The sequence below is a fragment of the Pectobacterium jejuense genome (assembly GCF_026800125.1).
GTDB lineage: Bacteria > Pseudomonadota > Gammaproteobacteria > Enterobacterales > Enterobacteriaceae > Pectobacterium > Pectobacterium jejuense.
The window spans coordinates 114,326-314,879 of record NZ_JAPQKX010000007.1; the positions used below are offsets into that span (position 1 = coordinate 114,326).

At 50.9% G+C, this 200,554-nt stretch carries 171 protein-coding genes and 3 tRNA genes (1 of these 174 only partly in view); 110 read left to right on the top strand and 64 right to left on the bottom strand.

The genetic code is table 11. The features are described 5' to 3' along the window. From nagC to nagB, 3 genes are all read right to left on the bottom strand, one after another. Nucleotides 1–662 carry the 5' portion of a DNA-binding transcriptional regulator NagC gene (nagC, locus tag NXT09_RS14260; RefSeq protein WP_205552620.1) on the bottom strand. It extends 562 nt beyond the left edge of the window, so only the first 662 of its 1,224 coding nucleotides appear in the window; the start codon lies at nt 660–662; its stop codon lies beyond the left edge, outside the window. A 96-nt stretch (nt 663–758) separates the two neighbouring features. Next, the gene (nagA, locus tag NXT09_RS14265) at nt 759–1,904 is read right to left on the bottom strand and encodes an N-acetylglucosamine-6-phosphate deacetylase (RefSeq protein WP_268580202.1); all 1,146 of its coding nucleotides are present in this window, start codon (nt 1,902–1,904) and stop codon (nt 759–761) included. Nucleotides 1,905–1,922: 18 nt separating this feature from the next. Continuing rightward, entirely contained in the window at nt 1,923–2,723 is an 801-nt protein-coding gene (gene nagB, locus NXT09_RS14270) for a glucosamine-6-phosphate deaminase (RefSeq protein ID WP_095994017.1), read from the bottom strand. 357 nt (nt 2,724–3,080) lie between these two features. Here nagB and nagE point away from each other — a divergent pair, with 357 nt between their 5' ends. Together nagE and glnS are read left to right on the top strand one after the other, a co-directional pair. Beyond that, nucleotides 3,081–4,577: an N-acetylglucosamine-specific PTS transporter subunit IIBC gene (gene nagE / locus NXT09_RS14275; RefSeq protein WP_268580098.1), complete on the top strand. Its 1,497-nt coding sequence runs from the start codon at nt 3,081–3,083 to the stop codon at nt 4,575–4,577. A 189-nt stretch (nt 4,578–4,766) separates the two neighbouring features. After that, nucleotides 4,767–6,425, top strand: a complete 1,659-nt coding sequence (gene glnS / locus NXT09_RS14280; RefSeq protein WP_205552614.1) for a glutamine--tRNA ligase — start codon at nt 4,767–4,769, stop codon at nt 6,423–6,425. Nucleotides 6,426–6,488: 63 nt separating this feature from the next. Here glnS and fur read toward each other — a convergent pair whose 3' ends face one another. Both fur and fldA read right to left on the bottom strand, forming a co-directional pair. Continuing rightward, the gene (gene fur / locus NXT09_RS14285; RefSeq protein WP_010285452.1) at nt 6,489–6,938 is read right to left on the bottom strand and encodes a ferric iron uptake transcriptional regulator; all 450 of its coding nucleotides are present in this window, start codon (nt 6,936–6,938) and stop codon (nt 6,489–6,491) included. 329 nt (nt 6,939–7,267) lie between these two features. After that, nucleotides 7,268–7,795 carry a flavodoxin FldA gene (fldA, locus tag NXT09_RS14290; RefSeq protein WP_010285453.1) on the bottom strand — a complete coding sequence of 176 codons (528 nt, stop codon included), beginning with the start codon at nt 7,793–7,795 and terminating at the stop codon, nt 7,268–7,270. An 888-nt stretch (nt 7,796–8,683) separates the two neighbouring features. Between fldA and NXT09_RS14295 the strand changes: the two genes are divergently transcribed. Continuing rightward, nucleotides 8,684–10,351, top strand: a complete 1,668-nt coding sequence (locus NXT09_RS14295; RefSeq protein WP_240584808.1) for a methyl-accepting chemotaxis protein — start codon at nt 8,684–8,686, stop codon at nt 10,349–10,351. A gap of 164 nt (nt 10,352–10,515) precedes the next feature. On the opposite strand, the gene ybfE is transcribed toward NXT09_RS14295, so the two are convergent. Beyond that, nucleotides 10,516–10,797 (bottom strand): LexA regulated protein, encoded by a 282-nt coding sequence (gene ybfE, locus NXT09_RS14300; protein WP_010285457.1) that lies wholly within the window; start codon nt 10,795–10,797, stop codon nt 10,516–10,518. Between the two features lie 290 nt (nt 10,798–11,087). Further along, nucleotides 11,088–11,855: an esterase gene (ybfF, locus tag NXT09_RS14305; protein WP_119874785.1), complete on the bottom strand. Its 768-nt coding sequence runs from the start codon at nt 11,853–11,855 to the stop codon at nt 11,088–11,090. A 274-nt stretch (nt 11,856–12,129) separates the two neighbouring features. Here ybfF and seqA point away from each other — a divergent pair, with 274 nt between their 5' ends. Next, a complete protein-coding gene (seqA, locus tag NXT09_RS14310) occupies nt 12,130–12,669 on the top strand; it encodes a replication initiation negative regulator SeqA (protein WP_039472538.1) in 540 nt (179 codons plus the stop codon). Between the two features lie 46 nt (nt 12,670–12,715). Continuing rightward, nucleotides 12,716–14,359 carry a phosphoglucomutase (alpha-D-glucose-1,6-bisphosphate-dependent) gene (pgm, locus tag NXT09_RS14315; protein WP_268580100.1) on the top strand — a complete coding sequence of 548 codons (1,644 nt, stop codon included), beginning with the start codon at nt 12,716–12,718 and terminating at the stop codon, nt 14,357–14,359. A 63-nt stretch (nt 14,360–14,422) separates the two neighbouring features. Here the strand turns inward: pgm and NXT09_RS14320 are convergent, their stop codons facing one another. The 7 genes from NXT09_RS14320 to kdpF form a co-directional block, all read right to left on the bottom strand. Beyond that, nucleotides 14,423–14,851: an EamA family transporter gene (locus tag NXT09_RS14320; RefSeq protein WP_010309405.1), complete on the bottom strand. Its 429-nt coding sequence runs from the start codon at nt 14,849–14,851 to the stop codon at nt 14,423–14,425. Between the two features lie 82 nt (nt 14,852–14,933). Then, the gene (kdpE, locus tag NXT09_RS14325; protein WP_127156208.1) at nt 14,934–15,614 is read right to left on the bottom strand and encodes a two-component system response regulator KdpE; all 681 of its coding nucleotides are present in this window, start codon (nt 15,612–15,614) and stop codon (nt 14,934–14,936) included. Nucleotides 15,615–15,619: 5 nt separating this feature from the next. After that, nucleotides 15,620–18,382: a two-component system sensor histidine kinase KdpD gene (kdpD, locus tag NXT09_RS14330; protein WP_268580101.1), complete on the bottom strand. Its 2,763-nt coding sequence runs from the start codon at nt 18,380–18,382 to the stop codon at nt 15,620–15,622. Nucleotides 18,383–18,609: 227 nt separating this feature from the next. Continuing rightward, nucleotides 18,610–19,185 carry a potassium-transporting ATPase subunit KdpC gene (kdpC, locus tag NXT09_RS14335; RefSeq protein WP_268580102.1) on the bottom strand — a complete coding sequence of 192 codons (576 nt, stop codon included), beginning with the start codon at nt 19,183–19,185 and terminating at the stop codon, nt 18,610–18,612. A gap of 12 nt (nt 19,186–19,197) precedes the next feature. After that, nucleotides 19,198–21,342 carry a potassium-transporting ATPase subunit KdpB gene (kdpB, locus tag NXT09_RS14340; protein WP_268580103.1) on the bottom strand — a complete coding sequence of 715 codons (2,145 nt, stop codon included), beginning with the start codon at nt 21,340–21,342 and terminating at the stop codon, nt 19,198–19,200. Between the two features lie 15 nt (nt 21,343–21,357). After that, the gene (gene kdpA / locus NXT09_RS14345) at nt 21,358–23,046 is read right to left on the bottom strand and encodes a potassium-transporting ATPase subunit KdpA (protein ID WP_268580104.1); all 1,689 of its coding nucleotides are present in this window, start codon (nt 23,044–23,046) and stop codon (nt 21,358–21,360) included. After that, nucleotides 23,046–23,135 carry a K(+)-transporting ATPase subunit F gene (gene kdpF / locus NXT09_RS22595; RefSeq protein WP_039290783.1) on the bottom strand — a complete coding sequence of 30 codons (90 nt, stop codon included), beginning with the start codon at nt 23,133–23,135 and terminating at the stop codon, nt 23,046–23,048. Before kdpF ends, kdpA begins: the two co-directional genes overlap by 1 nt. A 422-nt stretch (nt 23,136–23,557) precedes the next feature. On the opposite strand from kdpF, the gene NXT09_RS14355 reads away from it, so the two are divergent. Next, complete coding sequence (locus NXT09_RS14355) at nt 23,558–23,764, top strand: YbfA family protein (protein WP_010299142.1); 207 nt, start codon at nt 23,558–23,560, stop codon at nt 23,762–23,764. A gap of 182 nt (nt 23,765–23,946) precedes the next feature. On the opposite strand, the gene NXT09_RS14360 is transcribed toward NXT09_RS14355, so the two are convergent. The 3 genes from NXT09_RS14360 to NXT09_RS14370 form a co-directional block, all read right to left on the bottom strand. Continuing rightward, entirely contained in the window at nt 23,947–25,602 is a 1,656-nt protein-coding gene (locus tag NXT09_RS14360) for an ABC transporter permease (protein ID WP_268580105.1), read from the bottom strand. Nucleotides 25,603–25,687: 85 nt separating this feature from the next. Then, entirely contained in the window at nt 25,688–26,668 is a 981-nt protein-coding gene (locus tag NXT09_RS14365) for an ABC transporter substrate-binding protein (protein ID WP_205552596.1), read from the bottom strand. Between the two features lie 17 nt (nt 26,669–26,685). After that, complete coding sequence (locus NXT09_RS14370; protein WP_268580203.1) at nt 26,686–27,378, bottom strand: ABC transporter ATP-binding protein; 693 nt, start codon at nt 27,376–27,378, stop codon at nt 26,686–26,688. Between the two features lie 409 nt (nt 27,379–27,787). Here NXT09_RS14370 and NXT09_RS14375 point away from each other — a divergent pair, with 409 nt between their 5' ends. The 13 genes from NXT09_RS14375 to NXT09_RS14435 all read left to right on the top strand — a co-directional run bounded on the left by NXT09_RS14375 (nt 27,788) and on the right by NXT09_RS14435 (nt 42,969). Beyond that, nucleotides 27,788–28,747 carry a YbgA family protein gene (locus NXT09_RS14375; RefSeq protein ID WP_268580106.1) on the top strand — a complete coding sequence of 320 codons (960 nt, stop codon included), beginning with the start codon at nt 27,788–27,790 and terminating at the stop codon, nt 28,745–28,747. Between the two features lie 21 nt (nt 28,748–28,768). After that, the gene (phrB, locus tag NXT09_RS14380; protein ID WP_268580107.1) at nt 28,769–30,235 is read left to right on the top strand and encodes a deoxyribodipyrimidine photo-lyase; all 1,467 of its coding nucleotides are present in this window, start codon (nt 28,769–28,771) and stop codon (nt 30,233–30,235) included. Further along, nucleotides 30,228–30,971 (top strand): type 2 GTP cyclohydrolase I, encoded by a 744-nt coding sequence (locus NXT09_RS14385; RefSeq protein ID WP_268580108.1) that lies wholly within the window; start codon nt 30,228–30,230, stop codon nt 30,969–30,971. The genes phrB and NXT09_RS14385 overlap by 8 nt, the downstream gene beginning before the upstream one ends. A gap of 156 nt (nt 30,972–31,127) precedes the next feature. Further along, nucleotides 31,128–31,784 (top strand): 5-oxoprolinase subunit PxpB, encoded by a 657-nt coding sequence (gene pxpB / locus NXT09_RS14390; protein WP_268580109.1) that lies wholly within the window; start codon nt 31,128–31,130, stop codon nt 31,782–31,784. Further along, complete coding sequence (pxpC, locus tag NXT09_RS14395) at nt 31,778–32,722, top strand: 5-oxoprolinase subunit PxpC (protein ID WP_268580110.1); 945 nt, start codon at nt 31,778–31,780, stop codon at nt 32,720–32,722. Before pxpB ends, pxpC begins: the two co-directional genes overlap by 7 nt. Further along, nucleotides 32,712–33,449, top strand: a complete 738-nt coding sequence (gene pxpA / locus NXT09_RS14400) for a 5-oxoprolinase subunit PxpA (RefSeq protein WP_010299171.1) — start codon at nt 32,712–32,714, stop codon at nt 33,447–33,449. Before pxpC ends, pxpA begins: the two co-directional genes overlap by 11 nt. A 29-nt stretch (nt 33,450–33,478) precedes the next feature. Further along, complete coding sequence (gene pcp / locus NXT09_RS14405) at nt 33,479–34,126, top strand: pyroglutamyl-peptidase I (RefSeq protein ID WP_268580111.1); 648 nt, start codon at nt 33,479–33,481, stop codon at nt 34,124–34,126. A gap of 43 nt (nt 34,127–34,169) precedes the next feature. Further along, a complete protein-coding gene (gene nei, locus NXT09_RS14410) occupies nt 34,170–34,961 on the top strand; it encodes an endonuclease VIII (RefSeq protein ID WP_268580112.1) in 792 nt (263 codons plus the stop codon). Between the two features lie 42 nt (nt 34,962–35,003). Then, entirely contained in the window at nt 35,004–35,189 is a 186-nt protein-coding gene (locus NXT09_RS14415; protein WP_268580206.1) for a hypothetical protein, read from the top strand. A 36-nt stretch (nt 35,190–35,225) separates the two neighbouring features. Continuing rightward, complete coding sequence (locus NXT09_RS14420) at nt 35,226–37,280, top strand: type I restriction-modification system subunit M (RefSeq protein WP_268580113.1); 2,055 nt, start codon at nt 35,226–35,228, stop codon at nt 37,278–37,280. After that, complete coding sequence (locus tag NXT09_RS14425) at nt 37,280–38,578, top strand: restriction endonuclease subunit S (RefSeq protein ID WP_268580114.1); 1,299 nt, start codon at nt 37,280–37,282, stop codon at nt 38,576–38,578. The genes NXT09_RS14420 and NXT09_RS14425 overlap by 1 nt, the downstream gene beginning before the upstream one ends. Continuing rightward, nucleotides 38,578–39,720, top strand: coding sequence for an FRG domain-containing protein (locus NXT09_RS14430; protein WP_268580115.1), 1,143 nt, complete (start codon nt 38,578–38,580; stop codon nt 39,718–39,720). The genes NXT09_RS14425 and NXT09_RS14430 overlap by 1 nt, the downstream gene beginning before the upstream one ends. A gap of 12 nt (nt 39,721–39,732) precedes the next feature. Beyond that, nucleotides 39,733–42,969, top strand: a complete 3,237-nt coding sequence (locus NXT09_RS14435) for a type I restriction endonuclease subunit R (RefSeq protein WP_268580116.1) — start codon at nt 39,733–39,735, stop codon at nt 42,967–42,969. A gap of 60 nt (nt 42,970–43,029) precedes the next feature. Here NXT09_RS14435 and NXT09_RS14440 read toward each other — a convergent pair whose 3' ends face one another. Further along, complete coding sequence (locus NXT09_RS14440; protein WP_039312157.1) at nt 43,030–44,316, bottom strand: citrate synthase; 1,287 nt, start codon at nt 44,314–44,316, stop codon at nt 43,030–43,032. A 672-nt stretch (nt 44,317–44,988) separates the two neighbouring features. Between NXT09_RS14440 and sdhC the strand changes: the two genes are divergently transcribed. From sdhC to NXT09_RS14555, 23 genes are all read left to right on the top strand, one after another. Next, nucleotides 44,989–45,378, top strand: coding sequence for a succinate dehydrogenase cytochrome b556 subunit (gene sdhC, locus NXT09_RS14445; protein WP_039275597.1), 390 nt, complete (start codon nt 44,989–44,991; stop codon nt 45,376–45,378). Further along, entirely contained in the window at nt 45,372–45,719 is a 348-nt protein-coding gene (sdhD, locus tag NXT09_RS14450) for a succinate dehydrogenase membrane anchor subunit (protein WP_010284997.1), read from the top strand. Before sdhC ends, sdhD begins: the two co-directional genes overlap by 7 nt. Then, nucleotides 45,719–47,485 carry a succinate dehydrogenase flavoprotein subunit gene (sdhA, locus tag NXT09_RS14455; RefSeq protein WP_039535911.1) on the top strand — a complete coding sequence of 589 codons (1,767 nt, stop codon included), beginning with the start codon at nt 45,719–45,721 and terminating at the stop codon, nt 47,483–47,485. Before sdhD ends, sdhA begins: the two co-directional genes overlap by 1 nt. Before the next feature lie 16 nt (nt 47,486–47,501). Beyond that, nucleotides 47,502–48,218 (top strand): succinate dehydrogenase iron-sulfur subunit, encoded by a 717-nt coding sequence (locus tag NXT09_RS14460; RefSeq protein WP_010285000.1) that lies wholly within the window; start codon nt 47,502–47,504, stop codon nt 48,216–48,218. 275 nt (nt 48,219–48,493) lie between these two features. Beyond that, complete coding sequence (gene sucA, locus NXT09_RS14465; protein WP_240585686.1) at nt 48,494–51,301, top strand: 2-oxoglutarate dehydrogenase E1 component; 2,808 nt, start codon at nt 48,494–48,496, stop codon at nt 51,299–51,301. A gap of 15 nt (nt 51,302–51,316) precedes the next feature. After that, entirely contained in the window at nt 51,317–52,543 is a 1,227-nt protein-coding gene (gene odhB, locus NXT09_RS14470) for a 2-oxoglutarate dehydrogenase complex dihydrolipoyllysine-residue succinyltransferase (protein WP_205552575.1), read from the top strand. A 202-nt stretch (nt 52,544–52,745) separates the two neighbouring features. After that, nucleotides 52,746–53,912, top strand: a complete 1,167-nt coding sequence (gene sucC / locus NXT09_RS14475) for an ADP-forming succinate--CoA ligase subunit beta (RefSeq protein WP_010299192.1) — start codon at nt 52,746–52,748, stop codon at nt 53,910–53,912. Continuing rightward, entirely contained in the window at nt 53,912–54,784 is an 873-nt protein-coding gene (gene sucD, locus NXT09_RS14480) for a succinate--CoA ligase subunit alpha (protein ID WP_010285005.1), read from the top strand. The genes sucC and sucD overlap by 1 nt, the downstream gene beginning before the upstream one ends. A gap of 226 nt (nt 54,785–55,010) precedes the next feature. Beyond that, on the top strand, nt 55,011–56,180 hold the full coding sequence (locus NXT09_RS14485; protein WP_370690957.1) for a YfaP family protein: 1,170 nt from the start codon (nt 55,011–55,013) through the stop codon (nt 56,178–56,180). 732 nt (nt 56,181–56,912) lie between these two features. Continuing rightward, on the top strand, nt 56,913–58,481 hold the full coding sequence (gene cydA / locus NXT09_RS14490) for a cytochrome ubiquinol oxidase subunit I (protein WP_205552573.1): 1,569 nt from the start codon (nt 56,913–56,915) through the stop codon (nt 58,479–58,481). 13 nt (nt 58,482–58,494) lie between these two features. Continuing rightward, a complete protein-coding gene (gene cydB, locus NXT09_RS14495; RefSeq protein WP_201878472.1) occupies nt 58,495–59,634 on the top strand; it encodes a cytochrome d ubiquinol oxidase subunit II in 1,140 nt (379 codons plus the stop codon). Between the two features lie 16 nt (nt 59,635–59,650). After that, nucleotides 59,651–59,767, top strand: a complete 117-nt coding sequence (gene cydX / locus NXT09_RS14500) for a cytochrome bd-I oxidase subunit CydX (RefSeq protein WP_011092952.1) — start codon at nt 59,651–59,653, stop codon at nt 59,765–59,767. After that, entirely contained in the window at nt 59,764–60,057 is a 294-nt protein-coding gene (gene ybgE / locus NXT09_RS14505) for a cyd operon protein YbgE (RefSeq protein WP_010285015.1), read from the top strand. The genes cydX and ybgE overlap by 4 nt, the downstream gene beginning before the upstream one ends. Before the next feature lie 133 nt (nt 60,058–60,190). Then, nucleotides 60,191–60,595 carry a tol-pal system-associated acyl-CoA thioesterase gene (gene ybgC, locus NXT09_RS14510; protein ID WP_010285019.1) on the top strand — a complete coding sequence of 135 codons (405 nt, stop codon included), beginning with the start codon at nt 60,191–60,193 and terminating at the stop codon, nt 60,593–60,595. Further along, nucleotides 60,592–61,278 (top strand): Tol-Pal system protein TolQ, encoded by a 687-nt coding sequence (gene tolQ / locus NXT09_RS14515; protein WP_039275589.1) that lies wholly within the window; start codon nt 60,592–60,594, stop codon nt 61,276–61,278. Before ybgC ends, tolQ begins: the two co-directional genes overlap by 4 nt. Before the next feature lie 12 nt (nt 61,279–61,290). Continuing rightward, nucleotides 61,291–61,716: a colicin uptake protein TolR gene (tolR, locus tag NXT09_RS14520; protein ID WP_010285025.1), complete on the top strand. Its 426-nt coding sequence runs from the start codon at nt 61,291–61,293 to the stop codon at nt 61,714–61,716. Between the two features lie 64 nt (nt 61,717–61,780). Beyond that, on the top strand, nt 61,781–62,956 hold the full coding sequence (tolA, locus tag NXT09_RS14525) for a cell envelope integrity protein TolA (protein ID WP_268580117.1): 1,176 nt from the start codon (nt 61,781–61,783) through the stop codon (nt 62,954–62,956). Nucleotides 62,957–63,094: 138 nt separating this feature from the next. Further along, complete coding sequence (tolB, locus tag NXT09_RS14530; protein ID WP_010285308.1) at nt 63,095–64,387, top strand: Tol-Pal system beta propeller repeat protein TolB; 1,293 nt, start codon at nt 63,095–63,097, stop codon at nt 64,385–64,387. 40 nt (nt 64,388–64,427) lie between these two features. After that, entirely contained in the window at nt 64,428–64,940 is a 513-nt protein-coding gene (gene pal, locus NXT09_RS14535; RefSeq protein WP_039482724.1) for a peptidoglycan-associated lipoprotein Pal, read from the top strand. A 9-nt stretch (nt 64,941–64,949) separates the two neighbouring features. After that, the gene (gene cpoB, locus NXT09_RS14540; RefSeq protein ID WP_205552564.1) at nt 64,950–65,726 is read left to right on the top strand and encodes a cell division protein CpoB; all 777 of its coding nucleotides are present in this window, start codon (nt 64,950–64,952) and stop codon (nt 65,724–65,726) included. 175 nt (nt 65,727–65,901) lie between these two features. After that, nucleotides 65,902–65,977, top strand: a tRNA-Lys gene (locus NXT09_RS14545). A 59-nt stretch (nt 65,978–66,036) separates the two neighbouring features. Further along, a tRNA-Lys gene (locus NXT09_RS14550) sits at nt 66,037–66,112 on the top strand. A gap of 374 nt (nt 66,113–66,486) precedes the next feature. Next, the gene (locus tag NXT09_RS14555) at nt 66,487–67,203 is read left to right on the top strand and encodes a DUF554 domain-containing protein (RefSeq protein ID WP_010285311.1); all 717 of its coding nucleotides are present in this window, start codon (nt 66,487–66,489) and stop codon (nt 67,201–67,203) included. A gap of 14 nt (nt 67,204–67,217) precedes the next feature. On the opposite strand, the gene NXT09_RS14560 is transcribed toward NXT09_RS14555, so the two are convergent. Beyond that, a complete protein-coding gene (locus NXT09_RS14560; protein WP_268580119.1) occupies nt 67,218–67,616 on the bottom strand; it encodes a YjaA family stress response protein in 399 nt (132 codons plus the stop codon). A gap of 222 nt (nt 67,617–67,838) precedes the next feature. On the opposite strand from NXT09_RS14560, the gene nadA reads away from it, so the two are divergent. Together nadA and pnuC are read left to right on the top strand one after the other, a co-directional pair. Next, nucleotides 67,839–68,900 (top strand): quinolinate synthase NadA, encoded by a 1,062-nt coding sequence (gene nadA / locus NXT09_RS14565; RefSeq protein ID WP_268580120.1) that lies wholly within the window; start codon nt 67,839–67,841, stop codon nt 68,898–68,900. Nucleotides 68,901–68,958: 58 nt separating this feature from the next. Next, nucleotides 68,959–69,684 carry a nicotinamide riboside transporter PnuC gene (pnuC, locus tag NXT09_RS14570; protein ID WP_268580121.1) on the top strand — a complete coding sequence of 242 codons (726 nt, stop codon included), beginning with the start codon at nt 68,959–68,961 and terminating at the stop codon, nt 69,682–69,684. 7 nt (nt 69,685–69,691) lie between these two features. Here pnuC and zitB read toward each other — a convergent pair whose 3' ends face one another. Continuing rightward, nucleotides 69,692–70,642, bottom strand: a complete 951-nt coding sequence (gene zitB / locus NXT09_RS14575; protein ID WP_268580122.1) for a CDF family zinc transporter ZitB — start codon at nt 70,640–70,642, stop codon at nt 69,692–69,694. Between the two features lie 295 nt (nt 70,643–70,937). Between zitB and aroG the strand changes: the two genes are divergently transcribed. Then, nucleotides 70,938–71,993 (top strand): 3-deoxy-7-phosphoheptulonate synthase AroG, encoded by a 1,056-nt coding sequence (aroG, locus tag NXT09_RS14580; protein WP_039275579.1) that lies wholly within the window; start codon nt 70,938–70,940, stop codon nt 71,991–71,993. 61 nt (nt 71,994–72,054) lie between these two features. Here aroG and gpmA read toward each other — a convergent pair whose 3' ends face one another. The 10 genes from gpmA to modE form a co-directional block, all read right to left on the bottom strand. Then, the gene (gpmA, locus tag NXT09_RS14585; RefSeq protein WP_010285317.1) at nt 72,055–72,807 is read right to left on the bottom strand and encodes a 2,3-diphosphoglycerate-dependent phosphoglycerate mutase; all 753 of its coding nucleotides are present in this window, start codon (nt 72,805–72,807) and stop codon (nt 72,055–72,057) included. A gap of 137 nt (nt 72,808–72,944) precedes the next feature. Next, entirely contained in the window at nt 72,945–76,082 is a 3,138-nt protein-coding gene (locus tag NXT09_RS14590) for an efflux RND transporter permease subunit (protein ID WP_268580123.1), read from the bottom strand. Next, on the bottom strand, nt 76,079–77,581 hold the full coding sequence (locus NXT09_RS14595) for an efflux RND transporter periplasmic adaptor subunit (protein WP_268580124.1): 1,503 nt from the start codon (nt 77,579–77,581) through the stop codon (nt 76,079–76,081). Before NXT09_RS14595 ends, NXT09_RS14590 begins: the two co-directional genes overlap by 4 nt. Continuing rightward, nucleotides 77,578–78,837, bottom strand: a complete 1,260-nt coding sequence (locus NXT09_RS14600) for a TolC family protein (RefSeq protein ID WP_268580125.1) — start codon at nt 78,835–78,837, stop codon at nt 77,578–77,580. Before NXT09_RS14600 ends, NXT09_RS14595 begins: the two co-directional genes overlap by 4 nt. Before the next feature lie 12 nt (nt 78,838–78,849). Continuing rightward, entirely contained in the window at nt 78,850–79,203 is a 354-nt protein-coding gene (locus NXT09_RS14605) for a copper-binding protein (protein ID WP_205552489.1), read from the bottom strand. A gap of 74 nt (nt 79,204–79,277) precedes the next feature. Continuing rightward, nucleotides 79,278–79,730, bottom strand: coding sequence for a hypothetical protein (locus tag NXT09_RS14610; RefSeq protein WP_205552487.1), 453 nt, complete (start codon nt 79,728–79,730; stop codon nt 79,278–79,280). A 138-nt stretch (nt 79,731–79,868) separates the two neighbouring features. Continuing rightward, the gene (gene galM / locus NXT09_RS14615) at nt 79,869–80,915 is read right to left on the bottom strand and encodes a galactose-1-epimerase (RefSeq protein WP_268580126.1); all 1,047 of its coding nucleotides are present in this window, start codon (nt 80,913–80,915) and stop codon (nt 79,869–79,871) included. 125 nt (nt 80,916–81,040) lie between these two features. Next, the gene (gene galE / locus NXT09_RS14620; RefSeq protein ID WP_268580127.1) at nt 81,041–82,060 is read right to left on the bottom strand and encodes a UDP-glucose 4-epimerase GalE; all 1,020 of its coding nucleotides are present in this window, start codon (nt 82,058–82,060) and stop codon (nt 81,041–81,043) included. 198 nt (nt 82,061–82,258) lie between these two features. Beyond that, nucleotides 82,259–83,734 carry a molybdate ABC transporter ATP-binding protein ModF gene (gene modF, locus NXT09_RS14625; protein ID WP_268580128.1) on the bottom strand — a complete coding sequence of 492 codons (1,476 nt, stop codon included), beginning with the start codon at nt 83,732–83,734 and terminating at the stop codon, nt 82,259–82,261. A 40-nt stretch (nt 83,735–83,774) separates the two neighbouring features. Further along, on the bottom strand, nt 83,775–84,566 hold the full coding sequence (gene modE / locus NXT09_RS14630; protein ID WP_268580129.1) for a molybdenum-dependent transcriptional regulator: 792 nt from the start codon (nt 84,564–84,566) through the stop codon (nt 83,775–83,777). Between the two features lie 196 nt (nt 84,567–84,762). Between modE and NXT09_RS14635 the strand changes: the two genes are divergently transcribed. From NXT09_RS14635 to NXT09_RS14655, 5 genes are all read left to right on the top strand, one after another. After that, nucleotides 84,763–84,918 (top strand): AcrZ family multidrug efflux pump-associated protein, encoded by a 156-nt coding sequence (locus NXT09_RS14635; RefSeq protein ID WP_039482693.1) that lies wholly within the window; start codon nt 84,763–84,765, stop codon nt 84,916–84,918. Between the two features lie 145 nt (nt 84,919–85,063). Continuing rightward, the gene (gene modA, locus NXT09_RS14640) at nt 85,064–85,834 is read left to right on the top strand and encodes a molybdate ABC transporter substrate-binding protein (protein WP_095698904.1); all 771 of its coding nucleotides are present in this window, start codon (nt 85,064–85,066) and stop codon (nt 85,832–85,834) included. Beyond that, entirely contained in the window at nt 85,834–86,523 is a 690-nt protein-coding gene (gene modB / locus NXT09_RS14645; RefSeq protein ID WP_039473842.1) for a molybdate ABC transporter permease subunit, read from the top strand. The genes modA and modB overlap by 1 nt, the downstream gene beginning before the upstream one ends. Beyond that, the gene (gene modC, locus NXT09_RS14650) at nt 86,523–87,581 is read left to right on the top strand and encodes a molybdenum ABC transporter ATP-binding protein ModC (protein WP_268580130.1); all 1,059 of its coding nucleotides are present in this window, start codon (nt 86,523–86,525) and stop codon (nt 87,579–87,581) included. Before modB ends, modC begins: the two co-directional genes overlap by 1 nt. Before the next feature lie 237 nt (nt 87,582–87,818). After that, nucleotides 87,819–88,682: a sugar phosphate isomerase/epimerase family protein gene (locus tag NXT09_RS14655; RefSeq protein WP_174877594.1), complete on the top strand. Its 864-nt coding sequence runs from the start codon at nt 87,819–87,821 to the stop codon at nt 88,680–88,682. Between the two features lie 72 nt (nt 88,683–88,754). Here the strand turns inward: NXT09_RS14655 and NXT09_RS14660 are convergent, their stop codons facing one another. From NXT09_RS14660 to NXT09_RS14675, 4 genes are all read right to left on the bottom strand, one after another. Continuing rightward, entirely contained in the window at nt 88,755–89,735 is a 981-nt protein-coding gene (locus NXT09_RS14660) for a LacI family DNA-binding transcriptional regulator (protein ID WP_268580131.1), read from the bottom strand. Between the two features lie 124 nt (nt 89,736–89,859). Continuing rightward, on the bottom strand, nt 89,860–91,011 hold the full coding sequence (locus tag NXT09_RS14665) for a Gfo/Idh/MocA family protein (RefSeq protein WP_268580132.1): 1,152 nt from the start codon (nt 91,009–91,011) through the stop codon (nt 89,860–89,862). Next, nucleotides 91,008–92,078 (bottom strand): sugar phosphate isomerase/epimerase family protein, encoded by a 1,071-nt coding sequence (locus tag NXT09_RS14670; RefSeq protein ID WP_268580133.1) that lies wholly within the window; start codon nt 92,076–92,078, stop codon nt 91,008–91,010. Before NXT09_RS14670 ends, NXT09_RS14665 begins: the two co-directional genes overlap by 4 nt. Before the next feature lie 130 nt (nt 92,079–92,208). After that, entirely contained in the window at nt 92,209–93,453 is a 1,245-nt protein-coding gene (locus NXT09_RS14675; protein ID WP_268580134.1) for an MFS transporter, read from the bottom strand. Between the two features lie 187 nt (nt 93,454–93,640). Here NXT09_RS14675 and glk point away from each other — a divergent pair, with 187 nt between their 5' ends. Beyond that, on the top strand, nt 93,641–94,606 hold the full coding sequence (gene glk / locus NXT09_RS14680; protein WP_268580135.1) for a glucokinase: 966 nt from the start codon (nt 93,641–93,643) through the stop codon (nt 94,604–94,606). 69 nt (nt 94,607–94,675) lie between these two features. On the opposite strand, the gene NXT09_RS14685 is transcribed toward glk, so the two are convergent. Next, entirely contained in the window at nt 94,676–95,497 is an 822-nt protein-coding gene (locus tag NXT09_RS14685) for a pyridoxal phosphatase (protein WP_268580136.1), read from the bottom strand. Between the two features lie 273 nt (nt 95,498–95,770). Here NXT09_RS14685 and NXT09_RS14690 point away from each other — a divergent pair. Continuing rightward, a tRNA-Ser gene (locus NXT09_RS14690) sits at nt 95,771–95,858 on the top strand. Nucleotides 95,859–96,157: 299 nt separating this feature from the next. Next, entirely contained in the window at nt 96,158–97,156 is a 999-nt protein-coding gene (pgl, locus tag NXT09_RS14695) for a 6-phosphogluconolactonase (protein WP_268580137.1), read from the top strand. Nucleotides 97,157–97,466: 310 nt separating this feature from the next. Here the strand turns inward: pgl and NXT09_RS14700 are convergent, their stop codons facing one another. Next, nucleotides 97,467–98,378, bottom strand: a complete 912-nt coding sequence (locus NXT09_RS14700; RefSeq protein ID WP_268580138.1) for a LysR family transcriptional regulator — start codon at nt 98,376–98,378, stop codon at nt 97,467–97,469. A 96-nt stretch (nt 98,379–98,474) separates the two neighbouring features. Between NXT09_RS14700 and NXT09_RS14705 the strand changes: the two genes are divergently transcribed. From NXT09_RS14705 to NXT09_RS14715, 4 genes are read left to right on the top strand one after another with little or no spacing between them, the layout of a single operon-like run. After that, nucleotides 98,475–98,921 carry an ester cyclase gene (locus NXT09_RS14705; RefSeq protein WP_268580139.1) on the top strand — a complete coding sequence of 149 codons (447 nt, stop codon included), beginning with the start codon at nt 98,475–98,477 and terminating at the stop codon, nt 98,919–98,921. Nucleotides 98,922–98,940: 19 nt separating this feature from the next. Then, on the top strand, nt 98,941–99,741 hold the full coding sequence (locus NXT09_RS14710) for an NADP-dependent oxidoreductase (RefSeq protein ID WP_268580140.1): 801 nt from the start codon (nt 98,941–98,943) through the stop codon (nt 99,739–99,741). After that, nucleotides 99,726–99,860 (top strand): zinc-binding dehydrogenase, encoded by a 135-nt coding sequence (locus tag NXT09_RS22600; RefSeq protein ID WP_370690958.1) that lies wholly within the window; start codon nt 99,726–99,728, stop codon nt 99,858–99,860. Before NXT09_RS14710 ends, NXT09_RS22600 begins: the two co-directional genes overlap by 16 nt. Before the next feature lie 46 nt (nt 99,861–99,906). Then, nucleotides 99,907–100,647 carry an SDR family oxidoreductase gene (locus NXT09_RS14715; protein ID WP_268580141.1) on the top strand — a complete coding sequence of 247 codons (741 nt, stop codon included), beginning with the start codon at nt 99,907–99,909 and terminating at the stop codon, nt 100,645–100,647. A gap of 56 nt (nt 100,648–100,703) precedes the next feature. Here the strand turns inward: NXT09_RS14715 and NXT09_RS14720 are convergent, their stop codons facing one another. The 6 genes from NXT09_RS14720 to metG all read right to left on the bottom strand — a co-directional run bounded on the left by NXT09_RS14720 (nt 100,704) and on the right by metG (nt 110,270). Then, a complete protein-coding gene (locus NXT09_RS14720; protein ID WP_268580142.1) occupies nt 100,704–101,954 on the bottom strand; it encodes an LVIVD repeat-containing protein in 1,251 nt (416 codons plus the stop codon). A gap of 14 nt (nt 101,955–101,968) precedes the next feature. Continuing rightward, nucleotides 101,969–103,045: a sugar ABC transporter substrate-binding protein gene (locus tag NXT09_RS14725; protein WP_226307456.1), complete on the bottom strand. Its 1,077-nt coding sequence runs from the start codon at nt 103,043–103,045 to the stop codon at nt 101,969–101,971. A gap of 317 nt (nt 103,046–103,362) precedes the next feature. Beyond that, entirely contained in the window at nt 103,363–103,998 is a 636-nt protein-coding gene (gene fdnI, locus NXT09_RS14730; protein WP_268580143.1) for a formate dehydrogenase-N subunit gamma, read from the bottom strand. Beyond that, nucleotides 103,991–104,899, bottom strand: coding sequence for a formate dehydrogenase subunit beta (gene fdxH, locus NXT09_RS14735; protein WP_268580144.1), 909 nt, complete (start codon nt 104,897–104,899; stop codon nt 103,991–103,993). Before fdxH ends, fdnI begins: the two co-directional genes overlap by 8 nt. A 12-nt stretch (nt 104,900–104,911) precedes the next feature. Then, nucleotides 104,912–107,959: a formate dehydrogenase-N subunit alpha gene (gene fdnG / locus NXT09_RS14740; protein WP_268580145.1), complete on the bottom strand. Its 3,048-nt coding sequence runs from the start codon at nt 107,957–107,959 to the stop codon at nt 104,912–104,914. Nucleotides 107,960–108,239: 280 nt separating this feature from the next. After that, the gene (gene metG, locus NXT09_RS14745) at nt 108,240–110,270 is read right to left on the bottom strand and encodes a methionine--tRNA ligase (RefSeq protein ID WP_268580146.1); all 2,031 of its coding nucleotides are present in this window, start codon (nt 110,268–110,270) and stop codon (nt 108,240–108,242) included. A gap of 223 nt (nt 110,271–110,493) precedes the next feature. Here metG and apbC point away from each other — a divergent pair, with 223 nt between their 5' ends. From apbC to dcuC, 5 genes are all read left to right on the top strand, one after another. Continuing rightward, complete coding sequence (gene apbC / locus NXT09_RS14750) at nt 110,494–111,603, top strand: iron-sulfur cluster carrier protein ApbC (protein WP_010296744.1); 1,110 nt, start codon at nt 110,494–110,496, stop codon at nt 111,601–111,603. A 188-nt stretch (nt 111,604–111,791) separates the two neighbouring features. After that, nucleotides 111,792–112,433 (top strand): uridine kinase, encoded by a 642-nt coding sequence (gene udk / locus NXT09_RS14755; RefSeq protein WP_010281304.1) that lies wholly within the window; start codon nt 111,792–111,794, stop codon nt 112,431–112,433. 107 nt (nt 112,434–112,540) lie between these two features. Further along, nucleotides 112,541–113,122 carry a dCTP deaminase gene (gene dcd, locus NXT09_RS14760; RefSeq protein WP_005974037.1) on the top strand — a complete coding sequence of 194 codons (582 nt, stop codon included), beginning with the start codon at nt 112,541–112,543 and terminating at the stop codon, nt 113,120–113,122. A gap of 63 nt (nt 113,123–113,185) precedes the next feature. Next, nucleotides 113,186–115,021: an outer membrane assembly protein AsmA gene (asmA, locus tag NXT09_RS14765; RefSeq protein ID WP_268580147.1), complete on the top strand. Its 1,836-nt coding sequence runs from the start codon at nt 113,186–113,188 to the stop codon at nt 115,019–115,021. A gap of 263 nt (nt 115,022–115,284) precedes the next feature. Then, entirely contained in the window at nt 115,285–116,637 is a 1,353-nt protein-coding gene (dcuC, locus tag NXT09_RS14770) for an anaerobic C4-dicarboxylate transporter DcuC (protein ID WP_268580148.1), read from the top strand. 83 nt (nt 116,638–116,720) lie between these two features. On the opposite strand, the gene NXT09_RS14775 is transcribed toward dcuC, so the two are convergent. Continuing rightward, on the bottom strand, nt 116,721–118,307 hold the full coding sequence (locus NXT09_RS14775) for a TerC family protein (protein WP_268580149.1): 1,587 nt from the start codon (nt 118,305–118,307) through the stop codon (nt 116,721–116,723). Between the two features lie 648 nt (nt 118,308–118,955). Between NXT09_RS14775 and wecA the strand changes: the two genes are divergently transcribed. The 21 genes from wecA (at nt 118,956) to cpsG (ending at nt 141,179) form a co-directional block, all read left to right on the top strand. Continuing rightward, the gene (gene wecA / locus NXT09_RS14780) at nt 118,956–120,032 is read left to right on the top strand and encodes a UDP-N-acetylglucosamine--undecaprenyl-phosphate N-acetylglucosaminephosphotransferase (RefSeq protein WP_268580150.1); all 1,077 of its coding nucleotides are present in this window, start codon (nt 118,956–118,958) and stop codon (nt 120,030–120,032) included. Nucleotides 120,033–120,157: 125 nt separating this feature from the next. Continuing rightward, nucleotides 120,158–121,294 (top strand): polysaccharide export protein, encoded by a 1,137-nt coding sequence (locus tag NXT09_RS14785; RefSeq protein ID WP_104211699.1) that lies wholly within the window; start codon nt 120,158–120,160, stop codon nt 121,292–121,294. 8 nt (nt 121,295–121,302) lie between these two features. Next, complete coding sequence (locus NXT09_RS14790) at nt 121,303–121,737, top strand: arsenate reductase/protein-tyrosine-phosphatase family protein (protein ID WP_268580151.1); 435 nt, start codon at nt 121,303–121,305, stop codon at nt 121,735–121,737. A gap of 16 nt (nt 121,738–121,753) precedes the next feature. Continuing rightward, nucleotides 121,754–123,928, top strand: coding sequence for a tyrosine-protein kinase Wzc (gene wzc / locus NXT09_RS14795; protein ID WP_268580152.1), 2,175 nt, complete (start codon nt 121,754–121,756; stop codon nt 123,926–123,928). 126 nt (nt 123,929–124,054) lie between these two features. Beyond that, nucleotides 124,055–124,930 (top strand): glucose-1-phosphate thymidylyltransferase RfbA, encoded by an 876-nt coding sequence (gene rfbA / locus NXT09_RS14800; protein ID WP_268580153.1) that lies wholly within the window; start codon nt 124,055–124,057, stop codon nt 124,928–124,930. 4 nt (nt 124,931–124,934) lie between these two features. Beyond that, nucleotides 124,935–125,327, top strand: a complete 393-nt coding sequence (locus NXT09_RS14805; protein WP_104211702.1) for a sugar 3,4-ketoisomerase — start codon at nt 124,935–124,937, stop codon at nt 125,325–125,327. A gap of 2 nt (nt 125,328–125,329) precedes the next feature. Further along, nucleotides 125,330–126,523: a formyltransferase family protein gene (locus tag NXT09_RS14810; RefSeq protein ID WP_268580154.1), complete on the top strand. Its 1,194-nt coding sequence runs from the start codon at nt 125,330–125,332 to the stop codon at nt 126,521–126,523. Then, nucleotides 126,520–127,632 carry a DegT/DnrJ/EryC1/StrS family aminotransferase gene (locus tag NXT09_RS14815; protein WP_268580155.1) on the top strand — a complete coding sequence of 371 codons (1,113 nt, stop codon included), beginning with the start codon at nt 126,520–126,522 and terminating at the stop codon, nt 127,630–127,632. The genes NXT09_RS14810 and NXT09_RS14815 overlap by 4 nt, the downstream gene beginning before the upstream one ends. Further along, complete coding sequence (locus NXT09_RS14820; protein WP_268580156.1) at nt 127,629–128,894, top strand: O-antigen translocase; 1,266 nt, start codon at nt 127,629–127,631, stop codon at nt 128,892–128,894. Before NXT09_RS14815 ends, NXT09_RS14820 begins: the two co-directional genes overlap by 4 nt. 48 nt (nt 128,895–128,942) lie before the next feature. Next, nucleotides 128,943–129,803: a glycosyltransferase family 2 protein gene (locus NXT09_RS14825; protein ID WP_268580157.1), complete on the top strand. Its 861-nt coding sequence runs from the start codon at nt 128,943–128,945 to the stop codon at nt 129,801–129,803. A gap of 1 nt (nt 129,804) precedes the next feature. Continuing rightward, nucleotides 129,805–131,010, top strand: coding sequence for an O-antigen polymerase (locus NXT09_RS14830; protein WP_268580158.1), 1,206 nt, complete (start codon nt 129,805–129,807; stop codon nt 131,008–131,010). A 65-nt stretch (nt 131,011–131,075) separates the two neighbouring features. Continuing rightward, nucleotides 131,076–131,567 (top strand): acyltransferase, encoded by a 492-nt coding sequence (locus tag NXT09_RS14835; RefSeq protein WP_268580159.1) that lies wholly within the window; start codon nt 131,076–131,078, stop codon nt 131,565–131,567. Next, a complete protein-coding gene (locus tag NXT09_RS14840) occupies nt 131,564–132,757 on the top strand; it encodes a glycosyltransferase (RefSeq protein ID WP_268580160.1) in 1,194 nt (397 codons plus the stop codon). Before NXT09_RS14835 ends, NXT09_RS14840 begins: the two co-directional genes overlap by 4 nt. Nucleotides 132,758–132,779: 22 nt before the next feature. Next, entirely contained in the window at nt 132,780–133,808 is a 1,029-nt protein-coding gene (locus NXT09_RS14845; RefSeq protein WP_268580161.1) for a glycosyltransferase, read from the top strand. Beyond that, the gene (locus tag NXT09_RS14850; RefSeq protein ID WP_268580162.1) at nt 133,808–135,088 is read left to right on the top strand and encodes a glycosyltransferase; all 1,281 of its coding nucleotides are present in this window, start codon (nt 133,808–133,810) and stop codon (nt 135,086–135,088) included. The genes NXT09_RS14845 and NXT09_RS14850 overlap by 1 nt, the downstream gene beginning before the upstream one ends. A gap of 19 nt (nt 135,089–135,107) precedes the next feature. Then, nucleotides 135,108–136,217, top strand: coding sequence for a GDP-mannose 4,6-dehydratase (gene gmd, locus NXT09_RS14855; RefSeq protein WP_268580163.1), 1,110 nt, complete (start codon nt 135,108–135,110; stop codon nt 136,215–136,217). Between the two features lie 2 nt (nt 136,218–136,219). Further along, nucleotides 136,220–137,182 carry a GDP-L-fucose synthase gene (gene fcl / locus NXT09_RS14860; RefSeq protein ID WP_268580164.1) on the top strand — a complete coding sequence of 321 codons (963 nt, stop codon included), beginning with the start codon at nt 136,220–136,222 and terminating at the stop codon, nt 137,180–137,182. Between the two features lies 1 nt (nt 137,183). Continuing rightward, entirely contained in the window at nt 137,184–137,642 is a 459-nt protein-coding gene (locus NXT09_RS14865; protein WP_268580165.1) for a GDP-mannose mannosyl hydrolase, read from the top strand. A gap of 9 nt (nt 137,643–137,651) precedes the next feature. After that, a complete protein-coding gene (locus NXT09_RS14870) occupies nt 137,652–139,055 on the top strand; it encodes a mannose-1-phosphate guanylyltransferase/mannose-6-phosphate isomerase (protein ID WP_268580166.1) in 1,404 nt (467 codons plus the stop codon). Between the two features lies 1 nt (nt 139,056). Further along, nucleotides 139,057–139,803, top strand: coding sequence for a glycosyltransferase family 2 protein (locus NXT09_RS14875; RefSeq protein ID WP_268580167.1), 747 nt, complete (start codon nt 139,057–139,059; stop codon nt 139,801–139,803). Between the two features lie 5 nt (nt 139,804–139,808). Further along, on the top strand, nt 139,809–141,179 hold the full coding sequence (gene cpsG / locus NXT09_RS14880) for a phosphomannomutase CpsG (RefSeq protein ID WP_268580168.1): 1,371 nt from the start codon (nt 139,809–139,811) through the stop codon (nt 141,177–141,179). An 82-nt stretch (nt 141,180–141,261) separates the two neighbouring features. On the opposite strand, the gene rfbD is transcribed toward cpsG, so the two are convergent. Genes rfbD through rfbA (NXT09_RS14895) form a run of 3 tightly spaced genes read right to left on the bottom strand, consistent with a single transcriptional unit; the run spans nt 141,262 to nt 143,517 of the window. Continuing rightward, nucleotides 141,262–142,113, bottom strand: coding sequence for a dTDP-4-dehydrorhamnose reductase (rfbD, locus tag NXT09_RS14885; RefSeq protein WP_268580169.1), 852 nt, complete (start codon nt 142,111–142,113; stop codon nt 141,262–141,264). Further along, nucleotides 142,110–142,646 carry a dTDP-4-dehydrorhamnose 3,5-epimerase gene (rfbC, locus tag NXT09_RS14890; RefSeq protein WP_039550993.1) on the bottom strand — a complete coding sequence of 179 codons (537 nt, stop codon included), beginning with the start codon at nt 142,644–142,646 and terminating at the stop codon, nt 142,110–142,112. Before rfbC ends, rfbD begins: the two co-directional genes overlap by 4 nt. Nucleotide 142,647: 1 nt before the next feature. After that, a complete protein-coding gene (gene rfbA / locus NXT09_RS14895; RefSeq protein WP_039550995.1) occupies nt 142,648–143,517 on the bottom strand; it encodes a glucose-1-phosphate thymidylyltransferase RfbA in 870 nt (289 codons plus the stop codon). Between the two features lie 244 nt (nt 143,518–143,761). On the opposite strand from rfbA (NXT09_RS14895), the gene NXT09_RS14900 reads away from it, so the two are divergent. The 11 genes from NXT09_RS14900 (at nt 143,762) to adrA (ending at nt 157,243) form a co-directional block, all read left to right on the top strand. Further along, entirely contained in the window at nt 143,762–144,658 is an 897-nt protein-coding gene (locus NXT09_RS14900; RefSeq protein WP_268580170.1) for a sugar phosphate nucleotidyltransferase, read from the top strand. A 230-nt stretch (nt 144,659–144,888) separates the two neighbouring features. Then, a complete protein-coding gene (gene gnd / locus NXT09_RS14905; RefSeq protein WP_174865992.1) occupies nt 144,889–146,295 on the top strand; it encodes an NADP-dependent phosphogluconate dehydrogenase in 1,407 nt (468 codons plus the stop codon). Nucleotides 146,296–146,743: 448 nt separating this feature from the next. Continuing rightward, nucleotides 146,744–147,037: a hypothetical protein gene (locus NXT09_RS14910; protein ID WP_268580171.1), complete on the top strand. Its 294-nt coding sequence runs from the start codon at nt 146,744–146,746 to the stop codon at nt 147,035–147,037. A 75-nt stretch (nt 147,038–147,112) separates the two neighbouring features. After that, nucleotides 147,113–147,790, top strand: a complete 678-nt coding sequence (locus tag NXT09_RS14915; protein WP_268580172.1) for a YjbF family lipoprotein — start codon at nt 147,113–147,115, stop codon at nt 147,788–147,790. A 9-nt stretch (nt 147,791–147,799) separates the two neighbouring features. Continuing rightward, nucleotides 147,800–148,582 (top strand): capsule biosynthesis GfcC family protein, encoded by a 783-nt coding sequence (locus NXT09_RS14920; RefSeq protein WP_268580173.1) that lies wholly within the window; start codon nt 147,800–147,802, stop codon nt 148,580–148,582. Beyond that, nucleotides 148,579–150,720 carry a YjbH domain-containing protein gene (locus NXT09_RS14925; RefSeq protein ID WP_268580174.1) on the top strand — a complete coding sequence of 714 codons (2,142 nt, stop codon included), beginning with the start codon at nt 148,579–148,581 and terminating at the stop codon, nt 150,718–150,720. Before NXT09_RS14920 ends, NXT09_RS14925 begins: the two co-directional genes overlap by 4 nt. A 389-nt stretch (nt 150,721–151,109) precedes the next feature. Next, on the top strand, nt 151,110–151,667 hold the full coding sequence (locus NXT09_RS14930; protein WP_268580175.1) for a chorismate mutase: 558 nt from the start codon (nt 151,110–151,112) through the stop codon (nt 151,665–151,667). 18 nt (nt 151,668–151,685) lie between these two features. After that, nucleotides 151,686–153,314 (top strand): S53 family peptidase, encoded by a 1,629-nt coding sequence (locus tag NXT09_RS14935; protein WP_268580176.1) that lies wholly within the window; start codon nt 151,686–151,688, stop codon nt 153,312–153,314. 280 nt (nt 153,315–153,594) lie between these two features. Further along, nucleotides 153,595–155,022, top strand: coding sequence for a glycoside hydrolase family 1 protein (locus tag NXT09_RS14940; RefSeq protein ID WP_268580177.1), 1,428 nt, complete (start codon nt 153,595–153,597; stop codon nt 155,020–155,022). Between the two features lie 90 nt (nt 155,023–155,112). Next, nucleotides 155,113–155,949, top strand: coding sequence for a BglG family transcription antiterminator LicT (gene licT, locus NXT09_RS14945; RefSeq protein WP_205552389.1), 837 nt, complete (start codon nt 155,113–155,115; stop codon nt 155,947–155,949). A gap of 232 nt (nt 155,950–156,181) precedes the next feature. Continuing rightward, nucleotides 156,182–157,243: a diguanylate cyclase AdrA gene (adrA, locus tag NXT09_RS14950; RefSeq protein WP_205552386.1), complete on the top strand. Its 1,062-nt coding sequence runs from the start codon at nt 156,182–156,184 to the stop codon at nt 157,241–157,243. A 154-nt stretch (nt 157,244–157,397) separates the two neighbouring features. Here adrA and NXT09_RS14955 read toward each other — a convergent pair whose 3' ends face one another. The 3 genes from NXT09_RS14955 to NXT09_RS14965 all read right to left on the bottom strand — a co-directional run bounded on the left by NXT09_RS14955 (nt 157,398) and on the right by NXT09_RS14965 (nt 160,037). After that, on the bottom strand, nt 157,398–158,501 hold the full coding sequence (locus tag NXT09_RS14955) for an ABC transporter substrate-binding protein (protein WP_268580178.1): 1,104 nt from the start codon (nt 158,499–158,501) through the stop codon (nt 157,398–157,400). Between the two features lie 325 nt (nt 158,502–158,826). After that, complete coding sequence (locus NXT09_RS14960) at nt 158,827–159,132, bottom strand: putative quinol monooxygenase (protein WP_268580179.1); 306 nt, start codon at nt 159,130–159,132, stop codon at nt 158,827–158,829. A gap of 47 nt (nt 159,133–159,179) precedes the next feature. Beyond that, complete coding sequence (locus NXT09_RS14965; RefSeq protein WP_010281425.1) at nt 159,180–160,037, bottom strand: MurR/RpiR family transcriptional regulator; 858 nt, start codon at nt 160,035–160,037, stop codon at nt 159,180–159,182. A gap of 327 nt (nt 160,038–160,364) precedes the next feature. Between NXT09_RS14965 and NXT09_RS14970 the strand changes: the two genes are divergently transcribed. The 10 genes from NXT09_RS14970 to iolB all read left to right on the top strand — a co-directional run bounded on the left by NXT09_RS14970 (nt 160,365) and on the right by iolB (nt 174,687). After that, nucleotides 160,365–161,876 (top strand): CoA-acylating methylmalonate-semialdehyde dehydrogenase, encoded by a 1,512-nt coding sequence (locus NXT09_RS14970; protein WP_268580180.1) that lies wholly within the window; start codon nt 160,365–160,367, stop codon nt 161,874–161,876. Nucleotides 161,877–162,354: 478 nt separating this feature from the next. Beyond that, nucleotides 162,355–164,286, top strand: coding sequence for a 3D-(3,5/4)-trihydroxycyclohexane-1,2-dione acylhydrolase (decyclizing) (gene iolD, locus NXT09_RS14975; RefSeq protein WP_268580181.1), 1,932 nt, complete (start codon nt 162,355–162,357; stop codon nt 164,284–164,286). 756 nt (nt 164,287–165,042) lie between these two features. Beyond that, on the top strand, nt 165,043–166,029 hold the full coding sequence (gene iolG / locus NXT09_RS14980; protein WP_014914760.1) for an inositol 2-dehydrogenase: 987 nt from the start codon (nt 165,043–165,045) through the stop codon (nt 166,027–166,029). A 73-nt stretch (nt 166,030–166,102) separates the two neighbouring features. Further along, nucleotides 166,103–167,041: a substrate-binding domain-containing protein gene (locus tag NXT09_RS14985; RefSeq protein ID WP_010308444.1), complete on the top strand. Its 939-nt coding sequence runs from the start codon at nt 166,103–166,105 to the stop codon at nt 167,039–167,041. Between the two features lie 72 nt (nt 167,042–167,113). Further along, nucleotides 167,114–168,661, top strand: a complete 1,548-nt coding sequence (locus tag NXT09_RS14990; protein ID WP_120357846.1) for a sugar ABC transporter ATP-binding protein — start codon at nt 167,114–167,116, stop codon at nt 168,659–168,661. Nucleotides 168,662–168,673: 12 nt separating this feature from the next. Continuing rightward, entirely contained in the window at nt 168,674–169,705 is a 1,032-nt protein-coding gene (locus NXT09_RS14995; RefSeq protein ID WP_010281439.1) for an ABC transporter permease, read from the top strand. Nucleotides 169,706–169,745: 40 nt separating this feature from the next. Then, the gene (locus NXT09_RS15000) at nt 169,746–170,879 is read left to right on the top strand and encodes a Gfo/Idh/MocA family protein (protein ID WP_268580184.1); all 1,134 of its coding nucleotides are present in this window, start codon (nt 169,746–169,748) and stop codon (nt 170,877–170,879) included. A 57-nt stretch (nt 170,880–170,936) separates the two neighbouring features. Next, nucleotides 170,937–172,841: a bifunctional 5-dehydro-2-deoxygluconokinase/5-dehydro-2-deoxyphosphogluconate aldolase gene (locus tag NXT09_RS15005; RefSeq protein WP_039487663.1), complete on the top strand. Its 1,905-nt coding sequence runs from the start codon at nt 170,937–170,939 to the stop codon at nt 172,839–172,841. Between the two features lie 33 nt (nt 172,842–172,874). Continuing rightward, the gene (gene iolE, locus NXT09_RS15010; RefSeq protein WP_268580185.1) at nt 172,875–173,765 is read left to right on the top strand and encodes a myo-inosose-2 dehydratase; all 891 of its coding nucleotides are present in this window, start codon (nt 172,875–172,877) and stop codon (nt 173,763–173,765) included. 85 nt (nt 173,766–173,850) lie between these two features. Next, complete coding sequence (iolB, locus tag NXT09_RS15015) at nt 173,851–174,687, top strand: 5-deoxy-glucuronate isomerase (protein WP_268580186.1); 837 nt, start codon at nt 173,851–173,853, stop codon at nt 174,685–174,687. 102 nt (nt 174,688–174,789) lie between these two features. Here iolB and NXT09_RS15020 read toward each other — a convergent pair whose 3' ends face one another. From NXT09_RS15020 to NXT09_RS15055, 8 genes are all read right to left on the bottom strand, one after another. After that, nucleotides 174,790–175,110, bottom strand: coding sequence for a type II toxin-antitoxin system RelE/ParE family toxin (locus tag NXT09_RS15020; RefSeq protein WP_268580187.1), 321 nt, complete (start codon nt 175,108–175,110; stop codon nt 174,790–174,792). Continuing rightward, complete coding sequence (locus NXT09_RS15025; protein ID WP_205552353.1) at nt 175,110–175,388, bottom strand: type II toxin-antitoxin system ParD family antitoxin; 279 nt, start codon at nt 175,386–175,388, stop codon at nt 175,110–175,112. Before NXT09_RS15025 ends, NXT09_RS15020 begins: the two co-directional genes overlap by 1 nt. Before the next feature lie 77 nt (nt 175,389–175,465). Further along, the gene (locus NXT09_RS15030; protein ID WP_268580188.1) at nt 175,466–176,155 is read right to left on the bottom strand and encodes an ABC transporter ATP-binding protein; all 690 of its coding nucleotides are present in this window, start codon (nt 176,153–176,155) and stop codon (nt 175,466–175,468) included. A 21-nt stretch (nt 176,156–176,176) separates the two neighbouring features. Further along, a complete protein-coding gene (locus tag NXT09_RS15035; protein WP_268580189.1) occupies nt 176,177–177,874 on the bottom strand; it encodes an ABC transporter permease in 1,698 nt (565 codons plus the stop codon). Further along, on the bottom strand, nt 177,858–178,907 hold the full coding sequence (locus tag NXT09_RS15040; protein WP_268580190.1) for a Fe(3+) ABC transporter substrate-binding protein: 1,050 nt from the start codon (nt 178,905–178,907) through the stop codon (nt 177,858–177,860). Before NXT09_RS15040 ends, NXT09_RS15035 begins: the two co-directional genes overlap by 17 nt. Before the next feature lie 236 nt (nt 178,908–179,143). Further along, nucleotides 179,144–179,983: a PRD domain-containing protein gene (locus tag NXT09_RS15045; RefSeq protein WP_233968644.1), complete on the bottom strand. Its 840-nt coding sequence runs from the start codon at nt 179,981–179,983 to the stop codon at nt 179,144–179,146. Nucleotides 179,984–180,076: 93 nt separating this feature from the next. Beyond that, nucleotides 180,077–181,540, bottom strand: coding sequence for a glycoside hydrolase family 1 protein (locus tag NXT09_RS15050; protein ID WP_268580192.1), 1,464 nt, complete (start codon nt 181,538–181,540; stop codon nt 180,077–180,079). After that, the gene (locus NXT09_RS15055; protein ID WP_268580194.1) at nt 181,540–183,405 is read right to left on the bottom strand and encodes a beta-glucoside-specific PTS transporter subunit IIABC; all 1,866 of its coding nucleotides are present in this window, start codon (nt 183,403–183,405) and stop codon (nt 181,540–181,542) included. The genes NXT09_RS15050 and NXT09_RS15055 overlap by 1 nt, the downstream gene beginning before the upstream one ends. Nucleotides 183,406–183,844: 439 nt before the next feature. Between NXT09_RS15055 and NXT09_RS15060 the strand changes: the two genes are divergently transcribed. Beyond that, the gene (locus NXT09_RS15060; RefSeq protein WP_205552330.1) at nt 183,845–184,891 is read left to right on the top strand and encodes a sensor domain-containing diguanylate cyclase; all 1,047 of its coding nucleotides are present in this window, start codon (nt 183,845–183,847) and stop codon (nt 184,889–184,891) included. A gap of 220 nt (nt 184,892–185,111) precedes the next feature. On the opposite strand, the gene NXT09_RS15065 is transcribed toward NXT09_RS15060, so the two are convergent. Further along, nucleotides 185,112–185,450 (bottom strand): DUF1869 domain-containing protein, encoded by a 339-nt coding sequence (locus NXT09_RS15065; RefSeq protein ID WP_205552328.1) that lies wholly within the window; start codon nt 185,448–185,450, stop codon nt 185,112–185,114. Between the two features lie 10 nt (nt 185,451–185,460). Next, the gene (locus NXT09_RS15070; protein WP_240584882.1) at nt 185,461–185,793 is read right to left on the bottom strand and encodes a TehB family protein; all 333 of its coding nucleotides are present in this window, start codon (nt 185,791–185,793) and stop codon (nt 185,461–185,463) included. Nucleotides 185,794–186,174: 381 nt separating this feature from the next. On the opposite strand from NXT09_RS15070, the gene NXT09_RS15075 reads away from it, so the two are divergent. Then, the gene (locus tag NXT09_RS15075) at nt 186,175–186,765 is read left to right on the top strand and encodes a flavin reductase family protein (protein WP_268580195.1); all 591 of its coding nucleotides are present in this window, start codon (nt 186,175–186,177) and stop codon (nt 186,763–186,765) included. Nucleotides 186,766–186,859: 94 nt separating this feature from the next. Here the strand turns inward: NXT09_RS15075 and NXT09_RS15080 are convergent, their stop codons facing one another. After that, on the bottom strand, nt 186,860–188,197 hold the full coding sequence (locus NXT09_RS15080) for an amidohydrolase (RefSeq protein ID WP_205552324.1): 1,338 nt from the start codon (nt 188,195–188,197) through the stop codon (nt 186,860–186,862). A 204-nt stretch (nt 188,198–188,401) separates the two neighbouring features. On the opposite strand from NXT09_RS15080, the gene NXT09_RS15085 reads away from it, so the two are divergent. Then, nucleotides 188,402–189,163, top strand: coding sequence for an IclR family transcriptional regulator (locus NXT09_RS15085; protein ID WP_268580196.1), 762 nt, complete (start codon nt 188,402–188,404; stop codon nt 189,161–189,163). A 122-nt stretch (nt 189,164–189,285) separates the two neighbouring features. Here the strand turns inward: NXT09_RS15085 and NXT09_RS15090 are convergent, their stop codons facing one another. After that, nucleotides 189,286–190,200, bottom strand: a complete 915-nt coding sequence (locus NXT09_RS15090) for a LysR family transcriptional regulator (RefSeq protein WP_268580197.1) — start codon at nt 190,198–190,200, stop codon at nt 189,286–189,288. 535 nt (nt 190,201–190,735) lie between these two features. Continuing rightward, on the bottom strand, nt 190,736–191,719 hold the full coding sequence (locus tag NXT09_RS15095; protein ID WP_205552318.1) for an AraC family transcriptional regulator: 984 nt from the start codon (nt 191,717–191,719) through the stop codon (nt 190,736–190,738). A gap of 448 nt (nt 191,720–192,167) precedes the next feature. Between NXT09_RS15095 and NXT09_RS15100 the strand changes: the two genes are divergently transcribed. The 3 genes from NXT09_RS15100 (at nt 192,168) to NXT09_RS15110 (ending at nt 195,732) form a co-directional block, all read left to right on the top strand. Then, complete coding sequence (locus NXT09_RS15100; protein ID WP_306417522.1) at nt 192,168–193,313, top strand: MFS transporter; 1,146 nt, start codon at nt 192,168–192,170, stop codon at nt 193,311–193,313. A 127-nt stretch (nt 193,314–193,440) separates the two neighbouring features. Continuing rightward, nucleotides 193,441–194,454: an alpha/beta hydrolase gene (locus NXT09_RS15105; protein ID WP_370690959.1), complete on the top strand. Its 1,014-nt coding sequence runs from the start codon at nt 193,441–193,443 to the stop codon at nt 194,452–194,454. A gap of 153 nt (nt 194,455–194,607) precedes the next feature. Then, nucleotides 194,608–195,732 carry an MBL fold metallo-hydrolase gene (locus tag NXT09_RS15110; RefSeq protein ID WP_268580200.1) on the top strand — a complete coding sequence of 375 codons (1,125 nt, stop codon included), beginning with the start codon at nt 194,608–194,610 and terminating at the stop codon, nt 195,730–195,732. A gap of 296 nt (nt 195,733–196,028) precedes the next feature. On the opposite strand, the gene NXT09_RS15115 is transcribed toward NXT09_RS15110, so the two are convergent. Both NXT09_RS15115 and NXT09_RS15125 read right to left on the bottom strand, forming a co-directional pair. Next, entirely contained in the window at nt 196,029–197,693 is a 1,665-nt protein-coding gene (locus NXT09_RS15115; RefSeq protein WP_240584891.1) for a cyclic peptide export ABC transporter, read from the bottom strand. A gap of 89 nt (nt 197,694–197,782) precedes the next feature. Continuing rightward, nucleotides 197,783–200,554: non-ribosomal peptide synthetase (locus NXT09_RS15125; RefSeq protein WP_306417512.1), on the bottom strand; the 2,772-nt coding region annotated here is incomplete at its 5' end.

Consider the following 200,554-nt stretch of genomic DNA (forward strand, 5'->3'; position numbering starts at 1 on the left):
TGGACGCGTACCAGAATAGAATCCAGTGAGTCGTGGGTGGCACCAAAATAGTGTTCTGCCAGCGCCAGGCTACGGATGTCGTGTCCGACAAAGCTGGTAACGTTGAAGTGACGTTGCAAATTTTCGACCAGTTGCCAGTTATTCACGCTGATGTGTGGCATATAGCGAACAATGCCTGCCACCGGATCAACCAGCCCCGGCAGCACAACCGAAATCGCAATGAGCTCGCGAATACGGCGCTGATGGCTGGCGATAAAGCCGCTGATAACGTGAAAGAGCGCGGCTTCTAGCGCCTCCTGCGTTTTTTCTTGCAGATCGTAGTGCGCTTCTTCCAGCGCTTTTCCCTGCAAATCATACAGCGCAATGGTGACGTCATAGCGACCGAGGCGTACGGCTATGGTATGGAAAGGGCGGTTTTCGGTGATAATCGAAATGGCGCGTCTGCCGCCGGTGGAGGCTTGTTGATCGACTTCTTTGATGAGCCCACGTTCCAGAAGCTGGCGGGTGATTTTGGTAACGCTGGCGGGAGCAAGCTGGCTCTCTTCTGCTATCTGAATTCGTGAGATCGGACCCTGCTGGTCAATCAGGCGGTAAACCACCGCGCTGTTTAATTGCTTAACCAGATCGACATTCCCTATCTGCGCTTGTCCGCCTGTGGTCATTAAGAAGTTACTCGCTTAGGTTTAACTCAACGTGGGGTAAACCTTATCTCAGTTTACCCCAACGTATATCCGCTTTACCCCAAGGCGTTTCTCGTTTTATCCCCAAACAGGATTACCGTTAACAAACGTCTTGAGAATGTGATAGTCACGGTCAAAGACGGTCAGGTTGGCCACTTTACCGCTTTCAATACTGCCTAACTGCTTATCCACACCGATGGCACGCGCAGGGTAGAGCGTTGCCATCCGAATCGCTTCATCCAGCGCGATGCCTGCGTGTTCGACGCTATTACGCACAGCCTCGATCATGGTCAGTGCCGAACCGCTTAGGGTGCCGTGTTCATCGACACAAATGCCATCACGGTAGTATATGGTTTTACCAGCAAAAATGAACTGGTCAATATCCGCGCCGGCCGGTGCCGTTGCGTCGGTAACCAGCACCAGCTTATCGCCCTTGATACGTTTACTGTTGCGAATATTGGCCCAGTCAACGTGTCGTCCATCCGCGATAATACCGCAATAGACTTCCGGAGCGTCGTAAATCGCGCCGACCAATCCGGGTTCGCGGCCAGTCAGATACGGCATGGCGTTGAACAGGTGGGTAGCGAAACGAATACCGGCGGCAAAACCCTGTTTCGCCTGTTCCCAGGTGGCGTTGGAATGCCCGGCAGAGACGATAATGCCCGCGGCCGTTAGCTGACGGATAACCGACGGTTCGACTTCTTCCGGTGCCAGCGTGACTTTCGTAATGGCATCTGCGTTGGCGCACAGGAAGTCGACCAGCTCCTGCGTGGGCTTGCGAATAAAGGCAGGGTCATGCGTGCCTTTCTTTAGCACATTCAGCCACGGACCTTCGAGGTGCAGCCCAAGCGCCTGATGCTTATTCTGCGCCAGCCAGTCTCTCGTCACGTTGATGCTGTGCTTCATAAATGCATCGCTGGAGGTAATCAGCGTAGGTAAAAAACTGGTACAGCCTGAACGCTCGTTCGCCTGCTGCATGATCTCCAGCGTTTTGACGGAGATCGTGTCCAGCGAGTCGTTGAACTGCACGCCGCCGCAGCCGTTCAACTGAAGATCGATAAAGCCTGGGGCGAGGAACGCACCGCTCAGATCGTGTTGTTCAATGTTGGCAGGAAGCTCGGCAAGTGGGCAGACTCGCTCGATCAGCCCATCGGCAATCACGACGGCGTGATTATCCAGAATCTGGTGGCCAGTGAAAATCCGGCTATGGGTTAACGCGTACATCATCGACTCCCGCATCGGTTAGAGATTTTTCATACTTTCCGTTTCTAACTCACGGAAATATTTAACGGTTTTTACCTTCAGTTCCATTGTTGAAGGCTCGTCACAAACCATGATGGCTTTGGCGTGAAGTTGCAGACAGCTGATGGTCCACATATGGTTAACGTTACCTTCTACTGCAGCCTGTAGCGCCTGCGCCTTGTTACGACCGGTCACCAGAATCATCACTTCTTCGGCATCCAGCAGCGTACCGACGCCCACGGTCAGGGCAAATTTAGGCACCAGACTGACGTCCCCGCCGAAGAAACGGGAATTGGCGATACGGGTTTCTTCCGTCAACGTTTTGATGCGGGTTCGGGAGGCCAGAGAGGAGGCGGGTTCATTGAAGGCGATATGTCCATCATTGCCCACGCCGCCCATGAAAAGATGAATTTTCCCGTAGGACTTTATTTTCTCTTCATAACGGCGACATTCTGCTGTGGTGTCTTCTGCGTTGCCGTTCAACAGGTTAATGTTTTCACGCGGAATATCAACGTGGTTGAAGAAATTCTGATGCATGAAGGTATGATAGCTTTCCGGGTGATCGGTCGGCAGGCCGACATATTCATCCATATTGAAGGTGATGACGTGTTTGAAGCTCACCAGTCCCGCTTTGTGCATGGCGACCAGCGATTTGTAGGCTTCCAGTGGTGAACTGCCTGTCGGCAATCCCAGAATAAAAGGGCGCTCTGCGCTGGGCTTGAAAGCGTTAATCTTCTCAACGATGTGGCGGGCAGCCCATTTTCCGACGTCGGCGGCGGTGGTTAAAGGAATGAGTCTCATCGGCGCTCTCCTGATTTTTAGTGGAATTAAATATGTTATCGGGCAAATCGCGGCAGTTGCGCGTTTTGTCTATGCATTAAAATTAGTCTACTCCGTTTTTTTTAATCTTGAAATAAGTTGGGGTTTTATTCAGGTATAAACTTTTTGTATGCAGTTTTTTGGTGATTTTTATCACATAATTACGGGGTTTAATTTGTGTAGCGAATTATTTTTCTTACACTCCCCCTAAGAACTACCGCTGCCACGTTTTTTCGACAATGACGTTTTCGACAGCGGCGTTCTTCGGCAGTGAAATTTATTGGCAGGTTTGTTTGCCCCACAACATTTCATTACCTCGCAAAGGTAAGAGAGGGAAAAGTGAGTACTCTGAGCTATTTACAAAAAGTCGGTCGGGCATTGATGGTGCCTGTCGCGACGCTGCCTGCTGCCGCTATCCTGATGGGGATAGGTTACTGGATTGATCCGGTTGGCTGGGGAAGCGAGAACGCGTTGGCGGCTCTCCTCATCAAATCGGGTGAGGCGATTATCGGGCATATGGCCGTGCTGTTTGCCGTTGGTGTCGCGTACGGTATGTCGAAAGATAAAGATGGTGCGGCGGCATTGACCGGTTTTGTCGGTTATCTGGTGCTGACCACGCTGTGTTCACCGGCCGTTGTTGCCATGATCCAACGGATCCCCGTTGAACAGGTACCTGCTGCATTTGGCAAGATTGAAAACCAGTTCATCGGGATTCTGGTCGGCGTCATGTCCGCCGAACTGTATAATCGCTTTAGTCAGGTAGAGTTGCCTAAGGCGCTGTCGTTCTTCAGTGGACGCCGTTTGGTCCCGATTCTGGTTTCTTTCCTGATGATTCTGGTGGCGTTCATTCTAATGTACGTCTGGCCGGTGATTTACAATGCGCTGGTGTCGTTCGGTGAACACATTCAACAGCTGGGTTCGGTTGGCGCTGGGGTTTATGCCTTCTTTAACCGTTTGCTGATTCCTGTTGGATTGCACCATGCGCTGAATTCCGTGTTCTGGTTTGATGTCGCGGGTATCAACGATATTCCTAACTTCCTGGCTGGCCAACAGTCTATCGACTCTGGCAAAGCAGTGGTGGGGATCACCGGACGTTATCAGGCGGGCTTCTTCCCGATTATGATGTTCGGCCTGCCGGGTGCTGCGCTGGCGATTTATCACTGTGCACGCCCTGAGAACAAAAGCAAAGTGGCTGGCATTATGCTGGCGGCGGCATTTGCCTCTTTCTTTACCGGGATCACCGAACCGCTGGAATTCTCCTTCATGTTTGTTGCGCCGGTGCTGTATTTCCTGCATGCGCTGCTGACCGGTTTTTCCGTCTTTATCGCGGCCAGTATGCATTGGATTGCCGGTTTTGGTTTCAGTGCAGGTCTGGTGGATATGGTGCTGTCCTCGCGTAATCCGCTGGCCACTCAGTGGTACATGCTGCTTGCTCAGGGACTGGTCTTCTTCGTCATTTACTATGTGGTATTCCGTTTTACCATCACTCGCTTCAATCTGTTAACGCCGGGGCGTGAGTTGGCTGTGAGCGGTAGCGAAGCCGATGGCTATGACGTGAGCACTGCGTCTGCGGGTGAGAAATCAAGCGATGCTGTGACGCTGGCGCGGGGCTATTTGCAGGCGCTTGGCGGAAAGGCCAATCTGACTGGCATTGATGCCTGTATCACACGTCTGCGTTTGAACGTGGCTGATTCCTCTCTGGTTGATGATGCACAGGCAAAACGTCTTGGTGCGGCGGGCGTTATTCGTCTGAATAAGCAGAGCGTACAGATTGTGGTAGGCACACAGGCTGAATCGATAGCGACCGCGCTGAAAGCAGAGTATGACAAGATATAGATGACAAGGCGTAATACGACGATGTTGATCGTTTAACGCGGTGTTATACCGATGAAATGCATAGGGCGAGATAGCAATCTCGCCCTTTTTTTTCGTTATGAATAATTAAATGAAACTAACGGTTGTTTCCCAGCGTAGCTTGTTGGATCATTGTCGGTTATACGTCGTTTTAGCATTGAGGAATGAAGAATGAGTGAGGCTGAAGCCCGCCCAACCAACTTTATCCGTCAGATTATCGATGAAGATCTGGCGTCCGGTAAGCATGACCATATTCAGACGCGTTTCCCGCCAGAGCCGAACGGCTATCTGCATATTGGGCATGCGAAGTCTATTTGCCTGAATTTTGGTATCGCGCGTGACTATCAGGGGCAATGCAACCTGCGTTTTGACGACACCAACCCGGTAAAAGAAGACATCGAATACGTTGAGTCGATCAAACGCGACGTCGAGTGGCTGGGTTTTTCATGGAGCGGCGACGTTCGCTATTCTTCTGATTATTTCGATCAACTGCACGCTTATGCGGTTGAGCTGATCGGTAAAGGGCTGGCTTACGTTGATGAACTGACGCCTGAGCAGATCCGCGAATACCGCGGCACGCTGACGGCACCGGGCAAAAACAGCCCTTACCGCGATCGTACCGTGCAGGAAAACCTGTCGCTGTTTGAAAAAATGCGTAACGGTGGATTTGCGGAGGGTACAGCCTGTCTGCGTGCAAAAATCGATATGGCATCGTCCTTTATCGTGATGCGCGATCCGGTTCTGTATCGCATTAAATTTGCCGATCATCACCAGACGGGCAATAAGTGGTGCATCTACCCGATGTATGACTTCACCCACTGCATTTCTGATGCGCTGGAAGGGATCACACATTCGCTGTGTACGCTGGAATTCCAGGACAACCGCCGTCTGTATGACTGGGTGCTGGATAACATCACCATTCCTTGCCATCCGCGTCAGTACGAGTTCTCTCGTCTGAATCTCGAATACGCGATTATGTCCAAGCGTAAGCTGAATCAGCTCGTGGTGGAAAACGTCGTTGAAGGATGGGACGATCCGCGTATGCCGACCATCTCTGGTCTGCGTCGTCGTGGTTATAGCTCAGCCTCTATCCGTGAATTCTGTGTGCGCATCGGCGTAACGAAGCAGGATAACAACGTGGAAATGGCCGCGCTTGAGTCCTGTATCCGTGACGACCTGAATGAGAACGCTCCGCGTGCCATGGCGGTGCTGGATCCGGTCAAAGTCGTGATCGAGAATCTGTCAGCCGAGCATGAAGAGTTTGTCGCGATGCCAAACCATCCGAACAAGCCAGAAATGGGTTCACGTCAGGTCGCATTCAGCCGCGAAGTTTACATCGATCGTGCTGACTTCCGTGAAGAAGCCAATAAGCAGTACAAGCGTCTGGTGCTGGGTAAAGAAGTGCGTCTGCGTAACGCTTATGTGATCAAAGCAGAGCGCATTGAAAAAGACGAGCAGGGTACTATCACCACGATCTACTGTAGCTATGATGCGGAAACGCTGAGCAAAGATCCGGCTGACGGTCGTAAAGTAAAAGGCGTTATCCACTGGGTTTCTGCGGCACACGCGGTACCAGCAGAATTCCGCTTGTACGATCGTCTGTTCAGTGTGGCAAACCCGGGTGCGGCGGAAGACTTCCTGTCGACGATTAATCCAGACTCACTGAAAATTACGCAAGGTTTTGTAGAAGCGAGCCTGGCGCAGGCAGAAGTAGAGAAAGCGTATCAGTTTGAGCGTGAAGGCTATTTCTGTGCTGACCGCGTTTACTCCAGTGCAGAACATCTGGTGTTTAACCGTACGGTTGGGCTACGTGATACCTGGGTAGGCTAAGGCCACCGGTAAGAAGACAAAAATAAAACCGCCTCGGCGGTTTTATTTTTTTATGCGGTCGATTTATCGTGTGGAATCGTGCAGGGTTTCGTCCTCTCGGCAATCCCCTTCACTGCAATGCCCATAGAGATACAGACTGTGGTTGGACAGCTTGATGCCGTGTCTTTCTGCGATTTCACGCTGACGTGCTTCGATGTATTCATCGCGGAATTCAATGACTTTGCCACAGTCGAGGCAAATTAAGTGATCGTGATGATGCTGCTGCGTCAATTCAAAGACGGATTTGCCACCTTCGAAGTTGTGACGGGTTACGATACCCGCATCATCAAACTGGTTGAGTACGCGATAGACGGTAGCAAGACCAATCTCTTCGCCCATATCAATCAGTTTCTTATATAAATCTTCCGCACTGACGTGATGGCAGACAGGGTCCTGTAACACTTCCAGTATTTTCAGTCTTGGAAGAGTGACTTTCAGGCCGGCCTTCTTTAATGCGGTGTTGTTGTCAGTCATGCGGGTTTAATCCTGTTGCTTACTTATCAATGGAGGCTGCCTAGCCTATGACATCGGTCGGCTCAAAAAATGCAAAAGCGTCTCAATTATAGAACCGCGCATACAAAATGAAAACAAGGGAATGTTAACAATATTGTCCCCATTCACACTATTGGTATACAACGCAATTCGTTGTTGATGAATGAGGAAATGATGATGCACATACAAAGCCGATGGGATTATTGTACAGGTTTACTGATAGAAGTTAAAAAAATGTATCAATTATTATGAAAGGTTTTACCTATCAATGCTGTTTCGGCTCTGATAGGGATTATCAGAGCCGAAATGGCTTAGCCAACCAGTTCTTTCAGGTTCAACTCATCGCTGATCTGTTTCACCCACGTTGTTACGCGTTCGCTGGTCAGTTCAGGCTGACGGTCTTCATCGATAGCCAGACCGATGAAGTGATTGTCGTCTGCGAGTCCTTTAGAGGCTTCAAAGTAATAGCCCTCTGTTGGCCAGTGGCCGACAATCGTCGCGCCGCGCGGCTCAATAATGTCGCGGATGGTGCCCATGGCATCACAGAAGTACTCTGCATAGTCTTCCTGATCGCCGCAGCCAAACAGGGCAACCAATTTTCCTGTGAAATCCACTTCCTCCAGCGACGGGAAGAAGTCATCCCAATCGCACTGAGCTTCACCGTAATACCAGGTTGGAATACCCAGCAGCAGAATATCGAAACCTTCGAGGTCTTCTTTGCTGCTTTTGGCGATGTCATGAACATCAGCGACGTTGGTGCCTAACTGCTGTTGAATCGTTTTGGCGATGTTTTCAGTGTTGCCAGTATCACTGCCAAAGAATATTCCGATGAGTGCCATGAATTGAATAACCTCTTGATTCCTAATGGTATGGTGTAATGTTTCACCCACTTATCTGTTAATAATAACAGACACTCACATCGGGAGAAACTCGTATCGGTAAGGATGCGTAAATCAAGAGCGTGTGGCATGCGAAGGTGAGTCAGGAAACGAAACGTATCTCTGCTTGAGGCTAAATTCCCCATAATGAATAGGGATTATGTTATTGTCTGGGATTACGCACACATTTCCTTAATATAATTGCGGTTATATATTTGCAACGACGTTTCATTTTTTATGAATGTATTTTTTATTTCATTGTTTGTTTCAATTGTAATTAAAAGCAGACTTCTGTTTGTGAGGAATAAAAATCACGGAACGGTACATTGCTATTCGTGGGAATTAAAGTACTTACAAAAGATAATGTTTTTATAGAATTGAACGTTTGTAACATTTCGCGGGAATATTCTTAATGAATGGAAATAAGAATTATAACCATTTGCAGCTGAAACGATGCAAGTGTATAAGGGAAGGTTTTATTCTTTTGATGTTAAAGAATAAAATGAAATTTCATCCAAATTGCCTTTTCACCTAATCGCATATTCATACCAACTCACGCAGGACGTGGGTAAGCGATGTATTCGTTTGCAAGCCTATGATTAAAAGACTTATATCTATAAAAATAGGTGCGCTTATTCTCAGTATGAAAAATTATATTAAGAAATATAGCGAGAACGCTAAATATTCTCTGTGTTTAGCCGATGAGTTAGCGTGGTTTTTGTGTTTTCAACTCGGTGAAATTTGAACGCTAGGGAGAAGTGACCTGTTTCATGGTGTGAATTTTCTGATTCATATCGGTTGATTAGCGATAAAAATCTTTTTAACCATTTTCCTGATTTGGAGTGAGCTATGAAACTTATAAAAAATATTGCCATCAGAACCGCTATGCTATGGGTACTGGGCATTTTTTGTGTTCTTTGGGGTGGCGTATCGATATATACCATGTTCTCTTTTAAAGAGATGACGGCGACCTCGAAAACCAGCACCTTGCTGGTTCAGAACATGAATTTTATCAACCAGGGCAACGATCAATATTTCCGTATGGTAACCCGTCTGGCGCGTGCAGTTGACGCCCGTCGCAGCGGTGATAATGCCACAGCAGATAAAGAGCAGGCTTCTGCACTTGTCGCGCTGAATAAACTGAAATCTGATTTGGTGGCGTTTAATGCTATCGATCATGCAGGTCTGGATGCTGCGCTGGTACAGGCCGTTAGCCGTGACTGGGATAATCTGGTTATCCAAGGCGTTGAACCCCTTTACCAGAAGGCCGCTGCCAATGCGCTGGATGACTACCAAAATCAAGCCAAGAACGTTGTGCCACCATTGAGCCGCCAGTTTGGCGCCTCTCTCTCCGCATTCAGTAACGCCAGCGCAGAGAAATTCGATGCCGCCGGTGTTCGTTTTGAACAAATCACCACGATTGGACAGAACATTTTGCTGAGCGGGTTGATTATCGGCCTGGTCATGCTGTTCCTGACCGACCGCTATCTGGTGGTGTGTCTGGTTCGTCCGTTAAACGATCTGCGCTATCACTTTAGCGTGATTGCTTCCGGCCACTTGGGCAAACCGATTCTGGACTTTGGTAATAACTGCGTCGGTCGCCTGTTCCCACTGCTGCGTGAAATGCAGGGGAGTTTGGCCAGCACGGTTAGCACGATCAGAAACAGTACGGATTCCATCTATCAGGGCGCTTCTGAGATTGCCGCGGGCAACAACGATCTGTCTTCACGTACCGAAGAGCAAGCTTCCGCGCTGGAAGAAACCGCGGCGAGTATGGAGCAACTGACGGCAACGGTGAAACAGAACGCCGAAAACGCCAACCACGCTAGCCAACTGGCATTACAAGCCTCGACAACGGCGAAGAAGGGCGGTGAAATCGTTGAGAATGTGGTGAAAACCATGGCGGAAATCTCCGGCAGCTCGAGAAAAATCGCAGAGATCACCACCGTGATTAACGGCATCGCGTTCCAGACCAACATTCTGGCGCTGAACGCGGCGGTAGAAGCAGCGCGTGCGGGTGAACAAGGGCGTGGTTTTGCCGTAGTAGCGGGAGAAGTACGCAGTTTGGCGCAGCGTAGTGCGCAGGCAGCGAAAGAGATTGAAGGACTGATTTCTGAGTCTGTTCGCTGTGTGGATACCGGCTCCAATCTGGTTAGCGACGCGGGTGACACCATGCAGGATATCGTCCGTGCGGTGACTAACGTGACGGATATCATGGGTGAAATTGCGTCGGCATCGGAAGAACAAAGCAAAGGGATTGCGCAGGTTGGTCAGGCCGTGGCGGAAATGGACAGCGTAACGCAGCAAAACGCCGCGTTGGTTGAACAGGCCTCGTCAGCAGCCTTGTCGCTGGAAGAGCAGGCGGCGTTGTTGAACCAGACTGTGTCGCTGTTCCAGCTGTCCGATACGCAGTCAGGACTGCAAGTGGCGGCAAAACCGGTGTTGAAAACTCCGGTGATTGCCCCGCGTGCGGGCAAAGCGCTACCGCCCAGTAACGACAATTGGGAAAAATTCTAAGCGTCGTTTTAATCTGAGAGAGCGTGTGTAATCTTGGGTGAATGTTCAGGCGGCGTCAGAAATGGCGCCGCACAAGATGTGAATACCTAAGCGATTAAAATACAAGGTTATTTAAATACAACGTTATTTAAATTCTACGTTATATAAATATCAGGTTACGTCAATCAGGATTGCTGTTCGGCCAACTGCGCCAGCAGCATCTCTTCAATCAATTCACTGCGGCTAATGTTCCGCTCTTCAGCAAGGCTGTTCAGGATATCGACGGCGTCGCTGTTTATCTTTAATTCAACACGGCGCAACCCACGAACTTTATCGCGACGTAGTTGATTACGCTTGTTGATTCTTAGTTGTTCGTCACGCGTGAGCGGGTTGGTCTTGGGGCGGCCCGGACGACGCTCGTCTGCGAACAGATCCAGTGTGGTGCGATCCGTTTGTTCTTTTGCCATAAGTAATGATACTGCAAGGTATTCGGACCAAAATACGCGGCGCTGTCCGTCTTGTTCAAAAGATAACACCGATGCCTGTTCTCATCCTGCTACAGGATTGTCAGGTGGCGGTTTTCTATCTGTGAAACATGTCGGGAAGTGATGCGTGCATTTTGATGAAGTGGTTACAATGCTTGTGGCTGAATCAGCCGTCCCTCTACTGCGGGCGCCATCATACCCTAGCCGCACTGGCGGCGACAACGGTTAACTGCCGTCGTTATCATGAATCCGCCAGTGTCAGTGTCGTCTGGTTAATTCGTGTCCAGAAAACGGTGGGTAGCGCGCAAAACCGCATCGGGTTTTTCTGAGTGAACCCAGTGTCCAGCACCGCTGATCACATGCGCACGCGCCGCCGGGAATTGACGCAATAGCGAATCGCGGTAGGAATCGTCCAGATAGGGAGAATCGCCGCCGCGAATGAAGAGGATGGGCCCTTGCCAAGCCGGAACCTCTTGCCAGCCGACGATGTTTTCGTACTCATCCCACAGCACCGGCACGTTAAAACGCCACTCTCCCTGTTGGAAGGATTTCAGCAAAAACTGAATCACGCCGTCTTCCTTTATGTGCTGGCGCATGAGTGTTGTCGCTTCTGCGCGTGATGTCACGCCCGCTTCTGTTACTGCACGCAGTGCGGCAAAGATAGTGTCGTGGCGGCGCACCTGATAATCCACCGGCGCAATATCAATCGCGACCAGCTTGTCCAACCGTTCGGGAATGAGCGCGCTGAGCGCCATCGCGACTTTCCCGCCCATTGAATGCCCAATCACGATAGCGCGTTCGATGTTCAGTTCATCCAGTAATGCCAGCACGTCCTGCGCCATCGCGGGGTAGTTCATCTGCGATGAACGCGGCGACAAACCGTGATTACGTAAATCGATTTGCAGAATGTCATGCGTGTTTTGCAAATCCCGTCCCAATACGCCAAGGTTATCTAATGTACCAAACAGGCCATGAATCAGGACGACAGGGAGCTTATCTGTGGGCTGGTGCGCATTTTGCCAGCGATGATTCAATTTCATGGTGAAGTTCATTCAGAGAGACAGGGGCTTAGGGTATCATGACTTTAGAATCAATGTTGTCACCGAAGGGACTCGTATAGTCACTTGAATAGATGTGAAAGGCATTGGGGCATAGTCTGACTTTTGCTATTGTCCCACTATGCCGCTGTTCGATAATGTTTGAACGCCTGTATAATCCTTTTGATTTGAGTCATCTACCCATAGATACCGGGTTACAGAAGGGAAACGGCTCTGTAATTTGCATGATAATGGGTAAAAACAGCACTGGATAAAGATGAAAACTATTGAAGTCGACGAAGAGCTTTATCGTTATATTGCCAGCCACACACAGCATATTGGTGAGAGCGCATCAGATATTTTACGGCGCATGCTGAAATTTACCGCTGGGCAGCCTGTCACTACGCCCGCGGTAGCGGCTGTTGCAACGACGACGACGTCTCAGCCTGCCGCTGCACCGAGCCCGCGCGATCGGGTACGAACGCTGCGTGAGCTGCTGCTGTCGGATGAATACGCTGAACAGAATAAAGCTATCAACCGCTTTATGCTGGTTCTGTCCACGCTGTATACCTTATCGCCGCAGGAATTTGCTGCCGCGACAGAATCTCTGCATGGCCGTACACGCGTCTATTTCGCGGGCGACCAGCAAACGTTGCTTCAGCATGGCACACACACCAAGCCCAAACATATTCCGGGCACGCCATACTGGGTGATCACCAACACGAATACCGGTCGTAAGCGCAGCATGGTTGAGCACATCATGCTGACGATGCAGTTCCCTGCGGAACTGACAGAAAAAGTGTGCGGCACTATCTAATTACCTATTAACCACTTATCTAACTACAGCGTTAGGGAGAAGCCCAATGGCTAATCACCCAAGGGCCGGACAGCCTGCCCAGCAGAGCGATTTGATTAATGTGGCACAGTTAACGTCACAATATTATGTGCTGCGCCCGGAAGTCGGCAACACAGCGCACGCGGTGAAATTCGGTACGTCTGGCCATCGCGGTAGCGCGGGGCGTCATAGCTTTAATGAACCGCACATTCTGGCGATTGCGCAGGCGATTGCAGAAGAGCGTAAAAAGCAAGGCATCAGCGGCCCGTGCTATGTCGGTAAAGATACGCACGCGCTCTCCGAGCCGGCGTTTATCTCCGTGCTTGAGGTGCTGGCTGCCAACGGCGTGGATGTGATCGTGCAGTTGGATAATGGTTTTACCCCAACGCCTGCGGTGTCTAACGCGATTCTGGTTCACAATCGTCAGGGCGGTGCGCTGGCGGACGGTATTGTGATTACGCCGTCCCACAACCCGCCTGAAGATGGCGGGATCAAATATAATCCGCCAAACGGTGGCCCAGCAGATACCAACCTCACCAGCGTGATTGAGACGCGTGCTAACGCGCTGCTGGCAGATGAACTGCGTGACGTGAAGCGCATTACGCTGGATCAGGCGTTGAACAGCGGACACGTCCATGAACAGGATCTGGTTCAGGCCTATGTCGAAGGTCTGGCTAGCGTGGTGGACATGGCAGCGATCCAACGCGCCGGTCTGAAGCTGGGGGTTGACCCACTGGGTGGTTCCGGTATTGCCTACTGGCAGCGTATCGCAGAGCACTACAAGCTGGATCTGACGCTGGTGAACGATGCCGTCGATCAGACATTCCGCTTTATGTCGCTGGATCACGACGGCGTAATCCGGATGGATTGCTCGTCAGAATTCGCGATGGCTGGACTGCTGGCGTTGCGTGACAAATTCGATCTGGCGTTTGCCAACGATCCTGACTATGACCGCCACGGTATTGTCACGCCTTCCGGGCTGATGAACCCGAACCACTATCTGGCGGTGGCGATCAACTATCTGTTCCAGCATCGTCCACAGTGGGGACAGTCTGTTGCTGTCGGCAAAACGCTGGTATCCAGTGCGATGATCGATCGCGTCGTGGCAGATTTGGGCCGTAAGCTGGTGGAAGTACCGGTTGGCTTCAAATGGTTCGTTGACGGTCTGTATGACGGCAGCTTTGGCTTCGGCGGTGAAGAGAGCGCAGGGGCATCTTTCCTGCGTTTCGACGGCATGCCGTGGTCGACGGACAAAGACGGCATCATTCTGTGTCTGCTGGCGGCGGAAATTACGGCCGTAACGGGTAAAAACCCGCAGCAGCACTATGATGAGCTGGCACAGCGCTTTGGCGCGCCGAGCTACAACCGTATTCAGGCATCCGCGACGCATGCGCAAAAAGCCGTGCTGTCCAAGCTGTCGCCTGAGCAGGTATCAGCCAGCACGCTGGCGGGCGATCCGATTACTGCACGCCTGACCGCTGCGCCGGGCAACGGGGCATCGATTGGTGGCCTGAAAGTGATGACGGAGAACGGCTGGTTTGCTGCACGTCCTTCCGGTACGGAAGAAGCCTACAAGATCTACTGTGAAAGTTTCCTCGGGGCGGAACACCGCGAGCGAATCGAGAAAGAAGCGGTAGAGATTGTCAGTGCGGTACTGGCAACAGCTAAATAAGTGAAAAGGCGCTGCTTGCAGCGCCTTTTTTAATCTTGTACGGACAGAAAACGCAGAACGCCTTTATCCCAACGCGACCAGCAGCGCTCCGACGGAAATCAGCGCCACGCCAGCTCCCGCCATCAGCGAAATTTTTTCTCCCAGCAGTATTACTGCCAGCACGACAGCGAAGACCACGCTGAGCTTATCGATCGGCGCGACCTGTGCGACGTTACCGTTCTTCAATGCGACAAAGTAAAATAGCCACGACAGCGCACCTGCGACGCCGCTGAGCACAATGAACAACAGCGCTTTCTTATTGGCGACAACCTCACCGACCAGTGCCAGTTTGCCCTGTGCGACCACCACTCCCACCAGAAAAAGTGCCATGATGACGGCACGAATCGCGGTCGCCGTATTGGCGTCCAAGTTTTGCAGACCGATCTTGCCAAATATCGCGACCATCGCGGCGCACACAGCAGACAGCAAGGCGTAAATTAACCAACTACTCATGACGGCGTATTCCTGAAGAAAAGACAGGCACGTACTGCGGGAGATGTTCTCCACGGACGTTGCCTGATACAGAAATGTGATTTTACGGCATAAAACGATAGCCGATAGCGGTTTCAGTCAAGAGATGGCGCGGTCTTGCCGGATCGCTTTCCAGCTTCTGGCGCAGGTGCCCCATATAAATGCGCAAGTAGTGGCTGTGTTCGACGGCATTCGGCCCCCAAACCTGCGTCAGGAGCTGACGTTGTGTCAGCACTTTCCCAGGGTTGGCGAGGAGTGTTGCCAGCAGGCGAAATTCGATGGGCGTCAGGTGCAGTTCCTGACCGTCACGATTCACCTGCCGATTGAGTAAGTCGACGGTAATATTACCGAAGTTCACCAGCGGCGTTTCCTGCTGTGTATTGCTGTGGCGACGCAGCGCGACGCGCAGTCGTGCCAGCAATTCGCCGATACCAAATGGCTTGGTCAGGTAATCATCGGCACCCGCATCCAGCGCGTCTATTTTATCCTGCTCGTCGGTGCGGGCAGACAGCACAATCACGGGCAGGCTGCTCCACTGGCGTAAATCGCGGATGTAGTCGATACCGTTGCCGTCTGGCAGACCCAAATCGAGAATAATCAGATCGGGTTTACGCGTGGCCGCTTCCAGCAAGCCGCGCTGCATCGTTTCGGCGTCAAACACGCGACAGCCTTCGCCTTCCAGCGCTTGACGAACAAAACGACGGATCTCTTTTTCATCTTCAACGATTAAAATAGTGGCCTGCAATGGATTCAGTGCTCCTCAATATCTTCCGGTTCGAGATCCGGCGGTGCCGATAGCGGTAGGGTGAAATGGAAAGCTGCACCGCCGCTTTCCGCATTCGTTGCCCAGATACGGCCGCCGTGAATTTCCACAATTGCCCGACAGATCGCCAGTCCCAGCCCCACGCCGGGAATCGATGACTCTTTGTGACCACGGGAAAATTTATCAAAAATCATGCTTTCCTGGCCGTGCTCAATCCCCGGGCCATTGTCCTGCACGATGATTTCCAAAGCGTTTTCCTGCGCAGCGGGCTGCGAGGCTGTGTTCTCTGCAATAAGGTTTGTGGGAATCACGCTCGCCGAAATCACGATGGTGGCCTGCTCTCCGGCGTACTTCAGCGCATTCTCCAGCAGGTTAATGAACACGCGTTCCATTAGCCCCGCATCACAATAAACCAGAACCATCTCATCAGGTAGATTAACCTGAATGGTGTTTTTCGCCAGTGCGCTTTCCAACTGCTGCAGAGCACTGCCGATGAGTTCCTCCGGCGTTTGCCACTCTTTGCGCAGGTTAAAGCCGTCCGACTGAATGCGCGCCATATCGAGCAGATTATTCACCAGCCGCGTGGTGTTTAAAATATGCTGGCGGATCTGGTTGGCCTGCTGAGCATAGGGCGACCCTTCACTTGCCAGATTCAACGTCAGAATCTCGGCCTGACCAAAAAGGACGGTCAGCGGTGTGCGGAGATCGTGTGAAAGCGCGGCAAGCAGCGAGTTACGCAACTGCTCACGTTCGGCATCCAGTCGGGCATTTTCCGTGCTTTGCATCAGATGCAGACGCTCCAGCGCGTTGGCGATCAGCACGGTAAAGGTTTCCAGCAGCCGCTGCTGTTCGGGGATCATCAACTGGCGGGCGTTATTGGGCTCGATTGCCAACACGCCGAAGATTTGCTGCGTGGTGGCGAGCGGCAGAATCTGATACGACACGCCGGGCAGGGTGGACGTTCCCGCTCCGGCCGGCGCGCGATGATCGAAGCTCCAGCGGGCGATAGCCCGATCGACAATCAGCTGCTGGCCGTCCCGTGCAGGCTGCGCAAGTTCGGGCGACGTATGATGCAGGCTATCGGCGAGCAAAACCGCGATTCTGGCCTGAAACGTCGTGCTGAGAAAATGCTGGCTAGCTTCGACAATATCGGCGCTGGACAGGCTGCGGTTCAGCGCTTTGGACATCTCATACAGATGGCGGACGCGCTGCTCGCGATAGCGGGCGACTCTGGCCTGATAGCGCACGCCAGCGGTCAGATTACCGACCAGCAGGCCGACGCCAAGCATCACGGCAAAGGTGACCAAATATTGTGCATCCGACACGGCAAACGTGCCGCGCGGCAGAATAAAGAAGAGATCGAAACTGGCGACGTTGATGACGGCGGCGAACACCGACGGCCAGCGACCAAAGAAGAGTGCGACGATCACCACGGCCAGCAGATAAATCATCACCAGATTGACTGGCTCCAGCATGGCAAACGGCGACCACGAGGCGACTAGGGTGATGAAGGCGCACAGCAGCGTGGCGAGCCCACAGCCAAACAGCTGCATACGCCATTTTTCTACCAGCCCGCGCGCATCCGGCGTTTTAATTGGTGCGGCTGGTGCGTCATCCTGCACGGCCACCACGACCAGATCGAGATCCGGCCCCAGCCTGCCGAGTCGTTCGGCAAAGCGCGTGCGCCACCACCAGCCGAAGCGCTGATCCACATGGCGACCAATAACGATTTTGCCGAGGTTGTGCTCACGCGCATAGCGCAGGACGGCAAGCTCTTCGTCGGGTTCAGAGAGCGTAACCGTTTCTGCCCCTAAATCCTGTGCCAGCTTGAGCGCCCGCAAAATGGCGCGCCGCTGCGGTTCGGGCAAGCGGTGCAGACGCGGCGTTTCGACATAAACGGCGTGCCAGGCGCTGCCCAACCGTGCCGCCAGCCGCGCGGCCGTACGCACCAGCTTTTCATTGCCCGTACCGTGGCCGATGCATAACAGAATGGCATCGCGCGTATGCCAGACCTGTTCGCGTCCTTTTCCGGCACGCATGGCGCGCATCTGATCGTCAACCCGATCCGCCATACGCCGCAGCGCCAGTTCACGCAGGGCGATCAAATTGCCTTTACGGAAAAAATTCTCGACGGCACGCTCGGCCTGAAGCGGCAGATACACTTTGCCTTCATTCAGGCGCTGTCGCAGATCGTCCGGCGGCAAGTCCACCAGAATGACTTCGCTGGCCTGATCGAATATCGGATCCGGTACAGTTTCCCGTACGCGAATCCCCGTGACGCCGCCGACCACATCGTTCAGGCTTTCCAGATGCTGAACGTTCACCGTGGTAAAGACATCGATACCGGCATCGAGCAGTTCCTGCACGTCCTGCCAGCGTTTTGGGTGGCGAGAGCCGTTTACGTTACTGTGCGCCAGTTCGTCGATCAGAATCAGCGCCGGACAGCGCGCCAGCGCCGCATCCAGATCGAATTCGACAGTATGGCGACCGTGGTGGCGAAAATGCTTGAGCGGCAGCAGCGGCAACCCCTCCAGCAGCGCAGCGGTTTCGCTACGGCCGTGGGTTTCTACCACGCCGACAAGAATATCCAACCCCTGCGCCCGCAGCCGCTGGGCTTCCTGCAACATGGCGTAGGTTTTCCCGACGCCCGCGCAGGCACCAAAAAAGATTTTCAGCTTACCACGCGGTGGCGCACCGACCTGAGCCAGCAGGCTATCGGGATCCGGGCGACGATCTTCACCGTCAATCATGTTCTATCCCTTATTAGCGCGGCCTGAACAGTCGTCAGGCCGCAGCAAAGACGGCGGGGAGTCTGGCTCCCCGTATATACCCTAAATAATTCGAGTTGCATGAAGGCGGCAACCGCGCGAATCCCCAGGAGCTTACACAAGTAAGTGACTGGGGTGAGTAAGGGCAGCCAACGCACAAGCAGCTTGAAGTATGACGGGTATGATGATTAATAGTAACGCACTGTCGATTAAGGCAGGCCTTTTTCCTTATCCAGCGCCAGATTCAGCAGCAGGACATTGACCGCTGGCTGCCCAATGAACGCGGGCTTACTCGTTTCGGTAAAGCGATCGATCAGTTGCTGTACCTGTTGGAGCGACATTCCTCTGGCCTGCGCAATGTAGAGTGCCTGATAGCGTGCGGTTTCTGGGGATATCTGCGGATCCAGCCCGCTGCCGGATGCCGTCAACAGTTCAGTTGGCACCGGCTGCTGATTGCCAACTAGCTGATGCCAGCGAGCGGCGCGTTCACCGATCTGTTTGTCCAGCGCCGGGTTGCTGGCGGCCAGATTGCTACCGCCGGATGCCAGCGCGTTATAAGGCGCATCTGACGTGGCGGACGGACGCCCCTGAAAATAGCCCGCCCGACTGAATGACTGCCCGATCAGGGATGACCCCACGGCGGTATTCTCACGGTAGATCAGCGATCCGTTTGCCTGTGTCGGGAACAGCCACTGTGCCAGCACCGTTGTCAGCAGCGGGTAGGCCAGACCGGTAACCAGCAGCAATAATAAGAATAAAAACAATGAAGAACGTAAATAGCGCATACCCGTCAGTCCTTAAGCCAGATTCAGCCCAGTCAGCAACATATCAATCAGCTTGATACCGAGGAAAGGCACCAGCAGCCCGCCAAGACCATAAATCCACAGATTACGGCTTAACTGCGCCGCTGCGCTCATGGGTCGATAGCGAATCCCTTTGAGCGCAAGCGGGATCAGAAACACGATAATCAGCGCATTGAAGATCACCGCCGACAGCATGGCTGAGGTGGGTGAGTGCAACTGCATCACGTTGAGCGCATTGAGCTGCGGATAGGTGGCGGCAAAAGCGGCCGGGATAATGGCGAAATACTTCGCCACGTCGTTGGCGATACTGAACGTCGTCAGCGAGCCGCGCGTCATCAGCATCTGCTTACCGATGTGCACGACTTCGATCAGCTTGGTTGGATTGGAGTCCAAATCAACCATGTTGCCCGCTTCCTTTGCTGCCTGCGTGCCGGAGTTCATGGCTACCGCCACATCGGCCTGCGCCAGCGCGGGAGCATCGTTCGTGCCGTCGCCAGTCATCGCCACCAGCCGCCCTTCGGCCTGATACTGGCGAATCAGTGCCAGCTTGGTTTCTGGTGTTGCTTCCGCCAGAAAATCATCGACGCCGGCTTCTGCGGCAATCGCCGCTGCCGTGAGCGGGTTGTCGCCGGTGATCATCACGGTTTTGATCCCCATACTGCGCAGCTCGGCAAAGCGTTCTTTGATGCCGCTTTTCACGATATCTTTCAGTTCCACCACGCCAAGCACGCGCTTACCTTCCGCAACAACCAGCGGCGTCCCTCCGCTGCGTGCGACGTTGGAGACTGCTTCTTCAACCTGATGCGGGAAGTCGCCGTTGTTCGCTTCAATGTAGCGGCGCAGAGCATCGACGGCACCTTTACGAATGGTGCGCTGACCAACATTGACACCGCTCATGCGCGTCTGAGCCGTGAAGGGGACAAAAGTCGCGTCCAGTGAGCTGAGATCCTGATCTGCCAGATTAAAGCGTTGCTTCGCCAGCACTACGATGCTGCGGCCTTCAGGCGTTTCATCGGCTAAGGAGGCAAGACGCGCGGCGTCAGCCAACGCCTGTTCGGTCACACCCGGCGCGGGTAGGAAAGCGGAAGCCTGACGGTTGCCCAGCGTAATCGTGCCGGTTTTATCCAGCAGCAGAACGTCAATATCGCCCGCCGCTTCGACGGCACGCCCGCTGGTGGCAATCACGTTAGCTCCCAGCATCCGGCTCATCCCTGCTACGCCTATAGCCGACAGCAGGCCGCCGATGGTGGTGGGAATCAGGCAGACGAGCAGGGCGACAAGTACGGTCACGCCGACAACATCGCCGCTGTGATTCGCCTGTACGCCGAACCAGGAGAACGGGTAGAGCGTGGCCGTTACCAGCAGGAAGATAAGTGTCAGCTCGATCAGCAGAATGGTCAGTGCGATTTCGTTCGGCGTTTTCCGACGCTGTGCGCCTTCGACCATGGCAATCATCCGGTCGAGGAAGGTTTCGCCGGGATTGACGCTGCACTGAATCACCAGCCAGTCAGACAGCACGCGTGTGCCGCCGGTGACGGAGGCGAAATCGCCGCCGGACTCGCGAATCACTGGCGCGGACTCCCCGGTGATGGCGCTTTCATCGACGGACGCGCCGCCCTCCAACACCTCACCGTCGCACGGAATGGTTTCACCCGCGCTCACCAGCACGATATCGCCCTTGCGCAGGCTATCGGCCGACACCGATTCCGAACTGGCATCGTGATGCGGGGCAGAGAGCTTGTTAGCCCAACTGGTTTTTTTGACGCCTTTGAGCGCGTTGGCCTGCGCTTTACTGCGACCTTCCGCCAGCGCTTCGGCCATGTTGGCGAACAGCACGGTAAACCACAGCCAGAGTGATACCAGTCCGGTAAACATGGCGTTTCCTTCCGTTTTACCGGCCAGAATAGCCAGCCAGACGAGGGTCGTCAGCATACTGCCGAGATACACCACGAACATGACTGGGTTGCGCCACTGTATGCGCGGATCGAGTTTCTTCAGCGCATCTTTCAGCGCCGAGCGGATTAACGTTCTATCAAACAGCGCTTGCTGTTTACGTTTGCCAACGTGGCGGGAAGCCTCGCTCTGCTGGGCAGAGATCGGTTCCTGTGTTGCTTGATGATTCATCGTGTGACGAGTCATAAAAAGTCTCCAGCCTTAGTGAGTCAGGCCGAACTGTAAATGTTCAGCGACTGGCCCTAACGCCAGTGCAGGGATAAACGTCAGTGCGCCAATCAGCAGAACGATGGCGATGAGCATGCCGATAAACAGCGGACTACGAGTAGACAGTGAGCCTTTGCTTTCCGGCTGGCGCTTTTTCACGACCAGCGAACCGGCGATAGCCAGCACGGGAATCATGACGGCAAAGCGGCCCAGCAGCATGGCGACAGCGAGCAGAACGTTATAGAACGGCGTGTTAACGCTCAGGCCAGCAAATGCGCTGCCGTTGTTGTTCGCGGCGGAGGACACGGCATAGAGCACTTCGCTAAAGCCGTGTGCGCCGGGATTCAGAATGCCGCTGCGTCCGGCTTCCGTACTCAGCGCCAGCGCGGTGCCGAGCAGCACCAGTGCGGGCGGAATCAGAATCGCCAGCGCCGTCATCTTCATCTCATAGACTTCGATCTTTTTGCCCAGATATTCCGGTGAGCGACCAATCATCAGGCCAGCAATAAAGACGGTCAGAAGGACGAACAGCAGCATGCCGTACAGGCCAGAACCGACACCGCCGAAAACAACTTCACCAATCTGCATCAACCACATGGGAACCATGCCGCCGAGGGCGGTGAAGGAGTCGTGCATCGCGTTTACCGCGCCCGTCGAGGTGGCCGTGGTGACAACGGCATACAGGCTGGACGTCAGAACGCCAAAACGCGTCTCTTTGCCTTCCAGATTTGCGGCGCTGTCCGCGCCTAATGCCAGCAGATGCGGGTTACCGTTGATCTCCATTTTCATCACCACGGCAGCGGCGACGATAAAAATCAGCGCCATCGCCCACAGCAGCGCGTGGCCCTGACGCTTGTCGCTCACGGCTTTGCCAAAGGCGAAGCACAGCGCGGTAGGGATCAACAGGATCGCCAGCATTTGCACGATGTTGCTCAGCGCGGTTGGGTTTTCAAACGGGTGCGCCGAGTTGGCACCAAAGAAACCACCGCCGTTGGTGCCCAGCAGTTTAATCGCTTCCTGTGAGGCAACCGGCCCCATCGGCAGCGTTTGGGCTGCGCCGTCCAACGTGGTCAGATGTTGGTAAGGCAGCAGATTCTGCAACACGCCCTGGCTGACAAAAAACAGCGCCAGCAGCAGAGACAGCGGCAGCAGCACATACAGCGTGATACGAAACAGATCGAGCCACGCGTTGCCCAGCGTGTCGACACAGCGACGGGAGAAGGCGCGGATTAACGCGAAAGCCACCGCAATGCCGCTGGCGGCGGACAGGAAGTTTTGTACCGTTAAGCCAACCATTTGGCTCAGGTAGCTCAGCGTGTTTTCACCGCTGTAAGCCTGCCAGTTGGTGTTGGTGGCAAAGCTGATTGCCGTATTTAACGCCAAATGCCACGACAGCCCCGGCATATTTTCTGGGTTAAGCGGCAGAACCCCCTGCGCCATTAACAGGATAAACAAGACGACAATGCCGATCAGGTTAAGCGTCAGAATAGCCGCCGCATACTGCTGCCAGCGCATCTCCGTCGTATCGAAAGCGAAAAGGCGCGCCGTTCCCGCTTCAAACTTTTGCAGGATCGCACCCGTTTCGCCCTCAATCAGACGGGCCAGTCCGCTGCCCAGCGGCTGAGCGACGATCAGCACGGTAAGTAGCAGACCAAAGATCAGTAGAAAAGCGTCAGCGGCCATTAGAATTCCTCCGCCTTCAACAAGGCATAAACCAGATAGGCCAGTAACAGCAGCACGAGCAGGCCGCCTAAGACGATGCTAAGCGTCACAACACACCTCCAGAACAAAATAGACAGCGTCAGAGTAGGAAAACGCAGGAAAAGAAGGTGCAAATTTCCCGTCTGCGGGCGTAAAAAAAGTATAAAAATGGGATGAAAAGTAGGCGGTGGAGGCTATAAGGGCGTTATGGCGTCAGTAAAGCTGTAGGTGGCGAGAAGCGGGTACTGAGGAAAGGGAATAAAGTGATCCAATCTAAAAACCATAAATTAACTAATGGTAAGTTTATTTTTAACGTTGTTGTAACTTAATAACGTAATGACGAAAAAATTGGCGATTATTTCATCTTTTACTGGTCAGATGAGTAGTAAACTTTCAGAAAAGGCGGTAAAATTTTAACCAATGTCACAGTTCTTATTTTATCGTTATGAAAAGCGCCGCTGAACAAGGGTGCTTATCCCAGAGGAGGATCGTTATGTCGCTTTATACTACTTATCCCTTGCACCGTATTCTCCTGCGTCGCGCCGCCGTGGTTGCCATCGGCGTGCTGGCGTTACCGGTGATGCTGTTCCGTCGCGATCGGGCACGTTTTTACAGCTATTTACACCGCGTCTGGCTGAAAACCAGCGATAAGCCGGTATGGATGGCGCAGTCTGAAGCCGCCGCCTGCGATTTTTATTAAGAATACCGCGCCAGGTTACTGTTGACCGCTCTGCGCGCGTAGTCGTGAATGTAGTCGTGAATGTAGTCGTGAAGTGAATGTAGTAGTGAATAGTGACGCCAGTACGTTGTGCATACTGACGCCACGAGTTTGAAGCATTCAACGGCACGGATTAAGCGCCATTTCCACTACGGATCTGGCGCTTATTTTGTTTTTAGCGCATGAAATCGTAACGCCAGCAACATCACCGATAGGCTGATAAACACCGCAACGCTTGCCATCGCCATCCCATCCCCGACGGAACCTTGTTCAAATTGACGCCAAACGAAAATGGACACCGTTTGTACGCCAGCAGGCGATAGCAGGAGTGACGTCACCAGCTCGCGCGACGCGACAGCAAAAACCAACATCATCGCTGCCAGCAGGCTGGGGAAGACCAGCGGGAACACAATCAGCCGTAATGCTGCCATAGCGCTAGCGCCGTGAACGCGCGCCGCTGACTCCAGATTACTGCCGATTTGCGCTAACGCCGCACTGCTGTAGCGGACGGGGTAGGGCAGCAGCAGGCAACTGTATGACAGTAGCAAAATCACCCAGGTGTTATACGGCGTGATCGGCCAGAAGCTTTGGTTCCAGGCGAGTATCAACCCTACTCCGACAACAATGCCCGGCAGCGCGGCGGGTAGCATCGATAGCCCATCCAACACGGCCGCACCCCGAATACGCTTGGCGACCACAAACCACGCTGCGAGAAAGCCAACTGTTCCCGTTAGTAACGCACTGCCGACCGCCAGCCCCAGGCTGGTCGTCAACGCAGGTAGCGCTTCGTTTTCGTAATCAACCAACATGGTGAAGTGCTGCCAGGTTAAATTTTGCCAGGAAATCGCGCTGGAGATGGTGGCAGAAAACGCGGTAATCAGCATGGACGCTAGCGGAATCCCTACGGCCAGCAGCCCGACGGTGCTAAACAGCACTAATACTGGCCAGCGCCAGACTCCTAATGGGCGAGTCACAATGGCGGCGGGTTTTCCAGTGGTGGTTTCCACATTATTACCGGCGACAATCGCTCGCTGCAGGGTAAATGCGCAGAGCGCAATCGCAACTAATAGCAAAGACAGCACCGCTGAACCGGAAAGGTCAATAGGCCAGTCCGCCAGACGTTGCTCGATATTTGTCGTCAGAACCTGAACACCGGCACGCGATCCCAGTGCTGCGGGAATGCCGTACTCTTCGATCGCCAGCGTGAAGGCAAGCAGCAGACTGGCTGCTGTCGCAGGTAGCGACAATGGCAGCGTGACTCGCAAGAAGGCCTGCCAGCCGCTGGCACCGTGAACGCGAGCGACATCTGCCAGACGGTTTCCGCTCGCGGCCATACTGCGCGAAACGGCGAAATAGACGACTGGGAAAATGTTCAGCGTCATGACACCAATCATGCCGGGCAGTGAAAACAGAACCTCACCGAGTTGAATGGGCAATAGCTGTTCCGCGTAGCCTCGAGGCTGTAGCGCTAGCATCCACGACAGCCCGGCGATATAAGGCGGGATCAGGAATGGGATGAGAAACAGTAAATCCCAAAATCTTGCCAGCGGGAGCGCAAAGAGCCCGCGTAACGCACCGAGTGGAATAGCAATGACCGCACAGCACAGAGCAACACCCAGCCCAAGCAGCAGCGTATTTTTCAACAGCGCGAACAAGCGCGCCTGAGCGAAGACGTCTGCAAAGGCCGAGAACGGGTTCGCAAAGGAACCTGCACCCAAATTCGGGAAAATCGCCTGTAGCGCAACGAACAATACGGGAATGCCAACCAGCGTAAAAAGTACCGCCACCGTAAGCAGTGGCAGTAAAGCAAACTTGTTCATCTGATACTCCAGCCTTGCTGACGGTCGCCAGCAAGGCATTATCTAGTGTTCTGTCATTCGAACTAGGGGGTATGGCTGAACAGGCTTAGCGCTGACCAAATAAGGCAGCAAAGCGATCGAGAACGGCCGCACGGGACGCTGACGCGCTATCGCCTTCTGGCAGTAATGTCAGGCTCTTAAACAGAGGGCGCTTGGCCTCAATATCCTGACGTGCGGGCATTAACCAGGCTTCCGCCACGGCTTTTTGGCCTTCAGGCGACAACATGTAGTTGATGAAGTCTTTTGCCTGCTGCTGGTTTTTACTGCTTTTCAGGATCATCATCGGGCGAGGGGCAATGACGGTGCCGCTGGAAGGGAAAATGACTTTAATGGATTCGCCAGACTCCATGCTGCCGTAAGAAACGTAGTCTACAGCGCCGAAGACGGCGGCTTTCGCCCCTTGCAGCACTGGCGTTAATGCCTGGGCGTTCGGGCCGGCGATGATCATGCCGTTGGCTTTTAAACGATCGAACATTTCCCAGGCTTTATCTTTTTCCGCATTCTGCAAACCAATCAGCAGATCGAGCGAGGCACCGGACAGCGCAGGATCTGGTGTGGTGACTTTATCTTTAAATTCAGGCTTGGTGAGGTCGTTCCAGTCTTTGGGTTCCGGTGTGCCGCTCTTGCTGTTCCACACAATGCCCAGCGCGGAAATGCCCTGTGCCACGTAGAAAGGAGTTTTGAACTGTGCAGGCACGGTGGCCGCATTCGGGCTATCAAACTCCAGTAGCCAGCCGCGCTGCTGCAAATCTGTCGCCGTATCCCAGGAGGCGGAAATCAGGACATCGGCACGTGGGTTGGCCTGCTCGGCTTCCAGTCTGGCCATGACTTTACCAGTCGTTGCCTGAAAAACATCGACTTTCACGCCAGTCTGCTTTTCATAACCTGCTGCCAGTTTCTTTGCCAGTGCTCCCGGTCCGGCGGTGTACAGCGTCAGGGCCTGTGCGCTGCCTGCTACCGCTGCTAATGAGAGAGCTATACCCATAATGATGCCTCGTTGATTCATGGTAACCAGTGTGTTTTTCATTGCATTTTTCCCCAAAGTTAACGTGTGGTGATATCAGTAATGTGGCCTTGCGACATGTGAACAATACGGTGCGCCAGTATGTTGGCTTCGCCTCTGTCGTGGGTGACATACACGGCGGTGGTCCCAAGATGGCGCAAGAGCGATGCCATCTCCTGACAAAGCGATTCACGTAGATCCCGGTCGAGATTGGATAGCGGTTCATCGAAGAGCAGGATGTTCGGCTCCGCGATAATGGCGCGCGCCAGTGCGACTCGCTGTTGCTGACCGCCGGATAAATCGGCCGGTTTGCGATCGGCAAAATCAGCCAGACCGACGCGCGCTAGCGTGACTTCAACGCGTTGGCGGCAGAGCTCGCGCGGAACCTTCCTCATCAGCAGCGGGAACCCGACATTTTGTGCAACGGTCATATGTGGCCAAAGCGCATAATCCTGAAAGACCATGCCCAGATTGCGCTGCTCTGGCGGCAGAGATAGCTGGTGGCCGGCAACCTGACGATCGCCAAAATGAATGGTGCCCGCGTCCGGCTGTAACAGACCGGCCAGCAACTTTAGCAGCGTACTTTTGCCGCAGCCGGAAGGCCCCAGCAAAGCTAGAATGGTGCCTTTCGGCACATTGAGGCTAATGGAGTCGAGCACCGTTTTGCCTGCGAAAGCGTGGGACAATTTGTCGATCGCAATCGCGGCGGGCGTGGTGAGTTCAGCGTTGGTCATCATCACCTCCGTGCAATAACGGGAGGCGATATCCATTTTGATATCGGTGGATCGGACGGGCGCTTGCGGGTTGCCTGGTTAAAGGCCATAGCAAAGCGTCCCGCCAGTAAAGCAGGGGAAAAAACATGGGGTATCCTCTTTGGGACTCTATATCGGAATGGGGATTGTAGTGGGGGAATAAGGCTATTTGATGACAGACGAAACGATATCCGCGATGCACGTTTTGGATATCAATATCGCTCGCAGAGAAAACCGTCTTATTTGATCGACATAATCCATCAATCTCATGATTTATTACTTTATTCTTCGCTGCGACTGCACAGAATCGTGGTGAAATCCGCTATGCTGGTCAGAGGGCTTGCAGAATGCCATCAAGGCAAACCATATATGACAAGCGTAAGGATAAATCATGACGCTCGAACTCATTCCTGTTGGTATCAGCGCCTGTCTGCTCGGTAATCCCGTGCGATTTGATGGCGGACACAAACGTTTGACGTTTGCCGCTGAACAGCTGGCACCCTATTTTCGTTTTGAACCGGTCTGCCCGGAAATGGCGATTGGTTTACCGGTGCCGCGTCCGGCGCTCAGGCTGGTGCGCAAAGGGGAAAGCCAGATCACGCTGCGTGCCAGCAATGGTTCGCCGTTGGATGTCACCCAGCAGATGGCGGCGTTTTCCGCTGACAAAGTCAGCCAGCTTCAGCACTTATGCGGTTATATCGTCTGTGCAAAATCGCCAAGTTGCGGTATGGAGCGCGTGAAGGTTTACGATGAAGCGCAAAAAGATGCGCGTAAAAGTGGTATCGGTCTGTTTACGCAGGAGCTGATGCGGCAAATGCCCTGGCTACCGGTTGAGGAAGACGGACGCTTGCAGGATCCCGGCTTGCGGGAAAATTTCATTGAGCGCGTTTATGCGTTACACGAACTGAATCAGCTATGGCAAAACGGGCTGAGCCGTGGCGCGCTGATTGCCTTTCATAGCCGCTATAAACTCCTGCTGCTGGCGCATTCCCAGCCGGAATACCGCGAGCTAGGACCGTTCGTTGCGGGGATCGATAAGTGGGAATCGCTGGAAGACTACGTTATTGAATACCGGAAACGGCTAATGAAGCTGTTGTCGACGCCTGCGACGCGTCGCAACCACACCAATGTGCTGATGCACGTGCAGGGCTACTTCCGACGCCAGCTTAATTCTCAGCAGCGACAGGAACTGGCGCAGCTCATCGATCGCTATCGACAGGGCTTGCAGCCGCTACTGGCACCTATCACGTTGCTAAAACATTACATGGCGGAATACCCCGATGCGTATCTGGCTCAGCAGCGTTACTTTGAGCCGTACCCGGAAGCATTACGCCTGCGTTACGGACACTAGTTTGACCGCCCGAGGAATGTCATGAGCACCCATGTAGTCTGGCTACGCAACGATCTACGCGTTACCGATAATCTGGCGCTGTACGCGGCCTGTCAGGATCCGAACGCTAGCGTGCTGGCGGTTTTTATCGCCACGCCTGCGCAGTGGGAAAAGCACGATATGGCACCGCGTCAGGCGGCCTTTCTGCTGGAGAACCTGACGCTGGTGCAGCAGGCGCTGGCCGAGAAAGGTATCCCGCTGCATTACCACGAATGTGCTGACTTTGCGGCGTCGGTTGACTGGCTGGTACAGTTTTGTGCACAGCAGCAGGCTACCGATCTTTTCTACAATTACCAGTATGAAATCAACGAGCGACTGCGTGATAAGCAAGTGAAAGATCGGCTGGCCGATAGCGTGGTTTGTCACGGTTATCATGACAGCCTGTTGTTACCGCCGGGTAGCGTGCTGACGGGCAACGGCGAGATGTATAAAGTGTTTACGCCCTTTCGTCAGGCCTTTATCAAACGTCTGCTGGAGTCGGATACGACGTGCGTACCGGCACCGGACGCGCGCGGTGAGTCGCTCAATAACACGGTGGAACTGGCACCGTTCAGCTACCCACAGCGCGAGGTGGATAGCGATGATTTCCCCAGTGGAGAACGTGCGGCATTACAGCAACTGCGCCGTTTTTGCCGCGAGCAGGTGCAGGACTATGACCAGCAGCGGGATTTTCCGGCGCTGCCCGGCACTAGCAAACTGTCTCCGTATCTGGCGCTTGGGATCGTATCGCCGCGCCAATGCTTTAACCGTCTGCGTGCCGAATGCCCGGAGATGCTGGAACGGCGCGAAGGCGGGGCGTTTACCTGGTTTAACGAGCTGGTCTGGCGTGAATTTTACCGTCACCTGATTGTGTCCTGGCCGCAGCTGTGTAAACACCGACCGTTCACCGCGTGGACGCAGTGGGTGAAATGGCGAGAATCTCCAGAGGATTTAGCCGCCTGGCAACAGGGGAAAACGGGCTACCCGATCGTGGATGCCGCGATGCGTCAACTGAATGAAACGGGCTGGATGCACAATCGCCTGCGTATGATTTGCGCCAGTTTTCTCGTCAAAGATTTACTGATCGATTGGCGCGAAGGCGAACGCTACTTTATGTCGCAGCTGCTGGATGGCGATCTGGCGGCGAATAACGGCGGCTGGCAGTGGGCGGCGTCGACCGGCACCGATGCGGCACCTTATTTTCGTATTTTTAACCCGACAACGCAGGGCGAGCGCTTCGACCCTGACGGTCGGTTTATTCGTCACTGGCTGCCCGAACTAGCTGCCGTGCCGGATAAAGATATTCATCAGCCCCATCGCTGGGCTGACAAACACCACCATCAGTTGAACTATCCGCTGCCCATCGTCGACCATAAAACCGCGCGTCAGAATACGCTGGCGGCGTTTGAGGCGGCCAAAAATATCGGTATGGCGGATAACGATCGAGAAGAGAAAAGCAAGTATGCGTAATGTGGAATTGGAAAGAATCATTAACGAGAAACTGAGCACGGCGACGTTTCAGGACTACGCACCGAACGGTTTACAGGTTGAGGGGCGTGCGGACGTAAAACGCATTGTGACGGGCGTAACGGCCTCACAGGCGCTGCTGGATGCGGCGGTAGAAAAGCAGGCCGATGCGATTCTGGTTCACCATGGCTACTTCTGGAAAAACGAACCGCAGATTGTTTGTGGCATGAAGCGTAACCGACTGAAAACACTGCTGCTCAATGATATCAACCTGTACGGCTATCACTTGCCGCTGGATGCACACCCGGAACTGGGGAATAACGCCCAACTGGCGGCGCTGCTGGAGATTCAGGTGCAGGGCGCGATCGAACCGCTGGTACCGTATGGCGAACTGGCGCAGCCCATGACGGCAGACGCCTTTTGCCGCCGTGTAGAAAAACGGCTGGGGCGTAGCGTGCTGCATTGTGGGGATAATGCACCGCAACAGATACAGCGTGTGGCCTGGTGTACCGGCGGCGGTCAGGGTTTTATTGAACAAGCGGCGCGCTTCGGGGTAGATGCGTTTATTACCGGTGAAGTGTCTGAGCAAACGATTCATATCGCGCGCGAAATGGGGCTGCACTTCTTTGCTGCCGGACACCATGCCACCGAACGAGGCGGCATCAGAGCGTTGGGCGAGTGGCTGGCGGCACAGCATGGTTTTGATGTGACATTCATTGATATTCCTAACCCTGCGTGAGGGACTGAACGTCTTGGTATCGCACAGGAATGATGTCACATTTTTGATATTGGCATCGTTGTTGCTTAGCTGTTGAGAAGAAAATATATCAGTAAGCAACGCTAATCATTTAGCCATGTTCACCATGACGGATAAAACGCGATTCAGGAGGAAAGATTGCAACGAGCACGGTGTTATCTTCTGGGCGAGAGGGCTGTCGTTCTGGAACTGGAACCGCCAATGTCGCTGGAGAGCCAGCAGCGGATATGGGGGCTTGCCGAGCGCCTGAACCATCATGAAGAGGTGCTGGAAGCTATTCCGGGCATGAATAATTTAACGGTGCTGCTGGCGCATCCGCAGTTGGTGGCGCTGGATGCGATTGAACGCTTGCAGCGCTGGTGGGAAGAGAGTGAATCGCTGGTGTTTGACTCACGCGATATCGATATTCCCGTCGTGTATGGCGGAGAGGCGGGGCCAGATCTGGCAGAGGTTGCCGCGCACAGTGGCCTGACAGTAAGCCAGGTTGTCGAAGCACATACGGCCGTACAGTATGTGGTCTACTTTTTGGGCTTCCAGCCGGGCTTTGCCTACCTCGGCGGATTAAATGAGAAGCTGCATATGCCGCGTCGCGCCGAACCGCGCCTGCGCGTGCCGGCGGGATCGGTCGGAATTGGTGGCGCGCAGACGGGGATTTATCCGCTGGCGACGCCGGGCGGCTGGCAGTTGATTGGTCGCACTTCGCTGAAGCTGTTTAATCCACAAACGATGCCGCCCACGCTGCTGCGTCCTGGCGATAACGTTCGGTTTCTGCCACAGAAGGAGGGCGTATGCTGAAGGTTATCCATGCGGGATTGCATACTTCGGTGCAGGACGGCGGTCGCGTCGGCTTTCGCCGTTTGGGTATCAGCCAGTCAGGCGCGCTCGATCTGCCTGCACTGACAATGGCCAACCTGCTGGTGGGCAACGCGGAGAATGCTGCCGCGCTGGAAATTACGCTGGGCAAGTTTACCGCAACATTCACCACCGCCTGCTGGGTGGCGCTGACCGGCGCGGACTGTCATGCCGACTTGGATGGCAAACCGCTCTGGACCGGCTGGCGTTTCGCTGTGAAGCCGGGACAAACGTTGAAAATGCGTATGCCGCGTAACGGAATGCGCAGCTATCTGGCGCTGTCCGGCGGTGTGGATGTGCCGGAAGTGCTCGGGTCGCGCAGTACCGATTTGAAAGCCGGTTTTGGCGGCTTTGACGGACGTTTGCTGAGGGATGGCGATGAGCTTCCGCTGGGAACGCCGAGTCGCGAACTGACACGCGAAGTCGGTATCAAGCAACTGCTGTTCAGCAACCGCGTGCGGGCCTTGCCGGGGCCGGAGTATCAGGAATTCAGCGAAGAGATGCAGGAACTGTTCTGGCGAACGTCTTGGCAACTGAGCCCGCAAAGCAACCGTATGGGTTACCGTTTGCTGGGCGCTGAACTACAGCGCGCCGCATTGTCGGGTAGCAAACCGCGCGAGCTGCCATCGCATGGGCTGCTGCCGGGCGTGGTGCAGGTTCCGCACAATGGTCACCCTATCGTACTGCTGGCGGATGCGCAGACAACTGGCGGTTATCCGCGTATTGCGACGGTGATCGAAGCCGATTTATTCCATCTGGCGCAAATCCGGCTCGGTGAACCGATACATTTTATTCACTGTACGCAGGCACAGGCGCAAAAAGCGGCCGAAGAACAGCGACGTTACCTCGAACAGCTGGCGTGGAGGCTGCATGATTATTGATCTGAATGCCGATCTGGGCGAAGGCAGTGAGAACGACGAAGCGCTGCTCAAGCTGGTGACCTCTGCCAATATTGCCTGTGGGTTTCATGCCGGTGACGCGCAAACCATGCGTCAGTCCGTGCGTTGGGGAATCGGCTATGGCGTCGCGCTTGGTGCACACCCGAGCTTTCCCGATCGTGAAAATTTTGGCCGCAAGGCGATGAATGTGCCTGCGGAAATTGTCTTTGCACAGGTGGTGTATCAGCTTGGCGCACTCAGCGCGATTGTCGCCGCGGAAGGCGGCACGCTGTCGCACGTTAAGCCTCACGGCATGCTTTACAATCAGGCGGCATGCGAACCGGCGCTGGCTGATGCGATAGCCAAGGCGGTGAAAGTGGTGAATCCGGCGTTACGCTTAGTCGGTCTGGCGGGAAGCGAGTTAATTCGTGCTGGGCAACGGCTGGGGCTGGAGACGCGTCAGGAAGTGTTCGCCGACCGCTGCTATCTGCCTGACGGATCGCTGGTGCCACGCACTCAGGCGGGGGCGTTGATTAACAGCGATGAACTGGCGCTGGCGCAAACGCTAGAGATGATTCAACGTCAGCGGGTCCGGGCAATCGACGGTTCCTGGGTGAACGTGCAGGCGGATACCGTGTGTATTCACGGCGATGGACAACACGCGCTGTTGTTTGCCCGCAAGCTGCGTAACTGTTTTAGCCAGCATCAGATCGCTGTTGCTGCGGCATAATCATTATTTTTGTATGACGGGGATAACCGATGAAAACCGTTTTGATTACGGCGTTTGAGCCTTTTGAGGGCGAAGCGATTAATCCCTCTTGGGAAGCGGTAAAAGTACTTCATCAGCGGGAAGTTGGCGGTGCGCGCGTAGTGGCCTGCCGTTTATCTTGCGTCTTCGACCTGTCGCTGGAACAGCTTTACCGCGCGATAGCCGAATGGCAGCCGGAAGTGGTGATCGCGGTGGGGCAGGCAGGCGGCCGTGCTGATATTTCTGTCGAACGCGTGGCGATTAATATTAATGATGCCCGCATTGCCGATAACCGAGGTAACCAGCCGATTGATACGCCGGTGGTGGAAAAGGGGCCGGCGGCGTATTTCTCGACGCTGCCGGTGAAAGCGCTGGTGCAGGCATTGCGTTCAGCGGGCATTCCCGCCTCGGTATCTCAAACCGCAGGGACGTTTGTCTGCAACCATGTGATGTACGGGCTGTTACACCAGTTACATCAGCAGGGCGATGTGGTGCGCGGCGGATTCGTTCACATTCCTTATTCGCCGGAGCAGGCCGCGCGACACCCCGGTGAACCGAGCATGCCTACGCCGTTAGTCACGGCGGCGCTGGAAGTGATGATTAAGCAGTCGCTGGTGCAGCAGGTTGATGTGGCGGTGACTGGCGGTGCCTTGCACTAGTTGAATTAATCGCGCAATACGTCTGATTTTCAGGGAGTAAGGTATGCCGGAAGGACCGGAAATTCGCCGGGCGGCCGATAAGTTGGTTGAAGCCGTGGTGGGAAAAACGCTGACGCGTGTCTGGTTTGCGTTTCCAGAACTGAAGCCATACGAGGCAGAATTAGTCGGGCAGCAGGTCAGGCAGATCGAAACGCGCGGAAAGGCGCTGCTGACCTATTTTAGCAACGATCGGGTGTTGTATAGCCACAACCAACTGTATGGCGTGTGGCGAGTGGTGAATGCCGGTGAGTCGCCGGAAACGAAGCGGGATTTGCGCGTCCGGCTGGAAACGCAGGATCGCGCCATTCTGCTTTACAGCGCGTCCGATATTGAAATGCTGACGCCGGAGACGCTCTCGACGCATCCTTTCCTGCAACGTATTGGTCCTGATGTCTTGGATCTTTCACTGACGCCGGAACAGGTGTGCGAGCGTCTGTTATTACCGCGCTTTCGCCGCCGCCAGTTCAGTGGGTTGCTGCTGGATCAGGCTTTTCTCGCCGGGCTAGGGAATTACCTGCGCGTCGAGATTCTCTGGCAGGTACAGTTGGCGCCGCAACACACGGCAGCGCAGTTGAACGAGGAACAGTTGCAGACGTTAAGTCGAGCGCTGCTGGAGATCCCCCGTTTGTCCTACAACACGCGCGGCACCGTTGATGAGAATCGACATCACGGGGCGATTTTCTCGTTCAAGGTTTTCCATCGAGAAGGGGAACGCTGCGAGCGCTGCAGCGGGATCATCGAAAGAACGATGCTGTCATCACGCCCGTTCTATTGGTGTCTGGGTTGCCAGAGTTAAAGGGTGCTGTGCAGCTTTTAGATTAATTGAAAAGGATTTCGTATGAGTAATAGAAGTGACATTAGAGACGGTTCTCTCTTTGATATGCTCAAATCAGGTATTGTTTATACCGAATTGCTGGGCTGGGTTGATATGGGCCATGCAAGGGGAGACGATATTGTTGAATTAAAACAGCAATTTTTGGCTGGCGAAAGCACTGGAGAAAAAGGAAGTGGGGAAGTGATATAATCAGCGCAATTTTTCATATTCAATGTGCTGATTATAATGACTAACAACAATTTCTCTTCAATAGCCGCGTTTTTATGGTCGGTGGCTGACCTTCTCCGTGGTGATTTCAAGCAATCGCAGTACGGACGTATCATTCTCCCTTTCACGCTTCTAAGACGTTTAGAGTGTGTGCTTGACGCCACCAAGCCAGACGTGTTGGCAAAATACGAAGCAGTAAAAGCAATGCCGATTGAGGCGCAAGATAAACTGCTCACCCACGCAGCGCAGTTAAGCTTTTACAATACCTCAAAAATGGATTTGAACCGCCTTGGTGAAACAGGCGTAGCGAGCAACCTAGAGAGTTATATTCAATCTTTTAGCCCCAACGCTCGTGAGATTTTCGAGCACTTTGATTTCTTTAACACCATCGACAAACTGCAAGAAGCAGATTTGCTTTACAAAGTAGCGAAACGCTTTGCGACCACCGATCTTCACCCGAATACCATCAGCAACTACGTTATGGGATTAGTGTTTGAAGAGCTGATCAGACGTTTTGCGGAAAGCTCCAATGAAACCGCTGGGGAACACTTTACCCCGAGAGACATTGTTGAGCTGACGACGTCATTACTTTTTACCAATGAAGAAGAACTAACCAGTTCAGGATTAGTGCGTTCTATTTATGACCCTACTGCAGGGACTGGTGGCTTCTTATCATCTGGTATGGAGTATGTTCACAAGCTTAATGAAAAAGCCTCTTTATCTGCATTTGGTCAAGAGCTAAACCCTGAGTCCTACGCTATCTGTAAGGCGGATATGCTGATCAAAGGACAGAAGGTCGATAACATCAAGCTGGGTAATACCCTTTCGAATGACCAACTCCGCAACGACAAGTTTGACTATATGCTGTCAAACCCTCCATTTGGTGTGGATTGGAAGAAAATCCAAAAACAGATCAATGATGAGCACACTCAAAAAGGCTTTGAAGGTCGGTTTGGTGCAGGCTTGCCACGAGTCTCTGACGGTTCATTGCTGTTTTTAATGCACCTGATTAGCAAAATGCGCTCACCCTCTCTTGAAAACAAAGGCGCAGGTGGTTCACGTATCGGTATGATCTTGAATGGCTCGCCACTTTTTACTGGTGGCGCTGGTAGCGGTGAAAGTGAAATTAGGCGCTACATTCTGGAGAATGATCTGCTTGAAGCGATTGTGGCGCTACCTACGGATATGTTCTACAACACGGGCATTGCCACTTATGTTTGGGTACTGTCCAGCCATAAACCTGCTAATCGCAAAGGTAAGGTTCAGCTTATCAATGCGTCAAAAGAGCGTGCTAAAACAGGTGGTCGTGGCCGCAGCGGCGGCGGTGAAGTGGAAGGTGATGATGAGAACGTATTCTATATAGCAATGCGTAAATCACTAGGCAGTAAGCGCAAAGAACTGACACCAGAAGCGATTGAGAAAATTGTGCAAACTTACGGTCTGTTTGTAGAAAACGACTTTAGCAAAATTTTTGCTTATAAAGCGTTTGGCTATCGCCGAATTACCGTTGAGCGCCCGCTTCAATTAGTGATTTACCCAAAAGATTCGCTGCGTCTCGAAGCTCTGCAAGCCGATAACGCCTGGGTGAAAATGGATGAAACGACTCAAGATGCCATTCTTGATGCGCTCGCTTCCTTTGAACAAGAGAGATCCTTATCTCGTGATAAGTTCCTCAAGCAACTAAAAACCAAACTGGCAGCAGTCAAACTCAGCGCAGTACAGCTAAAACTGATTGTGAAGCACTTAAGTGAGCACGATGATGGCGCTGAAGTATGCAAAGCCAACGGTCAGATTGAAGCCAACCCAGATCTGCGTGATTTTGAGAACGTGCCACTGACTGAAACAGTTGCCGATTACTTCGCTCGTGAAGTGCTGCCTCACGTACCTGATGCATGGATTGACGAAAGCAAGACCGATCCTAAAGATGGTGAAGTCGGTATTGTCGGCTATGAAATTCCATTTAACCGCCATTTCTATGTTTATGAACCACCAAGAGCACTAAAAGAGATTGATGCTGATTTGGACGCAGTCTCGGCTGAGATTATGCAGCTACTTCAAGAGGTGCATTCATAATGACTGGACGTTATAAAGCATATCCTGAGTACAAGGCTTCTGATATAGATTGGGTTGGTGACATACCAGCTTCTTGGACTGTAAAGCCTACGTTCTCAGTATTTAACCCATCAGTAACAAAAAATACTGAAGGTGAAGAAAGTACTGTCTTATCTCTAAGCTATGGGAATATCGTTGAACGAGATGTAGACACTAACTTTGGCTTACTTCCTGAATCTTTCAATACATATCAGATAGTTGATAATGGTGATCTGATTCTTCGTTTAACAGACCTACAAAATGACAAGAAGAGTCTACGTGTGGGACTAGTTAAGCAGAGAGGGATTATTACATCTGCATATCTAAAGTTACGAGCATCAAACTCTATTGAAGCAAGGTTTGCTTATCGCTTACTCCATTCATACGATACAACGAAAGTTTTCTATGGTATGGGCGGTGGTTTAAGACAATCAATGAAGTTCGAGGACTTTAGAAGATTGCCAATACTAATTCCTCCGTTTGAGGAACAACAAAAAATTGCTAACTTCCTCGACCACGAAACCGCCAAGATCGACACCTTAATCTCCAGGCAAGAAAAGCTAATTGAACTGTTAAAAGAAAAACGCCAAGCGGTGATTTCTCACGCAGTCACTAAAGGGCTTAACCCCAATGCACCAATGAAAGATTCTGGTGTGGAATGGTTGGGTGACGTGCCTGAGCATTGGGGGGTTGTTAAATGTGGTTACCTTGGGCAACTATTTGGTTCTGAATCTATTAGTGAAGATCTCATCAGCGATAATGGCAATATTCCTTTTGTCAAAGTGTCCACTTTGTCTTTGGACTCTTTCGACCTAACAGAGAAGAACTTTTTTGTCGATTGTTCAAAAGTGTCTATGAGCAAAGCCAAATCTAATTATGTTGTGTTTCCCAAAAGAGGGGCAGCAATATTCACAAACAAAGTGAATATCGTGAAAGAGAAGTCTTTCATTGATCCAAACCTTATGGGATGGGAGTTGGGAGTAAGAGTTCTACCTGAATATGTGGCGTATATGTTGAAACTACGTGGTCTCGGTGATATCGCTGATGTATCAACTGTGCCACAGATTAATAATAAACATATTGACCCAATGAAGTTCCCCTTGCCTCCTATTACAGAACAAAAAGAAGTTTTAGAATCCTTGTCAGCTCAAGTAGCCAATCTTAACTTGTTAGTGCAAAAAGCCAGTGAAGCGATAGCACTGATGAGAGAACGAAAAACAGCGCTTATCTCAGCAGCGGTAACGGGCAAGATTGATGTTCGAGATTGGGAGCTTAAATAGTGGCGGTAAAACACATCAAATCGCTAGCACACTTTATCGCTGCTTGCTCGGAAATACAGGTAAAAGATGACCACACACTATTTTATCGTGGCCACGCTTCTGATGCTTTTACACCTTTGCCCACTATTTTCAGAAACCAAAATGATGATCCAAAGAAAAGTCGTTATGTTGAAAATGAGGCTGAGTTATTCCATAACTTGGTAACTCAGTGTCCTGAAGAGTTTAAAGATTGTGTCTCGACCTTCGATTTTTTAGTAAAAATGCAACACTATGGCTTACCGACAAGGTTGCTTGATATCACAAGCAACCCTTTAGTTGCACTCTATTTTGCGTGTTGCACACTAATCCCTGAGACATCTAGGGACACAAATGCAAAAAATGGACAGGTGCTAATCTACCAAGTACCCAATGATGAAATTAAGTATTTCAACAGTGACACTGTTTCAGTTGTAAGTAACTTAGCTAGAGCAGAAGCAAACTTTGATTTTTCAAATCCTGAAGAGCAAGAGCGCTTTCTTCACTCGATTCAAGCGGAAAAGCCTTACTTCAAACCTTACATTAAAGAAGAACATCTTCACTCTGTGATTTGTGTAAAACCAAAGCTCGATAACCGAAGAATAGTCAAACAAAGCGGTGCTTTCTTTTTGTTTGGTATGGGCAATAAAAAAACAGATTCCATCCGCATACCAGAGCATTTTCGTCCTGATGTTAAGCATATAGCGATCCCAAAGGGGTCTAAAGACAGTCTTTTAAAAGAACTTGCTACACTGTCTATCTCGGAAGCAAGCCTATTTCCTGAAATTGACAATGTTGCTAGTTTCTTAAAGAAAAACATTAAGATAAAAGTGCAACCACAGGATGATGATTCAATCAATTTTGATGAGATAATTTCACCACTTTACCACACCGTTATTGTTCATCGCTTGATGGCAAATGAAGACCTACTAGAGCAAATAAAAAACAACCCTGAAGATCGAGCGAAACAAGGACTCTACCCCGATCTACTGGAAAAGGCGATTATAGAAAGTCAGGATGTTCATAGCGAAATTGCTTTGAAATTACTTGTTGAAGATGATGTTGCAGAGCAGTTTTCAACTAACATTTTCAATCAGTTAAAGCAAAGAACTGTGGCTATTGTATAAAAGGACTAAACAATGTCAGATGCGGCACAAGAAAAAATATTTCAAAATGACATTCTCAGCCAAATGCAGTCTCACGGTTGGTTGTTAGGTGAGTCGAACAAATACAACAAAGAGCTGGCTCTTTACCCCGATGATGTGATCGCTTTTGTGAACGTTTCACAGCCTGAGCAATGGGAAAAGTTGGCGCAGCATTTCCCTGTAACAGAGCGTAACCCCAATGCGACTGCCGATGCTCTACTCAAGTCATTAGAACAAGAGCTAAAAAAAGAAGGTACGCTGTGGGTTCTACGGAATAAGCTCAATAACCGTGGTGCCAAGTTTGATCTTTGTAGCTTCAAACCCGATCACGACTTAAACCCAACGGCAACTGCCCGTTATCAACAAAACATCCTTCGTGTCGTGCCTGAGCTGATTTATTCACCTAATGGCTATGATGGTCGCTTAGATTTAACCTTATTCGTTAACGGTATTCCTGTTGCTACGTGCGAGTTTAAATCTGAGTTTAAGCAGTCGATTGATAACGCCAAAGTCCAGTATATGAAGGACAGGCAGCCGAAAGATCCAAAAACTCGTAAGCCAGAGCCATTATTAACCTTTAAGCGTGGTGCATTGGTTCACTTTGCTGTGAGCCAATACAACGTAGCGATGACCACTCGCTTAGACGGCAAGCAAACCTTTTTTCTACCGTTTGACCAAGGTACAAGCGAAGGCGGTAAAGGTAACGATGTGCCTGAAGATGGCAGCTATGCGACGTCTTACCTTTGGAACGAGATTTTCCAAAAAGATCACCTGTTGCTAATCCTCAGCCGCTACATTCACCTTGAAGTGAAAGACGTTGAAAACCTGGACGGTTCAATCACGCAAAAAGAAACAATGATTTTCCCTCGTTATCACCAATGGGCGGTCGTCTCTAAGCTGCTTAAAACGGTGGATAACGAAGGCACAGGCCATAAATACCTTATTCAACACAGTGCGGGTTCTGGCAAATCAAACTCGATTGCGTGGCTGTCTCACCAATTAGCCTCAAAGCACTACGCTATCTCTCACCCAGAGCTGAATAAACAAGCTGGGGATAAGGTTTTTGACTCAGTCATCGTGATCACTGACCGAACGGTGTTGGATAGCCAGTTACAAGACACGATTTATCAGTTTGACCATAACGAAGGAATGATTGCTCGTGTTAACCGAGAAGAGGCGCAAGGCTCTAAATCCAGCCAATTGGCTGGAGAGCTAAAAGCAAGTACCTCAATCATCATCGTAACTATTCAAACCTTCCCGCATGTTTTAGAGGCGATCCGCAAAGACTCAACCCTTGCAGGTCGAAGCTATGCCGTGATAGCGGATGAAGCACACTCTAGCCAGACAGGAACAACCGCACGCAAACTGCGTGAAGTGCTAATGGTGGAGCAATTAGACGGTGATGAAGAACTAGACAGTGAAGATATGCTGCGTTTATCACTGGAAGCCCGTAAAGGCTCAAACAAACTTAGCTACTTCGCTTTTACCGCCACGCCAAAGGCGAAAACACTAGAGCTTTTTGGTCGCAGACCCAACCTTGATGAAGCAGCGAGCGACACCAACAAGCCACTGCCTTTCCACGTTTATTCAATGCGCCAAGCGATTGAAGAAGGTTTTATTCTGGATGTTCTGCAAAACTACACCAGTTATCGAGTCGCCTACCAATTAGCACATAACAACCCAGATTTAGATCACGAGGTGGACAGTAAAAAAGCCACCTCGAAAATGGCGAAATGGGTTCGCTTACACCCGTATAACATTGCTCAAAAAGTGGAAACCATCATTGAGCACTTCAATGAAAAAGTGAAACATCTGCTGAGTGGTGAAGCAAAAGCGATGGTGGTAACCAGTAGCCGTTTAGAAGCGGTACGATACAAACTCGCCTTTGAAAAATACGTGCAGAAAAAAGGTTATATCAACGTCAATGCTATGGTGGCATTTTCGGGCGAAGTGAATGATCCTGAGTACTCTTTATTACACGGCAAGGATCACGTTTTCACCGAAAATAATATGAACCCGAATCTACGTGGTCGTGATATGCGCAAAGCCTTTGATACCACAGATTATCAGGTGATGTTGGTTGCAAATAAGTTCCAGACGGGTTTTGACCAACCGAAACTAGTGGCGATGTACGTCGATAAACCATTGAAAGGTGTTGAGTGTATCCAGACCCTTTCACGGTTAAACCGCACCTACAAAAACAAGGACAAAACCTTTGTTCTCGATTTTGTGAATGATCCTGAAGAGGTTTTGGCTGAGTTTAAAGTTTATTTCCAAACCGCTGAACTGGCTGGCGTATCTGATCCAAACATTGTTTATGAGCTAATGAAAAAGCTCGATAAAGTTGGGATCTATCAGTGGCGAGAAGTTGAAGCATTCGTTGAAGCGTATAACAACAAACAAGCGAACCAAGCTAAATTAGCCAACTTATGTAAACCTTCCGTTGACCGTTTCTCTGTTCGTTATAAAGAAGCCACACAGGTACTTCAATCCGCACAGGCGGAACTGTCTAAAGCGAAAATTGAGCGGAACGACAAGAAAATCAAGTTTGCGGAAAACAGCGTCAAACACGCTAAAGAAGCACGAGATATTCTGGAAGTGTTCAAGAAAGATTTAATATCTTTCTATCGCTTCTACGAGTTTACGTCTCAGATCATCAATTTTGATGATTATGAGCTAGAGAAACTGAGCATTTTCGCCAAGCATCTCTATCCGCTGCTTCGCCTTGATGTAGTGGAAGATGAAATTGATTTATCCGATGTGGTAATGACGCACTATCGATTGCACGAGCAACGTCAAGCTAATTTACAGCTCGGTGTGAAGATTGGTGAAGAACCAAGGCATTATCTACCAGCCGCAAAAGAAGGCAGTGGTGCCGTTCCTAAAGATCCTAAAACTGAACTACTGAACGAAATCATCCAACGAATGAACGATTTGTTTATCGAAGATGGTTTATCTGAAAATGATATGCTTAATTATGCCAATACTATTGCAGGCAAGATCTCGGAAAATGAAGTGGTGATGGATCAACTTCGCAGCAACACCAAAGAACAAGCGATGCTCGGGCAATTCCCAGAGTCAATTAACAACGCCATTATTGAGAGTATGGACGTACATAACGAGATGGCGATGAAACTTCTGTCGAATGAAGCAATAGCGAAAGGCTTTGCTGGACTGATGTTTGATGTATTGATGAAAGGGCTGGGTAAATCTAACAAAGCGCAGAGCTAATTAGTATGGGATAAAAACAAAGGCCGGAAAATCCGGCCTTTTTGATGCGTACTGAATGGATTAATCGTGTTTCAGATTGGATGCAAAGTCACGTTTGTCGTAGCCGGTATACAGCTGACGCGGACGGGCAATTTTGATGCCGTCGTCGTGCATTTCGTTCCAGTGTGCAATCCAGCCCACGGTACGTGCCATCGCGAAAATAACGGTAAACATGGAAGACGGAATCCCCATCGCTTTCAGGATGATACCGGAGTAGAAGTCCACGTTCGGGTACAGTTTCTTCTCGATGAAGTACGGGTCGTTCAGCGCGATATTTTCCAGCTCCATCGCCACTTCCAGCAGGTCGTCTTTTCTGCCCAGCTCTTTCAGCACTTCATGGCAGGTTTCACGCATGACGGTAGCGCGCGGATCGTGGTTTTTGTACACACGGTGACCGAAGCCCATCAGGCGGAAGGAGTCGTTCTTGTCTTTTGCACGTTCGATAAACGCAGGGATGTGCTCCACGCTGCTGATTTCTTCCAGCATACGCAGGCAGGCTTCGTTCGCGCCGCCGTGTGCTGGTCCCCACAGCGAGGCGATCCCCGCGGCGATACAGGCAAACGGGTTCGCACCAGATGAACCAGCAGTACGCACGGTAGACGTCGAGGCGTTTTGCTCGTGATCGGCATGCAGGATCAGGATACGGTCCATGGCACGTTCCAGCACCGGATTCACAACATATTCTTCACAAGGGGTGGAGAACATCATGTGCAGGAAGTTACCCGCGTAGGACAGGTTGTTTTTCGGATAAACAAACGGCTGGCCCAGTGAATATTTGTAGCACATTGCTGCAACGGTCGGCATTTTGGACAGCAGGCGATAGGCCGCGATTTCGCGGTGGCGCTCAATGTTAATGTCCAGTGAATCGTGATAGAACGCCGCCAGTGCACCAGTGACGCCGCACAATACGGCCATTGGATGTGAATCACGACGGAAACCGTGGAACAGACGAGTAATCTGCTCATGGATCATGGTGTGACGCGTTACGGTGGTTTTGAAGGTTTCATACTGTTCTACCGTCGGGACTTCACCGAACAGCAGGATGTAACAAACTTCAAGATAATTCGATTTTTCAGCCAGTTGGGCAATCGGGAAGCCACGGTGTAGCAAGATGCCTTCGTCACCGTCGATATAGGTAATCTTGGATTCGCAAGATGCGGTAGAGGTAAAGCCGGGGTCAAATGTGAAGTAACCTTTAGAACCGAGGGGACGAATATCAATCTCATCATACCCCAATGTACCTGATAGGACATTTAGCTCAATTGGATCTTTACCCTCTAGAGTAAGTGTTGCTTTCTTATCAGCCATTTACAGTCTCCTTAGCGCTTTAATTTTAAAAATTCTCACTGAAGAAATACCGTCATGCCTGTGCACCGGCGAGTGAAGAATGACCGGTGAAACTCTGTCGTGACACAGTCGTCAAATAGGATACAGAGTAAGGCGGATAGCCGCATTCAGGATGAAAAATTCGTTCTCCAGGTAATTAACAATCTTCAGGTAATTAGCGATCTTCAGGCAATTAACTATGCTCTGAATAGATTGTAGTCATTACCTATGATTTTTACGTGGACTCTCCCCACTGTTACATAAGTTACGCCAGTGTGGAAGTGTCGCCGTTGTGCTTTAACACATCATAAGGAATTCAATCCCCTAGTTGTAATTGAAATGTTGAACTTTTGTCAAATCAGATAATTAATTTTATATAAATTGTGAAATTCGTGATCTAAATCACTGTTCGGGGCAAATGTCTCCAAACAGTTTGTATGGGAATTGTAATGGGAATGTGAAGTACCTATACTGCCGACAGGTCTCCGGAATCACCCTGCAGTAGGAGCACCCAGTATGAAAGGATCATGCGCTGTTTAGACACCGGAATGTCGATGTTTGAGCGCGTATCGTAAACCCACTTTTCAGGGCTGTAACTTTCATGCTGTCTGACCTCACATCAGGCCCGGAGGAAGAAACAATAATAAAAGCTGTGTGGGCAAATCCGTGAAAAAACAAAGACCTGTCAATCTGGAATTGCAGACGATCCAGTTTCCCGTTACTGCGATAGCATCTATTCTTCACCGCGTCTCCGGCGTTATCACCTTTGTCGCTGTCGGTATTTTACTGTGGCTGTTGGGCACTTCTCTTTCTTCAGAGGAAGGGTTCCTGCGCGCTGCGGAAATTATGGATAGCTTCATCGTCAAGTTTATCGTTTGGGGCATCCTCGTCGCGTTGGCTTATCACATTGTCGGTGGTATACGTCACCTGTTGATGGATTTTGGCTATATAGAAGAAGACCTTGCCGCAGGTAAGCGTTCTGCAAATATCTCCTTTATTATTACTGTCGTGCTTTCAATTCTGGCTGGAGTCCTCGTATGGTAAGCAATGCTTCTGCGTTAGGACGCAATGGCGTACACGATTGGTTACTGATTCGCGCTTCTGCCATCGTCATTGTTCTGTATGTGATTTATATTATTGGTTTTATTGCTACGGCTGGCGACATCACGTATGAAATCTGGCGTGGTTTCTTCGCGATGGCCCTCACCAAAGTATTCACACTGCTAACGTTATTTTCCATTCTGGTTCATGCCTGGATAGGGATGTGGCAAGTGCTGACCGACTACATTAAACCGCTGGCCTTACGCCTGACTTTACAGTTGGCGATTGTCGTAGCGCTGTTGGTGTACGTCATTTATGGAACTATTGTGGTGTGGGGTGCGTGATGAATTTGCCAGTCAGAGAATTTGATGCAGTTGTTGTGGGTGCGGGTGGCGCAGGTATGCGCGCCGCGCTGCAAATTTCCCAAATGGGTCTGTCCTGTGCCCTGTTATCGAAAGTGTTCCCAACCCGTTCCCATACTGTGTCTGCGCAGGGCGGTATTACCGTTGCGCTGGGCAACACCCATGAGGACAACTGGGAATGGCACATGTATGACACCGTAAAAGGGTCGGATTACATTGGCGATCAGGACGCGATTGAATATATGTGTAAAACCGGTCCAGAAGCGATTCTGGAACTGGAACACATGGGATTACCGTTCTCCCGTCTGGATGATGGCAGCATTTATCAGCGTCCGTTCGGTGGTCAATCCAAGAATTTTGGCGGCGAGCAGGCCGCGCGTACTGCGGCTGCGGCTGACCGTACCGGTCATGCCCTGCTGCATACGCTGTATCAGCAGAACCTGAAAAATCACACCACTATTTTCTCCGAATGGTACGCCCTCGATCTGGTGAAGAATCAGGATGGCGCGGTGGTCGGCTGTACGGCGATCTGTATCGAAACCGGTGAAGTTGTCTATTTCAAAGCGAAAGCGACCGTGCTGGCGACCGGAGGCGCAGGCCGTATTTACCAGTCCACCACCAACGCGCACATTAATACCGGTGACGGCGTGGGCATGGCACTGCGTGCGGGCGTTCCGTTGCAGGACATGGAAATGTGGCAATTCCACCCAACGGGTATTGCGGGTGCGGGTGTGCTGGTGACAGAAGGCTGCCGTGGTGAAGGCGGTTACCTGCTGAACAAGCACGGTGAACGTTTCATGGAACGTTATGCGCCAAACGCGAAAGATCTGGCTGGCCGTGACGTTGTTGCCCGTTCCATCATGATCGAAATTCGTGAAGGTCGCGGCTGTGAAGGCCCGTGGGGACCACACGCCAAGCTGAAACTGGACCATCTGGGTAAAGATGTTCTGGAATCCCGTCTGCCGGGTATTTTGGAGCTGTCTCGCACATTTGCTCACGTCGATCCGGTGAAAGAACCGATTCCGGTTATCCCAACCTGCCACTACATGATGGGCGGTATCCCGACCAAAGTGAGCGGTCAGGCGTTGACGGTGAATGAGAAAGGCGAAGACGTAGTGATTCCAGGGCTGTTCGCCGTGGGTGAAATTGCCTGCGTCTCGGTTCATGGTGCTAACCGTCTGGGCGGTAACTCGCTGCTCGATCTGGTGGTATTCGGTCGCTCAGCGGGTATTCACCTACAAGAGTCGTTGAACGAGCAGGGCGAAAGCCGTGATGCCAGCGAATCCGATATTGAAGCCTCTCTCGACCGCCTGAACCGCTGGAACAATACCCGTTCAGGGGAAGATCCGGTTGAAATCCGCAAGGCGCTGCAATCCTGTATGCAGAACAACTTCTCGGTCTTCCGCGAAGGCGATGCGATGGCGAAAGGGTTAGAAGAGCTGAAAGTGATTCGTGAACGCCTGAAAAATGCGCGTTTAGATGACACGTCAAGCGAGTTCAACACGCAGCGTATCGAGTGTCTGGAGCTGGATAACCTGATGGAAACCGCGTATGCGACGGCGGTATCGGCTAACTTCCGTACCGAAAGCCGTGGCGCGCACAGTCGCTTCGACTACCCAGAGCGCGACGATGAAAATTGGCTGTGCCATTCGTTGTATCTGCCGCAAACCGACAGCATGACGCGCCGTGAGGTGAACATGCAGCCTAAACTGCGTCCGGCGTTCCCGCCGAAAGTACGTACTTATTAATTGCGGAGATCAAACGATGAAACTCGAATTTTCTATTTATCGTTACAACCCGGATGTTGACGATGCTCCGCGGATGCAGGATTACCAGCTGGAGGCGGAAGAAGGCCGCGACATGATGCTGCTGGATGCGCTGATGCTGCTGAAAGAGCAAGATCCAACGCTGTCATTCCGTCGTTCCTGCCGTGAAGGCGTCTGCGGTTCCGATGGCGTCAACATGAACGGCAAAAATGGGCTGGCCTGTATTACGCCAGTTTCTGCGTTACGTCGCGGAAACAGCAAAATTGTTATCCGTCCTTTACCTGGATTACCGGTTGTTCGTGATTTGGTAGTGGACATGGGACAGTTCTATGCTCAATATGAGAAAATAAAGCCTTACCTGTTGAATAATGGGAAAAATCCGCCGGCGCGTGAGCATCTGCAATCGCCTGAACAACGTGCCAAGCTGGATGGGTTGTATGAATGCATCATGTGCGCCTGCTGTTCAACGTCTTGCCCGTCGTTCTGGTGGAACCCGGACAAGTTTGTCGGACCCGCGGGGCTGCTGGCAGCGTATCGCTTCCTGATTGACAGTCGCGATACGGAAACCCAGCCACGACTGGACGATCTGGACGATGCGTTCAGCGTCTTCCGCTGCCACGGCATCATGAACTGCGTCAACGTGTGTCCGAAAGGGCTGAACCCGACCAAGGCTATTGGTCATATTAAATCGATGCTGTTGCACCGTAGCGCGTAACGGCTAGTTAGTACGTAACGTGTTATTGCATAAAGATTAAGTAGTAAAACATGTATCTCCCTCTGAAGTTGCTATTCTTCAGAGGGAGCGCAGGAAACCTTTAAAAACCGGCTTACGCGCCCGAACCGGTTTTTAAAGGTTCCTTAGGGGGGATGGATACCCTAAGCGCGTACCGAAGTACGACAAGTGAACCGTTTGTACGGCGAACGATATACGGACACTAATTACATGTTAACCACGGCGAAAACTGAAGCTTATTAGCTTAAGGGATCATGATGCAGAACGGCGCGATGAAGGCCTGGCTGGATTCCTCCTATTTGGCGGGTGCGAATCAGTCCTACATAGAGCAACTCTATGAAGATTTTTTAACCGATCCTGACTCGATCGAACATAGCTGGCGCTCGATCTTCCAGCAATTGCCTACGAGTGGGGTCAAACCGGATCAACTCCATTCCAAAACGCGTGAATATTTCCGCCGTCTGGCGAAAGACTCATCGCGCTTTACCTCGTCAGTCACCGATCCCGATATTGATGCTAAGCAGGTCAAGGTGTTGCAGCTGATCAATGCGTTCCGCTTCCGTGGACATCAGCAAGCTAACCTGGACCCGATCTTCCTGCGTCCGCAGGAACCCGTTGCAGAATTGGATCTGGATTACCACAATCTGACGCAGGATGACTTGCAGGAATCTTTCAACGTGGGGTCTTTTGCCATCGGCAAAGACACCATGAAGCTGGAAGATCTGTATGAAGCACTGAAGCGCACCTACTGCGGTTCTATCGGTGCAGAATATATGCACATGACCAGTACGGAAGAGAAACGTTGGATTCAACAGCGTATCGAATCGGTAATGGGGCAGCCGTCATTTTCTCTCGAAGAAAAGCGTCGTTTCCTGAAAGAATTAACCGCAGCCGAAGGGCTGGAACGTTATCTGGGTGCTAAGTATCCTGGAGCGAAGCGTTTCTCGCTGGAAGGCGGCGATGCACTGGTTCCGATGCTGAAAGAGCTGATTCGCCATGCGGGTGCAAACGATACTCGCGAAGTTGTATTGGGGATGGCACACCGTGGCCGCCTCAACGTGCTGATCAACGTATTGGGCAAAAAATCTCAGGATCTGTTCGACGAGTTCGCTGGCAAGCATAAAGAACACCTCGGTACCGGTGACGTGAAATATCACCAGGGCTTCTCGTCTGAATTCGAGACTGCTGGCGGTCTGGTGCATTTGGCACTGGCGTTCAACCCATCGCATCTGGAGATCGTCAGCCCGGTAGTAACGGGCTCGGTACGTGCGCGTCTCGATCGTCTGAATAGCCAGAGTGGTCCGCGTGTTTTACCTATCACCATTCACGGTGATGCGGCAATCAGCGGTCAGGGCGTGGTGCAGGAACTGCTGAACATGTCGACGGTGCGTGGCTACGAAGTTGGCGGCACACTGCGTATTGTGATCAACAACCGTATTGGCTTTACCACTTCTAACCCGCTGGACATTCGCTCAACCGAATACTGTACCGATATCGGCAAGATGGTGCAGGCACCGATTTTCCACGTTAACGCAGACGACCCGGAAGCGGTGGCGTTTGTTACGCGTCTTGCGCTGGATTTCCGTAATACCTTCAAACGCGATGTGTTCATCGATCTGATTTGTTATCGCCGTCATGGTCATAACGAAGCTGACGAGCCAAGTGCAACGCAGCCGATGATGTACCAGAAGATCAAGAAGCACCCGACGCCGCGTAAGGTATACGCCGATCGTCTGGAGCAGGAAAAATCCATTACGCTGGAAGATGCCACCGAAATGGTCAACCTGTACCGCGATGCGCTGGATGCTGGTGAATGCGTGGTGGAAGAATGGCGTCAGATGGATATGCAGTCCTTTACCTGGACGCCGTATCTGAACCACGAATGGGATGAGCCTTACCCGCACGCAACAGAAATGAAACGCTTGCAGGAACTGGCGAAGCGTATCAGCGAAGTGCCAGAAGGGATTGAAATCCATCCTCGCGTTGCCAAGGTCTATGCTGACCGTGCCGAAATGGCTGCGGGCAACAAACCGTTTGACTGGGGCGGAGCAGAAACACTGGCTTACGCTACGCTGGTCGATGAAGGGCTTCCGATTCGTCTGTCTGGTGAGGACAGCGGTCGCGGTACGTTCTTCCATCGCCATGCTGTTGTACACAACCAGAAAAACGGCTCCAGCTACACGCCGCTGAACCACGTGCATAACGGGCAAGGCGCGTTTAACGTCTGGGACTCCGTATTGTCTGAAGAAGCGATTCTGGCGTTTGAATATGGCTATGCGACCGCAGAACCGCGCACCCTGACCATCTGGGAAGCGCAGTTTGGTGACTTCGCCAACGGTGCGCAGGTCGTTATCGACCAGTTCATCAGCTCCGGTGAGCAGAAGTGGGGCCGGATGTGTGGTCTGGTCATGCTGCTGCCGCACGGTTATGAAGGCCAGGGCCCAGAGCACTCGTCTGCCAGACTGGAACGCTATCTGCAGTTGTGCGCTGAGCAAAATATGCAGGTCTGTATTCCGTCAACGCCTGCGCAGGTTTATCACATGCTTCGCCGTCAGGCGCTGCGCGGTATGCGCCGTCCGCTGGTGGTCATGTCACCGAAATCTCTGCTGCGCCATCCGCTGGCGATTTCTTCACTGGATGAACTGGCAAATGGTTCCTTCCAGCCGGCGATTGGTGAAGTAGAAGAATTAGATCCGGCAGCCGTGAAGCGTGTCGTGCTTTGTTCCGGTAAGGTCTACTATGATTTGGTAGAACAGCGCCGCAAGAACGAGCAAAAGAATGTCGCGATTGTCCGTATCGAACAGCTTTATCCATTCCCGCATCAGGCCGTTCAAGCTGCGCTGGAATCGTTTGCCCATGTTCACGATTTCGTGTGGTGTCAGGAAGAGCCGCTGAATCAGGGAGCCTGGTATTGCAGTCAGCACCATTTCCGTGAAGTGATTCCGTTTGGGGCTTCTTTACGTTACGCAGGACGCCCGGCGTCTGCATCACCCGCCGTTGGCTATATGTCCGTACACCAGAAACAACAGCAAGATCTGGTCGATGACGCGCTGAACGTTGATTAAATAAAAGGATAGATAATGAGTAGCGTAGATATTCATGTTCCCGACCTGCCTGAATCCGTCGCTGACGCCACCGTTGCTACCTGGCATAAAAAGCCAGGCGATAGCGTCCAGCGCGATGAAGTACTGGTTGAAATTGAAACTGATAAAGTTGTACTGGAAGTTCCTGCCTCTGAAGCTGGCATTTTGGATGCCGTGCTGGAAGAGGAAGGCGCGACAGTAACGTCTCGCCAACTGCTGGGCCGCATTCGTCGTGGCGACAGCTCTGGTAAAGAAACCAGCGAGAAATCACAAAGCAAAGAATCAACACCGGCACAGCGTCATACTGCTGGGCTGGAAGAAGAGAACAGCGACGCACTTAGCCCGGCGATCCGCCGTCTGATTGCAGAGCACGATCTCGATGCTTCTGCTATCAAAGGCAGCGGCGTAGGTGGTCGAATTACCCGTGAAGACGTGGATAAGCATTTGGCTGCCCAGAAGACAGAGTCTGGTAAAGCGCCTAAGTCCGAAGCGCCAGCCGCTTCTCCGGCACCGGCTCTGGGCGCGCGCAGCGAAAAACGCGTACCGATGACGCGCCTGCGTAAGCGTGTTGCAGAGCGTCTGCTGGAAGCGAAAAACAGCACGGCAATGTTGACGACGTTCAACGAAATCAACATGCAGCCAATCATGGATCTGCGCAAGCAGTACGGCGACGCATTTGAGAAGCGTCACGGTGTGCGTCTGGGCTTCATGTCCTTCTACATCAAAGCTGTGGTCGAAGCGCTGAAGCGTTATCCAGAAGTGAATGCCTCTATTGATGGCGAAGATGTGGTTTACCACAACTACTTCGATGTCAGCATCGCGGTATCTACCCCGCGTGGTCTGGTGACGCCAGTGCTGCGTGATGTGGATGCGCTGGGCATGGCCGACATCGAGAAGCGTATCAAAGAACTGGCCGTGAAAGGCCGTGACGGCAAACTGACGGTTGAAGAACTGCTGGGTGGTAATTTCACCATTACCAACGGCGGCGTCTTTGGCTCTCTGATGTCTACCCCAATCATCAACCCACCGCAGAGTGCGATTCTGGGTATGCACGCCATTAAAGATCGTCCGATGGCGGTTGATGGTCAGGTCGTTATTCTGCCGATGATGTATCTGGCGCTGTCTTACGATCACCGTTTGGTTGACGGCCGTGAGTCCGTTGGCTTCCTGGTGACAGTGAAAGAGATGCTGGAAGATCCAGCGCGTCTGCTGTTAGACGTGTAGTCCGACAGATAGGCTCTCGGGCGGATAACCCTGACGGTTGCCGCCCGAAACGATATACCAGATTATGTGCTATGCAGGCCGTTTTTTCTCAACGGCGTTATCCAAATATATCAGAGAGTTAATGGCGCTTTTCTCTACCGAAAGATTCGGTGATGAAAAACCGTCTGCCGACTTATCTCCAAACCTAAATGGATAGAACATCATGAATTTACACGAGTATCAGGCAAAACAACTCTTTGCTCGATATGGTTTACCGGCACCGACCGGCTATGCCTGTACCACACCGCGTGAAGCGGAAGAAGCCGCGTCTAAAATTGGTGCGGGTCCGTGGGTCGTAAAATGTCAGGTTCACGCAGGCGGTCGCGGTAAAGCGGGCGGCGTTAAAGTCGTCAGCAATAAAGAAGATATCCGCGCCTTTGCTGAAAACTGGCTGGGTAAAAAACTCGTTACTTATCAAACTGACGCACAGGGTCAGCCGGTTCATCAGATCCTGGTTGAAGCCGCAACGGATATCGACAAAGAGCTTTATCTGGGCGCGGTTGTTGACCGTGGCACGCGTCGCGTGGTGTTCATGGCGTCCACTGAAGGTGGCGTAGAAATTGAAAAAGTGGCGGAAGAAACGCCGGAGCTAATTCATAAAGCAGCGATCGATCCACTGGTAGGCCCACAGCCTTATCAGGGCCGTGAATTGGCTTTCAAACTGGGCTTAAGCGGTAAGCAAGTGGCTCAGTTCACCAAAATCTTCATGGGGCTGGCGACGCTGTTCCTGGAGCGCGATCTGGCGCTGGTAGAAATCAACCCGCTGGTTATCACCAAGCAGGGCGATCTTATCTGCCTGGATGGTAAACTGGGTGCGGACGGCAATGCCCTGTTCCGTCAGCCTGAGCTGCGTGAAATGCGCGACCCAAGTCAGGAAGATTCCCGTGAAGCGCATGCGGCACAGTGGGAACTGAACTATGTCGCACTGGACGGCAACATTGGCTGTATGGTCAACGGTGCTGGTCTGGCGATGGGCACGATGGACATCGTGAAACTGCACGGCGGTTCTCCTGCTAACTTCCTTGATGTTGGCGGCGGCGCGACGAAAGAACGTGTTACTGAAGCGTTCAAAATCATCCTGTCTGACGACAAGGTCAAAGCCGTCTTTGTTAACATCTTTGGTGGCATCGTACGTTGCGATTTGATCGCTGACGGCATCATCGGCGCCGTAGCCGAAGTGGGTGTTAACGTACCGGTTGTTGTACGTCTTGAAGGAAACAATGCGGAACTGGGTGCCAAGAAACTGGCGGATAGCGGCCTGAATATTATTGCCGCGACCAGCCTGACGGGTGCAGCTCAGCAGGTTGTTGCAGCAGTGGGGGATAAATAATGTCCATTCTGATTAATAAAAATACCAAAGTTATCTGTCAGGGTTTTACCGGTAGTCAGGGGACATTCCACTCTGAGCAAGCACTTGCTTACGGTACGCAAATGGTCGGCGGTGTGACGCCGGGTAAAGGCGGCACGGAACATCTGGGTCTGCCTGTATTTAATACGGTACGTGAAGCGGTAGAAGCGACGGGCGCAACGGCATCCGTTATCTACGTTCCCGCTCCGTTCTGTAAAGACTCCATTCTGGAAGCGATTGACGCAGGTATCGAGCTGATCATCTGTATCACCGAAGGTATCCCGACGCTGGATATGCTGACGGTGAAAGTGAAACTCGACCAGAGCGGTGTGCGGATGATCGGTCCGAACTGCCCAGGTGTGATCACGCCGGGCGAATGTAAGATCGGTATTATGCCGGGCCATATTCACCTGCCGGGTAAAGTGGGTATCGTTTCTCGTTCCGGTACCCTGACGTATGAAGCTGTGAAGCAAACGACCGATGCTGGTCTGGGTCAGTCCAGCTGTGTGGGTATCGGCGGCGACCCGATCCCAGGTTCTAACTTCATCGATATCCTGAAGCTGTTTGAGCAGGATCCGCAGACGGAAGCCATCGTGATGATCGGTGAAATCGGCGGTACGGCGGAAGAAGAAGCGGCTGCCTACATTAAAGAGCACGTGACGAAGCCGGTTGTCGGCTACATCGCGGGTGTGACTGCACCGAAAGGTAAGCGCATGGGCCACGCTGGCGCCATCATCGCAGGCGGTAAAGGTACCGCTGACGATAAGTTCGCAGCGTTAGAAGCGGCGGGTGTTAAAACCGTTCGCAGCCTGGCGGATATCGGCGATGCAGTAAAAGCGATATTATCGCGTTAATCGATTATTCGATTAAACATTCTAGCCACCTTCGGGTGGCTTTTTTTATTCCAATTTGGCTTCCGAGGTTAATTGGCATAACTGAATTGCGCATGACTTTTTTTGGGTTTTATTGGATAATTCGCGCGCCTGAAAAAGCGATGAGTGATAAACAGAAATGATGATTATCTCATTGGGTTTGTATAAACAGGGAATGATTAATTAATTTGCCTTAAGGGGATGTTGTGTGAAAGGAAATATAAAAGCGCTGATTTTGGCATTATCTGCATTTACCTGCGCGGCCAGCGCACAGTCTATTAATATTGAAGTGCTCAGTGCGACAGTTAAAGATAAAAAGATTGATGGTGCCGCTGTGATTCTACAGAAGAATGGTGCGCAGTCAGTGACCGCACGCTCTGATGTCGCAGGCCGTGCGGCGCTTAACGCGCCGTTCGAGGTGGATCAGGACAGTCTGCTGATCATTAAAAAAGAAGGGTATTCCGATCTGGTGGTGAAATGCCCGTGTGATGGAATGACTTATGCTATTAGTCCGGTAATGAAAAGTCTGGATGGCATGAGAATTGTATTAACCTGGGGTGAAAGACCTTTCGATTTAGATTCTCATCTTATTTATCCGGATAATCATATTTATTTCCAATACAAGAAAGGACGCGATGCCAATCTTGATGTGGATGATACCGATAGCTTTGGGCCGGAAACTATCACCATTGATAAAAAGCGTTTAGGTGAAAGTTATATTTATGCTGTTCATGATTATACGAACGGTGATAAGGCTAATTCATCAGCGCTTTCAGCAAGTCGTGCAAAAGTATTTGTCTATGTTGGCAGCTCACAGGTACGTTCATATTCCGTCCCACTGAATAAGACAGGGAATATCTGGACGGTTTTCCGTCTTAACCCTAACGGTGACTTTGAAGATATCAATGCCGTTGGCGAGGCCGATTTCTCAAAAGCGAAGGATGGTAATGCGTTGCCAATGGTGCTGAACCCGGCGCAAACTGCAGTTTCCGTTACCGGGAATACTGCGCTGGCAAAAAGCCTCAATCGCGACGGTGAAGCCGCCTATGGGCGCGGTGAGCTAGAGCAGGCCACCACACTGTTCCTGGCCGCGATCGATCAGGACAGCGCGTTTGGTCAGGCATATAGCAACCTGGGCCTGACCTATCAAAAACGCGGCAACATTGCCGAAGCCATTTGGGCCAACCGTAAAGCGATTGCATTGGCAAATGGTAGCAACGCGGCAACCACACGTGCCAGTTCGTACTACAACATTGCAAAAATCTACGAGAATGCGGGTCAGTTCAGCGATGCACTCCAGCACTATGAGCTTGCAAAAAGCGAGAAAAGTAACACGGTTTACGATAACGCCATTGAACGGATGAAAGCGAAGAAGTAAATCGCAGCATCTTGCTACGTGTCACTTAACCTGTAACCACAGCGGAGGCCTTTTGGTCTCCGCTTTGGCATGGAGCGTGACAAATCGGCGGCGCACTGGGGAAGGGCAGGGGAGTTCACTGTCATTTGATAAGAAATACCGTGTCGTTGTCGGCAATAAAAAATAAAAATTTGACATAAAATAGAAGATAAAAAATGCATGTGAATAATCGATAACGGAAAGTAAAAATTATATTGCTGAATTAATTTTAATTAAACCTAAAAGTCACATTGTATTAACAATGAGTGTAATAAGGAAATTAATGCAACGCGACAATCACGAGAAAAGCGTTAAATTGTTTTAGATCAAAAAACGCCTCTGGATATAATTTCTGAAATAGGCTTAAATTGCGCGAGGTCAATTATCGTCTTTCGCGTCGTTTAGTGGAAAAGTTGATTTGAAGCCAAAAACCTAGTCTGGGTCACGTAAAAACCTATTTATTGTAGGGGATTACAGGCGTAATATACGGCTACCTCCCTATGGGGTACGCGATTTGTAATACTTGTGATTTATCTTGAGCTTGCTGTCGGGGTATCGCGATGCGACTGCCCTGGTGAACGGTATTTCTAGCGTTCATTACAGCCTGTGTTAAAGCAATTCTTGTTGTGTTCTTTTTGGGTGTAATGGCCGGATGTTTGGCGGCTTGTCAGCGTTTGCAAGCTAATCCCTTCCTGCGAGGAGCAAGGAGTCAAAATGTTTGATGTAGTCGAACTGTCACGTTTACAGTTTGCCTTAACTGCAATGTACCATTTTCTATTCGTACCATTAACGCTGGGGATGGCGTTTTTGCTGGCGATTATGGAAACGGTATATGTGCTGTCCGGCAAACAAATCTATAAAGATATGACCAAATTCTGGGGCAAGTTATTTGCAATTAACTTTGCTCTGGGGGTCGCTACCGGATTGACCATGGAGTTTCAATTCGGGACCAACTGGTCATATTTCTCTCACTACGTCGGGGATATTTTCGGCGCGCCGCTAGCGATTGAAGGCCTGATGGCATTCTTCCTGGAATCGACCTTTGTTGGCTTGTTCTTCTTCGGCTGGGACCGTTTAGGAAAAGTGCAGCATATGGCCGTGACCTGGCTGGTCGCACTGGGCTCTAACTTCTCTGCACTGTGGATTCTGGTTGCCAATGGCTGGATGCAGAACCCCATCGCATCGGATTTCAATTTCGAAACCATGCGTATGGAAATGGTGAGCTTCGCCGATCTGGTACTGAACCCGGTTGCTCAGGTGAAATTCGTTCACACGGTAGCGGCAGGTTACTGTACGGGTGCGATGTTCATTCTGGGTGTCAGTTCTTACTATCTGCTGAAAGGCCGTGACATTGCGTTTGCCAAGCGTTCATTCGCTATCGCAGCAAGCTTCGGTATGGCTGCTGTCCTGTCCGTTATTGTACTGGGTGATGAATCCGGTTATGAAATGGGTGACGTACAGAAAACCAAACTGGCGGCCATTGAAGCAGAATGGGAAACGCAACCCGCACCGGCATCCTTTACGCTGATCGGCATCCCCAATCAGGATACGATGGAAAATAACTATGCCATCAAGATCCCTTACGCTCTGGGGCTCATTGCCACGCGTTCTACTGACAAAGAAGTAACGGGTCTGAAAGAACTGCTGGTGATGCATGAAGTGCGTATTCGCAATGGTATGAAGGCTTACCAGTTGCTGGAAGAATTACGCGCGGGCAACACCGACCCGGCAGTAAAAGAAGCGTTCGATCAAGCTAAGCAGGATCTGGGCTATGGTTTGCTGCTGAAACGCTATACGCCGAAAGTCTCTGATGCGACAGAAACGCAGATTCAACAGGCTGTTAAAGATTCTATCCCGCGTGTTGCACCGCTGTATTTCTCTTTCCGTATCATGGTGGGCTGCGGCATTCTGATGCTGTTAATCATCGGCCTGTCTTTCTGGACCGTTCTGCGCAACAAAATTGGTCAAAAACGTTGGCTGCTCCGTACGGCGTTGTACGGTATTCCGTTGCCGTGGATTGCTATCGAAGCCGGCTGGTTTGTGGCTGAATACGGCCGTCAGCCTTGGGCTATCGGTGAGATTCTGCCGACAGCCGTTGCGACGTCATCACTGACCGCAGGGGATATTCTGTTCTCCATGGGGCTGATCTGTGGTCTGTATACGCTCTTCCTGATTGCAGAAATGTATCTGATGTTCAAATTCGCACGTCTGGGGCCAAGCAGCCTGAAAACAGGGCGCTACCATTTTGAACAACCTATAGCGGCTGCGCAGGAAGCACGGTAAACAGGAGTCCACTATGTTTGAATATGAAGTCTTACGTTTTATCTGGTGGCTGTTGATCGGTATTTTGCTGATTGGCTTCGCTATCACTGATGGTTTTGACATGGGCGTGGGCATTCTGGTGCGTCTGATGGGACGTGGTGATACCGAGCGTCGCGTCATGATTAACAGCATTGCGCCGCACTGGGACGGTAACCAGGTTTGGCTGATCACCGCCGGTGGTGCGCTGTTTGCTGCCTGGCCGATGGTTTACGCTGCGGCGTTCTCCGGTTTCTACATTGCCATGATTCTGGTGCTGGCCTCGTTGTTCTTCCGTCCTGTCGGCTTCGATTACCGTTCAAAAATCGAAGATCCGCGCTGGCGTGGCATGTGGGACTGGGGCATCTTCATCGGTAGCTTTGTCCCACCGGTAGTGATTGGTGTGGCATTTGGTAACCTGTTGCAGGGCGTGCCGTTCCACGTCGATGAATATCTGCGCCTGTACTACACCGGAAACTTCTTCCAACTGCTGAATCCGTTTGGCCTGTTGGCTGGTGTAGTTAGCCTGACGATGATCCTGACTCAGGGGGCAACCTACCTGATGATGCGTACCACGGGCGACCTGCACGTGCGTTCCAAATCCGCTGCGCAGATTTCCGCGCTGGTGATGATGGTGACGTTTGCTCTGGCTGGCGTATGGGTTGTTTACGGTATTGATGGTTATGTGGTGACGTCTGCGATTAACACTGCGGCTGAGTCTAACCCGCTGCGTAAAGAAGTCGTTCAGCAGGCAGGTGCCTGGTTGGTCAACTTCAATAACCATCCGGTATTGTGGGCTATCCCTGTTCTGGGCGTAGTGCTGCCAGTTCTGACTACCCTTATGGCGCGCGCAGAGAAAGGGGCCTGGGCATTCCTGTTCTCCTCTCTGACTATCGCTTGTGTGATTCTGACCGCAGGGATCGCTATGTTCCCGTTCATCATGCCGTCAGTGACTGTGCCTAACGTTAGCTTGACGGTATGGGATGCGACATCAAGCCTGCTGACGCTGAAAGTCATGACAGTGGTTGCGATGATTTTCGTTCCTATCGTGCTGTCTTATACCGCATGGTGTTACTACAAGATGTTCGGTCGCATTACCAAAGAGCAGATTGAGCAAAACACTCACTCTATGTACTAAGTAAGGAGCTTAATTTATGTGGTATTTTGCCTGGATACTCGGAACGCTTCTTGCTTGCTCACTGGGGATCATCACGGCCCTGGCTATTGAGCAGAGTGAGGCAAGCAAAGCGGCTGAAGAAGATAAGCAATGAGTGATCTGGTCGATAAACTCTATCGCCTGATGGATAAGAGCCCATTAAGGGCTCTTTCCCTTATCATGGCGTTGCTGCTGGCTGGCTGTGTGTTCTGGGATCCGACGCGCTTTGCGGCGCGGACCAGTGAGCTCGCGGTTTGGCAGGGGCTGCTGTTGATTTGGGCCGTTTGCGCTGGCGTTGTTCATGGCGTTGGTTTTCGTCCACATCGCCTGCTCTGGCGCGCGTTTTTCGCACCACTTCCCGCCTTTGTGATCCTGTGCGCAGGATTGTACTATTTCTTCGGCTAAAATAGCCTCCTATTCCATTTAGTTATGGGTTGCTTGCAGCCCATAATTATTTTCTTTCCGTTGTCACAATCCATTCCAAACCTCATTTCTCTTGCGTATAGTAGCGAGGTTTAATGCATTACTGGGATGTAGAGTGAGTAATTCGTTGTTTCGCTGGCCAGTTCGAGTCTACTTTGAAGACACTGATGCAGGTGGCGTTGTCTACCACGCTCGCTATGTTGCCTTTTATGAAAGGGCAAGAACCGAGGCGTTGCGTGAGCGCAACTTTCACCAGCAAGCCTTGCTAAGTGAGCATGTCGCGTTTGCTGTTCGTCGGATGACGGTGGAGTATCTTGCTCCTGCGCGCCTCGACGACATGCTGGAAGTGCAGAGCGAGATTATCTCGCTGCGTGGCGCTTCTATGACTTTCGCCCAGCGTATTCTCAATGCTCATGGTACCCTGCTAAGCCATGCTGAAGTTTTGATCGCATGCATCGATCCACATCAAATGAAGCCAATTGCGCTTCCTAAGTCTATTGTCGCGGAGTTCAAGCAGTGACTGACATGAACGTTTTTGATTTGTTCCTGAAGGCAAGCCTTCTGGTCAAACTAATCATGCTGATTTTAATCTGTTTTTCTATCGCTTCCTGGGCGATCATTATTCAACGTACCCGAATTCTGAACTCGGCGACGCGTGAGGCTGAAGCGTTCGAGGACAAATTTTGGTCGGGCATCGAACTGTCGCGCCTCTATCAGGAAAGTCAGACTCGTCGCGATAGCCTGACGGGCACTGAACAAATCTTCCATTCAGGTTTCAAAGAATTTGCACGGTTGCATCGTGCCAACAGCCATGCGCCGGAAGCCGTAGTGGAAGGGGCATCCCGTGCAATGCGTATTTCAATGAATCGTGAGTTGGAAACGCTGGAAACACACATTCCCTTTTTGGGAACCGTTGGTTCTATCAGCCCGTATATCGGCCTGTTCGGTACCGTTTGGGGAATTATGCATGCCTTCATCGCGCTGGGCGCAGTGAAGCAGGCAACCTTGCAAATGGTTGCCCCTGGTATTGCCGAAGCCTTGATTGCAACGGCAATTGGCCTGTTTGCGGCGATCCCTGCGGTCATGGCGTATAACCGTCTTAGCCTGCGGGTGGGTAAACTGGAGCAGAACTACGACAACTTTACGGAAGAGTTCATCGCTATCCTGCACCGTCAGGCGTTCTCCAGCGACAACAGCAAGTAATCAGGGGGGATCATGGCACGAGTACGCAGAGGCCGTCGTGAGCTGAAATCCGAGATCAACATTGTCCCGTTACTGGACGTGCTGTTGGTGCTGTTGCTGATTTTTATGGCGACAGCGCCGATTATTACGCAGAGCGTTGAGGTGGATCTCCCGGATGCGACCGACTCAAAAACGGTCTCCAGCAATGACAATCCGCCCGTGATCGTAGAGGTTTCAGGCATAGGGCAATATAGCCTGGTTGTTGAACAAAACCGTATGGAGCAGCTTCCGGCAGAGCAGGTGGTTGCTGAAGCGCAATCACGGCTGTCAACCAATCCCAAGACGGTCTTTTTGATTGGTGGCGCGAAGGATGTTCCTTATGATGAGATCATTAAAGCGTTGAATTTGTTGCATCAGGCTGGCGTAAAATCCGTTGGTTTGATGACACAACCGATTTAAATGAGCGCATCACGGTAATGATCGTTAAGCCTATTTCTGGCAACACTGTTTTTGGGAATCGCTTGTGCTAAAGGCAAACGAACAAAACGATAAGCTGAAACGCGCCGTTATTATCTCGGCTGTTTTGCACATCATACTGATTGCTTTGCTGCTTTGGAGTTCGTCGACGCAAACGATGGATGCCAGCGGGGGCGGCGGGGGCTCGTCAATTGATGCCGTCATGGTCGATCCGAGCGCGGTGGTAGAGCAGTATAACCGCCAACAGCAGCAGCAAACTGATGCGAAACGTTCTGAACAGCAGCGTCAAAAGCAGGCTGAACGGCAGGCCGAAGAGCTTCAGCAGAAGCAAGCGGCTGAACAGCAGCGGCTGAAAGAGCTGGAGAAAGAGCGTCTGCAAGCGCAGGAAGAGGCGAAAAAGCAGGCTCAGGAGCAGGCTGAACAGCGTAAGCAGTCTGAAGCGGCCGCTCAGCAGGCAAAAGAACAACAGAAGCAAGCCGAAGCTGCAGCGGCAAAAGCGAAGGCCGAAGCTGAACAACAGGCAAAAGCGGCGGCAGAGGCTAAGAAAAAAGCGGAAGACGAAGCGAAGAAACAAGCTGCTGCGGCCGCTGCTGCCAAGAAGCAGGCGGAAGAAGAGGCTAAAGAAAAAGCGGCTGAAGCCGCCAAGCAGAAGGCAGCAGAAACCGCTAAAGCAGAAGCAGCAAAAGCAGCCGCAGAGGCTGAACAAGCTAAACAAAAAGCAGCAGCCGAGGCCGCTAAGCAAAAAGCCGACGCTGAAGCCGCGAAGAAAGCAGAAGCTGCAGCTGCGGCTAAGAAAGCCGCTGATGAGAAAAAGAAAGCGGCAGCAGAGGCTGCTAAGCAGGAAAGCGCCGTTGATGATTTGCTGGGCGGACTGGCTTCATCGAAAAATGCGCCGAAGTCTGGCGGTGGTGCACCTGCGGGCACAGGTAACAATAAGAAGAGCGGTGCATCAGGTGCAGCGCTTGATAGCTATGGTAGTCAGGTGCGTTCCGCCATTCAGAGCAAGTTTTATGACTGGCAGCTCTACAAAGGGCGCACCTGTACGTTACGGATTAAGCTGGCGCCAGATGGTCTGCTGATTGACGTCACTGCTGAAGGCGGCGATCCGGCGTTATGTCAGGCGGCGATTGCGGCTGCCAAACAGGCCAGAATACCGAAGCCACCAAGTCCAGAGGTTTATGAGGCTTTCAAAAATGCGCCGATAGACTTTAAACCGCAGTAACCGGGCTGTTTACCCAATAGATTTAAGATTATTACGATGGTAAATAAACCAGGTTATGTTGTTTTGTTGACATTGGTTTGTTTTTGTTAAAATTCTGCTAATTTATCGTAGACTTCGCGTCTGGATAAGGGAGATGAGATGAAGCAAGTACTGAAAGTTGCATTAAGCTTTTTAATGCTGTGGACTGCGGTTGTTCACGCGGAAGTACGTATAGAGATTACCCAAGGGGTAGACTCTGCACGTCCTATCGGTGTGGTTCCGTTCAAATGGGCAGGCCCGGGCGCGGCTCCTGAAGACGTCGGCGGCATCGTGGGTGCTGACTTGCGCAACAGTGGCAAATTCAACCCGATCGACGCAAACCGTATGCCTCAGCAACCTGCAACAGCATCCGAAGTGACGCCTGCTGCATGGACGGCGTTGGGCATCGATGCGGTTGTTGTTGGTCAGGTTCAACCGAGTGCTGATGGCAGCTATCTGGTTTCTTACCAGCTCGTCGATACCTCCGGTAACCCAGGTAACGTATTGGCGCAGAACCAGTTCAAAGTGACCAAACAGTGGTTGCGCTATGCTGCGCACACCGCCAGTGATGAAGTGTTTGAAAAACTGAGTGGTATCAAAGGTGCGTTCCGTACCCGTATCGCTTACGTTGTTCAGACCAACGGTGGTCAGTTCCCTTATGAACTGCGCGTTGCCGACTACGACGGTTACAACCAGTTTGTGGTTCACCGCTCACCACAGCCTCTGATGTCTCCGGCCTGGTCCGCAGACGGCAGTAAGCTTGCCTATGTAACATTTGAAAGCGGCCGCTCTGCGCTGGTTATTCAGACGCTGGCAAATGGTGCAATCCGTCAGGTTGCTTCTTTCCCACGTCACAACGGTGCGCCTTCTTTCTCTCCTGATGGCAGCAAGTTGGCGTTCGCGCTGTCTAAGAGCGGTAGCCTGAATCTGTATGTGATGAATCTGGGATCTGGACAAATCAGCCAGGTGACCGATGGTCGCAGTAATAACACGGAACCAACCTGGTTCCCAGACAGCCAGACCTTGGCCTATACTTCAGACCAGGCTGGTCGTCCGCAGGTTTATAAAGTGAATGCTAACGGTGGCGCGCCACAGCGTCTGACCTGGGAAGGTTCTCAGAATCAGGACTCCGATGTGAGCGCCGACGGGAAATTTTTGGTAACGGTGAGCTCGAATGGTGGGGCTCAGCATATTTCCAAACTGGATCTGGTAACGGGTGCCGTACAAGTATTAACGGACACGTTCCTGGACGAAACGCCAAGTATCGCACCGAATGGCACGATGGTGATCTACAGTTCCAAACAAGGGCTGGGTTCAGTGCTACAGTTGGTTTCGACAGATGGGCGTTTCAAAGCGCGTCTTCCGGCTACTGATGGACAGGTTAAATTCCCTGCCTGGTCGCCGTATCTATAAGTACAGACATGTACAATAAACTCGTCAAAGGACATAAGAAATGCAATTCAATAAAGTGCTGAAAGGCCTGATGTTGGCTCTGCCGGTACTGGCAGTGGCCGCTTGTAGCTCCAACAAGAACGCGGACAATGACCAATCTTCCATGGGTGCTGCTGGTAACAACGGCATGATGGACGGCGGCAACATGTCTTCTTCTGAGCAAGCTCGTTTGCAGATGCAAGAATTACAGCGCAACAACATCGTTTACTTCGGTCTGGACAAGTACGATGTAAGCTCTGAATTCGCTCAGATGCTGGACGCACACGCTGCATTCCTGCGTAGCAACCCGTCTTACAAAGTGACTATCGAAGGTCACGCGGACGAACGCGGTACGCCAGAATACAACATCGCTCTGGGTGAGCGTCGTGCCAACGCGGTACAAATGTACCTGCAAGGTAAAGGCGTTTCTTCCGATCAGATCTCTATCGTTTCTTACGGTAAAGAGAAACCAGCTGTTCTCGGTCATGACGAAGCGGCGTATGCCAAAAACCGTCGTGCCGTTCTGGTATATTAAGAGAATCGCATGAGCAGTAACTTCAGACGTCACCTGTTGGGTCTGTCGTTACTGGTTGGCGTAGCGGTCCCTTGGGCCGCTACTGCCCAAGCGCCAATCAGTAATGTCGGCTCAGGCTCGGTCGAAGACCGCGTCACTCAATTGGAGCGTATTTCTAACGCTCACAGTCAGCTTTTAACCCAACTTCAACAGCAGCTCTCTGATAATCAGCGTGATATTGACAGCCTCCGTGGGCAGATTCAGGAAAGTCAGTATCAGTTGAATCAGGTTGTTGAACGGCAGAAACAGATCTATCAGCAGATTGATGGATTAAGTTCGCAATCACCTTCTACACCGACGACAGATGGCACGCCTGCCGCTGCGGCGGGGACTGATACCGGTGCTGCCAATTCGGCGGCACCGGCCAGTACGGGTGATGCAAATACTGATTACAATGCGGCAGTCGCGCTCGTACTGGAGAAAAAACAGTACGATCAGGCTATCAGCGCATTTCAGGCATTCGTCAAGAAGTACCCCGATTCAACGTATCAGCCTAATGCTAACTATTGGCTTGGTCAGTTGAATTACAACAAGGGGAAAAAGGACGATGCGGCGTACTATTTCGCCAACGTTGTTAAAAATTATCCCAAGTCACCAAAAAGTTCTGAAGCCTTGCTGAAGGTTGGGGTGATCATGCAGGAAAAAGGTCAGGCTGATAAAGCCAAGGCCGTTTACCAGCAGGTTGTAAAAATGTACCCCAATACGGAAAGTGCAAAGCAGGCGCAAAAGCGTTTAGCCGGATCGTAATACCGTATTAATTGGCACAAAAATTGCGCATCATGAGCGGTTTTTGTGCCTAAACGTCTTAAGAGTAAGCAATCAAACAGTTTTTTAAGAAAATAGGTTGCGCCGAAAATTTAAATCAGTAATATGTGCCGCCGTTGCCAAGGCAAATAGCAAAACGCTAAAGCAGCATGAAATTGGGTCGTTAGCTCAGTCGGTAGAGCAGTTGACTTTTAATCAATTGGTCGCAGGTTCGAATCCTGCACGACCCACCAATTTCAAAAGCATTATCAGTAAGCGTAGTACCAGTAAGTATCAAGCAGTTCCGCATTGCGGGTCGTTAGCTCAGTCGGTAGAGCAGTTGACTTTTAATCAATTGGTCGCAGGTTCGAATCCTGCACGACCCACCATCTCCTAGTAGTCCAATTCAGCATTACCAATCACCGTTCATTGTTTCTTTCGTTATTCACATCACAAGTATCGTGACTTTTAGCCAATTGGCCGCAGGTTCAAGCCGAACGAAGCGAGTCATCCTACACGGTTCGCCATTTCAGCAGTAGCATTCCTTCCTCGCAGAAATCCACGTTAAGACAACGACCGATTACACCGTATCGATGCGATAAAACCCATCATCACTCCCTACTCGGTAAGGCTTTGCGGTATATTAGGTTTTTACCCCTCTCTATGGACTATATAACCCGCCAGGAACTGTTTTCTAATCCTATCGAGCAGGGATGGATTCATTGCCACAGGGAAGCGCGTGTAGCCCTGTTTAGGAAGATATATGATTGGTCCGTTGATTAATGGTGCCGCTATCTTGATTGGTAGTGGTCTGGGCATTGCTTTGCGTCGTTTTATCCCTCAGCGTTTGCAAGATGGCCTGCCGCCAGCGTTTGCGATGGTGTCGATTGCAATGGGGATCACGCTGGTTGTTAAAGTCCAGCAGTTGCCTGCGGTAGCGCTGGCTATTGTGATTGGCGTGGCGTTAGGTGAGCTACTCCGCATGGAATCCGGCGTGCAGTGGGCCGGCATGATGATTCAGAAAGGATTAAACCGCGTGCTGCCTGCACAGGAGCATCGCTTGCCGCAGGATGTCTACACTCAGAACTTTACCGCGTTAATCGTCCTGTTTTGTGCCAGCGGGACCGGCGTAGTTGGTGCGTTAACGGAAGGGCTAACCGGTGATTATCAACTGCTGATCATCAAATCTGCTTTGGATATTTTCACCGCGCTGATTTTCTCCATCACGCTTGGCCTTGCCGTGATGTCGATCGCGATACCGCAGATTATTGTCCAGACGCTGTTGTTCTTCTCTGCCAAATTGATTATGCCCTTTATGACAGACATCACGATGGGGGACTTTTCTGCCTGTGGCGGCATTATCATGATTGCAGTAGGGCTGAGGATCGCGCAGATCAAATCATTTGCGGTGGTTAACTTCCTGCCTGCATTGGTTCTGGTTATTCCTATCTCTCTCTACTGGCATCGCTTCTTCGCTTAAATTGCAGAATCTGATTAGCGGCTGACGATCGAAGGCATGTCGCCGCTAAAGATTTGTGTCACTTCCTGATCGGTAAGCGGCACGTTTTTGCTACAGACATAAATATGCTTTCCTTGCGGGCTGATGCTCTTGGCTAGTTCTATGTAGCTGGCAAACTCGACCTGGCTGTGCCCGCCTTCATTCATCTCCATGGCATGGATGATGACCTTGTGCGAGGCGAACCGATCGATTAATCGTTTGGATGCCACTTTACGCGTGAGCCGAGCCAAGAGCTTCATCGCTGGAATCATCTGCCCGAGTAGTAAGCGCGTGGTGGTAAAAGGCGTTTCTGATTGTTCTGTTGCCTCTTGTTTTGTGTCCACGTTTCTGACGGTCAGGGTATTGCGATAGATTCTGATATAGAGGCTGGCCATGCCATTTCTCTCCTTGTCTTTTTTCTACTTTCTACAAGTCATGCCACTTACGCATTTCATATCACGATTTTAAGCATATTAAACAAAATGGTGGGTTTTTTGGAAAAAACACCGCGACTTTAGGGCGGATTTTCGGTATTTTGTTTAGGATAAAAAACGTCAGTGCTGATGATTAATGAGTATCTGATGTTACAACCCGAGTTGTCATCGTGGAAATTTATAATGAGTATCCTTTTTGATAGCAATGAGACCATTTATCCCTTTCCGCCGAAGCCCAGACCCTTATCGGCTGATGCAAAACAGCACTATCGTAGCAGGATAAAAACGCTGCTGCGGGAAAGAAATGCTGTCATGGTCGCGCACTATTATACCGATCCTGAAATTCAGGCGCTGGCGGAAGAAACTGGCGGCTGTGTAGCGGACTCGCTGGAAATGGCGCGCTTCGGCAGCACCCATTCGGCATCAACGCTGCTGGTGGCAGGTGTCCGCTTTATGGGAGAGACCGCCAAGATACTCAACCCGGAGAAGACGATTCTGATGCCCACGCTGGAAGCAGAATGCTCGCTCGATCTCGGTTGTCCTGTCGATGAGTTCAGCCGTTTTTGCGATGCGCATCCGGACCGAACGGTGGTGGTGTATGCCAATACTTCCGCGGCGGTGAAAGCGCGAGCCGATTGGGTGGTGACATCCAGCATTGCGGTGGAATTGATCGAGCATCTGGATAGCCTGGGAGAAAAGATTATCTGGGCACCGGACCGTCATCTGGGCAGCTATGTACAAAAGCAGACAGGGGCGGATGTACTGTGCTGGCAGGGCGCGTGCATTGTGCACGACGAATTTAAAACGCAGGCGCTGAAGCGCATGAAGATCCTGTACCCTGACGCGGCAATTTTGGTCCATCCAGAATCGCCACAGAGTGTGGTAGAGATGGCTGACGCCGTTGGGTCAACTAGCCAGCTGATTCAGGCGGCGAAAACGCTGCCACAGCGCGAACTGATTGTGGCGACCGATCGCGGCATTTTCTACAAGATGCAGCAGGCCTGCCCAGAGAAAACGCTGCTGGAAGCGCCGACAGCGGGCGAAGGAGCCACCTGCCGTAGCTGTGCCCACTGCCCGTGGATGGCGATGAATGGGCTGGAGGCGATTGCTAACGGTCTGGAGCAAGGCGGTGACGCTCATGAGATTCATGTTGATGCCGCCCTGCGAGAAGGCGCGTTAATCCCGCTGAATCGCATGCTGGATTTTGCGGCTTCGCTAAAATTGCGTGTGAAAGGGAATGCCTGACGGAGATCTTAGGCATCTTGATAGCGTTTTTTTACAATAATTGAGACAGGGTGATGAGATGGATTTTTTTAGTACCAGCAATATATTAATTCATATTCCTTTGGGGGAAGGGGGATACGATCTTTCCTGGATTGAGGCGATTGGCACGCTGTTTGGCCTGCTGTGTATCTGGTTCGCGAGTCAGGAAAAAACCATCAACTATCTGTTTGGGTTGATTAACGTCACGCTGTTTGCCGTGATCTTTTTCCAGATTCAGCTTTACGCCAGCCTGTTGCTGCAAATCTTCTTCTTTGCCGCCAATATTTATGGTTGGTATGCCTGGACGCGTAAGACGGATTCGCAGGAAGTGGAGTTGCGCATCCGATGGCTGCCAGTGCAGAAACTGATTGGCTGGTCGGTGGCGTGTATTATCGCGATTGGCTTGATGACGTTTTACATTGATGCGGTGTTTGCTGTGCTGACGCGCATTGCCGTTTCCGGTATGCAGGGATTAGGGTTGTCTGTGCAGATGCCGAATCTCCAGCCAGATGCGTTCCCATTCTGGGATTCCACCATGATGGTATTGTCGATCGTGGCGATGATTCTGATGACGCGTAAATACGTCGAGAACTGGCTGCTGTGGGTGGTGATTGATGTGATAAGCGTGGTGATTTTTGCTTATCAGGGCGTGTATGCGATGGCGGTAGAGTACGCCATCCTGACGCTGATTGCCCTGAACGGCTCTTGGCTGTGGATTAAGAGCGCGCAGGAAAACCGCGTCAGCGCGGTTTCACGCGGCGTGTAGTCCAAACTTAATGCTTGTGGTGGTGGCCGTCAGCATCATGGCTTTCATGATGCTGACTTTCCTGATAGTGGAAAGTGCAGTGGTCATCATCACAGCGTTGATATTCCATTTGCACCGTCGCGTGTTCAATCTGGTAATGCTTCAGTAAATATTCCTGAATCCGTCTTAACAACGCATCGTGATCGTGAGGTGGAATCACCTGCGCATGCAGCGTCATCATCGGTTTTTCGCCGACCTGCCATAAATGGACATGATGGATGTTCCTGACTTCGGGAATATTCAGCGTCAGATCTTTCTGTAGAACCTCAACGCTAAGCTGCCCGGGCGTACCTTCCAGCAACTCGTGAATACTCTCTTTCAATAACGCCCACGCACTACGCAGCACCAGACACGACACCAAAATAGAGAGAATCGGGTCGATTGGCGTCCAGTTGGTATAAAGAATGATAATGGCAGCGGCAATCGCGCCAACGGATCCGAGCAGATCGCCCAGCACATGCAGGGCCGCCGCGCGGACGTTAATATTTTTCTCTTCACTGCCGTGGTGTAACAGCCAAAATGCCACGATATTTGCCACCAAACCGGCAACGGCGACAAGCAGCATCGGCACGCCCGCAACGGGCTGGGGATCATAGAAGCGCTGAATAGCTTCCCAGAAGATGAAAGCGGTAATCAGTATCAGCGTCAGCGCGTTCACAAAGGCGGCGAGGGTCGTGAGTCGCAAATAGCCAAAGGTATGGCGTGCATTGGGCTTACGCTGTGCGAAACGTACGGCGATAAGCGCGACGAACAGCGCGGCGGCGTCCGTCAACATATGGCCTGCATCTGCCAGCAGCGCGAGGGAACCGGACAGCAGTCCACCAATGACTTCTGCCACCATAAATGTGGCGGTAATGATAAACGCGGCCAGCAGACGTTTACTGTTGCCGGATTCCGTGTGGCTGTGATTATGTGCCATAGATCACCCTGAATTGCGGTTTTATCCCACTTTACTGAAACCCACAGAGAAAACCTATTCTGTGATTCACCCGATCTGTCGGTTGAGCTATTTTCTGATGAAAATAGGACGGATGCGGCATCTGAGAGCATTTGATCGCGTAAATCCCGCTGATTTCAGCGCCCTGACAACACCAGCTTGACATATAATAATCAATCTTCAATATGAAACATCCCGTTTCTCAGGCGACCCATATAGCGGGATGGCGCGTATTGGATGGGGCTAACATACCGTTTCGGAACCGATGGATTTATTTATGAATTACCAAAATGATGATTTAAGAATTAAAGAGATTAATGAACTTTTGCCGCCGGTTGCTTTGCTAGAAAAGTTTCCAGCCACGGAGAAGGCAGCGGAAACGGTATCGTTCGCGCGTACTGCCATCCATAAAATTCTTAACGGCAATGACGACCGCCTGCTGGTGGTGATTGGTCCTTGCTCGATCCACGACACGAAAGCAGCAAAAGAGTATGCCGCGCGTCTGCTGACGCTGCGTAACGAGCTGAGTGACGATCTGGAAGTGGTGATGCGGGTTTATTTTGAAAAACCTCGTACCACGATTGGTTGGAAAGGGCTGATCAACGATCCGCACATGGACAATAGCTTCCAGATCAATGACGGCTTGCGCATTGCACGCCAGCTGTTGCTGGAAATTAACGACATCGGTTTGCCGGCTGCGGGTGAGTTTCTGGACATGATCACGCCGCAATATATGGCGGATTTGATGAGCTGGGGCGCTATCGGCGCACGTACGACGGAATCTCAGGTACACCGTGAACTGGCATCCGGCCTGTCATGCCCTGTCGGCTTTAAAAACGGTACCGACGGCACCATCAAAGTCGCGATTGATGCAATTAACGCCGCCAGCGCGCCACACTGCTTCCTGTCTGTGACCAAATGGGGCCATTCGGCTATCGTGAACACCAGCGGTAACAACGATTGCCACATCATTCTGCGTGGCGGTAAAACGCCGAACTACAGCGCTGAACACGTGAAAGACGTGAAGATTGGTCTGGAAAAAGCGGGTCTGACACCGCAGGTCATGATCGATTTCAGCCACGCGAACAGCAGCAAGCAGTTCAAAAAGCAGATGGATGTCTGTACTGATGTCTGTGGGCAGATCGCACAGGGCGAGAAAGCGATTATGGGCGTGATGGTGGAAAGCCATCTGGTCGAAGGCAACCAGAATCTGGAAAGCGGTGAACCGCTGGTTTATGGCCGCAGCGTGACCGATGCCTGCATTGGCTGGGAAGACACTGAATCCCTGCTACGCCAGTTAGCGTCTGCTGTACGCGAACGCCGTAACAAGTAATATCGATAGCGTGCTATAAAAAAACCCGGCACAGGCCGGGTTTTTCTCATTCAGGGGTAAATTACTTCGCTTTACCCTGATTCGCTACTGCGGCAGCTTTTGCAGCGATTTCGTCTGCGTTGCCCAGGTAGTAACGTTTGATCGGCTTGAAGTTCTCGTCGAACTCATAGACCAACGGCACGCCAGTTGGGATATTCAGTTCCAGAATTTCGTCTTCGCCCAGGTTATCCAGGTATTTCACCAGCGCACGCAGTGAGTTACCGTGAGCCGCAACGATCACTCGCTCACCGCTTTTGACGCGTGGCAGGATAGTTTCGTTCCAGTAAGGCACAACACGGTCGATGGTCAGCGCCAGGCTTTCAGTCAGTGGCAGCTCTTTGTCGCTCAGAGAAGCGTAACGCGGATCGTGGCCCGGGAAACGTTCGTCATCACGCGTTAACTCTGGAGGCGTAATTGCAAAACCACGACGCCATTGTTTAACCTGCTCGTCACCGTATTTCTCAGCGGTTTCGGCTTTGTTCAGGCCCTGCAACGCACCGTAGTGACGCTCATTCAGTTTCCAGCATTTCTCAACTGGCAACCAGGCTTGATCCAGCTCGTCCAGTATATTCCACAGTGTGTGAATGGCACGTTTCAGCACAGAGGTATAAGCGAAATCAAAGGCAAAACCTTCGTCTTTCAGCAGCTGACCTGCGGCTTTGGCTTCTGAACGGCCTTTGTCGGATAGATCGACATCGTACCAGCCTGTGAAGCGGTTTTCGTTGTTCCACTGGCTCTCACCGTGTCTTACCAGTACCAGCTTAGTTACAGCCATAGCTAAACTCCTTCCTATCCTAAGATTTCTGTGATAACTGATTTCATTATAGGGGTGGAGAACGGTTATCGGCAATCGATAGTCGATGGAAAGCGTGATTTATCCGCAGGTTATTTGCGTAAAATCACGCTCTGGCTTTACCGTTTCAGCAAACCGGAATCCCCCTTGTGCAATAACAGATAGACCGCAGGGATTACCAGCATCGACAGCAGAGGGGCACTGAGCATCCCACCGATCATCGGTGCGGCAATCCGCTGCATGATTTCGGATCCGCTGCCTCCACCCCACATGATGGGAAGCAGCCCTGCCATAATCGTTGCGACGGTCATCATTTTTGGCCGTACGCGCAGAACCGCTCCCTCGTGGATGGCATCCATCAACTGCTGGCGTGACAGCGCCTGACCTGCCACGCGGTGTTTCTCTACTGCATGATTGAGGTAGAGCAGCATGATGACGCCGAATTCCGCCGACACGCCCGCCAGTGCAATAAAGCCCACGGCACCAGCTACAGAAAGATTATAGCCAAGGATATAAAGCAACCAGACGCCGCCAATCAGCGCGAAAGGTAAGGTTGCCATGATCAGCAATGCGTCTTTGATGCGGTTGAAGGTGACATACAGCAGCACAAAAATGATCAGCAGCGTAAAGGGTACGACGACTTTCATTTTCTCCGTGGCGCGTTCCAGATACTCAAACTGACCGGACCAGCTCAGTGAAACACCTTCCGGCAGCGCGACCTGTTGGGCAACGGCCTGCTGCATGTCTTCAACGGCAGACTTCAGATCGCGGCCGCGCAGATCGACATAAATCCAGTCCGACAGGCGGCTGTTTTCACTTTTCAGCATCGGTGGCCCTTCGCTGACGCGAATATCAGCCAGCTCAGCCAGCGTCACTCTGCTACCGTTGGCTGTTACGATGGGCAGGTCACGCAATTTTTGTAGCGAATCGCGTAATTCACGTGGGTAGCGGATATTGATGGGATAACGTTGACGGCCTTCAATGGTTTCGCCGATGTTCTGCCCGCCGATGAGCGTAGCGACGACCGACTGAAGTTCCTCGACGGACACACCGTAGCGCGCGGCGCGTTGACGGTCGATATCAATATCGATATAACGCCCACCCGCCAGCCGTTCCGCCAGTGCCGATGTCACGCCCGGAACTTGCTTCACCACTTGCTCGATTTGTGCGGCGGTACGCTCAATGTCTGCCAGATTATTGCCGTTAACCTTGATGCCCACCGGGCTTTTGATGCCGGTGGCCAGCATGTCCAGCCGGTTGCGAATCGGTGGCACCCACACGTTGGAGATGCCCGGCAGGCTGACGGTGCTGTCCAACTCGGCCACCAGCTTGTCCATGGTCATGCCTTCGCGCCACTGGTCGCGTGGCTTCAGCCTGATCGTGCTTTCCAGCATGGTGAGCGGTGCCGGGTCAGTCGCCGTTTCGGCACGGCCTGCTTTGCCGAAAACCGATTCGACTTCGGGCACGGTTTTAATCAGTCGGTCCGTTTGTTGCAGCAGGCGACCCGCTTCTCGCGCGGAGATGCCGGGCAGGGTGGAAGGCATATACAGCAGATCGCCTTCATCCAGCGGTGGCATAAATTCGCTTCCCAGACGGCTGAGTGGAAAGAGCGTCAACAGCAACAGCAAGCCGGAAATCAACAGCGTGGTTTTCGGGTAGCTCAGCACCTTTTGCAGCACCGGGTGATAGGCTGCAATCAGCCAGCGGTTAATCGGGTTCGCCTGTTCGTCCGGTATCTTGCCGCGAACGAAATACCCCATTAACACCGGCACCAGTGTAATCCCTAATCCGGCGGCGGCGGCCATGGCATAGGTTTTGGTAAAGGCCAGCGGTGAAAACATGCGGCCTTCCTGCGCTTCCAGTGAGAACACGGGCACAAACGACAGCGTAATGATCAGCAGGCTGCAAAACAGCGCGGGCCCTACCTCCACCGCAGCCCGTTCCGCTAGCTGCCACCACTCGTTGTTCTGCGGCTGTTTCCCTGGATTCTCATTCCGCCACTGTTCAATGACTTTATGCATGTTTTCTATCATCACAATCGCGGCATCCACCATCGCGCCGATGGCAATCGCAATTCCGCCTAGCGACATGATATTGGCGTTCACCCCCTGATAACGCATGATGATAAACGCGCCCAGAATCCCCAGCGGCAGGCTGATGATCGCCACCAGCGCCGAGCGGAAGTGGAACAGAAACAGGGCGCAGATGATCGCGACAACGACAAACTCTTCCAGCAGCTTGAAGCTGAGTGTATCGATGGCGTGTTCAATCAACTGCGAACGATCGTAGGTTGGGACGATTTCTACACCCGCGGGCAGGCTTTTCTGTATTTCCTGTAATCGTGCTTTAACGGCATGCAGCGTATTCAGCGCATTCTTGCCATAGCGCAGAACGATGATGCCACCCGCCACTTCGCCTTCGCCATTCAGTTCGGCGATGCCGCGCCGCATCTCCGGCCCTTCTCTGAGCGTAGCCACATCCTGCAACAGCACGGGAATGCCGTTGCGGGTGGTAATCACCACGTGGTTAAAATCCTGCGTGCTTTTCAGGTAACCCGTGGTGCGCACCATGTACTCCGCTTCGCCGAGTTCCAGCACGGAACCGCCATTTTCCTGATTGGCTGCCTGCACGGCACTGACGATCTGCTGGTGTGTGATGCCCTGCGTCCGCATACGTTCTGGATCGACGACGATCTGATACTGTTTGACCATGCCGCCCACGCTGGCGACTTCCGCCACATCAGGAACCGTTTTTAGCTCATATTTCAACAACCAGTCCTGAAAGCCGCGCAGGTCGGCCAGACTGTATTTGCCGCTGCGATCGACCAGCGCATATTCGTAAATCCAGCCGACGCCGGTGGCATCCGGGCCGAGTGAGGTTTTGGCGTCGGCTGGCAGGCTGGATTGCACCTGACTGAGATACTCCAGCACGCGAGAACGCGCCCAGTAAGGATCGGTGCCATCTTCAAACAGCACATAAACGTAGGCATCGCCGAACATGGAGAAGCCCCGTACCGTCTTGGCTCCCGGAACGGAAAGCATGGTGGTCGTCAGCGGGTAGGTCACCTGATTTTCCACCACCTGTGGTGCTTTTCCCGGATAGCTGACGCGAATGATGACCTGCACGTCAGACAAATCGGGAAGAGCATCCAGCGGCGTTTTTTGTAGCGACAGCAGGCCCCACGCCGCCATGAACAGCGCCGCCAGTAAAACCAGCAGGCGATTTTTGAGCGACCAGCGAATCACGTAGGCAATCATGGATGGCCTCCGTGCCCAGCATGCGGATCGTCAGTGGTGGAAAAATTCAGGACGTGAATCCCGCTGTCGTCCATGTTGAATTGGAAACGCACGGTGCTGCCAATTCCCACCCCCTGAGGCAACCCCGATGGTGGCAGCGTGAAGTCCATCGTCATCGGCGACCAGTTGAGTGCCGGAACCGCTTCGTGTCCGATGGTGGCCTGATTGCCATTTATCGCTCTGATGACTCCCTGAGTGTGATAGCCAACGGGCGCAGCTGGCGTTGCCGGGTTTGCCGATGTCTCCGCATCAAACTGCGGTAAGGCGCTGCGCAGGCTGGCTTCGGAATCAATCAGGAACTGACCGGCAGTGACCACGTTGTCACCGGCCTTCAGTCCATCGAGGATTTCGACCCAGTCGCCTAGCGATGCGCCCACCGTGACGTTACGCGGGGTAAAATGACCATTTCCATCACTCAGTAAGACCCGGTTTTGGCTACCGCTGACTAGTAACGTCTCCTGCGGGATCGCCAGACGCGGCTGTGCCTGCGTGTGCGAAAGCTGCACGGTCAGGTACATACCGGGTTTAAGCTGCTGTTGCGGGTTATCCAGTACCACGCGCGCTTTTAGTGTGCGTGTAGTGCTATCCAGCACGGGCAGCAGTTCGCTGACTTTGCCGTGGAAGGTTTTACCCGGCCAGGCGCTGCTGGCGGCGCTGATGTCGCTGCCAATCGTTAGCTGCGCCGCCTGCGCTTCGGGATAATCGACATCCACCCAAACCGGGTTCAGACTGGCAAGCTCGAATAGCGGCTGAGCAGGGCTTAACTGCATGCCTTGCCGTACCTCCAGCTTATTCACGTAGCCGTCTTCCGGTGCGGTAATCGCGATCCTGTCCTGCGGTTTTCCGCTACGCTCGACCTGCCGAATAATCGCTTCCGGCATGAAGAGCAGTGCCAGCCGCTGGCGAGCCGATTGAGTCAGCATGTCGTCGCCCAACTGCCGTACCGCCAGATATTCGCGCTGTGCCGCCGCCCAGGTCGGGTTCCACAATGTCGCCAGCGTTTCGCCTTTTTTTACCTGCTGTTGCAGCGCGTTCACCGTGAGCTTTTCGACAATGCCGCCGCTGGGTGCGACCAGCGAGTGTAATCCGCGTTCGTTGAGTGTGACGGTACCGTAACTCGTGCTGCGGTCGGCAAGTTCGCGCATTTCCGCGCGCGCCGTGCGAACACCAAGGTTTTGCTGCTGGCGAGCGCTGACCATAATACCGCCGTCATCCTGCGCTTCATCGGCGTAGCGGGGCACCAGTTCCATATCCATAAAGGGCGATTTCCCCGGTTTATCGAAGCGTTTATCCGGCACCATCGGGTCATACCAATAGAGAACGGTACGTTCTGGCTCTGTGGCTGAGGGGGAAAGCGGCGTTTGCTGTTTACCCACCAGATAGCCCACGCCACCCGCGCTGAGGATAGCCAGCGTCATCAGGCTAAATATCAGGGATTTGTTCGTGACTGTTTTGCTCATCGCGTAGGGCTTCCTTGTGGCGTCAGATAGCGGATAGCGGCCCAATATTGGGCCATCTCCCGTGCGGTATCCTGAACGGCGATCCGGCTTTCGAGCAGCGCCCTTCGGGCATCCAGTACGGCAGAGAGGTTACTGCTGCCGGATTGGTACTGAGCCTGAATCAGTTTGATGCGCTGCTGTTGTAGCGGAAGAACTTCGTTGCTCTGACGCTGCCAGCGTGACTGTGCAGCTTGATATTGAGCAATCAGCGTATCGAGCTGCGCCTGATGTTCTCGTTCGGTGAGCAAGACTCTGTCGCGCGCTTCCATGCTGCGTGAGACGTCTGCGGCGTAGTCCTTATCCTGACGTTTGGATGTGAACAGCGGCAGATCGACCGTCACCATCATTCCCGCCATGTCGTCATAGTCATCTCCGCGCTTCGCGTAATAGACTTCAACATCGACATTGGGGATGGCGGCAACGGCCGACTGTGCGGAACGAGCCTGAGCCAGCTCGGCTTCACGCTGCGCCTGTTGCATTTCTGGATGCTGATGAATGGCGTTGCCCAGCACCTCCGGTGAAGCAGGCAGCCGTTCAAAGTGGGGTAGTTCTCCGTGCACGTTGATATCCGCCATGCCGGTAAGCTGCACCAGTCGGGCATGTGCGATGTGGGTATCCCGCTCGGCATCGGCCAGTCTGTCCTGCATAGTTGCCAGCGTCAGACGGGCATCCAGAACGCTACTGGCTTCACTGCCCGTCGCCACACTCGCTTTTTGCGATGCAATCTGCCGCTGGCTTTCGTTGACCAGCGCGGTCACTTCGGCCAATGCTTTCTGCGAGAGTGCCAGATCCAGCCATGCCTGTGCCGTTTCCCGTTGCAGGCGGGCACGAATACTTTCGCTATTACTTTGCAACGCATCGGCTTCAACCCGAATGGCCTGCGCCTTGCTATCGCGCTTACGGCTGCTGACGTAGGTTTGCATGACGCCGATACGCTGCATCGTCATCCCTTCACGCGTGAGTCGGCTACCGTTGTTACCGCCCAATGGCAAATTTTCGACGCCAAATTTCAACTTTGGATCGGGAAGCTGCGTGGCAGAGTCGGCCATGTTCTGGAGCGCATTAATCTGGTGTTGATTGGCTGACAAGTCAGCGGAGTAACGCTCCGCCGCCTGTAAAGCCTGTTCAAGAGTCAGATCTGCCGCAAAGACAGCTGCAGGCAGCCACAGCAACATCGCCAGACACGCGCGCACGGCGTCGTGTTTGGATAAGTTCATGATGTACTCCGGTTAAGGCTGCTGTGGCGTAATCGCGGTCAGGATGTAGCCGCTATCGTTCTGGATAAAGCTGAACGTAACCGGGGTGTTGACAGGCAGAGGCGTTATTTCACCGCTGGATGGCAGCGTGAAGGCCATCGTCATGGCAGGCCATTTGAGGTCGGCAATCGGCGCGTGAGAGAGCGTGACGCTGTCGGCGTTCCACTGCTTAACAATCCCGGTGGTTTGATAAACGGCTGCCGTAGCCGCTGGAGGAATTGCCGGCATCATCGCGTGGTGCTGATGGTCGTTTGCCCACACGGGGAAGATGAAGGAAGAAACAGAAAAAATCAGTCCGCTGATCATAGCGATATAAGTGATACGCATAAAATAATCCCAATAAAAATAATTGATAAACAAGATGTTGCGCCCGCTGGCGCAGGGGTTATCAATGGCTTGGGTTATTCTCTGAATCGGCAGAAGCGGATTTCAGCCGGAGGGCCGACCGCAGGAGGCGAGAGCCAGACATCAGATTCTGGACTAAGGGTGACAGGATTATCCGCTAAGACCAGCTCACCGCTGACCGGCAGCGCTAATAATGCCAGCGAGCCATTATCCTGCTTCATGCTATCTGGCACGCAGTGTTTTTCGCACAGCGGCGTTTGCTGATCGGCAACGTAAGACGCTTTAGCCGTATGCTGAGCATGAGACGATAACGGCTGAACGTCAGCCTGTTGCAGGTGTGCCTGATGCTGGAGTGCGGGGGATGTCTGGCTGATCGTCATATCGCATTGATGACCTGCGATAGCCAGTTGTGCATTCAGGAAAAACCAGCACAGCGCCAATAACCATCCCCACCTGCCTTTATGGCGCAGATGATGAATGAATAATGGAGACCGTGATGATGCGGACATGGCGTTTCCTTTTTGGAAGTTTTGGCAGTGTATGCGTCTGAGTGGGAAGGGGGCAAGCGGGGAATAGCATAGTTTTGTAAATTGGCAGAAAGTTATCTGCCAATGTTATCAATGAGTTAATTATGTTTTGCCGTTCGGTTACTGTACGAGAAACTGGTACGTGGTATCCGAGCGGTAGACTTTCCCCGGTTTCAGCCAGCAGTCGGGCTGCGGCCAGTCGGGGTGATTCGGGCTGTCCGGCAGGAATTCACTTTCCAGTGCGACACCGGCATAGTTTTCATACTGACCGCCGTCTCGTGAGGGCGTTCCAGCCAGAAAGTTGCCGCTGTAGAGCTGTAACGCGGGAGCACTGGTGAAGACGCTCATCAGCACGCGGCCATCGGATGACCATAAATTGGCAGCCGGGCTTTCGCTGGAACCGCAGGTGCGATGCAATAAATATGCGTGATCGTAGCCACCGACGGCCATTTGATCGCTGTCGCGCAGGAAATCTTCTTCCAGCGTTTTTGGCTGGCGGAAATCCATTCCGGTAGCGTTTACTGGTGTCAGATCGGCGTTGGGAATACCCGAGCTATTAACCGGCAAATAATAGTCGGCAAACAGCTGCAACTGGTGCTTACGGACGTCAGTCAGATCGCCATCAAGGTTGAAATAGGCGTGGTTGGTCAGGCAAACGGGGCAGGCTTTCTCTACGGTTGCCTGATATGAGATTTCCAACGAATTATGTTCGGTCAGCGCGTAGGTCACCTGTACGTTGAGATGCCCTGGATATCCTTGGTCGCCATCCGGTGAGTGCAACTGGTACGTCACCTGCGCTGCATCCTGACTGGCAATTCGCCAGCGGCGGGCATGAAAGCCTTCCGGGCCACCGTGCAACTGGTGCTCATTCTGGTTGGGAACCAGATGGAACGTTTCGGTCTCTCGACTGAATGTGGCTTTGGCTATGCGGTTGGCATAACGACCAATCGATGCACCGAGATAAGCGCTTTGTCGCGGATACTGCTCGGGTGAGGCACAGCCCAATAAGACTTCTCTCACCTCACCCTCTGGTAGCGGCAGCTCACAGGAAAGCCAGGTTGCACCCCAGTCCATCAGGCGCACGCGCATACCTGCCTGATTCTGCAAGGTCGTTAATTGAAACTGCTGACCATCTGGTGCCAGCGTGCTAAGACTTTCATTCAACATGACTTGCTCCTGTAGAGGCCTGAGAAGATAGAGAGGGTTGGCCGATGGTTGCAAATAGGGGAAGGTTGCAGAAATCAGCTCTGCTGCGCTTCCTCTAATTTGTCACTCGGCGTGAAAAATCGCCGTCATTCTTCGTCGAACCCATTGGGGTGGTTGGACTGCCAGCGCCAGGTGTCCTGCGCCATTTCTTGCAGTGAGCGTGTGACTCGCCAGTTAAGATCTTTCGCTGCACGCTCGGCATCAGCCCAATAAGCAGGCAGATCGCCCTGACGACGCGGGGCAAAATGGTAAGCCAGCGGTTTGCCACAGGCCTGGCTAAAGGCTTCGAGGACCTGCAATACACTGTAGCCTACACCTGCGCCCAGATTATAAATATGCACGCCAGCACGATTTTGCAGGGTGTTCATGGCGGCGATATGACCGTCGGCCAGATCGACGACGTGGATGTAATCTCGTACGCCAGTGCCGTCAGCGGTAGGGTAGTCATTACCGAAAATCGCCAGCGAATCGCGACGCCCGACAGCAACCTGAGCGATGTAAGGCATCAGGTTATTGGGCACACCTTGTGGATCCTCACCCATCTCACCCGATGGATGGGCACCAACTGGGTTGAAATACCGCAACAGCGTAATACTCCATTCCGGTTCTGCATGCTGTAAGTCTTGCAGGATTTGCTCGACCATCAGCTTGCTACGACCATAAGGGCTGGCTGGATGCCCTGTGGGGAAACTTTCCTGATAGGGCGTGAGCGGTTGATCGCCATAGACGGTGGCGGAGGAGCTAAAAATCAGGTTTTTCACGCCTGTTTTCTTCATCGCCTCTACCAGCACGAGCGTACCGTAGACGTTATTGTCATAGTAGCTCAGCGGTTCACGCACTGACTCGCCCACGGCTTTTAAGCCGGCAAAGTGGATGACGGAATCAATGGCGTGTTTAGCGAAAATATCGTCCAGCAGCGCGCTGTCGCGGATATCGCCCTGATAAAAAACGGGTGTCTTATCGGTTAAGCGTGTAATGGTTTTAACGACGCTAGCCTTGCTGTTGCACAAGTTGTCGAGAATGATGGGAGTGTGCCCGGCAGCCAGCAATTGTACGCAAGTATGACTTCCTATGTAACCGCTACCACCTGTAACAAGAACGTTCATAATGACCTCTATTATCGCAATACTGCAAAATAACATGGCTAGATGCTGAAAAAGGTGATCTACAGCGAGAATCTGCCTCTGTTATCGATGGTTTCTTTACGAATAAACTGAGTGAAGCATAGGCTACAGTGTAAATGAGCCTGGCTTTCTACCCTACATTTTATTTTGTGGTAGCGTTATCATCCCTGTTTTTAGACGTTATCTACATAACACGTCAATCTGGTAGCGGTAGATATCGTTGTGCGGGACGAAAGTGAGCCGATGCGTGATGCACTCGGGCGCATCTTCCGCGTGATGCGAGACAAAGAGCAACTGCGTTTCGCCCTCGCCAATCAGGATATCCAGCCAGCGGCGCACCAGTTGACGATTGAGCGGATCAAGCCCCTGTAGCGGTTCATCAAGAATGAGTAGGGCGGGGTGTTTGACTAACGCGCGGGCAATCAGCGTCAGACGCTGCTGACCCCAGGAGAGCGACTGAAACGGGGTATCGGCAATAGCGCCATTGAGCCCAAGCAGAGTGAGCCACTGTTCGGTCAGGTGGCGCTGGCGGTCGGAAACGGCCTGATAAATTCCGATAGAGTCAAAAAAGCCTGACAGGATAACGTTGCGCACGCTGGTGCTGACGCGGTAATCCAGATGGAAGCTGCTGCTGACGTAACCGATGTGGCGCTTGATGTCCCAGATGGTTTCACCGCTGCCGCGCTTACGGCCAAACAGCATGAGATCGTTACTGTAGCCCTGCGGATGATCGCCTGTAATCAGACTGAGCAGCGTCGATTTCCCCGCGCCATTTGGCCCAACAATCTGCCAATGCTGACCGGGCAACACTTCCCACGTCAGCTCGTGAAGAATAGGGCGATCGTTGTACTGCACCACGCCGTTACGCAGCCGAATGCGTGCCTCGTCAGCAGGAAGCGTCATATACCGCTGCGGATCTTCCGGTTCTGGCAGCGAACTTCCCGACAGTTTTTCGCTAAATGCGAGCTGAGCCACCAGCGCTTCAGAGAGGATCGTTTCACGCTCGCCGACGCGGGTCAGCGTACAGTCTGCCAGTACACCGACATGGTTGATAAAGTCAGGGATGTCGTCAAAGCGATTCAGAATAAGCACCAGCGTATAACCGGTGCCTGCCAGTTTCCTCAACTCATCGCCAAGCTGCTGGCGGGAGACAACGTCCAACCCATCGAAAGGTTCGTCGAGAATCAGCAGGTCGGGCTGAGTCATCAGCGCCTGACACAGCATCGCCTTACGGGTTTCCCCCGTAGAGAGGTACTTGAAGCGGCGCTCCAGCAAATGTGCAATACCAAACTGGTGTGCCAGTTGTTGGCAATGCGCGGGATCGTTGAGGCTATCCTGAATCACTTCTGCCGTGGTGCGGCCAGTATCGTCTTCACCTTCACTGAGCAGATCGGTGTTATTGCGCTGCCACTCGTCAGAAACCAGTTTTTGTAATTGTTCAAACGACAGTCGAACGGGGCGTTGGAATCCCGTTGTTCGTTCACCACGCAATATTGGCAGTTCGCCGGATAGCGCCCGCGCCAGTGCAGATTTACCACTTCCGTTGGCCCCGACAAAGGCCCAGCACTGGTTTTGTTCGAGCGTCAGGTCGTCCAGACGCAGCATGCGGGTGTCGCTGAGACGAAACAGCCCCTGAGTGATTTTTAACAATGACATTTTCTATCCTTCGTCAGACGGCGATAGCGCTAAAGCGACATTAACAAAGTGTGGCGATGATAACCCGGTCAGCATTGAAGCAGGCTTTCACATCTGTTCCCTGTTGCAGCTTTTGCTGCTCAAACAAGGCATTCGGCACCATAGCACACAGGGTTTCGCCCCCAGTCAGCGTAATCAGAACTTCGCTGTTTTCTACACCGTGCTGAATGGCCTTAATTTGCCCAGGCAAAACATTATCGACTTCGGGGGCGTCGGACGTGGCAGCGTACACATCGATCCACGGTGCTTTAATCAGTGCCAACACCTCTTTCCCTTTCTGTAATTGCAGGCGCTCGGCGCTTTGTTGCGTAATCAGGGCGCTGATCGTTGTTTTACCATCGGCGAGTAAAATATCCAGATGTTGTTGCACCTGTTCTTCACTGCGTGCGAGCACGGTTCCAAAAAACTGATTACGGGCGCTGGTTTGCAGCGAGAAACGCGCGATGGCTGCCAGCAGGCTATCTAACGGCAGACCGTCTTCCTGTAAGACATCAAAGGCTTTTTGCTGAATCTGCGCGAGCAAATCGTACAACTGGAGAAGACGTTCGCCGTAGCGGGTGAGCTGAGCCCCGCCGCCGCCTTTGCCGCCAGTCATACGTTCGACGATGGTCTGCTCGGCCAACTGGTTCATCTCATTGATGGCATCCCATGCGCTTTTATAGCTAATCCCCGCCAGCTTGGCTCCCTGGCTGATTGAACCGGTATGACGAATTTGCTTGAGCAATTCAATGCGCCGCGGATCGGCGAATAAACGCTGTTGGAGTTTCAGGGTGAGAAGAATTTCAGCCTGCATAGTGAGGGCACCGTCGGTGAGTTTAATTCTCTGTATTGTCGCTATTTTCTTCATCAGGGGCAAATCGCACAAATAGACGCACTATTTTCTATTACTGCGGTAGACTACGTGGCAATTACGACGATCTCGGCTTACAGTGAAATAGCGCAGTAGAAGGGCTAAAGTAGCGGTAACCGTTGCAATAAGTGAGGTAAGCATGTTGGAGTTGTTGAAGAGCCTGCTGTTTGCAGTTGCCATGGTTCCAGTGATGATGGTAGTTATCATGGGTTCAATTTATTGCCTTGGCGAAGTGTTTAACGTGTTGTCTCGCATCGGTCATTCCGACGGCCAGCGCGCAAAGAATCAGCACTGATTCACGATCCTTTCCTATTTTGATGTCCGGCTTCTGGCCGGACATTTCTTTTCTACCTCCCACATCTACCTCTTTAAAGCGCATGACACTGCTTTATGATTCGTTATATCATTATTTACACAACGATAATTGTCAGGAGACGAGAATGAAGCAGCAATGGTTGAAATGGTTTGCCGCACTGACCCTCAGTGCAGGAATGGCACTGCCCGCTGTGGCAGAAGATAAAGTTACCGTGTTCGCCGCGGCATCACTAACGAATGCGTTGCAAGAAATCGCTACGCAATATCAGAAAGAGAAAAACGTCGCTGTCGTGGCGTCTTACGCATCATCCTCAACGCTGGCACGCCAGATTGAGCAAGGTGCACCTGCCGATCTGTTCATCTCCGCTGACCAGCAGTGGATGGATTACGCGCAGGATAAAAACCTGATGGATACCGCTACGCGTCACACGCTGCTGGGCAATGAGCTGGTGGTGATTGCGCCGAAGGCGAGTGCGCAGAAAGAAATTAAGATTGACGATAAAACCGACTGGAAAAGCCTGCTGAAAGGCGGACGTCTGGCCGTTGGCGACCCGGATCACGTACCTGCTGGGATCTATGCCAAAGAAGCTTTACAGAATCTGAAAGCCTGGGATGAACTCTCCCCGCTGATGGCGCGCGCCAACAACGTACGTGCAGCGATGGCGTTGGTGGAGCGTGAAGAGGCACCATTGGGTATCGTTTACGGTTCTGACGCGGTTGCCAGCGACAAAGTTAAGGTCATCGGTACATTCCCAGCGACGAGCCACAAGCCTGTCGAATATCCAATGGCAATAGTTAAAGAGCATAAAAATGCGGCGGTTACCGGTTTTTATGACTATCTGAAAACGCCAGAAGCAGCAGCGGTATTTAAACGTTACGGCTTCGCGCCGCGTTAATGATGCTGAGTGATTACGAATGGCAGGCGGTTGAGCTGAGCCTCAAAGTTTCCGTTGTGGCTGTGGCATGCAGCTTGCCGTTTGGGATACTGATGGCGTGGATTTTAGTGCGCTGTCGGTTCCCCGGCAAATCACTGCTGGATAGCATTATCCATTTACCACTGGTGTTGCCGCCAGTGGTTATTGGTTATCTGCTGCTGGTGGCGATGGGAAGACGCGGCGTAATCGGTTCCTGGCTCTATGACTGGTTCGGCTTCAGCTTTAGTTTTAGCTGGCGCGGTGCCGCATTAGCATCGGCGATTGTCGCATTTCCGCTAATGGTTCGGGCGATCCGGCTGTCGCTTGATGCTGTCGATAAGCATCTGGAACAGGCTGCTCGAACGCTGGGTGCCTCGCCGTGGCGCGTGTTTTTCACCATCACATTACCTCTCTCTTTTCCTGGGATTGTCGTTGGAACCGTATTGGCGTTTGCCCGTTCGCTTGGCGAATTTGGCGCGACCATTACGTTTGTTTCTAATATCCCCGGCGAAACCCGAACCATTCCACTAGCGATGTATACCCTGATTGAAACTCCCGGCGCGGAGGCTGATGCAGCAAGGCTGTGTATTATTGCCATCGTCTTGTCGCTGGCTGCGCTGTTAGCATCGGAATGGCTAACAAACTGGAGCCGCAAGCGGTTGGGGGGATAATGCTGCAACTCGATTTTCATCAACAGCTGGGTAGTCTCGAACTTCGCGTTCAGTCTGAACTGCCTGCGAACGGTATTACCGCGATTTTCGGCGTATCGGGGGCAGGGAAAACCTCGCTGATCAACGCCGTTGTTGGCCTGACTCGCCCAGATGGCGGGCGAATTGTGCTCAATGAGCATGTGCTGGTGGATACGCAGCAGCGTGTTTTTCTTCCACCGGAAAAGCGGCGAATCGGCTATGTGTTTCAGGATGCTCGCCTGTTTCCGCACTATCGCGTGCGCGGTAATCTGCGCTACGGCATGGCGGAGACAATGGAATCGCAGTTCGATGACATCGTCCAATTACTGGGTATTGAGCCGCTGCTGAATCGCTATCCACGGACGCTGTCCGGTGGCGAAAAACAGCGTGTTGCTATTGGTCGGGCGTTGCTGACCGCACCGGAACTGCTGCTTATGGATGAACCGCTGGCGTCGCTGGATTTACCCAGAAAGCGCGAGCTGTTGCCGTATTTGGAGCGTCTGGCGAAAGAAGTCAATATTCCGATCCTGTATGTCAGCCACAGTCTGGAAGAGATTGTCCGGTTAGCCGATCATGTCGTGGTGCTTGATAAAGGCAAAGTGAAAGCGCAGGGGCTGTTGGAAGAGGTGTGGGCCAGCAGCGCGCTACGCCCGTGGTTACCGAAAGACGAACAGAGCAGTATTCTGAGTGCGCGCGTGTTGGCTCAGCATGAGCATTACTCGATGACGGCACTGGCATTAGGTGACCAGCAGGTGTGGGTTGGAAAAGTCGAACTCCCGCAGGACGCCGCGTTACGCATTCGCGTGAATGCTGCCGATGTCTCTCTGGTGCTACAGCCACCGGAAAAAAGCAGCATCCGTAATGTGCTGCGCGCCAGCGTGGAGGAGTGCATTGATGTCGACGAACAGGTTGAAGTGAAACTTGCGGTCGGCCAGCAGACGCTGTGGTCCCGTATCACGCCGTGGGCTCGGGATGATCTCGCGCTTCATCCCGGTCAAACGATCTACGCGCAGATTAAGAGCGTGTCGATTACTGCGTAAGCACAGGCCGAGCGATGGAGCAGGCGCTTACATCGCTCGGTCTATCTCGTGAATCAGTCGATATTCTGTGACTAAGATAACAAAACGAGTATTGAGAGTGATTTTCAATTCGTTTTTTCTACCGCGTGAACAACGTAGTCAGATAAATTATCCCCGCGTTATTATTTTTTCATCATAAAAAGTAATCGATTACTTTTTGTTTTCACCTGTGCTACGGGATAAAAATAGGAGAAGGACATGCCTTGTATGACGTTATTGCGCCGTGCGTTTGCTATACCGCTATTGTTGATGGTTTCATCGGGTTTGGCGCTTGCCGAGCGTCCAGCAGAAAACCAAAAAATAGCGTTGCAGATGTATACGCTGCGCAGCTTGAATACGCTCGATGAGCAATTTTCCATGGCGCGAGACGCCGGATTTAAGGCGGTTGAGCTAGTGGGGACGCATGACATTAGTGCGTCAGAAATGAAGGGGTTACTAGGAAAGTATCAGTTGAAAGCCATGGCTGCGCATGTCCAGTTTGGTGAACTGAAAAGCAATATGGCTGAGGTTGTAGCCTTTAACAAAGCTATCGGCAACAGCATGATTATCGTGCCGTGGCTAAATGTAGAAGACCGACCTGATAGCGCAGAGGGCTGGAAGCGCTTTGGTGTGGAAATGAACGATCTTGGACGTGAATTGAAGAAGCAGGGCATGAAGCTGGCTTATCACAACCATAATTTCGAGATGAAGAAATATCGCGGTAAAACAGCGCTGGAAATCATGATGGATGCTGCAGAGCCAGAAAACCTGATGCTGGAAATGGATGTTGCCTGGGTATCTCGCGGAGGACAGGATCCTGTGCGTCTCCTGCGCCAGTACAAAGGGCGCATTTATTCAATTCATGCGAAAGACAATACATCAATCGGCATCCGCGATGATGAAATGAACTTTGCCCCACCGGGCGAGGGCATTTTGGCGTGGGAAGAGATTCTTCCTGCTGCCTCTAAGGCGGGTGCCCAGTGGTTTGTTGCGGAGCATGACTTGCCGAAAGATCCACAGGCCATTGTTTCCGCAGCTTACCAGTCGCTGTATGAAAAGCTGAGTAAGATAAAAAGTAAGTAATAGCTATCAACCTGCGGTCAGCGGACCGCAGGTTGTCAGATATGAAAAAGGATTGGTTTTATTCTATCTGGGTTAGCTGGATGCCCGTTCGACAAACGTCCATTCCAGTAAGCGCTTTTCTGTTTCGCTGGCAGGCTGGTCGATCTGTTGCAATAACAACTTCACGGCCTCTCTGCCGATATGTGCGGACGGCTGCTGAATCGTACTGAGCTGAGGCGAGGTGATGTAACCCAGCTCCGAGCCGTCGAAACCGATCACTGCAATATCCTGCGGCGCACTCAGCCCCGCCTCACAGATTGCCGACAGTGCACCCGCAGCCAACGTATCGGACACCACAAAGACGGCATCTGGCCGCTCTGGATCGTTAAGCAGCGCGTTCATTGCGGTCTTTCCGCCAGAGTAGCTCAGGGTGCTGGCGTATTCGACTTTGCCGTAATTAAACCCATTCTCCGCGATAACGTCACGATAGCCTTTCTCTCGCTGCTGGGCGTAGAGGTAATTCATGTCGTGGTTAATCATGGCGATACGGCGGCGGCCTTTGCCAATAAAGTGATTAATCACGAAACGGGACGCTTCGGCGTTATCAATACCCACGGATGAAATGGCAGATGTATCGTCATGCTCAGCGCACTGCACCCAAGGCGCGGTGCCAATCATGTCCTGAAGTGCAGACAGCGTTGAAATGGCGTCCATGGTGATCACGCCATCGACCATTTTACCGGACAGCAGTTGCAGGCTGGAGTGGGCGCGAACTATATCGGCACCAGAATTACACAGAAGAATGCGGTAGCCGTTTTCTTCCGCTTCCGCCTCAATGCCTTTCACGACATCGGCGCAGAAGGGGTTGGCAATGTTGGACACCATGACCAATAGCATCTGGCTTCGCGCGGTGCGTAGCTGCCGGGCCAGTAAGTTCGGCTGATAATTGCTGCTTTTTATCGCATTGAGAACACGTTCCCGGTTTTGCGGCTTCACGGTATCAATGTTGTTCAACACCCGTGAAACGGTGGCAACCGAGACTCCAGCTATCCGTGCTATTTTTTGAATCGACATAATTCAGAAGGCACTCACGCTACTTATGCTTGGCTGAGCAGATTACCATAAATATCTCTGGCTGCATCCCGCAGGCATCGCACCTGCGGGATGAATATCGTGAGAAAATAAATGGCTTTATGCCTTAGTTGGCGACCTTCACCCAAGTTTGTTGCTGATGGCTTTGCACAATGGCGTCAATGATGAACATGATGTTTGCGCCGTCGTAGAAGGTGGCGAAGTTGAACGAATCGACGCCCGGCTGTTTGCCGTCGCGCAGATAGGTATAAAAGTTCGCCATCATGTTCTTGAACGCATCCGGCCAGCCTTCGATATGCCCACCGGGGAAGTGAACGGCGGCAGCAGCTTCTGGGTTCAGCAGTCCAGGATCGTCCGACAACACCTGATTCGCTTTATCGCGATGACCGATCCACAGCTGCTGCGGCGTTTCCTGATCCCACGCCAGCGACTGTTCACTGCCATTCACTTCAAACGTCAGACGGTTTTTCCGGCCAGCGCTGACCTGAGAAACGGTAAAGGATCCGCGGCTGCCATCTTCAAAGCGCAGCAAAACGGTCGCGTAGTCTTCGGTTTTGACCGGTTTGTCATCGTACTCTGGCGGTGCATCAGATGACGAAAACGTGGCCGTACCGTTCCGATTGGATTTGCGGATCGGATGGACGATGGCTAAATCCGCGAAGACTTCGACAATTTTCCGACCGGAAATAAACTGCACCGTGTCGCACCAGTGCGAGCCGATGTCGGCCACCGCGCGGGAAACGCCGCCGTACTCCGGTTCAACACGCCAGTTATAGTCGGTGTCGCGCAGCATCCAGTCTTGCAGATAGCCGCCGTGTACCGCAAAGACGCGGCCGATCTCCTGACGCTTAATCATGCTGGCAGCCTGCTGCACCATGCCAAACTGGCGATAGACAAAGCTGACGCCGTGAACAACGCCTTTTTCTTCCGCCAGCGCCACCAGCTCACGTGCTTCCTCGCTGGTCATACACAGCGGCTTTTCCGAAAAGACGTGCTTGCCTGCCTGAATAATCTGCTTATTGATCGCCGCATGGAGATGGTTCGGCGTGCAGTTATGGATCGCATCAATACCGGGATGATTTAGCAAATCAGCGACGCTGCCGTAGGCATGGGGAATGTTGAGCTGACGCGCTTTCTGTTGCGCCAGATCGAGTGAATTTTCCGCCAGTGCCACCACCTCAACAAAACCAAGGCGACGAATCGCCTCAAGATGTGCTGGGCCAATAAAACCGGAACCAATAATGCCAACGCGAATCATTCTGCGCTCTCCTCTTTTAATCCCAACATTTTTCTGACTAACGGACGATCGTCGCTGGTTGCGGCGAAGTCGTCAAAAGCGCGTCCTGCAACGGGAATAATGTGGCGGTTGATGAATTCCGCTCCTTCTTTCGCCCCGCAATTGCTGTCTTTCAGGCAGCATTCCCACTCCAGTACCGCCCAGCCGTCGTAGTTGTATTGGGCCAGCTTGCTGAAGATGCCACCGAAATCGATTTGACCATCTCCCGGTGAGCGGAAGCGCCCAGCGCGTTCAGCCCATGACTGATAGCCGCCGTAGACGCCGCTTGTACTCGACGTGTTAAATTCCGCATCTTTCACATGGAACGCTTTGATTCGTGCATGGTAGCGATCGATAAAGCCGAGGTAGTCCATCTGCTGTAAATGCATATGGCTAGGATCGTAAAGAATGTTGGCGCGCGGGTGATGATTGACGACATCAAGGAAGCGTTCAAAGGTCACACCGTCGTGTAAATCTTCTCCCGGATGCAACTCGTAGCACACATCCACGCCGTGCTCGTCAAAACAGTCGAGGATCGGCGTCCACAGGCGACCGAGTTCTTTAAAGGCTTCCTGGATCAGGACTTCTTTACGCGGTGGCCAGGGGTAAAAATAGGGCCAGGCCAGCGCACCGGAAAACGTCGCGTGGGCGTTTAGTCCTAAGCGTGAAGAGGCCTTTGCAGCCTGCTTGATTGCCGCAATAGCCCACTCTTGACGAGCCTGCGGATTGCTGCGGTAAGCCGGTGGTGCGAAATCGTCAAAAGCATCGTCATACGCAGGGTGGACGGCAACGAGTTGCCCTTCCAGATGGGTCGAGAGTTCGCTGATGGTCAGCCCATGCTGCGCTAACAGGCCTTTCACATCATCACAGTAAGTTTGGCTGTCGGCGGCCGTGGCCAGATCGAAAATATGCGGGTGATTGCAGGGGATTTGTAGCGCTTTAAAGCCTAATCCGGCTGCCCATTGCGCCAGATTTTCCAGCGTGTTAAAGGGAGCCTGATCGCCAATATACTGGGCGAGAAAAATACCCGGTCCTTTTAACGTCTTCATTATTACCTCCTTTGGCAACGGGTGTGGTCATGAATACCGTTGCGCGATTGCGATAGTGGAGAATGCAGTGGGATGAGGTGCCATAGGCGACCTCATCCCATTTTCTCGTTAACTAATCTGTCTCAAATGCTTAAGCCCGCTCTTCTTTATATTTGAAGGAGAAGAGGAAAATGACGGCGATGATGGCTGCGGCAACCGCAGGGATCCACCAGAAGGTCGCCCAGATTTCAGGTGCGTTTAATGTGCCGTTGTCGAAGAGACGGTTATAGAGTGCGCCGGAAACCTGTGAGCCCAGCAGCATACCGATACCGTAGGTGAACAGGACCACCATACTTTGTGCCTGACCTTTGATTTTCTCTCCCGCGATGCGGTCGGTGTAGATGAAGCCAATGACGAAGAAGAAGTCATAGCAGATACCGTGCAGCAGGATACCGATGTAGAGCAACCAGCGCGTTTCTTCATTCACGCCCATCGCGAAGAGGGCATAGCGCACGAACCACGCCAGCATGCCGATGAACAGCATGTATTTCACACCCAGCTTTCTAAACAGCAGCGGAATGATCAGCATGAAGACGATTTCGGACATCTGACCAAACGACATGGCGGTGCTGACGTCGCTGATACCCGCATTGCTCAGGAAGGATGCGGTGTAAGCGTAGTAGGTGCCCAGTGGAATAGAGATCAGCATGGCGCAGATGGCAAAGACCAGAAAGTGGCCTTTCTTCAGCAGCGCAAACGCATCAGCACAGAACAGATCGCGTACTGCCAGCGGCAAGCCTTTTGCCGGAGCAGGGGTATGCGGCAGCGTCAGGCTGTAGGCAGACAAGATTGCAGAGCAAACGGCAGCGACGTAGAAGATATTGACGCTTGCGGAGATGCCCGCTGTCCCGATACAGACACCGGCAACGATCCAACCGATGGTGCCGAAGACGCGCACAACCGGGAAGCTTTTCTCGCTGTTGCTCAGGTTATGGAACGCGATGTTGTTGGTTAACGCCAGCGTTGGCATAAAGCACAGCGTGTAGGCGAACAGCAGGATCAGCAGCTGTGAGCCGTCTTCGTTGATTAACGCGGCAGGCACAAACCACAGGATGACCGCGCCGATCAGGTGCAGCAGCGCCATGACTTTTTGTGATGGGAAGAAGCGGTCAACCACCATGCCCAGTACAAACGGCGACAGGATTGAAGCGATTGGCCCAGCAGAGAAGGCGTCGCCAATCATGGCGGCCAAGTTGTGCTGTGTCATAACCAGGCCCAGGGTGACAGACCATGAACCCCAGATGAAGAACTCTAGAAACATCATGAGTGACAGTCTGGGAACCACGAAGGCCGGCTGTAACGATTTGGTAGCTGTGTTTTCAGATGAAGAAACCATGTGGTATCCCTCTTAAAAGTAATCGATTACAATTTGTGTTTTCTAAATGTAATCGATTACTTTTAACTTAACCGCAGCTTTTAGCCATAAATGAGATCCTTATCACTAGAAAGTTATATAGCCATAGCGTAGCTGGCTGTTTTCGCGCAATGATCGGGAATCTGCTTTGTTTGAGGGGAAAAGAAGAATGACGCACTTTGTTTTAGTGGGCGATGTCGGCGGCACCAATACGCGTTTGGCATTATGTGACGCTACAACGGGAGAATTGTCGCAAACCGAGACCTATTCCGGGCTGGATTTCCCTTCTCTGGAAGCGGCCATTCGTGATTATCTCGATTCGCGACAGGTCTCGGTACAGGATGCCTGTATCGCGATTGCCTGCCCGATTACCGGTGACTGGGTGGCAATGACGAACCACACCTGGGCGTTTTCCATCGCAGAAATGAAAGCGAGTCTGGGTCTGCGCCATTTTGAGGTCATCAACGATTTTACCGCTGTTTCCATGGCGGTGCCGGTGATGGCTAACACGGATTTACTCCAATTTGGCGGCGGGGAACCTGTGCCAGGTAAACCGATAGCGGTGTATGGTGCAGGCACGGGGTTAGGCGTCGCTCATCTGGTACATGCCGCCAATCAATGGATTAGCCTGCCGGGTGAGGGCGGCCATGTGGATTTCGCGCCGAATAGCGATGAAGAAGACAAAATTCTCTCTGTTTTGCGCCAGTCGCTCGGGCATGTTTCCGCTGAACGCATACTCTCTGGGCAGGGGCTGGTGAATATTTACCGTGCTGTGGTGCTGTCTGATGGTCGCACGCCGGAGGCGCTGGAGCCGAAAGATATTACCGAACGTGCCGTCGACAATACGGACGTGGACTGTCGTCGCGCGCTGTCGCTCTTCTGCGTCATCATGGGACGCTTCGGCGGCAATCTGGCGTTAAATTTAGGCACGTTTGGTGGTGTGTATATTGCTGGCGGCATCGTTCCTCGCTTTCTTGAGTTCTTTAAAGCTTCCGGTTTTCGGGCGGCTTTTGAAGACAAAGGGCGGTTCAAAGGCTATATGCAGGATATCCCTGTGTACCTGATTACTCATGAGCAGCCGGGATTAATGGGGGCGGGAGCGTACCTGCGGCAGGTGCTGGGTAGCGCGCTGTAAGTCTGTTTGCGAATCGAACGCAATCAGGCAAGCGAGAACGGTCGCTTTTCCTGATTGCGTCATCGTCGGTTATGCCAGAATGCGGGTGCGGATGACATCGGCGATGCTAGGTTCTTCATTGCTGCCAATCACCAGATCGGCTCTCGCCTTGATCTCATCGGCGCTGTTGCCCATCGCGACGCCCAGTCCTACGCCTTCTAGCATGCTGATATCGTTAAAGTTATCGCCGAATGCCACGACGTCTTTCATGCTGATACCCTGTTCGCCAAGCCATTGCTGGAGCAGCTTGCCTTTGCTGTTGCCAGTTTGGGCGATATCAACCTGATCCTGCCATGACCACTCGCAGGCGAGTCCGAGTTGCTTTTCCACTTCTGCGGCGAAATGGTTCAGCGTGGGAACATCGGCGTGCGTGGTCGCGAATTTCCAGATAGCGTGGGACGCTTCGGTCTGACGCACCAGATTTTCCACCTGAGCGAAACGAGGGCGCTGCTGTTCCGGCAGGTTAGCAGCCCATGCCAGCGTGCGGACTACGTGCCCGGTAGGATACTGGTAATACATATCGTCATCGGCATACATCAGCCCATGAATATCAAATTCGTCTAGCAGCGTGATGACGTTTTTTGCCTGTTCGACAGAGAGCGGATTGGTGTGCGACGCTTGGCCTTGCTGGTAATCATAGACGTAGGTACCGTTACAGCAGATGGCGGGCGTATCCAACTGCAATCCCTGATAAAAAGGGTGGATTGCCGAGTGGTGGCGTCCGGTGACGATCATCACTTTTATGCCTTGCTGACGGGCCAGCGCGAGTGCGCTAAGGGATTCTGGCAGGATTTTTTTCTGGTGATTCAGTAGCGTACCATCAAGATCAAGTGCAATTACTCGGTAGGTCATCGTTATCTCGCAAATAAAAATGTGGGTATCAAATTACCCTTACGATAAAGGACATGACGAAAAATAGACAGACAACAGCGAGATAAAAGTATCTGAGGTTCATTTGATGACGAAGGATTCAGCGTGGCGGTGTGAAATAAGGCGAAACGGACGGTTTTACAGCACTATTGTTGATTTTCTATGCTTTCAACGGCTTATCATCTATTTTTTAAGCAGTTGACCACAACGCTGCTTTACAATGTGCGGCGTACTGTTTATAGTGCGCGTCATTGCGGAGGAGTGGCCGAGTGGTTGAAGGCACCGGTCTTGAAAACCGGCGACGCGAAAGCGTTCTAGAGTTCGAATCTCTACTCCTCCGCCACTTCAAGTCCTCCCCTGTATATCTTGTTATTACTCTCTTATCTTCCCCTGATAGTCTGAAGCATCATTCTCATCACTTATTTTCCATTGCTTATCACCAGCCACCGTTAGCTACATCAATCATTACTTTAATCAATCATACTTAAATCAATAGTAGCCTTGCGATGTCTCTGTAGAATAGAGTGATTGGTCATTTATGGTATGCCGTGCGTCGGGTTGAGCAGGTTCGTTATCCTTCTGATGAACTTCTTTTGAGCCTTCCTGTGCCACCACATTCGCGTGAAAAATAAGGAGAATACGATGCAGCAAGTGGTTTATGTCGCTAGCCCAGAAAGCCAGCAGATTCATGTTTGGCAACTCGGTGCTAAGGGAAATCTGACATTATTGCAAACTGTTGACGTTCCAGGACAGGTTCAGCCGATGGTGATCGCACCGAACAAGCGTCACCTGTATGTTGGGGTTCGTCCTGATTTCAGGGTTCTGAGCTATCGTATTGATGAACAAGGTAAATTGGCGGAAGCGGGTGTCGCGTCCTTACCGGGCAGCCCGACGCATCTGTCGACCGATAACGACGGACGTTTCCTGTTCAGCGCGTCTTACAGCGGTGCCTGCGTTAGCGTTAGCCCGATTGGTACTGACGGCATCGTCGGCGAGCCGATCCAACAACTGGACGGACTGGAAGGGTGCCACTCTACTAATATCGATCCAACCAATTCTGTCGTGTGGGCACCGTGCCTGAAAGAAGACCGTATTCGCCTGTACGATCTGGGTGCGACGGGCGAATTGAGCGTACACCGTCAGGCCGAAATGACGACAGTAGCGGGTGCGGGTCCACGCCATATGGCTTTCCACCCAAATCAACGCTTTGCCTATTGTGTGAATGAACTGGACAGCTCGGTAGACGTGTATCAGTTGGATGCCGCCAGCGGCGAACTGCAGAAAGTGCAAACGCTGGATGCGATGCCTGCGGGCTTTAGCGACACGCGCTGGGCGGCAGATATTCACATTACGCCGAATGGTCGCTTCCTGTACATCAGCGATCGTACTGCCAGCCTGCTGAGTGTTTTCCAGGTATCTGAAGATGGCAGCACGTTAACGCTGACCGGACATCAGCCGACCGAAACGCAGCCGCGCGGTTTCAATATCGACAACACCGGTGAGTTCCTGATTTCAGCAGGGCAGAAATCTCAGCACATTGAGGTGTCTCACATCGACCAGAACACAGGCGATCTGCAACCGCTGGCGCGTTACGCCGTCGGTCAGGGGCCAATGTGGGTGTCGGTGCTGGCGCTGGACTAAGTTAGCTAAGCACAACAGTAAGCCCTGCGTTTAACCGCAGGGTTTTTTGTTTCACCATACCTCCAGTAGCGTAATTCGTTAGACCACAAAACACTAAACTCTGTTTTTTATCAATGAGTTAGTTTATTTCAGTGTATGCAAGTTTTTTCCGAGAATTGAGCTGGCTTCCCCTCGTGTGGCCCCTGTGCGGCTCTTGGAAATCAGGCTTCTCGGGGAGCCATCAGCACTAAGGTGCTGGTGCTGACTGTCATCGCTGGCAATCATGCCTGTTTGCTGAATTCCACATACATCCCGCCGTACCTTTCCTGTGCTACTCCTTCGCGACATGCTCAGCAATGAATTCTCTGAGCCATGTCTGTGCAGGATGCGAGTCATTGCGACGGTGCCAAATGAGGCTAAACACGACATCCGGTAAGGAGATCGGCGGCGGAAATAGCGTCAACTGGCTGCCGACGGGAGAATGCAGGGCAACTTGCTTCAACACCGTGGCTGTCATGAGCGTTTGCGCCACGATAGTCGGCACAATGAACATCTGCGGCAAGGTTAGCGCAAGTTTGCGTTTCTTACCCTGCTGTGCAAGTGCCTTATCTACCACGCCATATAGCTCACCTTCGGGGGACGCGAGAATATGGGGTAGCGCGAGGTATTCTTCCATGGTCATCCCCCGTTCGGCCGCCGGATGATTTCGGGTGATGATCGTGACGAATTCGTCACGAAATAGAGGCCGTGTCAGTATCCGGCCATCAGCATGGGTGGGAGGGACACCCATAGCCACATCAATCACCCCTGCATCCAACAGATCGACTGCATGATCCCTATCGTTGAAAGCATGCACGTTCAATGACACACCCGGTGCGTGCTTTGCAAGCACCTGTATCAGGGTCGGCAGCAACACAAAAGTTGGATAGTCAGACAGTCCCAGGTTGACGTTTAACGATGTGTTTCCGGGCTCGAAAATGGTTCTCTGCACGAGCGTGGATTCGATCTGTCGCAAGGCTTGTGTGATTGGCACAGAGAGCTCTCGTGCGCGTGCTGTAGGTAATAGACCATCGGCGCTACGCAAGAAGAGTGGATCACCGAAGCGTTTACGGAGTCTCGAAAGCGCTGAGCTCATTGCAGGTTGACTCACGCCAACCTGGATCGCGGCGCGAGTCACGTTCCGTTCGCTCATCAAGGCATCAAAGGCCACGAGCAGATTGAGGTCAATGCCATGAAAATTCATAAAAGTAATATAGGTATATATTGTTTATTTGTTGGACGGATTTTACTGAGGTCTTCAGAATTGCGCCATCGGTAATCACCACAAGCGGAATAAATAATGAGCACAACCAATACTGATCTCTCCGAACAGCTTCGCAATGAGCGTGACATTGTGAGGACGTTCTATCGGGCATTTAGCGAAAAGAATCCTGATCTCGTCGATGACGTTCTTGCCCCTTCGTGGGAAGACATTCCGCTGGCGCCGGGGCAGGATTCTGGGCCGATCGGCATTAAGCCCATCATCCGAGGCGTGGGGGAGGCATTCCCTGATGTTCAGATCATCATTCACGATATGATTCAGGAACCCGGTAGGATCGCGGTACGTGCCGAGATCAGTGGTACGCACCAAGGTGAGCTTTTCGGCATTGCTCCCACGGGCAAGAAAGTCAGCTTCCGCCTTCACGAATTCCACACGCTCGAAGCCAATCGTCTTACTACCACGTGGCACATGGAAGACTGGTTCGGTTTGTTCCTTCAACTCGGCCAATTCCCTGCTCAAGGCTAATCATTTTGGAGATAACGCGATGAAGGCAGCATTTATTCATACTTTTGGTGCCCCTGGCCTCCTCACTCTCGGCGAGCGTCGGACACGTACTCCGCACCTCAACGACGTTACAGTGCGTGTTGAAGCTGCGAGCGTAAACCCGCTGGATCTACAGATGATAGCAGGGGATATGCAGCAACTCTTCCCGGCCGAACTTCCTTACGTTCCAGGCACTGATTTTAGCGGCGTCATCGAATCTGTCGGTGCGCAAGTGACGCATCTGCGGTCCGGTGACCGAGTGGTCGGGCGTACTGCGCCTGGTGTCGGTGGTGCTTTCGCCGAAAGTCTTGTCATTTCTGCAGATGACCTGTGTCTCATCCCATCGGAGATGAATATTGAACAGGCTGCCGCTCTGCCGACGGCATTCGGTACGGCATGGCAAGCGCTCTTTGACGTCGGTAGCCTGCAACGTGGGCAACGCGTGCTGATTCATGCGGCGGCGGGGGGCGTGGGCAGCATGGCTGTTCAACTGGCACACCAGGCGGGTGCCTATGTCGTTGCCACGGCGTCAAGCAAGAACCTTGATCTAGTCAGAAAACTGGGTGCTGATGAGGTCATCGACTACCGGAGCCAAGATTTTGAAAAAACACGCGATATCGACCTCGTGCTAGATACCGTCGGCGGCGATACGCTGAAGAAATCCTGGTCCGTTCTGCGTACGGGGGGCGTATTGCGACGCTCGTTGAGTTCGGAATTAAACCAATGGATGGATACTCGGGCACGTTTGTCTTCTTTGCCAGTGCAACACCCTTCTTGCCGCACGCCATGCGTCTGTTTCTGACGGGGCAGTTGCAGGTTATTATTGACTCTACTTTCCCGTTGAGTGAAGCACGTTTGGCGCTAGAAAAGGTGGCTACCCGACATGCTTGCGGTAAGGTGCTTATCCGAGCATCACATTGACCGGCCCTACGTGACTAAAACCAATCAACATAAGAAGAGGATCTCCATGAGCAAAACACCAAACAAGGTGGCTATCGTGACCGGCGCTTCACGCGGCATTGGCAAAGCGATCGCGTTGAAGCTGGCCTCTGATGGTTTCGCCGTCGCCATCGGCTATGCTGGCAATCACGAGCAAGCTTGCCAGACGGTTGCAGAGATACAGACGAACGGCGGGAGCGCTCTGGCTGTTCAAGGGGACGTAAGCAACCCTGACGACGTAGACAGACTGTTCTCAACCGTGCTGGAGGTTTTTGGACAGGTGGATGCGGTGGTCAGCAACGCGGGTGTCATGGATCTCGCACCTATCAAGACTGCGAATGTGGACGTTTTTGATCGCATCATGGCCACGAATGTGAGGGGCACCTTTCTCGTCCTTGCGAAAGCTACTGAAGTCCTTAAGGAAGGTGGGCGGATTGTGGCCTTGTCCACGAGTGTAATCGCTAAGGCAACGCCTGGCTATGGGCCTTACATCGCCTCTAAGGCTGCTGTTGAAGGGCTCGTGCATGTCCTTGCCAACGAACTGCGGGGACGCAATATTACGGTGAATGCCGTTGCCCCCGGCCCAGTGAATACCGAGCTGTTCATGAAGGGCAAGACCAAGGAGCAGGTGGAGATGCTGACGAAGATGTCGCCACTGGAACGCCTGGGGCAGCCTGTCGACATCGCTAATGCGGTTTCCTTCTTGCTCGGAAAAGAGGGTGGATGGGTTAATTCTCAAGTTGTCCGAGTCAACGGTGGCTTTGCTTAAGTGCTGTGCTGCACAAAGCCCCCGTTATGCACTGATGCTAATACAGCGCAAGGTCATTAGCCCCGGTATTCGATAATCGATAAACCCGCGTTGTAGTCTGTGCTGTAGATAATGCCGTCGGCATCAACAAACACATCGCAAGACTGAATAATCTGCGGTCTGCCGGGGCGTTTATCGACCATTCTGGCTGGCGCAGCAGGCACCAATGCGCCGGTTTCCTTCGGCTGATACGGGTTACTGATGTCGTAAGCCCGTACCCCAGCATTTTGATACGTGGCGAAAATCAGTGACGAACTGATGAAGCTGCCGGGCCGGTTTTCATGCAGGTTATGTGGGCCAAAGTGTGCGCCTTTCTTCACATAGTCCGCCTCTTTCGGCTGCGGAAAAGTGGCGATGCTCACCGGATTGCTCGGCTCACGAATATCGAACACCCAAATCAATTTCTCGCCATCTTCCTGATTATCCAATACTGCTTCATCCAACACGATCAGCAGATCGCGATCCGGCAACGGCAGCGCTGTATGTGTACCGCCGCCAAACGGTGGGCTCCAGTTGCGGTGGCTAATGAGCTGTGGATTGGTGCGATCGCTCACGTCCAGTAGCGTCAGCCCGCCATCGCGCCAACTACCATAGGCGGTGTCGCCGCTGATGATGGCGTGGTGCAGGGCGTAACGCTTGCCTTCCGGCCAGCTTGCGGTTTCTCCACCAGCGGTATGCATGCCGGGTAGCCAGTAGCGGCCCGCAACCTCTGGACGCTGTGGATCGGCCAGATCGATAGTCAGAAAGATGTAGTCGCTGTAGCCATCGAGCAGCGCGGAGACATAAGCCCAGCGCCCACCTACGTACCAGATGCGGTGAATGCCGATGCCGTCCAGTGGCAGGAAGCTGATTTCGCGTGGTTTATCCGGCGTTGAGATATCGAAAATCCGTAATCCAGCGCTCCAGCTTTTGTCCTGTTGCTTGGTACTGACCGTGTCGGCGACGGAGCGGGTGTAATAGACCTTTTCCTCGGCGAAGCTGGCGTCGGCAAACAAATCGCGTGCGTTGACGACAAGCAGCAGGTCATCGTGCGTTTGCAGGTGGATATTCCAGGTGCCGGGCGGGGCAGCAATAAACCCCGCTGGCTTGGGATTTCTGGCATCGCGCACATCCACAATCGACACGCCTTGTGAAACCATATGCCCGATATAAGCGTAGCCGCGATGAACCATCACCTGCACGCCATCGGGTCTGCCACCCTGATCGCTGTGCCCAATCAGCCGCATATTGCGGCTGTAATCGGGGGTGGGCAGAGGAGTCGATGCCATGAGTTATCTCCGTGTTATTTCGCCTGTTTGGCTTCCAGTGTAGCAAACCACGGTGCGATAAAATCATCCGTATGGCCCCAGCCTGGAATGATTTTCGCTAATCCGGCGACGTTGACTGCACCCGGCTGGCTGGCTAACAGCGCCTGTGGAATCGCAGCTGCGCGGAACTCATAGGTCGCCGGTGTTGGTTCACCGGCAATCTTGTTGGCAACCAGACGCAGGTTCACTTTACCGATCAGCTTAGGATCGACGGCCACGCTGACTTTCCACGGGCTGCTCGCTTCGCGCATCAACTGTAAATCCTGATTGGAGATGTCGATGCTGTACAGTTTGATTTCTGTCCGGCCATTTTCTTTCAACGCTTTATAAGCGCCCTGGCTGAAAGCATCCCACGATCCCCAGATGGCATCGATTTTGCCTTTCGGGTATTTCGCCAGCACTGCACCGACTTTGTTAGCGGTATCACCCTGAACGTCAGAGGACACGGCACCAATCGATTCGAGTTCCTTGATGCCGGGGTTGGCTTTCAGGATCTGTTGATAGGCAAGCTGGCGGCGTTCCATTGGCGGGAAGCCAGCGACCCACAGTTTGATGATATTGGCTTTACCGTTGAAATCCTTCACCAGTTGGCCAAGTGATTCGTTAGTCAGGGAGGCGTCGTCCTGCTGGGTGACGGTCACGCCCGGAATTTCGCCGTTCACGGCGGTATCAAATACGGAAACGGCAATGCCGCTGTCGACAATGCGTTTAATCAAATCGGTAGAGTAGGGATCGCGGCCCTGTGACAGGATGATGCCATCATATTTCTGGCTAATCGCCTGATTCACGAAATCCTGAAAACGGGCGTCATCGCCGTTGCTCAGAAAAGTGCTGACCTTAAAGCCCAGCTTTTTACCTTCTTCAAGCACGCCGGAAACAAACTGCGTGGTGTTGTCGTCCGAACCCAAGTTGCGGATAACCGCGATGCGAACCGGACCGTCATGATTGGCGATAGAGGCCGGAACGGGAGCAATGGTGGCATTCTGATTAGCCAGTGCTGGTAATGCAGTCAGTAAGCTCAGTGCAAGCAGGGCGGGCGTAAATTTCTTCATTATCAGCTCCATGGCGTTTTATAAAGGGGTCTTGTGTTGATGAAAGTGTGTCGTGTCGATGGCAGTATTGTTATGTTTTCTGCGTCACTACTTTATAGCTGTCTTTATGTCTGGATGTCTATTTAAAAATGATACTGCATCATAGCCGTTGAGCGATAGACGAGGAAGAGGGGAACATTATGACTTTTGGGTTTAAGTTATAACGATTCGTGCTGACTGCGGATAAAAAGAAAAATGCCCGCAAGGCGGGCATTTCAGATCGTTGACAAACCTATTTGTCGAACGAAAACGGGAGTAACGGAATAGAAGAGAGTGAGTTATTTCTTCATTTCTTTCTCTTCCATTTCACGCGCCCAGCGTGGGTGGTGTTTACGCGCCCAGCGCTTGGAGACCTTGCCTTCAATCATGCCCTTGATCGACCCTTTGACCCAGAACGCCATGTACATATGGATCAGGATGGCATGGATAAGGACAATAGCCGCAACCGCATGAAGCAGGATAGCGTAGCGCACGACATCAATCGGGAACAGGTGGGCAAAGTAAGGACGCCACATGATAATCCCGGTGATCAGCAGTACCAGCGTCAGCCCCATGATGCTCCAGAACATCATTTTCTGGCCTGGGTTGTATTTACCCACTTCAGCGACTTCATGCTCATTGCCTTTTAATACCTCAACAATATTGAGGAACCACGGCAAGTCACGCTTCTTCGGAATGTTATGGCTAACAAACCGGAAGAACATCGGAATCAGGCAGATGACAATCAGCACGCCAAAAAACGGGTGCAGAATACGCCCCATCTGCGGCGTACCAAACGTCTGCGTCAGCCATTGCAGGGTTGGGAAAAACAAGGCAATACCTGAGAGCGCGACCAGGAAAAAGCTAATCACCACAATCCAGTGACAGATGCGATCGATAAACTTGGTGCGCAAAATCATTTTTGATTTACTCATGTTTGTCTCCCCCTTCTTTATCTTCTCCCTCGTGGTCATGATCCATTTCTTCTGTGTTTGGACCCACACCGATGTAGTGGAACATTAACCCGGCGAACGTGGCGACAAACCCTAATGCAGACAGCGGCTTCAGAATGCCTTTCCACAGGTTGACCGGCGTGGAAATCTGCGGGTCATCCGGCAGATTGTTATAGAGCGACGGCCTGTCTGCGTGGTGCAGAACATACATCACGTGCGTACCGCCCACGCCCTGCGGATCGTAGAGGCCTGCGTTCGCATAACCACGGCTTTTCAGATCGGCGATACGTTCTTCTGCCAGATGCTTCATCTCTTCTTTCGTACCGAAACGAATAGCACCCGTCGGACAGGTTTTCACGCAGGCAGGTTCTTGCCCAACGCTGACCCTGTCGACGCACAGCGTACATTTATAGACGCGGTTATCTTCTTTATTCAGACGTGGAATATTGAATGGGCAGCCGGCGATGCAATAGCCGCAGCCGATACAGTGTTCGGACTGAAAATCGACGATCCCGTTGGCATACTGGATAACCGCACCGGCGGAAGGACAGGCTTTCAGACAGCCCGGATCGCTACAGTGCATGCAGCCATCTTTACGGATCAGCCATTCCAGACGATCGTTCTCTTCCACTTCGGAAAAGCGCATCAGCGTCCAGGATTTGGCGCTCAGATCCGCTGGGTTATCATAAACGCCGAAGTTATGGCCGACCTCGTCACGAATGTCGTTCCACTCGGAACAGGCCACCTGACAGCCTTTACAGCCGATACAGGTGGTGACATCGATCAGTTTTGCCACTTCGCTTTTGTCATTACGCACATGCGGAGGCGGTGTAAAGCCGTTGGTGGCCGAACGTTTAATAATATCTTGTGATTGCATTGACATAGTTGGCTACCCTTACGCCTTCTCTACATTAACCAAAAACGCTTTGTACTCAGGCGTTTGTGAATTAGCGTCGCCGACGCTCGGGGTGAGTGTGTTAGCCAGGAACCCTTTACGCGTGGTGCCCTCAAAGCCCCAGTGGCAGGGGATACCAACGGTTTCCACGCTGCGTCCGGCAATTTGCAGCGTTTTGATGCGCTTGGTGACCACCGCTTTGGCTTTGATGTAGCCACGCTGGCAGGAGACTTTGACTTCATCGCCCGCTTTAATGCCTTTGCTGTTCGCCAGATTTTCGCCGATCTCAACAAACTGTTCCGGCTGCACAATCGCGTTCAGACGCGCGTGTTTTGTCCAGTGACGGAACAATTCGGTAATCGAGTATGTGGTCGCCACGTAAGGAAAGTCCTTCGCGGTGCCCATGGTTTTCGCATCACGCGCAAACAAACGCGCGACCGGGCTGGAAATCACCGACGGGTGCAGCGGGTTGGTGCCAATAGGTGATTCGATCGGCTCGTAGTGTTCAGGGAACGGCCCGTCTACCAGTTTGTCCACGGAGAACAGACGTGCCAGACCTTCCGGCAGCATGATGAACGGCCCGGTGTCTTTACCCGGTGGTACGGTTGCGGCGAAGTCAGGCACATCAATGCCTTGCCACTTCTGACCGGTCCATTCCAGCAATTTACGCTTGCTGTCCCACGGTTTCCCTTGCAGGTCGGCAGAGGCGCGGTTGTAGAGAATGCGGCGGTTTTGCGGCCAGCACCATGACCAGTTCGGCGTACAGCCCAGACCGGCATCCGCATTGTCGCGTTTATCCATCTGGTTACCGGCTTCTGTCCAGCTCCCTGCGTAAATCCAGCAGAAACTGGACGTGGTACCGTCATCACGCAGTTGTGAGAAATCGGCGAGCTGCTGACCTTTTTTCAGGATCAGTTTGCCGCTGTCGTCGTAGATATCAGCCAGCGCCATGCCGTTGGCTTCGCGGGCGATTTCTTCTGGATGTGGATCTTCCGGGTCTTTGTAGTTCCAGTTGATGTTCATCAACGGATCTGGGTAAGTACCGCCTTCTTCGTTATACAGTTCACGCAGACGCATCAGCAGCTTGCCGAGGATTTTACCGTCGTGACGGGCTTCTCCTGGTGGCTCAGCCGCCGCCCAGTGCCATTGCAACCAGCGACCGGAGTTGGCGATAGAACCATTTTCTTCGGCAAAGCAGGAAGACGGCAGACGGAAGACTTCAGTCTGAATGGACTTCGTATCTACGTCGTTGAATTCGCCATAGTTCTGCCAGAATGTGGACGTTTCCGTGACCAGCGGATCGATGATGACCATGTATTTGAGCTTGGAGAGCGCTTCGGTCGCTTTGTTCTTGTTGGAGAACGCTGCGACAGGGTTAAAGCCCTGAACGATGTAGCCGTTCATTTTGCCTTCTACCATCAGCTCGGTTTGCACCATAACGTCGTAGCTACGATCCCACTTCGGCAACCAGTCATAACCCCAGTTATTCGCGGCCTGCGCGTGGTCGCCGTAGAAGCTCTTCATCATGCTGATAAAGAATTTTGGCGTGTTTTTCCAATAGTTAACCTGATCGGGCAGCGCGGCGGTTGGCGTGATTTGGCCCAGATAGGTATTCAGATCCGGCTGTTTTTCTGACGGCAGTGGCATATAACCCGGCAGATTTAACGACAGCAGACCCAGATCGGTATACCCCTGAATGTTGGAGTGGCCGCGCAGGGCGTTGATGCCGCCGCCTGCCATACCAATATTCCCCAGCAGAAGCTGGATCATGCCGGCGGAGCGGATGATTTGCGCGCCGTTGGTGTGGTGCGTCCAACCCAGTGCATACATGAAGGTTGCGGTTTTATTCGGTACACAGGTTTCAGCCAGCGTACGGCAAATCTCTTCATAATCTTTGGCTGAGGTACCGCACAGGGATGTCACCATTTCCAGCGTATAGCGGGAGACGTGTTTTTTCAGCAGGTTCCAGACGCAGCGCGGGTGGGACAGCGTGTTATCGCGTTTGGCGAAACCGGCTTCATCCAACTCATACTGCCAGCTGGATTTGTCATATTGACGTTTTTGTTCGTCGTAGCCGCTGAACAAGCCTTCGTCGAAGCTAAAGTCATCACGTACGATCAGGCTGGCGTTGGTGTAAGACACCACATATTCGCGATGAATTTTATCGTTCGTAATAAGGTAATTAACGATACCTAACAGGAAGGCGGCATCTGAACCGGCGCGAATCGGTGCGTAGAGATCGGCAACGGCAGCGGAGCGGTTAAAACGCGGATCGACAACAATCAGTTTCGCATTGTTGTGCGTTTTCGCTTCAACGGCCCATTTGAAACCGACCGGGTGCGCTTCTGCCGGGTTTCCGCCCATCACGATAATGACGTTGGCGTTTTTGATATCAACCCAGTTGTTAGTCATCGCGCCACGGCCGAATGTCGGTGCCAGTGCCGCAACGGTTGGCCCGTGACACAAACGCGCCTGACAGTCGATGGCAACCATGCCGAGTGCGCGGGCAAATTTCTGATCGAGAATACCGGTTTCGTTGCTGGCAGCAGAAGAGCACAGCATACCGGTAGTCAGCCAGCGATTGACGGTTTCGCCTTTGGCGTTGGTGCGTTCGAAGTTGGCATCACGGTCAGCTTTCATCAGGCGCGCGATGCGTTCAATCGCGTCGTCCCAACTGATTCGTTGCCATTTGTCTGAGCCCGGCGCGCGGTATTCAGGGTAGAGCAGGCGGTTTTCGCTGTGGATATAGTCAACCAGACCCGCACCTTTCGGGCAAAGGGAGCCGCGGCTGACTGGGTGATCCGCATCACCTTCGATATGAAAAACGGAAGGCTTCGCGTTTTTGGCGCCATCGCCCAGGCTATACATGAGCACACCACAACCAACTGAACAGTAGGTGCAGTTGTTACGCGTCTCTTTTGCCCGTAACAGCTTATATTGACGTACTGATGCCATTGCTTCCGTGGGTGTAAAGCCCAATACCGCGAGAGTGGTTCCAGCCATCCCCCCCGCGCAAACTTTAAAGAAACCTCTTCTATTAAGTTGCATTAGTTTCCCTGTGTAATTATGTGTCATTTTTGTTGCGAGCAATTTAACAACACACAAGTTGTGGGCTTTGCGCAAAATCAAAATTTAAGTATTTAAACCCCCATAACACCTATAAAGAGGTATATTTTTTATTCGTTATGTATTGTAATGCATAACGGTTTTGTTATTTCATGGTTACAAACTATGCGGAGCCGCGTGTCAGTCAGAAAGGAATAAACGGGGATTTGTGGAGAAATTGTTGCAAAAAAAAGCCGGATAAGAATCCGGCTTGATGTAATGATTATTTGACCTGCATACCCGGCTGGGCGCCGCTGTCTGGGCTCAGCAGGAAGATATCTTTCCCGCCGGGACCGGCTGCCATCACCATACCTTCTGATATGCCGAAGCGCATTTTACGCGGTGCCAGATTGGCGACCATCACGGTTAAACGGCCTTCCAGCTTAGCCGGATCGGGATAAGCTTCACGAATGCCGGAGAAGACCTGACGGGTTTCGCCGCCCAGATCCAGCGTCAGACGTAAGAGCTTGTCAGAACCATCAACCAGTTCAGCCTGCTTAATCAGTGCGATACGCATATCGACTTTGGCAAAATCGTCAAAGTTAATGGTGTCCTGCACCGGGTTGTCTGCCAACGGACCAGACACGACTTTTTGTGCGGCGACCATGTCTTCTTTCGACGCGTCAACCATTGCGTTAACTTTATCCAGATCGATGCGGTTGAACAGCGCTTTGAATGGACTAACCTGATGGCTCAGCAGCGGCGTGGCAATCGCATCCCAGCTCAGTTCCGTGTTCAAAAACGCTTCTGTGCGCTGGGACAGCGAAGGCAGAACCGGTTTCAGGTATGTCATCAGTACACGGAACAGGTTGATGCCCATTGAGCAAATGGCTTGCAGCTCTTCATCCCGACCTTCTGCTTTTGCCACAACCCACGGTGCCTGTTCGTCAACATAGCGGTTAGCGATATCCGCCAACGCCATGATCTCACGAATGGCACGGCCGGATTCACGGCTGTTATAGGCTTCGGCAATGCTGGTGGCAGCATCGGTGAAGGTTTTGTACAGCTCGGCGTCGGCCAGCTTGTCCGCTAGCTTGCCGTCAAAGCGCTTGTTGATGAAACCGGCATTACGTGATGCCAGATTCACGACTTTGTTAACGATGTCAGCATTCACGCGCTGAACGAAATCTTCCAGATTGAGGTCGATGTCATCAATGCGAGAAGACAGTTTTGCCGCGTAGTAATAACGCAGGCAATCGGCATCCAGATGTTGCAGGTACGTGCCTGCTTTGATGAAGGTGCCGCGTGATTTAGACATCTTCGCACCGTTGACCGTGACATAACCATGTACGAACAGGTTTGTCGGTTTACGGAAACCGCTGCCTTCCAACATGGCTGGCCAGAACAGGCTGTGGAAATAAACGATGTCTTTACCGATGAAGTGATACAAATCCGCGTCGGAGTCTTTCTTCCAGAAATCATCAAAATTCAGATCGCCACGCTTGTCGCACAGGTTCTTGAACGACCCCATGTAGCCGATTGGCGCATCCAGCCAGACGTAAAAATATTTGCCTGGCGCATCGGGGATTTCAAAACCGAAATAGGGCGCGTCGCGGGTAATATCCCACTGTTGCAGACCCGAATCGAACCACTCTTGCATCTTGTTAGCGACTTGCTCCTGCAATGCGCCGGAACGCGTCCAGGCTTGCAGCATCTCGCTGAACGCAGGTAGATCGAAGAAGAAGTGTTCTGTTTCACGCATTTCTGGCGTGGCACCAGACACCACTGATTTGGGTTCGATCAGCTCCGTTGGGCTGTAGGTCGCGCCACAGACTTCGCAGTTATCGCCGTATTGGTCGGCAGCCTTACATTTCGGGCAGGTGCCTTTGACGAAACGATCCGGCAGAAACATGCCTTTCTCTGGATCGTACAGCTGAGAAATGGTGCGATTTTTAATAAAGCCGTTCTCTTTCAGCCGACCATAAATCAGACCTGACAGCTCGCGGTTCTCTTCGCTGTGCGTAGAGTGGTAATTGTCATAGCTGATATTGAAACCGGCAAAGTCCTGCTGATGCTCTTGACTCATTGCCGCAATCATCTGTTCTGGCGCAATTCCCATCTGCTGTGCTTTCAGCATGATTGGCGTGCCGTGGGCGTCGTCCGCACAGATAAAGTGAACCTGGTTGCCGCGCATTCGCTGGTAACGAACCCAAATATCGGCCTGAACGTGTTCAAGCATATGACCGAGGTGGATTGAACCATTAGCGTATGGCAGCGCGCACGTTACCAGGATTTTCTTTGCGACTTGAGTCATGAGGAACTTGCTTTCTTTTGTGAATAGAGGGAGATCGATGTTAACCGATAGCGCCTTGCTGCGTAAACCGCTGGCGTGAGTAAAACGGCAGGAAACCACATGGCAGATTTTTAATTTGCGTAGCGTTTCCACGTTTTTGATGCCGAAGGGCGTCAGGCTTCCCTCGCTCTGGTATGCTATATACGGTCTCAACGGTCAAATATGAGAATTTCAAGGAGCCGGAATGAACGCGACAGTCCCCGAACAACGCCCTGAAGCACTGCGTGCGATGGTCACCGGGGTTTTATCTACTTTTCAGCACCCGACACTGAAAAACAACCTGACGACACTGAATGCACTGCGCCATTGTGCGCTGCTGGACAACGTGTTGCATATCGATCTGACGATGCCGTTTGTCTGGCTGAGCGGTTTGGCTGTATTAAAGGAAACGGTTAGCGATGAGCTATTACGTTTATCAGGTGCAAAGGCGATCGAGTGGCGTTTAACGCACGACATCGCGACGCTGCGTCGGGTTAACGATCAGGCTGGCGTGAAGGGCGTGAAAAACATCATTGCCGTCAGTTCCGGCAAAGGCGGAGTCGGCAAATCGAGTACGGCAGTCAATATGGCGCTGGCGCTGGCGGCTGAAGGCGCCAATGTGGGCATTCTGGATGCCGACATCTACGGTCCTTCCATTCCGACCATGCTGGGCTCGGCCAGTGAGCGCCCAACTTCGCCAGACGGTCAACATATGGCACCGATTATCGCGCACGGCCTGGCAACCAACTCGATTGGTTATCTGGTGACGGACGATAACGCCATGGTGTGGCGTGGGCCGATGGCCAGCAAAGCGTTATTGCAGCTGCTGCAGGATACGCTCTGGCCGGATCTGGACTATCTGGTATTAGATATGCCGCCGGGTACGGGTGATATTCAACTGACCCTGGCGCAGAGTATTCCTGTCACTGGTGCGGTTGTCGTGACGACGCCACAGGATATCGCGCTGATGGATGCCATGAAGGGCATCGCGATGTTTGAAAAAGTCAGCGTGCCGGTACTGGGCATCGTTGAGAATATGAGCGTACACATCTGTAGCAACTGCGGACATCTGGAGCCGATCTTCGGTACGGGCGGTGCGCAGAAACTGGCGGAAAAATATCACTGTTCTCTGTTAGGTCAGCTTCCACTGCATATCTCCCTGCGTGAAGACCTTGACCGCGGTGAGCCGACGGTAGTCAGCCAGCCGGACAGCGAGTTTACTTCTCTGTACCGCGAACTGGCGGGGCAGGTTGCCGCTCAGCTCTACTGGCAGGGTGACACGATTCCCGGCGAAATTTCTTTCCGGGCGCTGTAACGCTTCCGCCAGAGAGTAATAAGCCGGGCTCTGTCCCGGCTTGATCCTGCGCCAGCATGCGATTTCCCTCGGGTGCAATACGCGGAAAGGGTGGCGTGAAGGGGGGTAACTCCCTATAATTGCCGCGTCAAAGCGCCCGTTGGCGCATTCCCCTCTCTTTTATTTATGTTAATCAGGTCGTTAATACCATGACTGATCAGTCTCACCAGTGCGTCATCATCGGGATCTCAGGAGCATCCGCTTCGGGTAAAAGTCTTATTTCCAGCACCTTGTATCGGGAATTGCGCGATCAGGTTGGTGATCAGCATATCGGGGTGATATCTGAAGACAGTTATTATAAAGATCAAAGCCACCTGACAATGGAAGAGCGGGTAAAAACTAACTACGACCACCCGAGCTCGATGGATCATAGTCTGCTGCTCAAGCATTTGCAGATGCTGAAAGCCGGTCAGGCGATCGAAGTCCCGCAGTACAGCTATGTCGAGCACACCCGTAAGCAGGAAACCGTGCATATCGAGCTGAAAAAGGTCATTATTCTGGAAGGTATCCTGCTGCTGACGGATGCGCGTCTGCGCAGTGAGATGAATTTCTCTATTTTTGTCGATACACCGCTGGATATTTGCCTGCTGCGCCGTATGCGTCGCGACGTTAATGAGCGCGGGCGTTCAATGGATTCCGTGATGGAACAGTATCAGAAGACCGTTCGCCCGATGTTCCTGCAATTTATCGAGCCCTCTAAGCAGTATGCCGACATTATTGTGCCGCGCGGCGGGAAAAACCGTATTGCGATTGATATTTTGAAAGCCAAGATAAGCCAGTTTTTTGAGTAGTCGATACCCTAAATAATCCGCGTTGCCTCACTAACGTGGAGGTCATGTGAAGCATGACGGGTAGATGAGGTTTATCTGATAGTTACCGGCGCCGAATGGAGAATAAGATGAGACTGTGTGACCGTGACATTGAAGCCTGGCTGGATGATGGCCGACTGGTGATTACACCCCGTCCGCCTACTGAGAGGATCAGTGGTGCGACCGTTGATGTTCGTTTGGGAAATCAGTTTCGCGTCTTCCGTGGACATACTGCGGCCTTCATTGACTTAAGTGGCCCAAAAGATGAAGTCAGCGCGGCGCTGGATCGCGTCATGAGTGATGAAATCAATTTGCCAGAAGGCGAGGCGTTTTTCCTGCACCCAGGAGAATTAGCGCTGGCAGTGACGTTTGAATCCGTTACGCTGCCGGACAATTTGGTTGGCTGGCTGGATGGTCGCTCCTCGCTAGCCCGTCTGGGATTGATGGTTCACGTCACCGCACACCGAATTGATCCAGGTTGGCAAGGAAGAATTGTGCTGGAGTTCTATAATTCAGGTAAGTTGCCGTTGGCGTTACGCCCCGGCATGATGATTGGCGCTCTGAGTTTTGAACCGCTTTCCGGGCCGGCTGCTCGTCCTTACAACCGCCGTCAGGATGCCAAATATAAAGATCAACAGGGTGCGGTAGCGAGCCGGATCGATAAAGACTAAGCGTCTGGCGACAGGCCTGTCAGGTAAAAAACAGGTGGCCGTGCGTTTCGCAATGAGGATGGCATGAGAAGATTTCTGACGACGCTGGCAATTCTGCTTGTGGTGCTGGTGGCAGGAATGACGGCCTTGGTCGTACTGGTTAATCCCAATGACTTCCGCGCCTACATGGTGAAGCAAGTTGAGGAACGTAGCGGCTATCGCCTTCAACTGGATGGAGATCTGCGTTGGCACGTGTGGCCGCAACTCAGCATATTATCAGGCGGGATGTCGTTGAGCGCACCGGGATCCACTGCGCCGATTGTCAGCGCCGAGAACATGCGTCTTGATGTGCAGCTGTGGCCGCTGCTGTCGCACAAGCTAGCGGTCAAGCAGGTGATGCTGAAAGGTGCCATTATTCGCCTGACGCCGGAAAGTGAAGCCAAACAGTCTAACAATGCGCCCATTGCTCCTGCGGGATCGCAGGCCCCATCTGAAGAACGGCACTGGCGGCTGGATATTGATAAGATCAAAGTCGCCGATAGCCTGTTGATTCTGCAACGCAGCAATAATGAGCAGATTAACGTGCGCGACATTAATCTTGCTATGGAGCAGAACAGCGACCGTCAGGTCAGCATCGAATTATCAAGCCGCATCAATCGCGATCAGCGTGATATTGCCTTCTCCCTTGCCGCAGATGTCGATTTGCTGCATTTCCCCCAGCAGGTCAATGCCAATATTACCAAGCTAGATTACCAGCTTCAGGGGGCAGGAATACCAGCAAACGGTATCAGTGGAACGGGCAGTGTTCAGGCAAGCTATCAACAGCAGCCTGAAAAAATCACCTTTAGCCAGCTGTCACTCAATACCAATAATAGTCAGCTGTCGGGTGCCGGTAGCGTGACGCTGGGGGATATCCCCCATTACGAATTGGATCTGTTGTCAGAGAAACTGGATTTGGATTCCCTGCTGGGGATCGCGTCGGTAAAAGAGAACAATGCCGCTGTCGTGCCGGCTAAATCATCAGCTCCTGTGATTTCAAATGAAAGTGGGTTAGCCAAGCCAGAAGACGGCTTACAGACATTCACCGCGCGCCTGTCATTACAGGCCGCGACGCTGATCTATCGTGGGCTCGATGTCCGTCAATTTACGTTACGGGCAGACAATCAACCGGGGCTGCTGGATGTGACGACCTTGAGCGGTGAACTAGGCGGTGGACATTTCTCATTGCCCGGTAAAGTTGTGACGAAGTCATCGACCAACATCATCTTACGGCCAGACCTCAAGGATGTTGAGTTATCCCAGTTGATGTCCGTATTTGCGCTGCCTGCTGAGATGGTCAGTGGGAAATTGTCGCTGGTGGGGCAGTTCAGCGGCAATAGCTTTGCGCTACCTGCGTTGCTCCAGCAGTGGCAGGGGACCGCGATGCTGCAAGGTAATAACGTTCGTCTACAGGGTTTGAATATCCAGCAAATGGTGCAGATGGCCGTCGCGCGTAGCAATGGGAATGTGCGAGGACAAGAGCGCTATGAGCGCTATACCGAACTGCAACAGCTGACCGGGAAAGTACAACTGAACGCGGGTAAGTTACGCCTTACCGATCTCAATGGCCGCTCAGAGCTGCTGTCGCTAACGGGTGCCGGCCAAGTCGATTTGCCAGCCCAGACGTGTGATGTCAACTTGAATGTCTCTATCACGCAAGGGTGGCAGGGCGATGAGCAACTGGTCAGCGTGTTGAAAAACACGGCGATCCCGTTACGCATCTATGGCGAGTGGGATAAATTGAATTACCAATTACAGGTAGATCAACTGCTGCGTAAACGCCTGCAGGACGAACTGAAGAAACGTCTGAATGACTGGGCCAGCCAAAATCAGCAAAGCCAGAAGGGTAAGGATCTGAAGCAACTCCTCGATCGCCTTTAATTTTCAGAAATGCTATGCGCTTAGCCGGTTTGCTGATTCCTGTCAGCAAACCGGCAGCTTCTCGCCAACGTTTCCCTCAGTTTGTCATCCTCCTCCAGACTGGCTATGTGCCCGGTGTCTCTTTTTTAACGCTGTAGGTTAATATTTTTCTCTTTTTTTATTTTCTAAAGCAGTAAACTTCGCTCCCTGTTTTCGGTGCGGTGCTATCCCGCTGCCGGGGAATGTCTGTCAGATAATTTATTACTCAGGTATCGAAACCCACTATGCTCGAACTTTTGATTGGTGTTGCTGTAACGATTCTGGTTGGTCGTTACATTATAAAAGGGTACTCCGCGACTGGCGTGTTGCTGGTGGGAGGTCTATTACTTTTGGCAATCAGTGCCATGCTGGGGAAAAACGTATTACCAGCCAGTGCGAAGGCGACGGGCTGGAGCGCAACGGATATTGTTGAATACGTAAAAATTTTGCTGATGAGCCGCGGTGGCGATCTCGGCATGATGATTATGGTGCTGTGTGGATTTGCGGCTTATATGACGCATATCGGTGCCAATGATGTCGTCGTGAAGCTGGTTTCCCGCCCGCTTAAAATGATTAACTCGCCTTATTTACTGATGATTGCGGCCTATTTTGTCGCCTGCCTGATGTCGTTGGCGGTGTCATCAGCCACGGGATTAGGTGTGCTGTTGATGGCAACGTTGTTCCCTGTCATGGTGAACGTTGGGATTAGTCGCGGTGCCGCTGCTGCAATCTGTGCCTCCCCCGTAGCGTTGATTCTGTCGCCGACGTCGGGCGACGTCGTACTTGCCGCACAAGCATCACAGATGAAATTAGTGGATTTTGCCTTTAAAGCCACGCTGCCTATTTCCATCATGGCGATCGTGTGTATGGCCGTCGCGCATTTCTTCTGGCAGCGCTATCTGGATAACAAAGCGAATGTCAGCCATGAGATTCTAGACGTCAGCGAGATCACGACGGATGCCCCGCGTTTTTACGCCATTCTGCCGTTTACGCCGATCATGGGTGTACTGGTGTTTGATGGCAAATGGGGGCCGGAACTCCACATTATCACTGTACTGGTTATCTGTATGGTGCTGGCCGCGGTACTGGAATTTGCCCGTTCGTTCAGTGCGCAAAAAGTGTTTGACGGGCTGGATGTGGCTTACCGTGGGATGGCCGATGCCTTCTCTAGCGTTGTCATCCTGTTAGTTGCAGCCGGTGTCTTTGCCCAGGGTCTTGGCACTATTGGTTTTATCAGCGGCCTGATTGGATTGGCACAGTCATTCGGCAGCGGTGGGTTGGTGATTATGCTGGTACTGGTCGCGATCACGATGTTGTCTGCGATGACAACGGGCTCGGGCAATGCGCCGTTCTATGCGTTTGTTGAGCTGATTCCAAAACTGGCGTCACAAATGGGTATTAACCCTGCCTATCTGGCGATTCCAATGCTTCAGGCTTCCAACTTGGGCCGTACCATTTCTCCAGTATCCGGCGTAGTCGTTGCGGTCGCCGGGATGGCGAAAATATCGCCATTCGAGGTGGTTAAGCGCACATCGGTTCCGGTTTTGGTTGGGCTGATTGTGGTGGTGGTTGCCACAGAAATTATGGTGCCTGCCTGATAGACCATAGAAAACAGCCCCGTACCGAACGGAAAGGGGCTGTAGAGATAAATGCGGTGTTGAGCATAGCGACAGCGCCGCTATCACACTTCAAAATCAGTCTGTGGCTCGTCGTTCGGTGTGATTCGGACATCTACGATACGGTGGCTTTCCACCGCCAGAATAGTGAACTGATAGCTATCGATTGATAGTGTATCGCCCACCTGCGGAACCCGCTGCGCGTGCTCCATCAACAGCCCCGCCAGCGTGTAGTATTCGCGCTTTTCATCCAGCGTCAGCGGAACATACATCGTTAAGTCTTCCAGTGGAATATAGCCATTTACGGTCCAACTGCCGTCGTCATTCTGCTGAATGCTGTGGCGCGCATCGCGATCTTCCCCTTCGCGCGGCAGGTTGCCGGCAATGGTTTCCATCACGTCGCTTAATGTGACTATCCCTTCCATCGAACCAAATTCATCAACGACAAACGCAAAGTGCGTTCGCGCTTCTCTAAACTGTTCCAAAGCCTGTAAAAGTGAAAGCTGTTCGGGAAAGACCAGCGGCTGACGAATGAGAATACGTGGATTGAACGGCTCGCGGTTTAGCTGCTGCTGGAGTAAATCGGCAACATGTACGATACCCAACGGTTCGTCGGAGGTATTGCTGTCGGTTACCACCAATCGGGAATGCTGGTTGGTCGTTAACAGTTTAGCGAGCGCATCCTGTGTAATATCCAGCTCGACCGAGTCGATGTCATGCCGCGACGTCATAATGCTGCTGATGGTTCGCTGTGCCAGCCCCAATACCCGCTTTATCATCCGGCGTTCCTGAATATTGAAGACTTCCTGACCTGCCCGGGTGTTGTCGGCAATCATCGATGAGGTTTGATTGTCCAGTTCTGCTTCTTCATGGTTACCGCGCAAGATACGCAAAACCACTTCCGCGGTGCGCTGGCGTAGTGGAACCGATGAGGAGAGAAAGCGGCGACGGTTGAACAGGGAGACCTGATTCAACATCTCAATCATCACCGAGAAACCTATCGCGGCGTAGAGATAACCTTTAGGGATGTGATAACCAAAGGCGTCTGCGACCAGACTGAAACCAATCATCAGCAGGAAGCTGAGACACAGGATAACGATAGTCGGGTGTTCAGCGACAAAGCGGGTCAGCGGTTTGCTGGCCAGCAGCATGAGGAAAATAGCGATGGTCACGGCGGACATCATGACCAGCAGATGATCGGTCATGCCGACGGCGGTAATCACGGAGTCCAGCGAGAATATGGCGTCCAGTACCACGATCTGTGCCACTACCGGCCAGAAACGTGCACCTTTACGCTGGGCTTGCTGCTCCTCATCTTTTCCTTCGAGACGTTCGTTGAGTTCCATGGTGGCTTTAAAGAGTAGAAACAGCCCTCCAACCAGCATGATGACATCGCGAGCGCTGAATGTGTGCCCAAGGAACGTGAAGAGGGGGGTAGTCAAAGACACCAGCCATGAAATGGACGCCAGCAGACCCAGGCGCATAATCAGGGCAAGTAAGAGACCGACGACTCTGGCTTTATCGCGTTGTTCTTTTGGTAGTTTCTCAGCCAGAATGGCAATGAAGATAAGATTATCAATGCCCAGAACCAGTTCCAGGACAACCAGCGTGGCCAACCCGGCCCATATCGTTGGATCAGCGATCCACTCCATATCTCTTTTTTCACCTTTAAATGAACATAACCTCGATAGCGTATCAGGGCAGGCACAGATGAACCAGAATTTGCAGGGATATTCTTTATGAGAAGCACAATCTATAAGCAAATTCTGAGCCGATAGATGCCCTGATATGGATTGTCATTTTTTTGACATGGACCAGTGTGTAGCTTGTTGGTGAGGTCGGTTGAAAAAACGACAATAAGCAAAATTTTAGGAATGATGCATAAGGTATTGCACGTTAGTATTTGATAGTACGAGCATACAACGCATAGAATAGCGTGCCGATTTAACAAGATTTTTACGACAGGGATGCGCGTAGTCTTATTCTGAAAAGCTCCTTTTAGGCCATCTTACCCTTGTGCTCTTTACGTCATCGTCAATACTATGGGGTGAAATTTGGCTTTGTCGATTTAGCTATATTTTTATAAATAAATATATGGATTAGTCATATTTTGTTAGCTGTGTCCGTTGGCTAGCAAGGAAATGGAGTCTTTACACACAAACAGATGGTATGCGGATCCAGGGTGTAGCCACAGGATGGTGTTCCGTACGTTGTTTGACAGCGCATTGGTTGCTATAAGCCAAGGGCGGTAGCGTGTCTGATGCAAAACATTCACATAACGGGTTGATGATGGTGCAAAAATGCAAGAATTCATGGTGGTTTTCCTGAGTGCGTTTATTGCGTTGTTTCTGGCAAGAAAAGTAGCAATAACAGTCGGGCTGGTGGATAAACCTAATGAGCGCAAGAGACACCGTGGTCATATTCCACTTGTTGGCGGTGTTTCTATCTATATGGCCCTCTGGGTTATGTATACTTTTGATCCTACATGGCTCCCCGACTTCTCTCTTTACATGGTGTGTGCAACAGCATTATTAGTGGTAGGTGTTTTGGATGATCGTTTTGATCTTCCCGTTCTCCCTCGCGTTGGCCTACAAGCACTTGTCGCAGGTTTGATGATGTATTCTGGTTTATACCTTATCAGCCTGGGTAATGTGTTGTTCGGCTATGAGCTGTTTTTGGGAATCTTTGGTTACACCGTTACTCTATTTGCGGTATGGGGAGCGATTAATGCTTTCAACATGGTTGATGGCATTGATGGCTTACTCGGTGCGCTTTCTTGCGTTACGTTTGGTGCGCTAGCTGTCGTCTTTTATATTGGTGGACGCCACGAGTTAGCTCAGTGGAGTCTATGCCTGCTAGCGGCAACACTGCCTTATATCCTATTGAATCTTGGTGTTCCCTGGGGACTAAAATTTAAAGTATTTATGGGGGATGCCGGAAGTACGCTCGTCGGCTTTACTGTTATCTGGTTGTTAGTACTGGCAACGCAGGGTAAAGAGGCAATAATCCATCCCGTAACGGCATTGTGGCTGATCGCTGTTCCCTTAATGGATATGGTGACGATCATGGTGCGTCGTATTCGCAGAGGGGATAGCCCTTTTAAACCCGATCGTGAGCATTTGCATCATATTTTGATGCGTGCAGGGTTGAGTTCTCGACAATCTTTGCTAGCAATTGTTTTGGCGGCTTTGTTTCTTGCCGCAGTGGGGATTATTGGCGAGCTTAGCGGTGTGACGGAATCTATTATGCTGAGCGCATTTCTGGTGATTTTTGTTGGCTATTTTTGGTCAATTACCCGAATATGGCGTCTACTGACGTGGTTTCGACGCAGTACTCAACACGTTGCTGTTGCGGAGAAAATGGAGCAACGGCGCTAATACAATGAATTAGCTGTTTTTTACGTCCCACTCTGCGGGTTTATTCGAATAAAGGTCCTCTATAATAACGAGTTATTTTGTAGGGATTTGCGCGACATTTAATCATAAGCGATGGCATAAACAGGATGATAAAGCACAAGTTAAAATTGATACCCGCTGTGGTGTCCATAGCCCTGCTTAGCGGCTGCACTCTAATTCCCGGTAGCCATTTATCCACTGGTGGTAAAGAGACTATCGAGCAACAAGACGCTGATTTTAATATTGATAAGTTGGTCAATGTTTACCCGATGACACCTTATTTAATTGAAAAAATGCGACCTAAACCGTTGATTGCGCAAAACAATCCCGCACTGGAACGTGAATTAGAAGGTTATGAATATCGCATTGGTATTGGCGATGTCATCATGGTTACGGTATGGGATCACCCTGAGTTAACCACGCCAGCAGGAACCTATCGTACTGCTGCGGATACAGGGAACTGGGTGCATTCTGATGGCACTATCTTCTATCCTTATATCGGAAAGGTGAAAGTCGCTGGTAAAACAGTGAGCGAAGTGCGTGACGAAATTATGGGGCGTTTAGCAACGTATATCGAGTCCCCTCAGGTTGATGTCAGTATTGCTGCTTTCCGTTCGCAGAAGGCCTATGTTTCCGGTGAGGTCAGTAAGTCAGGCCAGCAACCGATTAGCAATGTGCCACTTACCGTCCTTGATGCGATAAACGCCGCTGGCGGGTTAACCGAAAATGCGGATTGGCGAAATATTGTTCTTACTCATAATGGCCAAGAGCAGCGAATTTCTCTTCAGGCACTGATGCAAAACGGTGACCTTTCACAAAACCACCTCCTCTATCCTGGCGATATCCTCTATGTTCCCCGCAATGATGACCTGAAAGTGTTCGTCATGGGCGAAGTTAAAAAGCAAAGTACGCTCAAAATGGACCGCAGCGGTATGACGCTGACCGAAGCATTGGGCAATGCAGAAGGCATGGATCAAACGCTTGCTGATGCAACGGGGGTATTTGTTATTCGTCCACTACGAGGTACGCAAGGACCAAAAATGGCGAATATCTACCAGCTCAATGCAGCAGATGCCACAGCCATGGTTATGGGAACGGAGTTCCAGCTTCAACCTTACGACATTGTATATGTCACAAGCGCACCGCTAGTTCGTTGGAATCGCCTGATCTCCCAATTGGTTCCGACTATTTCCGCATTCAATGAATTGACGGAAGGTGGGTTGCGTGTTCGAACTTGGCCATAGAGATAATTATGTTTGATTCAATATTGGTTGTCTGTGTAGGCAATATTTGCCGCTCCCCTACAGGGGAGCGGTTATTAAAGCAGGCTCTGCCTGATAAAAAAATCGTTTCTGCCGGACTAGGTGCATTAGTTGGGAAGCCTGCTGATGCGACAGCGACTGAAGTAGCAAACCAACATAACCTTTCTCTCGAAGGGCATCAGGCGCAGCAATTAACGTCGACTTTGTGCCGTCAGTTTGATCTTATTCTCGTGATGGAAAAAGAACATATTGATGGCGTATGCCGCATTGCCCCTGAAGTACGTGGTAAGACAATGTTATTTGGGCGCTGGTCGGAACAGCAGGAAATTGCTGATCCTTATCGCAAAAGTCGCGAAGCCTTTGAGTTTGTCTATTTGCAACTTGAGAAATCTGCTCAGAAATGGGCACAAGCATTAAGCCGTTAACAAGTCAGGGAAACCCATGGCAGAGAAAATTTCAGTAAAAACAGCCGAAACGAATTCGGATGAGATTGATTTAGGTCGTTTGTTGGGAACACTGCTGGATAATCGCTGGTTAATTGTTGGTGTAACGGCAGTTTTCACTATTATCGGTATTCTTTATGCCACGTTTGCGACGCCGATTTATAAAGCAGATGCGCTAGTTCAGGTAGAACAAAGTTCAGGTAATGCGCTATTGAAAGATATTTCTAGCTCTTTGCCTGATTCAAAACCTGAATCAGCTGCCGAAATCGAAATTATAAAATCACGGATGGTCGTTGGTAAAACAGTCGATGACTTGTCGCTGAGTATTGTTGTACAACAAAAATATTTTCCTGTTTTTGGTAAAGGTTTCGCCCGTTTGATGGGAGAAAAACCTGGACGAATTGCTGTTTCTAAGCTGGAAGTGCCAAAATCGTGGCAAGATGAGGCAATTGAGTTACGTGTTATTGATGCACAGACGTATGAAATTGAAGCTGGCGATGTAGTAAAATTCGAAGGTAAAGTTGGGCAAATAGCGAAGCACGATAATATCTCTTTATTGGTCAGTGATATTCAAGCAGAGGCGGGCACGGTTTTTCGCCTTCAAAAATTAAATTCACTTACCGCAATTAATAATGTGCTAAGTACGTTCGTCGTTGCTGACAAAGGCAAAGATACAGGTGTATTAGCTCTTAGTTTTGAAGGAGAAGATCCCGAGCTAACCAATAAAATATTAAATAGCATTAGTAATAACTATTTACAGCAAAACGTCGAGAGAAAATCAGAAGAAGCAGGAAAGAGCCTTGAGTTTCTTAAAGCGCAACTTCCTAATGTACGTACAACGCTTGATGATGCTGATAATAAATTAAACAGTTATCGTCAGAAAAACGAATCTGTTGATTTATCGCTAGAAGCAAAAGCCGTCCTGGATACGATGGTTGCGATTGAAACACAGCTAAACGAGCTAACGTTTAAAGAAGCTGAAGTATCAAAGCTCTATACTAAACAGCATCCAACTTATCGCTCATTGATGGAAAAACGGAAAACGCTGGAAGATGAGCGTGAAAAGATCAATAAGCGTGTCGCTGCTATGCCAAAAACCCAGCAGGAAATATTACGCTTAATGCGAGATGTTAATGTTGGACAAGAAGTATACATGCAATTGCTGAATAAACAGCAGGAACTTAGTATCAACAAAGCCAGTACGGTGGGTAATGTTCGTATAATTGATCCCTCTGCTATTCAGTTAAGCCCAGTAAAACCGAAGAAAGCTCTGATTGTATTACTCGCAATGTTGTTGGGTGGTATGGCATCGACAGCTTTTGTCGTGCTCAGAACGATATTGCATAAAGGGATTGAAAGTCCTGAACAGCTTGAGGAAATGGGTATAAATGTGTACGCCAGTGTACCTTTGTCTGAATGGCAGCAGAAGAAAGACAGGGTATTATTAACACGCTCGAATAAAAGCAACACGCGCTCTACTGAATTACTGGCGATTGGAAACCCTACCGACCTTGCTATTGAGGCAATTAGAAGTCTCCGTACCAGCCTGCATTTTGCCATGATGGAGGCAAAAAATAATGTGCTGATGATTTCTGGTGCTAGCCCAGCAATTGGTAAAACGTTTATCAGTGCAAACCTTGGTGCTGTTATTTCTCAATCTGGCCAACGTGTTCTTATTGTTGACTGTGATATGCGCAAAGGGTATGCCCATGAGCTGATGGGAACGCAGAGCGTTGATGGTTTGTCGGACATTTTATCTGGGCAGGTAGACGTAGAGAAAAGCATTCGAAAAACAGCTGTGGATAATATGGACTTTATTCCTCGCGGACAAATTCCACCTAATCCGTCTGAACTCTTAATGCATAGTCGATTTTCGCAATTTATCACATGGGCTGCGGAGCATTACGACATTGTATTATTGGATACACCGCCAATACTGGCTGTAACGGATGCCGCTATTATTAGCCGTCATGCAGGAACGTCCCTCTTAGTTGCTCGTTTTGAAGTGAATACACTCAAAGAAATTGAAGTAAGTATTCGTCGCTTTGAGCAGAATGGCGCGGAGATAAAAGGTGTTATTCTGAATGCTATTGTGAAACGTGCTGCAAGCTATTACGGCTATGGAAATTATCACTATTATACGTATGACTATAAGTCAGAAAAAAATAGTTAATATTTCTCGCTGAATTGAATTTTTGTGACAACCGGATGTTCGCATCCGGTCTTTCCTATGCCTCGCTTATAAATCATCTGTCATAAATTTTATATCCAAAAAATTGATTTTCTACTGGAGTTAACCGTGAAAGGTATAATCCTTGCTGGTGGTTCAGGAACGCGCCTTTATCCTATTACACTGGGCGTTTCCAAACAGCTACTGCCTATTTACGATAAGCCGATGATCTATTATCCGCTATCCGTCCTCATGCTGGCTGGAATACAGGATATTCTAATCATTACCACGCCGGAAGATCTGAATGCATTTCAACGGTTGCTGGGCACGGGTGATGCTTTTGGTGTGCGACTTTCTTATGCTGTCCAACCTAAACCAGAAGGGTTGGCACAGGCATTTATTATTGGTGAAGAATTCCTGGCTGGTGATAGTTGCAGCTTGGTATTAGGCGATAATATATTCTTCGGGCAAGGATTTAGCCCCGTGTTAAAACGCGCTGCCGCTAAGAAAACGGGCGCGACAGTATTTGGCTATCAGGTTATGGATCCAGAACGATTTGGCGTCGTTGAATTTGATGAGAATAAGATGGTTCTGTCCATTGAGGAAAAACCTAAAAAAGCCAAATCGAATTGGGCTGTGACAGGATTGTATTTCTATGATGAGCAGGTTGTCGAATTAGCCAAACAGGTAAAACCTTCGGAAAGAGGTGAGTTGGAGATTACGACGCTTAATGAAATGTATCTGGATCGCGGGCAACTGGAAGTGGAGTTCTTAGGACGTGGTTTTGCCTGGTTAGATACAGGCACGCATGATAGCTTAATCGAAGCCTCTACTTTTGTTGAAACGGTAGAGAAAAGACAAGGAATGAAGATCGCGTGTTTGGAAGAGATTGCCTGGCGTAACGGATGGCTAACTAATTTACAGTTACTGGACTCCGCAAATAGGCTGATTAAAAATCAGTATGGTCAGTATCTAGAGAGACTCGTCAAGGATTCCCGAGGTTAATTTAATGCAAATAAGACTGATACAATTACAAACACATGGCGATGATCGCGGTGCATTAGTTGCACTCGAGCAAGATAAAAATATCCCGTTTGAAATAAAACGCGTTTATTATTTATTCAAAACGAAAGAAGGGGTCCGCAGAGGGTTCCATGCTCATAAGGCATTAAAGCAAGTCGCTATTGCTGTACGAGGCTCTTGTCGTTTTTTACTCGATGATGGTGCTGAAAAGGTCGATATATTATTAGATAACCCTGCTCAGGGACTCCTTATTGATTCATACATTTGGCGAGAGATGTATGATTTTTCTGATGACTGCGTCTTAATGGTATTGGCAGATCAGCCCTATGATGAATCTGATTATATTAGAAATTATGATGAGTTTTTGTCAGGGGTATAAAAATGAATGTTGTTGTTGCGGGTAAAAATAATATTGCAGTTAATTTTGTCGAATGGTTAATAGAAAATCACCCTGAAATAAAAATATTTGGTGTTATTAACAGCACTGATAATGGATGCGATACATTTCAGCGGTCATACAAAAAATATTGTCATTCTAATGGAATACCAACTTTATCGTTAGAGGATGCATATCTCGTTGAAGGGATATTTATCTCTTTAGAATTTGACAAAATTATTGACACGATAAAATTTAAGAAAAGCAATTGTTTCAATATCCATTTTTCAAATCTCCCTAAGTATAAAGGAATGTATACGTCAGCGTGGCCTATTATTAACGCAGAAGAAAAGACAGGCGTTACATTTCATGAGATCGATAATGGAATCGACACTGGAGATATTATTTCTCAGGAAGAGTTCCTACTTGATGAGGACGAAACAGCAGGATCTTTATATTTAAAGTATATCCATTATGGAACTAAATTGGTAAAAGATACGTTTCCCAAGTTGTTAGAAGGGAAATACGAAAGAAAAAAACAGAGTCATATGAATTCAAGTTACTACTCGAAAAAAAGCATTGACTATAAAAATATTAAAATAGAGTTAAATAGAACTGCATTTCAAATAAAAAAACAAATTAATGCTTTCACTTTTCGCTACTATCAACTCCCTCAAATTTTGGGATGTGATATTTTTGGTGCGAAAATATTAGATGATAAATCTTTATTGAAAGCCGGGTCGGTAATTGAGGAAAGTGATAATTATATTATTCTATCTTCAATTGACTATAATATTATGTTGTACAAAGATAATTTCTCAAAGTTATTAGAGTTGAGCAAGGGCGCGACGTTTGAAGATCTCATTTTAGAAGCACCTTTTCATAATGCCTTGTTTGAGAAAAACCAAAAAGGATGGAGTCCTATAATTGTTGCTGCCTATCATGGGAATATCGAACTTATAAAAAAATTGGTGGGGATTGGGGCTAATATCAATGACACTAATTACAATGGCACGACTGTAGCAATGTACTTGAAAGACCACATTATAAAGAGCAAGAATTATCATCTAATGGAAGAGTTAATAAACTTAGGTGCTGACTTGAACATCAAAGATTATAATGGGTTAAATGTTTTTGATTATCTTGAATTATCTAAAATAGATGAAGCTGAACAGAAAATTTTTAAGGAACTAAAATGATAAATTTTTTAGATTTAAAAAAAATCAATAATGAATATAAAAAAGATTTGTTAGCAGCTTTTGAAAAAGTAGTTGATTCAGGGTGGTATATTCAAGGCTCCGAACTTGCTTCCTTTGAAAAGGAATTTTCAAGTTATTGTGGCGTAAAGCACGCAATAGGTGTGGCAAATGGGTTAGATGCACTTATTTTAACTTTCCGAGCATGGATAGAGCTTGGGAAGCTAAAAGAAGGGGATGAAGTTATTGTCCAGGCGAATACCTATATAGCTTCAGTTTTAGCGATTACTGAAAATAAATTGGTGCCCGTACTGGTAGAACCAGATCCAGACACTTATAACTTATCTTCTGAAAAAGTAAGAGCAGCGATAACAGATAAAACAAAAGCAATTTTACCTGTTCATCTTTACGGAAAAGTAAGTCCGATGGATGATATCTTAGAAATGGCTAAAGAGTATGGCCTCTTGGTATTGGAAGATTGTGCCCAGGCTCACGGTGCTATTTTTAATGGCAAAAAAGTTGGTGGCTGGGGGGATGCAGCCGGTTTTAGTTTTTACCCAGGCAAGAATCTTGGTGCACTTGGTGATGCTGGAGCGATAACAACAAACGATGATAAATTAGCTGAAACGTTAATGGCGTTACGCAACTATGGATCACATAAAAAATACGAGAACCTCTATCAAGGTGTTAATAGCCGTCTCGATGAACTTCAGGCAGCCTTTCTTTCCGTGAAGCTAAAATCGCTAGATGAAAGTAATAGAAGAAGACAAGAAATTGCAAGTCTGTACTGCTCCGGAATAAAAAACGAGCTCATTAAATTACCTGTATATCCTGAAAAATTTGAAGAACATGTTTGGCACCTATTTGTTGTAGAGTGTGATAATCGGAGTAAATTTCAGGCTTATCTCACGGAACGCGGTGTACAAACTTTAATTCATTACCCTACACCGCCACACCTCCAAGAGGCTTACAGTAATTTAGGTTTTTCTGAAGGTGATTTTCCAATTACAGAGCGCATACATAAACAAGTACTCAGCCTGCCGATGGGACCAATTCTGACGGATTCGGACATACAGGAAGTTATTACCATCATTAATGAGTACCGAGGATGAAAAAACTACTCTCTGTGACTTTTTTCAGTGGGTTACTAACGCTGGCAAGAATGGGAAGTGGTTTTATTATTGCTAAAGTTGTTGCCATTTATACTGGACCTGCGGGAATGGCAATGCTCGGCCAGATTCAAAGTATGGTTGTTAGCTTGAATGGTATTGTTAATGCGCCAGTAGGTAGTGGGTTAGTTCGTTACACTGCTGAATATGAAAAACAGGGAATAGGCGCTTGTTCACCATGGTGGAAAGCGAGTGCTTGGTGGTTGGTGGTTATTTTATGCATTGTAATGCCAAGTGGATTTCTGTTTGCCAGACCGCTTGCACAGTGGTTATTTCGTGATCCAGATTATGCTTGGATAATCTGGGCGGCATCAGCAATGTTACCGTTGGCTGCTATAGGGACATTAGTTAACTCAGTAGTCAATGGTTACCAGCAATATCGTCTTTATATAACGCTTGGTGCGATCTCAACAGCGGTATCATGCATATTGATGATCACGCTGGTTATGACCTTTGGGATAACTGGGGCATTGTTAGCCGCCGCTATACAAACGGGATTGATTGGGATTGTTCTTTTGTTCGGGGTATTACGCCAACCGTGGGTAGCATTACGTTTTTGGTGGGGAAGTCAGGGTGTTGATAAGGAACATAAAAAGAGAATAGGTGGGTATATTTTAATGGCCATTACCTCTTCTCTAACAATACCTATATCGTTGATTGCAGTGCGTAATATCTTGGTGTCGAATGTCGGTTGGGAAAGTGCAGGACAATGGCAAGCTGTATGGAAGATTTCAGAAGTTTATCTCGGTGTAATAACAATCGCATTGAGTACGTACTTTTTGCCTAAACTGTCGACATTGAAAGATGTAAAAGAGATAAAAAAAGAAATTAACCAAACGTTGCTCATCGTTGTCCCAGTTGTTTCATTGATGGCCATTTGTGTTTATTTTCTGAGAGATGTCGCTATATCTTTGCTATTTACTGAGCAATTTAGAGAAGCTAGGGATTTGTTCGCAATCCAATTGATTGGTGATGTTATAAAAATCGTCAGTTGGCTTTATGCATACCCGATGATTTCTAGAGGTGCGACAAAATGGTTTGTTTTTACAGAAATATTTTTTAGTGGGCTATTTGTCGTTTTGTCATACTTCTTGATTGATGCTTATGGTACGCAAGGCGCGAATTTGGCTTACTTAATTAACTACTTATTATACATGATCTTTGTAAGCCTTAATCTAAACAGAGTTTGTCGTCATCGTGTTTAAATATAGTATTTTGGCAATTATTGGTGGTTGAAGGTAGATAAGGTTATTATGTCAATAAATAATTTAGTTAGTGTTATTATTCCTGTATATAATCATGAAAACTATGTGGTGGACTCTATAACTAGTGTTTTAAACCAAAGTTACTCACCTGTTGAGATAGTGGTTTTAAACGATGGTTCGACCGATAATTCTCATGAGAAAATTTCTGAATTAAAAAAACATCATGATTTTATTTATATAAACAAAGCCAATGAAGGGTTATCTAAAACCCTAAAGAGAGGCCTTGAACTATGCACTGGAGACTACTTTGCTATTCTGGCCTCAGATGACATGTGGCTGGAAAAAAAACTTGAAGAACAAATCAAGTACATGAACGCCCATGATTCCTGTGTTGCATGCTGTGCTCAGGTGAATGTGATTGATGAGTTTAACAATGTTACACCAGGAGAAGTCAGAGAGGAGGTCGAAGTTTTTGATTTCGAAAGAATTATGACCGAAGGATATAATATACCTCCTGCGACAATACTGATTCGTCGAGATAAATTAACTGAAGCGAATTTCAGGGAGGATTTAAAAGTTGAGGACTTATTTTTATGGCTCAGTGTAACAGTCAGTGGCGGTACTTTGGATGTTTTGCCTCAAAATTTAGCCAACTATCGTATTCATAGCCATAATACGACAGGGAATCTTGCCCTTATAGCTGAATATCATCACAAGACAATAGATCTTTTTAAGAATAAAAAAATATACAAACGATCGAAAATAGAATGGAGTAAATTCTCTTTTAGACAATTAACTAGAAAGTATAAGGCATACTCATTGAATTTTATTTTTCCTGATATCCGGTTTTTTTTAAGCAGTAGTTTTTTGATCGGTTTTATTAAACTGATTTTTGTCTGGAAAAAATAAAATGACTGATTTGCGTTTATTAAGTAATAAGATAACGGGTCCGTTCGGAAAAGGATTTTACAAATTCATTTTTTTGTTTTCTTTTCTTTATTTTATAATTATCCCCTTTGTGTTTTCAGAGTTTGACATATATTCTATCTTTGCTTTTGTAATATCACTCACAGGTGCATTATCTTTCTTTTTATCCTACTCTCATAATAGGAAGATTCTTTGGTTTGAAAGAGAACTGCTATCTCGGAAAGAGTTTATATTAAATGTATTTATACTTATTACATTTATATTGATTGTATCTAGTTTACTAGGCACTTTCTTCCTGAAAGACAATTTGGTTGGGGATGATATTGATTACACTAGCTCATTCTCGGATAATAACCCTTATTTAACTATTCTCTATATATTAAAAACTACTTTTATTACGCTTTTTTTATTCTTCTATATAAAAGGACGTAGAGTAAGATATTGGTTATGCTTTTCATTGTCTTTACTTAGTGTGCTTGATTCCCCGACCAGGATGTTGATCATCCAACAAATTATAATTTGGGGGTTTTATGGGCACTACTTTAAAATGTTTACTGTGAAGTTCTATCATTATTTACTAATCGCGATTTGTGCACCTTTCGTAATGCTTGTTCTACTTTTGAAGCGCGGAAGGGGAGAGAATAATGATGTGATGTTTATTGTTGAAAGATTACTAGATTCTGATTTTCATGACATAAAGAATTTAATTGTAACTGCACTCGAATCTTTTAACTCATTTGAGATGTATATTAATATAATAAAAGACTCATTTATAAAAATTGAAAGTGGGGTTCTACGAACACCTTTTATGTTTGTGCCACGCAGTATATGGCCAGATAAACCCGAAAGTATATCTAGAGCGATTTCATTTGCTTATAACCCATCTCAGTATAATTCAGGCGGTGGGACAGTCGCTACACTATTCGGCGATATGTATATCAATGGTGGTTTTATTGCTGTTATTATTCTTTGCGGTTTCTTAGGTTTTTTTGCAAGGCTAATATACAACTCGACCTGTTATACAAAGGAATCTTATTATTCAGAGTGCTTTAAAGTAGCTCTTTATTCATTTTTCACATATTACACTTTACACTTTTACCGCGGGTTCTTTAGCGAAATGTTATGGCAGTTATTGTTAGTTATAGCGTTTCTCTTTTTTCTGCGAGTATTGTTTTTTAAACGGAGTTAATTGTCCTTTATTAAATATTTCTGTTTTTGGTATAAGATTTTTAAATTAATCTAAAAAGGAGCGGTATGTTTAGGTTCTTTGTTAGGATGTTGCATAGCATCCTCCCGACATCTCGTTTTTTCTCTTTAAGGCGATTTCTCCTCAAACTTGTTAAAGTTCATGTTGGTGATAACGTGTGTTATTGCGGTGGGGGGGGGATTTACGGTAATGGAGAGGTGTTTTTAGGGAACGATGTTTGGCTAAGCCCTAATGTCAGAATATATTCTAATGTACTGGCTACTGTGACTGTAAAGAGCAACTGCGATATCGGCCATGAAGTTAGTTTTATTACTGGCTCACATGAAATTGGTGGTAGTGAAAGAAGGGCTGGTAAAGGTATCGCGGCCTCAATTACTGTGGAAGAGGGATGTTGGATTGGTGCACGAGCAATCATATTGGGTGGTGTTACAATAGGAAAAGGCGCTATTGTTGCTGCTGGATCTGTAGTCGCTGATGATGTTCCTCCAAATTCTTTAGTTGCTGGTGTGCCCGCTAAGGTTAAACGTATTTTGCCATGAAGAAAATTACTATCATTTGTAATGCTATTGATGATGTGGTTAGAAATGAAAGAAATATAACGACAGATAGCCCGGCAGCATCCAGAAAGGTATTTATGCTTGCTGATGCGTTAGCTGATACTCATGTACATGTTGACATTATTAGCATGGGACGAGGAAGGGCAGATGGGCGTTTTAAATTTTATAATCTTAAAAAAATAAAAAATGGTAATGTAAATATTACCTATCTACCTTTTACCCATATTCGTTTCTTTTCCGAGTTACTAACTTTCCTTTATTTAGCTATTATTACTGCCTGTTCTATCGCTAAAGGTGGATACTCGGATAAAGCGGTCATTTTCTATAATCGTTTACCTGCTTATATTTTAAGTCTCTTTGTTTCAGTAATCTTTAGAGTAAAAAGAATCATAGATATTGAAGATGGAGAGGTTGTTGCTAATGAAGATAAATCATTAAAGAATAAAGTTAAGTCTATAGTCCCTTGGATCTACGACACTTTTTGCAAAGATGGCGCAATGTTGGCTTGCTCTGCATTATCTTCGATGACCAAAATAGAACATACGACTTGTTATTATGGCACCGTTAGCCCTGTATTAAGAGAAAATACCGCATTTGATGGGAATCAGGTATCTATTTTATTATCCGGCTCCTTATCTGAAGACACGGGTGCAGAACGATTATCCAACGCTATCCGCTTGATGCGTGCCGATTCAGATAATCTACGCTGGCGTAACATTCAGTTTGAGATCTCTGGGCAAGGTCCATCTTTACAGAGTTTCAAAGATTTGATGAACGACGGGGGGGTTCCCACTGTCCGTGTCCATGGAAGACTGAGTAACTCTGACTATCATGAGCTGTTGGTAAATTGCGATATCGGACTTGCATTGAAGCCAATAAGTGGAGCCCTTGCTAATACAACGTTTCCATCTAAAGTTGTCGAGTATGCAAATGCTGGCTTATTGGTCATATCAACGAATATCAGTGATGTTCGTCAAGTATTGGGTGATGATGGTGCTATTTTTTTGAGTACAGATTCAGAAGACGAAATTATAAATGCTTTTGATAACGTGATACATGATATGGCTTGGTCTGGAAAAACTGCTGAGAAAGGGAAAAGTAATGTTCTTAATTTGCTGGCACCTGAATGTGCAAGTAATAAACTGATGGCTTTTATTTTTCGTAATTCTTGACTATCTCATGCCAGGTGTTTTTATGTATGACATAATATTTGTTACTCATCTTCCTGCTTTTTATAAAATAAACCTTTATAACGAGATCGCAAAAAACAAAAAGATTCTTGTTTTATTTATTTCTAGCGGTTCTGAAATAAGAAATGACGATTTTATTAAAGGTACAATGAATTTCGAATATCAATTCATTAATCAAGGCGGTTTCGAATTAAGACGGAAATATTCCTCTTTGCTTCAGTTATTGAAATTACTGCGATCGGTCCAGTATAAAAAAATTGTCATAGGCGGCTGGGATCTCATTGAGTTTTGGGGGATCGCCTTCACTAGTCCACGCAAGAAAAACGCCGTTGTGATCGAATCTACTCGTTATGAGAGTCAGGTTTCTGGATTAAAAGGTAAAATTAAAAAGCTGTTTCTAAGTCGAATCTCAACGGCTTTTTGTAGTGGGGCGCCCCATAGAGAACTTATTGAGTCGCTGTCTTTTCCTGGTGAGATTATAACGACCTATGGCGTGGGGCTGAACAATCACGCTATGGATAGTCATGTTAAACATGATAAGCATACCTACCGTGGCCGATTTTTGTATGTTGGTCGATTATCTGAAGAAAAAGGTTTAGATTTTCTTTTGGATTTTTTCTGCAAGCGCCCGGAGTTGTCATTGACCATTGTTGGCGATGGCCCACAGCGAGAAAGTTTAGAACGCAAGGCTGGTGAGAATATTCAGTTCAAAGGATATGTTAATAATTCTGAACTAAATTCTATTTTTGTGGAGCACGATGTTTTTATTTTCCCTTCAACATCTGAACCATGGGGACTGGTTGCTGAGGAAGCGCTGGTATATGGTTTACCTGTCATTTGTTCAGATAAAGTGGGATGTGGGCAGGATCTCGTCGAAGCCTATAAAGCAGGAATAGTTTTCAGCGCTAATAATACAGCCTCACTAAGCAATGCTATATCGGAAATGAGTGAGCGATATGATGTTTTTTGTTCAAATACTTCAATGATAAATTTTAGTGAAATTAATAAAAAACAAATAGAGTCATATTACTAATGATTAAAGTAAAACTGATTTCCTTCTCCTTATCTAAGGGGGGGGCTGCAATTGCAGCGAAAAAATTTGGTCATTTACTTTTAGAAAATGGAGTCGGGGTTGATTTTATCAATCAGGATAACTCTGGGAGATGGTCTTTTTTTAAAAGAATAATCTCTTTCATCCTCGTTAAGATGCAATTTGATAATAATCCAATAAAACACTCCCTTAATCTTTTTTCTTATAACCCTGTCGTCGATTCTTTTAATTACGCCAATGACATTCATCATTTTCACTGGATAAACAATGATACATTGAGCGTTTTTGATCTTGATAAAGTCCCGCAAAATTCGATCTTTACGTTACACGATGAATGGCTGTATTGCGGTGTTGAGCATTACGTTAAGGTTGATCCTGATTGTAAAAATGGCAGTGAAGGATTGGATCTTGATTTTATAAATGGATATAAATTTTTCAAAAAAGGCGTTAAGGGAGTAAATTGGTCTTTTTATATTTGGAAAATTAAAAAGAGAGCGTTGAGTAAAAGAAAGGATATTGTTTATACTGTTCCTTCGTTGTGGATGCTTGACAGAGCTAAAAAAAGCCAAATATTAAAAGATGCTGATATTAGATTACTGCCTAATCCAATAGATATTGATATTTTTAAGCCATTGAGTGCGCTAGAACGTAATGAATTTAGAAATAAAATGGGTTTTTCCGAAGATGACTTTTTGATTGTTTTTGGCGCGATTGGCGGCAATAAAAATCCGATCAAAGGCGGAAAGCAGCTTGAAGAATCTTTGAATTATTTAAAGTCGTTGATATCAGACAGCGATAGTCAACGAATTCGTTTTATAATTTTTGGCAGTGCAGAAAAGTCATCGGAAGTGTTTTCGGGCTTTTCATGCTCATGGGTTGGTCATATTGCTGACCCCACAGCGTTATCTGCGCTTTACTCGGCAGCTGATTGCGCCGTGATCCCATCTCTTGTTGAATCCTTCGGACAAGTCGCAGCTGAAGCCTTGGCTAGTGAAACGCCAGTGGTCTGTTTTGAAACATCTGGCCTGAAAGATATTGTTATAAATGGACGTACGGGATTTACTGTTGAGCCGTTTGATACTTATGCTTTTGCCAGCGCTATAAAAGATATGTTTTTCCTTTCAACAGAAGAAAGGAAAAGTATGGGGCGTTTGGGTAGAGATTTTGTTGTAGAAAATTTCTCCTATAGCGTTGTCAGTGAAAATTATTTTTCATTAATTAATGAAGTCAATAGCAAGAAGCTAAATAACCTTGTGAAATAGTTTTTTATTAGGAATATACATGAAAAAGGCAATTATTAGTGGTATTACTGGTCAAGATGGTTCTTATTTGGCTGAGTTTCTTTTAGAAAAAGGTTATGAAGTTCATGGGATTGTAAGAAGGGCATCCTCTTACAATACAACACGTATTGATCATATTAGTGATGAATATAGTAAGAATCTTCATTTACATTATGGAGATTTGACGGATACCTCTAACCTGGTTCGTCTTGTTAAAGAAATTGAGCCCGATGAGTTTTATAATCTCGGTGCTCAATCGCATGTCGCTGTGTCTTTTGAATCACCTGAATATACGGCTGATGTTGATGCTATTGGCACATTGCGTATTCTTGAGGCGATTCGTATTAATGGGTTAGAGAAAAAGACGCGTTTTTACCAGGCATCAACATCTGAGCTTTACGGTTTGGTTCAAGAGATTCCTCAACGAGAAACTACGCCATTTTATCCTCGCTCGCCTTATGCTGTAGCGAAACTATATGCATATTGGATCACGGTAAACTATCGTGAATCATATGAGATGTATGCATGTAACGGCATTCTCTTCAACCATGAATCTCCTCGTCGTGGTGAGACATTTGTTACTCGTAAAATAACTCGCGCTATTGCCAATATCTCTCAGGGCCTGGAGTCTTGTTTGCATTTGGGAAATATGGACTCATTGCGTGACTGGGGTCATGCTAAAGATTACGTTCGCATGCAGTGGCTTATGTTGCAGCAAGATCACCCAGAGGATTTTGTCATTGCAACGGGTTACCAAATTACGGTGCGTGAATTTGTGCGTATGTCTGCATTAGAAGCAGGAATTGAGCTCGAGTTTAGCGGTAGCGGTGTTGATGAAATAGCTACTGTAAAAGCAATCACGGGAGATAACGCGCCTGCGGTTAAAGTCGGTGATGTTATTGTCAAAGTGGACCCACGTTACTTTAGACCGGCAGAAGTTGAAACGCTTCTGGGTGATCCAGCAAAAGCAAAAGAGAAGTTGGGCTGGGTTCCAGAAATCACTGTAAATGAAATGTGTGCCGAAATGGTTGCTTCAGATCTGGATAACGCGAAACAGCATGTCTTACTCAAGCAACACGGATTTGACGTATCTATTTCTGTGGAGAGATAAGAATGAAAAAACGCGTTTATGTTGCTGGCCATCGGGGTATGGTCGGCTCTGCAATTGTGAGACAACTCCAGACCAGAAATGATATCGAGATAGTCGTCCGCACGCGCGATGAGTTGGATCTCTTATCACAAGACGCAGTTAAAAATTTCTTTGCCGAAGAGCATATTGATGAAGTTTATCTTGCTGCGGCGAAAGTGGGTGGTATTCACGCGAATAATACTTATCCTGCAGAATTTATTTATGAAAATTTAATGATTGAAAGCAATATCATAAATTATGCACACCAGTCAGGTGTGCATAAATTGCTTTTTTTAGGCTCTTCATGCATTTATCCTAAACTTGTTGAACAGCCGATGAAGGAATCGGCTTTACTGACAGGTGTTCTGGAATCAACAAACGAGCCCTATGCTATTGCCAAGATTGCCGGAATAAAATTATGCGAGTCATATAACCGACAATATGGCAGAGATTATCGCAGCGTAATGCCAACTAATCTCTATGGCGAAAATGATAACTTCCATCCTGAAAATTCTCATGTTATTCCGGCATTAATGCGCCGTTTTCATGAAGCTAAAGTTTTAAACTCCCCTGAAGTTGTAGTATGGGGCAGCGGTAAACCGATGCGAGAGTTTTTGTTTGTAGACGATATGGCATCAGCTTCAATTCATGTCATGGAATTGGATAAAGATGTCTATGACTCTTATACCGATCCTATGTTATCGCATATCAACGTCGGGACAGGTGTTGACTGCACGATCAGTGAAATGGCTAACACAATGGCAAAGGTTGTCGGATACCAAGGACAAGTTGTATTTGATGCTAGCAAACCTGATGGCACGCCAAGAAAATTAATGGATGTCTCCAGATTAAAAAAATTAGGGTGGCAGTATAAAGTGGAGTTAGAAGAAGGGTTGTCAAAAACATATCATTGGTTTTTGGCTAATCAAAATTCTTTTAGGAAATAATATGGCAGAGTTCCTGGAAAGAAATCTGTTTAAGACCATTGTTGAAAAGACGCCTCTGATATCTATCGATTTTGTTGTTGAGAATAAACATGGTCATATTTTGCTAGGAAAACGACTTAACCTTCCTGCAAAAAATTACTGGTTTGTTCCCGGAGGAAGAATACGGAAAGATGAGACCATTTCCAGTGCTTTCACGCGGTTGGCATTAGATGAATTAAATGTACATGCAACATTTAATTCAGCAGATTTCATTGCACCCTATGAACACTTTTATACAGATAATTTTTCTGGCGATGATTTTTCTACCCATTATGTTGTTCTTGCCTACAAGTTAAATCTTGATATTGATTTATCTCAGCTTCCGAATAAACAACATGATAATTATAACTGGTTTGAAATTGACCAATTGCTGTCAAGTCCAGACGTTCATGAAAATACTAAGAATTATTTCTTGAAATAAGGGTGGTTTATGATTTTACCAGTTATTATGGCCGGCGGCTCGGGTTCTCGCTTATGGCCTCTGTCACGAACATTATATCCAAAGCAATTTCTATCTTTAATCAGTAACTTAACAATGTTGCAAGACACTGTAATGAGATTGCATGATATAGAACATAAGTCGCCTCTTTTTATTTGTAATGAGGCACACCGGTTTATTGTCGCTGAGCAGCTGCGACAAAAAAGCATAAAACATAGCGGGATTATTTTAGAGCCTGTAGGACGGAATACGGCTCCCGCTATTGCTCTGGCTGCACTGCAGGCTATTCAAAATGGTGATGACCCGATCCTACTGGTTCTGGCTGCCGATCATGCTATACAAAATGAAGATGCATTTGTCGCTGCAGTGTCGTCAGCGATTACACATGCATCAAAAGGTAAGTTAGTGACTTTCGGTATCGTGCCCGATCGGCCTGAAACCGGTTATGGGTATATTCGCAGAGGCTCATCGATTGAGAGTGCTTTTACCGTGGCTTCTTTTGTCGAGAAGCCAGATGCAGTTAGTGCTCAAAACTATCTGGATACGGGTGAGTATTACTGGAATAGCGGTATGTTTATGTTTAAAGCATCTCGCTATTTGAAAGAGCTAGAATGCCATAGTCCTGAAATATACAACGCATGTAGTAAGTCGATCGAAGGCATTAATAAAGACTTAGACTTTATTCGGTTAGATAGTAAGGCTTTCCACATTTGCCCAGATGACTCCATTGACTACGCCGTTATGGAAAAAACGGGCGATGCCGTGGTCGTCCCGATGGATGCAAGCTGGAGTGATGTGGGATCATGGTCCGCCTTATGGGACATTGCAGAAAAAGATAAGAATGGAAATGCGATTCGTGGCGATGTGTTAACTGAGAAAACAAGTAGTAGTTATATCTACTCTCAAAATAAACTCGTCGCAACGGTGGGTATTGATAATCTTATTGTTGTTGAGACGAAAGATGCCGTTTTAGTGGCAAATAAAGATAGCGTCCAAGATGTTAAGGCTATAGTCGAGAAATTGAAACGTTCTGAGCGCTGCGAATACTTACAGCATCGCGAGGTTTTCCGCCCATGGGGATCCCATGATCAAATCGCGGAAGGAGAGCGTTATCATGTCAAACGGGTTGTCGTAAAACCAGGAGAAAGAACGGCGACGCAGCTCCATTATCACCGGGCTGAACACTGGGTCGTTGTTTCAGGGACAGCTAAAGTACATAAAGGTGATGAAGTACATCTAGTATCAGAGAACGAGTCTATTTATATACCAATTGGTACATCACACGCTATTGAAAACCCCGGGAAAGTGATGTTGGAAATTATAGAGGTTCGTAGCGGTGCTTATTTGGGTGAGGATGACGTACTGCGTGTCGGCACGATTAGTGTAGGGTATTAAAATGAAAGTAAGTATTATTACTGCCACATACAATAGTGCTAAGACGATATCTGATACGTTAAAGTCATTAAATGCGCAGACTTATCCTGATATAGAGTATATTATCATTGATGGCGGCTCTAAGGATAATACGTTATCTTTAATTAAAGATAGCTGTAGTAGAGTGTCGGTTATTATAAGTGAACCAGATAAAGGAATATATGATGCTCTTAATAAAGGGATATTGTCTGCTACTGGCGATATCATAGGTTTCCTTCATTCAGATGACTTCTTTGCTTATCCAGATGCAGTAGCGGATATCGTTGATGCCATGCGTGTATCAAATGCTGATGCCGTGTATGGCGATTTGAATTATATATCAACAGTCGATAGCAATGTTATTGTTAGGAAATGGATAAGCGGTGTGTTTGATATAAAGAAAATGAAGCTGGGGTGGATGCCTCCACACCCAACATTTTATATGAAACGTTCTTGCTATCAGCGCTTTGGCTCTTTTGATTTGTCATATAAGATATCGGCCGATTATGATTCCTTACTGCGTTATCTTTGGATTCATAAAGTAACGGTAAATTACGTGCCTAAAGTCATTATTAATATGAGGGTCGGTGGTGTGAGTAATCGCTCTTTGTCCAATATGATTATGAAAACAAAAGAGGATGTTAAAGCGATGAAAAATAATAAATTACCTTGGCTAAGTGCTGTTGCAGGAAAGAACTTATCTAAAATACCTCAGTTTTTTAAGAAGTGATAAATATGGAAAAGTTAACTTGTTTTAAGGCCTATGATATTCGTGGTCGTCTAGATAGCGAATTAAATAATGACGTTGCCTACCGTATTGGGCGTGCTTATGGGGAGTTGCTCAAGCCTAAGCGTGTTGTTGTCGGTGGTGATGTGCGTTTGACAAGTGAGAGCCTAAAATTGTCTTTGGCTGATGGGCTGATGGATGCGGGTGTCCAAGTGCTCGACATCGGTTTATCCGGGACCGAGGAGGTCTATTTCGCGACTTTCCATCTTGAAGTTGATGGTGGTATTGAGGTAACGGCAAGCCACAATCCCATTGATTACAATGGAATGAAACTGGTTTGTCGTGGCGCCAAGCCTATCAGCGGCGATACGGGGTTACGAGATATACAATTATTGGCTGAGAAAAATAATTTTTCCCCCGTCCCGCCAGGTTCCCGTGGTAGCTACACTAAGATTTCTGTACTTGAAGATTACATTGAACATTTAATGGGCTACATTAAACCAGATAATTTCAAGCCGTTGAAACTTGTTATTAATAGTGGTAATGGTGCAGCAGGTCATGTTATTGACGCCCTAGAGGAACGCTTCAATAAATTAAATGTGCCTGTAACCTTTATCAAGATACACCACGAAGCGGATGGCTCATTTCCGAATGGTATTCCCAATCCACTTTTGCCTGAATGCAGAAAAGATACTTCTGATGCCGTGATAGCGCATTCAGCAGATATGGGGATTGCGTTTGATGGTGATTTTGATCGCTGCTTTCTGTTTAACCATCTTGGCGAATTTATCGAAGGATACTATATCGTTGGCCTGTTAGCCGACGCTTTTCTTCAAAAAGAGCCCGGTGCAAAAATCATCCATGATCCTCGGCTAAGTTGGAACACCATTGATATAGTCAATTCCCATCAGGGGACACCGGTTATGTCAAAGACAGGGCATGCCTTTATTAAGGAGCGGATGCGACAAGAAGATGCGATCTATGGTGGCGAAATGAGTGCCCACCATTATTTCCGCTCATTTGCATACTGTGATTCTGGAATGATTCCCTGGCTATTGGTCGCGGAATTGCTCTGTGTAAAAGATAAAAGCCTACGAGATCTGGTAAGTGAAAGGATGCAGGCTTATCCGGCATCTGGCGAAATCAATTCCACGTTAAGCGAACCTGCTAAAGCGATAGAACGTGTTAAATCTGCGTACTTGTCGGAAGCGTTATCTATTGATGAGACTGATGGTATCAGCTTGGAATTTGAAGACTGGCGCTTCAACCTTCGTTCTTCTAATACGGAACCCGTTGTTCGTTTAAACGTAGAATCTAAAGCTAATAACGCTTTGATGGTTGAGAAAACAGATGCAATTCTGAGTCTGTTACGGCAGTGAACAGTTGTTTCTAATCGCAATATAAGCAGATTAGAAATAAATTAAGACCTGCTTTATTTTTATATTAAAGCAGGTCTTCTATTCAACGTGGCAGGACGTGTGACAACGCACCAACCCAGTCTGATGGTTTTATTGCCAACTTCTCGATTTTCTTACACGATAATGAAGAGTATTGAGGTCGATGTGCTGGGGTAGGGTAGTGTTCCGTCGCGATCGCAGTCACCTGTGGCATTTTATCAATAACGCCTTGCTGTTTTGCCATTTCAAAAATGGTTTTGGCAAACTCATACCAGCTAACTTCTTTATCACCGCAATAGTGATAAATCCCGCTTTCCGCATTTTTCTCAAGAAGAGAAATCGTCGCCTGCGCTAAATCCCCTGCATAAGTTGGGCACCCCTTTTGATCGGCAACAATGCTTAATGCATCACGTTCTTTTGCCAACCTCAGCATCGTCTTAACGAAATTATTGCCGTATTCACTGAACACCCAAGCAGTACGAACGATGATGGACTCTGGTGCAGCGCTGATGACTGCCAGTTCACCAGCCAGTTTTGTCTTACCATATACGCTTAAGGGATTTGTGGTACTGGATTCAACATAGGGCGTCGTGGCAGTTCCATCAAAGACATAATCCGTTGAGATATGTACGAAGCGGATTCCCTGTTCATGCGCTACGCTAGCCAAATTATGGGGGCCGGTGACATTTATCTTTTCTGCCAATACTGGTTCTGATTCCGCTTTATCAACGGCGGTATAGGCAGCTGCATTAACAATCGCGTCTGGTTGATAACGCACTATAGCCGCTTCAACCTGTTTTAAATCAGTGATATCAAGTTCGCTAGCATCTGTTGACCATATTTGCCAGTGAGCGGGAAGGCGATCCTGAAAACAGCGACCCAATTGCCCATTCGCACCTGTCAGTAATATTTTCATTTTGCTAGATCCTTGAATAATTTACCTAACTTATCTTTCTCGGATAACAGCGGGGCTGATATTGGCCATTCAATACCAACCTCAGGATCGTTCCACAACAAGCAGCCCTCATCGCTGGGATCGTAATAATCCGTACATTTATATTCAAAATCAGCGATGTCAGAAAGCACTGCAAAGCCATGTGCTAGCCCTGGTGGTAACCAAAATTGGGTTTTGTTTTCTTCCGAAAGGATAACGCCTTCCCATACTCCGTATGTTGGAGAGCCCGGACGAATATCCACGGCGACATCAAATACCTCTCCGCGAACCACATGTACCAGCTTCCCTTGTGGTTTGGTTTTCTGAAAATGCAGACCGCGTAAAACACCTTTACTTGACCGAGAATGATTATCCTGAACAAAGTCTACATCAATATTCAGCATCTGCTGATAACGCTTTTTCTCGAAGGTCTCCAGAAAAAAACCACGAGCGTCGCCAAATACTTTGGGCTGAATGATTTTTGCCCCATGAATTTTTGAATCGGTAATCTGCATCTTATTTTTCTGCAATCAATCGTGAGAGATAAAGTCCGTAAGGAGTCTTCGCCATGACAGCGGCTTCCTCGGCAACTTGCTGGGCCGTTATCCAGCCTTTTTTAAAGGCGATTTCCTCAAGGCAGGCGACCTTAAACCCCTGGCGCTTCTCGATGGTATGGATAAATTGTGACGCTTCAATCAGGCTGTCATGCGTGCCAGTATCCAACCAAGCGAAACCACGACCTAATAGTTCAACATTTAGATTGCCTTGCTCTAGATACATCTGATTAAGCGTGGTGATTTCTAACTCGCCGCGGTGTGACGGTTTGACCTGCTTCGCCATTTCTACAATATTCTTATCGTAGAAATAGAGCCCAGTGACAGCCCAGTTCGATTTCGGTTTTACTGGTTTTTCTTCTATCGACAGCGCCCTGAAATCCTGATCAAATTCGACAACGCCAAAACGTTCGGCATCGGTGACCTGGTAGCCGAAGATCGTTGCGCCTTCTTCTTTTGCCGCCACGGATTCAAGTTTCTTACCAAAGCTCTGGCCGAAATAAATATTATCACCGAGTACCAGCGCACAGCGTTCCCCATTGATAAATTCTTCACCGATGATAAAAGCTTGGGCAAGTCCATCAGGGCTGGGTTGAATCGCGTAGCTAAGCTTGATACCAAAACGACTACCATCACCCAAGAGGCGCTGAAATGCTGGCATATCTTCAGGCGTGGTGATAATCAAAATGTCACAAATACCGGCGAGCATAAGAACGGAAATCGGATAATAAACCATGGGTTTATCGTAAATCGGCAGTAGCTGCTTAGAAACGCCGCGAGTAATCGGATATAGCCGAGTACCACTTCCCCCTGCAAGGACGATCCCTTTCATCAATAACTCCGCCTTTATTTCGTTAAAAATTATCTTTAAATAGTTGTTCTAGTATATCACTCTACCTCACCAGAATTGTCTGACGTATCAGAAAAAGTCAGATAGCTGAGATCGCTTTGTCACAGATTGGGTGTAATCTTAGTGTCATGCATGGCGTTGTGGGATTACGCTGCTAAGTGAAAAGTGTTCGATAAAACAAAATCGTTCTCCAGATAAAAACCATCAGATTGAAGAGAGTCAATCCATGACATCATTGAAAGCTATTATCCCTGTAGCAGGTTTAGGGATGAATTTGTTACCAGTGACCAAGGCAATTCCTAAGGAAATGTTGCCATTGGTTGACCGCCCGGTGATTGAGAAAATCGTCAACGAGTGTGTGAGGGCGAGGATTAAAGAAATTGTTCTGGTGACGCATGCGTCGAAAAATGCAATTGAAAACCACTTCGACACCTCGTTTGAGCTTGAATCTCTGCTGGAAGAACGTGCAAAGCGCCAACTGCTGGCCGAAGTACAGTCCATCTGCCCGAAAGGTGTGACGATCATGAACGTTCGTCAGGGAGAAACGCTGGGGTTAGGGCATGCGGTCTCCTGTGCTCGCCCAATCATTGGCGATAGTCCATTCGTGGTAGTGTTGCCTGATGTGGTGCTGGATGAAAGCACGGCCGATCAGACGACGGAAAACCTGGCGCTGCTGATTGCCCGCTTTGAAGAAACAGGGCGTAGCCAGGTGTTGGTGAAACATCGTCCTTATGAGGTGTTGCCTGAGTACTCTGTCGTCGATTGTGACAAACCGCTGGTGAACCCGGGCGATGCCGCAGCGATTACATCTATGATTGAAAAACCTGAGGCACCATCTGAAACCGGCTCTGACCTTTCTGCGGTCGGGCGCTATGTATTAACGGCCGATGCCTGGCCACTGCTGGAAAAAGCGGTCCCCGGCGCATGGGGGCGTATTCAGTTAACGGATGTCATTGCCGACATGATTGCGACTCAGCAGGTTGATGCTGTGCAAATGTCAGGCAAGAACTTTAACTGCGGCCGTAAATTGGGCTATGCGCAGGCATTTGTGTCCTATGGATTACGCAATCCTGAGTTTGGTGCCGAATTTAAAGAAAGTATTAAGGCACTGCTGAAAAAGTAATATTGCGTGATAACTCGCTGTAAAACCGCAGATCGTTGAATCGTTCTGCGGTTTTTTCTTTTTCCCACCATACGTTCCGATTGGGTGAGCTTTCGCTATCAAACCAATCACTACCCACTCACGCAAAGCTGAGTTACCATGTTGGCCTGTTTTTAAATTGCTTGCGAGGTCGCAATGCGAGGCGTTGTCGCCGTTGCAGGCAGGTTATCCTTCAGACAGGAGTTGCTTTAATGTCCAAACAGCAAATTGGCGTTGTCGGTATGGCGGTGATGGGGCGCAATCTGGCGCTGAACATTGAGAGCCGTGGCTATAGCGTTTCCATCTTTAACCGTTCTTCCGATAAAACCGATGAAGTTATTGCGGAAAATCCGGGTAAAAAACTGGTGCCGTCTTACACCGTTGAAGAGTTTGTCGAATCCCTGGAAAAACCCCGCCGTATTCTGCTGATGGTGAAGGCCGGTGAAGCAACCGATAAAACGATTGAATCTCTGAAACCTTATCTGGAAAAGGGCGATATTCTGATCGATGGCGGTAACACCTTCTATAAAGATACGATTCGCCGTAATCGCGAACTGTCCGCTGAAGGGTTTAACTTCATCGGTACAGGCGTATCCGGTGGGGAAGAGGGCGCGCTGAAAGGGCCTTCCATCATGCCTGGCGGCCAGAAAGAAGCGTATGAGCTGGTTGCTCCGATTCTGGAACAGATTGCCGCGCGTGCTGATGGCGAAGCCTGTGTGACCTACATTGGCGCTGATGGCGCAGGTCACTATGTCAAGATGGTGCATAACGGCATTGAATACGGCGACATGCAGCTGATTGCTGAAGCCTATGCATTGCTCAAGCAGGCACTGGATCTGGGCAACGACGAGCTTGCCGCGACGTTCTCTGAGTGGAACAAAGGCGAACTAAGCAGCTATTTGATTGAGATCACTGCCGATATCTTCAGGAAGAAAGATGAAGAAGGTAAGTATCTGGTTGATGTGATTCTGGATGAAGCGGCTAACAAAGGCACTGGCAAATGGACCAGCCAAAGCTCTCTGGATCTGGGTGAACCGCTGTCTCTGATCACGGAATCTGTTTTCGCCCGTTACCTGTCTTCACTGAAAGATCAGCGTGTTGCTGCCTCTAAAGTGCTGACTGGCCCGACGGCTCAGCCATTCGGTGGTGATAAAGCCGAATTTGTTGAGAAAGTGCGCCGTGCGCTGTATCTGGGGAAAATCGTTTCTTATGCACAGGGCTTCTCACAGCTTAAAGCGGCATCAGACGAGAACAACTGGGATCTGAACTACGGTGAAATCGCCAAGATTTTCCGCGCTGGCTGCATCATTCGTGCGCAGTTCCTGCAGAAAATCACCGATGCGTATGAGCAGAAAGCCGATATCGCTAACCTGCTGCTGGCTCCTTACTTCAAGAAAGTGGCTGATGAATACCAGCAAGCTCTGCGTGACGTCGTCTCTTACGCTGTTCAGCAAGGCATTCCGACGCCAACCTTCTCTGCGGCCATTGCTTATTACGACAGCTACCGTTCAGCCGTATTGCCTGCTAACCTGATTCAGGCTCAGCGTGACTATTTCGGCGCACATACTTATAAGCGTACGGATAAAGAAGGCGTATTCCATACCGAGTGGCTGGAATAGTCGTTTCTTATGATTAAATAGTGCCGTTTGTTAATAAAACGCCAGATTAGGAAATATCTGGCGTTTTTTGTATTGATGAATCATCGGATTGATATCGTTAGGATATCTATGACTTTTTTTCTGGAACACTGTAAATTTCCTTAAAGAAATCTGCTTTTTTACCGAGATCATTGCTGTTTATTACATCGGGATCTTGCTATTTTTAACGGTGTTGCAAAAATTGAGTTGTAGTTTTGCTTTCTGGTGTTGTTTGTCAGAGGTGGTTTGATCTCATAGATGGTTTTATCGCCATTGAACTGTAACTCATTACTGGGAGGATCCCGGTAACGGTCGGTAACGACGCAAAACTAAATCAGTTTGCCGTTGTGCTGGCTGGAATGAAGGACGGGGTATGGTCTTTTCGACGGTACTCCACCCTGAAGTACTTCATGTTAAAAAGGAAATCGTAATGAAGAAAACGTTAATCACGCTGGCCGCTGTACTGGCCATGTCGTCAAACGCGTTTGCTGTTGATGGCGTCTCTAGCGCTACGGCTGCTGGCACCAGTACCACCACGACTACCAGCGTAAGCACTGCTGGTGCCGCTGGTGCTGCGGGTGCTGGTGCTGCTGCGGGTAGCACTGCACTGATTGCTGTGGGTGTTGCTGCCGCTGTTGCTGTTGGTGTCGCTGTTGCTGTTTCTAGCAACGATGACAGCTCTCCTGCGGGCACAACGACGGCTACGACTGGTACTGCCGGTTAATACCGTTTCAATTCTAAGGCCACTTCGGTGGCCTTTCTTTTTCCGGGCTACGCTGTTCAACGAGAACTGCATTCCATGACAAAAATAAAACGAATAGCAAAGGTGAATTCGCTTCTTGCCATCCCTTTTTTATCCATTCTGTTGGTCGGCTGTTCCCAGAATATGAATTCGGTAGGGAAAACGTTCAAGTTAGCTTTCGTTGGGCAGGATGACACCCACGTAACCGCTAAACAGGTTGCCAATACACCGTATGCGTCGGCCTATCTGAAGGTGGGTAAAGCGCCTCAGGCGTTTGTCGTGCTTGCTTTTGCCGATCAGAACCAGTTGAAGTGGATTGGGGCTGATAAAAACATGGTCGCGACCCAACATGGCCGTTTAGTGAAAACGCAGGGTTTCGGCGAAGACATTACCTATGTAGATAACCTGCAGCAGGATCCCCTGACAATAGGTCTGTTGAAGGCATCAACGCCAATGACATGGCAAAGCCGGGTTGAGTGGGCGCAGGTCTTCCGCGGTGGTTACGAGACCCGGTCCGTTTTCCAGGCCCGCGGCAAAGAAACCGTAAAAATTCTGGATACCTCGCGTGAACTGCTGCGTTTTGATGAGCAGGTGACCGTCCCTGCCTTGAATGAATCTTACACCAATAGCTACTGGCTCGATCCGACTAACGGAAATGTCATTCAAAGCCAGCAGTATATGGGGCCAGATATGGCATTGGTCAAATTCACCGTATTAAAACCCTACGTCCAATAAGGGGCTGCAATGTTGGCACTCAATCGTATCGCTACCTTGTTGCTGCTGGTTTCCGGTGTTGCGACGTCTGCGCAGTTGACTGTGAAATCGCCTCAACAGACGATTGCCGTCGTCAAATTGGATGATGGCACGCGTCTTGAAAAATTTTACGAACAGGTTCCCTGGCCACAGAATATCAACTGGCAAACGGCGTTTATTTCTGATTTTGCGACGACACAGAAGGTTCGTGCGCAAGGGGATGTCCTGCTGCAAAAGCTGGCTGAACTGGAAACGCGCTGGCGTAATTCAGGCGATGGCGATCTGGCGATCTCCGCCTGGCTACTGAGAAAGACCATTAACCCGATTAATGTTGCAGGTCGTATCCGTACCGATCTGGATCCTGACCACGTGCGTGTCTATGTAGAAAATAATCGCCCTCTGGTGGGGGAATATGCACTGTATGTAGCGCCTCATGATGACAAGCTGTCCCTGATCGGTCTGGTAAATACCGCCGCTGATGTGGGAGAACTGGAGACATCGGGGAAAGTGGCGCTGCGTGCCGGATGGTCGGTCGAAAATTATCTCTCTGGACGTCGACTTCTCGCGGGAGCCGATAACAGTTATGGCTATCTGATTGCGGGCAATGGCAAGTGGCGCAAAGTGCCGCTGGCATTGTGGAACCGCCAGCATGTTGAACCCGCTGCGGGCGAAACGCTCTTTATTGGTTTTAATCCCTCAGTTTTGCCACAGGATATGTCATCACTCAACGATCAGCTTGCTGACTACCTCGCTAACCGGACGCCACTCGAATGACAAAGAATAGAAACGTTAAACTAGGCTGTCTGTCGTTGGCGATTGGCAGCATCTTGAGCGCACAGGCGATGGCTGCTGAAACCGAAAGCAGCCGTACTGCGACAAACCCGAATCTGCGTTTTCAGCCTGCGGGGGTATCACAGTCTGATTTCGGTGGCACAGGTCTGTTACAGATGCCTACGGCGCGTATGGCGGAAACGGGCGAGTTTAGCCTTAATTACCGCGATAACGAAGAATATCGGCGCTATTCCATATCGCTCCAGCTCTTTGACTGGCTGGAAACGACGGTGCGTTATACCGATATTCGGACTCGTCCTTATAGTTTTGACCCTAGTTTCAGCGGTAGCCAAACCTACAAAGATAAGTCATTCGATGTCAAAGCGCGTTTGTGGCAAGAAAGCTACTGGATGCCGGATGTTTCTGTAGGATTGCGTGATATTGCCGGTACAGGCCTGTTTGATAGCGAATATCTGGTGGCCAGTAAGCGTATGGGGCCGTTTGATTTCACGCTGGGTATGGGCTGGGGCAATATGGCTGAGAGCGGCAATATTAAAAACCCTGCCTGTTCACTGAAAGCCAGCTTCTGCCAGCGTAGTGACAGCTTTTCAGGTGGCGGTGGGGAATTTGAGGTCAATAATTTCTTCCATGGTCCTGCCGCGTTGTTTGGTGGTGTTGAGTACCAGACACCCTGGGATCCTCTACGCCTGAAGCTTGAATATGACGGCAACGATTACAGTGCAGAAAGAACGTCATCCAATGGTGTGCCACAGAAGCTGAAACACGATTCTCCTTTCAACATTGGTGCGGTCTATCGCGTCGGCGATGTGCTGGATACTACGTTATCGTGGCAGCGCGGCAATACCCTGATGTGGGGCTTTACTCTACGCACTAATTTCAACGATCTGAAGCCAAACTATTTAGACGATGCACCACCTGTCTATGCGCCAGTACAGGATGGCAAAGGCACAAACTGGCAGCTCGTGTCGAAAGAGCTGAACGATAAGGCAGGCTTTAAGGACGCCGATATTTACGCGGACCAAAAGCAGGTCACCATTGTTGCCGATCAGACCAAGTATCGTGATAGTGAACAGGCGACGCAGCGTGCAGCAACGGTATTGGCAAATCATGTACCGGGCAGTATTGATGAATACCACATTGTTCAGCGCAGCCAGCGTTTACCGATTGCCAGCACGGAGGTCGATGCCAAAGCCTTCAATCAGGTTCAACAGGCTGCTATTCCACTGGGTCAACCGGAACCAGTCACGCATCGCAAAGAGCCGGTATCCGATGTGCGTGGTCAGCAGGTGTTGCTCGCAGAGCCCGATCGTCTGACGTATTCATTAGATCCGACGCTGACGCAGTCTTTCGGTGGTCCTGAATCCTTCTACATGTATCAGGTCGCCTTGAAAGGTAACGTGGACTACCGTCTGAGCGATCACTGGAGCGTAGGCGGAACGGCAACGCTGAACCTGGTGAATAACTACGACAAGTTCAACTACAAAACACCACCGGCGGATGGCGCTGCGCTGCCACGTGTCAGAACCTGGGTGCGTGAATACATTACCTCTTCCGATCTGCTGTTGACCAACCTGCAATTGACCCGCAGGGATAATCCCGCGCAGGACTGGTATACCCAGGTCTACGGCGGCTATCTGGAAATGATGTATGCAGGTGTCGGATCTGAAGTGCTGTATCGTCCGTTCGGTAAAAGTTGGGCACTGGGGATGGATGTGAACTATGTCAAACAGCGTGACTGGAACGACATCATGCGTATGGCCGATTACGATGTGGTGACAGGCCATCTGACCGCCTACTGGGAACTGCCGTTTGTCGAAGGTGCGGTAGCGAAGGTGAGCGTGGGTCGTTATCTGGCCGGGGACAAAGGGGTCACTCTCGATCTGTCTCGCCGCTTTGATAGTGGAATCATTGCGGGTGCCTTTGCGACCAAAACCAACGTCAGCGCCGCTGAATATGGTGAAGGAAGCTTTACTAAAGGCTTCTACGTCTCGATACCGTTTGACCTGCTGTTCACCGAACCGACGGTGAAACGTGGAGCCGTTGGTTGGGTGCCGCTGACGCGTGACGGTGGTCAAATGCTACAGCGTCGCAACTCGCTGTATGGCTTGACCGACCACTAATCGATCCCCGTTCGTTTAGGGCGTTAATCAAGCCCGTCATCGCCGAGTGCCGTGATGGGCTTTTTTGTGCGTGTTTACTTTGCAGAGTAAATCCATTTAATAACTAAAATGAACTATTTCATTTAGTTATCGTTTGTATCTTAATCATGTCGTACTGCGGATGACGCTTCTGAGCCTTTAGCCATAAATTGATGATAATTTAATAGCTTAACCACGAGCGTCGTAACGAGTCGGGGCATTTTTAAGACGAAGTGTGTCCTGAGGGTAATGATTGAAATAGTTTCGTCATGGAAGATTCATATAGCGAAACCTATTATCTCCTGCCGCAATGGTGAAATAAAACATAGCCATAAATCTTCATGGTAGTGCTAACAGGAGAGTGCAACCCGATGAATTTGCCTATTTCCGCCGTTATCTCGTTAATGATGAGCTCTGTTTGGTGTGTTCCTCTCTATGCCACAGCGCAGGACAATCCTCTTGGTATCTATCAACTGATTCAGGAGCGGATGGTGTTGATGAAAGATGTCGCGGGGTATAAGGCCCGTCAACACCTACCCGTTGAGGATCTAAAACAAGAGGAACGTATTTTGAGTAAGGCGCGGGAGAAATCTGCTGCCGTTGGTTTATCCCCTCAGAGTACACAGCTGTTTTTTACTTCATTAATGAATGCCAGCAAAGCGATTCAGTATCGTTACATGGCGGACTGGCTTGCGACACCGGAGAGCGACTGGACGCCGCTTTCGCTGAACGACACCATTAGACCCACGCTACTCACGATTGATGACCAGCTTCTGGTGAGTATTAAACGTTATCTTGCGAATGGCGGACATTTTGCGCCCCAGCAAGAGGCTACATTTCTTTCTTCTATTAATGTTGAGCATCTGTCACAGAACGACAAACGCCAGATTTATGCGGCATTGAGTCAAATTGAACCAGACGGCAAATAGCTGAGTGGAGAGAAGACGATGACTTACCAATTATTGAAAGGGAGTGAACGCGGAAATATCGCTGACGCCGTGTACCGCGAACGCTGCGATGTTAATGAAAATGTTAGAGTTATGCTGGTGTTGCGTTTTACGACACCAGATGATGAGTACTACACCGAACTACACGATAGCATCGATCCGCAATTTGGCGGTATCAGCGCCAATAAACCGCTATCGAGAGCCAGCTACGCCAGAAAATTCAGCGCTGATGAGGCCGATATCGAGCATGTTCGGGCATTTGCGCGGCATTATAAGTTATCTGTCGAGCGTGAACATGCGGCCAGCCGTACCGTATTCTTGACGGGGACGGTGGAGCAAATGGAGCAGGCGTTTCGCGTGAGCTTAGCCCGGTATGACCACAAAAACGGGGCATTTCGTGGCAGAGCGGGGGGAATTTATCTGCCGGGATACCTACAGGGCGTGGTAATCGCCGTATTAGGCCTTGATGAGCGTCTGGCATCGAACTGTTACCTGCGTATGAATGACGCGTTCTCTGCTACGGCAAAGCGTCTGTCGGGCTATACGCCGCTCGAGTTGGCGGAGCTATACCACTTCCCGGAGCATGACGGTGCGGGGCAGTGCATCGGCATTATTGAACTGGGGGGCGGATATCGCTTACCGCAGTTGGAGCACTATTTTAAGCGAATGGGTGTCAACCCGCCGCAGATCGTCGATGTTTGTGTGGGCGGTGCTAAGAATGCCCTTGCTTCGTCAGATGACGACAAAGAGGTGAACCCGATTGATATCGAAGTGCAGATGGATATCGAGATCGCGGGTACATTGGCACCCGCCGCTAAAGTGGTGGTGTATTTTGCGCCGAATACCGATGCCGGGTTTTTAGAGGCGATTAACGCGGCGATTCATGATGAGAAAAATGCGCCGTCGGTGATTTCGATTAGCTGGGGAGCCAGCGAGTCAGAATGGACCGCGCAAGCATTACAGGTGTACAACCAGGCCTTTCAGACCGCCGCGGCGCTAGGGATTACGGTGTGTGTGGCGTCTGGCGATCATGGATCACAGGATGGGGAACCCCATGGTTTGCACGTCGATTTCCCGGCATCCAGCCCCTACGTTTTAGCCTGTGGCGGCACTCGCTTGCAAAAATCGATGGAAGAAACCACCTGGCATAGCCGAGACGGCAGCGCGACGGGCGGTGGCGTTAGCCAGCACTTTGCGTTGCCCGGTTGGCAGCTAGGGATGTCTCTGGTCGACAAATATGGCGGTCATCATCCCTTACAACACCGCGGCGTGCCAGACGTCAGCGGCAATGCCGATCCCGAAACCGGCTATCTGATTGAAGTTAACGGACGGGAAGGGGTTGTTGGGGGAACCAGCGCGGTTGCCCCGCTGTGGGCAGGGTTATTGGCGCGAATGCTGGCGTTGACCCACTCGGCATCGCTGTTTATCCCTCCCTTACTGTACCGTAATCGTAATAGCTGCAAGGATATCGTGCGGGGAAATAATGGGGCATTTGTCGCCTCTGAAGGATGGGACGCCTGCACGGGATTGGGGTCGCCGGATGGAATGAAACTGCTAAGGCTGTTGAAGCGGCTCGTGAGGCTCAATGGTAATGGCGTGCACGACCGCGATGATAAGCACGAGCGGTGAGTCTGCCTGCCTGAGAGGGCTGGTGCAGGGACACACCCTGTTCAGACGAGGACATTATCGGTGATATTCATCACAGATTGCCCGACCTTGGTTTGAGTCTAGGGCGGTTAGCAGATATAACCCGATAAGAAGGACGTGATCGGGCTAAGGCCCGAGCGAAACCTGATACGACGCATGTTATTCAGACATGTTCGTATCAGGTTTTTTTTTGCCTGAATCCAGCCCGATCGCGTGCCACCCATAACATCAGTGATATCTCGTTGAGAAAAGGAGAAAAACCGTGAAATACCGTCATCTTAAACGTTTCCCTGAAGGGTTTTTATGGGGCGCGGCGACATCGGCTTATCAGGTTGAAGGGGCATGGAATGAAGACGGCAAAGGGCCGTCAGTGATTGATGCCAGAACGTCCTATCCTGAGGGTACAACGGACTTTAAAGTCGCCAGCGACCATTATCACCGTTACAAGGAAGATGTCGCACTGTTTGCCGATATCGGCTTTAAAACTTACCGTTTTTCCATCGCCTGGAGCCGTATCATTCCCGATGGCAGCGGCGAGGTAAACCCCGCGGGCATTGCGTTTTACCACAATCTTATCGATGAATTGCTGCATTACGGTATTGTGCCGATTGTCACGATGTACCATTTCGATCTGCCGCAGGCGTTACAGGAAAAAGGCGGTTGGTATAACCGGGAAACGGTGGATGCATTTGAGCGCTTCGCCAACGTGCTGTTTGATGAATACGGCGACAAGGTGAAGTACTGGCTGACCATCAATGAACAAAACATGATGATTTTGCACGGTTCTGCGTTGGGGACACTGGATCCTACGCTGGAAAATCCGAAGCAGAATCTCTATCAGCAGAACCACCACATGCTGGTGGCGCAGGCAAAAGCGATGAATGCGCTGCATGAAAAAGTGCCCGGTGCGAAAATTGGTCCGGCACCCAACATTGCACTGATTTATCCGGCCTCATCGAAGCCTGAAGATGTGATGGCGGCGTTCAACTATAACGCGATCCGCAACTGGCTGTATCTGGATATGGCGGTATATGGGCGTTACAACACAGCGGCCTGGCGCTATATGGAAGAAAAAGGCTATACGCCGGAGATTCTGCCTGGCGATATGGATATTCTGGCATCGGCCAAACCCGATTTCATCGCCTTTAACTACTACACCTCGCAAACGGTTGAAGCCAGTAAAAATGACGGACAGGATGAAACGGCGCGCGGCGGCGACCAGCATTTGAAATCAGGTGAAGAAGGCGTACATCGCGGCGCAACCAATCCGTGGTTGCAGAAAAACGCCTTTGGCTGGGAGATCGATCCGATTGGCTTCCGTAATACGCTGCGTGAGCTGCACGATCGCTACCATTTACCGCTGATCATTACGGAAAATGGGCTGGGTGCGTTTGATACGCTGGATGAAAACGGTGAGATTCACGACGATTATCGCATCGACTATCTGCAACGCCACATTGAGCAAATCCAGCTTGCGATCACTGACGGTGTGGATGTCTTCGGTTACACGCCATGGTCGGCGTTGGATCTTATTTCCACCCATCAGGGATGCTCGAAGCGTTATGGCTTTATTTACGTTAACCGTGAAGAGTTCGATCTGAAAGATCTGCGGCGTATCCGTAAAAAAAGCGCATACTGGTATGCTGATGTGATTAAAAACAATGGGCTGGATAGCTCAGAAGCTAAGTAATGAAAGAAGACGCCTCATCGATATCACGTTGAGGCGCTAAACGGTAGGGAAGGCCGGTGTGCCTTCCCGTCAGACAGGACGGCTGATGCGATGATCATTGAAAAAATACTGAGCAATAACGCCGTTCTGGTGCTGGCAGATGACCAACGGGAAATTGTGGCGATTGGCAAAGGCGTCGGCTTTGGCAAGAAAGTGGGTGACCCTATCGACCCGCAGCGCATTGAAAGCCAGTTCGTGAAAAAAAGCGACGGCATAGCGGATGTGCTGTCACAACTGCTGGCGGATATTCCGCCTGACTGTCTGGCGGTCACGCAGCAGATCATTACGCTGGCGCAAAAAACGCTGCGGCTTGATGTGCAGGATACGCTGTTTCTGGCCTTAAGCGACCACATTAATTTTGCTATTCAACGCCATAAAAAAGGGCAGACGATCAAGAACCTGATGCTGTGGGATATTCGCCAGTTCTATCGCGGTGAGTTTGCCGTTGGGTTAGAGGCACTGGAACTGATTCGCAGCAGACTGGATATCGATTTACCGGAGGATGAAGCGGGGTTTATTGCGCTGCATCTGGCGAATGCAACAAATAACAGCGATATGCAGAGCACGATGCAAAGCGCGGGGATTATTAAAGATATTCTGACCATTCTGAAATACGATCTACACATCACGTTCGATGAACATTCTCTTAATTATCAACGTTTGATTACACATCTGAAATTTTTCGCTCTGCGTTTATTAAATCGAGAAACGGTGAACCACGGTGATGACTCTATCTATCAGGGGATTACCGAATTGATGCCGCGGGCCTATGCCTGTGCGATGAAGGTGTATGACTATGTGGAAAAAAATTACGCCTGCCATCTCACCACTGATGAGATCATGTTTTTAACCATTCACATTAACCGATTACAGCCCTCTCCAGCTTAATAACATGGGCTATCATGATGGGGACGTCTACGGCAATAATCGGAATGGGGCGAAAGTCACGGGTAAGACCAGCTACCGATAACATCCGTGCTACTCTCTCCAACCCTGACGAGATCCGTTCGTTTCGTTATGTAACAAAATAAATTCAAAAATTGCTCACTGTTGCTGACATGCTTTCAGCCATAATGTTCTTTTTCCTCGCTATTTGTTAGTGAACCGCATGGGGGTCGTTATGTCAGCCTCGCCGCCGATGTTTTTGACGGTAGATGTACGTCGCTCAGGGCTACGCTTTTCCCAGCGAGTCTATATTCCACGGATTGTCGGTACGATACTGTGCGCGCTCTTTATTTCCTCGGTGCTGATTACCCGACCTATCCCGACGCTATTGTGGGTGCTGCTTTTTCTTAACACCTTTATCTGGCCTCACATTGCCTACATGCTGTCCCTGCGGTCACGCGACCCGATGCAGTGCGAGAAGCGTAATTTACTGATTGATGTGGTGTTTGGTGGCATCTGGATTGGGTTTATGGGCATGAATCTTCTGCCCAGTGCCCTGATTGCGGCAATGGTAGGGATGAACTGTACGGCTGGCGGTGGGGTAAAGCTGCTTGTTCAGGGCATCGTATTACAGTGTGTTGCCTGTGTGCTGGTCCTTGTGCTATTTGCCGTACCTGTATCGCTGGATACCACACCGCTACAGCTTTATGCCTGCCTACCGATGCTGCTGGTCTACCCGATTTTTCTGGGTTATGTCACTTACACCACCGCGCTGAAACTGGCGGAGCACAAACGTATGCTGATGGAAGTCAGTATTCATGACGGAATGACCAGCCTCTATAACCGCCACCACTGGGAACGTCTGCTGAAACATGAGTATGATATTTGCCAGCGTTATAAGCGTACGGCGACGTTAGTCCTGTTTGATATCGATCATTTTAAAGATTTTAACGATAACTTTGGGCATAACGTCGGCGATCAGGCGATATTGCTGCTGGCGCGTGAACTGACATCCGGCTTTCGGGAAACGGATATTATTGGGCGATTCGGCGGAGATGAGTTTGCCGTTATTTTACCGCAGACTAGCGCGGGAGAGGCGCTGGACGCCGTGAATCGCATTCGGGAGAGTTTGTCGCTGAAGTTCCTGAACCAGACCCCGCAGCTGGCGGTGTTTGTCAGCGTCGGCATTGCGGAGATTTCACCGGAAATGGATCAATATATTGACTGGTTAAAGGCCGCGGATATGGCTCTTTATCGGGCAAAAAACAAAGGCCGCCGCCGAACCGAAGTTGCCTGAATACACCAAACTACAGCCTGATCTTTTGTGTATTTACTGCTAATAAAAAGAAGCCCCTATCGCCATTGGGTGGTGACAGGGGCTTTTTCTTTATTTATAAGAACCAACTAGATTTATAAGAAGCAACTAGATTTATAAGAACCTAGGTCGCGTATTAATGAGGCAAGGCTTCTTTGGGATGCAGCCCCAAGTGACCCGGAGACGGCTCACCTTTCACTTCGCCGAGGTACAAACCGATCTGGGCACGGAATGACTCCACCGCCGCACGGTCGCTCATGAAATCGGCAAAAGCCTGCGGGCTGGTATTCTTATATTCCCAGATAGGCTTATAGCCAGTGGGTGGCGTAACGTCAGTTCGCACCGACCACATATACCAGACATTGCTCTGCGTCTCTTTATCCAGCAGCCAGCTTAGATATAGCTTGGCGCTTTCTGGGTGTTTAGCCTGTTTGAAAATAGCGGCACGCTGTGCCCAGGAAACAAACGGATCGCTTTTAGGCAGAACGAAACGGGAATTCGCGTTTTGATCGGGAGCCAGTGCGCCGTCGGTTGAGAATGTCGCCGCTGATTTACCGCTTTCAACATCGTCTGCGGGAGCCTGCGTACCGCGAACATAAACCGGGTTCTGTTCTTTGAATTTAGCGACATACTCCCAGCCGTATTTATCTACGACCTGCTTAAACCAGAACAGCACAGCGTCGTCATCGTTCGGGTAGGTTAAGACAATGCTGCCTTTCAGATCGGGACGTAAATAGTCATTGGCTTCTGTTGGCCAGGCATTTTCGGCAATCAGCTTGGTATTGACCACGTTGCTGAACGCATCGACAAAGACACCGGTCCAACTGCCGTCTTTATCTTTAAATGCAGGGTACACTTTGTCCCAGCCGATAGGTTTGTAGTTCAGCAGCACGCCTTCTTTTTTCCAGCGTGGGTAATCCTGCAGGGTTTGTAGCTGTACAACATCCGGCACCAGCGTATTCGTCGCCAGCTGGTTATCAATACGAGCATCGTGGAATTTGCTGTAGTCCACAATGACGTTGAGTGTCATACCCGGAAAGCGTTTTTCAAACGCCTGCTTGATACCATCCTGCTGGCCTGGCGTGTCACCGCCCGCGTAGACGGTCACGATACCGCCTTCCCGTAACGCATTTTGATAAAGCTCGTTAATCGGGCGTTTATCGGCCTCTACTGCCGCATAGCTGGCTGCTGCCGTCGCCATCAGCGCCGTAAATGCGACCACCTGTTTTAGTTTAAACATCGATTCCTCCTGAATGAGAGCCGTTTCTACCGACGCACTTTTTATCCTTGTCGCTGTTGATCAAGATAAGCGTGCATAAGCAGAATCATTGAATGATTATCAAATTATTTAATTTGCTTGATAGTCATTACCCTGCTGAGATAACGGTTAATCTGGCTGCTATCTGCGGGTTTGCGTATGTTATCCAGTTGTGAATAATGTTAAATGAGAAAAAATTGAGATTTTAATTCAAAAAAAATGAATTAAAATTTGGCGTGAAAGGAAGCACAATAACAGGGAATTGCGGCGATATTTAGGCCGCCCTGCGACCTAAAGCCGGATTAATTCAAACGGTGGGGAAAGCACTGTCAAACGGATCCATCAGCAGGAAGGTGCACTCGGCGCGCTGGTGGCTATTGATCAGCGGAACCAGCCGCTGGAAGTGCTCAGTCTGGCAGTGAATATCCAGTGCGGCTCTATCCGGCCAGGTTTCGATAAAGGTGAAATGCCCCGGATCTTTCTGATTGATAAACAGCTCATAGGAGATGCACAGCGGCTCCTGTCGGGTTTTCTCCACTAATTCGCGGTACAGCGGCATGACTGTCTCAATGCATTCAGGTTTAATAAAATCCTGTGCGATCACTTTAAGCATAAAACGGCTCTCCCTCTCTGTGAGTCCTGCTGAGTAAACGGTTCCGGCTAGCCGCGCTGCTGTTTTTCACTCTGATCTGCGCCGTTTCCCTGCCGGTAAGCCAGCGATACCATCAGCGATTGCACCAGACACAGCGTGGCGGACTGTGAACGGAACGCATCAACCTGCGCTTCCTTCACGACAAAGCAGACGTCGCTGAGCGTCGCCAGCGGGCTGATCTGACTGTCGGTAATCACGATTTGTCGCGCCCCGGCCTTCGCGGCCATCTCGCTGACCATCACGGTTTCCTGTGAGTAGGGCGAGAAGCTGATGGAAACCACCACATCGCGTGAACTGACACGACTGAGCTGTTCGCGAAACATGCCTCCCAACCCGTTGACCAGAATGGGGCTGCTTTCCAAATGACTAAGCGCATAGGTCAGGTAAGTGGCGACGCTGAACGAGCGCCGCAGCCCGACGATATAGATCGTTTCCGCCTGAGCCAGCAGATCGACGGCCTTTTGCAGATCCTCTTGCGGAGTACGTGCCGCTAGCTGCTGCATCGCCTGCGCGTTTGAACGGGCAAACTCATGCAGAATATCCAGCGGCGTTTCTGGTACGGCATCAGCCTCCATCGCCCGAAACAGCCGTGCCCGGTCGGTATAGCTGGCCGTTTCCTCCACCAGATTCATACGGAACAGCTGTTTCATTTCATTGAAGCCGCTGAAATCAAACGCGTTGGCGAAGCGAATCAAGGTTGAGGGAGGAACGTCAGCGCGTTCGGCGATCACCGCGACGGTATCGAAAGCGATGCTGTTGGTATTATCCAGCACATAGTGCGCCACCTGCTGTAACCGCTTGCTGAGCGAATCATAACGCTCGCGGATCTGTTCCTGTAATTCTCTCAGGCTGGTTGCCATGGGCATATCGGGTTATCTCCCAAAGACGTATAAGAACCTATCCCATTAGGGCGATTTCATGACTGGCGCCTGAAACGGAACAGAAAATTCATTTCTGGATACGGTTGTTTTATCTGTACGACATTTCTGGCGGCACACCTTTTATCGATAACGCTATTTTCAGAGGCTGCTCGCCTGTCTTTATGGACAGCTGTCTTCAAGTTTACATAAAAATTCGCAGCGGATCACAATAATCAACATTTATTTTATTTTTACGTTAAATGGAATATTCATTTCATATACTGTAATCCGATGTCAGCCGTTTGTCTCCTCAAAACCCACAAAGGTGTAAACATGGAAACCGTATCTAACTTCATTCAGGGGGCGATTGCCTCCAGCAACAGCCAACGCTACGCCGCGGTGTATAACCCAGCGACGGGCGAGCAGATTCGCCAGGTTGTGATGTCTGATAAGGCGGAAGTCGAGCAGGCTATTGCCAGCGCGGCGGCGGCATTCCCTGCGTGGTCAAAACACTCTCCGCTCCGCCGCGCGCGCGTACTGTTTCGCTTCAAAGCGTTGTTGGAAGAACGCATGGATACGCTGGCCCGGCTGATTTCACAGGAGCACGGCAAGGTCTATTCCGATGCCGTGGGGGAGGTGACGCGCGGTCTGGAAGTCGTTGAATTTGCGTGTGGTATTCCTCATCTGCAAAAAGGTGAACACTCGGCGAATGTCGGCACTGGTGTGGATAGCCATTCACTCATGCAGCCGCTCGGAGTGTGCGTCGGGATTACGCCGTTCAACTTTCCGGCGATGGTGCCAATGTGGATGTTCCCGATCGCGCTGGCGACCGGCAATACCTTTGTGTTGAAACCGTCGGAAAAAGATCCTTCGCTCTCGCTGCTGTTAGCGCAACTGCTGAAAGAAGCGGGTCTGCCGGACGGCGTGTTTAACGTCGTTCAGGGTGACAAAGAAGCGGTGGACATCCTGCTGACCGACCCGCGCGTGCAGGCGGTGAGCTTTGTGGGATCGACGCCGGTGGCGGAATACATTTATCAGACGGCGTCGGCGCACGGCAAACGCTGTCAGGCGCTGGGCGGGGCGAAAAACCACTGTATCCTGATGCCGGATGCTGACATGGACATGGCTGCCAGCGCGATTATGGGCGCGGCGTTTGGCGCAGCGGGCGAACGCTGCATGGCGCTGTCGGTAGTGGTGGCCGTTGGTGATGAGACAGCGGAAGCGCTGCATCAGCGCCTGAGCGCGCAAATCAAAGCAATGCGCGTCGGGCCAGGTCTGGTTGACGGGCAGGAAAATGAAATGGGACCGGTGATCAGCGCCCCGCACCGGGCGAAGATTGCCGACTATATTCAAAGCGGTGTCGATCAGGGCGCGACGCTGCGCATCGATGGCCGCACGCTGTCCGTACAGGGGCACCCGCAAGGCTACTTTATCGGGCCGACGCTGTTCGATAACGTCACGCCGGAGATGAAGATCTATCAGGAAGAAATTTTTGGTCCGGTGCTGTCCGTGGTGCGCGTGCCGGATTACCAGACGGCGGTGACGCTGATTAACAACCATGAATACGGCAACGGTACCGCTATTTTTACCCGCGACGGTGAAACGGCGCGTCAGTTCTGCGAAGAGGTGCAGGCGGGCATGGTCGGCGTGAACGTACCGATTCCGGTGCCGATGGCATTCCACAGCTTCGGCGGTTGGAAGCGCTCCATTTTTGGGCCGTTGAATGTCCACGGCAACGACGGCGTGCGCTTCTACACCCGCATGAAAACCGTCACCAGCCGCTGGCCCGCCAGCGTCCGTCTGGAACACCACACCAGCAGCTTCGTCATGCCCACGCTGGAGTGAGGATGTCATGAAAGAACTAAACCTCCGGCTGGCTTATTACGATAAATAGTTGTGCGGATTTTTATTGTTTTTCCTTTCACGTAAAAAATTGCGCTGAGGTAGCGTGACCGTCGGGTGAGCGACAAGGATGTCGCGAAAGCCAGTGCCGCGTCGGACAAAAACGTCAGAGACGTTTTTGAACAGCACTTGTGCTGGCCCGAAGGGCGAGCCCCGTTTATGGGGCGAGTAAGCGCGTCACTGGTGGCCCGGCCACGGGCACGCACGCCGAAGGTATCGCGTAGCGACGCAATTTCCCGTGGAAAAGCCTGGGGTCATGGGGCAGCGGCGATTGAGCTGCCCCGTGTCGGGCGTGTGCAGCAGTGTGGAAAAGAAGTAACTTGCGTAACACGCACGAAACTTTATGCCGACTGACATAGAAATCGTTTCTATGGCCAACACGGTGGCTAGCTGTCTGGATAAAACAGGTAGGAGTAGATCAATGGATACGTGTCGCATCACCATGGCGCAGGCGCTGGTCAGGTTTCTCAACCAGCAATACCTCAGCGTAGACGGTGAAGAATCCCCCTTTGTGCAGGGCGTCATGACCATTTTTGGTCACGGCAATGTGCTGGGCATCGGCCAGGCGCTGGAACAGGAGGCGAATCGTCTCACCGTGCATCAGGGGTGCAACGAACAGGGAATGGCGCACATTGCCGTTGGATTCGCTAAACAGCATAAGCGGCGGAAAATCTATGCGGTGACTTCGTCGGTGGGGCCGGGGGCGGCAAATATGGTGACTGCCGCCGCGACCGCCACCGCCAACCGCATTCCGGTGCTGCTGCTACCCGGCGATCTCTTCGCCTGCCGCCAGCCGGATCCGGTGCTGCAGCAGGTCGAGCAATATCACGATCTGTCGATCAGCACCAATGACTGCTTTAAACCGGTGTCCCGCTACTGGGATCGCATTAATCGCCCTGAGCAGCTGATGAGCGCGCTGATTAACGCCATGCGCGTACTGACCGATCCGGCAGATACCGGCGCGGTAACGCTGTGTTTACCGCAGGATGTGCAGGCGGAAGTCTGGGATTATCCAGCATCGTTTTTCCGCAAACGTGTCCATCACCTCGAACGCCGTCCGCCGGACGCTGCAAGGCTGGATGAGGCGGCGGCGCTGATTGCGAGCAAGCGCCGTCCGATGCTGATTTGCGGCGGCGGCGTACGTTATTCCGGCGCTCATGAGGCGCTGGCGCAGTTTGCCGAGCAGTTTGCGATTCCGTTTGGCGAAACGCAGGCGGGCAAAGGCGCGATTGTTTCCTCACATCCGCTGAACTGTGGCGGTATTGGCGTGACGGGCGGATTGGCAGCGAATCGGCTGGCGCACGAGGCGGATCTGATTATCGGCGTCGGGACGCGTTTAACTGATTTTACCACTGGCTCCAAATCGCTGTTTCAGAACCCGAACGTCGAATTTTTACTGCTCAACGTTGCCGAATTCGATGCGTTAAAACTGGATGCGCTGCCCCTGATCGCCGATGCGCGCGTCGGGCTGGAGGCGCTGGCCGAACGGCTGGCGACAGCATCGTATCGCAGCGGCTGGCAGCAGGCCGTTGAGCAGGCTCGTGCAGAATGGGAACGCGAGCTACAGCGGCTGTTTACCGTGCAGGACAAGGGCGAGCTGGTGCCGGAAGTGGTGGACGGTCTGGAAGACAAGCTGGATGAATATCGTCAGATGCTGAATACCCATCTGACGCAAACGCGCGTGTTGGGCATATTGAATGAAGAGCTGGAAGACAACGCGGTTGTGGTGGGCGCGGCGGGCTCGTTGCCGGGCGATCTACAGCGCGTGTGGCAGGTGAAAACGCCGGACAGCTATCATTTGGAATACGGCTATTCGTGCATGGGATACGAAATTGCGGCGGCGATTGGTGCACGCCTTGCGGCACCGCAGCAGCCGGTCTACGCGATGGTCGGTGATGGCTCCTATTTGATGCTGCATACCGAGTTGCAAACGGCGGTGCAAGAGGGCATCAAAATCACCGTGCTGCTATTCGATAACGCGGGCTTTGGCTGTATCAACAACCTGCAAATGAGTCAGGGAATGGGCAGCTTCTGTACGGAAAACCGCTACCGTGATGCAGAATCGGGGCAGCTGCGTGGTGCGCTTATTCCGGTGGATTTCGCCAAGAATGCGGAAAGCTATGGCTGCAAGGCGTGGCGGGTACATGATGAAGCCTCGCTCAGGCAGGCGCTGACGGAATCACGCCAGCATTCGGGGCCCGTGCTGCTCGACATCAAGGTGCTGCCGAAGACCATGACGCATGGCTACGAATCCTGGTGGCGCACTGGCACGGCGCAGGTTGCCGACAACCCAGAGATTGAGTCTGCGGCCAATAGTGTGAAAGCTGCGCTTTCCCGCGCACGTCAGTATTAGGTGATCTCCCTGCGTCACTGTCTCTTAGTCACAATGATGTAGGGTCGCTAGTGGGGTTGGGCGTTATCTGGCGTAAAAAATTATGCTGAGGAGATAGCAGGTTTAGGATGAGCCGCATGGACGCGGCGAAAGCTTGCGCCACGTATGGAACGTGTCGCAAGCGGTCCGTTAAGCCTGATACCGACGAAGGCATCGCGCAGCGACATAATTAGCGCCGAAAAGCCAGGGTTCACAGGGCGACGGCGACTGAGACGCCCTGTGTCGGGCGCGTGCTACGAGGTGGCATGGAATGGCAGTATTGTAGCGCACGAAACGGTCTCTGAATCTGCATAAAATTTGACGAAGAGACCGCCTGTGCAGATGAGGTTTGCGATCTTTAGTGCTGCCTAATCCTTCCCCTATACTCCCGAATCTAACTGAAATATTCATTTCATTTATAAACCACGGTTTCATTTTCCCTCCCGCGGTGCGCCAGCATCTGACCGATCCTCTGACATTCCGGTATACCGCCATAAACGTACTCATTCGATGTGTGATTGGGGTTGCAGAAAACAGCGAAGATGTCATGAAAATGTTAACTGACGCGCAAAAACATAATTTTCAATTTATACAAAACTGAAATAAATGTTTTATTTTATCTATCAGGATTCGCGGTAAAGAGCGGGTGATGATGGGGCTGGGGAGAATGCGACTAGCCGTTATCCGTCACTTTTTCAGTCTGGCATTAAACGCCACTCAGGCAGCAAGGGAGCACCTATGTTTAACATCGCTTTACTGGGCGCGGGCCGCATCGGTCAGGTCCATGCAGTGAACATCGCGGCACACAAAGAAACCAACCTGTACGCGGTGGTTGATCCCAATCCAACCAATGCCACGGCGCTGGCCGAACGTTACCACACCAAAGTGCAAACCGTGGATGAGGTCATGAACGATCCGGCGGTACACGCCGTCCTGATTGCCTCCGCAACCGACACGCACGCCGACCTGATTGAGCTGGCCGCCAAACATGGCAAAGCCATTTTCTGTGAAAAACCCGTGCATCTGGATATCGCCCGCGTTCGCGATTGCCTGACCGTCGTCAAACAGCAGAACGTGCCGTTGTTTGTAGGCTTCAACCGCCGTTACGATCCGCAATTCCGCCGTGTCAAAACGCTGGCGGGTGAAGGCCGCATCGGCAAGCCGGAATCTCTCCTGATTATCTCTCGCGATCCGTCGCCGCCGCCTGCTGAGTACGTCCGCGTTTCCGGCGGCATGTTCCGCGACATGACGATCCATGATTTCGATATGGCGCGCTTCATTATGGGCGAAGAACCGGTGTCGGTCTTTGCGCAAGGCAGCAACCTGGTCGATCCGGCGATTGGTGAAGCGGGCGACATCGATACCGCGTTTATTGTGCTGAAATTCGCCTCTGGTGCGATGGCGACCATCGTCAACAGCCGCCGCTCTGGCTACGGCTACGATCAGCGTCTCGAATTACATGGCGCGAAAGGCGTGCTCAGCGCGGGCAACATCCGCGAAAACGTGGTCGAGCAGTGGACCGACGACGGCTGTCTGGCGGCAAAACCCGAATACTTCTTCCTGCAACGCTATCACGCCGCCTACGCGGCAGAGTGGCAGCACTTTGTCGATGTGCTGAATGGCCGCACGCAGCCGGAATGCTCCGGGCTGGACGGTGAACGTGCACTGAATCTGGCGGATAAAGCCTTTGAATCACTGGCTCAAGGCAAGGAGGTCGCCGTGTAACCGTATCGGCACATCGCGTTTACCTGCTTTCAACCCTACACCCATACTCATAACAGAAGCAGAGAAAAGACATATGAAAAAGATCATCAGCGTTTCCGCAATCGCCATCGCACTGGGTCTGTCTGGTTTTGCTCAGGCTCAAAATGAACAAATCGTTTTCAGTACGCCGAATCTCGCTATGCCGTTTGAAGTACATATGCAGCGCACCGCCGTTAAAGCCGCCAAAGAACTGGGCGTGAATTTGCAGGTGCTGGATGGGCAGGGTAGCTCACCGAAGCAGGCCGCCGACTTGGAAAATGCCATTACGCGTGGGGCACAGGGCTTTGTTGTATCGCCGAATGATGTCAACGCGGTGTCCAGTGCGGTTACCGATATTCAGGATGCCAAGCTGCCCGTGGTGACGCTGGATCGTTCGGTAAAAACCGAAAAAGCGGTACCGCACTTTGGTGCCAATAACTATAAAGGCGGTCAGGCGATTGCCGACTATGTCAAAACCAAATTCCCAGATGGCGCAGAGATCATTCTGCTGACCGGTCAACCGGGGTCGTCTTCTAACATCGAGCGTACGCAGGGGATTCGCGACAGCCTGAAAGCTGGCGGGAGCAAATACCACATTGTCGCTGACCAGACGGGGAACTGGATGCGTTCCGAAGGGATGCGCATCGTGGAAAGCGTTTTTCCTTCGCTGCCTAAACGCCCGCAGGTGATCCTCTCAGCAAATGACGACATGGCGCTGGGTGCGATTGAAGCGTTACAAGGGCAAGGTCTGAAACCCGGCGACGTGATGGTAACCGGCTTTGACGCCGTGCCGGAAGCGCTGGCTCGCGTACGCGACGGTTGGCTGGCCGTGACTGCCGATCAACGTCCGGGATACGCGGTGACTACCGCGTTGACGCAGTTGACCAATAACATCCGCAGTAAAGCGCCTATCACCGGGGCAGATTACCAACCGACCATGATTACCAAAGATAACCTGAACGATGCTGAACGTATTGGCGAAGCGGGTAAATAAGCCGTTTTCTACGTAATCAATAAAGGTATTCAGCAGGCCGCGTCCGCGCGGCCTTGCGGGAGGAAGGTAAACATGACGGAACCCCTACTGAACATTACCAATCTGGCAAAGAGCTTCTCCGGCGTTTGGGCGTTGAGCAACGCGCAGCTGACCGTACAGCCGGGAGAGATTCATGCGCTATTGGGAGAAAACGGCGCGGGTAAATCGACGCTGTTGAAGGCGCTGGCAGGGGCGCAGCCGCAGACCAGCGGCGACATCTGGTTTGGTGGCGAGACGCTGTTACCGCTCGAATCGCCCGTTGAGCGCCAAAAGCGGGGGATTATCACCATTTATCAGGAATTTAACCTGCTGCCCAATATGAGCGTAGCGGAGAACATGTTCCTGGGACGCGAGCCGCAGAGCCGAGGTGTATTCGTGGACGCGCTAGCGGTGAATCGCGAGGCGAAAGCGGTACTGGATTATCTGAAACTGAACATTGCGCCGACGACGCAGGTGGCGCGTTTGAGCGTGGCGCAGCAGCAGATGGTGGAGATTGCCAGAGCGCTGACGCTGAACGCCAAGCTGATTGTGATGGATGAACCGTCGGCGGCGCTGAGCGACAGTGAAGTCGACAGCCTGCACCGTGTGGTGCGCGAGCTGAAAGGGCGTGGCGTGAGCGTAGTGTATGTCACGCACCGTCTGCACGAAGTCTTCCAACTGTGCGATCGGTTTACCGTATTTCAGGATGGCCGCTACACCGGTTCCGGCGATGTTGCCAGCACGAATGTGCAGGAAATTATTCGCCTGATGGTCGGCCGTGATGTGGTGTTCAACCGCCGTCCGCCATCGGAAACGCATCATCAGGATAAGCCAGTACGGCTGGCAGTGAAGGGCTTAAGCCGGGAAAAACCGCCGCTGGATGCGCACGGCATCGCGCTGAAGGACATCAACTTCCAGGTGCATGCGGGCGAAGTGCTCGGTATTGCCGGGCTGGTGGGCGCGGGACGTACGGAAATCGCGCGCTGCCTGTTCGGTGCCGACGCGTTCTCTACCGGTGAATTTGTGCTGGATGACGAACCCTATTATCCCTCCACGCCGCTGCATGCGCTGTCGCAAGGCATCGCACTGGTGCCGGAAGACCGCAAGAAAGAGGGCGCGGTGCTGGGGTTGTCGATCAGGGAAAACATCTCGCTTTCCAACCTCTCGTCGCTGATGCGCTGGCGCTGGTTTGTCGACCCCCGTAAGGAGGACGACCTGATTGAGGCCTACCGTCAGGCGCTGCATATCAAGATGGTGAACAGCGAGCAGGAAGTGCGCAAGCTGTCGGGCGGTAACCAGCAAAAGGTGATTCTTGCCCGCTGTATGGCACTGAATCCCAAGGTATTGATTGTGGATGAGCCCACGCGCGGCATCGATGTTGGCACCAAGTCCGAGGTGCATCAGGTGCTGTTCGATATGGCGAAACGGGGCGTCGCCGTGATTGTGATTTCCTCCGACCTGCCGGAAATCATGGCGATTTCCGACCGCATTATCACGCTCAGCGAAGGGCGGATTAGCGGGGAAATTCATGGCGATGACGCCACAGAAGAAAAACTGATGACGATGATGGCCATTTGCCACGACGCATTACACGCAGCATAACGGAGGTGACGCATGTCCCAGCAGCCGCTTTCTAAGAGCATTACGCCGTCCAATCCGCGTGGACGTTTTGATCCGATTGCTTTTTTTGAACGCTTTGGTGTGTTTATTTTCATGATTCTGCTGCTGATTTTCTTTCAGTCGCAGAACAGCAATTTTCTGTCCGAGCGCAACATCACCAACATCCTGACCGAAGTTTCCATCTACGGCATCATGGCCGTGGGGATGACGTTCGTCATTCTGACCGCCGGGATCGACCTGTCCGTCGGCTCGATTCTGGCGGTGTGCGCCATCACCGCCGCCTCGGTCATTAAAGGTGACAACTTCACCACCGTCGATCCGGATGCTTGGTACGGCTTGAGCTGGCTGGTTGCATTGGGCGTCTGTCTGGCGATGGGCACCTTCATTGGTTTCCTGCATGGGTTGGGGGTCACCAAACTGCGTCTGCCGCCGTTCATCGTCACGCTGGGCGGGATGACGATCTGGCGCGGGTTAACGCTGGTAATGAACGACGGTGCGCCGATAGCTGGCTTTGATCCCGGCTATCGCTGGTGGGGACGAGGCGAGATCCTGGGTATTTCGGTGCCGATCTGGATCTTCGCGCTGGTCGCTTTGCTGGGTTATCTGGCGCTGCATAAAACCCGCTGGGGCCGCTTCGTGTACGCCATCGGTGGCAACACCGAAGCCGCGCGGTTGGCTGGGGTGAACGTGCAGCGTGTACTGGTCAGCGTCTACGTCGTGATTGGCTGTCTGGCCGGGCTGGCGGGCTTCATTCTCAGCGCCCGTCTCGGTAGCGCAGAAGCGGTCGCGGGGATCACCTTCGAGCTGCGCGTCATCGCCTCAGTGGTCATCGGTGGTACCTCGCTGATGGGCGGCTACGGCCGGATCAGCGGCACGATTATCGGCTCGATCATCATGGGGATCCTGATTAACGGACTGGTGTTGATGAACGTATCGGCCTACTACCAGCAGATTATCACCGGGTTAATTATCGTGCTGGCCGTGGCGTTTGATACCTACGCCAAGAGCCGTCGCGGCGCTATCTAAGCCGCACCCGTACCGACTCTCTTTTCGCACCGAGGTGGATATGAAGGATGTACGCATTGGGTTAATCGGCACCGGCTATATCGGTCGTGCGCATGCCATCGCCTACGCGCAGGCGCCGACGGTCTTCCCGCTGAAAGGCAATCTGGTGAAGGCGATGCTGGCAGAAGTGTCGCCGGAGCTGGCAGCCCGAAAGGCGCAGGAGTTTGGCTTCCTGCGCTCCACGGGGGACTGGCGTACGCTGGTGGCAGATCCAGACATTGATGTGGTGGATATCTGTGCGCCGAATTTTCTGCATAAGACGATGGCGATGGCGGCCATCCAGCACGGCAAGCACGTTTACTCAGAAAAACCGCTGGCGCTGAACGCGCGTGATGCCCGAGAAATGGTCGACGCCGCGCAGCAGGCCGGCGTGAAAACGCTGGTGGGCTTCAACTACATGAAGAACCCGACCTCACAGCTGGCCAGAGAGATTATCGCCAGCGGCGAGATTGGCGACGTGGTGCATTTTTACGGCACGCATAATGAAGATTATCTGGCCGATCCGAACAAACCGGCCGACTGGCACTGTTTCAAAGAAACGGCTGGGCTGGGCGCGCTGGGGGATCTGGCGGCGCATATCGTCAACATGGCGCAGTATCTGGTAGGTGATATCGCCAGCGTCTGCGGTGACCTGCAAACGGTGATTACGCAGCGTCCGACGGCACCGGGCAGCAGCGAATTCGTACAGGTGGAGAATGAAGATCAGGCGCATGCGATGGTACGGTTCGCCAGCGGCGCACGCGGCGTGATTGAAACGTCGCGCATTGCCTGCGGCCGAAAAATGGGTCTGACCTACGTGGTGACCGGCACGAAAGGCACGCTGAGTTTCACGCAGGAACGCATGGCAGAGCTGAAGCTCTATCGGCATGACGAACCGGAGAACCGGCAGGGATTCAAAACGCTGCTGACCGGACCGCAGCATCCGGACTATGCAGCCTTCTGCGCCAGCGCCGGACACGGTATTGGCTTTAACGATCAGAAAACGGTAGAGGTGCGCGATCTGATCGACGGTATTGCGGCTGATGTCCCGATGTGGCCGGATTTCGAAGAGGGCTGGAAAGTTTCGCGAGTTCTGGATGCGATCGTGCAGTCACACGAAACGGCGCGCTGGGTGAACGTGGATGAGGTGGGCTAATCAGCCAGCTGACGTGATTTCTTCTTTTTTGCAGGATTTTTTACAGGATTGGCCGCTATGAATAAGGAAAAGACGTTTGATGTGATTTGCATGGGGCGCGTTGCTGTCGATCTGTACGGGCAGCAAATCGGCGCGCGTCTGGAAGATATGGGCAGCTTTGCCAAGTATCTGGGCGGGTCGTCCGGCAACGTAGCTTATGGCACGGCGCGACAGGGGCTGCGTTCTTCTATGCTGGCGCGGGTGGGCGACGAGCATATGGGGCGCTTCCTGCGTGAAGAACTGAATCAGGTCGGCTGCGATACCAGCCATTTAATTACCGATAAGGAACGTCTGACGGCGCTGGTGCTGTTGGGCATTAAAGATCGCGATACCTTTCCGCTGATTTTCTACCGCGATAACTGCGCCGATATGGCGATCTCTCCAGAGGATTTCACCGAGGATTACATTGCGTCGTCGCGCTGCCTGGCGATTACCGGCACGCATCTCTCGCACCCTAACACGCGTGAAGCGGTGCTGACGGCGCTGCAATACGCGCGGCGCAATGGGGTGAAAACAGCGTTGGATATCGACTACCGTCCGGTGCTGTGGGGGCTGACGTCGCTGGGCGATGGCGAAACCCGTTTTGTTGAAGCGCAGGCGGTCACGGAGCAGTTGCAGCAGGTGCTGTCGCTGTTCGACGTGATTGTCGGCACCGAAGAGGAGTTCCACATTGCGGGCGGCAGCACGGATACCTTGCAGGCGCTGCGCACCGTGCGGCAGCACACGCAGGCGGAACTGGTGTGCAAACGCGGGGCGCTGGGCTGCTCGGTGTTTAGCGACGCGATTCCTGACCATCTGGATAAAGGCATTACGATCAAAGGCGTGCGCGTGGATGTGCTGAACGTGCTGGGGGCAGGCGATGCATTTATGTCCGGCCTGCTGCGCGGCTATCTCAACGGCGAAGGCTGGGAAAAAGCCTGTGCGTACGCCAATGCCTGCGGCGCGCTGGTGGTGTCACGCCACGGCTGTGCGCCCGCGATGCCAAGTAAGATCGAACTGGATAACTATTTAGCCCGCGCGGCAAGTGTCCCGCGTCCCGATTTGGATGAAGAACTTAACCATCTGCATCGTGTTACGACGCGTCGTAAACAGTGGCATGAGCTGTGTGTGATCGCGTTCGATCACCGCAGCCAGTTGGAAGACATGGCACTGAACTGCGGTACTGAAATCAGCCGTATTCCGGCACTGAAAAAGCTGATTCTGCGTGCCAGCTATGACGCGGCACAACAGGCAGGGCTGGACGGCAAAGCGGGTTTGCTGTGCGACGGCACGTTCGGACAGGATGCGCTGAATGACATCACCGGAAAAGGCTGGTGGATCGGCCGACCGATTGAGCTGCCGGGATCGCGCCCGTTAATGATGGAGCGCGGCAATATTGGCTCACAGCTGGTGAGCTGGCCGCTAGAGCACGTGGTGAAATGTCTGGTGTTCTTCCACCCGGAAGATGCCCACGCGCTAAGGCGCGAGCAGGAAATGAAGGTGATGGAAGTCTATCAGGCCTGTCGCCAGTCCGGCCATGAACTGCTACTCGAAGTCATTCTGCCGGCGGGGATGCCGCACAGCGATGCGCTTTATCTGCGCGCGATTCAACGTTTCTACAACCTCGGCGTACGGCCTGACTGGTGGAAACTGCCGCCGCTGTCCTCCGAAGGCTGGGCGCAACTGACACCGCTGCTGGCGCAGCGCGATCCTTACTGTAGGGGCGTGGTGATTCTGGGGCTGGATGCGCCGCTGGAAACGTTGCAACAGGGTTTCAGCGCCGCCGTGGGCTTCCCGATTGTGAAAGGCTTTGCTGTCGGTCGCACCCTGTTTGCCCAGCCAGCGCAAAAGTGGCTGCGTAACGAGATCGACGACGCCGAATTGATTGAGCAAGTTAAACATAACTACCTGCAACTGATCGCCGTCTGGCGTCAGCGCGGTTAACCTATTTCTATGTGTTTGAATAAGGGACATAACATGACCGTTCAACTTGGTATTAATCCACTCACCTGGACCAATGACGATCTGCCTTCTCTGGGCGCGGACACCCCGCTGGAAACCTGTCTGAGCGAAGGGCGGCAGGCGGGTTTCGCCGGTTTTGAATTAGGTAATAAATTCCCGCGTCAGGCCAGCGTGCTGGGGCCGATCCTGCAAGCGCACGATCTGCGCTTAGTTTCCGGCTGGTATTCCGGCGAACTGCTCACTCGTTCAGTAGAAGAAGAGATTGAAGCGGTGCAGGGGCATCTGGCGTTGCTGCGCGATCTCGGCGCGACGGTGCTGGTGTTTGCCGAAGTCACGGGCGCGATTCACGGCGACCAACAGAAACCCGTTCATTTGCGCCCGCGTTTCCCGGAAGAACGCTGGCCGGAATACGGCAAAAAGCTGACCGAGTTTGCGCGTTACACGCAAAGTCAGGGCGTGCAGATTGCCTATCATCACCATATGGGCACGGTGATTGAAAGCGCGCAGGACGTGGATAATCTGATGGAACATACCGGGCCGGAAGTCGGGCTGTTGCTGGATACTGGTCACCTGACGTTTGCGGGTGCCGATCCGGTTGCGGTGGCGAATCGCTGGATTAACCGCATCAATCACGTTCACTGCAAAGACATTCGTCCAGATGTGCTGAAAGACGTGAAAAACCGTAAGACCAGCTTCTTGGACGCGGTGCTGAGCGGCGTCTTTACCGTACCGGGCGATGGTTGCGTCGATTATCCGGCGGTATTCAGCATCCTGAAGGCTCATAACTACAGCGGATGGCTGGTGGTCGAAGCAGAACAGGATCCGGCCGTTGCGCATCCGTTGACGTACGCGACGCTAGGCTACAATAACTTGCAGCGTTTCGCCCAGCAGGCGGATTTGATCTGATTCGTGGTGATATCCCCGCATCTTCACGCTGCCAGCAGACCAACGAGCAGGCAGCTTGAAGTAGGGGGAGATAAGGAGGCAAAAGATGTCCCGACTGTTATCACGCCATCGCACCCCTGACGAACACGGGCGTATACAGCACATCACGCCGGAAACGGCGGGCTGGCGATACGTGGGGTTCGAGGTATATCAATTGGCACCGGAACAGGTGCTATCGCTGCCCGCCAGCGATAACGAACGCTGTCTGGTGCTAGTCAGCGGCAAAGCAACGGTTGTCACGCCGGGTGAGCGCTTCGAGCAGATTGGCGACAGAATGAGCCCGTTTGAGCGCAGAAAACCGTATGCGGTTTATGTCACGACGGGTGAGACGATTACGGTGACAGCGCACACGGCGCTGGAACTGGCAGTTTGCGCCGCTCCGGGATTCGGCACGCACCCGACCCGACTGATCGCCCCGCAGGATATCGACGCCGAGCAGCGTGGCGTCGGCAATAACCAGCGCTATGTGCATAATATTTTGCCGGAGGACAAAGCGGCCGACAGCCTGCTGGTGGTCGAAGTGTACACCGATGAAGGCTGCACCAGCTCTTATCCCAGCCACAAGCACGATGTCGATAGTCCGCCGCAGGAAACCTATCTGGAAGAAACCTACTACCACCGTTTGAACCCAGAACAGGGATTCTGCCTGCAACGTGTCTATACCGATGACCGTTCATTAGATGAATGTATGGCGGTCTACAATAGGGACGTGGTGCAGGTGCCGCGCGGCTATCACCCGGTCGCCACTATCGCAGGCTATGACAGCTACTATCTGAATGTGATGGCCGGCCCGACGCGCCAGTGGCGTTTCACCTGGGAAGCGGATCATCAGTGGATCAACAGCCCCGAGTATGCGGATAAGCATAGCCAAGGCAACGCGTAGCGATACAGGCAAACGAACGTAAGCATGGGCAGTAGCTTATGGGTAACCTGTAGGCTACTGCCATAATGTACTTGGGGAAGTTAGCTAGCTAACCCGAAACTGTTAATCAGTTTCATCTGACAGCAGGTCGCTTTCATAATCCTGTCCGCCATGCCAAATGCCCAGAACCGTTACCGTTTTTTTCTCTTTTTCCACCATAAAAGCAATGAGTGTTCGTTTGCTGTGATTAGTGACGCGCAGTCCAGGCAAAATATCGTTGCGCTGGTTTCCTCTTTCAGGAAATAACTCAAGTGATTCACAGTAACTGACAATGCTTTCGGTGTAGCTGAGAGCTGTTTTGGGTGACGAAACCCTCGCGATGTAGCGGTATAGTGTTGCGAGTTGTTCATCCGCTTCCGGTGCGAATACTACCCTGTAATCCATTACTCTTCTCCGGTCATCTTCCTGAACTCGGCTTTTAATCTGTTCCTAATGTCGCTACTGTTGAGGCTTTCTGTTTCACCGCGTTGCAGCGCGTTCCAAGCGGGAACAACTTGTTCCTGCAGCCAATTTTCTACTGCATTATCGCGTGCAATCAGCGCTCGAAGTCCTTCCCGAATGACCTCACTTTCTGACGCATATTCACCGCTGGCAACTCGGGCTTTCACCTGTGCAGCCATTTCATTCGGTAACGTTATACTCATCTGCTGTGTTGTTCTCATTGCCTACCCCTTGAACTTAACGATAGGATTTAATCATACTCATTATTTCCCATCTTGTCAGGGCTGAACAACCTGAATCAAGCGTCTCGGTTCACCGAAATATTATCGAGTTTGCCTGCTTTCAAATAGCCAATGTGGCTGGCCATCAGTTCGGCTTCTTGTTCGCTGTGCGTGACGAGGAGCGCGGTTTGTCCTGCGTCGCGCAGGATGTCGCGCACTTCCTGTCCCAGCCGTTTGCGGCTGTCGGGATCGAGGCTGGATAGGGGTTCGTCGAGCAGCAGCACGGCAGGTTGCGGGGCCAGCGCCCGCGCGAGTGCAATACGCTGCTGTTGTCCGCCGGACATCTCATGCGGGTAGCGTTGTGCCAGCGAGACAAGATCGACCAACTCAAGCATGGCGCGGACGCGCGACTGTTGAAGATCTTTCGGCTGTTTTCTCAGGCCAAAGGCAATATTCTGCGCGGCGGTCAGATGGGGAAACAATGCGTAGTCCTGAAACACCATCCCGACGTTGCGCTGTTCCGGTGGCAGATGCACATCTGCACCAGCCACACAGCGTCCGCCGACGTGAATCGTTCCCTGAGTCAGGTGCTCAAAACCCGCAATCGCGCGTAAAGCCGTGGTTTTACCGCATCCTGATGCGCCCAGCAGGCAGGCCAATTCACCAGCAGCAACTTCCATGGAAAAACCGTTCAGCACGTGATGAACATTATGCTTGTGCCCGTAGGCGACGTGGACATTATTCAGAACGAGTGTAGCCTCAGACACCTTGACTCTTCCTCATGATTTTCATTCTTTCTCAACCGACGTTTTTAGCTGACTGCGAGCCAGCAGCACAACGGGCAGCGTACCCGCCAGCACAATCAGCAGTGCGGCAATCGCCCCTTCTTCGTAGGTGCCTCTGGCGGCTTCGGCATACAGAACGGTCGCCAGCGTTTCGAAATTGACCGGCCGCAGCAGCAGCGTGGCGGGGAGTTCTTTCATCGCGTCGGCAAACACCAGCAGCGCACTGGTCACCAGCGCCGGACGCAGCAGGGGAAGGTGCACGCGAAAAAAAGTGACGAATTCACTTTCGCCGAGCAGACGCGATGCCTGTTCCATCACCGGGGGAATGCGCGTCAGCCCGGCATCAAGTGCACCAATCCCAATCGCCATAAAGCGAATGGCGCAGCAGACCACCAGCAGGACACCGGCGGAAAGCAGCGGCAGTCCTTTATAGCCAATCAAGTCAGCGAGGAAATTATCCGTCGCCATGCCGGGCGTCAGCATGCCAATTGCCAGTACCGTACCGGGCACGGCATAGCCCAGTGAGGCAATTCTCAGTATGGTGCGGCGGCGTTCTGGTGAACGATCATTGATAGCTGAATGACGGGCATACCACGCAATAATCAGGCTAACGAACGTGACGACCAGCGTGACGCCAACGGCCAGCAGAAGCGAGTTCTGCAACGACTGTATCAGGCCAGCGGAGATCGTCACGCTATCGCCCAGCCGTTTCGCGCTTTCCCATGCCAAAAAGAGGGCAGGGGCGATGAAGCCGAGCAGAATCGGTAATGCGGTCGCACAGGTCGCCAGCCAGGCGCGTACACCTTTCAGCGGCGCGGGCATGATGCCGCGCATCTGTCGGCTGGTGCCGTAGCGCTGGTTTTTCCGGCCGTAATACTCCAGCGTCAGCAGCAGGATAACGACCGTCAGCATCGTGCAGGCAATTTGCGCGGCGGCAGGTAAATCTGAACGGGTGACCCAGGTGGTGTAAACCGTCACGGTCAGCGTATTGACCCCAAGAAACTCGGAGGCACCAATATCATTCAGCGTTTCCAGCAAGGCCAGGCTGGTGCCGACGGCCAACGCAGGACGCGCCATCGGCAGGGCGACGTGCAGGAAAGTGCCCGTTGCGCTCAAACCCAGCGTGCGTGCGGCTTCCAGCAGGTGTGCAGGCTGACTGATAAACATCGCGCGCATAGTCAGATAAACGTACGGATAGAGCACCAGCCCGAGTAGCAGAATCGCGCCCGTCATGGAGCGCAGATCCGGCAGGCGGAACTGACGCGGGCTGTCGTAACCCAGCACGCTGCGGATCGCTTCCTGAATCGGCCCTATAGGATGCAGCAGATCGAGCCAGGCAAAAGCGACAATATAGGTTGGCATCGCCAGCGGTAGCAGCAGCGCCCAGCTAACGAACTGCCTGCCGGGGAAATCAAACGCCGTCACCAGCCAGGCGCAGCCTGCGCCAATCACCATGACGAGTGCGCCGACGCCGACGAGCAGAATGAGCGTGTTGAGTGCGGCATCGGGTAGCACGTAGCGCATCAGGTGATCCCAATGGCCAACACCTGCGCCAGCCGCTAGCCAAAGCAGGGAAACCAGCGGAGCCAGTACGCCGAGTGCAATGATGACGGCAGCGATGCGAAGCGGAGAAAAAAAGAGGCGCGGCCGCCCGAAGGCGCCGCGCATGGTTGACGAACTGGTCTTATTGATCGAATCCAACTTTATCTACCAACTGACTGGCCTGTTTACGGAATTTAACGATGTCGGTCAGCGGGGTGCTATCCACATTAACTTCACCAATCGTGCTGCCAATGGTGGAATCCAGCGTGACGCCTTTGCGAACCGGATATTCGTAGTTTGCCTGAGCGTAGATCTGCTGAGCTGGAGCGGAGACCAGATATTCCATCAATTTCACGGCTTGATCTTTATGCGGAGCATGACGTGCAACCGCTGCACCGCTGATATTGACGTGTGTGCCGCCGTTTTCAAAGGTAGGCTGAACGACTTTGATGGCATCGCCCCATTTACGGGCATCGGTGCCTTCTTTGGCGTTCTTCATGTGGCCGACATAATACGAGTTCGCCAGACCTACATCGCAGATACCACCGAGGATGTCGCGCGCCACGTCGCGGTCACCACCGGTCGCTTTACGCGCCAGGTTGTCTTTCACTCCGCGCAGCCAGGTTTCGGTTTTGGCTTCACCGTGGTGAGCAATCATCGCAGCAACCAGTGCGGTATTGTATGGGTGCTGACCCGCACGGATACACACTTTGCCTTTCCATTTTGGATCGGCCAGATTTTCGTAAGTGATGCCGGTCAGCGGCAGTGATTTTTCTGCATAGAGAACGCGAGAGCGCATTGACAGACCAAACCATTGGTTATCTTTGTCACGCAGCGCCGCCGGGATAGCCTCGGTTAATGCACTGGACTGGATCGGCTGTGTAACACCGGCTTCTACCAGATCGATCAGGTTGCCAGCATCAACGGTCATCAGCAGGTCAGCCGGTGAGTTTTGGCCTTCCGCCTTCACGCGTTCCAGCATGCCATCCTTGATGAACACGGTATTAACTTTAACCGACGTCTCTTTGGTAAATGCATCCAGCAGCGGCTGAATCAGGCCGGGCTCACGCGTGGTGTAGAGGGTAAGAGAGTCATCTGCGGCGGCGGCAGGCAGGGCATAGGCAACCATCAGCGATGAGGCCAGCGTCAGCAGGCGCGCTTTTTTGCGCAGAACAGACAGCGTTTTTGACATGTTGTTATCTTCTCCAGAGTGAATGTGGGGCTAAATTAATAAAATAAGGAGATATTTTCTGCAGGTGACAAAAACTATATATGATAATCACTCTTGTTTTCAATCTCATTGCGCTACACGATCCGCGATCGTGATGAGGGTCAACATACGGACTTACTGAGAGAGAAAACCGCTGCTTTATTTTTCAGCACGTTGATAAAAATAGCAGCGATTGATGAGGTTGCGTGAGGCGAGTGCTATGGCGTCTGGCTTTCGGCCAGCCTGCTGATATGCATGGTCAGCCACGTAAGTTCTTCTTTAGGTAAGGCCATTTGGTATTTTTCCTGCACGTAATCCCTGATAGCCCAGGAAATCGCCATCGCGTCAGGATAGTGTTTCAGCAGTTCCTGATAGAAATCGTCTGTACGTCCCGGCGCGATTTTGCGGGCAATTACCCGTTCGGAGAAATAGCGTAGATGGGTGATAAAACGCAGGTAATCGACGGCGTTGACATCAATATTCTTGTTTAACTTATAGCGGACAATCTCCGCCAGACGATTCACCAACTGAACCTGCTGGTGGGCATCGGCAATTTCGGCGCTGCCGGCGGCATTGATGAGGTGGAACGCGATATTGATAGCTTCGTCATCGGGTAGCGTGACGTTAAAGCGTGTCGATACGCGATCTTTTGCCTGCACGCCGAGGGCGTACTCTTTTTGGTAATAGCGTTTCACTTCCCAACTGAGCTTATTGATGAAGTGGTTGCCTGTTTTGCTACGTTCAACCGCAAAATAGAGATGTTCCGCCAGCGTAAAGAACAGCACCGAATTAAGCTTTTCGGCGTACTGACTTTGCGCCAGCGTGACGATCTCATGCGTGATGTCAAAAAAAGCCGCAGGAATGGTGTCGGTCAATGAAAGAAAATGCCGTGATTTCAGGTTTTCCAGCGGAATGAAAACCTGCTCAACGTGCGTCACATCAATCAATGAACCGGGTTTGGCACCAAATCCGATGCCTTTACCCAACAGGATCATCTCCTGCTGTTCATGGTCGACTAACAGCATGCTGTTATTTAACGCTTTTTTCACTTTAATCACGTTTTTCTTCCAATCATGCTGGTTTTCTCATTACGTTTTCCCAATCACCGTCTTTCCTGTCATTGCGCACGTAGCCTGCGGCAGCGCTGTCTGTCAGGTGAGGTCGGCACCATTGGTCGCGATGACTTTCTGATACCAGTAGAACGAATCTTTTCTCAGCCGCGCCAGAGAACCGTTGCCTTCATCATCCTGATCGACATAGATAAAGCCATAGCGTTTGGACATCTGTGAGGTGCCCGCGCTGATGATGTCAATCGCGCCCCAACTGGTGAACCCCATTAGTTCAACACCTTCGCCAACCGCTTCACGCATTTGCTCGAAATGTGAACGGAAGTAGTCAACGCGGTAAGGATCGTGGATTTTGCCGTTTTCGACAACGTCTTTCGCACCCAGCCCATTTTCGACAATAAACAGCGGTTTCTGGTAGCGATCGTAAAGCTCTAGCAGGGAAATTTTCAGCCCGACAGGGTCGATCTGCCATCCCCAGTCTGAGGCTGGCAGGTACGGATTTTTCACGCCCAGAACGGTATTGCCCGGAATTCTCTCTGCGTCCGGCTGTGTGGATTCGGTGAGCGACATGTAATAGCTGAACGACACAAAATCAACGGTGTGCTGTTTGAGAATGGTCAGATCGTCGGGCTGCATGGTGATGTGAATACCACGGCGTTCAAGGTCGCGCTTGATAAGCGGCGGATATTCACCAAACACCTGCACATCGGCATAGAAGTAGTTTTCGAGGTTCTTTTTCAGCGCAGCTTCGACGTCTTCCGGGCGGCAGGAGTGCGGATAGGTCGTCAGCTTGGTCAGCATGCAACCGACCTGGCTGCCTGGGATTTTTTCATGGCAGTCGCGGGTGACAATAGCCGAGGCGACAAACTGGTGATGCAGCCCCTGATAAATATCCTGCTTGGCCTGCCCCGGCGCGCTTTTCTCTTCACGGATACCCGCGGTGGTAAACGGATGACGATGAATACTGTCGATCTCGTTAAAGGTCAGCCAGTAGCGCACCAGATCCTTATAGCGATCGAAGCAGACATTGCTGAAGCGTACGAAGGCATCCAGAACGTTGCGGTGCACCCAGCCATTGTATTTCTCACTCAGCGCCAGCGGCATTTCGTAGTGTGAAAGCGTCACCAGCGGTTCGATGCCGTGCTTGCGCATCTCGCGGAACAGGTCGTCGTAAAACTGTAAACCGGCCTCATTCGGCGCGCTGTCTTCTCCGGTTGGAAAGATGCGTGACCAGGCGATAGAGACGCGCAGCACCTTGAAGCCCATTTCGGCAAACAGCGCCAGATCGCCTTGGTAGCGGTGGTAAAAATCGATACCGCGCCGCTTGGGATAGAACGCGTCATTTTTTCCGTTGAGCGCGTCGGCGATGTTTTCATCTGTCAGCGCCATGTGGGCATGGTAATTCTTCAGGTCGAGATTCGGTTTCCAGGTAATCGCGTCCGCGACTGACGGCCCCTTGCCGTCTTCATTCCATGCGCCTTCGGCCTGATTGGCGGCAATCGCGCCGCCCCATAAAAAGTGTTCCGGGAATGCGATGTTTTTATCCATTACACAGACTCCTTTAAGGTCATGATGATGGTGTGGGGATGGATGACGACCTCAGTGGCTTCCGGTATCACGCGAAAGCGCTCGCTGTTGGTGATAACCATCATGACGACGGGATCGTAACCCGCCGCGATGAGGCTATCGAGGTCAAATTCAACGAGGACATCGCCGGTATTAACCTGTTGGCCGGCCGTGACTTTCGGCTGAAAGCCCTGACCATTGAGTTTGATGGTATCGATACCGATATGGAAAATCAGTTCGGCACCGCTGTCGGTGAGCATGCTGACGGCGTGGCCGGTTTCAAACACGTTCTCAATCGTGCCGCTCGCCGGCGCGTAGAGCACGCCTTTCTCGGGGATGATGGCAATGCCGTCACCCATAATACGTTTGGAGAAGATCTCATCATTCACGTTGTCCAGCGCAATCACTTTGCCTTCAATCGGGCTGGCGAACTGGCACTCGGTAATCGCATGATGGTTTTCTTCTACGGCGACGGCAGGCTTCTCTTCCCGCCAGAGGAACAGGGCGGAGATAAAAGCGATGACAAAAGAGAGCGCGGCACCGGCGATGGCGTAGACGATATTCCAGCTATTTTCCGGTGAGATAAACATGGAGATGCTAGCCAGACCGGGGCCAACCAGCGCAAAGGCTTCAATCGCCATCCAACCGATAAACGCACCGCCGACCAGGCTACCCGCGATCACGCTGTAGAGCGCCTTTTTATTCAGCAGCGTAATCCCGTATAGCGCGGGTTCGGTGATGCCGAACAGGGCAGAAATACCGGCTGAAATCGCCGTCGACTTTAGCGTTTTGTCTTTGCTCTTGAGCGCAATAGCCATGCAGGCACCCGATTCGGCAATGTTGTGTGCGAGCGACGCAGGCAGATAGAGCATTTCCTTACCAAACTGGCTCAAGGAGGAAACGGCATAGGGCAGCATCGGCTTATGCATTCCCGAGGCCACCATGAAGGGCAGCGCAGCGGCGAGCAACCCCGTCGCCACAAAACCCAGCTTGCTGTACAGCCAGAGGATCACGCTAGCCAGACCCGCACCGAGTTCATAACCGAGCGGGCCAAGTACCAACAGCGTGACGGGAACGGTGACCAGCAGCGACAGCATCGGTGACAGGAAAATACGCAGCGCGCTCGGCGAGTAGCGATTGAAGAGCTTTTCGGTTTGCGCATAAAAAATGACGCACAGAATCGCCGGGAAAACCTGCGACGCGTAAGCGACGTTTTTCAAGTCGAAAGAGAGAAATTCCGCGCCTTCCGCCAGCTGTTTAGACATGGCCGGCAGCACCATCACAGAGACGGCGGAAACGGCAACCAGCACATTCACTTTCAGCTTCATCGCGGTGGTGATGCCCACCAGAATCGGCAGAAAATAGAGCGGGGCAGAACCGATATTATCCAACACTTTATACGTTGAGCTGTCTTTGGTGAGCCAGCCGAGCAGGTCCAGCAGCAGTAACAGCGATTTGAGCACGCCGCCACCGGCAATTGCAGGCACCAGCGGCTGAAAAACGCTGATGATAAAATCGATAACAAAAGCCGTGCGGTTAGCTTTTGCTGGCACGGCGCGATCTGTTTTCTTACGGCCTGCCGCGAGGTTCTGCACCGCGTCGTACACCTGCATCACTTCGCTGCCGATGATCACCTGGCACTGCACGTTAACCCGAACGCCCAGCACGCCCGGTACCTTTTCCAGCTCGTTCTGGTTTACTTGGCGGTTGTCATAAAGACTGAGCCGTAGCCGTGTAGAACAGTGTTCAATATGCTCAATGTTGTCAATTCCACCGACTAACGTGATGATTTTTTCAGCGGTAGTGGCATAGGCTGTCGCGTTATTATCTGCTGCTGTGTGGCTCATACGACGATTCCCCTGGTCCAGAAACGAAAAAAGACCTGAAGCACTTCCCATGATGTTGAGTGGGAGAGCTTCAGGTCTTGCCTAGAAAACTAGTTACACGCCTGTGCTGCTGTTGTAAGTCCTCGCACGCGGGAAAGTCAAACAGATCGTGCAGCCTTAATGGGTAAGTGTGATGGCAATAGCAGAATGGAGGGTTTAGCCTGACAGCGCCGATGAATCTCAGGCATGTTGCATAAAATATGGCGCTTTTTAACCGATTATAGAAAACAGAACGAGATAAACTCGCCAGGTGCAAATGGGTCAGCGAGAAGCGAAAAGCGCGTAGGATTTCTGTCGTAAGGGGAAGTTACCCGTTTGCACAGACGATAGGTTGGTGTACGCCATGTTTTAGTTAGTTGATTGTTTTTTATTAAAATACTTACCGTTGGGATCTACTGTTATGACTGATGATTTGCTTTCTCACCTTTCGAACGCATTACGTTCAGAGGATACCTTCGAGGGGTTGGTTCGCCAGTTATTGGTCATGCTGGAGTTGGTCACCGATCTGGAATCGACGTACCTGACGCAGGTTGACACCGAAGCGGGTTTCCAAAATATCCTGTTTGCTCACAACACGAAAACGCTCAACATCCCTGAAGGAGCCTCGGTTCCGTGGCATGACACGTTGTGCAAGCGTGCGTTGGACGAAGGGCAAAGTTACACGCCTAACGTGGCCGAATGCTGGGGGGATTCTGAGGCGGCGCAAGCGTTAGGTATTACGACCTATGCCAGTACGCCAGTGTGTATGGATAACGGGCAATTATACGGTACGCTCTGTGCTGCGAGCTCTGACCATAAGCCGCTGACAACCAAGGGTGAACAGATCCTGAGTCTATTCGCGCAGCTTATTGCTCAGCAGGTGCAGAAAGAGTGGTTGGTGCAGCAATTGACGGCTGCTAATGCCGCATTACATGAATACTCTTACACCGATTCACTGACCGGACTGCTTAATCGCCGGGGCGTGTTTTACTCGCTGGAAGCGATGTTTTCTCAGGCAAAGAATGACCATCAGCAGGCGCTCATTGTATTCATTGACCTCGACGGCTTTAAGAGAATTAACGACCAGTTCGGCCACGAAGCCGGTGATATCTTCTTGCAAGAGGTCGGTCGACGCTTGCTGACGTGGGGGAATCCGGGGGATGTTGTCGGGCGTCTTGGTGGTGATGAATTTGTCTTTGCCCGTATGGTCAACGTTGCGCCGGAAGAGAACGAACGCGTGATTTCTTCCTTCAGAGACGACATTACGCCTTTGCTACAGGGGAATTATTCACTCGGTACGGTCAGCATCGAATACTTAGGCGCAAGCATGGGGATCGTCATGGCCGATCCTTCCGTCGAGGAGCCTGATGCTGTGATCCGTCGAGCCGATGCCGCAATGTACGCCAATAAAGTGATGCGAAAAAAAGATCAAACTCGCGCTTTTGACGTCATCACAGCACAGTCGTAAATTCCTGTGTGGGTGTAATCATCGGCTTATTGCCTGATGAGCATGCTCAGGCATTTTGGGTTGTATGGCGCGTGGGTAGGGTACAGGGGCGCTTGTTAAGTCAAAAGACATCCAGCGCCTGTTTTTTAATGAGTAGGGGTACGAAAGGTAACGCTTAAATAATCCGCGTTGCGGAAAATCGATACACATACAACTTGAAATATGACGAGTCTATACTGTGTTACCAACCGCAGACGTTAGTGTCTTCATCCGCATCGTAGCCACGCACGATATTAACCAGATCTTTTACTGCGTCAGCTGAAATCGCCTTGTCTTTTAATTCTTCGACTGTAGCGAGATCTTTATCAACGGACACGCCGTTATTATTATTCGTGACTGTCAGCAAAAAACCTTTTTTATTCTCACTGGCTGAAGGCAGTTCGTTGAGTAATTCCACGACTGCACCTGCGGCGAAATCTGGTACATAAAAAGCCATCGGTTTAAGATAAACTTTTTCTGCTTTTTCATTATTTTCGCGGTTCAACAGTGTTAATGAATAGCCTTTATTTTCACTTGTCATTATGTTTACCTCAACCTTCTATCAAAATTTTTGGATCGACATAAAAGTCCACGTTAAATAGCGTATCATCAGATAACGCTTCGATTCTGTGCCATTTCTCTGGGGGGAAGACGCCAAATTGTCCGGCTTCGATAGTTAGCGTTTCTACGGGGTCAGCACTGGTCTCATCGGCGTAACCATAATAACGAATCGTCCCTTGCATCACGCACAAGCGTGGGTAGACGCCTTGACGCGTCCCTGCATCCAAATGGCGCTTCCAGATAGACGCTGGGGCAGTTTCTTTTGTCCAGAAAGGCGTTGTGCGGGTATGAACATAATTCGCTGGTATAACAATTCGTTCCATGTTTAAACCTCATGCTTTACCCGGCTACATTGCAGGGCAGGAAGGAAAAACCATATAGTGCATATCATATACCTGTTTTAATGTTTGTGAATTATTTTCTGCTAATTAATTTTTTACAATACCGCACACATCGCAGAAAGGCTGTATTATCAAGGTTCGACGTTTCTCATATCGATTATTTTTCTGCGCTTATGGAAGGGAGGCGAAAACTAACATCAAGGAATAGTTACATTAAGTGATTTTTTGATGGTCTACTTATTAGGGATGTTGAATGTAATAAATCTCCCTTGCCGCTACTCAATTAGAGTTATTGTTAAAAATAAATCAAAAGAGTAGAAATGAGAAAATATAACGCTACTCTCTGGTGAGGTTTGAACTCAAATGAAAAAGAACGTAAAGCTCAGCTCGTTTTATTATGGTTTCCCCGTTTTTCTTGTTACGACAACAGATAATAGCAACGGAGAAGTCAATGTCGCTTCTATATCGTCGTCAATTTCTCTCGGCGATAAAATTATTATCGGTGTCACGAAAGGAAGTAAAACCTACAATAACTTATTATCTGGATCTGATGTTGTCATCAATATTCCTGATTACAAGCTGTGGGAGAAAGTTGAAGCGCTGGGTAAGCTGACCGGAAGCGATACGCTATCTGAAGGCCAGATTAAATGGGGCGTTGAGGTCTGCCACGACAAATTTTCTAAAGTTGGCCTTCACACTGAAGCGTCTACCGATATTACGCCGCCTCGGGTGATTGAATGTCCTATCCAAGCGGAATGTAAGACCGTCAGCACGACGGACAAAGGGCGTTTTATTCTTGTCGAACTGGACATTGTGAATGTCTGGGTTGAGAGTGAGCTATTAGGAGCAAATGACGTTGTTGATTCGTCAAAATGGAAGCCTCTGATCTACAACTTCCGCGAATACGACACCACGGGTGATGCATTAGGTTTTAATTTTAAATACGGCCATTAATCTTATCGAGAGAACGCTGCCACGGCGTTTACTGATAGCGGCGTTCTCTCACCTCTCTTATTGCGGCGTAGAGCGGCATGAAAAAATATTGATGCTATTGTTTATTTTCCGCATTTTTATCAATGGCATTGATTACCGCTAGCGTCATGGCTTCAACCCCAGTGCGAATGGTCGGTTCCGGCACTGGCGCAAACTGTGGGGAATGGTTGCTGGGTATTTCGACGCCTTCATTTGCCCATTTTTTAATTTGCTCTGGCGAATAAATACCGATGTTAAAATAGACAGACGGAATGCCATTGTTGACGAAGACAGAGAAATCTTCGCTGGCAGAGCTGGGTTCTTTCGCCTGTATGAAATGTTGACCGAATCGTTGGCTAAACACCTTCGCGGTAGATTCGGATAGCCTGTCGTCATTCACGACAGAGTCAACTTTGCTTTGACCAATCACAATCTCCGGTTTTGGTGCTTTGGCCATGTCGGCAGACGCCTTGGCAAACCGAGTGATACCCTCAATCAAATTTTTACGTACGTTCTCATCGTAAGTACGCAACGTCCCTTGAATATTCGCCGTATCAGGAATGATATTGCCGGATGATCCGGCGTTAAATGCGCCTATCGTCACAACGCCAAACGCGTTAGGGGACGTTTCACGGCTGACTAGCGTCTGGACATCAGTAACAAATCGTGCAGCGATAATAATGGGGTCAATGGTTTTTTCCGGCATGGAACCATGTCCCCCTTTTCCGCTAAAGGTAATGGCGAATGAATCGCCGTTGGATGTCTGGACGCCGGGTTTAAAAGAAACCAGTCCGTATTCCATTGGGGAAGTGTGCAGGGCAAAGGCGTAATCTGGCTTACCAAATTTTTTGAAAATACCGTCCTGAATCATTGCACTGGCACCCGTAATTTCCTCTTCAGCGGGCTGAGCGACAAACATTAAGGTTCCTTTCCAGCTGTCTTTCATACTTATTAGTGCAGAGGCGGTGCCGAACCATGATGCCATATGAATATCGTGACCGCAGGAGTGCGCAACGAATGTCTCTTTCCCATCCCGACCTGTCTGCTTAGCGGTACTGGCGTATGGCAGCCCCGTTTTTTCCTGCATGGGCAGAGCATCAAGTTCTGTGCGTACCATGACGGTAGGGCCAGCCCCATTCTGGAATATGGCAACCAACCCTGTGCCGCCGATATTTTCCGTCACCTGGAAACCGATCTTGCGCATATTATCAGCAAGAAGTTTGGTTGTTCTGACTTCCTGATACCCGAGTTCAGGATTCTTATGAATATCCTTATATAAGCTATCCAACTGAGGGTAATGCTGATTGAGATAGAGATCAGTTTTCTTGCTTATTTCCTGTATATCCACTGCGTTTGCAATATTGGGAATGCAATTCATTGTCAGTAGGAGGCATAATGTTGCGTTCAGTTTCATGAAATATCGTCCTTTTTGATTAAAGAGTTGGGCGGTTAATGCCTTGCTTATTCCTGAGCAGAGAAATACTGAGTCCTGTCTCCTGTGTCACTACGCAGTGAGAATCTGAGGATGAAGAACGGTAGCGTGTCGGCATGTAATATGAATAGTGTATCACAATGCGATACACTTTCCGTACCACATAGTGATTCAAGGTGAGCTGTTATGATCGATAAATCTGGGGGCGGTATTCAGGTTATCTCACGGGCCGCGGCTATCTTGCGTGAAGTTTGTGAGAGCCCAGACGGCCTCAGCCTGGGACAGCTTGCTGCACTGACAGGGCTAGCTCGATCGACCGTCCAGCGGATTGTCGATGCGCTGGAAAGTGAACATCTCGTTCAGGCTGGTGCCAAGGGTGTTCGCCCTGGCTGGGGGCTGCGGCGTTTGGGGGAGATATCAGGTCCAGGACCTGCTCACGATCTCCGTCCTGCATTGTATCGACTGTACGAAAAGACAAAAGAAACCGTTGATTTATCAACGTTAGATGGAACGTCCGTTTTGTTTATGGATCGCTTTCTGTCAGAGCAGCGCATCCGAGCGGTTCCGGATGTGCGTGTGACCTATCCCGCTTATACAATGGCAAACGGGAAAGCATTACTTTCAACGTTATCTGATGATGACGTCTATGCACGGTATGGAACGGATATTCTGGAGAGAGCAACACCCTGTTCGGTCGTTAATGTTGATGATTTAATTGAACAGTTGAATGCCATTCGGGCCGGGGAATTTGCCTACGATATTGAAGAGCACGCAATGGGCTCATGTGCGATTGGTCTTCCTCTCATGAACTCAGGCCAGCTTCCCCTCGCTATATCGGTTGTTGTCCCTACCAGCCGGTTTCACTCACATCGAAGCGCGATAGAAGACGCCCTGAGGCACTGTGTTAGCGAATGCCATGAGTATTTACACAATCGTATGGCAAAGTAGGTCAATGCGATCCTATCTACTGAAAAGAGGATAGGGTCATAAGCCTAGGCGCTGTTGGTTTAATTCAACCGCCTTACTTAGTTTTCCCTGTTTTTTACTGTCTTTTTTACTCTCTGCGAACATCATTCTTCCCTAAAATACGAGTCAGACGGAACGCGACATTGTTCTGATAATTCGGCGATGTGCGCTGTACAAAAATCGATATAGGCTCTGGCCGTTGAAGAGATGTGCTGCTGCTTTTTGTATACCAGATGCAAAGACGAATAGGGCAGCGGGTACTCTGGAAGCAGCTCGGTTAGCTCTCCTCTTTTAATATATTCAGCAGCGAAAAACGCGGGTAACTCGGTGATGAAATCCCCGGCAAGGGCACCTGCTCGTAAGTGAAGATAATCATTTACTGTCAATACGGCTGAGACGTCATAAGCGTGATTGCCCAGCATCCACACCGGACGCGCGTCAATAACAGAGCCCCAGGCTGCACATGGGAATCTCATTAGGTCAGATGGTTCACGCAGGGGCGGTGACGCATTCAGTAATCCCGGGCTGGCAACAAGAATATGGCGAAAATCCATTAAATGTCGTGCAACAACGGAATCATCAGCGATGCTACCCACCCGTAACGCAACATCGACCCCGTCTGATATCAGATCCACTCTTCTCTCGGTGGAATACACATTTACCGCAATGCGTGGGTATGCCTGCTGAAACTGCCTGATGATTTCCCACCAGGGCCCCATAGACTGGGGAAGCGTCAATCGCAGGCGTCCGGTGATATGGGGATGACCTGGTGCCATAAACTGTTCAGCATCGTTAAGGATATCCATCGCAGAGCTTGCGTGGTTAAGTAATCTTTTCCCGGCTTCCGTTACCTTGCAGCCTTTCGCTGTTCGTTCAAGCAGCAGCACCTTGAGCTCTTTTTCCAGATCTTGAATCCTGCGACTTAGGGTCGGCAGCGGGATGTTGTTCTCTCGTGCAGCAGCAGTCAGGCTGCCGCTCCGGGCGGCCATGACGAACATGTTAAGCGCATTCAGATCCAATATTGCATCCTCTCAGATATGGAAGATCTACTTTCATTTTTTGCTCTACATACTAAAGAATTGGCTCCGTAAAATGTATCTGTTTTCAGGCAGCAGGCTATTAAAAGCCAGAAGGGAGTAGGTAGTAATGCCTGCATACAACAACGGCGCAGCTTCTTCAAAACTACTATCACGACTGAGAAGGTTGGGGAAATTCTGAGACTGGCTCTTTAAGATGTATTGTCAATCGTTATGGTAATACCATTATTTCTATAGAGAAAGAAAAGGAATAACGAAAGGGTAAATAGCGTTATTAATACGCGAAGTTTCAATTTCCTTAAGTTTTAACCAAGAGCTAATCAGCCCAAAAGAAATTGCCATTTAATAAAGGATGGCAATTTCTGAGGGTGGATTAGAGTCGATATCAAGTGATAAAAAGGTCGTGGTAGGCCTTGTATGAAATAATAACACGCCATCACCGGAGCAACTCGATGTGGCAGTTGTTGAACACGGTATGAGCTCGAACAGCAAATTTCCGGAAATAAGCCTAGGGTGGCTAAAGCGTCGCGGTATTAGGCTTAGATTTTTGGGCATAGGCCGTTACATTTATGCCGACGTTTTCTCTCGCTTTCTCTCGCAGCGTTGCTATATCCCGCTTTGGGGCAACGCCAAACATACGACTGTATTCGCGACTGAATTGTGATGGACTTTCATATCCAACCTCGAAAGCCGCCGTTGAAACGTCACGGTGCTCGTTCAGCATCAGTCGTTTCGCCTCATTCAGGCGCAACCATTTTTGATACTGAATTGGACTCATCGCTGTCAGTTGCCGAAAGTGCTGATGGAATGATGGCGTACTCATCTGAGAATGGTGAGCCAACTCTTCAACCCGCAAGGGCAATGCAAAGTTCACCTTGAGCCAATCTATCGCCTTTCCAATCCGGTGCCCATGGCCATCGACGGCTGCAACTTGTCGCAGCCTGGCAGCCTGATCGCTCATCAACAACCTGTAGTGAATCTCACGTTGAATCATTGGCTCAAGAATGGGGATGGCCTCTGGTTCATCCAACAATGCCACTAGACGGCAGAACGGCGCTAAGATCGCGTCTGTGACGGTACCAATACCTACGCCAGTACTTACTGATCTATCCCTTCGAGACGACAAATTGCCGTGGGCGATCAACTCAGCCAGAACCCGCTGATCCAGTTTGAATGCTAGCCCTAAACACGGCCGATCACTGCTTGCCTCTGTGACTTCTGAGTTCGCGGGCAGGTCAAGCGATGTGACCAAAAATCGCGATGAATCATATTCGTAACCCTCACCACCGACCCACATCTTCTTGGCTCCATCTACAACCAGAACGATGCTGGGGGGAACCATACAATTGACTGGTGGAGCGGGTGCATTGCGGCGAAAGAGATCCAAACCCGGAATCGCAGTGCCGAAATCGCCTGTATCAGGTGTGCGCTCGCTGATGTCGCTAATCAGCGCACTCAGGTAGTCATCTCGTTGTTTCTTGGGGGATTGTGCAGAAATCATCTTGGCTCGCTCCTCTACGAATTTCACTTCTCACTGTAGCCTATCTGAAACGCGTAAGCCTATAGGAGCAGCAAAGGTTCATAGGATTAGGCATGTAAACCATAGAAATATGCTAATGGCGCTCAGGTCAAAGATTCTACAATCCTCACACCAAGAGCGAGCACGCCTCGGCGCTTGGAACCAGTAGACACGTCAACAGGCCGAGCCGTGGTAGCGGTTGGGTCTGGATTAGATAAAACAGAACAGTGGCCGTGTTACCAGAACTGTTTGTAGGTTGCGCTGGAACGCTCATCGGCAAAGTACCAAATCAATGAACAAAATGGGGACGTCAACGGCATGCCAGCATCTCCTGTGCTACCAGTAATGAGGAAATACTTACGTGTTATTAGATCGCAGCAGCCAACATTTTCATGGCGAAGAACGAAAAGCGTGGGGCGCCGTAGTTGCGATGTCTTTGGCCGCCTTCGCTTTAGTCGCCTCGGAATTTATGCCTGTCAGCCTGTTAACACCTCTGGCAACTGACTTACTGATCACCGAGGGTCAGGCAGGTATGGGTATCTCGGTATCCGGACTGTTTGCCCTGTTCACCGCGCTTTTGATTACACCAGTCGCCGCCAAAGTGGAACGCAAGCGCCTACTGCTGTCTATGATCCTGCTGATGGTCATTTCTGGAACAATAGTCGCGTTCGCTGCCAACTACGAAATGTTCATGGTTGGACGAGCGCTCATCGGCGTGGCAATTGGCGGTTTCTGGTCACTTAGCGCTGCCACATCCATTCGTCTTGTTCCAGCTCATCAAGTGCCGAAGGCCCTTGCATTCGTCAACGGTGGCAATGCACTCGCTACAGTTATTGCAGCGCCAGTGGGCAGCTACCTCGGCGCTTTCATCGGCTGGCGATGGGCATTCTTTACCGTGGTTCCGGTTGCCATGATAGCTCTTGCGTGGCTCATGCTCAGCATGCCCAGACTGGCACCTCGTCCCACATCGTCAGGCTCGGGCAATGTTCTCCTGCTTCTCAAGAAGCCGCCCATCGCATTAGGGATGTTAGCGGTCGCGGGTTTCTTCATGGGCCAGTTTATGCTGTTCACGTACCTGCGACCTTTCCTTGAAACGGTAACCCGACTCGATATCTCGATGGTGTCTTTCGTATTGCTGCTGATCGGCGTCGGTGGCCTTATCGGTACGTTTCTGATCGGAGCCTTCCTGAAAGACGGTGGCCTGTACAGAACATTGATCAGCGTGCCGATCATGATGGCGGTAATCGCCCTGGCGCTGGTGGAATATGGCGATGCCATGTTAACGACAGCAGTACTTCTGGTTATTTGGGGGCTAATCGCGACGGCGACGCCGGTGGCGTGGTTCACCTGGATTGCACGTTCGGTTCCGAATGACGTCGAGGCAGGTGGTGGCCTTTTCGTTGCCATTTGCCAACTCGCGATTGCTCTCGGAGGCACCGTCGGCGGAATCCTTTTTGACACGCTCGGCTACCGGGCGACGTTCGAAGTCAGTGCACTTCTGCTTGCTGCGACTGCCGTTCTCTCTTACCTCGCGGGCCGATCAGCATCGCAGATGCCTATCTCCCCCATGTCGTGACAGATATTCTCAACCGCGCGCTGTGAGGCGAGCACTATTTACCTGATCCTGAAGGAGTAAAGCCATGACCCTTTTATTTTCTCCAACGAATTTCTTCAAAGTTGCACTCATCGCAAGTGCTATATCAATGGTCGGCGTACAGTCAGCTATGGCTGAGACCCAGGCGTCTACCGCAGGCACACCGTTGCAATTGGTCCAAACTTGGGACAAGACCTTCCCCCAGAGCAAGAAAGTGGATCACCAGAAGGTCACCTTCAAAAATCGCTATGGCATCACCCTCGCCGCCGACCTGTATCTACCGAAGAGCCGTGAGAATCAGAGACTGCCTGCGCTGGTGGTTGGCGGTCCGTTCGGTGCTGTGAAGGAACAAGCATCGGGCTTGTACGCACAAACGCTTGCCGAGCGCGGCTTTGTCACGCTGGCCTTCGATGCTTCCTATACAGGGGAGAGCAGCGGCGAGCCACGTAACGTAGCGTCACCGGATATTAACACTGAGGATTTCATGGCGGCGGTGGATTTCATCGGGCTGCAACCCTACGTCAATCGTGAGCGTATCGGTGTGATCGGCATCTGCGGTATGGGCGGCATGGCATTGAATGCCGTGGCTGCCGACAAGCGTGTTAAAGCCGTTGTCGCCAGTACTATGTATGACATGAGCCGTGTCATGTCTAAAGGGTATAACGACAGCGTGACGCCTGAACAACGGGAGCAGACGCTGGAGAAACTGAGTCGGCAGCGCTGGGAAGATGCAGCAAACAAAACACCGGCTTACCAACCGGCCTATAACCACTTGAAGGGCGGCGAAGCGCAGTTTCTGGTTGATTACGCTGACTACTATATGACGCCACGTGGTTATCACCCGAGGGCTGTCAACTCTGGCAACTCTTGGACGGTCACCACGCCGCTGTCGTTCATGAATATGCCGATCCTGACTTACATCAAGGAAATTTCGCCACGTCCTATCCTGTTTGTCCACGGTGAAAAGGCTCACTCGCGTTACTTTGCGGAAACGGCTTATGAAGCCGCCGCGCAACCGAAAGAACTCCTGATCGTTAAAGGTGCCAGCCACATTGATCTGTATGATCGTATGGACAAGATTCCCTTCGACGCGATGGCGACGTTCTTCAATAATTACCTGTAAAACCGATAAATTTGGGGTATATGGATATCACCTACAACCTCAAAGGAAAAGTTGCCCTGGTCACTGGCGCAGCGGTGGGAATGGCGGACAGCAGGCCGCTATTTTCCACTCAAAGGTTTTTGGCTTAGGTCTTACACCCGAGGTAGTTCATCAGTGAAAGCTTTCAATATCTGGTTTGTGATCAAAGTGGGGCTGATTATTGCTCTTGTGTCTGTACTGGCCGTGGTTGCTTATCTGCAGCATCCCTTGTTTGGTCAGCTTCCATCTGAAGACCAATTGGCACGCATCACGCAGTCGCGGAACTACCTTGAGGGTGAATTCCGAAACCAACTCGAAACGCCGTTACTGACAACCGATGAATCACAGTTCTCAATCATGTTAAGTAACAGTTTCGGCAACAATGGCAATCCGCGGCCTCCTGGCGTGATCCCTGCTATGAAAACAGATCTCAAAGCCCTTGATGCAAAACGGGATTTGGTAGTCTGGCTGGGGCATTCGTCATACTTTGTACAAATGGCCGGGAAACGCATCCTGATTGATCCGGTATTCAGTGCCAACGCTGCGCCAATCCCGTGGGCCAACGAGGCATTCGAAGGCACAAATCTGTATAGCGCACAGGACATGCCTGACATTGATGTATTGCTGATCAGCCACGATCACTACGACCATCTGGACTATCCCACCGTTCTGGCGCTTCGAGACAAGGTCAAACGAGTGGTCGCTGGCCTTGGCGTTGGGGCGCACTTTAAACGTTGGGGCTACTCTGCTGACCAGCTTCAGGAAGCTGACTGGAATGACATCGTCAAGGAATCTCCTGAGCTGGATATCCACGTTGTTCCGGCCCGACATTTTTCCGGTCGTACGCTGACGCGGGACCAGTCACTCTGGGTTGGCTTTGCGCTGGTATCGCCGCAACGTCGTATCTTCTTTAGTGGAGATTCCGGATACGGCCCGCATTTCGCCGCAATCGGCCAGCAATTAGGCCCCTTTGACTGGGCAACGGTCGATACAGGGCAGTATGACCAGCGCTGGGCTTATGTGCATATGAATCCCGAAGAGGCTGCTCAGGCCGCTGAGGATTTGAGGGCACGCACGTTTACACCAGGCCATGCAGGTCGCTTCTCAATCTCGCCTCACGACTGGGATGACCCATTTAAGCGAATCACAACGGCAAGCGCCGGGCGTGGGTATGCGCTATGGACGCCAGAAATTGGTCGCGCGATTTATTTAGACGACCAGACACAAACGTTTACCCGGTGGTGGGAGCAAGTGCGATAGCGCTTACTTTTGAGTTGTTAAGAGACAATTGGGGGGCACTCCGTTATCGAACCAACGTGACCCTCAATCTGACCATCATATTCTTGCGATGCAGAGGAAAAGCGGAATGTGCACCGCAAAGACGTTTGCACGTGAAGGTATTGAATAAAGTGATAAAAACAAAAATCCCGCTTAGGTTTCCTTAAGCGGGATTGTTTAAATTTGGCTCCTGAATGGGAATGTCTTTGCCAGTAACTAGCTAATAAATAATATAAATCTTAATTTTTCTGTCAAGACCACCAGCATGAACCCCATGGCTAAACAGCATTACCTTCATCAGCGATGAGCCGACCGTTTTCGAGCTTGATACAATGATCGGCCAAGTGGAAAAAGCGATCGTCATGTGTGATCGCCAATACTGCCTTACCACGCGCGGCCAATTCGGGCAGAAGTTCCTGATAAAAGACGCGTTTGAATAAGGGATCCTGATCGGCTGCCCACTCATCGAAAAGATAGAAAGGGCGATCCTCCAGATAGGTTACGACCAGCGCGAGGCGTTTACGCTGTCCTTGCGAGAGGTCGCGGGTAGAAAAATAGCCGTTTTCCACCGTGACCTTATGTTCCAGATGCAGTTTGGCCAGCAGCGCATTAGCGCGAGTGTCCAGCGTTGAGTCGGTATCATTTAACCCAATCAGTGATTCGAAAAGGTGGAAGTCAGAGAATACGGCGGAGAACAGTTGTCGATAGTTGGCTCGATTACTGTCAACGACCTCGTGACCGTCAACGGTAATTGTGCCGCTTTCCGGCGTATATAGGCCGATCAGCAGTTTGGCAAGTGTCGTTTTTCCGCTTCCGTTGCCGCCAATCAGAAACGTAATTTCCCCCCTCCTGAGCGTCATATCAATAGGCCCTAGCTGAAACACCCGGTCCTCTTTCTCACGGTAATAGCTATGGAGGACACCGGACAGACGGATAGTTTCTGCATTGCCAAATTCATGTGCGGAGACGGTATGATCGATGGCGTCTCGCTCGTCCAGCTCAGATAATATCGCGCTAATTCTTCGTAATGAGACGCGGGCAGAATTTAACGTTGGAACGCTATTAAGTAATCCTTCCAGCGGCATCAGCATGAATAAAAATACGATGACGTAGCCCGCCAGCGCGGTTGATTCAAGCCCAGGTATGACGGTGGGAGAAAAAATGACCAGGCCAAGGAAGCTGTAGAACAGAAAGAGGATCCAGCCAACGCCGAAAGCATAAACACCGAAGGCGCGGGTACGATTTTTGCGTACGGTGTCGATTTCTTTACCAAGTGACTGATTGAGAAATGCGTGTGCGCGGGAGACGTGTAATTTGAGCTCTTTTGCTCCAGAAAATAGCGCATTAAAGTGGGTAAACAAGCGATCCTGTGCCTGCCCAGCGGCTCTCAGAGAGGTGAACGCCGTGCTTCCACCCAGGCTGTAACCCAGCGAGCCAATGACAACAATTGCCAGCGCTAAAAAGAAGATAGGGAGCGATAGCCAGGCAAGGTATCCCAAGCAGCCGATGACGATAGAACCTTGCATCACAATGTTCGGTAGCGTGAAAAACAAGAGCGAGACATTGGTGGAGTCATCCGTGATGATCGACTGCGCACGCGAGGCACCCAGTTCTTCTATCTGACGGAAGGGCGCACGAGCCACGCGGCTTGAAATAAGTTCGCGCATTTTCGCCATGGTTCCCTGGCTCAGTCTGGCAAAAATGACGCCGCTGAGAATACGGCAGGCAATCGCCAGAACAGTCAATATGGCAAAATACCAGGCGAGCGGTGCATAGTCATCGGTGGGTGTCAGCAGCGCTTTGTTGATTAAGGTAATCAATAAAACGCTGGAAATACCATTGGTGACGCTGGCTACTGTGGCAACCGTCAGTATCCATCGTGAATCGAACAACAGTGAGAGTAAAAGCTGTATCGCTGGGTTTTTGGTCGTCGACGTTTTCATATTATTATGTCCACACGTTATTGAGACGTACACGATGCCGAGATTCGCGACCAGCCTGATACGCTGGCCGCGTCAACAGCCTGCTTTCGCTATTTTCTAGGGTTTAGGGTTTGCCATAACCAGTCGGCAAGCCGTTCTACCTGTGGCATAGAGAGCATCGTCATGTGGTTGCCCGGCATCAATACCGGGTCTAACTGGGTAACATGCTTCCTCCATTCGCTGTCGTTCGTCGTTCTTTCATCGGTATCCCCCTCTTTGGCACTGACCAGATAGATGTCACCTTCATAGTGAGTGCGTGGTGTATACACCGTGTTCAGATTGGCCTGCATAACCTGAACAATTCCCTGCAACAGCGATGTGGTCGTGTGCGTAGAGAAAATACCGGCTTTTACCAGAGCGCGGTGCAGCTGTTTGATCTGTTCCTCCGGGGCCATATCCACAAACTGAGATCGCGTCAGCGCTAAAGGCTGCGTCAGAATCATGTTGTAGATGTCGATCAATTTCATGATCGTCTCAACGCGATCGATTGATTTTGGCGGGCACCCCTGAATGTCGGGAGCATCGGTATCCACCAGTATCAGACTGGCAACCGATTCTCCCTGTGCCTGTAGCTGTAATGCGAGTTCAAAGGCGACCCATCCGCCAAAGGAATGCCCGAGCAGGTGATAAGGCCCATGAGGTTGCTTTTGCCGTATTCCTTGGAGATAGGCTCGTGCAGTCCCCTCTACGCTGATGTAAGGCGGTTGGTTGATTTCTGTCAGGCCGCGCGCCTGCAGGGCACACACGGGTTGTTGCGTCGGCAGCGCCAGCGCCAGTTCAATAAAGCTTGAAGCATTGGCTCCCGCCCCAGGGATACAAAAGAGCGGAGGCGCGCCCGGCGTACCGTTCTGGATAACGATGTTTGGCACATAGTCATTCGGTAACAGGAATTCGCTAAACGAGTCGGCAACCTGATTCAGTAACGGCGGCTGCATGATCGTGTAGTGAGTTCCACCGATAGGATGAAGCACGGAATCCTTACCGACGATGCCCTGCCATTCCCCCCAAATGTCGTCATCGGTGGTGTGTTCCGAACGGTAGAGGTGAACAGGCAGGATTGAAGCCGGAGCCCGGTAATGTTCAGACAACTGCAAGATCGCTCTTTGGCTGTTGATGCGTAGAAGAATATCCTCTTTTGTAATACCGGACGGAAGCCATTGACGTTCATGACAGCGCGCAATGATTAGCTCGATGTCTCCCAGCGTGCGCAGATCCTCCAACTCGTGTTCATCGGCTGTCGTCATGTGACTACGTAAGTAGACGAGGATGATATTGATATTTTCCTGTTCGTCGCTTAAGCCCCTGTGGAAATAGACGCTTTTTGGCTCACCAGACTGCGCGTCTGTCCGATTGAAGTTATAGGAATCGATCATGCCAAGAAACGCGACCTCCTCGCCGCTATTAATCAGCTGTAGCCCGATTTCATAGGCAATCGATCCACCTAATGACCATCCGGCAAGGCGATAAGGGCCATGAGGCTGAATACGACGGATCGCATTCAGATGGTCCGTCGCCAGTTCCTCAATAGACGCTGGCGGTGACGGCAGCGCATGCAGGCCTAGCGACTGTAGCGCGTAGACGGGCAAGGCTGGTGGTAGCAGCGTGGCGAAGGTTGAATAAACTAACGGATCTCCCGTCGACTCGTGTATCAGGAATAGCGGCAGGAGATTCCCTTCAGGGCTTAGCGGCACAGGATTCACATCAAACGGCGATTCTGATGTCGGTGAGGTATCGCTGCCAACCACGAAGGCCAGCTCGGACAGCGTGGGATGAGAGAAGAGGGTGGAGAGTGATACTTCCATACCCTGTTCACGCATATGGTTGAGCAACTGTACTGCCAGCAGTGAATGGCCACCAAGTTCAAAGAAGTGGTCGTGGCGGCCGACGCGCTCCAGACCCAGTAGCTCCTGCCAGATAGCGGCCAGCGCGGTTTCCACCTTGCCTTGTGGCGCTTCATAGCCATGACTGACGACGGCCGTTTGGTCGGGTGCGGGCAGCGCCTTGCGGTCCAGTTTACCGTTTGGCGTCAGTGGGAAAGTATCCAGCATGACAAAGGCTGACGGGATCATATAGTCGGCTAAATGTGTCGAGAGCTGCTGACGTAGCTCGGCAGGCATCAGTTCAATACCGGGCTGCGGACAGAGGTAGGCGACCAGCCGGGTATCACCGGGGCTGTCCTCACGGGCAATGACCAGCGCTTCCTGCACGCCGGGGCACTGCAGCAGTCGGGCTTCGATTTCCCCCGGTTCGATGCGGAAACCGCGCACCTTAATCTGGAAATCGTTGCGGCCGAGGTATTCGATATTACCGTCAGGCAGCCAGCGGCCGAGGTCACCGGTCTTGTACAGCCGGGCCTCTTTTGCGTCAGAGAACGGGTCGGCAATAAAGCGCTCGGCGGTGAGGTCGGGACGGTGGAGGTAGCCGCGGGCGACGCCGGCTCCGCCGATGTAGAGTTCGCCGGCGACGCCGACCGGTACGGGCTGGCCTTTCGCATCGAGAATATAGAGGCGGGTATTGGCAATGGGCCGGCCAATGGGGACGCTGTCGATGAGCGAATTGGGGGTACGGGCATCAAAGGTGATACAGCCGACGACGGTTTCGGTGGGACCGTATTCGTTGATGATGCGGGAGCCGGAAGAGAGCGTCTGCCAGAGTGCGACGGTGGCAGGGGACAGCGCTTCGCCGCCGACGACAAAGAGCAGGTCCGGGCAGGTCTTGCGGGCGGACTGCAACTCCTGACCGAGTGCGGCAAGGTGCGTCGGTGTGATTTTGACCAGCGTACCGGGTTGAGCATCAAGCAGCGCAGGCAGTAACTCGGTGAG

What these genes read in the sequence shown, in the direction of transcription:
- modB (WP_039473842.1), top strand. Translation starts at nt 85,834, where the DNA reads ATGATGCTGAGTGATTACGAATGGCAGGCGGTTGAGCTGAGCCTCAAA.
- NXT09_RS15115 (WP_240584891.1), bottom strand. Translation starts at nt 197,693, where the DNA reads ATGAAAACGTCGACGACCAAAAACCCAGCGATACAGCTTTTACTCTCA.
- NXT09_RS14660 (WP_268580131.1), bottom strand. Translation starts at nt 89,735, where the DNA reads ATGTCGATTCAAAAAATAGCACGGATAGCTGGAGTCTCGGTTGCCACC.
- modC (WP_268580130.1), top strand. Translation starts at nt 86,523, where the DNA reads ATGCTGCAACTCGATTTTCATCAACAGCTGGGTAGTCTCGAACTTCGC.
- NXT09_RS14420 (WP_268580113.1), top strand. Translation starts at nt 35,226, where the DNA reads ATGACTAACAACAATTTCTCTTCAATAGCCGCGTTTTTATGGTCGGTG.
- NXT09_RS14810 (WP_268580154.1), top strand. Translation starts at nt 125,330, where the DNA reads ATGAATGTTGTTGTTGCGGGTAAAAATAATATTGCAGTTAATTTTGTC.
- pcp (WP_268580111.1), top strand. Translation starts at nt 33,479, where the DNA reads ATGAAAACCGTTTTGATTACGGCGTTTGAGCCTTTTGAGGGCGAAGCG.
- adrA (WP_205552386.1), top strand. Translation starts at nt 156,182, where the DNA reads ATGTCAGCCTCGCCGCCGATGTTTTTGACGGTAGATGTACGTCGCTCA.
- NXT09_RS14775 (WP_268580149.1), bottom strand. Translation starts at nt 118,307, where the DNA reads ATGGAGTGGATCGCTGATCCAACGATATGGGCCGGGTTGGCCACGCTG.
- NXT09_RS14995 (WP_010281439.1), top strand. Translation starts at nt 168,674, where the DNA reads ATGTCCCAGCAGCCGCTTTCTAAGAGCATTACGCCGTCCAATCCGCGT.
- fur (WP_010285452.1), bottom strand. Translation starts at nt 6,938, where the DNA reads ATGACTGACAACAACACCGCATTAAAGAAGGCCGGCCTGAAAGTCACT.
- NXT09_RS14960 (WP_268580179.1), bottom strand. Translation starts at nt 159,132, where the DNA reads ATGCTTAAAGTGATCGCACAGGATTTTATTAAACCTGAATGCATTGAG.
- NXT09_RS14790 (WP_268580151.1), top strand. Translation starts at nt 121,303, where the DNA reads ATGTTTGATTCAATATTGGTTGTCTGTGTAGGCAATATTTGCCGCTCC.
- cydB (WP_201878472.1), top strand. Translation starts at nt 58,495, where the DNA reads ATGTTTGAATATGAAGTCTTACGTTTTATCTGGTGGCTGTTGATCGGT.
- NXT09_RS14845 (WP_268580161.1), top strand. Translation starts at nt 132,780, where the DNA reads ATGTATGACATAATATTTGTTACTCATCTTCCTGCTTTTTATAAAATA.
- NXT09_RS14460 (WP_010285000.1), top strand. Translation starts at nt 47,502, where the DNA reads ATGAAACTCGAATTTTCTATTTATCGTTACAACCCGGATGTTGACGAT.
- dcd (WP_005974037.1), top strand. Translation starts at nt 112,541, where the DNA reads ATGAGACTGTGTGACCGTGACATTGAAGCCTGGCTGGATGATGGCCGA.
- NXT09_RS15105 (WP_370690959.1), top strand. Translation starts at nt 193,441, where the DNA reads ATGGTCGGCGTACAGTCAGCTATGGCTGAGACCCAGGCGTCTACCGCA.
- fdnG (WP_268580145.1), bottom strand. Translation starts at nt 107,959, where the DNA reads ATGCAACTTAATAGAAGAGGTTTCTTTAAAGTTTGCGCGGGGGGGATG.
- NXT09_RS14865 (WP_268580165.1), top strand. Translation starts at nt 137,184, where the DNA reads ATGGCAGAGTTCCTGGAAAGAAATCTGTTTAAGACCATTGTTGAAAAG.
- NXT09_RS14985 (WP_010308444.1), top strand. Translation starts at nt 166,103, where the DNA reads ATGAAAAAGATCATCAGCGTTTCCGCAATCGCCATCGCACTGGGTCTG.
- NXT09_RS14685 (WP_268580136.1), bottom strand. Translation starts at nt 95,497, where the DNA reads ATGACCTACCGAGTAATTGCACTTGATCTTGATGGTACGCTACTGAAT.
- NXT09_RS14910 (WP_268580171.1), top strand. Translation starts at nt 146,744, where the DNA reads ATGAAGAAAACGTTAATCACGCTGGCCGCTGTACTGGCCATGTCGTCA.
- NXT09_RS14820 (WP_268580156.1), top strand. Translation starts at nt 127,629, where the DNA reads ATGAAAAAACTACTCTCTGTGACTTTTTTCAGTGGGTTACTAACGCTG.
- nagA (WP_268580202.1), bottom strand. Translation starts at nt 1,904, where the DNA reads ATGTACGCGTTAACCCATAGCCGGATTTTCACTGGCCACCAGATTCTG.
- kdpA (WP_268580104.1), bottom strand. Translation starts at nt 23,046, where the DNA reads ATGGCCGCTGACGCTTTTCTACTGATCTTTGGTCTGCTACTTACCGTG.
- phrB (WP_268580107.1), top strand. Translation starts at nt 28,769, where the DNA reads ATGAGCACCCATGTAGTCTGGCTACGCAACGATCTACGCGTTACCGAT.
- NXT09_RS14605 (WP_205552489.1), bottom strand. Translation starts at nt 79,203, where the DNA reads ATGCGTATCACTTATATCGCTATGATCAGCGGACTGATTTTTTCTGTT.
- NXT09_RS14675 (WP_268580134.1), bottom strand. Translation starts at nt 93,453, where the DNA reads ATGGTTTCTTCATCTGAAAACACAGCTACCAAATCGTTACAGCCGGCC.
- NXT09_RS14930 (WP_268580175.1), top strand. Translation starts at nt 151,110, where the DNA reads ATGAATTTGCCTATTTCCGCCGTTATCTCGTTAATGATGAGCTCTGTT.
- NXT09_RS14935 (WP_268580176.1), top strand. Translation starts at nt 151,686, where the DNA reads ATGACTTACCAATTATTGAAAGGGAGTGAACGCGGAAATATCGCTGAC.
- glk (WP_268580135.1), top strand. Translation starts at nt 93,641, where the DNA reads ATGACGCACTTTGTTTTAGTGGGCGATGTCGGCGGCACCAATACGCGT.
- rfbC (WP_039550993.1), bottom strand. Translation starts at nt 142,646, where the DNA reads ATGCAGATTACCGATTCAAAAATTCATGGGGCAAAAATCATTCAGCCC.
- NXT09_RS14370 (WP_268580203.1), bottom strand. Translation starts at nt 27,378, where the DNA reads ATGACCAACGCTGAACTCACCACGCCCGCCGCGATTGCGATCGACAAA.
- ybfE (WP_010285457.1), bottom strand. Translation starts at nt 10,797, where the DNA reads ATGGCAAAAGAACAAACGGATCGCACCACACTGGATCTGTTCGCAGAC.
- NXT09_RS15000 (WP_268580184.1), top strand. Translation starts at nt 169,746, where the DNA reads ATGAAGGATGTACGCATTGGGTTAATCGGCACCGGCTATATCGGTCGT.
- rfbD (WP_268580169.1), bottom strand. Translation starts at nt 142,113, where the DNA reads ATGAAAATATTACTGACAGGTGCGAATGGGCAATTGGGTCGCTGTTTT.
- NXT09_RS14590 (WP_268580123.1), bottom strand. Translation starts at nt 76,082, where the DNA reads ATGATTGCCTACGTGATTCGCTGGTCGCTCAAAAATCGCCTGCTGGTT.
- kdpC (WP_268580102.1), bottom strand. Translation starts at nt 19,185, where the DNA reads ATGCGCTATTTACGTTCTTCATTGTTTTTATTCTTATTATTGCTGCTG.
- sucD (WP_010285005.1), top strand. Translation starts at nt 53,912, where the DNA reads ATGTCCATTCTGATTAATAAAAATACCAAAGTTATCTGTCAGGGTTTT.
- dcuC (WP_268580148.1), top strand. Translation starts at nt 115,285, where the DNA reads ATGCTCGAACTTTTGATTGGTGTTGCTGTAACGATTCTGGTTGGTCGT.
- ybfF (WP_119874785.1), bottom strand. Translation starts at nt 11,855, where the DNA reads ATGAAATTGAATCATCGCTGGCAAAATGCGCACCAGCCCACAGATAAG.
- NXT09_RS14835 (WP_268580159.1), top strand. Translation starts at nt 131,076, where the DNA reads ATGTTTAGGTTCTTTGTTAGGATGTTGCATAGCATCCTCCCGACATCT.
- galE (WP_268580127.1), bottom strand. Translation starts at nt 82,060, where the DNA reads ATGAACGTTCTTGTTACAGGTGGTAGCGGTTACATAGGAAGTCATACT.
- NXT09_RS14925 (WP_268580174.1), top strand. Translation starts at nt 148,579, where the DNA reads ATGACAAAGAATAGAAACGTTAAACTAGGCTGTCTGTCGTTGGCGATT.
- wzc (WP_268580152.1), top strand. Translation starts at nt 121,754, where the DNA reads ATGGCAGAGAAAATTTCAGTAAAAACAGCCGAAACGAATTCGGATGAG.
- iolG (WP_014914760.1), top strand. Translation starts at nt 165,043, where the DNA reads ATGTTTAACATCGCTTTACTGGGCGCGGGCCGCATCGGTCAGGTCCAT.
- galM (WP_268580126.1), bottom strand. Translation starts at nt 80,915, where the DNA reads ATGTTGAATGAAAGTCTTAGCACGCTGGCACCAGATGGTCAGCAGTTT.
- NXT09_RS15065 (WP_205552328.1), bottom strand. Translation starts at nt 185,450, where the DNA reads ATGACAAGTGAAAATAAAGGCTATTCATTAACACTGTTGAACCGCGAA.
- NXT09_RS14385 (WP_268580108.1), top strand. Translation starts at nt 30,228, where the DNA reads ATGCGTAATGTGGAATTGGAAAGAATCATTAACGAGAAACTGAGCACG.
- NXT09_RS14870 (WP_268580166.1), top strand. Translation starts at nt 137,652, where the DNA reads ATGATTTTACCAGTTATTATGGCCGGCGGCTCGGGTTCTCGCTTATGG.
- NXT09_RS14875 (WP_268580167.1), top strand. Translation starts at nt 139,057, where the DNA reads ATGAAAGTAAGTATTATTACTGCCACATACAATAGTGCTAAGACGATA.
- modE (WP_268580129.1), bottom strand. Translation starts at nt 84,566, where the DNA reads ATGCAGGCTGAAATTCTTCTCACCCTGAAACTCCAACAGCGTTTATTC.
- iolB (WP_268580186.1), top strand. Translation starts at nt 173,851, where the DNA reads ATGTCCCGACTGTTATCACGCCATCGCACCCCTGACGAACACGGGCGT.
- NXT09_RS14375 (WP_268580106.1), top strand. Translation starts at nt 27,788, where the DNA reads ATGACGCTCGAACTCATTCCTGTTGGTATCAGCGCCTGTCTGCTCGGT.
- NXT09_RS14815 (WP_268580155.1), top strand. Translation starts at nt 126,520, where the DNA reads ATGATAAATTTTTTAGATTTAAAAAAAATCAATAATGAATATAAAAAA.
- NXT09_RS15060 (WP_205552330.1), top strand. Translation starts at nt 183,845, where the DNA reads ATGACTGATGATTTGCTTTCTCACCTTTCGAACGCATTACGTTCAGAG.
- nei (WP_268580112.1), top strand. Translation starts at nt 34,170, where the DNA reads ATGCCGGAAGGACCGGAAATTCGCCGGGCGGCCGATAAGTTGGTTGAA.
- NXT09_RS14595 (WP_268580124.1), bottom strand. Translation starts at nt 77,581, where the DNA reads ATGAGCAAAACAGTCACGAACAAATCCCTGATATTTAGCCTGATGACG.
- gpmA (WP_010285317.1), bottom strand. Translation starts at nt 72,807, where the DNA reads ATGGCTGTAACTAAGCTGGTACTGGTAAGACACGGTGAGAGCCAGTGG.
- NXT09_RS14900 (WP_268580170.1), top strand. Translation starts at nt 143,762, where the DNA reads ATGACATCATTGAAAGCTATTATCCCTGTAGCAGGTTTAGGGATGAAT.
- NXT09_RS14915 (WP_268580172.1), top strand. Translation starts at nt 147,113, where the DNA reads ATGACAAAAATAAAACGAATAGCAAAGGTGAATTCGCTTCTTGCCATC.
- NXT09_RS14965 (WP_010281425.1), bottom strand. Translation starts at nt 160,037, where the DNA reads ATGCCCATGGCAACCAGCCTGAGAGAATTACAGGAACAGATCCGCGAG.
- fldA (WP_010285453.1), bottom strand. Translation starts at nt 7,795, where the DNA reads ATGGCACTCATCGGAATATTCTTTGGCAGTGATACTGGCAACACTGAA.
- sdhD (WP_010284997.1), top strand. Translation starts at nt 45,372, where the DNA reads ATGGTAAGCAATGCTTCTGCGTTAGGACGCAATGGCGTACACGATTGG.
- pgm (WP_268580100.1), top strand. Translation starts at nt 12,716, where the DNA reads ATGGCTAATCACCCAAGGGCCGGACAGCCTGCCCAGCAGAGCGATTTG.
- NXT09_RS14440 (WP_039312157.1), bottom strand. Translation starts at nt 44,316, where the DNA reads ATGGCTGATAAGAAAGCAACACTTACTCTAGAGGGTAAAGATCCAATT.
- NXT09_RS14610 (WP_205552487.1), bottom strand. Translation starts at nt 79,730, where the DNA reads ATGTCCGCATCATCACGGTCTCCATTATTCATTCATCATCTGCGCCAT.
- pgl (WP_268580137.1), top strand. Translation starts at nt 96,158, where the DNA reads ATGCAGCAAGTGGTTTATGTCGCTAGCCCAGAAAGCCAGCAGATTCAT.
- NXT09_RS14715 (WP_268580141.1), top strand. Translation starts at nt 99,907, where the DNA reads ATGAGCAAAACACCAAACAAGGTGGCTATCGTGACCGGCGCTTCACGC.
- NXT09_RS15075 (WP_268580195.1), top strand. Translation starts at nt 186,175, where the DNA reads ATGAAAAAGAACGTAAAGCTCAGCTCGTTTTATTATGGTTTCCCCGTT.
- sucA (WP_240585686.1), top strand. Translation starts at nt 48,494, where the DNA reads ATGCAGAACGGCGCGATGAAGGCCTGGCTGGATTCCTCCTATTTGGCG.
- NXT09_RS14425 (WP_268580114.1), top strand. Translation starts at nt 37,280, where the DNA reads ATGACTGGACGTTATAAAGCATATCCTGAGTACAAGGCTTCTGATATA.
- NXT09_RS15085 (WP_268580196.1), top strand. Translation starts at nt 188,402, where the DNA reads ATGATCGATAAATCTGGGGGCGGTATTCAGGTTATCTCACGGGCCGCG.
- NXT09_RS14670 (WP_268580133.1), bottom strand. Translation starts at nt 92,078, where the DNA reads ATGAAGACGTTAAAAGGACCGGGTATTTTTCTCGCCCAGTATATTGGC.
- fcl (WP_268580164.1), top strand. Translation starts at nt 136,220, where the DNA reads ATGAAAAAACGCGTTTATGTTGCTGGCCATCGGGGTATGGTCGGCTCT.
- udk (WP_010281304.1), top strand. Translation starts at nt 111,792, where the DNA reads ATGACTGATCAGTCTCACCAGTGCGTCATCATCGGGATCTCAGGAGCA.
- NXT09_RS14415 (WP_268580206.1), top strand. Translation starts at nt 35,004, where the DNA reads ATGAGTAATAGAAGTGACATTAGAGACGGTTCTCTCTTTGATATGCTC.
- NXT09_RS14720 (WP_268580142.1), bottom strand. Translation starts at nt 101,954, where the DNA reads ATGGCATCGACTCCTCTGCCCACCCCCGATTACAGCCGCAATATGCGG.
- NXT09_RS14955 (WP_268580178.1), bottom strand. Translation starts at nt 158,501, where the DNA reads ATGTTTAAACTAAAACAGGTGGTCGCATTTACGGCGCTGATGGCGACG.
- NXT09_RS14830 (WP_268580158.1), top strand. Translation starts at nt 129,805, where the DNA reads ATGACTGATTTGCGTTTATTAAGTAATAAGATAACGGGTCCGTTCGGA.
- NXT09_RS14840 (WP_268580160.1), top strand. Translation starts at nt 131,564, where the DNA reads ATGAAGAAAATTACTATCATTTGTAATGCTATTGATGATGTGGTTAGA.
- NXT09_RS14360 (WP_268580105.1), bottom strand. Translation starts at nt 25,602, where the DNA reads ATGAACAAGTTTGCTTTACTGCCACTGCTTACGGTGGCGGTACTTTTT.
- cydX (WP_011092952.1), top strand. Translation starts at nt 59,651, where the DNA reads ATGTGGTATTTTGCCTGGATACTCGGAACGCTTCTTGCTTGCTCACTG.
- NXT09_RS14320 (WP_010309405.1), bottom strand. Translation starts at nt 14,851, where the DNA reads ATGAGTAGTTGGTTAATTTACGCCTTGCTGTCTGCTGTGTGCGCCGCG.
- tolR (WP_010285025.1), top strand. Translation starts at nt 61,291, where the DNA reads ATGGCACGAGTACGCAGAGGCCGTCGTGAGCTGAAATCCGAGATCAAC.
- iolD (WP_268580181.1), top strand. Translation starts at nt 162,355, where the DNA reads ATGGATACGTGTCGCATCACCATGGCGCAGGCGCTGGTCAGGTTTCTC.
- NXT09_RS14710 (WP_268580140.1), top strand. Translation starts at nt 98,941, where the DNA reads ATGAAGGCAGCATTTATTCATACTTTTGGTGCCCCTGGCCTCCTCACT.
- NXT09_RS14635 (WP_039482693.1), top strand. Translation starts at nt 84,763, where the DNA reads ATGTTGGAGTTGTTGAAGAGCCTGCTGTTTGCAGTTGCCATGGTTCCA.
- licT (WP_205552389.1), top strand. Translation starts at nt 155,113, where the DNA reads ATGATCATTGAAAAAATACTGAGCAATAACGCCGTTCTGGTGCTGGCA.
- NXT09_RS15020 (WP_268580187.1), bottom strand. Translation starts at nt 175,110, where the DNA reads ATGGATTACAGGGTAGTATTCGCACCGGAAGCGGATGAACAACTCGCA.
- NXT09_RS14600 (WP_268580125.1), bottom strand. Translation starts at nt 78,837, where the DNA reads ATGAACTTATCCAAACACGACGCCGTGCGCGCGTGTCTGGCGATGTTG.
- pxpC (WP_268580110.1), top strand. Translation starts at nt 31,778, where the DNA reads ATGCTGAAGGTTATCCATGCGGGATTGCATACTTCGGTGCAGGACGGC.
- modF (WP_268580128.1), bottom strand. Translation starts at nt 83,734, where the DNA reads ATGTCATTGTTAAAAATCACTCAGGGGCTGTTTCGTCTCAGCGACACC.
- metG (WP_268580146.1), bottom strand. Translation starts at nt 110,270, where the DNA reads ATGACTCAAGTCGCAAAGAAAATCCTGGTAACGTGCGCGCTGCCATAC.
- glnS (WP_205552614.1), top strand. Translation starts at nt 4,767, where the DNA reads ATGAGTGAGGCTGAAGCCCGCCCAACCAACTTTATCCGTCAGATTATC.
- nagB (WP_095994017.1), bottom strand. Translation starts at nt 2,723, where the DNA reads ATGAGACTCATTCCTTTAACCACCGCCGCCGACGTCGGAAAATGGGCT.
- aroG (WP_039275579.1), top strand. Translation starts at nt 70,938, where the DNA reads ATGAATTACCAAAATGATGATTTAAGAATTAAAGAGATTAATGAACTT.
- gmd (WP_268580163.1), top strand. Translation starts at nt 135,108, where the DNA reads ATGAAAAAGGCAATTATTAGTGGTATTACTGGTCAAGATGGTTCTTAT.
- NXT09_RS14785 (WP_104211699.1), top strand. Translation starts at nt 120,158, where the DNA reads ATGATAAAGCACAAGTTAAAATTGATACCCGCTGTGGTGTCCATAGCC.
- NXT09_RS15095 (WP_205552318.1), bottom strand. Translation starts at nt 191,719, where the DNA reads ATGATTTCTGCACAATCCCCCAAGAAACAACGAGATGACTACCTGAGT.
- NXT09_RS14665 (WP_268580132.1), bottom strand. Translation starts at nt 91,011, where the DNA reads ATGATTCGCGTTGGCATTATTGGTTCCGGTTTTATTGGCCCAGCACAT.
- fdxH (WP_268580144.1), bottom strand. Translation starts at nt 104,899, where the DNA reads ATGTCAATGCAATCACAAGATATTATTAAACGTTCGGCCACCAACGGC.
- NXT09_RS14365 (WP_205552596.1), bottom strand. Translation starts at nt 26,668, where the DNA reads ATGAAAAACACACTGGTTACCATGAATCAACGAGGCATCATTATGGGT.
- cpoB (WP_205552564.1), top strand. Translation starts at nt 64,950, where the DNA reads ATGAGCAGTAACTTCAGACGTCACCTGTTGGGTCTGTCGTTACTGGTT.
- pxpA (WP_010299171.1), top strand. Translation starts at nt 32,712, where the DNA reads ATGATTATTGATCTGAATGCCGATCTGGGCGAAGGCAGTGAGAACGAC.
- NXT09_RS15055 (WP_268580194.1), bottom strand. Translation starts at nt 183,405, where the DNA reads ATGAGCCACACAGCAGCAGATAATAACGCGACAGCCTATGCCACTACC.
- gnd (WP_174865992.1), top strand. Translation starts at nt 144,889, where the DNA reads ATGTCCAAACAGCAAATTGGCGTTGTCGGTATGGCGGTGATGGGGCGC.
- NXT09_RS15040 (WP_268580190.1), bottom strand. Translation starts at nt 178,907, where the DNA reads ATGTCAAAAACGCTGTCTGTTCTGCGCAAAAAAGCGCGCCTGCTGACG.
- NXT09_RS15080 (WP_205552324.1), bottom strand. Translation starts at nt 188,197, where the DNA reads ATGAAACTGAACGCAACATTATGCCTCCTACTGACAATGAATTGCATT.
- kdpD (WP_268580101.1), bottom strand. Translation starts at nt 18,382, where the DNA reads ATGATTGACGGTGAAGATCGTCGCCCGGATCCCGATAGCCTGCTGGCT.
- pnuC (WP_268580121.1), top strand. Translation starts at nt 68,959, where the DNA reads ATGGATTTTTTTAGTACCAGCAATATATTAATTCATATTCCTTTGGGG.
- fdnI (WP_268580143.1), bottom strand. Translation starts at nt 103,998, where the DNA reads ATGAGTAAATCAAAAATGATTTTGCGCACCAAGTTTATCGATCGCATC.
- NXT09_RS22600 (WP_370690958.1), top strand. Translation starts at nt 99,726, where the DNA reads ATGCGTCTGTTTCTGACGGGGCAGTTGCAGGTTATTATTGACTCTACT.
- NXT09_RS14700 (WP_268580138.1), bottom strand. Translation starts at nt 98,378, where the DNA reads ATGAATTTTCATGGCATTGACCTCAATCTGCTCGTGGCCTTTGATGCC.
- NXT09_RS14970 (WP_268580180.1), top strand. Translation starts at nt 160,365, where the DNA reads ATGGAAACCGTATCTAACTTCATTCAGGGGGCGATTGCCTCCAGCAAC.
- NXT09_RS14725 (WP_226307456.1), bottom strand. Translation starts at nt 103,045, where the DNA reads ATGAAGAAATTTACGCCCGCCCTGCTTGCACTGAGCTTACTGACTGCA.
- NXT09_RS14920 (WP_268580173.1), top strand. Translation starts at nt 147,800, where the DNA reads ATGTTGGCACTCAATCGTATCGCTACCTTGTTGCTGCTGGTTTCCGGT.
- pal (WP_039482724.1), top strand. Translation starts at nt 64,428, where the DNA reads ATGCAATTCAATAAAGTGCTGAAAGGCCTGATGTTGGCTCTGCCGGTA.
- NXT09_RS14555 (WP_010285311.1), top strand. Translation starts at nt 66,487, where the DNA reads ATGATTGGTCCGTTGATTAATGGTGCCGCTATCTTGATTGGTAGTGGT.
- NXT09_RS15005 (WP_039487663.1), top strand. Translation starts at nt 170,937, where the DNA reads ATGAATAAGGAAAAGACGTTTGATGTGATTTGCATGGGGCGCGTTGCT.
- seqA (WP_039472538.1), top strand. Translation starts at nt 12,130, where the DNA reads ATGAAAACTATTGAAGTCGACGAAGAGCTTTATCGTTATATTGCCAGC.
- NXT09_RS14990 (WP_120357846.1), top strand. Translation starts at nt 167,114, where the DNA reads ATGACGGAACCCCTACTGAACATTACCAATCTGGCAAAGAGCTTCTCC.
- NXT09_RS14560 (WP_268580119.1), bottom strand. Translation starts at nt 67,616, where the DNA reads ATGGCCAGCCTCTATATCAGAATCTATCGCAATACCCTGACCGTCAGA.
- zitB (WP_268580122.1), bottom strand. Translation starts at nt 70,642, where the DNA reads ATGGCACATAATCACAGCCACACGGAATCCGGCAACAGTAAACGTCTG.
- iolE (WP_268580185.1), top strand. Translation starts at nt 172,875, where the DNA reads ATGACCGTTCAACTTGGTATTAATCCACTCACCTGGACCAATGACGAT.
- odhB (WP_205552575.1), top strand. Translation starts at nt 51,317, where the DNA reads ATGAGTAGCGTAGATATTCATGTTCCCGACCTGCCTGAATCCGTCGCT.
- wecA (WP_268580150.1), top strand. Translation starts at nt 118,956, where the DNA reads ATGCAAGAATTCATGGTGGTTTTCCTGAGTGCGTTTATTGCGTTGTTT.
- modA (WP_095698904.1), top strand. Translation starts at nt 85,064, where the DNA reads ATGAAGCAGCAATGGTTGAAATGGTTTGCCGCACTGACCCTCAGTGCA.
- NXT09_RS14825 (WP_268580157.1), top strand. Translation starts at nt 128,943, where the DNA reads ATGTCAATAAATAATTTAGTTAGTGTTATTATTCCTGTATATAATCAT.
- NXT09_RS14295 (WP_240584808.1), top strand. Translation starts at nt 8,684, where the DNA reads ATGAAACTTATAAAAAATATTGCCATCAGAACCGCTATGCTATGGGTA.
- NXT09_RS14435 (WP_268580116.1), top strand. Translation starts at nt 39,733, where the DNA reads ATGTCAGATGCGGCACAAGAAAAAATATTTCAAAATGACATTCTCAGC.
- sucC (WP_010299192.1), top strand. Translation starts at nt 52,746, where the DNA reads ATGAATTTACACGAGTATCAGGCAAAACAACTCTTTGCTCGATATGGT.
- tolB (WP_010285308.1), top strand. Translation starts at nt 63,095, where the DNA reads ATGAAGCAAGTACTGAAAGTTGCATTAAGCTTTTTAATGCTGTGGACT.
- cpsG (WP_268580168.1), top strand. Translation starts at nt 139,809, where the DNA reads ATGGAAAAGTTAACTTGTTTTAAGGCCTATGATATTCGTGGTCGTCTA.
- rfbA (WP_039550995.1), bottom strand. Translation starts at nt 143,517, where the DNA reads ATGAAAGGGATCGTCCTTGCAGGGGGAAGTGGTACTCGGCTATATCCG.
- cydA (WP_205552573.1), top strand. Translation starts at nt 56,913, where the DNA reads ATGTTTGATGTAGTCGAACTGTCACGTTTACAGTTTGCCTTAACTGCA.
- kdpB (WP_268580103.1), bottom strand. Translation starts at nt 21,342, where the DNA reads ATGACTCGTCACACGATGAATCATCAAGCAACACAGGAACCGATCTCT.
- asmA (WP_268580147.1), top strand. Translation starts at nt 113,186, where the DNA reads ATGAGAAGATTTCTGACGACGCTGGCAATTCTGCTTGTGGTGCTGGTG.
- apbC (WP_010296744.1), top strand. Translation starts at nt 110,494, where the DNA reads ATGAACGCGACAGTCCCCGAACAACGCCCTGAAGCACTGCGTGCGATG.
- NXT09_RS15025 (WP_205552353.1), bottom strand. Translation starts at nt 175,388, where the DNA reads ATGAGAACAACACAGCAGATGAGTATAACGTTACCGAATGAAATGGCT.
- sdhA (WP_039535911.1), top strand. Translation starts at nt 45,719, where the DNA reads ATGAATTTGCCAGTCAGAGAATTTGATGCAGTTGTTGTGGGTGCGGGT.
- ybgE (WP_010285015.1), top strand. Translation starts at nt 59,764, where the DNA reads ATGAGTGATCTGGTCGATAAACTCTATCGCCTGATGGATAAGAGCCCA.
- NXT09_RS14805 (WP_104211702.1), top strand. Translation starts at nt 124,935, where the DNA reads ATGCAAATAAGACTGATACAATTACAAACACATGGCGATGATCGCGGT.
- NXT09_RS15050 (WP_268580192.1), bottom strand. Translation starts at nt 181,540, where the DNA reads ATGGATAAAAACATCGCATTCCCGGAACACTTTTTATGGGGCGGCGCG.
- nadA (WP_268580120.1), top strand. Translation starts at nt 67,839, where the DNA reads ATGAGTATCCTTTTTGATAGCAATGAGACCATTTATCCCTTTCCGCCG.
- NXT09_RS14850 (WP_268580162.1), top strand. Translation starts at nt 133,808, where the DNA reads ATGATTAAAGTAAAACTGATTTCCTTCTCCTTATCTAAGGGGGGGGCT.
- NXT09_RS14355 (WP_010299142.1), top strand. Translation starts at nt 23,558, where the DNA reads ATGTCGCTTTATACTACTTATCCCTTGCACCGTATTCTCCTGCGTCGC.
- NXT09_RS15070 (WP_240584882.1), bottom strand. Translation starts at nt 185,793, where the DNA reads ATGGAACGAATTGTTATACCAGCGAATTATGTTCATACCCGCACAACG.
- NXT09_RS15100 (WP_306417522.1), top strand. Translation starts at nt 192,168, where the DNA reads ATGTCTTTGGCCGCCTTCGCTTTAGTCGCCTCGGAATTTATGCCTGTC.
- NXT09_RS14655 (WP_174877594.1), top strand. Translation starts at nt 87,819, where the DNA reads ATGCCTTGTATGACGTTATTGCGCCGTGCGTTTGCTATACCGCTATTG.
- NXT09_RS14705 (WP_268580139.1), top strand. Translation starts at nt 98,475, where the DNA reads ATGAGCACAACCAATACTGATCTCTCCGAACAGCTTCGCAATGAGCGT.